199 protein-coding genes, 1 tRNA gene, 8 pseudogenes and 1 CRISPR repeat array (2 of these 209 running past the window's edge) are annotated in these 230686 nt (G+C 37.1%); of the genes and pseudogenes, 135 read left to right on the forward strand and 73 right to left on the reverse strand.

Going from position 1 to position 230686, the window contains the following annotated elements:
• The 4 genes from I9192_RS08060 to I9192_RS08075 all read left to right on the forward strand — a co-directional run.
• Positions 1–938, forward strand: partial view of a CSLREA domain-containing protein gene (locus I9192_RS08060; RefSeq protein WP_200150319.1) — the 3' end only. Its footprint begins 1501 nt before the window's first position; only the last 938 of its 2439 coding nucleotides appear in the window; the start codon falls outside the window, past its left edge; its stop codon occupies positions 936–938.
• A 169-nt stretch (positions 939–1107) separates the two neighbouring features.
• Entirely contained in the window at positions 1108–1890 is a 783-nt protein-coding gene (locus I9192_RS08065; RefSeq protein ID WP_046760178.1) for a hypothetical protein, read from the forward strand.
• A 54-nt stretch (positions 1891–1944) separates the two neighbouring features.
• The gene (locus I9192_RS08070) at positions 1945–3054 is read left to right on the forward strand and encodes a toxic anion resistance protein (RefSeq protein WP_100886276.1); all 1110 of its coding nucleotides are present in this window, start codon (positions 1945–1947) and stop codon (positions 3052–3054) included.
• A 48-nt stretch (positions 3055–3102) separates the two neighbouring features.
• Positions 3103–4020, forward strand: coding sequence for a hypothetical protein (locus I9192_RS08075; protein ID WP_200150320.1), 918 nt, complete (start codon positions 3103–3105; stop codon positions 4018–4020).
• Positions 4021–4111: 91 nt separating this feature from the next.
• On the opposite strand, the gene I9192_RS08080 is transcribed toward I9192_RS08075, so the two are convergent.
• Positions 4112–4732 (reverse strand): DsbA family oxidoreductase, encoded by a 621-nt coding sequence (locus tag I9192_RS08080; RefSeq protein WP_004831448.1) that lies wholly within the window; start codon positions 4730–4732, stop codon positions 4112–4114.
• Positions 4733–5139: 407 nt separating this feature from the next.
• Between I9192_RS08080 and ahpF the strand changes: the two genes are divergently transcribed.
• Positions 5140–6705 carry an alkyl hydroperoxide reductase subunit F gene (gene ahpF, locus I9192_RS08085; protein ID WP_005029953.1) on the forward strand — a complete coding sequence of 522 codons (1566 nt, stop codon included), beginning with the start codon at positions 5140–5142 and terminating at the stop codon, positions 6703–6705.
• A 143-nt stretch (positions 6706–6848) separates the two neighbouring features.
• On the opposite strand, the gene I9192_RS08090 is transcribed toward ahpF, so the two are convergent.
• Entirely contained in the window at positions 6849–7517 is a 669-nt protein-coding gene (locus tag I9192_RS08090; protein WP_005029952.1) for an FMN-dependent NADH-azoreductase, read from the reverse strand.
• A 114-nt stretch (positions 7518–7631) separates the two neighbouring features.
• Here I9192_RS08090 and I9192_RS08095 point away from each other — a divergent pair, with 114 nt between their 5' ends.
• Positions 7632–8516: a LysR substrate-binding domain-containing protein gene (locus I9192_RS08095; protein ID WP_005029950.1), complete on the forward strand. Its 885-nt coding sequence runs from the start codon at positions 7632–7634 to the stop codon at positions 8514–8516.
• A 185-nt stretch (positions 8517–8701) separates the two neighbouring features.
• Here I9192_RS08095 and I9192_RS08100 read toward each other — a convergent pair whose 3' ends face one another.
• From I9192_RS08100 to arsC, 3 genes are all read right to left on the reverse strand, one after another.
• A complete protein-coding gene (locus I9192_RS08100) occupies positions 8702–8953 on the reverse strand; it encodes a YfhL family 4Fe-4S dicluster ferredoxin (RefSeq protein WP_004831442.1) in 252 nt (83 codons plus the stop codon).
• Positions 8954–8962: 9 nt separating this feature from the next.
• Positions 8963–10363 carry a prephenate-dependent tRNA uridine(34) hydroxylase TrhP gene (trhP, locus tag I9192_RS08105; protein WP_200150321.1) on the reverse strand — a complete coding sequence of 467 codons (1401 nt, stop codon included), beginning with the start codon at positions 10361–10363 and terminating at the stop codon, positions 8963–8965.
• 164 nt (positions 10364–10527) lie between these two features.
• Positions 10528–10956, reverse strand: a complete 429-nt coding sequence (gene arsC / locus I9192_RS08110) for an arsenate reductase (glutaredoxin) (protein ID WP_005029946.1) — start codon at positions 10954–10956, stop codon at positions 10528–10530.
• A gap of 102 nt (positions 10957–11058) precedes the next feature.
• Here arsC and I9192_RS08115 point away from each other — a divergent pair, with 102 nt between their 5' ends.
• Positions 11059–11382 carry an ArsR/SmtB family transcription factor gene (locus I9192_RS08115; protein WP_004831439.1) on the forward strand — a complete coding sequence of 108 codons (324 nt, stop codon included), beginning with the start codon at positions 11059–11061 and terminating at the stop codon, positions 11380–11382.
• Positions 11383–11415: 33 nt separating this feature from the next.
• Positions 11416–12444, forward strand: coding sequence for an ACR3 family arsenite efflux transporter (gene arsB / locus I9192_RS08120; protein WP_316249727.1), 1029 nt, complete (start codon positions 11416–11418; stop codon positions 12442–12444).
• Positions 12445–12494: 50 nt separating this feature from the next.
• On the opposite strand, the gene I9192_RS08125 is transcribed toward arsB, so the two are convergent.
• On the reverse strand, positions 12495–12899 hold the full coding sequence (locus tag I9192_RS08125; protein WP_004831437.1) for a Cd(II)/Pb(II)-responsive transcriptional regulator: 405 nt from the start codon (positions 12897–12899) through the stop codon (positions 12495–12497).
• A gap of 173 nt (positions 12900–13072) precedes the next feature.
• On the opposite strand from I9192_RS08125, the gene I9192_RS08130 reads away from it, so the two are divergent.
• Positions 13073–13714 carry a cation transporter gene (locus I9192_RS08130; protein ID WP_005029941.1) on the forward strand — a complete coding sequence of 214 codons (642 nt, stop codon included), beginning with the start codon at positions 13073–13075 and terminating at the stop codon, positions 13712–13714.
• A gap of 345 nt (positions 13715–14059) precedes the next feature.
• Here the strand turns inward: I9192_RS08130 and I9192_RS08135 are convergent, their stop codons facing one another.
• Positions 14060–14908 carry a hypothetical protein gene (locus tag I9192_RS08135; RefSeq protein ID WP_005029939.1) on the reverse strand — a complete coding sequence of 283 codons (849 nt, stop codon included), beginning with the start codon at positions 14906–14908 and terminating at the stop codon, positions 14060–14062.
• Between the two features lie 259 nt (positions 14909–15167).
• Here I9192_RS08135 and I9192_RS08140 point away from each other — a divergent pair, with 259 nt between their 5' ends.
• Positions 15168–15737, forward strand: coding sequence for a TetR/AcrR family transcriptional regulator (locus tag I9192_RS08140; protein WP_005029937.1), 570 nt, complete (start codon positions 15168–15170; stop codon positions 15735–15737).
• Positions 15738–16829: 1092 nt separating this feature from the next.
• On the opposite strand, the gene I9192_RS08145 is transcribed toward I9192_RS08140, so the two are convergent.
• The 3 genes from I9192_RS08145 to I9192_RS08155 all read right to left on the reverse strand — a co-directional run bounded on the left by I9192_RS08145 (position 16830) and on the right by I9192_RS08155 (position 18819).
• Complete coding sequence (locus I9192_RS08145) at positions 16830–17258, reverse strand: MerR family transcriptional regulator (RefSeq protein WP_004831433.1); 429 nt, start codon at positions 17256–17258, stop codon at positions 16830–16832.
• Between the two features lies 1 nt (position 17259).
• Entirely contained in the window at positions 17260–17832 is a 573-nt protein-coding gene (locus I9192_RS08150; RefSeq protein ID WP_005029935.1) for an SRPBCC domain-containing protein, read from the reverse strand.
• Between the two features lie 285 nt (positions 17833–18117).
• The gene (locus I9192_RS08155; protein WP_005029934.1) at positions 18118–18819 is read right to left on the reverse strand and encodes a YidX family protein; all 702 of its coding nucleotides are present in this window, start codon (positions 18817–18819) and stop codon (positions 18118–18120) included.
• Between the two features lie 307 nt (positions 18820–19126).
• On the opposite strand from I9192_RS08155, the gene I9192_RS08160 reads away from it, so the two are divergent.
• From I9192_RS08160 to I9192_RS08170, 3 genes are all read left to right on the forward strand, one after another.
• On the forward strand, positions 19127–19771 hold the full coding sequence (locus I9192_RS08160; RefSeq protein ID WP_010590944.1) for an RluA family pseudouridine synthase: 645 nt from the start codon (positions 19127–19129) through the stop codon (positions 19769–19771).
• 139 nt (positions 19772–19910) lie between these two features.
• Positions 19911–22748 (forward strand): RNA polymerase-associated protein RapA, encoded by a 2838-nt coding sequence (gene rapA / locus I9192_RS08165; protein ID WP_005029931.1) that lies wholly within the window; start codon positions 19911–19913, stop codon positions 22746–22748.
• Between the two features lie 807 nt (positions 22749–23555).
• Complete coding sequence (locus tag I9192_RS08170; RefSeq protein WP_005029930.1) at positions 23556–25250, forward strand: AMP-binding protein; 1695 nt, start codon at positions 23556–23558, stop codon at positions 25248–25250.
• Between the two features lie 85 nt (positions 25251–25335).
• Here the strand turns inward: I9192_RS08170 and I9192_RS08175 are convergent, their stop codons facing one another.
• From I9192_RS08175 to fabR, 3 genes are all read right to left on the reverse strand, one after another.
• Positions 25336–26352, reverse strand: a complete 1017-nt coding sequence (locus I9192_RS08175; protein ID WP_004831423.1) for an AI-2E family transporter — start codon at positions 26350–26352, stop codon at positions 25336–25338.
• 591 nt (positions 26353–26943) lie between these two features.
• On the reverse strand, positions 26944–27768 hold the full coding sequence (gene dapB, locus I9192_RS08180; protein ID WP_005029929.1) for a 4-hydroxy-tetrahydrodipicolinate reductase: 825 nt from the start codon (positions 27766–27768) through the stop codon (positions 26944–26946).
• Between the two features lie 43 nt (positions 27769–27811).
• Complete coding sequence (gene fabR / locus I9192_RS08185; protein ID WP_005029927.1) at positions 27812–28507, reverse strand: HTH-type transcriptional repressor FabR; 696 nt, start codon at positions 28505–28507, stop codon at positions 27812–27814.
• Between the two features lie 140 nt (positions 28508–28647).
• On the opposite strand from fabR, the gene I9192_RS08190 reads away from it, so the two are divergent.
• The 4 genes from I9192_RS08190 to I9192_RS08205 all read left to right on the forward strand — a co-directional run bounded on the left by I9192_RS08190 (position 28648) and on the right by I9192_RS08205 (position 32027).
• Entirely contained in the window at positions 28648–29715 is a 1068-nt protein-coding gene (locus I9192_RS08190) for a ferredoxin reductase (protein ID WP_005029926.1), read from the forward strand.
• 12 nt (positions 29716–29727) lie between these two features.
• Entirely contained in the window at positions 29728–30822 is a 1095-nt protein-coding gene (locus tag I9192_RS08195; RefSeq protein WP_005029925.1) for a fatty acid desaturase family protein, read from the forward strand.
• A gap of 98 nt (positions 30823–30920) precedes the next feature.
• Positions 30921–31562, forward strand: a complete 642-nt coding sequence (locus tag I9192_RS08200) for an SMI1/KNR4 family protein (protein WP_005029924.1) — start codon at positions 30921–30923, stop codon at positions 31560–31562.
• A gap of 36 nt (positions 31563–31598) precedes the next feature.
• Positions 31599–32027, forward strand: a complete 429-nt coding sequence (locus I9192_RS08205; RefSeq protein WP_005029923.1) for a hypothetical protein — start codon at positions 31599–31601, stop codon at positions 32025–32027.
• A 26-nt stretch (positions 32028–32053) separates the two neighbouring features.
• Here I9192_RS08205 and I9192_RS08210 read toward each other — a convergent pair whose 3' ends face one another.
• The 3 genes from I9192_RS08210 to I9192_RS08220 form a co-directional block, all read right to left on the reverse strand.
• Complete coding sequence (locus I9192_RS08210; protein WP_005029922.1) at positions 32054–32821, reverse strand: sulfite exporter TauE/SafE family protein; 768 nt, start codon at positions 32819–32821, stop codon at positions 32054–32056.
• 142 nt (positions 32822–32963) lie between these two features.
• Complete coding sequence (locus I9192_RS08215) at positions 32964–35168, reverse strand: TonB-dependent receptor family protein (protein WP_005029921.1); 2205 nt, start codon at positions 35166–35168, stop codon at positions 32964–32966.
• 217 nt (positions 35169–35385) lie between these two features.
• Positions 35386–36090 carry an SIMPL domain-containing protein gene (locus I9192_RS08220; RefSeq protein ID WP_004831412.1) on the reverse strand — a complete coding sequence of 235 codons (705 nt, stop codon included), beginning with the start codon at positions 36088–36090 and terminating at the stop codon, positions 35386–35388.
• 502 nt (positions 36091–36592) lie between these two features.
• Here I9192_RS08220 and I9192_RS08225 point away from each other — a divergent pair.
• Together I9192_RS08225 and I9192_RS08230 are read left to right on the forward strand one after the other, a co-directional pair.
• Positions 36593–37966 carry a diaminobutyrate--2-oxoglutarate transaminase gene (locus tag I9192_RS08225; RefSeq protein ID WP_004831411.1) on the forward strand — a complete coding sequence of 458 codons (1374 nt, stop codon included), beginning with the start codon at positions 36593–36595 and terminating at the stop codon, positions 37964–37966.
• 3 nt (positions 37967–37969) lie between these two features.
• Positions 37970–39502 (forward strand): pyridoxal phosphate-dependent decarboxylase family protein, encoded by a 1533-nt coding sequence (locus I9192_RS08230; RefSeq protein ID WP_005029918.1) that lies wholly within the window; start codon positions 37970–37972, stop codon positions 39500–39502.
• 418 nt (positions 39503–39920) lie between these two features.
• Here the strand turns inward: I9192_RS08230 and I9192_RS08235 are convergent, their stop codons facing one another.
• From I9192_RS08235 to mutS, 4 genes are all read right to left on the reverse strand, one after another.
• On the reverse strand, positions 39921–40640 hold the full coding sequence (locus I9192_RS08235; protein WP_005029915.1) for a D-Ala-D-Ala carboxypeptidase family metallohydrolase: 720 nt from the start codon (positions 40638–40640) through the stop codon (positions 39921–39923).
• 140 nt (positions 40641–40780) lie between these two features.
• Positions 40781–41104 (reverse strand): ferredoxin FdxA, encoded by a 324-nt coding sequence (gene fdxA / locus I9192_RS08240; RefSeq protein ID WP_004831407.1) that lies wholly within the window; start codon positions 41102–41104, stop codon positions 40781–40783.
• 339 nt (positions 41105–41443) lie between these two features.
• Complete coding sequence (locus I9192_RS08245; RefSeq protein ID WP_042066225.1) at positions 41444–41980, reverse strand: GNAT family N-acetyltransferase; 537 nt, start codon at positions 41978–41980, stop codon at positions 41444–41446.
• 141 nt (positions 41981–42121) lie between these two features.
• Entirely contained in the window at positions 42122–44776 is a 2655-nt protein-coding gene (gene mutS / locus I9192_RS08250) for a DNA mismatch repair protein MutS (RefSeq protein WP_005029910.1), read from the reverse strand.
• Between the two features lie 451 nt (positions 44777–45227).
• Between mutS and dctA the strand changes: the two genes are divergently transcribed.
• The 8 genes from dctA (at position 45228) to I9192_RS08290 (ending at position 54552) form a co-directional block, all read left to right on the forward strand.
• The gene (dctA, locus tag I9192_RS08255; protein ID WP_005029908.1) at positions 45228–46556 is read left to right on the forward strand and encodes a C4-dicarboxylate transporter DctA; all 1329 of its coding nucleotides are present in this window, start codon (positions 45228–45230) and stop codon (positions 46554–46556) included.
• 493 nt (positions 46557–47049) lie between these two features.
• Positions 47050–48039, forward strand: a complete 990-nt coding sequence (locus I9192_RS08260) for an acyl-CoA desaturase (RefSeq protein WP_151800957.1) — start codon at positions 47050–47052, stop codon at positions 48037–48039.
• The gene (locus I9192_RS08265) at positions 48036–49310 is read left to right on the forward strand and encodes an NAD(P)/FAD-dependent oxidoreductase (RefSeq protein ID WP_200150322.1); all 1275 of its coding nucleotides are present in this window, start codon (positions 48036–48038) and stop codon (positions 49308–49310) included. Before I9192_RS08260 ends, I9192_RS08265 begins: the two co-directional genes overlap by 4 nt.
• Positions 49311–49318: 8 nt before the next feature.
• Complete coding sequence (locus I9192_RS08270; protein ID WP_200150323.1) at positions 49319–50113, forward strand: DUF1365 domain-containing protein; 795 nt, start codon at positions 49319–49321, stop codon at positions 50111–50113.
• Positions 50110–51306 (forward strand): SAM-dependent methyltransferase, encoded by a 1197-nt coding sequence (locus tag I9192_RS08275; RefSeq protein ID WP_009584841.1) that lies wholly within the window; start codon positions 50110–50112, stop codon positions 51304–51306. The genes I9192_RS08270 and I9192_RS08275 overlap by 4 nt, the downstream gene beginning before the upstream one ends.
• A gap of 38 nt (positions 51307–51344) precedes the next feature.
• Positions 51345–52124, forward strand: a complete 780-nt coding sequence (locus I9192_RS08280; protein ID WP_005029896.1) for a DUF1295 domain-containing protein — start codon at positions 51345–51347, stop codon at positions 52122–52124.
• 8 nt (positions 52125–52132) lie between these two features.
• Positions 52133–53182 (forward strand): SAM-dependent methyltransferase, encoded by a 1050-nt coding sequence (locus tag I9192_RS08285; protein ID WP_004831335.1) that lies wholly within the window; start codon positions 52133–52135, stop codon positions 53180–53182.
• Positions 53183–53229: 47 nt separating this feature from the next.
• Positions 53230–54552, forward strand: coding sequence for a sensor histidine kinase (locus I9192_RS08290; RefSeq protein WP_042090189.1), 1323 nt, complete (start codon positions 53230–53232; stop codon positions 54550–54552).
• Here I9192_RS08290 and I9192_RS08295 read toward each other — a convergent pair.
• The 7 genes and pseudogenes from I9192_RS08295 to I9192_RS22560 form a co-directional block, all read right to left on the reverse strand.
• Complete coding sequence (locus tag I9192_RS08295) at positions 54545–55243, reverse strand: response regulator transcription factor (RefSeq protein WP_100884922.1); 699 nt, start codon at positions 55241–55243, stop codon at positions 54545–54547. The two genes, I9192_RS08290 and I9192_RS08295, sit on opposite strands and share 8 nt — an antisense overlap.
• An 18-nt stretch (positions 55244–55261) precedes the next feature.
• Entirely contained in the window at positions 55262–55765 is a 504-nt protein-coding gene (locus tag I9192_RS08300; protein WP_004831332.1) for a chalcone isomerase family protein, read from the reverse strand.
• The gene (locus I9192_RS08305; protein ID WP_004831331.1) at positions 55735–56313 is read right to left on the reverse strand and encodes a hypothetical protein; all 579 of its coding nucleotides are present in this window, start codon (positions 56311–56313) and stop codon (positions 55735–55737) included. Before I9192_RS08305 ends, I9192_RS08300 begins: the two co-directional genes overlap by 31 nt.
• Positions 56314–56572: 259 nt before the next feature.
• Positions 56573–56689, reverse strand: a pseudogene (locus I9192_RS08310) (IS30 family transposase); the annotation flags it as partial.
• A 131-nt stretch (positions 56690–56820) separates the two neighbouring features.
• Positions 56821–58281, reverse strand: a pseudogene (locus I9192_RS08315) (YadA-like family protein); the annotation flags it as partial.
• A gap of 48 nt (positions 58282–58329) precedes the next feature.
• Positions 58330–58827, reverse strand: a pseudogene (locus tag I9192_RS22555) (ESPR-type extended signal peptide-containing protein); the annotation flags it as partial.
• Between the two features lie 95 nt (positions 58828–58922).
• Positions 58923–59010 (reverse strand): annotated as a pseudogene (locus tag I9192_RS22560) (ESPR domain-containing protein); the annotation flags it as partial.
• Positions 59011–60081: 1071 nt separating this feature from the next.
• On the opposite strand from I9192_RS22560, the pseudogene I9192_RS08320 reads away from it, so the two are divergent.
• A pseudogene (locus I9192_RS08320) lies at positions 60082–60776 on the forward strand (transposase family protein); the annotation flags it as partial.
• 1619 nt (positions 60777–62395) lie between these two features.
• Here the strand turns inward: I9192_RS08320 and I9192_RS08325 are convergent.
• Positions 62396–62713, reverse strand: a complete 318-nt coding sequence (locus I9192_RS08325; RefSeq protein WP_005029886.1) for a hypothetical protein — start codon at positions 62711–62713, stop codon at positions 62396–62398.
• Positions 62714–63019: 306 nt separating this feature from the next.
• Here I9192_RS08325 and fimA point away from each other — a divergent pair, with 306 nt between their 5' ends.
• The 9 genes from fimA to I9192_RS08370 all read left to right on the forward strand — a co-directional run bounded on the left by fimA (position 63020) and on the right by I9192_RS08370 (position 71915).
• Entirely contained in the window at positions 63020–63568 is a 549-nt protein-coding gene (gene fimA / locus I9192_RS08330; RefSeq protein WP_005029884.1) for a type 1 fimbrial major subunit FimA, read from the forward strand.
• 53 nt (positions 63569–63621) lie between these two features.
• Positions 63622–64092, forward strand: a complete 471-nt coding sequence (locus I9192_RS08335) for a hypothetical protein (RefSeq protein ID WP_005029882.1) — start codon at positions 63622–63624, stop codon at positions 64090–64092.
• Positions 64093–64111: 19 nt separating this feature from the next.
• Positions 64112–64816 carry a fimbria/pilus periplasmic chaperone gene (locus tag I9192_RS08340; protein WP_005029880.1) on the forward strand — a complete coding sequence of 235 codons (705 nt, stop codon included), beginning with the start codon at positions 64112–64114 and terminating at the stop codon, positions 64814–64816.
• 24 nt (positions 64817–64840) lie between these two features.
• A complete protein-coding gene (locus tag I9192_RS08345; RefSeq protein ID WP_005029879.1) occupies positions 64841–67453 on the forward strand; it encodes an outer membrane usher protein in 2613 nt (870 codons plus the stop codon).
• Between the two features lie 13 nt (positions 67454–67466).
• The gene (locus I9192_RS08350) at positions 67467–68489 is read left to right on the forward strand and encodes a fimbrial protein (RefSeq protein WP_200150324.1); all 1023 of its coding nucleotides are present in this window, start codon (positions 67467–67469) and stop codon (positions 68487–68489) included.
• Between the two features lie 10 nt (positions 68490–68499).
• On the forward strand, positions 68500–69063 hold the full coding sequence (locus tag I9192_RS08355) for a fimbrial protein (RefSeq protein ID WP_151824573.1): 564 nt from the start codon (positions 68500–68502) through the stop codon (positions 69061–69063).
• A gap of 110 nt (positions 69064–69173) precedes the next feature.
• Positions 69174–70202 carry a fimbrial protein gene (locus I9192_RS08360; RefSeq protein ID WP_151824574.1) on the forward strand — a complete coding sequence of 343 codons (1029 nt, stop codon included), beginning with the start codon at positions 69174–69176 and terminating at the stop codon, positions 70200–70202.
• A 10-nt stretch (positions 70203–70212) separates the two neighbouring features.
• The gene (locus I9192_RS08365; protein WP_005029875.1) at positions 70213–70776 is read left to right on the forward strand and encodes a fimbrial protein; all 564 of its coding nucleotides are present in this window, start codon (positions 70213–70215) and stop codon (positions 70774–70776) included.
• Positions 70777–70886: 110 nt separating this feature from the next.
• Complete coding sequence (locus I9192_RS08370) at positions 70887–71915, forward strand: fimbrial protein (protein ID WP_200150325.1); 1029 nt, start codon at positions 70887–70889, stop codon at positions 71913–71915.
• 567 nt (positions 71916–72482) lie between these two features.
• Here the strand turns inward: I9192_RS08370 and I9192_RS08375 are convergent.
• A complete protein-coding gene (locus I9192_RS08375) occupies positions 72483–73232 on the reverse strand; it encodes a hypothetical protein (protein ID WP_200150326.1) in 750 nt (249 codons plus the stop codon).
• A gap of 241 nt (positions 73233–73473) precedes the next feature.
• A complete protein-coding gene (locus I9192_RS08380) occupies positions 73474–74352 on the reverse strand; it encodes a LysR family transcriptional regulator (RefSeq protein ID WP_005029867.1) in 879 nt (292 codons plus the stop codon).
• 769 nt (positions 74353–75121) lie between these two features.
• On the opposite strand from I9192_RS08380, the gene I9192_RS08385 reads away from it, so the two are divergent.
• The 11 genes from I9192_RS08385 (at position 75122) to I9192_RS08435 (ending at position 84153) form a co-directional block, all read left to right on the forward strand.
• Positions 75122–75601, forward strand: coding sequence for a hemerythrin domain-containing protein (locus tag I9192_RS08385; protein ID WP_009584881.1), 480 nt, complete (start codon positions 75122–75124; stop codon positions 75599–75601).
• Positions 75602–75968: 367 nt separating this feature from the next.
• The gene (locus I9192_RS08390; protein ID WP_200150327.1) at positions 75969–76619 is read left to right on the forward strand and encodes a paraquat-inducible protein A; all 651 of its coding nucleotides are present in this window, start codon (positions 75969–75971) and stop codon (positions 76617–76619) included.
• On the forward strand, positions 76616–77395 hold the full coding sequence (locus I9192_RS08395) for a paraquat-inducible protein A (RefSeq protein WP_200150328.1): 780 nt from the start codon (positions 76616–76618) through the stop codon (positions 77393–77395). Before I9192_RS08390 ends, I9192_RS08395 begins: the two co-directional genes overlap by 4 nt.
• Positions 77396–77439: 44 nt before the next feature.
• Positions 77440–79092 carry a PqiB family protein gene (locus I9192_RS08400; protein WP_370469252.1) on the forward strand — a complete coding sequence of 551 codons (1653 nt, stop codon included), beginning with the start codon at positions 77440–77442 and terminating at the stop codon, positions 79090–79092.
• Positions 79089–79784 (forward strand): PqiC family protein, encoded by a 696-nt coding sequence (locus tag I9192_RS08405; RefSeq protein ID WP_151713731.1) that lies wholly within the window; start codon positions 79089–79091, stop codon positions 79782–79784. Before I9192_RS08400 ends, I9192_RS08405 begins: the two co-directional genes overlap by 4 nt.
• A 545-nt stretch (positions 79785–80329) precedes the next feature.
• Positions 80330–80716 carry a VOC family protein gene (locus tag I9192_RS08410; protein WP_200150329.1) on the forward strand — a complete coding sequence of 129 codons (387 nt, stop codon included), beginning with the start codon at positions 80330–80332 and terminating at the stop codon, positions 80714–80716.
• A gap of 109 nt (positions 80717–80825) precedes the next feature.
• A complete protein-coding gene (locus I9192_RS08415) occupies positions 80826–81362 on the forward strand; it encodes a GNAT family N-acetyltransferase (RefSeq protein WP_005029855.1) in 537 nt (178 codons plus the stop codon).
• Positions 81363–81367: 5 nt separating this feature from the next.
• Positions 81368–81805, forward strand: coding sequence for a pyridoxamine 5'-phosphate oxidase family protein (locus I9192_RS08420; RefSeq protein WP_005029853.1), 438 nt, complete (start codon positions 81368–81370; stop codon positions 81803–81805).
• Positions 81806–81818: 13 nt separating this feature from the next.
• Positions 81819–81950 carry a pyridoxine 5'-phosphate oxidase C-terminal domain-containing protein gene (locus tag I9192_RS22565; RefSeq protein WP_080740834.1) on the forward strand — a complete coding sequence of 44 codons (132 nt, stop codon included), beginning with the start codon at positions 81819–81821 and terminating at the stop codon, positions 81948–81950.
• A 351-nt stretch (positions 81951–82301) separates the two neighbouring features.
• On the forward strand, positions 82302–82841 hold the full coding sequence (locus I9192_RS08430; protein ID WP_151962096.1) for a type 1 glutamine amidotransferase domain-containing protein: 540 nt from the start codon (positions 82302–82304) through the stop codon (positions 82839–82841).
• Positions 82842–83664: 823 nt separating this feature from the next.
• A complete protein-coding gene (locus I9192_RS08435; RefSeq protein WP_200150330.1) occupies positions 83665–84153 on the forward strand; it encodes a pyridoxamine 5'-phosphate oxidase family protein in 489 nt (162 codons plus the stop codon).
• Positions 84154–84196: 43 nt separating this feature from the next.
• Here I9192_RS08435 and I9192_RS08440 read toward each other — a convergent pair whose 3' ends face one another.
• Positions 84197–84664 carry a BLUF domain-containing protein gene (locus tag I9192_RS08440; protein WP_042089834.1) on the reverse strand — a complete coding sequence of 156 codons (468 nt, stop codon included), beginning with the start codon at positions 84662–84664 and terminating at the stop codon, positions 84197–84199.
• Between the two features lie 39 nt (positions 84665–84703).
• Positions 84704–85153 carry a BLUF domain-containing protein gene (locus I9192_RS08445; protein ID WP_200150331.1) on the reverse strand — a complete coding sequence of 150 codons (450 nt, stop codon included), beginning with the start codon at positions 85151–85153 and terminating at the stop codon, positions 84704–84706.
• A 1035-nt stretch (positions 85154–86188) separates the two neighbouring features.
• On the opposite strand from I9192_RS08445, the gene I9192_RS08450 reads away from it, so the two are divergent.
• From I9192_RS08450 to I9192_RS08460, 3 genes are all read left to right on the forward strand, one after another.
• Positions 86189–86347, forward strand: coding sequence for a DUF1328 domain-containing protein (locus I9192_RS08450; protein WP_004831314.1), 159 nt, complete (start codon positions 86189–86191; stop codon positions 86345–86347).
• Positions 86348–86449: 102 nt separating this feature from the next.
• Complete coding sequence (locus I9192_RS08455; protein ID WP_200150332.1) at positions 86450–86719, forward strand: hypothetical protein; 270 nt, start codon at positions 86450–86452, stop codon at positions 86717–86719.
• Between the two features lie 654 nt (positions 86720–87373).
• On the forward strand, positions 87374–87937 hold the full coding sequence (locus I9192_RS08460; RefSeq protein WP_200150333.1) for a TetR/AcrR family transcriptional regulator: 564 nt from the start codon (positions 87374–87376) through the stop codon (positions 87935–87937).
• A gap of 23 nt (positions 87938–87960) precedes the next feature.
• Here I9192_RS08460 and I9192_RS08465 read toward each other — a convergent pair whose 3' ends face one another.
• Together I9192_RS08465 and I9192_RS08470 are read right to left on the reverse strand one after the other, a co-directional pair.
• Positions 87961–89178, reverse strand: coding sequence for a multidrug effflux MFS transporter (locus I9192_RS08465; protein ID WP_200150334.1), 1218 nt, complete (start codon positions 89176–89178; stop codon positions 87961–87963).
• A gap of 366 nt (positions 89179–89544) precedes the next feature.
• The gene (locus I9192_RS08470; protein WP_005029827.1) at positions 89545–90363 is read right to left on the reverse strand and encodes a sulfite exporter TauE/SafE family protein; all 819 of its coding nucleotides are present in this window, start codon (positions 90361–90363) and stop codon (positions 89545–89547) included.
• Between the two features lie 95 nt (positions 90364–90458).
• Here I9192_RS08470 and I9192_RS08475 point away from each other — a divergent pair, with 95 nt between their 5' ends.
• The gene (locus tag I9192_RS08475) at positions 90459–91232 is read left to right on the forward strand and encodes an AraC family transcriptional regulator (protein WP_010591082.1); all 774 of its coding nucleotides are present in this window, start codon (positions 90459–90461) and stop codon (positions 91230–91232) included.
• Between the two features lie 155 nt (positions 91233–91387).
• Here I9192_RS08475 and proP read toward each other — a convergent pair whose 3' ends face one another.
• Positions 91388–92869 (reverse strand): glycine betaine/L-proline transporter ProP, encoded by a 1482-nt coding sequence (gene proP, locus I9192_RS08480; protein ID WP_005029822.1) that lies wholly within the window; start codon positions 92867–92869, stop codon positions 91388–91390.
• Between the two features lie 440 nt (positions 92870–93309).
• Between proP and I9192_RS08485 the strand changes: the two genes are divergently transcribed.
• The 3 genes from I9192_RS08485 to I9192_RS08495 all read left to right on the forward strand — a co-directional run bounded on the left by I9192_RS08485 (position 93310) and on the right by I9192_RS08495 (position 95321).
• Positions 93310–93918 (forward strand): TetR/AcrR family transcriptional regulator, encoded by a 609-nt coding sequence (locus I9192_RS08485; protein WP_005029820.1) that lies wholly within the window; start codon positions 93310–93312, stop codon positions 93916–93918.
• Between the two features lie 4 nt (positions 93919–93922).
• Positions 93923–94900, forward strand: coding sequence for a zinc-binding dehydrogenase (locus I9192_RS08490; RefSeq protein ID WP_005029818.1), 978 nt, complete (start codon positions 93923–93925; stop codon positions 94898–94900).
• A gap of 64 nt (positions 94901–94964) precedes the next feature.
• Entirely contained in the window at positions 94965–95321 is a 357-nt protein-coding gene (locus I9192_RS08495) for a DUF1304 domain-containing protein (RefSeq protein ID WP_004831305.1), read from the forward strand.
• Between the two features lie 95 nt (positions 95322–95416).
• Here I9192_RS08495 and I9192_RS08500 read toward each other — a convergent pair whose 3' ends face one another.
• The 3 genes and pseudogenes from I9192_RS08500 to I9192_RS08510 form a co-directional block, all read right to left on the reverse strand.
• A complete protein-coding gene (locus I9192_RS08500; protein ID WP_005029817.1) occupies positions 95417–96073 on the reverse strand; it encodes a hypothetical protein in 657 nt (218 codons plus the stop codon).
• A 69-nt stretch (positions 96074–96142) separates the two neighbouring features.
• Positions 96143–97671, reverse strand: a pseudogene (locus tag I9192_RS08505) (alkaline phosphatase).
• A 15-nt stretch (positions 97672–97686) separates the two neighbouring features.
• A complete protein-coding gene (locus I9192_RS08510; protein ID WP_005029812.1) occupies positions 97687–99276 on the reverse strand; it encodes an alkaline phosphatase in 1590 nt (529 codons plus the stop codon).
• A 566-nt stretch (positions 99277–99842) separates the two neighbouring features.
• Here I9192_RS08510 and I9192_RS08515 point away from each other — a divergent pair.
• Positions 99843–100595, forward strand: coding sequence for an IclR family transcriptional regulator (locus I9192_RS08515; RefSeq protein WP_004831299.1), 753 nt, complete (start codon positions 99843–99845; stop codon positions 100593–100595).
• A gap of 362 nt (positions 100596–100957) precedes the next feature.
• Here I9192_RS08515 and I9192_RS08520 read toward each other — a convergent pair whose 3' ends face one another.
• The 4 genes from I9192_RS08520 to I9192_RS08535 form a co-directional block, all read right to left on the reverse strand.
• Positions 100958–102454, reverse strand: coding sequence for a CoA-acylating methylmalonate-semialdehyde dehydrogenase (locus I9192_RS08520; protein WP_005029809.1), 1497 nt, complete (start codon positions 102452–102454; stop codon positions 100958–100960).
• A gap of 46 nt (positions 102455–102500) precedes the next feature.
• Complete coding sequence (locus I9192_RS08525) at positions 102501–103661, reverse strand: iron-containing alcohol dehydrogenase (protein WP_199958083.1); 1161 nt, start codon at positions 103659–103661, stop codon at positions 102501–102503.
• A 32-nt stretch (positions 103662–103693) separates the two neighbouring features.
• Positions 103694–105085, reverse strand: coding sequence for a GntP family permease (locus tag I9192_RS08530; RefSeq protein WP_004831296.1), 1392 nt, complete (start codon positions 105083–105085; stop codon positions 103694–103696).
• Positions 105086–105601: 516 nt separating this feature from the next.
• Positions 105602–105994, reverse strand: a complete 393-nt coding sequence (locus I9192_RS08535) for a hypothetical protein (protein ID WP_005029804.1) — start codon at positions 105992–105994, stop codon at positions 105602–105604.
• Between the two features lie 376 nt (positions 105995–106370).
• On the opposite strand from I9192_RS08535, the gene I9192_RS08540 reads away from it, so the two are divergent.
• The 4 genes from I9192_RS08540 to I9192_RS08555 all read left to right on the forward strand — a co-directional run bounded on the left by I9192_RS08540 (position 106371) and on the right by I9192_RS08555 (position 111006).
• Entirely contained in the window at positions 106371–107714 is a 1344-nt protein-coding gene (locus I9192_RS08540) for a spinster family MFS transporter (RefSeq protein ID WP_058970689.1), read from the forward strand.
• A 90-nt stretch (positions 107715–107804) separates the two neighbouring features.
• Complete coding sequence (locus I9192_RS08545) at positions 107805–108800, forward strand: AraC family transcriptional regulator (protein ID WP_009584619.1); 996 nt, start codon at positions 107805–107807, stop codon at positions 108798–108800.
• Between the two features lie 99 nt (positions 108801–108899).
• Positions 108900–110006: an NAD/NADP-dependent octopine/nopaline dehydrogenase family protein gene (locus I9192_RS08550; protein ID WP_200150335.1), complete on the forward strand. Its 1107-nt coding sequence runs from the start codon at positions 108900–108902 to the stop codon at positions 110004–110006.
• Position 110007: 1 nt separating this feature from the next.
• Positions 110008–111006 carry a 3-hydroxybutyryl-CoA dehydrogenase gene (locus I9192_RS08555; protein ID WP_200150336.1) on the forward strand — a complete coding sequence of 333 codons (999 nt, stop codon included), beginning with the start codon at positions 110008–110010 and terminating at the stop codon, positions 111004–111006.
• 49 nt (positions 111007–111055) lie between these two features.
• Here I9192_RS08555 and I9192_RS08560 read toward each other — a convergent pair whose 3' ends face one another.
• Positions 111056–111523: a MarR family winged helix-turn-helix transcriptional regulator gene (locus tag I9192_RS08560; RefSeq protein WP_004831289.1), complete on the reverse strand. Its 468-nt coding sequence runs from the start codon at positions 111521–111523 to the stop codon at positions 111056–111058.
• A gap of 149 nt (positions 111524–111672) precedes the next feature.
• Between I9192_RS08560 and I9192_RS08565 the strand changes: the two genes are divergently transcribed.
• The 8 genes from I9192_RS08565 to I9192_RS08600 all read left to right on the forward strand — a co-directional run bounded on the left by I9192_RS08565 (position 111673) and on the right by I9192_RS08600 (position 119117).
• The gene (locus I9192_RS08565) at positions 111673–112785 is read left to right on the forward strand and encodes an amidase (RefSeq protein WP_200150337.1); all 1113 of its coding nucleotides are present in this window, start codon (positions 111673–111675) and stop codon (positions 112783–112785) included.
• Positions 112786–112803: 18 nt separating this feature from the next.
• A complete protein-coding gene (locus I9192_RS08570) occupies positions 112804–113970 on the forward strand; it encodes an acyl-CoA dehydrogenase family protein (RefSeq protein ID WP_200150338.1) in 1167 nt (388 codons plus the stop codon).
• Positions 113971–114013: 43 nt separating this feature from the next.
• Positions 114014–114541 carry a nuclear transport factor 2 family protein gene (locus I9192_RS08575; RefSeq protein ID WP_005029792.1) on the forward strand — a complete coding sequence of 176 codons (528 nt, stop codon included), beginning with the start codon at positions 114014–114016 and terminating at the stop codon, positions 114539–114541.
• Between the two features lie 30 nt (positions 114542–114571).
• A complete protein-coding gene (locus tag I9192_RS08580; RefSeq protein ID WP_005029790.1) occupies positions 114572–115849 on the forward strand; it encodes an aromatic ring-hydroxylating oxygenase subunit alpha in 1278 nt (425 codons plus the stop codon).
• A 10-nt stretch (positions 115850–115859) separates the two neighbouring features.
• On the forward strand, positions 115860–116345 hold the full coding sequence (locus tag I9192_RS08585; RefSeq protein WP_004831284.1) for an aromatic-ring-hydroxylating dioxygenase subunit beta: 486 nt from the start codon (positions 115860–115862) through the stop codon (positions 116343–116345).
• 10 nt (positions 116346–116355) lie between these two features.
• Positions 116356–117093 (forward strand): SDR family NAD(P)-dependent oxidoreductase, encoded by a 738-nt coding sequence (locus I9192_RS08590; protein WP_100884959.1) that lies wholly within the window; start codon positions 116356–116358, stop codon positions 117091–117093.
• Positions 117094–117127: 34 nt separating this feature from the next.
• A complete protein-coding gene (locus tag I9192_RS08595; protein ID WP_151713632.1) occupies positions 117128–118081 on the forward strand; it encodes a PDR/VanB family oxidoreductase in 954 nt (317 codons plus the stop codon).
• Between the two features lie 70 nt (positions 118082–118151).
• Positions 118152–119117 (forward strand): p-hydroxyphenylacetate 3-hydroxylase reductase component, encoded by a 966-nt coding sequence (locus I9192_RS08600; RefSeq protein ID WP_171067095.1) that lies wholly within the window; start codon positions 118152–118154, stop codon positions 119115–119117.
• Positions 119118–119280: 163 nt separating this feature from the next.
• Here I9192_RS08600 and I9192_RS08605 read toward each other — a convergent pair whose 3' ends face one another.
• Entirely contained in the window at positions 119281–121752 is a 2472-nt protein-coding gene (locus I9192_RS08605) for a penicillin acylase family protein (protein WP_005029782.1), read from the reverse strand.
• Positions 121753–122329: 577 nt separating this feature from the next.
• Between I9192_RS08605 and catM the strand changes: the two genes are divergently transcribed.
• From catM to I9192_RS08620, 3 genes are all read left to right on the forward strand, one after another.
• Entirely contained in the window at positions 122330–123247 is a 918-nt protein-coding gene (gene catM / locus I9192_RS08610; RefSeq protein ID WP_151751523.1) for a cis,cis-muconate-binding transcription regulator CatM, read from the forward strand.
• A 301-nt stretch (positions 123248–123548) separates the two neighbouring features.
• The gene (locus I9192_RS08615) at positions 123549–124814 is read left to right on the forward strand and encodes an OprD family outer membrane porin (RefSeq protein ID WP_005029778.1); all 1266 of its coding nucleotides are present in this window, start codon (positions 123549–123551) and stop codon (positions 124812–124814) included.
• Between the two features lie 749 nt (positions 124815–125563).
• A complete protein-coding gene (locus tag I9192_RS08620; RefSeq protein ID WP_005029776.1) occupies positions 125564–126388 on the forward strand; it encodes a class I SAM-dependent methyltransferase in 825 nt (274 codons plus the stop codon).
• A 27-nt stretch (positions 126389–126415) separates the two neighbouring features.
• Here the strand turns inward: I9192_RS08620 and I9192_RS08625 are convergent, their stop codons facing one another.
• The 4 genes from I9192_RS08625 to I9192_RS08640 all read right to left on the reverse strand — a co-directional run bounded on the left by I9192_RS08625 (position 126416) and on the right by I9192_RS08640 (position 131235).
• On the reverse strand, positions 126416–127789 hold the full coding sequence (locus tag I9192_RS08625; protein ID WP_005029774.1) for an ATP-binding protein: 1374 nt from the start codon (positions 127787–127789) through the stop codon (positions 126416–126418).
• On the reverse strand, positions 127786–128457 hold the full coding sequence (locus I9192_RS08630; protein ID WP_004831272.1) for a response regulator: 672 nt from the start codon (positions 128455–128457) through the stop codon (positions 127786–127788). Before I9192_RS08630 ends, I9192_RS08625 begins: the two co-directional genes overlap by 4 nt.
• Before the next feature lie 367 nt (positions 128458–128824).
• Entirely contained in the window at positions 128825–131053 is a 2229-nt protein-coding gene (locus I9192_RS08635; protein ID WP_005029772.1) for a phosphocholine-specific phospholipase C, read from the reverse strand.
• A gap of 35 nt (positions 131054–131088) precedes the next feature.
• A complete protein-coding gene (locus tag I9192_RS08640; protein ID WP_171248744.1) occupies positions 131089–131235 on the reverse strand; it encodes a hypothetical protein in 147 nt (48 codons plus the stop codon).
• A gap of 556 nt (positions 131236–131791) precedes the next feature.
• Between I9192_RS08640 and I9192_RS08645 the strand changes: the two genes are divergently transcribed.
• Positions 131792–132997 (forward strand): alpha/beta hydrolase family protein, encoded by a 1206-nt coding sequence (locus I9192_RS08645; RefSeq protein WP_227567115.1) that lies wholly within the window; start codon positions 131792–131794, stop codon positions 132995–132997.
• A gap of 256 nt (positions 132998–133253) precedes the next feature.
• On the opposite strand, the gene I9192_RS08650 is transcribed toward I9192_RS08645, so the two are convergent.
• Positions 133254–134075 (reverse strand): IclR family transcriptional regulator, encoded by an 822-nt coding sequence (locus I9192_RS08650; RefSeq protein WP_005029768.1) that lies wholly within the window; start codon positions 134073–134075, stop codon positions 133254–133256.
• Between the two features lie 258 nt (positions 134076–134333).
• On the opposite strand from I9192_RS08650, the gene I9192_RS08655 reads away from it, so the two are divergent.
• The 15 genes and pseudogenes from I9192_RS08655 to I9192_RS08725 all read left to right on the forward strand — a co-directional run.
• Entirely contained in the window at positions 134334–134639 is a 306-nt protein-coding gene (locus tag I9192_RS08655) for a non-heme iron oxygenase ferredoxin subunit (RefSeq protein ID WP_200150339.1), read from the forward strand.
• Positions 134640–134664: 25 nt separating this feature from the next.
• Positions 134665–134964 carry a recombinase-like helix-turn-helix domain-containing protein gene (locus tag I9192_RS08660; protein ID WP_005029764.1) on the forward strand — a complete coding sequence of 100 codons (300 nt, stop codon included), beginning with the start codon at positions 134665–134667 and terminating at the stop codon, positions 134962–134964.
• A gap of 17 nt (positions 134965–134981) precedes the next feature.
• Positions 134982–136049, forward strand: coding sequence for an aromatic ring-hydroxylating oxygenase subunit alpha (locus I9192_RS08665; RefSeq protein ID WP_005029762.1), 1068 nt, complete (start codon positions 134982–134984; stop codon positions 136047–136049).
• The gene (locus tag I9192_RS08670; RefSeq protein ID WP_005029760.1) at positions 136042–136806 is read left to right on the forward strand and encodes an SDR family oxidoreductase; all 765 of its coding nucleotides are present in this window, start codon (positions 136042–136044) and stop codon (positions 136804–136806) included. The genes I9192_RS08665 and I9192_RS08670 overlap by 8 nt, the downstream gene beginning before the upstream one ends.
• Before the next feature lie 11 nt (positions 136807–136817).
• Complete coding sequence (locus I9192_RS08675) at positions 136818–137747, forward strand: VOC family protein (RefSeq protein WP_005029757.1); 930 nt, start codon at positions 136818–136820, stop codon at positions 137745–137747.
• 27 nt (positions 137748–137774) lie between these two features.
• A complete protein-coding gene (locus tag I9192_RS08680; protein WP_005029755.1) occupies positions 137775–138986 on the forward strand; it encodes an NAD(P)/FAD-dependent oxidoreductase in 1212 nt (403 codons plus the stop codon).
• Positions 138987–139026: 40 nt separating this feature from the next.
• Positions 139027–140250 (forward strand): MFS transporter, encoded by a 1224-nt coding sequence (locus I9192_RS08685; protein WP_005029753.1) that lies wholly within the window; start codon positions 139027–139029, stop codon positions 140248–140250.
• 23 nt (positions 140251–140273) lie between these two features.
• On the forward strand, positions 140274–140795 hold the full coding sequence (locus tag I9192_RS08690; RefSeq protein ID WP_005029752.1) for a cupin domain-containing protein: 522 nt from the start codon (positions 140274–140276) through the stop codon (positions 140793–140795).
• Positions 140796–140827: 32 nt separating this feature from the next.
• Positions 140828–141643, forward strand: coding sequence for an alpha/beta fold hydrolase (locus I9192_RS08695; protein ID WP_010591064.1), 816 nt, complete (start codon positions 140828–140830; stop codon positions 141641–141643).
• A 22-nt stretch (positions 141644–141665) separates the two neighbouring features.
• Positions 141666–142460 carry an SDR family oxidoreductase gene (locus I9192_RS08700; RefSeq protein WP_200150340.1) on the forward strand — a complete coding sequence of 265 codons (795 nt, stop codon included), beginning with the start codon at positions 141666–141668 and terminating at the stop codon, positions 142458–142460.
• A gap of 9 nt (positions 142461–142469) precedes the next feature.
• Positions 142470–143261, forward strand: a complete 792-nt coding sequence (locus I9192_RS08705; RefSeq protein ID WP_005029744.1) for an aspartate dehydrogenase — start codon at positions 142470–142472, stop codon at positions 143259–143261.
• Between the two features lie 12 nt (positions 143262–143273).
• The gene (locus I9192_RS08710) at positions 143274–144740 is read left to right on the forward strand and encodes an aldehyde dehydrogenase (RefSeq protein WP_005029742.1); all 1467 of its coding nucleotides are present in this window, start codon (positions 143274–143276) and stop codon (positions 144738–144740) included.
• A gap of 38 nt (positions 144741–144778) precedes the next feature.
• On the forward strand, positions 144779–146419 hold the full coding sequence (locus I9192_RS08715) for a thiamine pyrophosphate-binding protein (protein ID WP_005029740.1): 1641 nt from the start codon (positions 144779–144781) through the stop codon (positions 146417–146419).
• 163 nt (positions 146420–146582) lie between these two features.
• Positions 146583–147776, forward strand: coding sequence for a hypothetical protein (locus I9192_RS08720; RefSeq protein ID WP_005029737.1), 1194 nt, complete (start codon positions 146583–146585; stop codon positions 147774–147776).
• Positions 147777–148020: 244 nt separating this feature from the next.
• Positions 148021–148137: pseudogene (locus I9192_RS08725) on the forward strand (IS5/IS1182 family transposase); the annotation flags it as partial.
• A gap of 429 nt (positions 148138–148566) precedes the next feature.
• On the opposite strand, the gene I9192_RS08730 reads toward I9192_RS08725, so the two are convergent.
• A complete protein-coding gene (locus tag I9192_RS08730) occupies positions 148567–149010 on the reverse strand; it encodes a hypothetical protein (protein ID WP_005029736.1) in 444 nt (147 codons plus the stop codon).
• 624 nt (positions 149011–149634) lie between these two features.
• Here I9192_RS08730 and I9192_RS08735 point away from each other — a divergent pair.
• Together I9192_RS08735 and I9192_RS08740 are read left to right on the forward strand one after the other, a co-directional pair.
• Positions 149635–150087 carry a hypothetical protein gene (locus tag I9192_RS08735; protein ID WP_005029733.1) on the forward strand — a complete coding sequence of 151 codons (453 nt, stop codon included), beginning with the start codon at positions 149635–149637 and terminating at the stop codon, positions 150085–150087.
• Between the two features lie 28 nt (positions 150088–150115).
• On the forward strand, positions 150116–150649 hold the full coding sequence (locus I9192_RS08740) for a hypothetical protein (protein WP_004831267.1): 534 nt from the start codon (positions 150116–150118) through the stop codon (positions 150647–150649).
• 271 nt (positions 150650–150920) lie between these two features.
• On the opposite strand, the gene I9192_RS08745 is transcribed toward I9192_RS08740, so the two are convergent.
• Together I9192_RS08745 and I9192_RS08750 are read right to left on the reverse strand one after the other, a co-directional pair.
• On the reverse strand, positions 150921–151313 hold the full coding sequence (locus I9192_RS08745) for a hypothetical protein (RefSeq protein WP_200150341.1): 393 nt from the start codon (positions 151311–151313) through the stop codon (positions 150921–150923).
• On the reverse strand, positions 151294–152646 hold the full coding sequence (locus tag I9192_RS08750; protein ID WP_200150342.1) for an MFS transporter: 1353 nt from the start codon (positions 152644–152646) through the stop codon (positions 151294–151296). The genes I9192_RS08745 and I9192_RS08750 overlap by 20 nt, the downstream gene beginning before the upstream one ends.
• Positions 152647–152746: 100 nt before the next feature.
• On the opposite strand from I9192_RS08750, the pseudogene I9192_RS08755 reads away from it, so the two are divergent.
• Positions 152747–153640: pseudogene (locus tag I9192_RS08755) on the forward strand (LysR family transcriptional regulator).
• 174 nt (positions 153641–153814) lie between these two features.
• On the opposite strand, the gene I9192_RS08760 reads toward I9192_RS08755, so the two are convergent.
• Entirely contained in the window at positions 153815–155044 is a 1230-nt protein-coding gene (locus I9192_RS08760; protein ID WP_200150343.1) for an MFS transporter, read from the reverse strand.
• A 147-nt stretch (positions 155045–155191) separates the two neighbouring features.
• Between I9192_RS08760 and I9192_RS08765 the strand changes: the two genes are divergently transcribed.
• The 5 genes from I9192_RS08765 (at position 155192) to I9192_RS08785 (ending at position 162909) form a co-directional block, all read left to right on the forward strand.
• Complete coding sequence (locus tag I9192_RS08765) at positions 155192–155977, forward strand: AraC family transcriptional regulator (protein WP_004831262.1); 786 nt, start codon at positions 155192–155194, stop codon at positions 155975–155977.
• 575 nt (positions 155978–156552) lie between these two features.
• A complete protein-coding gene (locus I9192_RS08770; protein ID WP_004831261.1) occupies positions 156553–157737 on the forward strand; it encodes an efflux RND transporter periplasmic adaptor subunit in 1185 nt (394 codons plus the stop codon).
• Positions 157737–160907, forward strand: coding sequence for an efflux RND transporter permease subunit (locus tag I9192_RS08775; protein WP_200150344.1), 3171 nt, complete (start codon positions 157737–157739; stop codon positions 160905–160907). The genes I9192_RS08770 and I9192_RS08775 overlap by 1 nt, the downstream gene beginning before the upstream one ends.
• Entirely contained in the window at positions 160907–162367 is a 1461-nt protein-coding gene (locus I9192_RS08780) for an efflux transporter outer membrane subunit (RefSeq protein ID WP_005029717.1), read from the forward strand. Before I9192_RS08775 ends, I9192_RS08780 begins: the two co-directional genes overlap by 1 nt.
• A 161-nt stretch (positions 162368–162528) precedes the next feature.
• A complete protein-coding gene (locus I9192_RS08785; protein WP_005029715.1) occupies positions 162529–162909 on the forward strand; it encodes a hypothetical protein in 381 nt (126 codons plus the stop codon).
• Positions 162910–163022: 113 nt separating this feature from the next.
• Here I9192_RS08785 and I9192_RS08790 read toward each other — a convergent pair whose 3' ends face one another.
• Positions 163023–164258 (reverse strand): pyridoxal phosphate-dependent aminotransferase, encoded by a 1236-nt coding sequence (locus I9192_RS08790; protein WP_005029711.1) that lies wholly within the window; start codon positions 164256–164258, stop codon positions 163023–163025.
• 221 nt (positions 164259–164479) lie between these two features.
• On the opposite strand from I9192_RS08790, the gene I9192_RS08795 reads away from it, so the two are divergent.
• On the forward strand, positions 164480–164659 hold the full coding sequence (locus I9192_RS08795) for a hypothetical protein (protein ID WP_004831256.1): 180 nt from the start codon (positions 164480–164482) through the stop codon (positions 164657–164659).
• A gap of 411 nt (positions 164660–165070) precedes the next feature.
• Here the strand turns inward: I9192_RS08795 and I9192_RS08800 are convergent, their stop codons facing one another.
• The 3 genes from I9192_RS08800 to I9192_RS08810 all read right to left on the reverse strand — a co-directional run bounded on the left by I9192_RS08800 (position 165071) and on the right by I9192_RS08810 (position 169027).
• Positions 165071–166528 carry a sensor domain-containing diguanylate cyclase gene (locus I9192_RS08800; protein WP_005029709.1) on the reverse strand — a complete coding sequence of 486 codons (1458 nt, stop codon included), beginning with the start codon at positions 166526–166528 and terminating at the stop codon, positions 165071–165073.
• 173 nt (positions 166529–166701) lie between these two features.
• A complete protein-coding gene (locus I9192_RS08805) occupies positions 166702–168135 on the reverse strand; it encodes a GGDEF domain-containing protein (RefSeq protein WP_005029708.1) in 1434 nt (477 codons plus the stop codon).
• A 112-nt stretch (positions 168136–168247) separates the two neighbouring features.
• On the reverse strand, positions 168248–169027 hold the full coding sequence (locus I9192_RS08810) for an A1S_2505 family phage non-structural protein (RefSeq protein ID WP_004831253.1): 780 nt from the start codon (positions 169025–169027) through the stop codon (positions 168248–168250).
• A 177-nt stretch (positions 169028–169204) separates the two neighbouring features.
• Between I9192_RS08810 and uvrB the strand changes: the two genes are divergently transcribed.
• The 9 genes from uvrB (at position 169205) to I9192_RS08855 (ending at position 179331) form a co-directional block, all read left to right on the forward strand.
• Positions 169205–171226: an excinuclease ABC subunit UvrB gene (uvrB, locus tag I9192_RS08815; RefSeq protein WP_005029706.1), complete on the forward strand. Its 2022-nt coding sequence runs from the start codon at positions 169205–169207 to the stop codon at positions 171224–171226.
• A gap of 139 nt (positions 171227–171365) precedes the next feature.
• A complete protein-coding gene (locus tag I9192_RS08820; RefSeq protein ID WP_004831251.1) occupies positions 171366–171956 on the forward strand; it encodes a lipocalin family protein in 591 nt (196 codons plus the stop codon).
• A 144-nt stretch (positions 171957–172100) separates the two neighbouring features.
• Positions 172101–173030: an EamA family transporter RarD gene (gene rarD / locus I9192_RS08825; RefSeq protein ID WP_004831250.1), complete on the forward strand. Its 930-nt coding sequence runs from the start codon at positions 172101–172103 to the stop codon at positions 173028–173030.
• 115 nt (positions 173031–173145) lie between these two features.
• Positions 173146–174849 (forward strand): hypothetical protein, encoded by a 1704-nt coding sequence (locus I9192_RS08830; RefSeq protein ID WP_227567114.1) that lies wholly within the window; start codon positions 173146–173148, stop codon positions 174847–174849.
• Between the two features lie 352 nt (positions 174850–175201).
• Positions 175202–176659: a glyceraldehyde-3-phosphate dehydrogenase gene (locus I9192_RS08835; RefSeq protein WP_005029703.1), complete on the forward strand. Its 1458-nt coding sequence runs from the start codon at positions 175202–175204 to the stop codon at positions 176657–176659.
• A 114-nt stretch (positions 176660–176773) separates the two neighbouring features.
• Positions 176774–177259 carry a hypothetical protein gene (locus I9192_RS08840; RefSeq protein WP_005029701.1) on the forward strand — a complete coding sequence of 162 codons (486 nt, stop codon included), beginning with the start codon at positions 176774–176776 and terminating at the stop codon, positions 177257–177259.
• A 42-nt stretch (positions 177260–177301) separates the two neighbouring features.
• Positions 177302–177760 carry a hypothetical protein gene (locus I9192_RS08845; protein ID WP_005029700.1) on the forward strand — a complete coding sequence of 153 codons (459 nt, stop codon included), beginning with the start codon at positions 177302–177304 and terminating at the stop codon, positions 177758–177760.
• 160 nt (positions 177761–177920) lie between these two features.
• A complete protein-coding gene (locus tag I9192_RS08850; protein ID WP_370469249.1) occupies positions 177921–178637 on the forward strand; it encodes an MFS transporter in 717 nt (238 codons plus the stop codon).
• 13 nt (positions 178638–178650) lie between these two features.
• Positions 178651–179331 (forward strand): hypothetical protein, encoded by a 681-nt coding sequence (locus tag I9192_RS08855; protein WP_005029696.1) that lies wholly within the window; start codon positions 178651–178653, stop codon positions 179329–179331.
• A 92-nt stretch (positions 179332–179423) separates the two neighbouring features.
• On the opposite strand, the gene I9192_RS08860 is transcribed toward I9192_RS08855, so the two are convergent.
• Positions 179424–180275 (reverse strand): SDR family oxidoreductase, encoded by an 852-nt coding sequence (locus I9192_RS08860; RefSeq protein ID WP_005029693.1) that lies wholly within the window; start codon positions 180273–180275, stop codon positions 179424–179426.
• Between the two features lie 126 nt (positions 180276–180401).
• Between I9192_RS08860 and I9192_RS08865 the strand changes: the two genes are divergently transcribed.
• Entirely contained in the window at positions 180402–180779 is a 378-nt protein-coding gene (locus I9192_RS08865; protein WP_004831239.1) for a winged helix-turn-helix transcriptional regulator, read from the forward strand.
• Positions 180780–180840: 61 nt separating this feature from the next.
• Here the strand turns inward: I9192_RS08865 and I9192_RS08870 are convergent, their stop codons facing one another.
• The 5 genes from I9192_RS08870 to I9192_RS08890 form a co-directional block, all read right to left on the reverse strand.
• Positions 180841–181470, reverse strand: a complete 630-nt coding sequence (locus I9192_RS08870) for a DUF2238 domain-containing protein (protein ID WP_005029689.1) — start codon at positions 181468–181470, stop codon at positions 180841–180843.
• 103 nt (positions 181471–181573) lie between these two features.
• Entirely contained in the window at positions 181574–182962 is a 1389-nt protein-coding gene (gene purB / locus I9192_RS08875; protein WP_005029686.1) for an adenylosuccinate lyase, read from the reverse strand.
• A gap of 120 nt (positions 182963–183082) precedes the next feature.
• A complete protein-coding gene (hflD, locus tag I9192_RS08880) occupies positions 183083–183814 on the reverse strand; it encodes a high frequency lysogenization protein HflD (RefSeq protein ID WP_004831235.1) in 732 nt (243 codons plus the stop codon).
• 27 nt (positions 183815–183841) lie between these two features.
• On the reverse strand, positions 183842–184981 hold the full coding sequence (gene mnmA, locus I9192_RS08885) for a tRNA 2-thiouridine(34) synthase MnmA (protein ID WP_005029683.1): 1140 nt from the start codon (positions 184979–184981) through the stop codon (positions 183842–183844).
• A 4-nt stretch (positions 184982–184985) separates the two neighbouring features.
• A complete protein-coding gene (locus I9192_RS08890) occupies positions 184986–185471 on the reverse strand; it encodes an NUDIX hydrolase (RefSeq protein WP_009587264.1) in 486 nt (161 codons plus the stop codon).
• Positions 185472–185936: 465 nt separating this feature from the next.
• Between I9192_RS08890 and I9192_RS08895 the strand changes: the two genes are divergently transcribed.
• The 4 genes from I9192_RS08895 (at position 185937) to I9192_RS08910 (ending at position 188694) form a co-directional block, all read left to right on the forward strand.
• Positions 185937–186692 carry a hypothetical protein gene (locus I9192_RS08895; protein WP_005029681.1) on the forward strand — a complete coding sequence of 252 codons (756 nt, stop codon included), beginning with the start codon at positions 185937–185939 and terminating at the stop codon, positions 186690–186692.
• Between the two features lie 12 nt (positions 186693–186704).
• Positions 186705–187751, forward strand: coding sequence for a linear amide C-N hydrolase (locus I9192_RS08900; protein WP_004831230.1), 1047 nt, complete (start codon positions 186705–186707; stop codon positions 187749–187751).
• Between the two features lie 12 nt (positions 187752–187763).
• On the forward strand, positions 187764–188246 hold the full coding sequence (locus I9192_RS08905) for a hypothetical protein (RefSeq protein WP_004831228.1): 483 nt from the start codon (positions 187764–187766) through the stop codon (positions 188244–188246).
• A 298-nt stretch (positions 188247–188544) separates the two neighbouring features.
• Positions 188545–188694 carry a hypothetical protein gene (locus I9192_RS08910; RefSeq protein WP_005029678.1) on the forward strand — a complete coding sequence of 50 codons (150 nt, stop codon included), beginning with the start codon at positions 188545–188547 and terminating at the stop codon, positions 188692–188694.
• Positions 188695–189016: 322 nt separating this feature from the next.
• On the opposite strand, the gene I9192_RS08915 is transcribed toward I9192_RS08910, so the two are convergent.
• From I9192_RS08915 to I9192_RS08930, 4 genes are all read right to left on the reverse strand, one after another.
• Positions 189017–189565, reverse strand: coding sequence for a gamma carbonic anhydrase family protein (locus I9192_RS08915; RefSeq protein WP_004831226.1), 549 nt, complete (start codon positions 189563–189565; stop codon positions 189017–189019).
• A gap of 134 nt (positions 189566–189699) precedes the next feature.
• Positions 189700–190848, reverse strand: coding sequence for a D-alanyl-D-alanine carboxypeptidase PBP5/6 (gene dacC / locus I9192_RS08920; protein WP_005029677.1), 1149 nt, complete (start codon positions 190846–190848; stop codon positions 189700–189702).
• Between the two features lie 140 nt (positions 190849–190988).
• Positions 190989–191384, reverse strand: a complete 396-nt coding sequence (locus I9192_RS08925) for an MCR_0457 family protein (RefSeq protein ID WP_005029674.1) — start codon at positions 191382–191384, stop codon at positions 190989–190991.
• Positions 191385–191558: 174 nt separating this feature from the next.
• On the reverse strand, positions 191559–191924 hold the full coding sequence (locus tag I9192_RS08930) for an MCR_0457 family protein (RefSeq protein WP_005029672.1): 366 nt from the start codon (positions 191922–191924) through the stop codon (positions 191559–191561).
• 419 nt (positions 191925–192343) lie between these two features.
• Between I9192_RS08930 and surE the strand changes: the two genes are divergently transcribed.
• The 3 genes from surE to I9192_RS08945 all read left to right on the forward strand — a co-directional run bounded on the left by surE (position 192344) and on the right by I9192_RS08945 (position 195101).
• Complete coding sequence (gene surE / locus I9192_RS08935) at positions 192344–193129, forward strand: 5'/3'-nucleotidase SurE (protein ID WP_004831222.1); 786 nt, start codon at positions 192344–192346, stop codon at positions 193127–193129.
• Between the two features lie 105 nt (positions 193130–193234).
• On the forward strand, positions 193235–194074 hold the full coding sequence (locus tag I9192_RS08940; RefSeq protein ID WP_005029585.1) for a peptidoglycan DD-metalloendopeptidase family protein: 840 nt from the start codon (positions 193235–193237) through the stop codon (positions 194072–194074).
• Between the two features lie 94 nt (positions 194075–194168).
• Complete coding sequence (locus tag I9192_RS08945; protein WP_004831219.1) at positions 194169–195101, forward strand: LysR family transcriptional regulator; 933 nt, start codon at positions 194169–194171, stop codon at positions 195099–195101.
• 120 nt (positions 195102–195221) lie between these two features.
• Here I9192_RS08945 and I9192_RS08950 read toward each other — a convergent pair whose 3' ends face one another.
• Complete coding sequence (locus tag I9192_RS08950) at positions 195222–196433, reverse strand: aspartate aminotransferase family protein (RefSeq protein WP_151824051.1); 1212 nt, start codon at positions 196431–196433, stop codon at positions 195222–195224.
• A 162-nt stretch (positions 196434–196595) separates the two neighbouring features.
• On the opposite strand from I9192_RS08950, the gene grxD reads away from it, so the two are divergent.
• A complete protein-coding gene (grxD, locus tag I9192_RS08955; protein ID WP_004831217.1) occupies positions 196596–196940 on the forward strand; it encodes a Grx4 family monothiol glutaredoxin in 345 nt (114 codons plus the stop codon).
• Positions 196941–197050: 110 nt separating this feature from the next.
• Here the strand turns inward: grxD and I9192_RS08960 are convergent, their stop codons facing one another.
• Complete coding sequence (locus I9192_RS08960; RefSeq protein WP_200150345.1) at positions 197051–199675, reverse strand: Lon protease family protein; 2625 nt, start codon at positions 199673–199675, stop codon at positions 197051–197053.
• Positions 199676–199856: 181 nt separating this feature from the next.
• Here I9192_RS08960 and I9192_RS08965 point away from each other — a divergent pair, with 181 nt between their 5' ends.
• The 4 genes from I9192_RS08965 (at position 199857) to rpmE (ending at position 204355) form a co-directional block, all read left to right on the forward strand.
• The gene (locus tag I9192_RS08965) at positions 199857–202043 is read left to right on the forward strand and encodes an AmpG family muropeptide MFS transporter (protein ID WP_200150346.1); all 2187 of its coding nucleotides are present in this window, start codon (positions 199857–199859) and stop codon (positions 202041–202043) included.
• Positions 202044–202353: 310 nt separating this feature from the next.
• On the forward strand, positions 202354–202755 hold the full coding sequence (gloA, locus tag I9192_RS08970) for a lactoylglutathione lyase (protein WP_004831214.1): 402 nt from the start codon (positions 202354–202356) through the stop codon (positions 202753–202755).
• Positions 202756–202919: 164 nt separating this feature from the next.
• Positions 202920–203900, forward strand: a complete 981-nt coding sequence (locus tag I9192_RS08975) for a bile acid:sodium symporter family protein (protein ID WP_200150347.1) — start codon at positions 202920–202922, stop codon at positions 203898–203900.
• Positions 203901–204130: 230 nt separating this feature from the next.
• Positions 204131–204355 carry a 50S ribosomal protein L31 gene (gene rpmE / locus I9192_RS08980; RefSeq protein ID WP_004831212.1) on the forward strand — a complete coding sequence of 75 codons (225 nt, stop codon included), beginning with the start codon at positions 204131–204133 and terminating at the stop codon, positions 204353–204355.
• A 118-nt stretch (positions 204356–204473) separates the two neighbouring features.
• On the opposite strand, the gene I9192_RS08985 is transcribed toward rpmE, so the two are convergent.
• The 3 genes from I9192_RS08985 to epmB are packed head-to-tail and all read right to left on the reverse strand — an operon-like array spanning position 204474 to position 209478.
• Positions 204474–206711, reverse strand: a complete 2238-nt coding sequence (locus I9192_RS08985; protein ID WP_200150348.1) for an EAL domain-containing protein — start codon at positions 206709–206711, stop codon at positions 204474–204476.
• Positions 206693–208447, reverse strand: coding sequence for a GTPase (locus I9192_RS08990; protein ID WP_151959917.1), 1755 nt, complete (start codon positions 208445–208447; stop codon positions 206693–206695). Before I9192_RS08990 ends, I9192_RS08985 begins: the two co-directional genes overlap by 19 nt.
• Before the next feature lie 14 nt (positions 208448–208461).
• Positions 208462–209478, reverse strand: coding sequence for an EF-P beta-lysylation protein EpmB (gene epmB, locus I9192_RS08995; protein ID WP_004831208.1), 1017 nt, complete (start codon positions 209476–209478; stop codon positions 208462–208464).
• Between the two features lie 404 nt (positions 209479–209882).
• Here epmB and efp point away from each other — a divergent pair, with 404 nt between their 5' ends.
• The 17 genes from efp to I9192_RS09080 all read left to right on the forward strand — a co-directional run bounded on the left by efp (position 209883) and on the right by I9192_RS09080 (position 229200).
• On the forward strand, positions 209883–210452 hold the full coding sequence (gene efp, locus I9192_RS09000; protein ID WP_004831207.1) for an elongation factor P: 570 nt from the start codon (positions 209883–209885) through the stop codon (positions 210450–210452).
• Positions 210453–210825: 373 nt separating this feature from the next.
• Positions 210826–212928, forward strand: a complete 2103-nt coding sequence (locus I9192_RS09005; protein WP_005029566.1) for a carbon starvation CstA family protein — start codon at positions 210826–210828, stop codon at positions 212926–212928.
• Between the two features lie 25 nt (positions 212929–212953).
• Positions 212954–213256, forward strand: a complete 303-nt coding sequence (locus I9192_RS09010) for a YbdD/YjiX family protein (protein ID WP_005029565.1) — start codon at positions 212954–212956, stop codon at positions 213254–213256.
• A 689-nt stretch (positions 213257–213945) separates the two neighbouring features.
• Positions 213946–214989 (forward strand): 2-dehydropantoate 2-reductase, encoded by a 1044-nt coding sequence (locus I9192_RS09015; protein WP_005029563.1) that lies wholly within the window; start codon positions 213946–213948, stop codon positions 214987–214989.
• A gap of 164 nt (positions 214990–215153) precedes the next feature.
• Positions 215154–216113 (forward strand): AAA family ATPase, encoded by a 960-nt coding sequence (locus I9192_RS09020; protein ID WP_005029561.1) that lies wholly within the window; start codon positions 215154–215156, stop codon positions 216111–216113.
• Between the two features lie 13 nt (positions 216114–216126).
• The gene (locus I9192_RS09025) at positions 216127–217035 is read left to right on the forward strand and encodes a DUF58 domain-containing protein (protein WP_005029560.1); all 909 of its coding nucleotides are present in this window, start codon (positions 216127–216129) and stop codon (positions 217033–217035) included.
• A 9-nt stretch (positions 217036–217044) separates the two neighbouring features.
• Entirely contained in the window at positions 217045–219060 is a 2016-nt protein-coding gene (locus I9192_RS09030) for a transglutaminaseTgpA domain-containing protein (protein WP_200150349.1), read from the forward strand.
• A 44-nt stretch (positions 219061–219104) separates the two neighbouring features.
• Positions 219105–219181 (forward strand) — tRNA-Val (locus tag I9192_RS09035).
• A 186-nt stretch (positions 219182–219367) separates the two neighbouring features.
• Positions 219368–220570, forward strand: coding sequence for a tyrosine-type recombinase/integrase (locus I9192_RS09040; RefSeq protein WP_005029555.1), 1203 nt, complete (start codon positions 219368–219370; stop codon positions 220568–220570).
• A gap of 181 nt (positions 220571–220751) precedes the next feature.
• Complete coding sequence (locus I9192_RS09045) at positions 220752–221564, forward strand: hypothetical protein (protein WP_227567113.1); 813 nt, start codon at positions 220752–220754, stop codon at positions 221562–221564.
• Between the two features lie 169 nt (positions 221565–221733).
• A complete protein-coding gene (locus tag I9192_RS09050; protein ID WP_005029551.1) occupies positions 221734–221955 on the forward strand; it encodes a hypothetical protein in 222 nt (73 codons plus the stop codon).
• On the forward strand, positions 221952–222323 hold the full coding sequence (locus I9192_RS09055; protein WP_005029549.1) for a hypothetical protein: 372 nt from the start codon (positions 221952–221954) through the stop codon (positions 222321–222323). The genes I9192_RS09050 and I9192_RS09055 overlap by 4 nt, the downstream gene beginning before the upstream one ends.
• 64 nt (positions 222324–222387) lie before the next feature.
• On the forward strand, positions 222388–222942 hold the full coding sequence (locus tag I9192_RS09060) for a hypothetical protein (protein WP_005029547.1): 555 nt from the start codon (positions 222388–222390) through the stop codon (positions 222940–222942).
• Positions 222943–223241: 299 nt separating this feature from the next.
• Positions 223242–224438: a Fic family protein gene (locus tag I9192_RS09065; protein WP_005029545.1), complete on the forward strand. Its 1197-nt coding sequence runs from the start codon at positions 223242–223244 to the stop codon at positions 224436–224438.
• Positions 224439–224689: 251 nt separating this feature from the next.
• A CRISPR array of direct repeats spans positions 224690–225017; the repeat unit is 28 nt; unit sequence GTTCACTACCGCATAGGTAGCTTAGAAA.
• Between the two features lie 248 nt (positions 225018–225265).
• Entirely contained in the window at positions 225266–227323 is a 2058-nt protein-coding gene (locus tag I9192_RS09070) for a TonB-dependent receptor domain-containing protein (protein WP_005029543.1), read from the forward strand.
• A gap of 160 nt (positions 227324–227483) precedes the next feature.
• Positions 227484–228278, forward strand: a complete 795-nt coding sequence (locus I9192_RS09075) for a helix-turn-helix domain-containing protein (RefSeq protein ID WP_227567112.1) — start codon at positions 227484–227486, stop codon at positions 228276–228278.
• An 82-nt stretch (positions 228279–228360) separates the two neighbouring features.
• The gene (locus I9192_RS09080; protein WP_005029539.1) at positions 228361–229200 is read left to right on the forward strand and encodes a sterol desaturase family protein; all 840 of its coding nucleotides are present in this window, start codon (positions 228361–228363) and stop codon (positions 229198–229200) included.
• Between the two features lie 198 nt (positions 229201–229398).
• Here the strand turns inward: I9192_RS09080 and I9192_RS09085 are convergent, their stop codons facing one another.
• A protein-coding gene (locus tag I9192_RS09085) for a TonB-dependent siderophore receptor (RefSeq protein WP_200150350.1) crosses the window boundary here: on the reverse strand, positions 229399–230686 show its 3' portion. It continues 929 nt past the right edge of the window; the window shows 1288 of its 2217 coding nt (coding positions 930–2217); its start codon lies beyond the right edge, outside the window; it ends in the stop codon at positions 229399–229401.

Raw genomic sequence — 230686 nt, forward strand, 5'->3', positions numbered from 1 at the left:
ATAAAGATTATATACCTTTCTATAAAATACAAGTTGAAACCTATAGTAATTTAATCAAATACACCAAATCTGATCAGAAATATCGGACAATATTTGTTGATCCTTTTGCCGCGAATCTTCCTGCTGAGATTGTAACGAAAAATGCAAGTGGTCAAGATACACGTGTAGTAAAACATTTAAATACGGATAACTATACAGTAACTGTAAAAGCGCTTGGTGTGGGCACATTGAATGATAAAAAGGTATTTGTAGGCAAAGAAGATCCAAACTTTAAATGTGAATGGAATCCAAATCTGAAGAGAATCATGTTATGGCGTATCAATGATAATGTTACACCATCAGGTGATAATGAATTCTGTAGTTATCAGTTGCAATTAATTGCAGATCCAAGCATAAAATCTTCTGCATATATCATTGGAAGCTTTACCAATATTGCACCAATCGCTAAAGACGCAACATTGAATATTGAATATGGTTCAACCAAACCATTGGATGTTGATTTACTGCAATATGCCAATGATGACGGTGATGGAAATGTTGCAGCCTTAACAGCAAAACCGAATAAACCAAAATTCTATGTCAATCCAGAAGGGATTGAGCTGCCTATTCGAATTGCAAATACCATTGACCCTGTAGTGATTACATCAGACCGTAGTGGACCATGTCCTGGCGATGACGGTAAATATACCTGTTATAACGGTAAGGTCCATATCCAACTCAGAAGTACACTTGATCCATTCAGTTATAATTTTACTTACTATGTGTATGATGCTGATGGGAAAATTTCAAATTCAGCGACAGTGAAATTGCAAAACTCAGGAACAGCACCAGGCAGTCCACGTGTCAGTGGTGGTGGGGCGTTTGGATGGGTGAGTTTATTTGGTTTGTTTGGATTGGTCGGGTATCGTCGCTATCAGATGCATAAACAAGCGAAATAACAATTGAGGTTTATAAAACCAGCTTTTCGAAGCTGGTTTTTTTTATATCTGTATATTTTTTGCTATTTAGTTAGGCTTTAAGCTGAATTTGTATTATAAGTTTTAATTAGACAGGGTGAGTCTGATGATTGCCCTTAAATCATTGAAAAATTATTCATTTTGAACTGATATGAAACAATTTACTGTACTGACTCCACTTGAACAGATTTCTTGTAATGCTGATGAATTGCTTTCAATTAAACGTAATGACCTCGTTCCATTGTTGGATAATCAAACCCGACTCAATTTGTATGCGGATCAATTAATCCAAGCACAGTCGGTACTGTTAAAAAGTATTGATCCGAATTTGACACAAAAGTTAAGTCAAATTATTGCGCAAATTATTGAGCAGTTATCAGCATCAAAGAAAAAGTTGAACCAAAGAAAATTCAACGCCATACAAAAATGGTTGGGCTTAGATTTAGAGTTTAGTGTTGGTCAAGTAAAGTATTTAAGAGATTTAGAGAGCTCAATTGATGAAGCCAAACAATTAAGCCAACGATTGCAAGTTGAAATTCAAAAGTCAGAATCTCGTTTTCAACAAGCCAATGGTCTAAGAGAGCAAATGGCAAAATATATTCGTGCAGCACAGGAATTTTTAGATGAATATCCTGTGTTTGTGCAACAACGTCATCCTTTGGATAATTTTTCCGAGCGTTTGTCAAAAAAGATCAACACTTTGCAGACTTTACAAGCCAGTAATGATATTGCATTGGCACAGATGCAGTTAACGCAACAACTTTCCTTAACATTATTGGATCGTTTTAATGAAGCGCAACACGTCTTAATTCCTGCATGGCAGTATCATGTGAAACAGAGTAGTGCACAAAATTCTTTGGTGACGACTGAAGAACTTGATAAAAGTCGTGATAAATTAATTCAATCTTTAAAGAAATCATTAGAAAATAAATAGGGTAGATCTATGAGCGAATCGAATCAGCAACCATTAACAACACAAGCAGATTCTATGACAGCAAAAACAACAGAATCAAATTCTCCACTAGAAATCCAAAAATTTGAACAATTGAATCTCAAAGAGATTGGTTTAAATACAGAGGATTTTAATGAGGTTGTTAATGCCCATAAAGACTTGGCAAATATTAACCATGCAGCAGTTGCTGAGTATGGAAAAAATATTGCAAGCAAGACCTCCTCTTATACTGATGAATTATTGAATCTGGTTAAAAATAAAGACCTCGATGTGACTGGGCAAAAGTTGAATGAAGTGGTACAAGTTGCACAACAACTCAACACATCGAGTATTTTGAACCAATCAAAAAGTTCAGGATTTATTGGCAGTCTTTTAAATAAGTTTAAAGGCGCAAAACAAAGTTTTGACCAACATTTTAATACCACCAAAGAACAAATTGATTCACTGGTTAAAGAAATTGAAACTTCGCAAACGGGTTTAAAAGCACGTGTAGATACCTTGGACCGTATGTTTAACGGTGTACAGGAAGAATATCGTCAATTGGGGATTTATATTGCAGCTGGGCGGATTAAGCAAGAGGAAGTACAACAAGAGATTGCCTATTTATCTGCACAAGAACAAGATCAAAAAACCAATCAACGTGTTTATGACCTCAATCATTTAGCCAATAATTTAGAAAAAAGAGTCAGTGATTTGCAAGTTTTGCAACAATCTGCGATGCAAACTTTGCCTATGATTCGAATCATTCAGTCAAATAATATGATGTTGGTTGACAAATTCTACGCCATTAAAAACATCACATTACCAGCATGGAAAAACCAAATTAGTTTAGCGATTTCTTTAAATGAACAACGCAACAGCGTACAACTTGCCAATACGATTGATGATGCGACCAATGAGCTGTTAAAACGCAATGCCGATTTGCTCCATCAAAATTCAGTAGATACAGCCAAAGCCAATCAACGTTCAGTGATTGATATTGAAACACTTGAACATGTTCAAAATACCCTCATTAAAACAGTGAATGATGTGATTCAGATCCAAAAAGAGGGCATGCAAAAACGTGAAGAGGCTTCAACCCGAATCAAAGCTTTGCAGTCGAACTTACAGCAGTTGGTCTTGGACAATACTGCGCAGCAATCTTGAAATCAATCTTAAATGTGCTCATTGATGTCTTGAATAAAGGTGTAATACTTGACTGAAAAAAATCAACATGCTGTAGATATTCAGCAAATAGAACATGGATTAAAAATGTTGCAACGCCGTAAGTGGAATCTTACGGCAGCAGCAGTGGTACTGTCCGCTGTTGGTGTAGCAAGTTTGATTTCTTTATTTTTTCAGCAGGAATGGGTCTTTAACATGTTTGGGGTGGCTCAACATGTGCATCAATTGCATCTGCCTTATATGGTTGATCAGCAATTAAGAGACGCAATTTATCAACCTGATTATTTGATGAACGCTTTTTCATGGTTGGGTTGGTTAATTTTAAAATTGATCGTTTCTTTTATTGGGGCATTTTTTGTCATTAAATTACTTAAAAAGTTACGATTTTTCTTGATTCGTTTTCAATCATTTATACTCAAATTTGTTGCATGGCTTATCGCTTTTATTGTGATATGGTCGGGTTTGACTTATGTACAATATGATCTAAAAGATGAGGGTGATAAAGAACTTAAAGCTTTTGTTCGTTATGATCAAAATATTCAACACAGTAATATTTACCAATATCTCAATAAATCTGAATTGCCAGAGCCTGTACAAAATTATTTATTGGCACAGACCGCATTAATGCACAAACCTGTAGATCAAGTGGTTGCAACAGTCTATGCAGAAAAGCTCATCAAAGCAGAGCAAGGCGATCCTCAATTCTTAGAATATGGATTTAAGCCAGAACAGTTATGGACGATTCAACATCAAGTATTTGATCAAGCGGTTTCACCACTTGCCAAAGGTGTAGAAACGCAAGTGAATCGTGCAAATTTTTGGTCTAATATTGTCGAAAAGATGTTATGGGGAATTAGTGCAATTGGCTTAGTGTTAGGGTTATTCTTCTATTTGATTGCTTATCGGATGAGCAAACGTTTACAGCGGATCGGTCATCGGATGAGTTAATGTTGTAACTGTGATAGCCCGGATTTCAAGCGAATAAAAAGCACTTTTCACTTTGATGAAAAAGTGCTTTTTATGGTGTGATTGGAATTAACTAAGCTACATCTTTTGCTCGTTGGGTAATGAGTTCCTTGAGTTCAAGTGTATCGAAAGTTTTATCCCAAATTTCACCATCAACTAAATAGTAAGGGGTTGGGTGCTTACCAAAGCTCTGTACATAATGGGTAATTTCAGCCTGTTTATCCGCAACTTCTTTATGCTGAATTGAACGTAGTACCTTATTGCCATCCAGCCCCATACCTTCAATGACTTGTTTCAGCACTTCAGGATTAGCAATGTCTTTACCATGCGCAAAAATAGCGTGAAATAAAGCTTGGGTTAAAGCAAACTGATCAAAGACATTATCCAAAGCTAAAATTGCCTGATGCGCCAAGCGACTATTGGGCATACGTTTCATATGTTCAATATCAACGGTTAAGTCTTGACTATATGCTGCAAATTTTGCCATATCGAGTTTACGATTTGCCTCTTTAGTTCCGTATTTTTCAGTCAAATATTGGTAAATATCGAGGCCTTGTTCAGGAATTTCTGGTAAAACTTGCACAGGTAATAATTCGATTTTTTTCGCCGTAGGCTGATTCCAATGCTGTTTAAGTTTTTCAAACGCAACATAGCTCATTGGATAGACGATATCGAATACGAACTCTATTTTCATTGTTTTACCTCATCACTGATGTATTTAGAAATTGTGATTAAGTACACGTTGTTGTACTTAATAGGAGAAACGACAACATCAATTTAGCTTAAAACTTTGTGCAATCGTCGCGCACGTTTTTTTGTAGAAAGATGGTCGAAGAAATATTATTTTTATTGAAAATTAATTTAATTTTAAGTTTCAAGGTTGCAATGATTTCGATTGATTTTATCGACAATGCCCCGATATAGAAAAGGAATTTAAAAATTTAAGTATGATAAGGGGGGGAAGCAATGATGCATATTAAACAGAGAAAGGTTAAACTAAAAAACCGATTGATTTAATGAAAACAAACTGTTTTATCTATTTTTTAAATAGACGTAATATACATTCAACGAAAGAAATTTACTCCCTTGGAGATTGTTAGCATGTTAGATACAAATACTTCTGCTCAATTAAAAACTTTGTTAGAGCGTCTTGAAAGCCCAATTGAAATTGTTGCTTCTTTAAATGGTTCTGAGAAATCAGATAAAATTAAAGAGTTGGTAACAGAAATTGCGGCACTTTCAGATCAAGTCACAGCACGTTTTGATGGTCAAAATGAGCGTAAACCTAGCTTTGGTATCGCAAAAGTAGGTGAGCAACCACGTGTATTCTTCGCTGGTTTGCCAATGGGACATGAGTTCACTTCACTGATCTTGGCTTTGTTACAAGTTTCTGGTTATGCACCAAAAGTTTCTGATGAAGTTTTGGCGCAAGTGAAAGGCTTGAACCTTACAGCAAACTTTGAAGTGTTTGTTTCTTTAAGTTGCCATAACTGTCCAGATGTTGTTCAAGCATTGAACTTAATCGCGATTAATAACCCTGGTACGACTGCAACCATGATTGATGGTGCATTCTTCCAAGATGAAGTTGAAGAACGCAAAATTTTAGCTGTCCCGATGGTTTTCCAAAATGGCGAACATATTGGTCAAGGTCGTATGACTTTGGAAGAAATCGTTGCGAAATTAGACAGCGGTGCTGCGGCTAAAGATGCTGAAAAGCTGAATGCTAAAGACGCGTTTGATGTATTGGTGATTGGTGGTGGACCTGCTGGTGCAACATCTGCGGTATATGCTGCACGTAAAGGGATTCGTACAGGTATTGTCTCTGAGCGTTTTGGCGGTCAAGTGATGGATACCATGGATATTGAGAACTTTATCTCTGTACAGAAAACTCAAGGTCCAAAGTTTGGTTCTGATATGGAAGCACATGTACGTGAGTACGGTGTGGACATTATGAACTTACAAAAAGTAAAAAACATTGTAGGTGCGGATCAAACAACCAATGGTTTGGTTGAAGTTGAACTGGAAAATGGTGCAAAACTTGAATCAAAAACAGTCATCTTGTCAACAGGTGCACGTTGGAGAGAAATGAATGTACCTGGCGAGAAAGAGTATAAAACACGCGGTGTTGCATACTGCCCACATTGTGATGGCCCGTTATTTAAAGGCAAAAAAGTTGCTGTGATTGGTGGTGGTAACTCTGGTGTGGAAGCAGCGATTGACCTTGCTGGTATTGTTGAGCATGTTACCTTGATCGAGTTTGATACTAAACTACGTGCTGACCAAGTACTTCAAGATAAGCTCAATAGCTTGCCAAATACTACAGTGATCATGAATGCACTTTCTACGGAGGTGATTGGTGATGGTTCTGTCGTGACAGGCTTGAAATATAAAGATCGTGCCACTGATGAACTTCATACCCTTGAACTTGCAGGAATCTTTGTACAAATTGGCTTATTACCAAATACAGATTTCCTAAAAGAAACTGCTGTAGAACTTTCTAATCGAAATGAAATTGTGGTGAATGATCGCAATGAAACCAATGTGAAAGGTGTCTTTGCTGCAGGTGACTGTACAACCGTACCTTATAAACAAATCATCATTGCCGCTGGTGAAGGTGCAAAAGCTTCTTTATCTGCATTTGATTATATTATTCGTTCAGGTCAATAATGACTTGAACACTGTTGAAGTGTAAAGTCAGCATAGCCTCCATGATACTGACTTTAGCACTGTTAAACTGATGGCTTTACCCTTGATAGGAATTGAGTTGCTAACAGCTCAATTCCTTTTTTTGTCATAAATGTTGAATGAATTTATGGGGTTGTTTTTGTCTGTAGATTTCTAACGAGTGTTCGGGTTTTTTCTTCAGCAGCAAGGATAGAGTTTTCTAGCAACGTGCCACCAGTTTCCTGATGTTCAATGGCGATTTCATGAATTTTTTTGATCCCGATAAAATTAAATGCAGTTTTTATAGCAGGCTCTACATGGTTGGCAAAAGGCGCATCAGCTGAATCAAAATCATGTCCACCACGAGCAGAAAGAAGTACTAGATTTTTTTGATCATCAATCAGACCTGAATATGGCTGTGCTTGGGTGATATCAAAAGAATAGGTTTTATTCATACGCACAAGATGATCAATATAGGCTTTTAGATGAGCAGGAGGTCCAAAGTTATACATGGGTACGCCCAGTACAATTACATCCGCCCATTGTATTTCTTCAATCAGTTCATCACTGAGTTTTAAGCGTTGTTGTGCTTTTTCTTCGGATTCTGCATAGCCGAATTCTGAAATGATCCATTCTTCATCAATATAAGGTATGGGATTTTGTCCTAAATCACGATACTTAACATCAATAGATGAATCATTTTCACGCCATTGTTGAATAAATAATTCCGTCAAACGTCTGCTTAAAGAACCATGTGGGTGTGTTCCAGAAATACCACTTCTTAAACTGGTGTCTATTTTAAGTATATTCGTCATATTAATACGCTGTTGTTGATGTATTCATTATGATTTTTATTTAATTTGAAAAAAACGACAAACGATAAAAATACATGTTATAAATGAATTTAATTCATCCATGCATGTGATTTCATGGCTTTACACAATACACTCGAACAATTGTTGGCTTTTCAATATGTCGCAGAAGAACTGAGCTTTAAGAAAGCAGCAGATCAGCTCTTTTTAACGCCAACGGCTTTAAGCCATCGCATCAAAAAGCTAGAACAGCAATTGAATTTACAATTGTTTGAACGACGTACAAGATCAATTACGCTGACACCTGAAGGGGCTTATTTGTTGAAGCATGTGCGGTCTGGATTTGAACAGATTCAATTTGCTTTACATCAACTTGAACAGCATAAACAACGACTTTTCACCATCACAACGACACCATCTTTTGCAAGTGAGTGGATCATTCCGCATTTGCCCGAATTGCAACAGCGTTTCCCCAATATTATGTTTCGGGTGCATGCAAGTTATGATTTGGTCAATATGGCTTCTGGTTTATATGATTTAGCGATTCGTTATGGTTCTGGAGGCTATCAACATGTTAATGCTGAATTTCTTGCAACGGATGAATATGTTGCTGTTGGGTATGCTTCTTTAGATATAGAATCAATGGATTGGTCAAGCGTACCATTGATTCACTTCACTTGGGGAGATGAATATTGCCCCAATCGTGTTAATTGGCAAAAATGGTTTGAAAAACAAGGTTTGCATATACATGCAGGACAACCACAAGTGTTTTATACGCAGGAAAGCCATGCAATTCAGGCGGTATTGTCAGGGCAGGGTGTGGCATTATTAAGTCGTACCGCAATTGCCAATGACTTAAAGCACGGACGTATGAAAATTGTTTCTGAACATATTGAAACAGCATGGAACTATTATTTATTGACATTGCCTAACGCAGATTTTGTTGTTGAAGAGGTCAAAAGATGGTGCAGAGAGAAATTTTCACAAGATTATTTGGACTAATTCAATAAGAAAAAGCCAAAGTGTTCCCCAAATACACTTTGGCTTCTCCTTAATTTTATTGTTTTACCCTGTTAATGAGCTGCGCTGCCACTGCCCAATTCCATGTTGTTTATTGTTTTTGTTATTTGCTGATATATTAATAAAGCAAAATACGTTCCAAGATCAGCACTTGTTAAAAAAACTTTCTATCCAAAGAAACTTAGATAATGAAAACGATTTAACAATTGCGCTTGGCTTTCAATGTGCTCAGGATTTTGAACGATGCATTCAATAGGACAAACATCTACACAAGTTTGGCGATCATAAAATCCAACGCATTCTGTACAACGTTCGCTATCGATTTCATAAATATCCTGACCTTCAAAAATTGCTTGATTGGGACACTCTGCAACACACATATCACAATTGATGCATTTATCAGTAATCATTAAAGCCATTTTGATATCCTATACTGCTTGGTAAGCCAATGATGATGCTGAAATATCAGCAGTTGAATTAGGTAAGTTTCTAATTAATAAAGCATATTGCATATCAACATCCGCAGGGATTGGGATTTCGACAATATGCCCAGATCCTTTTGCATCCACAATAGGCTGTCTCTTTTTGTCCAATATCTGATTAAGGGTAAAGGTGATATTGCCCGATGTTGTCATCAGCTCCAGCGAGTCTCCGACTACAAAGCGATTTTTTACATCAATTTTGATGTAATCCTCATTTCTTTCTAGCACTTCGCCCACAAATTGTTGATGGTTAAAACGAGATGAGCCCGTTTCATAATTTTGATATTCAGCATGCACATGTCGGCGTAAAAAACCTTCGGTATAACCACGATTTGCTAAACCTTCGAGTTGTGTCATCAACGCCCAGTCAAACGGTTTACCCAGTTGTGCATCATCAATCGCTTTACGATAGATTTGCGCCGTTCTTGCGCAATAAAAGTAAGATTTGGTGCGTCCTTCAATTTTTAAAGAATGGATGCCCATCTTGGTTAAGCGATCTACATGTTGAACGGCACGTAAGTCTTTAGAATTCATGAAGTAGGTGCCATGCTGATCTTCTTCAGCAGCAAACATATCTTCTTCATGACGTTGTAATAAAACCGGCTCGCCAAATTGATGTTGTTGTATGGCGTGTTGCTCGTCGGCATCTTTATTGTTGCAACATACTGATGCTGTCTCCAGTGATTGGACTGGAATGACATCCCCAGATGCATCTTCTGCTGCTTCGTGAATATTGTACTCCCAGCGACATGCATTGGTGCAAGCGCCTTGATTTGCATCACGTTTATTCATATAGCCTGAAAGTAAGCAACGACCGGAATAAGCCATACAGAGTGCACCATGTACGAAAACTTCAATTTCCATATCGGGTACATTCTGCTTAATTTCCTCAATTTCTTCGATAGATAACTCACGTGACAAAATCACACGAGTGAGTCCCATATTTTTCCAAAACTTCACTGTTGCCCAATTGACTACATTTGCTTGTACAGATAGATGAATCGGCATCTGTGGAAAGTTCTCTCGAACCATCATAATCAAGCCTGGATCCGACATGATGAGCGCGTCAGGTTGCATTTCAATGACAGGTGTAAGGTCGCGAATGAAGTTTTTTAATTTAGCATTATGCGGTTGGATATTGACCACAACATAAAATTTTTTACCCAACGCATGTGCTTCGGAAATTCCAATTTTTAAATTGGCATGATCAAATTCATTATTACGAACTCTTAAACTATAGCGAGGTTGACCTGCATATACAGCATCTGCACCGTAGGCAAATGCATAACGCATATTTTTCAGTGAACCTGCTGGAGAGAGAAGTTCTGTAATGTGAGAGATGCGCATAAAAATCTAAAGGCATACTAAAAATATGGTTTTATTGTAAGGGTTTAAAAATAAGATTCAACCTAGTAAAACACTCAGGATTATTAGGTTGATTTACAGTTAAAAATAAATTAATTCAATGATTTATGTTTAATTTATATTTCTTTTATGCACGTCGATAAGAATTATTTCACTCTTTTTAATGCTTGATTGATAATAATTTCACCATCTTCTTTAGAAAATGGATGTAATTGTGGAGCAGATAATATATCTAAAACCATTTCAGAAGGACGGCATAAACGAACACCTAATTCAGTGACGACGAAAGGACGATTAATCAGAATAGGGTGTTGCAGCATGAGCTCGATGAGCTGATCATCATTGTATTGTTGCCGTTCTAAATTTAAAACTGTGTAAACTTCAACATTTTTACGTAGTACATCTTTGATAGATAAACCCGATTGTTGGATGAGCTGAATCAACTGTTGTTTGCTGGGTGGATGATTTAAATACTCAATGATTTCTGGCTCTATTCCCGCATTTCGAATCAGTGCAAGAGTATTGCGGGAAGTCCCACAGTCAGGATTGTGATAAATTTTAATTTGAGATGACATAGATTTTAAGGCGCCATAGTGATTTGTGATCTTGTATTTATATATGGATATGCGTATATTCGCAATACTGAATATGGTGAATGAATAAATTGAGCAATCGTTATGCATCAAACAGATTTCTTTAAATGCTTATCTGACCCGACACGTCTAGATATTTTAAAAATGTTGGTGGCAAAAGACAGTGTTTGTGTATGTGAAATCACAGAGGTCTTGAATTTAAGTCAACCTAAGATTTCAAGACACTTGGCTTTGTTGAGAAATCTATCAATTGTATTGGATCAACGAAAAGGGCAATGGGTGTATTACCGATTGAATCCTGAACTTCCTGATTGGGCGAATGAAATATTAAATATTATCACCTTGGCAAATCACAACCTGATAGAAAAACATTCAGGTCTGATGAATATTAGTCATTGTTGTGAGTAAATCATGATGCGTTTTACCCAGCAGACTTCGAAAATGTCTTTTCTTGATCGACATCTGACATTATGGATTTTTATGGCTATGGCATTCGGAATTGCTATTGGCATATTTTTCCCGCAGGTATCGACAAATTTAAATCATTTAAGTTTAGATTCAGTCAATATTCCGATTGCGATGGGTCTCATTTTAATGATGTACCCACCACTTGCCAAAGTGGATTATAAAACGCTACCACAGGTATTTAAGGACAAGCGAACACTGCTTTTATCTTTATTGCAAAATTGGTTGATTGCACCGTGTTTGATGTTTGTTTTAGCCATTATTTTTTTACATCAGTATCCTGAATATATGACGGGTTTGATCCTGATTGGACTGGCGCGCTGTATTGCCATGGTGTTGGTATGGAATAATTTGGCTGGCGGTGATAATCAGTACGTTGCGGCTTTGGTTGCTTTCAATAGCATTTTTCAAATTCTTTTTTTTAGTAGCTATGCTTGGTTGTTTCTAGGTATTTTACCTCCGTATTTTGGTGTAGAAGCTAAATTCATTGACGTCGGTTTTTGGACCATTACTCATGCTGTTTTAGTCTATTTGGGCATTCCATTTCTTTTGGGTTTTTTGAGCCGTGCGATACTGGTCAAAATGAAGGGGTTGGATTGGTATACAAATATTTTCATCCCTAAAATCAGCCCAATCAGTTTACTGGCATTATTGTTTACCATTGTGGCAATGTTCAGCTTAAAAGGCGCTGATGTGATTAGTCTTCCTTTAGATGTATTGCGGATTGCGATTCCATTGGTTCTGTATTTTGTACTGATGTTTTTCCTAAGCTTTTTTATGAGTAAATGGATAGGAAATGATTATGCCAAAACAACGGCTATTTCATTTACGGCTGCAGGCAATAATTTTGAATTAGCGCTAGCGGTTGCGATTGCCACCTTTGGTTTGGCATCGCCTGTTGCCTTTACAACGATCATTGGTCCATTGGTAGAAGTTCCAGTTCTGATTTTATTGGTCGGGGTATCGTTGAAATTACATAAAACAGTATTTCAAAAAATTCAATAAACCAGAACTCAATGAAACATGGGACTGAGCGAATAATCGGAGTAAATCAATTATTCTGAGGCTTCTAGTTTTTTGATGATTTGACAGTGATCAATGGTGGTATTTAATGAGCAGGACTGACGTAATTGTTGTAATTGAGATTTAAAATTTTGCAATTCATGAATACGCGTTTCGACATGTTGAATATGTTCTTCGATCAACTGATCGATCACTTTACAATCCTGTTCAGGATGCTGAATTTGTTCTAAAAGTTGGGTAATTTCATGTAAGGTCATGTCCAATGAACGACAGCGTTTGATAAAAATCAGTCGTTTTAAGCAATCTTCATCATAGTATTTATAATTGTTTTCTGCGCGATAGCTGGACTGAATGAGCTGTTTTTTTTCATAAAAACGTACAGTATCAGTTGAAAGCTGAGTTTTTTTTGCAAGATCACTGATTAAATACTGCTGCATGATTATTCCTCTATTTTTTGCTTGACCTTGGACTTACTCCATAGTTTTAAATAGCAGTATAGCTTAATTTGATTATTGTCTATACCGCTCTTGCAATTACATTAAAAAAAAGATCATGAGGTTGCTTGTGCAAAGACAAATCAACAACTGATATTTCACTCAGGAGATCTGTCATGGCATGTACATGTAGTCATGAACCTGCACCACAAAAACCGAATAGTAAGTTTAGAACGGCTTTGTGGATTGCTTTATTTATCAATCTTGCCATGTTTTTTGTCGAGCTGATTGGTGGTGCTTATGCACACTCTTCAGCACTATGGGCTGATTCACTCGACTTCTTTGGTGATGCTGTCAATTATGCAGTTTCTTTGGCTGTTTTAGGGGCAAGTTTGTATTGGCGGGCAACGGTTGCATTATTTAAAGGCGCAATCATGGCAATTTTTGGATTTGTGGTAATTGCAAAAACTATTTATGCATATATACAGGGGATTCCGCCCGAAGCAATCACAATGGGCGTTATTGGTGTCCTTGCACTTATTGCCAATGTGATTTCAGCAGTTGTGCTTTATGCATTTAGAGATGGGGACTCAAACATGCAATCTGTTTGGTTGTGTAGCCGCAATGATGCGATTGGGAATGTCGCGGTAATTTTTGCTGCAATCGGTGTATTTGGTACGGGAAGTATGTTCCCTGATTTGATTGTCGCAGTGATTATGGCAACTTTAGGGTTAACAGGTGGATATCAGGTGATTAAAAAAGCGAATCAAGAACGTAAACAAAATACTGCCTCACAACCAGCTTTAGAGTCGCGTTAAATTAAAGTATAGGGGGATGGGGGATATAAGAACTTCGACTCGGATATGTATGAAAAGCGCATCTTGATTGAGAAACGTGGATCGAAGTGAAAAATATTGATGATTTTTGTTTTGGTTGAGGTGGGATTCTGAAGGAATATCGACTGAGAAATTTTCACTCAATCGTAATAGTGCAAGTTTTGCTAATAAAGCCTCACTTTGATTTTACTGCTGTCGTTTTAAAGAAATATCCTGCTCATCCTTAATATCGTTGGTATTCATGGCGCCATACCGCAAAATATGATCGCAGTGCCAGCAAATGATGCCAATTAAACATGTTAGATAAAATTTGGCTGATGAAAAACATTAAATTGTTGCAGTACAAATTTTCATTTTGCTCCAAAAATTATTCCACAGAGCTAAATATTCAGACTGAATTTGCTGTAGATGTTGTTGATTTTCTGATGAGTAGCATTGTGCAAGCAATGTCCAAATATCATCTTGATGATTGTCATCATTGGCGAGTGTTGAAGCCTCCTGGTCAGCCAGACCATGACATGCATAGTAGCCCTCGATATAGATGCTATTATAAATCGCCATATTGTTTCGCAATGCTTCACTAAATTTGATCACCTGTAGTTCTGTGCACGCCAAAATCAGCAGAAGGTCAGCATAAGAGGACAAATGTTTTTGTATATACTCGGCGAGTGCATATGCTTCGATTTGAGTTTTACTTTGATCTAATGGTTCTAGGTCTAACTGCTGCATTAATTTTAAGAAATACACCAGATGAGATTTAGCAGCTGAACTTTGTTCAAGTTGATGGGTATTGAAACCCAATTCATCAATTAAGTTGAGCGACAGCAAGTAACGTGCATAAATTTTTGATGCGATTCTATTTTCTTCTAAGATATTTGAGTTTTGTTCCAACTTGTACGCTTGGTAGATTACCATGCTCAAAGCATCAGTAAAATTTTTAACGATAGCAGTAAAATAATTGATATGGATAAATTTTAATTGATCCAAACTAAATTGGCATTGATGAAGTTGCTCTAATATTGGATGTTTAAATAGAGGATGTTGTTGTGTCAGTCGCTTGAGATGATTTACAGCTTGAGTATTTTGTTGCCATATTTCAGGTTTTAAAGAATTTTGGATGAACTGCAGCAACTCAAGACGAGTATGTTCTGATTGCGTAAAAGAGAATATGTTCATATGCTGCATTGAAATTTTAATTTTACCGTTTTTATCATAGTCAAAAATAAATTAATTTGCTAGTATTAACTCAATTTTAATATTTTATATTTCAGACACTTGTCCTTTGTTCAAGATTGTTTTGTGCAAAAAATCTATGTTGTTGCAAATTTAAGATATAATTCCTATCATATCGTGAAGTAACGCCTATATATGTGCTGCTCTTATAAGCTAATGCCTTAATTTTAATCTTAAATTTTTATACGTTGGGTAAAAATAAATGTCAAAAAAAGAGGACATCATTAATACAGCGCTGAAACTCTTTAATTCTTATAGCTATAATTCTATTGGTATAGACCGGATTATTAGTGAGTCTGGCGTTGCAAAAATGACGTTTTATAAGTATTTCCCATCTAAAGCGAAATTGATTGAAGAGTGTTTAGTGACTAGAAATCATAATTTGCAACAATCCCTAGGTGCTGCAATAGCCGAGTGTGATCCTGACGATTATTTATCTCATATTAGAGCTATTTTTGTGTGGTACAACGCTTGGTTTCATTCAGCAGATTTTAATGGTTGTATGTTCCAAAAAGCGGTTGAAGAAATTTCAAAAATATATCCTTCATCATTGCAACCAGCAATTGATTATAAGGAATGGTTAAAAGGGCATTTGAGTCATGCTCTACGTCATTTAGGCATAAAACAAGATGTTCAAATGGCAGGTTTTTTGTCGAGTATCCTTGATGGAATGACGATTCAAGCTCAGATTGATCCCAAGCAAGTGAGTTTAGATGATTATTGGAAAAGAGTAGAAACTTTGATCCAAATGGAATTGGCAGTCGCTTCTTAATATTGAATATTCGCAGGACAGTTTATGTCGAATTGAAGCTTATGCATAAATTTATGTTCAAGCTTCACTGTCGAATATTAAAATAAAAAAGCGCGATAACTTTATGCTATCGCGCTTTGCTGATAAGTTTCTTATGTACTTAACGCTTATTGCATTCACAATCAACGTTAAGATGATGAGATGCTTAAGCGTCTTCTTATATTTATTTCTTTTACCCTCTGAATGCACATGTCATTCGGTTTTATTTCAGCTAAATAGACAGACTTGTCTGTTTGAGTGAATTATAAAGAATCTGTTGTTTTTTACAACAGGTACTTTGTGAATTTGTTTAAACTTTTACCAAATGGCTCAGGTTTGGTGAAAATATATCCGATTTCAATCAGTTTTGTCTCTGATTTTATGCTTCTTCAAAAATTATTTACTGACTTTAATCCATATTGAAACAAATATTTATCTTTAATGGATAGAAACGTATTTAATTTTTTGCCAAAGCAAAGTATCCAAAGCGTTGTAATTAATTGTTGCAAATAGCATGAATCCACATTTTCAATAAAACTGAGATGAGTTGCGGTTGTTATGTAGATTTCATCATTCAATCTAGATGGATAGTCATATATTCAATCTGTTAAGAAATTCATAGGGTAAAATATATTTCTCTTAATCAATAGAATCAATGCGATGAATTTATTGTTTAATCCTATAAAAACTTTCATTGCCACCGTTTGCTTCTAAAGTTTAAATCGTTTTACGTAGGCGATACGATGCGATGCTTTACTTTGCTCAAGCAATTTTTGTTTAACGGTAGTCTTGCGCTGCAACCAAAGCGGTGCTTGGTTTTTGCTCATATACACCCGCTTAACATGACAACATCCATTTCATCTCATGATAGAAAGATCATCGACTATTCAAAAGTAAAAATAAATGAATCTCTAAAAGCTTCTAATAATTTGTATAAAAGTATAAAGCGTATCGGATATGTATGATTGAAATCGAATCACGTGTATGAATAATCAGGCGGTTTGACTGTAAATATAGTCAATCTTTTAACTGATGCTTTGTTTTTAGCAAAAGTTAAGTGTTTACATGATGACATTATTGCGCTTTCGCCTGTTTACTCAACTGATATAAGTTTTCGATCATTTCTTCAATATTGTGCTGATTTTCAATAAAGCTATTCTCCTTGATATATTGTTTGAGATGATCCAAGGTGTTTTTTCCATATTCGAGCAATTGTATTTGTTGGTGAATCAAAGCTTGTTTTTCATCAATGAGTTGGTTGGAAAGTATATTGCAGTTTTCAGATGCTGGCTGTTGACTTAACTCAAGGATATGTTTGATTTCTATTAAGCTAAAACCAATACTTTTTAGCGCAATAATAGATTTGATCTGCTGTTCATGATGCGCTTGATAGTTTCTATAACCATTTTTCAATCGATCTGGGACAAGTATTTTTAATTCCTCGTAAAAGCGTAGCGTATCCGGAGATACGCCATGCTTTTTTGAAAATTGACTAATATTCATTTTATTTTTTCTCGTTAACAGTGTCTGAACATGGATTTGAATCTAAGTTATAAGTTTCAACATAAGTCTTAAATGATACATTCATTTTTCTGAAATTGAGTAATGTTGGTTGAATGACCGCTCGATTTAAAAATGGAATAAGCAGCCCTTTGAAATCTTCAGCTTGAATAAGTTCAGTTGTATTCTCATCCAATGACTGAAAAATGAATTGATGACGACCATTAAACAATCCATTGACATACAATTTTCCTTCCCATTCAAGATGATAGTTTTCTAAGCTGAGCACAACGGGTTGCATTTGAATTTTTACTTTTCCATTCTCATCGTATAAATCAACCTTGATCTGTTGTCCAACTTGTGTTGGGAATTTTTCTATATTGAATAAAGTATTCCATTTTGAATAAGCATCAACACATTTAAATTGTGCCCACACCTGTTCAATGGGCTTATTGATCACGATTTTGGTTTCTATACGAACATGTTTAGTGGGCATGATGGAAGTCGTGATTAACAGCGCCAATAAAATAAAACTTATGCTTAATCGCATGTACCCTTTGCTATATAGAATCTGCATAAAACAACCTCTTTGTTGATTGAGTTAAATTTGATTCTAAGATTGGAGTTGACTCGAAGCTCAAGTGTTAAATTGGTTTATTTGAGCCAGCCACGTTTTGAAAAATATATTAAATTGGGGGGGAGTGCATCTGGATTGCTATGTGTAAAGCTCAAATTTTAGTGTGGTTTTTATAGAATTTTGCCAGCCACAAAAAACTAAATTTTCACTGAGAACGAAAATTTAGTTTTTTATCAGACCTATCACTTACAAGAACACGATCAAAGTTATGGTTTATGATAAAGTTCAATCAAAAATTTTATGTATCGCTTGGAACGGTAAAGTGACGACATCAAAAGCGACTGCGAATGGGAAAAGCACCAATTTATCTGCTGTTTTACTTCCTGCTTTTGAGTAATCTGTTACCTGTTCAGTTGTATAAATACTGACTTGATAGGGTTTGCTTAATGCTTTTAGGGATGCAATGTTTGAAGCAGGTGGATAAATACGACCTGACAAGGCAATATTAAAGCAGAAACGTTGTGCTTTTAATCGTTGGTCACTTGAGGTTGTACATTCTTCCGCACCATTTTCAATGAAAAACTCACGGTCTTGCTTGGTCACATCTTCAGAAAGTTTGATATAGCGCAACGGAAGCGTTCCTGCAAACTCACCATCATTCTTTGCTGAATAAAAGGTAAGTTCTCTATCAATTTGGATCAGTTTTGGGTCAAGCCCTGTAATGACTTTGGCAAATCGTGTACCACCTTGAGTTAATACATAATTATTTTTTTGCCCAGCAATGACGATACTGTCAGCAGGGAGATCTGAAAGACCAGAAGCGGGTTTACCAAAGGCGACTACATTGTCCGAAGTTAAAACATGTTTGACACTGTGCGTCCGAACTCCATTATCTTTTTTTAGAAGGGTAGAGGTCGCACAACCTGTCATTACAAATGCAGAAAATAGGCAAATTGACAATGTAAACTTATTATTGAATTTATTCATGCTTTACTCTTTTCTAACGATGCTTCTGTTTATAGCATTTAAGAAAATCAGTGTTAAGATTTTAAGCTACCAAAAAATAAGCTAAAAATTATTTTTTTAATGATTTTACTGTATTTGAGACAAATAGATTGGCAAAAAGTATCTTGACGCATGATTGCTTTAAAGAATTTCAGATGATTTTTGCATAATTGTACGATTTATTATTGTTTCTTTAGAATAATCGAATAAATCAGATAATTTTGATTGTATTTTTAGTCCAAGATTCTTAGAATTGCCTGCTTGTTTGCGTGATCATTGGAACTGAACTTTGAGTAATTTTCTAACCGAACACCTGATACATCTTGATGATGATTTTATGGTGATTGATAAGCCAGCAGGCATACTCACTGTTCCTGGAAAAACAGCAGATTTACAAGATTGTGTGATCAATAGATTATTAGAAATCGAAGCCAAGACTTTACTCATTCATCGTTTAGATCGTGATACTTCTGGTATTTTAGTTTTTGGGTTAAGCAAATGGGGACAGAAAACCATTTCGCGGCAGTTTCAAGAGCGCCAAACCGCTAAAATTTATCAAGCCGTTGTTGCAGGAACCTTAGCAGGTGAGGGTACTGTAGATGTTCCTGTGGTGTATGATCCCGAACATCCTCCTTTACATATTGTAGATCCAGCACATAACAAGCCAGCTTTAACACACTGGAAAGCAATCGAGCATTTTCATATTCAAGAACAGGCTGTAACTCGGGTGCAATTAACACCGATTACAGGACGGTCACATCAGTTACGTGTACATATGCAATATTTAGGTCATCCCATTATTGGTGATACTTTATATGCAACCGTAGAACAGCAGCAGCTTACGCCAAGATTATGTCTACATGCACAACAACTCAGTTTTCATCATCCTAAAACAGAGGAGCTTGTACAATTTGATTGTCCAGTTCCGTTTTAGTCAAAATTTTTAAGTTGAAATTAAGTCGCTCAAAATTTAATGAGCTTTATGTCAAAAAGTATTGCGTAATGGGTGTAAACTTTGTTCAAATATTCTCCTGATTTGAGCAACCATGTTTCAGCCCTAACATGAGATAAAGGTGGAAAAATTGCAACAATTTGCTATAGGTCAACGTTGGTTATCGGACACAGAAACTGAGTTAGGTTTAGGTGTATTGATTGATGTCGATGAACGTTCAATCAGTATTCTTTTTCCGAAAAGTGACGAAACTCGTGTCTATGCACGTAATAATGCACCTCTATCTCGTATTGTTTTCAATGTTAATGATGAAGTTCAAGATCAAGAAGGGATTAAATGGATTGTCGAATCCTTTGATGACCGCAATGGTGTGATTCGTTATAACGTGATTCGTACCTTGGACAATGGTGAGCAAGAGAAAAAGGCATTGAATGAAACGCGTATTGGTGCGCAAATTCAACTATCAAAACCTTTAGAGCGCTTACTCGCAAGCCAAATTGATTATAAGGAATGGTATGACTTGCGTATTGAGGCAATGCAGATGCAAGCCAATATGCAAACCTCTCCTTTACGTGGCTTGGTTGGCGCACGAGTTGGATTGATTCCTCACCAACTCTATATTGCACATGAAGTGGGTAAACGCTTTGCCCCACGTGTGTTATTGGCTGATGAAGTTGGTCTAGGAAAAACTATTGAAGCGGGATTGATCATTCATCAACAGCTTAAAACAGGTCGTTCTGAACGTATTTTGATTTTGGTGCCAGATTCACTGCAATATCAGTGGATGATTGAGATGCGTCGCCGTTTCAATTTAAATTTCTCACTGTTTGATTTGACTCGTACAGCTTCGATCAAAGAACACGATCCTGAACTCAATCCATTCTTGACTGAACAATGTATTATTGCTTCTGTAGACTTGATGATCGACCATGATGACTTGCGTGAACAAGCGATTGAAGCAGGTTTTGATTTGCTGGTTGTCGATGAAGCTCATCACTTGATGTGGAGTGAGGAAGAGGGTGGCAACGATCGTTACGATTTGGTTGAAGAGCTTGCTGAAAAGACAGAAGGTGTATTGCTTCTTACTGCAACACCTGAGCAGTTAGGTGTAGAAAGCCATTTTGCGCGTTTACGTTTACTTGATCCACAACGTTTTAGTTCACTTGATCGCTTCTTGGATGAAGAAGAGCAATATCATCATACTGCGAAAATCGCTGAAGTATTGATGTCTGATTTGCCTCTTGAAGCTGAACATTTGGCAGCAGTTGAAAAACTATTGGGGCATCCAATTGAAGATCAACCTGAACACCGTTTCCGTGCCATTCATGAACTTTTAGATCGTCATGGTACAGGTCGTATTTTATTCCGTAATACACGAGAAGCGATTCAAGGTTTTCCTGGACGTGATTGCCAGCCAGCAGCTTTGCCTGCACCAGAGAACTGGTCTAAAGATGGTAAATTACGTGAGCAAATGTGGCCGGAAGAAGGACAGCTTGATGGCGCGTGGATGGAAACTGATCCACGTGTGACATGGCTCATGGAGCGTTTGCGTTCAGATTTAAAGCATAAAAAAGTGTTGTTGATTGCACGTAGTGGTCCAGTCGTTGAAGCGCTTGAAAATGCGTTACGTATCCATGCAGGGATTCGTACAGCAATGTTCCATGAAGGTATGACCTTGTTGGAACGTGACCAAGCTGCGGCTTACTTTGCTGAAGATTCCTATGGTGCACAGATTTTACTGTGTTCTGAAATTGGTTCGGAAGGACGTAATTTCCAGTTTGCTTCGGATCTGGTACTTTTCGACTTGCCTGCAAATCCTGATGTATTAGAGCAGCGTATTGGACGTTTGGATCGTATTGGACAAGAAAATCGTATTCAGATTCATGTGCCTTATCTGATTGGTACTGCACAAGAGCGTATGTTCCGTTGGTATAATGAAGCACTCAACATTTTCAGTAATATTTCGCCAACAGCGCAAACGCTGCAAGAAAACTTTATTGTTGATTTAAAAGAATGTTTATTGGCAGATAAAGGACAGGCTTTCGAAGACTTGCTTGAAGCGGTCAATGTACAGCGTCAAGCGCTTGAAGCAGAGTTGCAAGATGGTCGTGACCGTCTGTTAGAGTACAATTCATGCCGTCCGATCGTGGCGCAGGAGATTGTCACTGCATTAGAAGACTATGATGACAACACTTTATTGCCGATGTTCATGAAGCGTTTTATGGCATCGACCAATATTGATTTCGATGAGCAAAGTAACGGTACTGTCATCATCAAACCGACAGACCAGATGCAAGTGCAAGGTTTGGATATTGATGAAGAAGGCATGACTGCGACATTCTATCGTGATCAGGCACAGATTCGTGAAGATGCACAATATTTAACACTGGAGCATCCTTTCACTGAAAGTGTGATGGAAATCATTCGTACTCAATCTTTTGGCAGTACCAATGTTGCAATTCTTAAAACCAATGCGCTTAAACAAGGGACGATCTTGTTAGAGGTTTGGTTTAAAGTAGATGTGATTGCACCAAAAGCTTTGAATCTTCCATCAAGTTTACCGACGCAATTGATTCGTGTTCTATTGACTGAAACAGGTCAGGACATTACCGCGAAGCTTGATCCAGAAATCATTAAGCCGTATTTGCATCATTTAGATAGTAATAGCTGTCGCCAAGTGGTTAAAGCTCGTCGTGAAGTGATTGAGCAGCGTTATGCTCAAGCGCTTGATATTGCAAAAGGTGCATTACCACAACTTAAAGAACAAGCGAAAGAGATTTACGGTAGTAAATGGCAATATGAAATTGATCGCTTGAGCTATTTAAAACAATTTAATCCAAGTATTCGTACTGATGAAATTCAACGTTTACAGAAATTTCAGAAAGAAGGTTTAGCTTTATTGGATGGCTTGTCCGTAACACCAGAAGCCATTCAAGTATTGGTCGTGGTTAAACCTTAATTCGATTTCTAATTGTTGTATTAAAAAAGCTCCTTCGGGAGCTTTTTTGTATCTATTCATGGAGATTTATAGGATCAATGCATTGATGAATTGTTTGCTGGTGAATAAGTTTTAAGTAAATACATTCTGTTTTTGTTTTGAGTGATACCATTAAAGAAAACTTGCATAATATAGTGAGTCTATTAAAAAATCATACAGTAAATATAATTTTTAGACCGATAAAATCAATATATTGCTTGATGATATAAAGTTTGCAATGCCACGCTTTACATCTAAAGTTTAAATTGATTCGCGTAGGCGATACTTTACTTTTCAGAGATGAAAAGTAACAAAAATCTTTCGTCAGTCAAAGGGGATATCCATATCGCCCTTGACCGACGGCGACATCCATGTCGCCAACCGCGATAGCGACGATAAGTAAAATTGGCTGATAGAAAAAGCAAAGCTTATTTCATTTATATTAAGTGAATCATATTGATTGGTATGATTGTGACTAAAAAATTAAAACACAATGTGCTAGCTTAATTGTAGCACCTGATATTTTATCAGTGAGATATCATGTTTGAGTAGGGGGCTATGATTGAGCCAGTATCAACCGTAAATAATTAGCGAATTTATATATACATCTCAATTCATTTTATGCTATTAAAATAAAGTGCTTTCCGTTTCAAGGATTGAATATGGATTGAAGTTTGTTTGTACATTGTCACTTTTTCATCCAATATTTTTTTCACATATTCATCAATCAGATTTAAAGCTGAAAGCCTCTACCAGAGATAAAAACTTACAATAAATGGAAGAAACGATATGGAAAACAAGGATTTTGTTGAGTTTCATGATACCCATGTGCATTATTTACTTCACTGGGAAAAACATTTACCGCAAAAACAGGCATTTGTTCAGCCGCTTGCCAATGGGGAGGTGGTGTCTTATACATGGTCTGAAGTTGCATCACAAGTTCGACGAATGGCTGCTTACCTGCAATCCTTGGGATTACCTGAACAAAGTGCGATTGCGATTTATGGAAAAAATAGCGCAAATTGGATCATGGCAGATTTAGCGATTTGGATGGCTGGCTATGTTTCTGTACCACTTTATCCGACATTAAATGCTGAAGGTGCGACCTATGTACTTAATCACAGCGAAGCAAAATTATTGTTTATTGGAAAGCTTGACGGCAAAGCAGACAGTTGGAATGAAGTCAAACCCGTCATTCCACAAGATTTGCCATGTATCACGCTAAATTTATCACCTGAATATGATGCACCCTCATGGAATGAGATTGTTCAGACGACTGAACCGCTGCAAGACCCTGCTTTACCAGATAAAAATACATTGGCAACCATCGTCTATACCTCGGGAAGTACCGGTGCACCCAAGGGGGTAATGCAAAGCTTTGGAACGATTTTGGCAGGTGCACGGGAACTTAAAACCATCTATCAAGTCAATGAGAATGACCGAGCATTATCTTATTTACCACTGGCTCATGTGGCTGAACGTATTTTTATTGAAACCTCGTTGATGGTGTGTGGATTCACTGTTTATTTTGCAAATTCGCTAGAAACGTTTATAGAAGATTTAAATCGTGCTAAACCTACCTTATTCTTTTCAGTTCCACGGCTTTGGACAAAATTTTATTTAGGAATTAATGAAAAAATTCCTCTACATGTCCAAAAAGTTTTGTTCAAAATTCCGCTTGTAGGCAATTTACTCAAAAAGAAATTATTAACTAAATTGGGATTAAATCATGTGCGTTATGCTTTTACAGCAGCAGCACCTTTACCGATTGATATCTTAATGTGGTACAGGAATTTAGGCTTGGAATTGCTCGAAGTCTATGGAATGACTGAAAACTGTGGCTATTCGCATGTCACACGAGTAGGACAGTTTGCCATGGGCTATGTTGGGCATGTGCAACCGAAGGTAGAATGTAAAATCGATGAAAATGGCGAAATTTTAGTAAAAAGCCCAGGAACCATGTTGGGGTATTATAAAAATCCAGAAAAGACAGCAGAAGATATCACTGCAGATGGATTTTTACGTACTGGTGATCTAGGTGAAATTGATCAACAAGGGCGTTTAAAAATCACAGGGCGGATTAAAGACATTTTTAAAACCTCTAAAGGAAAATATGTCATGCCTGTTCCGACAGAACAGAAATTGGGGAACAATGCTTTAATTGAGTCTGTATGTGTGGGTGGTTCGAGCCAACCACAGCCTGTTGCTTTTATCATGTTGGCAGAGGATATACGGCTTCATTTAAAGCAGAATGGACAAAAAGATGATATTGAAAATACACTAAAAACTTTAAGGACGACAATCAACGAAGAGCTTGAGCCACATGAAAAGCTGAGTTTCTTTGTGATTGTCAATGAGCCATGGACTATGGAAAATGATTTGCTCACACCGACAATGAAGATTAAACGTAATAAGATTGAAAGCCGTTATGCACCATTTCTGGATAATTGGGCGCAACAAAAGCAAGAGATTGTTTGGGAATAATTGCTTGAAAACGACCAAATCAAACCTGTAAAAAAGACGCTTTAAAGCGTCTTTTGAATGAATGAGGTTTTACTTTGCATTCTACTTAAATCATTTCAGCTTGTTTAAGCTCAAGTTTGAGATAAGCATAGAAAACAGGTGCAATAATTAAGCCTGCAAGTCCGAAAAGAGATTCAAAAACCAGCATTGCCAATAATACTTCCCACGATGCTGCATGGATTTTGGTTCCAATAATTTTTGCATTGATAAAATATTCAAGTTTATGAATAAAGATCAAATAGAGCAGTGCAATACCGGCTGTGGATACTGAAATGGTCAAGCCTGCAATCACAATAATCGTATTGGAGAGTAAGTTCCCAACGATTGGAATAAGCCCAAAAATAAATGTCAGAATCACTAATGTATTGGCAAAGGGCAACTGTACACCAAAAGCAGGGAGCAGTAGGTGTGAGAACAGCAAAAATAAGAAAGTATTAATCAATGAGATTTTAAATTGAGCAAAAACTACATTCTTAAAAGAGCTGGAAAGATTTTCAATCCGAGTGATCATGGCTCGTTTAAATGCAGGTTGGTCAGGTTGCGGATGTAGGCGATTTAATGAAACCAGTATTCCGACAATCATCCCGATGAGCATCGTGGCTAAGTTATGTAAAAAACCAGTTCCAGTATTTTTTAAAGTTGATAAATTATCTTTAATTAGATCAAAGGTTTGGTCTTTTAATTCAGTTAAAGAATAGGGAATAAAACTTGGGAAATACTGGGCAACTTCAAGTTGCAGTTTTTGTAGTGTTTGATCTACTTGATCGCTAATGGCATGGATTCCAGCACCTTGCAAATCATGTTGCACAAAACTGATAAGACCAGTGATGCTCAATACAATCAGAGAAATAATAATGATCGCGAGTACAATACTGATGGTCAGTCGTGCTCGTTGACCATCAATATATTTTTCCGTGACCGTGCCTAGACTGTTAATGATTTCAAAAACAACAAATCCTGCAAAAAAAGATGCGAGTAAATGTAGTGGAATGAGTAAAGACAAAAAGATCAGCATAAGCAAATAACTTGCAATAATGCTTTGACGATCATTTAACATTTTCATGTGAATTTGGCTCAATTATACAATTGATGTATGGGTCATAAAAACCGCAACTAAATTTAAACCGCTCTAGCTTTGGACGACAACAACTATTTTTATATATGAATCTTAATTCTATGTGAAATATTTTGCATCAATATTGAATGAAATATATTCTTTCACTATTGCTAAGTTAACCTGAGTTCGATAAAAATCCTTGATGAAATATGATACTCAGAAACGTCATCCGCAACTGTTCGAGGCAGGACTACTTTTATAAGATATTGTTTCTGCGACTGATTATATGTATTGCTGGTGGTTGACGAGTTTTGCGGTGAGCAGCGATACCGCTGCGCAAGATGGTTGCCCTTGCGGAGCTTCGCTCCTCATGCCAAAACAAAAGATACAAGTATGGCGAGCCGCAGGCTGATCCAAAAAATGGATGAAAACTCAGTAAGACTCCGCATAAATTTATTGTTTTTCAATAAGTTAAAGGTGTGCTTGCGTCGAACTCACGTTAAGTTATTAAAGTTATTCCGGCATAAAGATTTAAATGGCTTGAGTTCTCAATGGAAGCTCTAGATGGAAATTTAAAAGTGAGTTGGCATTGAAATGCTAATCTGGATGAAAATGGATGACATCTTGCATATCATATAAACCAGATGGTTGAGTCATGCTCCACACTGCTGCGCGAACAGCGCCCGTAGCAAAATTCATACGATTGGTTGCAATATGTTTGATTTCAACTTGCTCACCATGACCAAAAAAAATCGTGCTGTGTTCACCCACGATATCTCCTCCCCGAATTGCTTGTAATCCAATACTTTGTGGATCTCGTTCAGCTTGATTGCCCAAGCGCTGATAAACAGCGAAATCAGAGAGAGATGTCTGCCTTACTTCGGAAATTGCATCAGCGTACATCAAGGCTGTCCCTGATGGGGCATCTATTTTATGGCGGTGGTGGGCTTCAATTATCTCAGTTTCAAAATCACGCCCGAGTAATTGTGCTGCTACACGTACCAAGTCGACTGATAAATTGACGCCTATGGAATAATTACCTGAATGTACAACAGTGATTGTTTGAGCTGCTTCTACAATACGCTGATTCAATGCTTTAGATAGACCTGTAATACCAATAATGATTGGTTTGTTTGCTTGTTGACAGGTTTCAAGGTGATGAGACAAAGCTTCAGCTGTGGTGAAATCAATCACCACATCACAATTTTGAATAACTGCTGCTAAGTCTTCATAAATGATGACATCTAAGGAGTCTCGATTGAAATATGTACCGAGTTCTTGACCAATAGATGGACTTCCGGCTCTGCCTGTCGCAACCGTAATGTGTAATCCAGCTTGAATAGATGCTTGAACAAGCATTTGTCCCATTCTACCTGTCACACCAAGTATACCTACGCGGATATTCTGTTGATTTTTGCTCATTATTGGATGCTTATAATGGTATGAGGTCGTTGAAGTAAAGGGATTATTTAATTTGTGCTTCATCCAGATGACGAGAGCCTTCAAGTAACATCCGAATCATAATCATGGTTTGCTCCGCAACTTCCTTGCGTTCAGCGGCTGGCAAATCAATCACATTCGCACCCATATTAAAGACCAACTGTGTAATGGCTTTAGCCACTAAATCAGGATGAGTCAGTTTACTGTGATTAATTCGCTCAATTCGAATCAAGTCTTCCTGTAATTCTTGTTGAAAGTAATTTAACTGTTTTTCAACAGCCAATTTATATTGTTTTGATCCAGTATAGCCTTCACGCAGTAATAAGCTTAGATTACCTTCATCGGCATCTAATTGTTCAATAAAAACTTCTACAGAACTACGAATAATACTGCTTTGTCTTACGGCCTTGATGCGTGCTTCATGCAAAATTTGACGCAATACCACACCTGAACGATCAATTAATTCAATCGCCAATTCATCGATGTCTTTAAAGTGTCGATAAAAGCTATTCGGCGCAATCCCGGCTTCACGAGCAACTTCTCTTAAGCTCAGTGAAGAAATACTTTTTTGTGGACCAATTAAATTTAATGCTGCTTGGAATAATTCTTCTTTGGTAATGGTTGCTTTGCGTCCAACGGTACGTACAGAAACTTTTTCAAGCTCATGAATTTGATCTTGAACAGAAGAGGCGTTCTGAGGTAATGCTGACGTTGGATTCATAAATTATCAAATCTTTAAAATATTTTTCATTATAGCGGTTGCGATTACATAAGTGAAATGTCTAGATACAATACGGTTATATATACAAATATATATACATGTGTATAATAATTAAAATTCACTCAGATGGTGAGCTCAACATGCACGCTATTGAAAAGCAAAAATCTCCTGTAACGTCTATATTTGATATGGTATTGGGGAATGATACTGCCAATTTTTGGCTACAAAAAATTAATCCTTTGTGGTCTGTTCAACAAGCATTAGGGGAAATTGTTGAAAAGAAACAATCAGCTGCAGACACTGTAAGTCTAAAAATTAAAACGAATCGTCATTTTAAAATGGGGCAGGCAGGTCAACATCATCCAGTCGTGGTTGAAGTCAACGGTCGACGCTATGAGCGTACATATAGTCTGACACAACTGGATCAACAACATGTCTTGCTTACTGTAAAAAAAGTTGAAAAAGGTGTTGTTAGTCAATGGTTGATTGATCATATCCAAATCGGTGACATCATTGAGTTTGGTCAACCTTATGGCGATATGCTGCTTCCTGAAACGGTACATCCACTGATTTTATTGGCAGCGGGCAGTGGCATCACACCGATGTACAGTTTGATTCAGGCTTTATTATCGAAACATCAAATGGATCAACAGCCTGTACATCTACTGTATTGGGTTAAAAAGCAAAGTGATGTGGTGTTTCAGCAATATTTTGAACAATTGTCACAGCAATATCCGCAATTTAAATTCGATGTATTTTATACACAAGAAGCACCAGCGGATACACGTTTGAATACAGAGTATCTCTACCTGATTAAAAACTTAGAACTGAGTACAGTCTATGCCTGTGGACCATCAGGTTTTGTCGCAACAGCAGAACAGTTGTTTGAAAATGCCAAACAATTTAGAAGTGAGGCATTTAGTTTAAGCCCTGTAAAATCAGATGATACAGGCTTTGTAAATGTTACTTTAACCAAATCCAATAAAGTGATAGCAATTCCAAAAGGGCAGGCAATTTTAGTCGGTCTAGAACAGCAAAATGTTAAACCAGAACATGGCTGTCGAATGGGAATCTGCAATAAATGTGCATGCAATAAAGTACAGGGCGCAACGCAAAACTTGGTAAATGGTCAAGAGAATGCGGAACCAAATAATTTACTGAGAATCTGTGTAAATACAGCTCAGACTGATTTAGTGATTGATATTTAAGCGAGTTTTACCATGAATATGCCAGTTAAAATTCAATATTTTAAAAATACCAAAAATCGTGAACTGAGTCAGACTGAGTTGGATGAACTTGCACGAGAGTTGGATGCGATTAAGCAAGAAGTCCTGGATGATATTGGCGAGAAAGATGCCAAATACATTAAAAAAGTATATGCCGCTATTCGCTATAGCAGTATTTTAGGACGTGCCTGTTTGTTTGCAGGTTGGTTTCCACCCGCGTGGTTATTAGGGACAGGTTTACTCAGCTTTGCAAAGATCATGGAAAATATGGAACTTGGTCATAATGTCATGCATGGGCAATATGATTGGATGAATGATCCACGTTTTAAAGGAACAACTTACGAATGGGATATTGTGGGGACGTCTGACAATTGGCGTCAAACCCATAACTATAAACATCATACCTATACCAATATTAAAGGCATGGATGATGACATTGGTTATGGCTTGCTACGCCTGTTTCCAGAACAACGTTGGAAGCCGGGTTTTCTGCTTCAGCCTTTATACGCAATTCCTTTCTGCTTATTGTTTCAGTGGGGGGTTGCGATCCAAAACCTTGAAATCGGAAGATTAATCTATAAGCGAAAAACATGGGTGCAATTTAAAGAAGAATGGAAACCAACACAGAAAAAAATCGGTAAGCAGTTTTTTAAAGATTACCTATTTTTTCCTTTGATTGCTGGTCCAGCTGCTTTGCCAGTATTTACTGGTAATTTAGTGGCAAATGGTATTCGTAATATTTGGACATTTAGTATCATTTTTTGTGGTCACTTTACCAAAGATGTTGAAGTTTTTCCTAAAACTGTTTTACAGGATGAAAGCCGTGGTCATTGGTATATGCGTCAGATTCGGGGTTCTTCAAATCTCACAGGGTCTGAAGCATTCCATATTTTAACAGGGCATTTGAGCCATCAGATTGAGCATCATTTATTTCCAGAAGTACCTGCGCGCCGTTATCGTAAAATGGCACCTAAAGTGGAAGCTGTATGTAAAAAATATGGTTTGAACTACAACAATGCCAGTTTGTTTAAGCAGTATGGTCAGGTACTCGGACGTATTGTGAAATATGCTTTTCCATTTAAAAAATAATGAATGCTTTAATATGAAAGCCACTTTTGAGTGGCTTTTTTATTGTCATTGTTTGATTTTTTTGAGTAAACTCTAGTCAAAGGTTATTTCCGCGAATAATGAAAATGATTCAAAAACAATTAGAAGATATACAAAGCTGGTTAGAACAGCATGCGCCACAAATTGCCAAGCAGTCATTGAATCCTGCGGCAAACAGTGTCGAGATTGAAGGCTTTGAACATCAGATTTCAAGAACATTGCCAGAAGATTTTAAAGCACTCTACCGTTGGCATAATGGTATGAATGAAGAAGAGAACCTTGGAAGTTTGTTTTATGGTATGGCGTTTTTATCTCTTGCCACAATTGAAAATAGACGACTAGAGCTTGCAGATCTTGTGGATGAGCTTTTTGTGTTAGAACATGCCGATCCGCAAATTAACCCAAGTAATGCTTATCATCGAGATTGGATTCAGTTTGCACATGACGGTGGAAGAACTGGTTTATATTTGGACTTAGCACCGACAGCTTTAGGTGTCAGTGGGCAGGTCATTTTTATTGATCATGATTATAACGTGGGGATTTTGGTTGCCAATTCGATTGATGACTTACTCCAACAGTTTTGTCAGGATTTACAAGCTGACTTATATCAGTTGAATGAAGAGGCATTAGAAGATGAAAATGAATTTCTAGAAACTGATCCAACGATTGATATCATTAATTGGCATATGAGTGAACGATGGGCACGCCCTGATTTTGAGTAAGTTTTAATTGTGTTGTAAGCACTGTGTGAGAGGTGAATGATTAAATTTCCTAAACTTCAAGATTTCCAGTATGTCTCTGAATTCCAGCATTGGTTTGCCAGCATTGAAAATCAATGGGTTGATGTATTGATTCCAAATGAATATGCCGAGATATTTCCTGAGCAACAGTTTGACTTTTTAAAACTTGCTGAACCTTTGGTTACAGATTTGGTGCAATTTGGAGAACAGTATATTCAGCAATTTTCTGCCTTGGATTTAAGCAATGGTGAATTAAACTCAATCCGATATCATGCATTTAATCATATCTCTTGTATTGAACTTTGTTATATCTTTGAACAAGATCCAAATTTTTTATGGAGTGTCGCCTTTGAACAAAACCCTCAAAGGGGGGATAGGCTTGATGTCGAGTGTTCAAGTTTAGATTATGGCTATAACGCTATTATTTTACATCGGGAACCGATCTAAACGCAGATCTGAAGGGTTGATTTGGATTAGAAAAATAAATCATATCCCATACGTCCAATTAGAAAGATCAAAAGAATCAGAAAGAAAATTCGAATAAAACCACTCCCATATTTAAAGGCGAGGGCGGTTCCTGCGAGAGAGCCGAGTACATTACATACGGCTAAAATAATTCCTGCCATCCATAAAATATGCCCTGCGGGAATAAAGAAAAACATTGCGGAAATATTGGTGGCAACATTGACCAATTTTGCAGAAGCTGAGGCATTTAGAAAATCAAAAGCAAATACTTTAACAAACAAAAACAGCAAGAAGCTACCTGTACCTGGTCCAAAAATTCCATCATAAAAACCAATCAATGCACCAAAAAATAGACCAAGTGCAATTTCTTTTTTTCCAGTTTGTAAAACTGTGTGTATCTTACCTAAATCTTTTTTGGCAAAAGTGTAGATTGCAATCAAGATAAGCAAAAAGAATACGATATAGCGCATCAATTCTTTTGGAATTAAGGAAACAGACATCGCACCGAAGAATGAAAATATAAATGCTGCCAACATGGTCGGCAAGATAAGTTTCCAATTGATAGTCACTTTCTTAAAGTAAGCAAATGCAGATGACACTGTACCTGCCATAGCAATAATTTTATTGGTTCCAAAAACAGTGGCTAAACTTCGAGTCGGAAAAGCATGCATTAACGCAGGTAGGAGTACTAATCCACCACCACCCACGGCAGCATCAATTAAACCCGCGCAAAACGCAAAGAACCCCAAACTCAGCAGTATTGTTTCGTATTCCATTACAGAAGTTCTAACTTATTTTAAGAAAACAATCATAAAAGATATTCGAATAAAAGTAATTAAAAAAGCACAAATCTCATGTTTTGAGATTTGTGCTTAAATTAAAAACAATTTGAAATTCTAAACTGATTTGCCAACCTGATTAGAAATTAACTGAAGTTTGCAAATAGAAAGTGCGTGGTTGCCCTACATACTTTCCACCTGTTGAATCAGAGGAACGAGTAAAATATTCTTTATCAAATACATTTTTAATACCAGCTGCGATTTTTAAACCATAAAAATCTTCACCAAAATCATAGCCTGTACGCACAGCAAAAGTCGAATATCCAGGTATGTCCCCGATACGACCATCTGCACTTTCTACAGTTTGATAAATATTACCTGAGCCAGGTGCATGTTGTTTAGATTGAGCAAACATATCAGCATTGACCGACCATTTGTCAAATGTATAGCTCAGACCTAAATTCCCCACATGGCGTGAATAGTAAGGGAGATCTTTGCCCTCAAATTTTCCAGCCTCTGAGACAGCTTTGGTATAGGTATAATTACTATAGACTTTCAGACCTTCAAGCATGTCATAGAGATGCCCAAAATCGTAATTTAAGCCCAACTCTATACCTTTATGACTGGTTGCACCTAGATTGGTCCAGATCCCTGTACCAATATTATCAGGACGTTCTAATATCAGTTCTTTGTCAAAGTCCAAGTAGAATACAGTGAGTTCTGCGTTTAAACCATTGCCAAGGTATTTGGTACCAATTTCATAGTTATTAGATTTTTCAGGGTGTAATCCATCTAGTGTCGTAACGGCTTGTCCTGCATCAACTTTTGCTAACTGATTATATTGTTGGGGACCAAAGGAAACAGCAGCATTGGCAAAGATATTCCATTGATCATTGAAATTGTATTGCAATGCTAAGCTTGGTAGAAATTCATCCGATTTAATTTTTGGATGTACTGTATTGATGAATTTTCCACTTTGATAAGCGCTATAATCATTATGTGTTTTAATCGATTCAAAACGTACACCCGGGGTAATGGTAAACGCGCCTAATCCAAAACGGTTATCTATATAGAGCGCATGAGCTTTGGTTCCACCTTCGCTGATTGTATTGGCTAAACGTTCGCCTGGTATGCCTGTTGTCGTGTTATATGGTGTTGTACGGCCTGAAAATTCAGAACTGTCTTCTTGTAAATAACGATAGCCTACAGTCACTTCATTGTTCATATTACCCAAGCTATAGGCACGTGAATAACGTGGCTCAATTCCAAAGTATTTATAATCACGTGGAGAGTTGCTAATTCGACTATTTGCAGTACCTTCAATGGCAGACTCTAGATCACTGGTACGGAAAGAATCGACATAGTAGCCTAAGATTTCAAAATTATTCAGTTTGTCTTTATGGCTATATTTCACAGAAACATCAGAACGTCGACCTGCAAAATAATTTCGAAATTGATTGGATTGGTAAGGATTTTTTGCATAGTCAGCGGTGGTTAAACCCTCAGGCATTTCACCGCGACCTTCATAATGATGCAGATTGACCGCCAAAGCATCTTGGTCATTAAACTGATATGAAGATTTCAACATCACATCATCAATATCAATGTCATTATTGGCTTCACGATAACCATTCCCTTTGGTTCCAGAATAGAGTAAGGCAAGCCCTAAACCATTCTCCATTGTTCCGCCAACAAATAGGTTTGGACTGTACTTCAGTTGGTCTGTCCCTGTAGCAAACTCAGTTGTTAAGCCAACTGAACCTGATAATTTCTCAGGAATTGCACGCGTATTGAAGTTGATGATGCCTCCGACATTTTGAGGTCCGAAGCGAACTGTACCTGCACCACGAACGACATCAATAGATTCAATATTACCCATTGACACAGGTGCCATAGATAATTGTGGTTGTCCATAAGGTGCAAAGGATAATGGAACACCATCCATCAAAACTGTAGAGCGTGGCGAGAGACGAGAGGTGAGACCGCGTACACCTAAATTGAGTGATACATCACTTCCACCAGTACCATTACTGTCTTGAACTTGCACACCAGGAACTTGCTTGAGTGCATCACGAATGGAGGTCACCGCAGATTCATCCATTTTTTTACGATCAACAATGCTACGTGCACCAGCATGTTTATGCACTTTTTCAGCATTGGCCTCTTCAAGCCAATTTCCTTCAGCTTGGACGGTAATTGTTTTAAGTGCTTTAGGCGTATCTTCTTGGATATCCTCTGCATAAGATGCTACGGATATAAAACTGAATGAAACTGCAATCGCAAGACTCAGAGGGCTTGGTTTGAACGCTGAGTGACAGCGTGTGTTGTGAATCGAAATATTCATATGCGCTTAAAAATTTGGAATTGTGCGTATCTTAATCTGTTCAATGTTATTTTTAAATCATGATGATTATCATTTAAAACTATGGTTTGGTTAAAATAAGTGGAATTTGTAATAAACAATCAAATTGTTAGGCATAAAGACTTAAAAACCGTGCCTAAGCACGGTTTCTATAAATCTGATTTTTCTATGAATCTGATTTAAAGTTAAATCAACGAGATTATTTAAACTGGATAGAACCATTGGCATTTACTGTGATCTTCGACTCACCAGCAGCCATATTTTGTCCACCAGCATCAGCAGCTTCAAACTTAGCCATAGATGCACGTGCGGCATAAATCGGTTGTGGATAAGAGTTGCTGGTATTGATGTTGATATTCACCAAGTTATAAGACGATTTGTTCCATGCTTGCGTTAAAATTTGCGCACGTTGCTGGAAGTTTTTCGAAGCTTCAACCATTAATTCATTTTCAACTTTTTTACGTTGTTCATCAGACACTGTGAAGTTGATAGACTGGGTTTGGAAGCTGTTTTGCAATTCATTGATTAGTTGGCTTGCTGCTTTAAAGTCTTTACTTTCGATTTGGATTTCAGCACGACCACGCCAATCTTTTAACTTTTGATTGTCATTGTCATATACAGGATAGGTGGTTTGTGAACCTGTTTCGACTTTAACTTGTGGATATTTTTTAGAGATCGCAATGGCTTGATTCATTAATTGAGTGATTTGTGCGGAAAGCTCGGCAGGCTGTTTGTTGGTCTTTTCAATAAACAGTACGGCATGCATTTCATCATTAGACACTTGACGTGTCGCATCTGCTTGAACATTTACGATGTTGTAGTTTAGCGGATCATTATCAGCTGCCATTGTCATTGTGCTCAGTGTAGTTCCCAGAAGTAAAGTGGTTAAAGCTAAGTAACGCATAAGTTATCCTTAAAAATTGTTTGATTAAATTTTATGACCAAAAGATATATTGTATAAATTGAATCTGTTTTTGATGATAATGGTAGTTTGTGGAAAAACTATGGCGGATTTTGTGGTGCATTTGTAATAATTTACATAGAAATTGCAATAATGTTTTATTTAAAAATTTTTTAAAATGAATTGTTTACGCACTTATAGACTATTGGATTTGTATAAGATCGTGTCTTATAGGTAACGTGATTTTAATTGTCTACTTTTCTTTGCTTTGTCACATAGTATGATAATAATACTTGAACTGGATTGAGCTAAATGTTTTTTTCGATAAATGGAGAGTAGATAAGTACATAAAAGTTATTTATTTTCTTGTAAAAAACTGTATTATCGCGCTCCTAGTTATGAATATTAAAAGCTCTCTAACTAGATTTCTATAAAGCACCGAGTCAAAGGACCACAAGTCACCCGACTTATTTCTTTCAACCCATATCAGAGATGGTAATTCGATATGAGCGTTACTTCTGTAAATCCTGCTGCCACTTCCACAAACGAATACTACTTGACTCGCCAAAGTCAGATGGAATCGAATGTTCGTAGTTATCCACGTAAATTACCGTTAGCGATAGCGGAAGCACATGGTTGTTGGGTTACCGATGTTGAAGGTACAAAGTACCTCGATTGTTTAGCTGGGGCAGGAACATTGGCTTTAGGCCATAACCATCCTGCGGTGATTAAAAGTATTCAAGACACTTTAGCAAGTGGTTTACCTTTACATACTTTAGATTTAACAACGCCTTTAAAAGATGCTTTTACTGAAGCACTACTTGAACAACTCCCAGGTGGAAAAGAAGAGTATTGTCTACAGTTCTGTGGTCCATCTGGTGCAGATGGTACAGAAGCAGCGATTAAGTTGGCAAAAACATATACTGGTCGTAGTACTGTGATCAGTTTCTCTGGTGGTTACCATGGTATGACACATGGTGCACTAGCGATGACAGGTAACTTATCTGCTAAAAATGCGGTGAATGGCTTGATGCCAGGCGTACAATTTATGCCATATCCGCATGAATATCGTTGCCCATTGGGGATTGGCGGTGAAGCAGGTGTAGATGCCCTTACCTATTATTTCGAGAACTTCATTGAAGATGTCGAAAGCGGTGTGACCAAACCTGCTGCTGTAATCCTTGAAGCGATTCAAGGTGAAGGTGGTGTTGTGTCTGCACCTGCAAAATGGTTGCAAAAAATCCGTGAAGTGACTGAACGTCATAATATCGTATTGATTTTAGACGAAGTTCAAGCAGGCTTTGCACGTTCAGGTAAAATGTTTGCCTTTGAACATGCAGGTATTGAACCTGATGTTGTGGTGATGTCAAAAGCAGTCGGTGGTAGCCTACCATTGGCTGTATTAGGGATTAAACGTAAGTTTGATGCTTGGCAGCCAGCAGGTCACACGGGGACTTTCCGTGGTAACCAACTTGCTATGGGTACTGGTCTTGCAACGATTAAAACAATCAAAGAGCAAAATCTGGCGAAAAATGCACAAGAACGTGGTGATTTCTTACAAGCTGAATTGAAAAAATTAGCCCAAGAATTCCCATGTATTGGTAATGTTCGTGGTCGCGGTTTGATGATCGGTGTTGAAATTGTGGATGAGCGTAAGCAAGCAGATCATATGGGTTCGCTTCCTGCTGATTCACAATTGGCAGCTGCAATTCAAACAGCATGTTTTAACAATAAACTATTGTTAGAAAAAGGCGGTCGCAGTGGTACGGTGATCCGTCTACTTTGTCCGTTGATCATTACTCAAGAAGAGTGTGAAGATGCAATTGCGCGCTTTAAGAAAGCTGTTGCAGAAGCTCTTGTTGCAGTTCGAGGCGCTTGATTTATGGTAGATTTTGCAGAACATCGTAAAGCGTTACTCTGCAATGATGCTCAATCTATTGCTGACTATGAGTCAGCAATGGCTGAGGCGACTAAAGCAGTCGCAGCATGGTTGCAAAACGATAAAATGTACACAGGCGGAAGTATCAAAGAACTTCGTGAAGCGATTTCTTTTGCGCCGTCTAAACAAGGTTTAGGACTTCACCAGTCGCTTGAGCGTATGGTTGAACTTTTCCTCAATAAAAGTTTAAAAGTACATCACCCACATTCTTTAGCACATTTGCACTGTCCAACGATGGTGACCAGTCAAATTGCTGAAGTGCTGATTAATGCCACAAACCAGTCAATGGACTCTTGGGATCAAAGCCCAGCAGGCTCATTGATGGAAGTTCAATTAATCGATTGGTTGCGTCAAAAAGTAGGTTATGGTGCAGGTCAAGCAGGGGTGTTCACTTCTGGCGGTACACAGTCTAATTTGATGGGTGTACTGTTGGCGCGTGACTGGTGCATTGCCAAGAATTGGAAAGATGAGGATGGTCGTCCTTGGTCTGTTCAACGTGACGGTGTTCCAAACGAAGCGATGCGTAATGTCAAAGTGATTTGCTCTGAAAATGCACATTTCTCTGTTCAAAAGAACATGGCGATGATGGGTATGGGCTTTCAGTCGGTTGTGACTGTACCGGTCAATGAAAATGCACAGATGGATGTCGATGCGCTAGAAAAAACCATGGCGCATTTACAGGCTGAAGGCAAAATTGTTGCTTGTGTTGTTGCGACTGCTGGGACAACCGATGCTGGTGCGATTGATCCATTGAAAAAAATCCGTGAAATCACCAATAAATATGGCTCGTGGATGCATATCGACGCAGCATGGGGTGGTGCACTGATCTTATCAAATGACTATCGATCAATGCTTGATGGTATTGAATTGTCTGATTCGATCACCTTAGACTTCCATAAGCACTATTTCCAAAGTATTTCATGTGGTGCGTTCTTGTTGAAAGATGAAGCGAACTATCGTTTCATGCATTATGAAGCTGAATATTTAAATTCGGCTTATGATGAAGAACATGGCGTACCAAACCTTGTTTCGAAGTCTCTACAAACAACGCGTCGTTTCGATGCGTTAAAATTGTGGATGACCATCGAAAACCTAGGTGAAGAGCTTTATGGTTCAATGATTGATCATGGCGTTAAACTTACTCGCGAAGTGGCAGATTACATCAATGCTACTGCTGGTTTGGAAATGCTGGTTGATCCACAATTTGCATCGGTGTTGTTCCGTGTCGTTCCAGAGAATTACCCTGTGGAATTACTGGATACATTGAATCAAAACGTTGCAGATGAATTATTTGCACGTGGTGAAGCCAATATTGGTGTGACTAAAGTGGGGCAGGTTCAATCTTTGAAAATGACCACTTTAAGCCCAGTTGCGACTTTAGACAACGTGAAGAATCTTCTTGCTTTGGTATTGGAAGAAGCCGATCGTATTAAAGCAGCAATCGCTGATGGTACATATACGCCTGCAATTGACTAGGTTTAAACTATGTTGATTGAAATGAAATAGACTTTGTTTATTTCAAAAAACGCCCGATGAATTTCATTGGGCGTTTTTTATTTAAAGGTGTTTTGATCAAAAATATAGTCAACCTGTCAAAGAACTCAGACGCAAGAATATAATCTCTTTTGATTAAATTAATTTCCTGTAAGAATAAATTATTTGCTTGTAAAGAAGCTTGCAATGCTACACCTTGCATTCAAAGTTTAAATACCTCCACCCAACGGTGACATCCATGTCACCCCACGGTAGGGTAACCATCTAGAACCTAAAAGCACAAAAACGAATTGATCACCTAGTTTTTAAAGTTCATATAGAAACATAAGCTTCATTTATGATCAAATACTTGGTCATAAAAAAAGAGATCTTATCGATCTCTTTTAAATTGAACTTTGACTTAAAAATTACACATTGAGCTATTACGGGTCAAGTCAGGTCCCCAAGTACGATAACCTTGAGTATCAATATGGATTTGTCCTGAAGCATATAGACCTAAGCCCATGTTTAAGTTCTGACCATACTGTGCCCAAAATTGACACAGTTTAAACTTGGTGTGTTCAATATAAGCATAATCTTCAGGTTGAGGGTTTTCAGGACCTATACGAAAGTCGATGGCTGAATTAAATAAATGACGTGAAGAGCCAGCGCCACCCGCACATTGATTCAATGGTAGGTCACGATAAACTGAAGTAACCGTAAAGTCTGTTAAAACTTTAGATGCAACCAGATATTTGAACACTTTCAATGTCGGTAATTGATTATTCCATAGCTCTCGACTTGGAATCATATATTCTGATTTACCGCATTTTTCCCAATCCCGTGCAGTTTTAAATAATTCAAAACTTGGAATAATATTTCCTGCATTGTTTTGTTCAAGAAAACGTTCATAACCACGCGCACGAGACTGGTTGTCACCATACATTAACCATTGACGATAAGAGGCGGGCATGGTTTTTTGTGGGATGGGTCGTTCAATCGTAATTTTTTCTTCAGGAATATAAATACGTTGACCATGCGGTGTGCTAATTGTTGGATTCTTTTGAGGGGAAGATGTACATCCGGCCAGAATCATTGTAGTAACACCGACAGCAAGTAGACCTTTCAAAATAAATTTCATTCTCAATATTAGCTAAAGCAAGTAACGGAGTATTCTAGTCTAGTTTAGGTTGGGTATTATGAATAAATTGCAAATAAATGTATAAATTACATATTTAAATGCAAAAAAGATCAGCCTAAGCTGATCTTTTAGAACAATACTTATTTTTCTAAATACTGTAATTTGTCTGGCTTACCATTCCATTCTTCACGATCTTCGGGTTGATCGCCAATTTGGGTAATGTTCGGCCATTTTTGTGCAAGTTCAGCGTTTAATTCAATAAAGACTTCTTGACCTTCAGGTAATTCATCTTCTGAGAAAATTGCATTTGCAGGGCACTCAGGTTCACATAATGCACAGTCAATACATTCGTCTGGGCTAATCACAAGGAAATTCGGACCTTCATAAAAACAGTCTACTGGACATACTTCTACGCAGTCTTGATATTTACACTTAATACAATTTTCAGTGACAACAAAGGTCATGGCGTCAGCTACCTAAAAATATGGTTCTAATTAATAATGGTGTATTTTAGGGAAAACGCGACAAAGTAACAATTGCTTTTATTGATATTTAATATAGAAGAACCTGCTGAATCAATTTTTTTTATAGTAAGAAGGTTTATTTTGTGATGTATTTCTCATTTATGTGAGTATGAGTAATAATTATAGAGAAAGTATAGTTAAAAAAATGCTAAGCATATTAAAAATAGGGCATAACTGTAATATTGAAAAAACCTAAAAATCATTTTATTGCTTGAAAAATAAACCGAACCTGCTGTCTGTTTAGACTGAATGATCGTTGACTATATTTCTCTATATGGATTATTCGCTGAGATTGTAGATTAAATGGATATCCTCAGGTTCTAAAGACCAGAGTTGATGATCAGGCTTTTCTAAAAGCTTTGCGCCTTGCTTGAGATAAAAATCGACTGTACGTTGAGTGGGAGTTGCTGAAATATAGAGTTGTTTTGCACCTAATTTTTTTGCTGATGTGATGGCTGTTTGCATTAACTGACTGCCAATGCCATGACTTTGATGATGGGCATCTACATAAAAATATTGCAGTAGCTTCGCTTGAGGATAATCAGTAATTTTTTGATTTGATACGACCTGAACTGCGATGAGTTGATTTGACGGAGTAAAGCCACCTATGCAAATTGCACCTTGTTGGCAAAGATGTTTGATCAAAGGTGGGTCATTTTCTAGATGATACTGATCCCAACACTGAACATCATAAAAGCAGTCAATACGCTGAAGTTGTTGGCTGTGTTGTAGATATATATGTGTGATTAACTCTTTTCGATCAATCTGTTGCCAAATTAAATCAATCTCAGCGTATTGTAATGGTCTAAAGGAAATCTTAATTTTACAGCCCTCAAATCGGTTTTAATGACTTTTTATACATCAAACCTTTATGTTTTTGAATTTAGATAATCGGTTTACTTGTAATACATTTTTCCAGAACCCGCTTAAACAATAAACAGGTCCTGGGATATTGGTCTATGACTTTAAAGCAGCTTTCAGAGCATACAATTGTTCAAGTGCTTGGCGAGGAGTTAAATCATCTAGGTCGATATTTGCCAAAGTATCGAGCACTGGAGAAGGTTTAATAATTTCAATGACTTTTTCAATTTCAATAATCTGCTCCTGTGTTTCAGGTTCAGGTTGGTCAACATTGGCAAATAGATCATTTTGTACAACGGATTGCAATTGTTGCTGTTGTTGCTTCTCTAAAATTTTTAAGCGTTTTTGTGCTTCTTTAATCACTCCAGCAGGAATCCCTGCAAGTTTTGCAACTTGTAAACCATGGCTTTGACTGGCAGGACCTTGCTGTACTTTATGCAATAAAATCAAATTACCATTCAATTCTTTAGCAGTGACGTGATAATTATCAATTGCGACTTCTTTTGATAATTCGGTTAATTCAAAATAATGGGTTGCGAATAAACATAAGCATTTGATGCGTTTAGTTAAGTCGAGTACACATGCCCAAGCCAGTGACAAACCATCATAAGTACTTGTACCCCGACCAACCTCATCCATCAGCACTAAAGACTGATTGGTGGCATGGTGCAAAATTTGAGAGGTCTCAGTCATTTCAACCATGAAGGTAGATTTACCTGTAGACAAATCATCTGCAGAACCAATACGGGTAAAGATACGATCTATAGGACCTAATTTTGCAGCTTTTGCAGGAACGAAACTACCGCAATAGGCAAGTAGACTGATCAATGCGGTTTGACGCATAAAGGTCGATTTACCTCCCATATTCGGTCCAGTAATGATTGCCATACGATGATTAAAATCGAGTTGAGTATCGTTCGGTGTAAATGGCGTTTTACTTAATGATTCAACCACAGGATGACGACCAGCAGTAATTTTAATGCCGATCTCGGGGCTATATTCTGGTCGATTCCAATTGTTTAAACGTGCTTGATGCGCAAAGTTAGCCAATAGGTCAATATGTGCAATGGATGCACTCATCATTTGCAAATTGGCAATGTCTGCTCTTAATTCATCTAACAACATTTCAAAGAGTAGCTTTTCTCTAGCCAATGCTCGAGATTCACTGGAAAGCACTTTGTCTTCAAAGGATTTTAACTCTGGCGTAATGTAACGCTCAGCATTTTTCAAGGTTTGGCGACGTATATAATGTTCAGGTGCTTGTTCTGCCTGAGCACGGGTGAGTTCAATATAGTAGCCACTCACACGGTTATAGCCAATTTTTAAGGTATTGATACCCGTTGTTTCACGTTCTTTAATTTCCAGATCAATTAAAAATTGCCCTGCATGATCACGGATTTTACGAAGTTCATCTAATTCAGTATCAAAGCCTTCTGCAATGACATTGCCATCACGCAATAAAACAGGAGGGTTTTCAACAATGGCTGACATTAAACGTTGGTGCAATCCATTAAAATCACCCAATTCTTCATTTAATTGTCCAATTAATTTAGATTGTTGAGTATTGAGAATGGGTTGCAGGGCATGCCTTAAAAATGGGATTTGGGCGCATGCCTGACGCAGTTGTACCAAATCACGTGGACGAGCACTTCCAAGAGCGACTCGACTTAAAACACGCTCAATATCTCCAATTTCTTTAAGCACTAAACGTACAGGCGCTTCATGATAACCTTTGAGCAATGTATCTGTGGCGTCTAGACGCTCATCGAGTATTTGTGTATCGCGTATAGGTTGCATTAGCGTACGTGCAAGCAATCTGCTGCCCATTGCAGTTTGGCAATCATTGATCAAACTAAATAATGATGTTCCATGTTCAAAGAGTGGATCAATAATTTCTAAATTACGACGTGTGACAGGATCGAGCGCAATGAAATCAGAACTTTGTTCTAACTTAATTGAACGAATATGCGGTAAAGCTGTTTTTTGAGTTTCCTTCGCATAATGAAGCAAGGCAGCGGCTGCTGCTTTAGCCAGCGGTAAATGATCAATCCCAAAGCCAGAAAGTGTGGAAACGGCAAACTGATCACATAAGGTTTTTTGTGCATTATTTAAATTAAAATCAACATTTGGACGTTTGGTGATTGGACACTCAATTTGTTTTTTTATTTGCTCAATAATATTCGGGTCGACAATGTCTTCATCGACTAGAATTTCACTTGGCATTAATCGTGCCAGTTCAATCGCTAAATTTTCAGATTTAAAATCTTGCTGCTGTACTTTAAAAATACCTGCACTTAGGTCAAGTAAGGCGATACCGATTTGATTTTGCTGAAAGCATAAGGCAACAAGATTGGAGGATTGTGTTGCCGTCAATAAGGCATCATCAGTTAACGTTCCTGGTGTAATGATTCTGACTACGCCGCGATCAACAGGTCCTTTTCCTGTGACTTCACCAATTTGCTCACAGATCACCACCGCTTCGCCTTTTTTGACTAGACGAGCCAAGTAGCCTTCAGCTGCATGATAAGGTACACCCGCCATTGGAATAGGTTCGCCGTTGGCTTTTCCACGGTGCGTGAGCGTAATTCCAAGCAGTTTGGCTGCTTTTTTTGCATCATCAAAGAACAGTTCGTAAAAGTCGCCCATGCGATAGAACATTAATGAATGTGGATGCTGCATTTTTACTTTTAAATATTGCTGCATCATTGGCGTGTGAGAAGATAAGTCAGCCGTTATTTCTGTGTTATTCATGTACATGAAATCCCTGAATTTAAGCAAAAAATATAAATCTAAAAAAGCCTGGCCGTCTAACCGAATCCAATTTTTCTGAGTGAATGTGAACTAATCAAAGCGGAAGTATACCTTGAAGTGTACTTGTGATTGTTGAAATTAAATCAACAAAGGGGAGACGATTAGCTCAATTTCTCTAAGCTCCATCTTAGCAAATTGAGGAGGATTAATAAAAAATAATCCTGAGATGAGTGAGGAAATAAACAGCAAAAAGAAAGATGGCGCTATCTGCACGGGTCATTAATAAAATGAGAAAGAAGATGCTGTAAACAAGGGGGAAGAATATTAGTCAAGTTAAAAAGTTGGCTATTTTTGGTAATTTGTAATCTAAATTTGAAAGAACTCAAAAGGGCTTATTTGAGTTGGCATCCATTTTGCTTTTCTTAATTTAGTCCTATCATTGAGCTAATTTATGAAATTAATTAGAAATTCTTTATTTACCCAAGTCATTATTGCTTTATTTTTGGGATGTTTATTTGGGTATTTTTCTCCAGAAATTGCTAAGAATTTCCAAGTTTTAGGTACAGGATTTGTCAAATTAGTTAAAATGCTTATTGCTCCACTTATATTTTGCGTGATTGTTTTAGGTATATATGGTGCTGGCGATTTAAAGAAAGCAGGTAAGGTTGGTGCAAAGACTTTAATTTATTTCGAGGTCATGACCTCAATTGCACTTGTACTAGGGCTCATTGTTGCATATATTTTTAAACCTGGTCATGGAATGAATGTAGATTTATCAACATTAGATGCATCACAGTTGGAAAAATATAATGAGAATATTCATGCTGTTACTGGAGTATCAGATTTTTTCTTAAACATGATTCCTCAAACTGCTGTAGGAGCATTTACAGGGAATGATGTTCTTCAAGTTGTTGTTTTCGCTATTCTGTTCGGTGTTGCATTATCAATGCTTCCTAAAGATACTAAGGATCCAGTGGCATCTTTGATTGATAAGATTTCTCAAGTTATTTTTAAAATAATGGCGCTTATTGTGAAATTGGCACCTATAGGCGTTTTTGGTGCAATCGCTTTTACTGTAGCTCAATTCGGAATTGCAACGCTTGTTAATCTAGGCTATTTGATACTCATTTACTATATGACCGTTATTTTCTTTGTCGTTGTTATACTTGGACTCATATTAAAATTATTAGGGTATAACATTTTTAAATTCATAAGATACTTTAAAGAAGAAATTTTGATTGTCTGTGGGACATCATCATCTGATTCGGTGTTACCACAAGTCATGTATAAATTAAAAAAACTCGGTATTAAAGACACAACTGTAAGTCTTGTTATTCCATCTGGATACTCTTTTAATCTTGATGGATTTTCAATCTACCTGACACTTGCTGTTGTTTTTATTGCTCAGGCTACTGGCGTTCATCTATCAATTTCAGACTTACTCATCATTTTGCTTATAACTTTGTTTACTTCAAAAGGTGCCCATGGTATTCCTGCATCAGCAATTGTTGTTTTAGCTGCTACGTTATCCAGCTTTCCAATTATACCTGCAATTGGTTTAGTGCTGATTCTTTCAATAGATTGGGTGATCGGAATTATTCGAGCAGTCAGTAACTTAATTGGCAACTGTGTTGCTACCTTAGTCATTGGCTCTTGGGAAAAAGATGTAGATGTTCAACAGGTACAACGTATGCTAAATGATCCTAATTGGGCTAAGTCTGAGCTAGTTCAAACACCACCCCAATTAAAACCTATTGATGAAAAATCCATAATATATTGATGATTCGATGAAAAGAATGCCAATAAAGTTGATTGGCATTCTTGAAATAGCAAATTACTTTAGGTAAAAGCCATTTCCTGATCATTTCTTATTTTTTCTGAATATTTATTCAAAATTATCTTTCTATGTTTGATTTCACTCACCCAATTTAATTGAACCTTAACTTTGACGTTGGTTGACCTTAACGATCTGTTTAGCACATAAATCGATTATTTTGAGGGGAGATAACCTTTGACTTTAGTGATGAGAATCAGACAATACATTTTTAAATACTTTATATAAGCCAAGTATGGGCATGGCAACCTTATGTGCAAACTAATTAAGATATTGCTATAACAATAGAATGAAAATAAATGGGGTTATTGACCGATATAGTCATCTACATTAACGTTTTAGTGTCATGAAAAAAAATATTTACTTCACATAAATTTCATTTCGGGTTGATTAAACTTCTTTATATAAAATCCAATGATTAGAAAATTAGGATACCTCTATGTTGAATCGTGTTAGGCAGTGGATAGACAGTTGGTCCCGTCCGATTCAGGTACAGACCAGTTCTTCAGAAAGCAAGAAAATTCAATGGGTACGCATTATTCCTTTTATCATTCTGCATGTTGCCTGTCTCGGTATATTTTACGTCGGGGTATCTTGGTTTGCTGTCACTTTCATGTTGCTATTTTATCTGATAAGAATGTTTTCAATTACTGCATTTTTCCATCGATATTTGTCACATAAAACGTTCCAAACCTCGCGAATAGTTCAATTTGTTTTTGTGTTGATTGGAACGATGAGTGCTCAACGTGGACCTTTGTGGTGGGCTGCGCATCATCGTTATCATCATCGGTTTACGGATACAGAACATGATCCACATTCATCGACCTATGGTTTTTGGTATAGCCATTTAGGCTGGTTTTTAAATGATTATAATTTTGCCACGCGTAAAGAAGTGGTCAAAGATTGGCTGAAATATCCTGAAATGGTGTGGTTAGATCGTTTTAGCTTGATCATTGTGCTGCTAACCGCAGTGTCAATTTATGCTTTGGGTGAGTGGCTTGCCGTTGTCTATCCATCACTTGCTACATCAGGTCTACAACTATTGGTCTGGGGCTTTGTTGTTTCAACAGTTTTATTAATTCATGCCACTTTATGTATTAATTCACTCGCACATTTATATGGCAGTCGAGATTTTGAAACAGAAGATCAAAGTCGAAACAATTTATTTTTATCGATCATTACTTTAGGTGAGGGATGGCATAATAACCATCATTATTATGCTGGGAGCGCTAGGCAAGGTTTTTATTGGTGGCAAATTGATATCACTTACTATCTTTTAAAAATGATGTCTTGGATCGGTTTAGTCTGGGGATTGAAACCAATACCAGCACGAGTCTATGAATTCAGTAAAATTGCTCAATCATCAACTAAAGTAAATATCTTCATTAAAACAAACACCAATAAAAGTTCAACTGGGGAATCTTCATGAAAATTGCGATTATTGGGTCAGGAATTTCTGGACTGTATGCTGCATGGAAACTTTCAAAACATCATCAGGTCACTATATTTGAGAAAAATACGTATTTTGGTGGGCATACTGATACACATGATTTGATTATTGATGAGCAAAAACTCGCTATTGATAGTGGTTTTATCGTATTCAATCATTATAATTATCCATTATTTAGCCAGATGATCGCTGAGTTAGGTGTAAAAGCACAAAACAGTGATATGAGTTTTTCGGTCAATAATCTAATTACGGGTTTACAATATAACCCTTCAAAAAAAATTTCTTTACTAAGTAGACCACAAAATTTTTTTAAATCAAAATTTAGAGTCATGCTTTCTGATCTTTTTAAATTTTATTCAGAAAATAAAACTGTCGTGGTGAATGATCTTGAGATCAATTTAAGTATTGAAGATTATCTAAATCAAAATGGATATTCCGAGGCTTTTCGCCAAGAGCATTTATATCCAATGTGTGGCGCATTATGGTCATGTCCGATTGATCAAGTAGGAAAAATTCCTTATAAATTTGTGGTGAGTTTTTTTCAACACCATCGAATGCTTCAGCTTAAAGATCGCCCTCAATGGCAAACTTTAATTGGTGGTTCAGCTCGTTATGTCGAAGCCATTCAACAGCAGTCTGCAAATATTGAGTTTAAAAAACAAGCAGTAATCAGTGTATCTCGTTTGACGGATCAAGTGATTGTTCAAACAGAGTATGAGACACAAAAATTTGATTGGGTGGTTTTTGCAAGTCATGCAGATGACAGTCTAAAGTTATTAAATGATCCATCTGAATTAGAGCAGGAGGTGTTGTCCAAATTTTCCTATCAAGACAATAAAATGGTGGTACATCATGATCTGACAATTATGCCCAAGTCGAAATCTCAATGGGCGAGTTGGCATGTACATATTACTCAAGATCAATCAAATTTTAATACGCAAAATATCAAGCCAAGAGTTCATTACACATTTAGCTACTGGATGAACAAACTACAAAACTTGTCCTGCCAAACACAAATTTTCGCTACATTGAATCCAAATTTTGACATTAAACCAGAGCTGGTTTTAGTTGAGCGCGAGTATCGTCATCCTGTATTTGATGTATCAGCCATAGGAGCGCAAGGACGCTGGTCTGAGATTAATGGACAAAATCGAACATCATTTTGTGGTGCCTATTGGGGATGGGGGTTTCACGAGGATGGTGTACGTAGTGCAGCTCAAGTTGTGAAGCATATAGAAAAGCTAATCTAGGAGTTCTCATGTTGCTGACTGAATTAGCTATAGCTCCAGCCTCGATCCGGCATCGACGCTATTTACCCAAGTCCCATCAATTTGAAACAAAGTTAAATTATTTATGGTTTGACCCAGATCAAATTCACTATTTTACCGAGCAATCTTATTTATGGTCATCACAACGTTGGAATTTACTCAAACTTGATCCGAATGATTTTTTAATAGAAGAATATGGAACAATTCGGCAAAAAATTGAAAAAATATTATTAAAACAAGCCAATAGTCTACTATGTTTAGATACACAAATTCGAGTTTTAGCCTTGCCGAGAACTTTAGGTTATCGATTTAACTCAGTGGTATTCTTTTTTATTTTTGATGCCAGTGAAAAGCCACTATTTATTCTGAGTGAAATCACCAACACGCCATGGGATGAACGTAAAGTATATGTACACGACTGTCGTGACAAAGCTGTACAACATTCTCAATTTAACAGCTATAAATTCGAGTTTAAAAAATCATTTCATGTTTCTCCTTTTATGCCAATGGACATCAATTACAAATGGAGTTTTAATTTCTCTGCGCAACAAAATGTGATTCATATGCAGCTTTTTCAACAAGATGTACTGCAATTTGATGCAACTATGCGATTTTCACTAACCCCCATCACAGTTTCTTCACAACAGCATCGATATGCTATTCATAGTGTCTTTGAACCTTTCAAAATGATGGCGGGAATTTATCTAAATGCTTTTCGTTTATGGAAGAAAAAGGTCCCATTTTATCGGCATCCCAATAAACAAAAAGGAAAAACAAAGCGATGAAAGCACTTATTTCCAGTGAACAAGATTCTCTACCTTTGATTTTACAAAGTTTGTTAAAACTCCGTCATGGTCAAATTATATTTAGCGGGGTGTGGAATGGTTTTGTCGGTGACAGTATTGAGTTAGTAGCAGTAGTTCAGGTTCATGATAAAAAATTGGTGGACTTGATCTTCAAGTATGGTGTGCTAGGCGCAGCTGAAGGCTATATTCGTGGTTATTGGAGTACGAATCATTTGGTTGAATTGATTCAAATTTTGGCACGTAACCGTGATCTTTTGGATCAATTAAATCAAAATATTATTGCTCAAGCGAGCCAATTTTTTTTAAAAGCTTGGTATAAAAAGCGTAAAAACTCGATCAAGGGGAGTCGTAAAAATATCGCAGATCATTATGACCTGAGTAATGATTTCTTTAAATTATTTCTTGATCCATCAATGATGTATTCGAGTGCCGTGTTTAAAGATGCTGAAATGACTTTGGAGCAAGCCTCAGAGTATAAAAAAGATTTGATCTGCCAAAAACTACAACTCAAACCCATGGATCATTTGGTCGAAATTGGAAGTGGATGGGGCGGTTTTGCACTTTATGCTGCACAAAATTATGGCTGTAAGGTAACAACGATTACGATTTCACAAGCACAATATGATGAAGCCGTGGCGCGTATTGAAGCAGCAGGCTTAGCACATCGGGTAGAGGTGCAACTAAAAGATTATCGCTTGCTTGACGGTAAATTCGACAAATTGGTTTCAATTGAAATGATTGAAGCGGTAGGTGAACAATATTTATCCACTTATTTTAAACAATGTCGTAATTTATTGAAACCAAAAGGATTGGGATTAATTCAAGCCATTACCATTGAAGACGCACGCTATAAAAAAGCGTTAAAAACTGTTGATTATATTAAACGGTATATTTTCCCTGGTAGTTTTATTCCATGTATCAGCGTATTAACGCAAACGGCATCCGAACAAAAATTACGTTTAAAACATTTGGAAGATATTGGTCAAAGTTATGCACAAACATTGCATCTTTGGCGGAAAAATTTTTTAGCTGCTCGTGAACAAGTTCTTGAACTTGGATTTGATGAAAATTTTATTCGGATGTGGGACTTCTATTTATGTTATTGCGAAGGAGGATTCAAAGAGGGCGTAATCAGTGATGTACATATGTTGTTTGAAGCAAATATTTATTAACTTCTAAGCATTCATTGATATATCAAGGAGTAAGCAAAATGTTTTTGAAATTGTTTTTACTTGATGTCGTGATTATGCTGCCCTGTTGGCTCATCGTAAGCTATAACAATCGTGCGGGTTTAGTCGATGTAGCATGGAGTTTCTGTATTGCATTGAATGTGATGTTAGCTGCTTTTTTGCTGGATCTTGCACCTCTAAGTGTACGTATCTTTATTGGACTTTCAAGCAGCATTTGGTTTTTACGCCTGACGTGGCATTTATTTCGCCGTTACTGGCATGAAACAGAAGAAGACCGTCGTTATGCCAATATGCGCCGTGCTATGGGGCAATTCAAACATTTGGGATTCTTGGCTTTTTTTATGTTTCAAGCAGGACTCGCGCTTTTGTTTTCTTATCCCATGCTATCTTTACTCAGTTCCCCAAATACACAGTGGAATGAATGGATCTATTGGGCACAGATTGCAGCCGCACTGGTGATGTTACTGGCTTTTATTGGTGAAAGCACTGCCGATCAGCAGCTATATCGTTTTAAACAGAATCCAAATAATCATGGTCAAACCATGGATCAAGGATTATGGAAATATTCGCGTCATCCGAATTATTTTTTTGAATGGTTACATTGGTTTGCCTATCCTATTCTAGGATTAGCGGCTGGGCTTTATCTGCTATGGATTTATCCATTACTGATGTGGGTATTTTTATATTACATCACGGGTATTCCGTTTAGCGAACAGCAAGCATTACGTCATCGTGGTCAAAATTATCGGGATTATCAAAAACGAACCTCAATGTTTATTCCGTGGCAACCTAAAGAGTAGATCAAAATATGGATTATATTATTCAACAATCTTTAAAGCTGGTCGAAAGTGGGCTGATCCCAGATCAAGCTATACGTGCGGTGATCCGAAGTTTAAGTAAAAAGCGTTTGATTCAAGAAGGACGTTATGATCCTGAATTGGGTAGTCAGCGTTACATGGATGTTGTGAACATGCTTAAACGTAGTGAAATTGCGATTGAAACTGACAAAGCTAACGAGCAGCATTATGAACTTCCCACTGCATTTTTTCAGTCTGTACTGGGAAAGCACTTAAAATATAGTGCGAGTCTATTTACAGATGCACAAACCAGTCTAGACGAAGCTGAAGCGTTGGCTTTAGCATGTTATTGCGAGCGAGCAAAATTAAAAGATGGTCAACACATTTTGGAAATCGGTTGTGGTTGGGGATCCTTAAGTTTATGGATGGCTGAGCATTATCCGAATGCCTCCATTACGGTGGTGTCAAACTCAGCAACGCAACGTGAATATATTCAGGAACAAGCTAAATTACGGCAGTACAATCATTTAAAAGTGATCACCTGTGATGTCAATGTATTAGAACTTGAATCCAGTGCATATGATCGTGTGGTATCGGTGGAAATGTTTGAGCATGTGCGTAATTACCAAAAGTTATTTGAAAAAATAAATCTCTGGCTTAAACCTGATGGATTATTGTGGTGTCACATTTTTTGTCATCGGTTTTTACATTATCCATTTGAAATTAAAAATGAATATGATTGGATGTCGAAATACTTTTTTAGTGGTGGACTTATGCCATCTGCATCGACTTTCTTACATTTTCAAGATCACTTACAATTAGAACAGCATTGGCAATGGTCAGGTAAACAATATGAAAGAACAGCAAATGCTTGGCTTGAAAATATGGACCGACAACATCAAAGTTTAAAACCATTATTTGAACAAACCTATGGTAAAGATGCAGCAATATGGTGGCAACGTTGGCGAATCTTTTTTATGGCTTGTGCTGAACTTTTTGGTTTTGAACAGGGACAAGAATGGGTTATTGGTCATTTTTTGTTTTGCAAGAAAGTCTTATAATCTAAATTGAATGTGTTGTTTATTGCGGCACACAAGGGAGCATATTTATGCTGAGACTATTTAAGGGCAAGCGTGCCCATCCCTTGGGTGAAGTCTTTAATCGATATTACTGGTTACAAATCGGATTGATTGCTTTATCGATCGTGATTGGTATTACATGTAGTGCGTGGGTGATTAAAGGCACTTTGTTGAAAACTGCGCTAGAACAGGAAATGGAACATTATTGGATGCGTGTAGAGCGTAATCCAAATGCAGATTTGCCAGATACTAAAAATTTATATGGATATCGGTGGACTAAGGTAGCGCCAAATAGTTTTCAGAACATGCATTTAACACCAGGCGTTGGCCGTCATTTTGTGGATGGCAAGGAGCGTATGACTGTTTATGGTGAGCGTAATGGACAGCATGTGCTTTTAGTTTTTGGTGAAAGTAATGTCAATAAATTGATTTGGTTGTTTGGATTGGCACCTCTCATGTTAAGTTTGTTTGTGCTTTATAGCGTACTTTGGTGGTGGAACCGTCGTGCACGTCGTTATTTTTCTCCAATCACTAGACTTGCAAATGCTTTAGAAAATATTGACTGGGATCACCAGAACAAAGGGGCATCACCATTTAAGGATATTAGTACTGATGCAAATATGGAAGCAGAATATTTAAAACAAGCGTTAGAGAAATACCATCAAGTTTTGAGTGAATTTATTCATCGTGAGCGTGAATTTAGTCGTGATGTTAGTCATGAATTACGAACACCTTTAACTGTCCTTAAAGGTAATGTTCAGCTTTGCCAAGCTCGTTATGGAGATAATAAAGTCTTTGTTCGTTTGAGCAATACCATAGAGGATATGCAGTTACTGGTTGATACTTTATTGGCAATTGCTCGTAATACGACAAACACACTTATACCAGAACACAGCTCAATATTTAAAATCTTACAAGAATTACAAACTGATCTTGAAAGTGTGGGGCAAGTGAAAGGAATACAAATTAATCTTCATCAGGGGATAGCAGAACAGACACGACAGTTGTATCCCTCTATGACAAAAATGGTTTTCGGCAATATTTTACGGAATGCCTTAAATTATTCCCAAGGATCAGAAATCGATATCATCATACAAAAAAACAAAGTTCTGATTGCTGATAACGGTATAGGTATTCATTTACTCAATGATAATAAAGTACAGGATTTATCTAGCCCTCAATTAAGGTTACAAACTAAAGGACACGGTATTGGACTCCAACTGGTGCAAAAGCTGTGTAAACAATTAGGCTGGCGTGTAGAGTTATTTGATCGCCTCTATTATTTGAGTATTCACAATGATATAGCGTTAATACCATCGACAGGACTGGTCGTTGTGGTTTATCTTAATTAAATGAATCAGGTTCAAGAGAAATTTTTAAGCCAACACCTGACACGGTATGAATTAATTTTTGATTAAAGGGCTTATCCACCATTTTTCGTAAGTTATAAATATGGCTACGTAGTGCATCACTTTCAGGTTCTGCATCTCCCCAAAGTTCTATGATAATTTCTTGTTTAGTCATAACTTTGGGTGAATTCCTCATCAATAATTTTAATAATTTAAATTGAATAGGTGGAAGTTCTATATTTTTTCCGGCACGGTGAATTGTCTGTTGTGAACTATCTAAGATCAGATCATGAATTTGTAATTTGCTATTCGAGACCTCTCCTATAGATCTTTTGATCAATGCTCGAACACGCATAACCAACTCGTTAAAGTCGAAAGGCTTAATCAAGTAATCATCGGTTCCTGAAGAAAAACCTTTAATTTTGTCATCCAATGTGTCACGTGCTGTTAGCATAAGCACAGGGATATCTAGACCTTGTTCAGTCCTTAACCAGTGGCAAAGATCGAAACCACAACCATCAGGTAAATTGATATCCAATAAAAGAATATGATAAGGATGATTTTTCAATAAATTACGTGCTGTATCTAAGTTACGTGCATGATCAATGACAAAATCATGTGCTTCTAAAAATTCACAGAGTGTAGAGGCTAATTCGTAATGGTCTTCCACCATAAGGATAAAATATTTTGTCATTACAATAACTTTATGTTGTTAATTTAAGAGTTGTTGCTTCAATTTAGCATTAAATGGCGCCGAACCTAACCAAATTTTAAAATATTGATTGGCTTGATCATTTTGGATATGACCTAATATTTTTCCATTCAGTGAAAGCGTTAATATGCGGGATGAATGGACGTAACTTAAGGTATATAAATCCCCATTTTTAACTGGTTTATAAAGCTGTGTAATTTGGTTTAAAGCCGATGTTTCTTTAAAATCAGGAATATTTTTCTTTAAAAAATGAGTGGCTGCACGTTTGAAAGCCCATTCAGGAATATTCTGGTTGTATAAAAAATTCATTTGAATACTTTGATTTTCCCAAGTCTGTTTACAAGATTCTGCAAAGTAGCTTGCCTGACCAATCTGTTTTGTACCAACTAAAATCGCACCATTTCCACACTGTTTAAATGTTGCTGCTTGAACATTTGAAATACTGATGGATAAACTTGCTACAGATATAATCATTACGGTGATTTTTTGAATGTTAATACCCATGAATATAAGCCTCCGAAATAAGGTAACTGGCGAAACAAACCATTTGCTGGATCCCAAAAGTCTTGTTGGAAAATAATTTGTTGATCTTTGTTGACTTTGATTTCGCTGATGCCATAAGACGCCATCGTTTTATTCACACCAAAAATTTTGAAATCATAAGCCATAAACCAATGAATATATGCAGAATCTCGGTGATAGGTCGTGTTTAATAATTTGACTGTAACATTGCTAACTCGTTTATTCATGCCTTTAAAATGTTCAATCAAATTTTGTCGCGATGAAAATTGAGAAAGAGTGTCATTGATATAGAGTTGATCTGCGTATAACGAACTTGCCTTATCGATGAATTCAGCTGTACCTAAGGTATTGAAGGTGGATGTAAAGCGGGTGCCAATATCTAATGCTTGAGTATCGGTCAATGGAATACCAACTACATTATTTCTAGCTTTACCATAATCTGCGGAGTAACTAGGAATACTTTTGCATCCAGATACACAAAGAAGTGTGAAGATGGAGGCAAATATTTTTTTTGAGTTTTTCACGTTCATTATCCATTTGGAGTCTTATCTAATACTGTAGATAAGTAGTTGTGAACGGGATGTGAAGTCAGATAGGAAAAATATCCCATGTATTTTTAACACAAATATATGGGTGATATTCATGAAAACATAAACTGAAAACGAGTATTTACCTTTAGACTTAGCTTTATCTACAAACCCAGAATGGGGGATTTCTAAGGTTATTGATTAAAATCAGATAATACGAACTAAATATTCAACACAAGCCATGTTTGGATATGGGGCGAATTCAAACATGAGGTGTGACAGATTTAAAATCCTGATGATAATCAATTAATTGAGTAAATTTCTCTAACGAAGTATATCAATCTAAAGCCTTTCTTGGTCTTGTATTGAGGGACATAGCACTTGATTCAAATTAATGATTCAATTGAAAAGTCAGTGTTGTTTAGGATCAAGGAGTCTGAACCTCGATAGAGGTTCAGACTAAATATTCGTAGGATAATAATAACTCTAAGATTCTCTTATATGAGCCAGTTAATTCATTACACCACTAATACCGATACGGACACTTGGGTCCCCTTCAGATGCTGCTGCGATACCACCTGTAATAGACCAACGCCCATTCTCTGAAGTTTTACGGAGAGTTACACCCACTGCATTTTCTCCACCATGGTATGCTGCACCTGCTGCGTAAGTATATTTACCTGCTACATAAGGTGCTGCTTCAAGTGCCATTGCCGCTGCGATACCTGCATTTGCCTTTTTCTCAACATCATCAATACGATCATTGGTCACCCGGAAAGAATAATCTAGTTTGTTACTAACATCTTCGATTTTACTATCCAATACTTGATCTGCTTTGTTCAATGCATCAATTGCTCCACCAACATTGTTATGCACTGCATTACCTACACTATAACTTGGTGCAGTAAAACTTCCTGTAATGTTGTCATAACCAGCTCCTCCACCCAAAAAATCCACAACCTTTTGACTCGTTGTGTCTAATTTTTGATTCGTTGCCTCAATTTTTTGGTTTGTTGCATGTAATTGAGAACCATTCACAGCATCAGTAGATGTTGAATTAACAGAGCCATCCTTAACTCCAGTCAAAACACGATCACCTTCTGTACCTGCAAAATTCACATTTTTACCACCAGTATCTTTCCCAACAGTAATTTCACCATTTGATGTTTGTTGTTGCACTAAGCCTGATTTACCATTGTTAATATTACTAATGTCAGTTTGAATATCTTGAATGTCATTCGTATTTTTATCTACTTGTTGCTGAACATTCCACAATTGACCTCCATTCACAGCATCTTTAGAACCTTGAGCAATTACCCCATCTTTTACATTGGTGATCGTTGTACCATTTGTTCCACCACCAAGTGTGATTTTATCTTTTGATGCATTGTCATACTGAACAGTATTGTTGGCAATCACATTAATATTATTGTTCACATTATTAATTGCACTATCCAACTGTCCTTTATTTACAGCATCTGAGGTGTTAATACCATTTGCAATGTTACTGATTGTTTTACCACCTCCATTGATTCCTGTAGCTTTATCAATAATGATATTTCCAACAGTCATTTTATCTGATACTACACTTGTAAATGTTGGTGTAGCACTTGTAGCAACTAAATATGTTATCGAACCATCAGAAGCAGTAGTAGGGGTAACAACAATATTTGAACCAGCTTCAATAGTCCGTTGGGTTGCTTTAATCGCCTCATCAATAGTAGCTTTACCAGTACCACCAATATTAGACGGGGCTGTGTACACGTTTGTTAATGAATTATATTTGGCTCCACTGCCAACACCTAAAACAGTAACTAAACTATTATTTGTATTATCATATGATCTATCCAATTGACCAACAGTAACAGCATCTGAATTGGCTGAGCCATCTGCAAGATTCTGAATACGACGGTTTCCTGTGACAGTACCATTACCAACAGATACAGCTCCAACAGTAGGTGTTGTTTGTGAGGTTAAAAAACCAGTACCTGTAATCGCTGTCGTTATTGAGTTTGAACCTAATGCTACGCTGTTATCTGTAAAAGCATGTGCATTTGAACCTATTGATGCACTATTTGTACCACTGGCATTGGTTGCACTGCCAATTGCAATAGAATTCGTTCCACTCGCCAAGGTTGCTTGAGTAGTAGCACCATTTGTACCACTTGTCTGTGCTGAACCAATAGCTATTGAGTTAATACCAGGCGTGCCATTTAAAGTTGAAGCACTACCTATTCTCAACGAGTATGTTTGACCACTTTGATCACTTAAACCTAACTTACCTCCATTGACATACAATTCATTTCCTAGTGTTAATGATGTTGAGCCGCTTCCATCAATGGGATTGTAGAATAATGTTCGATTAGTTTGAGTTGCTTTATCCGTAGGTTGACAACTTGAACTTATTATTCCCCCTGTCCCATTGTTAGGATCAGCAATATGAGTACAACCATTATCATTTGAATCATTTATATATATACCATTAGTTGCCCAAACTACTGGAGTAAAAATGCTCATTGCAATGATGAGTGTACTTTTTAGGAACTGTTTTCTAGAACGGCCAACTGTTAACAAAATATGTTCAACACTCGTAGATTGTATTAATGTCGTCGTTTTTTTTGTTTTCCCTTTAACAAGCTCAGAAACAGCAATCCAAGTTTCTAGTGTTGGATTCCAAACAACTTTGTAAATTTTATTCATTCTTTTTTCTCTCCAGAAAGTTAAGTTCATTTTTGTTTAAGTTAATTATTTCTAATAAAACATTAGCATTCATAACTAAACTCATTAGGTACTTTGTTTAGTCACCTAATAATTTTGAAATGTATCACTTTTATTATTTATTTTTTGAAATATATAAAAATTTTAAAGAATAGTGTTAATTTTGACGCATTATTTGATTTTGTTGGCAGTTTTTAGTTCTTTTGTTATATAAGTGAAAGTAAAAAAATGGGCTTTCTCGTAAAGTATTTGCTTTAATTATCATGTTTCCAATACTAATGTAGATATTTGGTGTTCATAATTTATACAGTAAATATAAGTTATCTATCTTTTATAAAATCAAAGATAGCAGTAATGATTTTGACCCGTTGGTATGGTGTGAATAATGAGACATAGAAAATTCTAATTTTAAATATATGAATCCTAATCTTAGAGTATTGAAAAGATGTAATGATAAAATTTGAATAAATGAATTAAGCTACATTTAGGAATTAATATTAAAAATACAAGTAAAATATATTTAAGTTAGTGGGAAGTGTCTATTCTTGAGATGAAATTTTGGAGCGGTGTAAACTGTATTGTTAATTTATTTAAAAAGATATATTAATAGCTGGATTTAGAGAATAATAAGTTATATGGATTTTAAAAAATTGTAAGGCATAAGCTTGATTTTTAAATATCTTGTGCAGAATTATGAATTTTGGGTTTTGTGAATTGGTTATCATTTGGGTTCCTCTATGTGTTTATTTGTTTTTTTTAATGATTTAAATAAAAAAATAGAATATTATCACTTTATCTAGATCTAGTGATTCTGTTTGATTAAGATCTTTGTTATTTTACCCCTTTTATACCATGAACATCCTATCCCCGATTTCATGGTTTTTTTATTTAGGATTTATAAATATATTTTGTTTATAATATTGATTTTTAATGTTTTTTAAAATTATAATATGTTTTTTGTTAATGGTAATTTTATTAATTAAACTTCTTAAGAAAATAGAAACTATATATAATAGTTTTATGGAATATAAAAAATTAACATAGTTCAATAATATTGAATTCAAATATTTAGTCGGAGTGAGCCCTCATTTATTTTCTAAAATGATTCCAATTTTAGAAGAGGCTGAACGTTTGAAGAAATAATCTGGTCATCTTCGCAGCTTAGCACTTGAGGATCAATTGCTATTAACATTGAAATATTTACGATCTTGTAGTACTTAGCTAGAATTGGCTATTGAACTTGCAATAGTTAAAAGTAATATCAATCGAACCATCCAAAAAATTGAGATTGGGCTTATACGGTCTGAACATTTTCTTTACCTAAAAGAAATTAGGGTATTACAGATTATGATTGTGTTATTGTAGACCTAATAGAATCAGCGATAGAACGTCTTGAAAAGCAGATGAACTTTTATAGTGGCAAAAAGAAAAAGCATACATTTAAAATCTAAGTTATTTGTAGTCCTTACCACAATGACATACGAAGTATTGAGATATACAGTAAGACTTCATGATTTGACTCTTACTCGATAACATACAAAAGATTTTTCTCAATTTATCAGTGTAATGACAGATTTAGCCAGCAAGAAAATTAAAAGTAAGTTATCAATTCCAATAAAGATACCGAACTCAAGAAAATGCAATTACCGAAAGAAGCTAAATGAATTAATAAAGAAATTAGTCAATGTAGAATTTTAATAGAACATATTAATTCAAAATTAAAGACTTTTCGCATACTTTTTAAGCGCTAAAGAAATAGGTGTAAATGCTTTGATTTAAGAATGAATTTGATATTAGGATTGATTAATTAAATAATTAGAAAATTAATTTAGCAAGAATTCTATTTAAAATTAATAATTTTTCGGTATTTAAAATACCTTCTTTCTTTTGAAAGAAGGTTGAAATGATTGTGTTTAAAAGTTCAATTATTATTATAAGGAGGTATGATGTGAAGTAATGGATTTTAGATAAAAAACAGCATGATAACTCCTATAAGCAATAGTATGGATAATGTTAGGTAGGTGTTTAGAGTGTTAAAACTTTTAATAAACTTCCACATAATTTAAATAATAACTTACTAATGAATCTTTAAATTACTTTATTTTTATTAAATGATCTATATTTTTTATTGATTTATTACAATAGGTTTGATAAGTGTTAATTTAATCACAAATTTAATAATTTTGTTGTTTTTTTAGTTATATATTATATGCTTAATTTCATAAAAAAATTCTAGTTAAATTTTAAATATTTCCTATTAAATTTAATTTCTAAATCAATTTATTTTATCTTGTTTTGTAATGATTTTTAAAAATTTTATTTTAAGTCATTGTTTTGTTAATATTTTTTTTGGTAATAATTTTGTGGTGGTAAATATGATTTAGATTTTTTTAGCCTTATGAGTATTTAGTGATCATAATATTAAACCTAAGCCAGTGATAATATTTACTTGTAAGAATAAAATTATGAAGTTAAATTTATTGCCAATCTATGTAGAAAATTTACGAAGTAAAATATAAACTATCTTGATCACTAAAAATAAGGTAATGAATGTATTTTTAATTAAAATAAAGCTTTTCATTACGCACTTTGTAATTAATTCTTTAATAAATTTTTGTAGATGATGCTTTACTTTTCAGAGACGATAAAAATCTTTTGTTGGGCTAGTGTGGATATCCGATACGACCAATAAGCATAGCTACATCTATATCACCTCAGGACAGAAAAACCACTAATCATTTAAATAGTAAAAAATAATCCAACTAACAAATTTTCTAACAATTTGTATGAAACTATAAAATTTATTAGATATAAATCAGCGAAATCAAATTTCTGTTATGAAGAATTATACAATTTGACTATGAAGTAAATTTAAATAATTCAAAGCTATTTAGTGCATTTTCTCATAGCTAAACTGAGTATTTTCTGTGTTTGACAATGAACGAGTGCTTGTAGCTTAAACATTTGTTGTTTTCTTAACACTGTAACTTTCCTTCAATTTTTTAGAATTTTGAGAGAGTATTTAGATTGTATTGCATTTATTCAATCATAGGGAAAATATTAAGTGAATTATGTCTAGATAAAACTTGAATAAAGAATCAGAAATATTTTTAAGTCGAGGTATTTTATATGAAGATAATGAACGAAAATTTTAAATTCTTAGAATAAATGCGCTATAAGTCTTGAATGTTATTATTGTTTTGGGGTGATTTTGTAAGATTTTTATTTGATTAAAAGTATATTCTTAGATTTTTAATTAAGATATGAAATATATTAATGGTGATTTTAATATTTTATTTTCTTAATTGAATTTATACGTTTTTAAATAAACTTAAATCATATTGTATTGAAAATATTTTAATGAGCGCTATTCATTTTTACACATGCATTCACCATACATATTGTATAAAAAAAAAGCAGGTCTTCCTTTTAAGAAAGCTTCATTTTTATTGATAAAATATGTTTTTATTTCTTTTTTATCCAATATTATCAATTGATTATCATTTATATCTAGTATTGTTCCATTAACTTCTTTAGAAATGGTTTCAGATTCATTTCTTTTTTTACTCACTAAAAAAAAAACCTCATCACCAATTTTTAATTTGATTTTTGAAGATGGTTTTAATAAGCCACATTTTTTGCAAATCCACTCCTTATTATTAAATGAAATATCTACTTTGTACATCAAGTTTCTCCTTTTATATTATCGTTTCATGTAATTTTGATTAAGAGAAGAGAATTTTTTTTTGAATTTTATATTCCATTATGGAATAATTTTGTTAATTTTTAATATAAGTTTATGTTTTTAATGTGATTAATTAAATACTTTATTTTGTATTTAATTTGCTTGATTAAATAAAGATTGAAATATGAAAAAACCTCATTAATTGGAATGAATATTATTCCATTTATTATTTTTTTTATAATTTATAGAATGAAAAAACATTGTGTGACAATGGTCTCAAAATTTAATTTTCATAGGATATTAATCATGAAAAAAATTAGTCTTATTGCTTTTGCTTTAGTTGCCTCATCTACTTCATTTGCTGCAACTGTAACTGGTGGTCAAGTTCATTTTACTGGGGACTTGGTAAATGCGGCCTGTGCGGTTGACGTTAATTCTGATGGGCAAACTGTTGATTTAGGTCAGCATCGTGTATCGAAATTTAAAAAAGCTGGTGATATGAGTGGTCCAGTTCCTTTTCAAATTAATTTGGTTGATTGCGAAGCGGCTTTAGTTACTAAGGGTGTTTCTATTGCATTTAAAGGGTCAACAACTGCGACAAATCCTAAATTGTTGGTTGTAGGTGCGGGTGCGAGTAACGATGCAGCAGCACAAGGTGTTGGTATTCAAATCTCAGATAGTAGTTCTACAGCTTTGGCACTTGATGGTACAGGCTTTACCAAGGAGATAGCTCTTAACGACGGCACAAACTCATTCGGATTTACTGCGCGTTACGTATCTACGGTTGATGCCGGTCCTACACTTACAGCTGGTAAAGCAAACGCAGATGCAACTTTTGTTGTGAACTATAACTAAGTGTACATGCAAATCAAGATTTGAATGTAACTCATTTTATGAGCCTATTTCACATGAAAAGATATTTAGTTGTATTGATCGGGATGTGTTTGTCTTTAAATGCTTTCGCAAATAGCTATGTATTTGGTGGGAGGGCTCATTTTAATGGTGCTTTAGTTGGCTCGGGTTGTGTGTTTGTGCAGGATGGAGATTTAAAGAGGTTTGATCATGATAGTGGTGGGGTTGTTTTGAAGTTGAACGTAACTAATTGTTCTTTACCAATCTATTACAATCTTCGGATTGTAATGAAATATGTAACTAAGAATGCACATGTTTCTGTTTCACAGGTGATGAGTGGTGAGCAGATTGGTTTAATGCCTCAGAATGAATTACATCATTCGATTGGACTGATTGGGTACCCAGATAAAAGCTCAATAATAAAGGATGGTACAGGTGATAAGGAAATGGAATTGCCATTGCCTATTGCAAAAGATCAGATGTCTCAAAATGGGGCAAATTTTTTGATTTCTGTCATTTACCCATAGGTTGTTTTGGAGTTTTTATATGAATTTAAAATTATTTAAGAATGGTATGTTGGCTGTGGCTTTGTTGGGGCTTAGCTCGTACGCGTGTGCAGACGGCGATAAGAAAAGTGGTGGGATATCATTGGGTTCTACTCGAGTGATTTATCCACTGGGTGCTAAACAATTTTCTTTGCCTGTGATTAATCATAGTCAAAAAGACCGGTATTTGATTAACTCTTGGGTGGAAACCAAAACAGAAGAAAAAACCAGTGATTTTGTCTTAACACCACCTTTATTTGTGGCTGAGCCTTCGACAGAAAATACATTAAGAATTGTGAATTTGGTAAAAAACTTACCGCAAGATCGTGAGTCGGTTTTTTGGTTAAATGTTAAGTCGATTCCAGCGGTAGATAAAGAAGTTCTCGCTGAAAAGAATATTTTGCAACTTGCAGTATTGTCTCGAATTAAATTATTTGTTCGTCCAGAAAACTTAAAGATTACGCCAGCTGATGCTTTAACAAAAGTTAAATTTATAAAATCTGCAGATGGGGTGGAAGTTGATAACCAGTCACCATATCACATCTCATTTATCAATTTGGAAGTCGATACAACCAAATTAAATAGTGTAATGGCGGCACCGTTTGAGAAAACCAAAATTTCAAAAATAGTAGGCAACAAGCTGACTTATCAAATCGTCAATGATTATGGCGGTGTGGAGCCAAAAGTGGAAGTTAAATTGAATTAATATAAGTTGTGTAGGTGCTTTGTAATGATACCAATTAAATCAATGTGTGCAAAAATAAAGGCATTGCCGATGTGTCTTACATCGATAGTGTTCGTAAATGTTGTATGCATAGATTATGTGTATGCTGAACAGGTGTTTAATCCTGCATTTTTATCGGACAGTTTGTCAAATGCACAAGTCGCAGATTTATCAAAATTAGAAAGCTCTCAACAACAATTGCCCGGTGTTTATCGTGTTGAACTTTATGCCAATGATCAATATGTTTTAACACGTGATGTTCAATTTGTTGAAAAGCAAAATACACAGGATCAAACAGGTCTGGCAGCTTGTTTGGATGTGAAATTATTAGAGCGTATTGGGGTGAATATTGCGGGATATCCGCAATTACTATCGGAAGAAAACCAACAGTGTTTAGATGTTGCTCAATTGATTGAGGGGGCTGGTAGTCGTTACGAATTTATCAAACAAAAGCTTTATATCAGTTTGCCGCAAGCCTCTTTAAAAAATCAAATACAAGGTTATGTTTCACCTGAACAATGGGACCAGGGCATCAATGCAATGTTCTTAAACTATCGCATGTCTGGATATAACAATTTAGGTTCGATGACAAGCAGTAATGGGCTATTCGTTAATGTTGATAGTGGAATAAATTTAGGTTCATGGCAGTTACGTAACTCTGGTAATTTTAATTACAACTCGCAGAATAATATTAGTAAACATGAATGGATTAATCTAAATACTTATCTGCAGAAATCGCTGATTCCTATCAAGAGCCAGGTTAGAATTGGTGATGGAACAAGTGAAGGATCTATTTTTGATAGTTTTGGTTATCGAGGTATTGAACTATCGACGGCCAATGCAATGTATCCTGACAGTCAACAAGGTTATGCACCGAATGTACGTGGAATTGCAAAAAGCAATGCTAAAGTGATAATCCGACAAAATAATAATATTATTTATCAGATTAATGTTGCACCAGGTCCTTTTCTCATTCAAGACTTAAACCCTGCTTATGGTAGTGGTGACTTACATGTCTCGGTTGAAGAAAGCGATGGCAGTATTCAGGCTTATCTTGTGCCTTATTCGAGCTTACCTGTTTTACAAAGAGAAGGTAGAACGCATTATAGTGTTTTGGCTGGTGATTATCGGGATGGTTCGCTTAGAAGTAAAGACAGCAAAACTGTCGTACAAGCTGCTGCTGTACACGGGTTGAAACGTGGGCTTTCAGTTTATGCCGGATCGCAACTTTCAAAGAATTACCAAAGTGCTTTGCTTGGTTTTGGAAGCAATATGGGGAGATATGGCGCATTTTCGTTTGATTTAACTCATGCAAATAGTGAATTAATCGATGGTTCAAAGCATAGTGGTGAGTCAATACGCTTTTTATATTCAAAATCTTTACTACGTTCTGGTACGAGTTTTCAACTCTTGGGGTACCGCTATTCAACCCGTGGTTTTTATACGCTCAATGATGTCTTCTATGGGCAAATGAGTGATAGCTATGGAGAGGGGGAAACCCAGGATGGCAACTCGGCAAATGTGGGTATTGCAAATAATGGGTATGATCTCAACCATCCTAAAAAAGGTCGCTTACAAGCCAATATTTCTCATTCAATGGGACGTTACGGTTCACTTTATTTTGCTGCAAATCAGCAAAGCTATTGGGGTAAATCAGAAAAAGATGAATGGTTCCAAGCGGGTTATAACGGTATGTGGAATGGTATTAGCTATTCATTAAGTATGAACCGAAATATGCATTCACAGGCGAGTGAAGCAAATACCGTATATACCGCTAATATCGCATTTCCATTAGATCGCTTGCGCTCAAAAGCAAACTTACGTAATGACGTACTGGGTAATACTTATGCAACAATGTCAACTACCCAAAATTCGGAAGGCAATAATTCGTATCAGGCTGGTATCAGCGGTACTTTGTTAAAGGGCCGAAATTTGAGTTATAGCATTCGACAAGGTTATGTCACAGAACAAGGTTCTGCTGGTGCTATTAGCGCAAATTACAATGGTGCTTACGGGAATATAGGTGCTGCTTATAGCTATGATGGTAATAATCGTAGCTTTAATTACAGTGCAACGGGGGGAATGTTATTGCATAAAGATGGTTTAACATTCGGTCAAACTCTTGGAGATACCAGTATTTTAGTTAAAGCGCCTGGGGCAAAAGGAGTGAAAATTGAAAACTATAATGGCGTTAAAACGGATTGGCGTGGCTATGCGATCTTACCATATGCATCTGAATATCGTTTAAACCGCGTGGCACTAGATGCAAATAGTTTTGAATCAAATTTTGATATCAATAGTAATGTAAATAATGTTGTGCCAATACGTGGTGCAATCAGTCGTGCGACTTTTGAAACCAGTATCGGTGTCCGTGCGCTGATAAACATTACATACAAAGGGCAGCCAATTCCTTATGCCAGTATTGTAACTGAAGCAAATGGGAAATCATCCGGTATGGCAGCTGAACAAGGTCGTGTTTATCTGACAGGATTGTCTCTGAAAGGCAGTTTAAACGTAATTTGGGGGGACACACAGGAACAAAAATGTGTAGCAGATTATGATATGGGTACCGTTGATTTAAGCCTTGCAGTCCAACAATTTGTTGTCGAATGTAAGTAACGGGAGATTATTGATGAAAAACAATTTATTTCCTTCACTATCTTTATTGTTGATCACTACACAGAGTATGGCAGGATGGTGGCGAGTTGAAGATAAACCAGTTATATATGCTGACTTTGGTACTTATACATTCACCGATCCAAGCCAAAATCAGGCAGGAAGTTGGTTTGGTAGTAGGGTAACTGTAAGTGTAGATCGGGATAAGTATACTACACGCTGTAATAATGGAACCAATTTAGATGGATCAGAAATAGAAATCTATTTGACCTCCGATTATGTTAATGGTCTGCCAGTAAATATTGGTGGTAAACAATATTCGCAAGTGAATGATTATTTACAAGCCTCAGTAACCTACACATATGGTAATCAGGAGATTCCTGTACCAAGTGCTAATCGATATTTTGGTTATACCGCAGAAAGATGCAATGTAACAAATATACATACTGGTCGAACAAGCTTTTTTCTCACGATGAGACTTATAAAACCTTTTATGGGATTCAGCTATGTAGATGTACCGGTAGCAGACTTTTATACGGGTGATGATGCTAGACCTTATGGCTCGGGAAAAGCCAATGGTGCTAAGCAAACATTACATTTAAGAGGAAAAGTTGTAGTACCACAAAGTTGTGAGATTAATAATAACTTAGAAACCATCCATGATTTTGGAAACATTGGAAGTTATGCTTTTAAAAACACGGGCATAGAGAATCAAATCCAAGGTGCAAATAAAGCGTTATCAATTAAATGTAATACTCATGTAGCAAACAATGCACCCCTGACGCTTCGAGTACAAGCTGACAATGTTGGAGGTCCTGCCAATGGTGTCATTGTATCTGATAATCCAGATGTAGGTTTTAAAATATCTAATCAAAGTGACACATTGCTGATCCCAAATAGTGCTAATAGCATAGTTAAATTTAGTAATTCCAATCCAGCCAATATAGTGCTGAAAGCATGGGCTGTAAGTGTAACTGGTAGAGAACCAAAATCTGGTGCATTTCAGGCACGAGGATATTTCCGAATTGATTTCGAGTAAAGGGATAATCATGAATATTATGAACAAGTGCCTTTATCATACCTTGTGTTTTCTTATGATAAATTTCGGTCTGCATAGTTATGCGTATGCAGTGTTGGGAACGTATAACTTTACTTTAAAAGGAAATGTCACACTTTTCACTTGTGGGGTTGATCAGGGAGCAGCAACTCAAACAATTAAGATGGGCACAATGTCAATACGGAATTTAAAAAAGCCTGGAGATAAAAGTCCACGTATGCCAATCCCATTTAATCTGATGCAATGCCCAGCTAACGCACAGATTACATTTAGTTTTGTTGGAGAACAGAACACTGTTAACAAAGAGTTGTTAGCGCTCAGTAATGCCAATGCAACAACAACTGCAAAACATGTCGCAATCGAAATCACTGATGCGAACCATAATCGGGTGCCGATTAGTTTATCAGGAGGTACATTGAATAAAAGTCCAATATTTTTAGCTGACGACAATGGAAATCTTTCAGTGGTGTTTTATGCCAATTATGTAGCAACAGATGGTGCTGCTACGGCTGGCGTTGCCAATGCAAATGCTGAATTTAGAATAGAGTATCAATAAGTAATTATAGCTATCCTTCAAATTCGGACTTTAAAACACAAGGATATAGCAGTTAATGCTTGCTCCTACGGGTTATCTTTCATTACTTGTTAAAGTAAAGAGAAAAAATTATGAATAAGAATTCGTTTATTTGTATACCGCTTTTGGTTATAGCGATAGATGCATCGGCAGGTTGGTGGCGAGAGGAACAAAAGCCGGTGTTATATGCTGACTTCGGAACCGAAACTATTACTAATCCAAATAGTAACCAGGTAGGGAACACATTTGGTAAAACATTGAATGTTAGCGTTAATGGAGACCGTTATACGACCAGATGTAATGCTCCAACATCGAGCCTACGAGAGCGCGATATCTATATGACTGCGGATTATAGTAATGGCACTGCGATTAATATCGGTGGAGTAAATTATATGCAAGTGAATGATTACCTACAAGCTTCTGTTGCATATACATATAATAGTACCACTGTCCCTGTACCCTCAGTAAATCAAGTTTTTGGTCGGGTTTCAGAGCAGTGCTATGATACGGCAAATCATACTGGAAATACAACCTATTCATTAAAAATGCGAATTTCTAAACCTTTTATGGGATTCAGCTATGTAGATGTACCAGTAGCTGATTTTTATGTTGGAGATAATAATGCACCAGCTGGTACAGCAAAAACCCAAGGTGCAAAACAATCATTGCATCTAAGAGGAAAGGTTGTAGTACCACAAAGTTGTGAGATTAATAATAACTTAGAAATCATCCATGATTTTGGAAACATTGGAAGTTATGCTTTTAAAAATGCGGGTATAGGTAATCAAATCAAAGGTGTAAATAAAGCAAATTTAGCGTTATCAATAAAATGTAATAGTTTTGTACCAACTAGCGCACCTTTAAGTATACGTATTCAAGCCGACAATGTAGGTGGACCTAATAATGATATCATCATGTCGGGCAATCCAGATATTGGCTTCAAAATGTCTGATCAAAATGACAGATTAGTGATCCCCAATAATACCAATAGTAAAATTACATTTAGCAATACCAACTCAACGAATATTATCGTCAAAGCATGGCCCGTTAGTGCAACAGGATTAGAACCAAAGCTAGGTGCATTTCAGGCACGAGGATATTTCCGAATTGATTTCGAGTAAAGGGATAATCATGAATATTATGAACAAGTGCCTTTATCATACCTTGTGTTTTCTTATGATAAATTTCGGTCTGCATAGTTATGCGCATGCAGTGTTGGGAACGTATAACTTTACTTTAAAAGGAAATGTCACACTTTTCACTTGTGGGGTTGATCAGGGAGCAGCAACTCAAACAATTAAGATGGGCACAATGTCAATACGGAATTTAAAAAAGCCTGGAGATAAAAGTCCACGTATGCCAATCCCATTTAATCTGATGCAATGCCCAGCTAACGCACAGATTACATTTAGTTTTGTTGGAGAACAGAACACTGTTAACAAAGAGTTGTTAGCGCTCAGTAATGCCAATGCAACAACAACTGCAAAACATGTCGCAATCGAAATCACTGATGCGAACCATAATCGGGTGCCGATTAGTTTATCAGGAGGTACATTGAATAAAAGTCCAATATTTTTAGCTGACGACAATGGAAATCTTTCAGTGGTGTTTTATGCCAATTATGTAGCAACAGATGGTGCTGCTACGGCTGGCGTTGCCAATGCAAATGCTGAATTTAGAATAGAGTATCAATAAGTAATTATAGCTATCCTTCAAATTCGGACTTTAAAACACAAGGATATAGCAGTTAATGCTTGCTCCTACGGGTTATCTTTCAATACTTGTTAAAGTAAAGAGAAAAAATTATGAATAAGAATTCGTTTATTTGTATACCGCTTTTGGTTATAGCGATAGATGCATCGGCAGGTTGGTGGCGAGAAGAACAAAAGCCGGTGTTATATGCTGATTTCGGAACTCAAAACTTTACGAATCCAAATGATAACCAGGTAGGGAATACATTTGGTAAACCATTAAGTGTTAACATTAATGGAGACATTTATCAGACGAAATGTAATGGTACAACCACGGTCCTACGAGAGCGCGATATCTATATGACTGCGGATTATAGTAATGGCACTGCGATTAATATCGGTGGAGAAAATTATATGCAAGTGAATGATTACCTACAAGCTTCTGTTGCATATAGCTACAATAGTACGACTGTCCCAGTACCTTCTGTAAATAAAGTTTTTGGTCGGGTTTCAGAGGGTTGCTGGACTAAGATATCTCATACTGGAAATACAACCTTTACATTAAAAATGCGAATTTCTAAACCTTTTATGGGATTTAGTGATATTGATATTCCTGTAGCTGATTTTTATGTTGGAGATAATGCTGCACCAGCTGGTACAGCAAAAGCCCAAGGTGCAAAACAATCATTGCATCTAAGAGGAAAGGTTGTAGTACCACAAAGTTGTGAGATTAATAATAACTTAGAAACTATTCATGATTTTGGAAACATTGGAAGTTATGCTTTTAAAAATGCGGGTATAGGTAATCAAATCAAAGGTGTAAATAAAGCAAATTTAGCGTTATCAATAAAATGTAATAGTTTTGTACCAACTAGTGCGCCTTTAAGTATACGTATTCAAGCCGACAATGTAGGTGGACCTAATAATGATATCATCATGTCTGGCAATCCAGATATTGGCTTCAAAATGTCTGATCAAAATGACAGATTAGTGATCCCCAATAACACCAATAGTAAAATTACATTTAGCAATACCAACTCAACGAATATTATCGTCAAAGCATGGCCCGTTAGTGCAACAGGATTAGAACCAAAGCTAGGTGCATTTCAGGCTAGAGGGTATTTTCGAATTGATTTTGAATAAAAATGGATGATGGGGACAATAAATAAGGCTTTTATCTAATATTTCGTTTATGTAGTTTAAATTTAAGTTTAATTGATTGGGATAAGGCATGGATGCTGATATAGGTGTAAGAACATATAATTTTATTTTTAAACCAAATGATATGGTTGTAATTTGTACTATAAGTCATGAGTTACGGAGTAATCAGAATATTATAGATAGAAAATTAAATACAAGTTCAGAAGAAAATAATGATAAAAATGAAATATGTCTAAGCCATTACAGATTCTTAAACACTCGATAATATATAAGTTAATGTTATAGTTGGGGGTGTTAACAGGTTTTTTAAATTGATTAATTTAAAGTGAAATTCTCATCTATGTCTTTGGGTATAAATTAATAAAAATATAAAATCATAGATATCTTTATATAAAAAATAATTTTTTTGATTTGCATGCTAATACTTATTTAAAATAGATCTATTTCGGTATTCAAATTTAAAAAATACGAACTTTGATTTATAGTGCATAGTGCAATGCCCAAATGGTAAAAAACTACTTTCGAAAGAGGTTTTATAATTTACTGTCATTAAATTTTAAGCTTTTCTTTTAAGGTTTCGATTGTTTTTCGATTATTTTTTGATTTTGTTTGGTTGGTTATAATAATATAATTTTCTAAAATAGAATATCGAACCTCTATAGATAGTAAGTGGTTGATGTTATTAATTTGTTCAAATATTGCTTCATTAGGAATAGTTAAACTGCTATGGAGTTTCCTTTGAATTAGCTTTTTTTGATACATAGGGAATTTTAAAAAAATATAAAGAATAGAAGAGTATAGTTTTAAATCACATAGATTTTTATTATCTAATGCTGCAAAGTGAAATAAATTCGATAATGTTGCAGCTACAACCTCTGGATATAAATCATAAGTTTTTATATTTAGTGGGTGGGTTTTTATTTGATTGAAACCTATATTATTTAAATTATTTAATTGTTGATATCTTTGTAGTGTAGGATATATTTCTTTTAAAAAATGAAGTAAATTCCTGTTTGATGTGATTGTTTTTATGATGTAAAGGTTGTTAATTATGAGTGTGTCAACAACTAATCCTTGTATAATTTTAAAAGATTCAATTTCACTCCACTCTAAAAAAAATTTTTTAAAATGATCGGAGTAAAATATCCCTTCATTGTTAAGTGTTATATTTTTTTTATTAAAAGGAATAATATTTAGATTTAGAACGAGTGAAAATTTTTCATCATAATTATATGTTGAAAAAAAATTATTGAGATAATATTTTTTATGAGTGTATTGGTTTAATTTTTTACTTTTCATAGCGGAACCTAGGCTGAGTTTAAATGTATTTCTGTTGATGAATTAATTTGTGTGTTGAAGATTCTATCGAATGACTTATATCTATTTTATATTAAAATAGTTTTTAATTAAGCGATTTATTATATATTTTATTCATGAGGTTTTGTAATGGATTTAGTTTTGTGGTTTTAAAGCGGGTAGTGTTATATTTAAAATTAAAATCTCTTTAATTTTTTTTTTTGAGATTTTAATTTTAGAGGATTTACATGTTTTTTAAATTTTCTAACGAAATCTTCAACTCATTTGTCAACCAGTCTTTAAATAATATTTTTCGAGGATCCTCGCTGATACTATCATGAGATATTAAATAATAAGAAAAGTCATCATGATAAGGTGTAGTTGCTGAGACTAAAATATTGTTTTTTAATTCATTTTCTATCAAAAATCCTGATGTTGCTGTGATCGCATTTCCTGATATTGCTGCTTCAATACACAGATACAAATATTCAAGCTCAATTTTCTTGTGACCTATCACTAATTCCTTCGTTTCGCTTCTGCTTAATAAATTATTCCATAAGTTAGGTATTGAACTAGAAATTGCAATATTATTCCTACTACTATTAGGATTTTTAACGATGAACATAATGTCATCAATTAACTTATATGTATGAAGATTTTTAGAAAACTCAATATCATTCCTTTGTATGGCAATATCTATATTGTATTTTTTAAAGTCAGGAACATCTTGATGAGTAAGTATAGTGATATCAAAATCAAAACCTAAATCATCAAATATATTTAATTTTGGTATTAACCATTTCATGCAAAAAGTTGGCTCACAAGAAAGTACTAAATTTGTTTTATTTTGAATATTTCTGTTTTTTAAATCTACTAGACATATATCTAACTTATTAAAGGCATCTTGACAACTGTTAAATAAATTTAAGCCTTCTTTTGTTAATGTTAATTTTTTTGATTTTCTGTCAAAAAGTTGAATTTCTAAGCCTTCTTCTAGATTCCTAATTTGTTTGCTAACAGCTCCTTGAGTTACAAATAGTTTTTTTGATGCGATAGTTACACTGCCATACATAGCGGCATAATAAAAAAATTTAAAAGAGTTAAGCGAAAATCTCTCGATCATTTTGAACCTATTTTATTGGCAGAATATATTCTAAATTAATTATTATTTATAATAATATTATATAAGAGTATAAAGCAATGTTTTAACTAATAAAAAAACTCATGATTAATTATGAGCAAATGGAATTTTCTATTTTATTTATAGTCTTATATAATATTTTTATTAGGTTTGATATTTGTATATAATGTTTTATTAATTATGTGTTGCAAATTGTGTTTTTTAATTATTTATTAATTCGGTTCATTTAAATTTATTTATTGGCTAATTGTTTCTCATTTTAAAAAATATTTTTATACGATGGTTTAATTAATTGATAATGAGAATATTTTTTATTTATAGTGGTTTTGTTGGATGGATATTTTTTAAAAATGTAAAAAAAATAATATATTGGAAAGTATGATTAATTTTATTTCCAATACCTATGGTTAAGGATTTTATGTGTTTTTATGTATTTATTGAAAAAATATGAATCTAATCCTGTGTTGCTTATTATTTAACTGTTGGAGAGGACTGCGATGTTTTAATTTTGTAGTGTTTTAAATTTAATTTTTTAATGTTGTATATTGGGAATCAATTATATGATTGTTTTAATTGAAATAAATTTAATGTAAATAAAATAGTAGGGTGGCTTTGAAAAATAAAAAAAATTACAATAGTTTATAAAAATTACAGTGCTATACAGTTGAATTGCTTTTTACTAACAAATTTCAACAACATTTTTTTAAACCATTAAGAATAATTGATATGAATTATTGGAAAAGGATAGTAAATGATGAATGCTAAAGTAAATAATAATATTTTTGATGAATTGAGAAGAAGTCATGATAAGCAAAGAAAATATGCTGAACAACTCATTCAAACCTCAGGGGATACTGAAGAAAGAAGAAATTTATTTGATGCTCTGAAAAATGAACTTTTTGCCCATGCTGTTGCTGAAGATCGATATTTTTATATTCCTTTAATGATGACAGATCCTGGTTTGAATATCACCAGACATGCACTTTCTGAACATCATGAAATGGATGAATTGTTAGAGCAACTTACTGAAACAAAATTTAGTCATCCAAGTTGGTTAACAACTGCAAAAAAACTTTCAGAAATTGTTCACCATCATTTAAAAGAGGAAGAACATAGTTTTTTCCAACAAGCAGGTAAAATATTAGGTGAAAAAGAGAAAAAAGATTTGGCTAAACAATATGCAGCTGAATATCAAAAGTACTTAAACAAAGATAAAGATAGCCTTGTGTAAAAGGCTATCTTTTATTAAGTTTTTAAGGGAAAAAATTTTTTGAAAGCTTTTTATCTATGCTTAATGATCAATTTACTGATGGATTAACAGTATAACGATGTTTTTAGGTTTGCAATCGTATAACAATAGAAGTAACAGAATGATTGTTCTGAGTTTTACTTTTTACTCCTGATTTGAAAAAAACTAAGTCTCAATAGTCTAAAAAACATTATTTTAATCATTGATGTTATCTTGCCTGAATTGAATGTTAATTTGTTTAAAAATTGTGTAGTTAAGAGAAACAATGATTGAGATGTTAAAAATAAAATGTATAAGATAGATGAACTGTTCTTCTAAATGAAAGAATCAATCGAACGGATGTCAGCTTATGGCGAATAAAAATAATCAGCCTTTAGCATCGGCGCAACCTCTTCACTTAAATGAGTTGGTCGGTTGTGAAGAGTGTGATGCGATTTATCGTAAAGTTGACTTATTACCGAATGAGCGTGCTTATTGCACCTGTTGTGGTGCAGAGTTATATCGACGCAGCCGACCTTTTTCGTCATTGCTTGCTTTAGTCATTACAGCACTGATTGTATTTGTTATTGCCAATAGCTTCCCTATCGTGATTGTGGAGTTACAAGGGAATACCTCACAAACCACGCTGATTGGAGCTGCATGGACCATGTTTCAAATTCAGCGTCCTTTTGTCGGGGCACTGATTCTCATGACTACATTTATTGTTCCATTGATTGAGTTGTTATTGTTGAGTTATGTCTTAAGTTGTGTCGGTTTGTTTAAATACCGACCTCACTATCTCAGATTGGCACTGAAAACTTTATTTTTATTTAGAACATGGGGGATGGTGGAAGTCTTTTTAATTGGTGTATTGGTCACCTTAGTTAAATTGGTTGGAATGGTGACGGTAATTCCGGGTGTGGCACTTTGGGCGTTTACGATCCTAAGTATTCTTTTGGTTTATATTGCTTCGGTGAAGATCAAAGATCTTTGGGATGAAGTCGATCGGAGCTTAACATGACACAAAAGAATCATCATGATGATGAGATTAGTTCAGTGCTAGAGCATCTTTCTGATGTTGATTTACAAGTCAAAAACTATGTGCGCGCAAAGGATGTCGGATTAATACAATGCCATTGTTGTGGCTTACTGAATTCTATTGGCTCAAGCATAGACGAACATTCTGAACTCAAGTGTTCAAGGTGCAAAAGTGCATTACACTCGCGTAAACCGCAAAGTTTAAATCGAACTTTTGCTTTAGTCATTGCCGCAGCAATTTTATATATTCCAGCCAATGTAATGCCGATGACAGTAACGGATTCTTTATTGGGACGTCAGCAAGATACCATTATTAGTGGGGTGATCTATTTTTGGCAAAATGGAGATTATCTGGTGTCTGTGGTCATATTCATGGCAAGTATTTTCATTCCAATTTTAAAATTATTAATTTTGATTTTTTTATTGGTCGCCGTGTATATGCAATCATCTTCAAGATGGCATTTTTCACCTGAACATTGTGCACTGTTATATCGAATTGTTGAATTTATTGGGCGCTGGTCGATGATTGATGTTTTTGTTGTGGCTTTATTGACAGCTCTTATTCAAATCCAATCTTTAGCGACCATCTTGGCTGGACCTGGAGCTGTGGCTTTTGGAGCAGTCGTTGTTTTAACCATGTTTGCTTCATTGAGCTTTGATCCAAGACTGATCTGGGATAATTATTTCAAAGCGCACAAGGCGAATTCTCAACAACCCCAACAGATGAACACAGTTGTTATTCATCAACTGAAAAGTTAAAACGAAACCATATCCTCATGATTAAATGCTAAAGAATGATCACTATGCCAGATAATACGCCAAACAACCAAGATTCTACACCAAGCCCAAGTGAGACCACGGAGAATGGTGTATTTCTCGCTGAACCTGAAAAGAAGAAGGCGCGTTGGCGACCTGCGCTGATTTGGCTAGTTCCATTCATCGCACTTTTGATCGCATTGTCACTTGCTGCTAAAGCCATACTGGATACAGGTCCAACGATTGAAGTGTCATTTCGTACTGCAGAAGGTTTGGTCGCAGGCAAAACCACAGTGCGTTATAAACAGGTTGATATCGGTTTAGTCCGTCAAATTGATCTTTCTGATGATCGTTCACACGTGATTGCCAAAATTGAATTACGTAAAGATGCCAGTAATTTTGCTGCTAAGGATTCACGCTTTTGGGTGGTTAGACCTCGTGTAGGGACAGGGGGCATTTCTGGAATTGATACATTATTGTCTGGCGCTTACATTGAAGTGGATGGTGGCAAGGCGGAACAAAAGCAGGAGACTTTCACTGGGCTTGAAGTTCCACCTGTTGTAGCCTCTGATATTCCCGGCAAAGTTTTTTTCTTAAAAGCGCAAGATCTCGGCTCGCTTGATATTGGCGCACCGATTTACTATCGCAAAATAAATGTCGGGCAGATTACGGCTTATAAATTGGCAAATGATGGGAAAAGTGTTGAATTACAAACCTTTATCCAATCACCTTATGATAAGTTCGTAACTACAGATGCACGCTTTTGGCAAGCAAGTGGGGTAGATGTTTCTTTAAATGCTTCAGGCTTTAATTTAGATACTCAATCCCTTGCCAGTATTGTTGCTGGAGGGATCGCCTTTGGCTACCCAGAAAATTCAGCGGGCAGTATCGCACCGAATCATAGTTATTTTACTTTATCAGACTCTCGTAAAGAGGCGATGAAAGAACCTGATGGTAAGCCACGTCCAATTATTATGTACTTTGATCATTCATTACGAGGTCTAACTGCAGGTGCACCTATTGATTTTATGGGTATCGAAATTGGCAATGTAAAAGCCATTAATGTTGAGTTTGATCAATCTTATACCCAGTTGCGTATGCGTGTAGATGCGACCATTTATCCATCTCGCTTGGCGCATGGTAAAGAGCTTGATCCTGATGGTGAAATTTTCAAAAACTTTATCGCAAATGGTTGGCGTGCACAGATGCGTACAGGCAACTTGCTAACTGGTCAAAATTATATTGCCTTTGATAAGTTTCCAAAAGCCAAAGCCGCAACTTTGAAAATGCGTGTAGATGGGCGAGCTGAGGTTCCAACCACTGCGACGGAATTAAGTGGTTTACAAGCTCAAGTATCACAAATTGCGGATAAGTTGAGTAAGTTCCCACTCGATGAAATTGGACAAGATGTACGTAAAACATTCAGCAATATGAATAAGACCATTGAATCTACAGATAAACTGGTTAAACAGTTGGATGATAAAGTTGCACCAAACTTACAAGCAACATTGAATGATGTACGTAAGACAATGCAATCTAGTGAATCGATTTTATCCAGTGATGCGCCAATGCAGCAGGATGTACGTAAAGCTTTGCAACAAATGACCCGAGCTGCTGCTTCATTACAGTTAATGGCTGATTATATTGAACAACACCCAGAATCATTAATCCGTGGTAAAAAAGCAGAGGCTAATAAATGAAAAAAACAGATAAAAAATTATTCGATGCTGCTTTGACTATGAGATACGCTGGCGCTTTATCTACAGCGATATTGTTATCTGCATGTTCAAGCTCGCCAGTACCGAACTACTATAGTTTAACGACTCAAGTATCTCCTTTAGCCAACTCAAAGGTTACTGTCATTGAGGTATTGCCTGTAGGATTGCCTGATCGTATCAATCGTGCTCCTATCGTGATTCAGGATATTACGGGTAAATCTCAAATTTTAGATAATGAGCGGTGGACTTCAACTTTAGGAGCGGAACTTCGCGATAATTTATCTGCAGGTTTGCAACAAAAACTGGGGGCAGTGGATCGTTATAATAGCGGGATGGTGGGTGGAAAAATTTCTTATCGGATTGCCACTGATTTTTCACGTTTCGATATTGTTCATTCGACAAATCAAACGAATGAAAAAATAGAGGTGTCTGTAGCTTGGATTGTGAAGCGTAATGATCCCACGATTACTTTGGATCAAAACTCTACCCAAAATCAGCAATTGGCATGCCGTATGAGTTTTGCTCAAGACGTAACAGGCAATCATAAACAAATGCAAGATATCGTCAGTACAGCCAACACTGCTTTAAACCGAGTCGTAGATGCTGTGGCACTTTCGATCGTATCTTTAGATTCAAAAAAAATAGCGCGTGTTGATGGTGTGACTTGTACTTAAGCTCACTGCACAAATGCAAATAGCTGTCATTGTGCTATTCAAGTTTATGGATTGATCTATATCCGATAGGCTGCGTTCATAGGTCTTTTTTAAACTTTAAATCAATATAAAATCCCCGCACCTTGCCTTCTTCATCATGGAGAAGGCACTTTGAATATTCATATATTTAACTGAATTCTTGCGTTGCGAACAAAGCAGTGCTTTATTTTAACCCATATAGCTCTACTCAACATGGAGACATCCATGTCGCCTCCCGATAGCAAGAACATCTGCGAATTAAAAAAATAAAAAACTGATTAAGCAAAACTTTTTAAAATTCATATAAAAAGCATAAAATTGATTGAAGATGAGTCGCTTGTTTGAAAAATTAGACGGTTTGGCTATATCGACTTTGCATTGATTTATACAGTTAAACATTGGATGCGGCAAAGAATCGGCCCACATTCATAGTCTTGAAACGATGTTGAGTATGAAAAAATACATTAAATTTCATTTAAAAAGCTGATAAATTGGTTATTTATGATCAATCGATTTGAAGGCATTCTATGGAAATTTCACATTTAGATCATTTGGTCTTAACAGTTGCGGATATTGAGAGAACTTGTGTTTTTTATCATCACGTCTTAAATTTTGAAATCATTACATTTGGAAATAATAGAAAAGCGTTAAAGTTTGGTCAGCAAAAATTAAATCTGCATCAAGCAGGTAAGGAGTTTGAGCCAAAAGCCAAACATCCAACTCCGGGCTCTGCTGATTTATGCTTTATCACAGCTACACCCTTGAATGAGGTGATCACACATTTAGCGCATCAACAGGTACAAATTCAAGAAGGTCCAGTTCGGCGTACAGGCGCCGTAGGAAATATCATGTCAGTATATATTCGTGATCCAGATGAAAATTTAATAGAAATTTCAAATTATATAACCGAATAAATGAGACACAAAAATAGCGGTGTAAGCGTGATCACCATTGACATTTTTTAATACGGCAATCGCTTGTCTTGAGCAAGAGATATTTTCAATTAAAGAAATTGGAATAGATATGCAAACAATAATAACCACCGCAAGACAAAGCTTTATGCTTCGTAAAGCAAAGGCTCAAGATTTACCTGATGTGTTAGATATCTTTGATGGCGTTGTTGAGTGGCTCGTTTCCATTGGAAATGCCCAACAATGGGGAGAAGTACCGTGGTCAACTTCAGCCAGACAGATTGATCGTGTCTCAGAAGCACTTGCTTTGCCTGATGCTTGGGTTGTTGAAACACAAGATGGTAGTGTTTGTGCTGCTATTGTTATGGGGGATGCTATGCCTTATGTTCCGCTTGCAGCTCAGCCAGAATGTTATGTACGTTTACTTATCGTAAAACGGGGGCAGCAGTATAAGGGAATAGGGCGTCAATTATTGGCTTTTGCTGATCAGCAAGCTAAAGAGAAGGGAATCCATCATCTACGGCTTGATTGTTATGCGGGCGGTAATGGAAATCTAGTCAAGTTTTATCAATCCTGTGGTTATCAATCTACATTGAGTTTTAATGATGAAGGGTGGTCAGGACAAGTGTTAGAGCGTAACTTAGGATAAAAGCTATGAATCATCCGCTTAGACATCTCCAAGATCTTTGGTCAAAAGCAAAGCAAAGTGGTGTTCTACCGCATCGAAATGTGATTTGTATTTCGACCATTGATGATCAGGGTTTTCCTCACTCTCGATTCGTAGACTTAAAAGAAATTAATCAAGAAGGGTTAATATTTTGTACAGATTTGAAGTCAAATAAAGCAAAAGAGATTCTGAATAATCCCAAAGTCAGTCTAACGATTTGGTGGGAGCATGTGGCTCATCAAATCAGAATACAGGGATTCTGTTCGCTAATTGATCCTCAACTTGCAGATTCCTATTGGGAAAAACGGGTTCATGACGCTCAAGTGGTGTCTTATATTTTTGATCAAAGCCAAGAAATTGAACACTCGAAGCCATGCAACAAAAATTTCTTGATGAAAAAAGTAAATATGATCGTCATAATCTGATTCGTCCTGAGACATGGGGGGATTTATCATAAAACCCATACAGATCGAATTTTTAGAGTTTAAAGAAACACGTCTACATTTAAGGACACAATATTCACTCAATTTGACAGATCAATTATGGGTGAAAAATTTTTTACAACCATAAGACATTTGGAATAGCTTGAAGGCGAACAATATTTTAATATTCATAAAACGCAATCAAGTAATCGATATGATTGATTATTTTATAAAAAATTAAATACAATCTTTAACATCAAAGCGCGTAAAACTCTCATTTCAAAAAGGGTAAATGAACTTTTAAGATTGAATACATCCATCAGACTTGAGTGTACTGTCGTTTTGGATTTGTGTAAAAAGGTCTAAATTAAATCAACAGATATAACAAATCTTACAACAATGCATTTCAACAATTAACAAGAAGGTGTTTAAACAAGTACATCCGAAAGCCAATTTTTTGTTAGCTTAAAAACATACATACATATTGGTGGAGTAAGAAATGTCAAAAAAAGTATTATTTATCACTTCAAACTCTGGTGTAGAGCATGATGAACTCAAAAAGCCATTAGACTTTTTAACAGGTAAAGGAATTGAGTGTATTCATGCCGCAGTTGAATTAAAAGATGTACAGACCGTTCTTCATGATGATGAAAAATCTGCATCCTATTCACCAAATGCAACTTTAGAAAAATTAGATCCAAATGACTACGATCTACTGGTCATTCCAGGCGGAACGGTGAATGCAGATCAATTAAGAATTGATGAAAATGCACTAAAAATTATCCAATCATTCACAGACAATAAAAAACCCATTGCGGCTATATGTCATGGTCCTTGGGCTTTCATTAATGCTGAGCGAATTAGAGACAAAAATTTAACTTCATATAAAAGTATACGTTTAGATTTAGAGAATGCAGGTGCAAACTGGATTGACGAGCAAGTACATCGTTGTAACACTCATGGATGGGTTTTGATCACTTCACGTAATCCCGATGATATCCCTGCTTTTAATCAAGCTATATTAAACGAGCTTGAATAATTTTTTGATTTTGAAAGATTTAGAAATAAACTGAGTGCTTTGTCTTACTTTTACCAAGATCTGGTACTCAGTTTTTTTAAATATATATGATTGTTATGGTTTTTTTAATCGATGTGTGATCTTAATCTGTGATGCTTTAGCTATTTTGTCAAAGCAACTGAGTAATCAGAGTTTTTAAACTAAATTTACATATTCGGCTTGTATTGTAACTCCTTTTTAATACTATAAATCAACATAAGTTCCGACCTTTATCCTAATGTTGGCACAACTTTCAATACCTCTTTAATTCGATGAACATGATTATTTTAAGATTTATGAAAGATAACTATTAAAAAAATAAGATAAAAAATATTAATTGAAAAAATAAATTACATAATTTTAATAAATAAAAATATTAAGCTGAATCTGATTTAGGTTATAGTTTGAATTATTTTAAATTTAGAGAATATGCCATTGTGTATTTATGAAATTGTACTTCAAGATGAGAAATTTCAGTTACACAAACTTGTTAAGGTTAAGGACACTATTTACAATCCCATTCATAAAAACGAATCATTCATGTGGTTTTGGATTTATTCGGATACATCTGAATTTTTTTATTTTGATTTGTGGAATGAATTGGATCATGCGGAAATAGGTCAATATATTAGATATAAAAAAAATATTTTTAAAGTTGTGAGTATTAATAATAACAAAAAGATAAATTATTCATAAATCATGATCTTTAACTATCATGATTAAACATTTAATAAACATAAAGGAACTGTTTTGTTTTGCCGGTTGGTAGATATTTAAGATTCAAGTTTATAAAGGGAATAGCAACGTGGAAAATTTAAATCAAGATTATGAACAGATTAATGCATTAATAAAAGATATTCGATTTGTGATGGTCACATTTATCACTGAAGAAGGGCATTTACATTCAGTGCCTATGACCACACAAAATACTGATTTTAATGGTGTCGTGTGGTTTATTGGCGCTAAAAACTCAGAATTAGTTAAAAATATAGCAACTCATCAGCAGGTTAATCTCGGGTATAGTCATATTTCAAATAATGATTACATATCAATTAACGCTATTGCAGAGTGTGTACATGATCCAGAGATTCTTGAGCAATTATGGTCACCAGCGTATGAAGCATTTTTTGAGCAAGGTAAAAATGATCCCAATATCCAATTGATTCGTGTCGTTTGTAATGGGGCGCAATATTGGAAAGGTAATGGGAAGTTGGTGACCTTATTCAAACTCGCTAAAGCTTCTATCACTGGTGAAACTGAGCAACTGGGTAGCAGCCAATCTGTGAAGCTTTAAATGCTTGGTAGATTAGACGAACGAATGTTCGTCTAATCTAAGTTTATAGAAAAGTTGATACGCCGCGTTGATTTAGCCCCACCTTTTTACGCATACGAGTTTGCTTTTCGCTCAGAAGTTCTTTTAAGAATATATCTAAATTATCTTCATTGAGCGCAGTTGGCGTGAATAATTCATATCCCATTTGATTGAAGAATATATCAATTTTCGAACACTTCTGAACATATTTCATTGACCAGTTCTTAAAGTAAATTTTGTCAATTTGCATGATTTTGAACTCAACAATATCGTGATGTCTAAGGTCATTCTTTATCTGCTGAAATAACGTTTGAACGATCGCTTTATCACCTTCAAGACACTGAAAGAAGTAATTATTGGCATAATACAAAACACCAAAAATTTGATTGTTGCTATTAAACTCTCTAGCAGTGTTTAAGATATTATTCAGATCTTCAAGTAAATCAGAAGTCAATTGATTGCGAGAACTCGCATAACACAATCGAATTAACATATGCGTTTTCTCAAGTCATTTTGAGAAGAAAACACTGGATCACTCATTGACATCAAAGTTATAAGGTTCAACATCATACTCTCCAGCTAAAAGATCAATAAAAGAAGGAATCGTCTCGCTTGAGAGAAGAAAGGGATTAAAATCATCCCGGTGATTTTCTATAAAAAAGTCTCCAAGCCTTTTGTTGACTGGAGCAAATTTCATATTCCAATGTTTAAATAATCCAATGTCACATTTTTCATAGTATAAAATTTCACAATTTTGATGACGTTGGTCTTTCAAAATTTGATTGTAAAAAAGATCATCTACTTTACTTTTACGTCCTTCTAAACATTGAACAAAATATCCATGCCCATAGTAAAGAACGCCTGTAATTTCATTACGAGAATTAAAATCCACAGCTGAATTCAAAATCTCTATGAGATCATTTTTGACATCAGGATGAATACTCGTAGCTTTACTTGCATATAAAACTCTCACAAATTCCATTGGTAGTCTTCCATCATAAAATTTACTCCGAACTCGGTGCTAACGCTTTAATTTTATTAATAAGCTTTATGTTTTCACATAGGAAGATTAGTACTGATGATTACCATACAGGGTTTCTAAATTGAAAGCGAACATATTGGAAGAATTTATTAAAAAATATGAAATGTAACGTTTTTTTATTGCTGTTTGAGTGATTTGTTAAGTTAAATTGATGGAAGTTTATTTTGTTAAAAATAAAATTTTGAAAATAAAAGGAAAATTATAATTTTTATTAAAATAAATTGGTTAAAAAGTATACAAGTGTAAGATATTTCTCACAATCATGTAAGCTATGGATTATATCGCCTGTTTTTCATTTATTTATACTGCCTACATACACCACAAGTGTTCATTATTATAAAGCTGAATAATTATTTAAGTTGTTTGTCGCTAACACTTAAATTAAAAAAGCATTTATTAAATTAATGAACATAATAAAAATTGTTGTGTATTGGGGTAGCCCTCCTCCTTAGCCGGTTTACTAAGGAGGAGGGGTTTTTCTAAGCTATAAAATATGAGGGAATGAAATGTTAATTTTAAAAAATTTATTTATTTTTGTTGTCTCAATATTCGCTATTTCCTTGCTTATTATTATTTTTGATAGATTGGGAATGAACAAGTATGTAAATTTATTTACAGCAGCGCTAATTTATGGGGCGTTCATTACCATTTATTTTCAAAAAATATTTTTAAGTCTATCTTTCTTTTTTGGGTTTTATACCCTGTTATTCATGATTAGTTATTCGATTGATGTGTTAATCATGCTATTCATTTCATGTGCTGTATTGTTTTCAATTAAATTTGTCATGCCTAAATTGAAGAATGCAGAGATTGATCACATTTTTAGTTTTAATAAGTTATATAAAAAATGATTCTTTGAAAATTATTTTTTATATAAAAGTATTGAAGCGTTAAATGCCGATATAAACATGTATTGGTATCAAGTTCTTTAAATATTAATGTGAAAGTAAAAGATTAATTTATGGAGTAGTACATATGTTTCGTTGGGCAATCATTTTTGCAGTCATTGCACTTGTGGCAAGTTTACTTGGATTTGGCGGTGTAGCTGGGCTTTCTAAAGACTTTGCAGTTATTCTTTTAGTTGTAGCGGTCATACTGACCATTATTGGTTTTATTTCTAGAGGAAAAATGTAAGTGCCTTCTTCAATTTCAATAGAGTCTTGCTGGCTCTATTGACGATTGGTGGGAATGCTAAAAAATTATCGAATGCATTGAATATTAAACATTGGATCAATTATGAAAAATATCAACTATTCATATGTTTTAGAACAGATTTATAACTTTCTGTTGCTTACACCTGATTTCAAAAGTAAGACTAATTTTGAAAAAGTTATTGAATATTTCAAAGTGCTTAATCAAGGTGTAGATGATGATTTTATTTTCGAAATTCCTGATAAAGTTATTGGTCAATTTGGAAATAAAAAAATGATCAATATTATCAATGCGCCTGAGATTGATCATAAGAATAAATTTTTGGATTGGGTGGATCAGCAAATCAATGCATAGCGTTCTATAAGATTGCAGAAGGGGAATTGTTCCTTAAACGTTTTAATCTAATTTGCCAGTCAAATGATTGTCGAGTTAACCGTATGCCCCCATTCCTACCAACTCAAAAAGTTAACCTAAAACACTCATTTTATGGACATGATGTTTAAACAAATAAGTACGATAAAATCAGATTGATACAATAGACTCACCATCGACGCACTGAGTATAAATAACGGATTATACATAGATATGAATTTCATAAAATGCTCGTGCTCAAGATCATTATTTTTATAAATTTTAGTTATGAAGAAATGTTGAAATCAAAGTTAAATTTTATTAATATCGTAGTTGCGATAGATTCTCATCTATCCTTTCGCGAAAAAAAGTTGGCAGCCCGGAAAGACGGGCACTATTTTTACCTGTAAGTTTTTATGCCGATTTACAAAATGAGGTTAAATCATCTTTAAACTTAATTTTGATTTGATATCGGCTAAAGAACTCATCAAAAGACCAGTATCAAAAAGAAGTCTCATAAAATATAACGATTTGAATTGATTTTATTTTTTTAAATTATATAAACTTTTGTCATTTGACTGTATCAATAGGTAGGCTTGGGTTGGATTTGCTTTACATGCTATCATTCAACGATTCGCAATAAAGGTTTTTGTTTTCGTGACTGCTATCAAAATTCAAAAAGCTGCCTTGGAACGTTTTGCAAAGCAAGGGTTTAGTGCAACTTCGATGAACGAAATTGCAACGGATGTCGGTATAAAAAAGCCATCAATTTATGCGCATTTTAAAAATAAAGATGATTTGTATTTAAGTTTAATTCCCATCATGGTTGAGCATGAACTAAATTATGCAAAACAAATATTGATCGGTGGCGAGGAAGTATTTCAACAATTCAATCTGTATTTGAGTAGTATTGTTCAGCGATTTGATCAATCATTTGATGTGCAATTTTGGGTCAATGCTTTGTTGAATCCACCAAAACATATTTATGCTGAGGTAATCGAACCCATGCACTTATTTATGGAACATTTAGAGCAAATTTTTATGCAGGCTCTGAAAGATCTACCTGAAAATCAGTTAGATCATGTGACTTTGGCTCGAATGTATATGAGTTTTGTGGATGCCTTACAGAGTGAATTAATTTATGGTGGTAAACAAAAATACCAACTTCGTTTAACCGCAATACTCAATGTATTGGATGTATTGAAAAACACCTGTAAATAAACGAGTGTTTTTCAATAGTTCAATCAAGTGGTTTTCTGATATTTACTCATTTTGTTTGCATAAATGCTAAGTGCGAACATCAACAAACCGCAGAGCAGGAGTGTAAGAGGTAAAACTGAAATGTGCTCAGGCATCAGACTGGCAAGGAATCCAATCATTGCCCCTAAGGCATATTGTATTAGTCCCATAAATGATGATGCGACTCCAGTTAAATGGCGCTCTGCTTGTTGCATTGCCAAAGCGGTCAAATTTCCAAATAAGAAGCCTGTTGACCAAATCGCTAAACCTAAGGTCAAGATATATTCTATTAATGTCGGCTGCCCAAACAAGCTACTGAGGCATAACCCTATACTGGCAATTGAAAAAATACCCAAACCTAATTTTAATATTTTATAAGCAGACCAAAACTGATTCAGCAGCCAAATTGAAATTTGCCCTGTAACGATAAAACAGAAGGCGTTAAATGCGAAAAGATAGCTGAAATAACTGCTATTGAGCTGATAATGCTGAAGAAAAATATAGGGCGAGTTGCTAATGTAAAAGAAGAATCCGCCAAATAAAAAGCCACTTGCAAGGGTAAAGTATAAATAAGCGTGATTGCTACAGATCGAACGATAACTGTTGAATATATTTTTAAAATCCAATGCTTGTCTTTTTTCAGGAGGGCAAGTTTCTGGCAATGATCGGATACTCCAAAGCAGTAGAATCGTGCCTAGAGCGGCTAAAGTATAGAATATGATCTGCCATGAGTTATGCTGAATTAAATAGCTGCCGACAATGGGTGCAACAATAGGTGCCACCATCATGACTTGCATTAAAATTGAAAAATTCTTTGCAGCTTCCTGTTCGTTACAAAGATCACTGATAATCGCACGTGGTGTAACCAAACCTGCCGCAGCACCTAGTGCTTGTAAAAAACGAGCTGTCAACAAAAGTTCCAATGAGCTTGCAAAACTTGCAATCAATGAACCGATGATAAAGATCAATACGCCAATGATTAAAGGTAATTTGCGTCCAAAATGCTCTAATAAGGGACCATAAATACCTTGTCCAATAGCTAAACCAATTAAAAATATGGATAAAGTTTGCTGCATTTCATTCAGATTGACACTGAGACTTTTGGCAATTTCAGGAAATGCAGGTAAATAAATATCGATCGCTAACGCATCGAGTGCAGTCAACATCGCAAGCAGCACAATAAGAGCAAAACCAATTTTTTGATGGCGTATATTTAGATTCATAATGATTGATCTGTGAGATTACCTAACGTTAGGTAGGTTAATTAATTTGTTTTAACTTTACAAGCTGAAGTTTGCTCTTTATTCATTGAAATAATGCCATTTTAGTTGTGTGGAAACAGGGGATAGTGGTGAAATTTTCTACTATCATAATGATATTGCTGATTTTTGAATGACTGAATTATCAATATTATCAATGTCTATTCCATTATTTGCGTCATTGTCTGTGGAGTAGAATGACACTTATTGTTTTTATACCATCGTTTGAATGTGATTACTCTTAAGTTGATGAAGATCCTAATTTATTCAGGATCTTATCAGTTGAAAATATTGATTTTGGTTTAAGAACGAGCAGACAAACTTATCTCATTAAGTCAGTAAAATACTGAATAGGACCAAAGTTAACAAGACAATATAACCGCGTTCATGGGCTGTATTGGATAATTTACTTGATAAACCAAGGGTGAGTTTCATCCCTATAAAGCCTCCAAGGATTAAACATATTAATGCTGGATAATAGAAATATCCCCAAAAATGTATCCCTAAGTGAGGTGGTTGTATCCATTGAGTTATGATTAAGGTTAAGCAACCCGCAAGTGCAACAGGCATACTGAGAGGATTAGCCAGAGCGACAGCGCTAGACATATCTAAGCCACAACGGCGAAATAAAGGAACGGTCATTACACTTCCACCAACACCGAGTGCAGCTGCAATACCACCTATGAATATGCCACCCAGACGCTGTTCTTTGGCGTTTAAGACACGTGTAGAAGTTTGCTGAAATTGCTGTGATTTGAGTTGTCGTGAGAGACAGTCCAGAATTGTCATTGATAAATAGGTTACAAATGCCCATTTTAAATAAATAGGTGCTATATAGAGTGATAAAAAAGTCCCGATTACTGCACCTATCCCTATCCAATAGGCAATCGGAAAAAGATATTTTCGCTGTATATTACCTCGTTTGAACTGTTGATATGAGGCAAGCCCAGAGTTGATAAGCATCAATAACAATGAAGTTGCAACAGCACTCTTGAACGCCATCGTATACGCCAATGAATCAGATACTTCATGCAGGCGAATGGTGGAATAGACCAATGGAACGACGACGAAACCGCCTGCAAAACCAAATAAAATGGTAAGTATACCGCTAAGAATGCCTGCACCCAGTAGAATAAAATAGAGTTCCATAATCAGAATCTTAAAAAATAATTCAGATTTTAGAGCTTTATAAAATAGGCAAGTTTGTTATATTCAGCTTTCAATTACTTAATTCAGACATGTGTATGAAGCAAATTTCTATTCATAGCATTGAGCATCTAGAGCATAAAATCATTGCCATTGAAACCCAATATGCTGAATTTTATAGACTTGCACAACATAGTCATCAACGTGCCCAACTGCTGTATGGTGCAGAAGGTGTGATGCATGTTGAAACACCTCAAGGCAATTGGATTATTCCGCCTGAAAGAGCAGTATGGATTCCCCCGGAGGTTCCACATCAGCTGACTTTGTTTAATGTGAAAACATGTAGTATCTATATACGTCCTGAATATTTACCTCGTCCTTCAACACAATGTGAAGTCTTGGCAATTTCTCCTCTACTGAGACAGCTACTTTTAAAAGCGCCCCAACTTAATCCACCTTTCTGCAAACATGATGAATTGATTTTTGATTTGATTTTAAGTGAGCTTGAATTGTCTGAGGTGATCGATTTACATTTAGCCTTACCTGAAAACCCAACGATGCTGAAGATTTGTAGAGCATTTATTCAGCGTCCGAATATCCATTTTTCTCCTGAAGACTTTGCTGCACAACTTTGTGTCAGTGAACGTCATTTTAGTCGACTATTCAAAACTGAAACGGGGATGTCCTTTTCTAAATGGCGACAACATGCGTGCGTATTGTTAAGCTTAGAAAGGCTGATTCGACAGCATTCAATTCAACAGATTGCTTATGATTTTGGTTTTAAAAATCCTGCTGCATTTAGCACCATGTTTCATCGTGTTTTAGGAATGAGCCCAAGTCGATATATTCAGCGTAATGATTTTGCAAATTAGAATGTAATAATATTTCAAAAAAATGACGTTGAGAAAATTGAATGCACTATGAAACTGGCTACTTTAAAATATTTGAATAGACAGTTTCATTTGTTCATTGAGTATCTTATGTGCCACTCTACGAAAGTGTTTTGCGTTACAAATTAATTCCTAAACTAATCTATATCAGGATGTTGTTTTGCAAGATGATCACGCTTTTCTTGTAACTCCTCGATTTTTTCATCAATTTTTTCGATTTTTTGCTCAATATTGTCATGATACTGTTCTAACAGTTCTTCAGCCTCTTCTATATCCACTGCCATTGGTTTTGCACCTTTTAGTGGTAAGTTTGCAGTTTCTTTAAGATAAATTGCAGTAATCACACCAAAACAACCGCAAACCACAAGATAATAAGCTGGGATCATAATATTCTGTGTAGTTTCCACCAAGGTCGCCGTAATCGTTGGCGTTAAACCGGCAATGACCACCGAAATATTAAAAGCAATTGCAAGTGCGCTATAACGAATCTCTGTCGGGAAAAGTGCAGGCAGGGTTGAAGCCATGATACCAATCAGCATATTCAATGAAAGTGCCAACATCAATAAACCCAAGAAGATCAAATAAACGTTGTTGGTTGCAAGCAATAAGAAGGCAGGGTATGACAAGACAATCAGTGCAATACTGCCTGCGAAAACAAAGGGGCGACGACCTATTTTATCACTGAGCATACCAACAAAGGGTTGTACAAACAGCATCCCAACCATGACTGCGATAATAATCAGAACACCATGATTTTCAGAATAGCCTAAGTTGTGTGAAAAATAACTCGGTAAATAGGTCAAAAGCATGTAGTAAGTGACGTTGGTACACAGCACTAGTCCCACACAGACCAATAAACTACGTTGGTGATCTCGTAAAATTTGTTTAAAACCGACTTTTTGTGGTTTCTTGAGCTGTGATTGCGCTTCGGAATGTGCTTGAAAGGTCGGTGTTTCATCTAAGGAGTGACGTAGATATAAGCCAATCAATCCTAAAGGAAGTGCTAAGAAGAAGGGAATTCGCCAGCCCCAATCGACAAAGGCTGCTTCACCTACGGCAAAACTGATCATTGAGACTACACCAGCCCCAATGACAAAACCTAAAATAGACCCAAAATCAAGCCAACTGCCCATAAAGCCACGTTTTCGGTCAGGTGAATATTCGGCAACAAAGATTGCTGCACCTGCATATTCTCCGCCGACTGAAAAGCCTTGTGCAATTTTTACTATCAGTAATAAGATTGGTGCCCAAATTCCAATACTCTCATATGATGGAATCAATCCAATACCAAAAGTACTGACCGACATGATAATAATGGTAATTGCCAGAATTTTTTGACGACCATATTTATCTCCTAAAAAACCAAAGAACAATCCGCCTAAAGGGCGAAATATAAAGGGAATTGAAAAGGTCGCTAAAGCAGCGATCATTTGTATGCTGGGTGAGGAATAAGGAAAAAAAACCTTACCTAATACATAAGCCACATATCCATAAACACCAAAATCAAACCATTCAATCGCATTTCCCAAAGCTGCTGCTTTAATGGCTTTTTTTGTCTTATCATAATCAATAATTTCGACATCATCGATTTCAAGGGGTTTGATTTTTCTTTTATACATATATGCTTAATCCTGATTTATGACTCTGTTTTACAGTTTTCACTAAAAAACATAATCAAAAGATAAAATATGGAGAGGTACGATTAAAACATCGTTCATAAACACATCCAGATCACTGAATGCTTAGAAAATTAATAAATATCAATTGATTATAATTTTAGGTTTTTTGTTGAGTTTATGTGTTGGCTAATCATGAATAAAGTGTATAAAAAATGCTGTCATTATGTAATAAATTTAATGTTTAAAAAACAGTCTAAAAATGTATAGAAGTAATACTGACCAGCAGAGGAGGAAAGTGAATTTGTCAGTTTAAAACTAAAAATTAAATAAATATCATGTAATTAGTTATGAATTAACTATTTGTACCGATTAAAAATAGCAATACTACACCACAAATAAATCAACTAGACGACTGGTCTATTACTGGTTATAGTGTAGTCATGAAAAGATCAGATAAAAGTGAAGCAACTCGACAACATATTCTCAACACTAGTTATAAATTAGTGTTACATAAGGGTTTTGTTGGAGTGGGCTTACAGGAAATTTTAAAGACTTGTGACGTTCCGAAAGGATCGTTTTATCATTATTTTGCCTCCAAAGAGGCATTTGGATGCGATCTTTTAAAGCAATATCTCGCTAATTATAAAGTCAAAATAGATGAGCTTATGCAGATAGAACAGGGCAATGCATATGCGCGTTTAGTGGCACTTTGGCAAGCATGGATTGATGACCCAAGCCATGATGATGGTGGTTGGGCTGAAAACTGTTTAATTGTAAAACTTGCAGCTGAGGTCTCAGATTTATCTGAAGATATGCGTCAAATTTTAAATTTTGGCATAAGTAAGCTGACACAACGTATTACGAATTTACTTCGTGAAGGGCAACAAGATGGTTCAATTCCAATAGATATTGAACCTGAAAAAATGGCACAAACCATGTATCAGCTCTGGTTGGGTGCAGCCTTATTGGCAAGACTCGCACAAGATAAACAACCGCTTTATCTTGCATTGGAAACAACACAGCAATTACTAAAACCATTAAAGGATTGAACAAATGCAAAGTATTATCCATCGTAATTTTGGCGAACCAGTTGATGTATTAGAGTCAGCGGAAATGCCTAAACCTGAACCGAAAGCAGGTGAAGTTCGTATTAAAATGATTTTATCACCCATCCATAATCATGATGTATGGACGGTAAGAGGTAATTATGGCTACAAGCCTACACTTCCAGCAATTGGAGGAAGTGAAGGGGTCGGCGTCATTGATGCTTTGGGGGAGGGTGTAGAGCAAGTATCGCTGGGACAACGTGTTGCTGTTGCAGCTGTGCATGGCAGTTGGGCAGAGTATTTTATTGCACCCGCACATGGTGTGGTTCCATTAGTAGATACAATTGACGATGAAACAGCGGCTCAATTGATTGGTATGCCAATCAGCGCATTGATGCTGCTAGATTTTATAGATCTTCAAAAAGATCATTGGTTGATTCAAAATACTGCCAATGGTGCTGTGGGCAAAACAGTAGCCATGATTGCACAGGCTCGTGGTCAAAAAGTCATTCACTTGGTTCGCCGTAGTGAAGCTATTGCAGAAATGAATGCCTTAGGTATTGAAAACGTTGTTGCTACAGATCAGGCAGATTGGAAACAACAAGTCAAAGCAATCCATGCAGATCAGCCTTTGATGGCTGGGGTAGATTCAATTGGTGGTAAAGCCAGTGGTGAAATGTTGGCTCTACTCAGTGAAAATAGTGTCTTGGTTTCTTTCGGAAGCATGACTGGGGAGCTGATACAGATCTCTTCGGGTGATTTGATTTTTAAACAAGCCGTAGTGAAAGGTTTTTGGGCAAGTGTAGTGAATAAGCAGTTGTCTAAAGAACGTAAAAAAGCTTTGATTGTTGAACTATTGACGCTTGCCGCTCAGAAAAAATTGGTACTCCCAGTTGAAGGCATATTTAGTTTTGATCAAATTAAACAAGCTGCGGCGAAAGCCACTCAAGGCGCGCGTCAAGGTAAAGTACTGTTAAAGCCATAATCGTATCTGACATAGATCGGCAGTAGTGCTGATCTATTACCATATTTAAAAATAAGGAAAAAAAATGGTTGGACAAATTTTAGTCGGTTTAATTGCACTGTTGCATGTGTATATTCTCGTGTTAGAAATGTTTTTATGGGATAAAGCTTATGGGTTAAAAGCATTTGGCAATACTTTAGAGAAAGCACAACTGACCAAAGTGATGGCGCAAAATCAAGGTCTGTATAATGGTTTTCTCGCTGCTGGTTTATTTTGGTCTTTATGTGCACCTGAAATCTATGCAACTGCGTTGGCGAATTTCTTTCTCGCTTGTGTATTGGTAGCAGGTATTTATGGTGGACTGACTGCCAGTAAAAAAATTATCTATATACAAGCAATCCCAGCGCTATTGGCATTGCTTGCGGTAAATTTAAATTTTTAAAGTAAGGATAGTGTGTACAGTTTTGTAGGTTTGAGAATAATTCGAGCTAAGCTATTTATCTCGTTAAGTTTATTGAATCTATGCTTTAGCCAAAATCAATCCCCAAAATCTGCATATTCTTTCGAGATGAATTTTCCATATTGAGTCCATGGTGGCGTAATATTCACTTGTTGGATGTGGGTTTTGGTCAAGCTGTAACTTTGCCCATTTAAGCTGCGAATATCGATGATCAGCGCTAAATTATTTTTATTGTCCCATTTTACTTTAATCTTATTTTTTGCATTTTGGCTCTCATACCATGTATAGCCATTACCTTGTTGAGTGATTTTCATTTTTTTCACTGATCGGGAATCAAAAATGGAAAAGACACAAGTCCAGCAGTTGGTCAAACCCAGCATTTCAATATCTACAGTTTGTAAATGAATGACAGTTTTATCCTCAGGCAAAACCAAATTGAGTCGTGTTGATTTTTTATTGTCGAGAAAATAATGTTGTGCCGTTTCAGATAAATCTAGGTGTTTATGGCTGGGTTTATTTTTAGCATTGGTTGAATGTTGATGATGTTTTGGAAGCACTCGCTCAAGCCAAACATTATTTTGATCACGATACATGTGTTCTTGAAATACTGAAGTGTGGGTAACACCATCATTGCCAATCACTTGAGACTCTCGGCTAATGGTCGCTTTAAGCACTGGTGCGGCTTGAACAGTATGGATGAAGAAGATAAGTAAAACAGTGATAATGAAACGCATAAATAACCCTGTATAAGCAAGAAAACCTCAGCTAGATACACCTCGCTGAGGTTTTAAATAGATCAAAATTTAGAACCCAAAAGCTTCTTTTAATTTGCTAAAGACCCAAGTGTTATCACGTGTTCCTTTAAATATCGATGAACCTGCACCCTCTGCATATAGCATGACATCACCACCACCATGGGTTTCAGAACCAGATGCACCCATGCGAATCCCAACTTCTTGTAGATAATCATCAGAAGCAGCATCTTGTTCAGAAATGTTGACACGAGAAGTCGGACGAGGACCACCACCATTACCAAATACCAGTACTGATCCATTATTGCCATTTACATCAAGGGCAGGAGCATGTGGTTTTCCATCCGCCAAAATGCGATTTGGTGCGGCAGCTGTGTTGGCAACAGCATATAAATAACTTAAGCCTAAAATCCCCGGATTAGTCGTTGTAGTTTTTCCTGTACGGGCGTTGTAGCCATTAAAGGTTAGGGTATGGTCATGGTCTGCTGTGACCACGATTAAGGTGTTTTTGAGATCAGGATCAGTTTGTTTCACTTTGTCTAAAGCGGCTTTGATCGCATTATCAAAGGCGATAGTGTCTTGTAGTGAACGTTTGGCATTAGTGCCATGCAGGGCATGGTCAATACGACCGCCTTCGACCATCAAAAAATAACCCTTGTCGCCACTTTGTGCCTGTAGCATCTCAAGTGATTTTACGGTCATTTCTGCAAGACTAGGTTGATCTGGTGCCTTACCATTCAAGCGATCCAGATCATAGGCAAGGTGAGAGGTTGCCGTATAAAGACCAATATATTTTTTGTTGAGTGGCGCAGATTGCATTTCGGCTTTGTTTGCACCAACGGTATAACCTTTTGCCGACAGTTCACTTAATAAATTACGTCCATCAATACGCCCTCTGCTATTGCTAGGGCTGTATGGGGTAAAGTGATTACGACCACCGCCCATCAATACATCCACACCATCAAGTAGTTTGCTGTTGTAGCCAGCCCCACCAGGAATAATTTGACGGGCAATTTCAAATTGGGCATTTCGATTACATACATGTGCAAAAGTTGCAGCAGGGGTTGCATGGGTCAGTTCAGTTGTGGTGATTGCCCCAACTTTTTTGCCTTTGGCTTTTCCAATTCAAGAATTGTCATTGCAGCTGTACCTGCCGCAGTGCTTGAACCAGGTTCTGGACAACGATTTACAGCATTCCGAACGCTTGTCCCATCAGGTGCTTTACCTGCTGCTGGTTCAACGGCTACTGTACCAGGACTCATCCCAATCACTTCATTACGGGTTTTCTGTCCTGTCATGTAGGCTGCCATTGAAGGTGCGCTATCCGTCGTTTGTCCATCTTCAGAAAAGGTTTTGATACGCACAGCACGGCTAAATGTATCCATGGTGAGTTTACCTGATTCACCATAAGCATATATTCGACTGGCAGTGACCACGGTTGGTCCCATACCATCACCTAGAAAGAAAATCACATTTTTGGCTTCACCCGCTGCTTGAACAGACATACTACTCAGTAATAATGTGGCAGCAATGATGGACGCCCCAAGGTTGATTTTGTCTCGTTTTATATTTTTTGACATGGTTATATTCCTTGTTTATAGACCAATGGCTTTTCGAATACGTTGAAACACTTCAGTATTTTCAAGGCTGCCGTAAAAGTTTTCAGATCCAGCTCCTATTGCACCTAAAAATACATCTGTTCCTCCATGTGTTTCGTCATCAGCAAAACCTGTTTGAACGACGGCTTCTTGTTGAAAGTCATCTGAGGCAACCCCTGTACACCAACCAACAGTACTGATGTCTGTACCGAGACTGTCTTTATAATTTCCAACAGGTCCTTTGACTGGATTACAAATATCGTTGTCGACGAGCGCACCACGTGGTTCTTTACGATCAAAATCAAGGCGTTTTTTACCTGTACCAAATCCGATAATGGCATACGGATTTCCGTTAATATCTTTTGCTACACCTTCACCGTTATAGTTTTTAACCAGTCCAAGAACACTGGTTTCTCCACCTTTAACATATTTCCCTGTACGCTTTGCATAGCCATTCAGAACCATTGTATGGTCATGGTCAGCAGTGACGACGATCAATGTATTTTTGAGTTCAGGGTCTGTTTTTTTCATTTTTTCAATTGCAGTTTTAATTGCATTGTCAAATGCCACAGTGTCTTGAAGCCCTCGTTTTGCATTGGTGTCATGGAGTGCATGGTCAATACGTCCACCTTCTACCATCAAGAAAAAGCTTTTATTTTTAGCTTGTAGTACATCAATCGCTTTGCTGGTAAGGTCGGCAAGACTCGGTTCATCAATTTTTTTATTCAATCGATCAAGGTCATAATTGAGATGACTAGAATTAAATAAGCCTAAAAGTTTTTGAGTTTTGCTTGGATCGACTTTTGCAAAATCAGTTCCATTTGCAACAAAGTTATAACCTTGCTTTTGCATTTCCTGAATAAGATCACGACCATCGGCACGTTTTCCACCCGCAGAGGTAGGTTTAAATTGTCTTAAACCACCACCCAAAATGACATCGACACCATCTTTGAGCTTAGTGTTATATGCTGCATAACCTGTGCCTTTGCCCCCTGGAACCAGTTGTGCTGCAATATCGTTTTCTGCATCACGGTGACAAACATGAGCATATGTGGTTGCAGGCGTAGCATGAGTAACACGTGTTGTGGTAACAATGCCTGTTCCCATTCCTTTTGACTTGGCAAGTTCAAGTAGGGTTTCTGCTGGTTTTTTATCTTTATTGTCGGCAGCACTGTCGCAGTTACTTGTTCCATTGCTATTGGGTGGTGTCGCAACAGTTCCTGTTTGCATAGAAATAACTTCGTTTTTCATTTTCACGCCAGTCATATATGCAGCCATAGATGGAGCGCTGTCTGTGACTTGACCATCTTCAGAAAAGGTCCGTACAAAAGCTGATTCTGGTAAGCGATCAATGGTTAAATCGCCATCTTCTCCCACTGAATAGATGCGTGCAGCGGTTAAGGTGGTGATGCCCATCCCATCACCCAAGAAGAAAATGACATTCTTCGTCGTTGGTTTTACTGGTGTAACCACTTGCGGATTATCTTTGTCATTGTCCGAGCAAGCTGTAATGGTTGTACCGCCGAGGATTGCTAACAAGCTGAATGCGAGAAGTTTTTTCCTCTTGGTTGTTTTTAGAAAGAACATAGATCAAACACCCTTTGAATAATAATAATGGCTTTTTTTTGTTCAATTTGAGTCTAGCCACGGATCATGACACTTTTATTTCTATGTTTAAAATTTCTTAAAAATGACTAAATTGTAATTTAACGATGATGTCTTCATATGGTGTCGTCAAAATTAAAAAATGAACGATGATGATGACGCAATAAAAGCAAGTTGTTTCGTCAATCAAATGATGCTTGTAGGGAGGGAACGGATTCAAACTAAAATCTTTTCACTTTCATTATTGTTGAATGCCAATACGCATTGATCTTGAATAATGCTTTTGAGGTGGATTCATGTAAGTTACTGAATCCTCATTAGAATCCATCTTGTTTGAAATGATTATGTATGACCTTTCAGGGTTTACTTTCAGAAAAACCTTATCAAGTACAGCCCCAAATATTAAATATAAGTCGTCTATAAGGCGGTTGATGTCTATCTTTGGAATTATTGATAAAACCTCAATTATTATTTATCAGATACAATCTGTTATGATAAACAAAGTGCAGAACATAGACTGACCAGATTGAATTGTTGGGAACATCAGAATGAATAAAAAAGGTTCATCAATTACACGCGTTTTAGACATTATTGAAGCCATATCAACAGCAAAACATCCACCAACACCCCTCGATCTTTCCGTTGAACTGGATATACCAAAACCCAGTATTCATCGCTTACTACAGACACTGGAACAAGAAAAATTCGTTAAAACGGATATGTATGGTGGATATATCTTGGGTGATCGAACCTATAAATTGCTGCTAAGTTCTTGGGAGCAAGAGCCGCGAAAAATGGAACGATTGGCGATATTACAAAAACTCTCAGACCAAATTAATGAGACTTGTGGCATTGCCATCCTAAATAATAATCAAATGTTATATACCGACCGAGTACAAGCCAACTGGCCATTGCAGGTGTATTTACCTGTCGGTTCAACTGTTCCTTTATGGTGTAGTTCAAGTGGAAAACTTTTTTTAAGTTTTCAACCCAGTCAACGTAGAAAAAGTATTTTAGAGCATTTACCGATTACGCAACTCACTCGAAATACCATTACTGACCCAGTATTACTTGAAGAAAATTTAGACCAGATTTATTTAAATAAAATTGGAACAGACAATGAGGAATTTATTTCGGGTATGGTGGCATGTTCAGTACCGATTCAGCGTGGTGATACGATTATTGCCTGCTTATATGTACATGCACCAACCATCCGAAAATCGCTTGAAGATCTGTTGCAGTTTGAACCTTTACTACGTCAAGCGGCGCAAGATTTAAATAAATTAATTGAAGTTGCATAAAAAAGCAGGCGATAAAGCCTGCTTTTGTTAAAACAAAGTTAATAGCTGATGTTACGCAGTAACTCTAAAATTAAATTTTGGAGCTAGAAGAATATGGATACGCGAAAACGTCATCCGCAATTGCTTGAGGCAGGACTCCTTCTAATAAGTAAAGTTTCTGCGAAACTTTGAATATTTTGACGATAGTGAACGAGTTCTGCGGATGACAATGGTTTTGGGTACTTTTGACAAAACAAAAGTACCTCGAGCCGAAGGCTATTCCATAAATTTAAACTTTGGATGTAAGACTCCGTCGTGTAAATTTAGCTTTTTCTTTTTCACCTACTTAATTTAAATCAAGTGCGTAACATCAGTTAATAGGATTAATTTAATGTCGGCATAGCAAACTGTGCGCCTTCACGGACATTGGTGCTTGGCCAACGTTGAGTAATGGTTTTTCTACGTGTGTAGAAGCGAGCACCATCTGGACCATATGCATTTAAATCACCAAATAATGAACGTTTCCATCCGCCAAAACTATGATAAGCCACAGGAACTGGAAGCGGAATATTAATACCCACCATACCGACTTTGATGTGATCACTAAAATAGCGGGCAGCTTCACCATCACGAGTATAGATACACGTTCCGTTGCCATACTCATGATCATCAATCAGATTCATGGCTTCTTGCATGGTTTTTACACGAATGACTTGCAGTACTGGACCAAAGATCTCTTCTTTATAACTGGTCATATTGGGCTGAACTTGGTCGATTAATGTTGCACCAACATAAAAACCATTTTCATAGCCAACTGGTGCTGCATTTCGACCATCAACAACAATTTTTGCACCTTGCTGTTCTGCGCTACTGATATAACCCTCAACCTTTGCTTTATGTTGTGCAGTAATGACGGGACCAAAGTCATTGTTTTTGTCGGAGTATGGACCATATTTCAATGTACCGATTTCATTAGAGAGCTTTGAAATCATTTGATCTGCAATCTCATCTCCTACAGCAACCGCTACAGATAATGCCATACAGCGTTCACCTGATGAACCAAAAGCCGCACCAAGTAATGAGTTTACGACATTATCAATATCTGCATCTGGCATAACGATGGCATGGTTTTTGGCGCCGCCCAATGCTTGGCAACGTTTACCTGCCGCTGTTGCGGTTTTATAAATATATTCTGCAATTGGTGTTGAGCCCACAAAACTCACAGCTTGGATACGTGTATCATGCAGTAAAGTATCCACTGCTTCTTTGTCACCATTGACCACATTGAGTACACCATCAGGTAGTCCAGCTTCTTTGAGTAATTGTGCAATATATAAGGTCGAAGATGGGTCACGTTCAGACGGTTTTAAGACAAAGGTATTTCCGCAGACAATCGCCATCGGGAACATCCACAAAGGCACCATCACAGGAAAGTTAAAAGGCGTAATCCCTGCAACCACACCTAAAGGTTGAAATTCGCTCCATGAATCAATTGAAGGTCCTACATTTTTACTAAATTCACCTTTTAAAAACTCTGGTGCGCTACAGGCATACTCGACATTTTCAATACCGCGCTGTAATTCTCCTGCTGCATCGTGTACTATTTTTCCGTGCTCTTCACCAATCAATTGGCAAATTTTTTCAGCATTTTGTTCAAGCAACTCTTTGAATTTGAACATGACACGAGCACGTTTGATCACAGGGGTGTTACGCCATTCAGGAAATGCAGCTTCAGCAGCAGCAATAGCCTCTTCAACTGTAGCTTTGGTCGCTAATGCCACTTCTTTTGTTTGCGTACCGAGTGATGGATTGAAAACAGCTTGAGTTCTGCTGTGTTCATTATTTAAAGCACCGTTAATAAAATGTCCGATTAATTCCATGTTGGGATATCCTCATTGTGATAAAAAATAGTAAAAGGGTGTTCAGTCATGACCAAAGTTTTTGGTAGAGCGAGACCATTTGTTCAACTGTAGGAACAATAGGGTTGTTGGATGGTGAACCAGATGCCAGCGCTTGCTCTGCCATGGTTTGCACTACCTCATCGAAATATTGTTTGTCTACACCAAACTCCGCCAAAGTCGGCACTTTGAGATCGCGATTGATTTCGATTAAAGTATTAATTAGTTTTTGATTTGCCACGTCATTTGAATCATCAAGATGTGCGCAGCCCATTGCTTTAGCGCATTCTGCATAGCGTTCAGGTGCAGCTTGTATTGAAAATTCAGTGATCATCGGCAGCAACATGGCATTGGATAAGCCATGTGGAACATGGAAAAATGCACCAATTGGACGACTCATTCCATGCACTAAAGCGACTGAAGCATTGGAAAAGGCAATGCCTGCAAAAGTAGAGCCCAGCATCATTTTTTCACGAGCTTGTTCGTGATCAGGCTGATGATAAACAACTTGCAAGTTTGGTCCGATGAGTTTCATCGCTGCAATTGCTTGAGCATCACTATATGGTCCGGCTTTCTTACTGACATAGGCTTCAATCGCATGCGTTAATGCATCAATACCAGTATCTGCCGTGGTACGAGCAGGTAAGGACATGGTGAGTTCATAGTCAATGATGGCGGCAACAGGGAGAAATCCTAAACCTGCACAGAGCATTTTTTCACTGGTGAGATCGTTGGTAATGATGGTAAAACGGGTACATTCCGAACCTGTTCCTGCTGTTGTGGGAATGGCAATAATTGGAAGTCCCATTTCATTGACTTGACGAGGAAATTTATAATCCGAAATTTTTCCACCATGTTTGCTCAAAATACTGATCGCTTTTGCACTGTCAATTGGGCTACCACCACCGATTGCAATAATCGCATCGTATTGATGAGTTTGCACATGATGAACGCCAGCTTCGATTGAACCTGAAGTCGGTTCAGGAATCGTTTCATCAAAATAGTCACTCTCAATTCCTGCTGTCTCAAGAATGTTTTGAATCTGTTGAATATAACCCAACGTAACCATCATTTTATCGGTAATGATCAGTGGCTTTTTTGCACCTAAACTTTCAAGAATCGCCGGGAGCTTCGCTCTGGCATTTTTTCCAACTTCCATAATCCTTGGAAGGTTAACTGAATGAGACATCTTTAATTCCTTTCGTAATGGATGATGTGTTTTTAAAATGAACCGAATAATGTTCCCAGTGTGATTACGCCACATAGCGCAATCAGTGGAATAATGACCGCAACCACAAACATGTCGTAATAAGATTGTTTGTGCGTCAAGCCACATAAGGTAATAATGGTAATTACAGCGCCATTATGAGGCAGAGAATCAAGTGCCCCAGAAGCCATAGAAGCGACACGGTGCATAAGTTCTTGAGAAATACCGTGCTCAATCGCAAGGTTTTTATAGGTTTCACCCATGGTATTGAGTGCAATACTTAATCCCCCAGATGCCGAACCTGTGATACCTGCCAATACGTTGATCACAATGGCTTCCGAGATCAGCGGATTGTTCGGTGCTATGCCGACCAAAAAGTCCCGTAAGATAATAAAACCAGCCAATGATGCGATGACCGAACCATAGCCAACTTCCGAGGCAGTATTGAATATGGGTAAAAAGGAAGAGGAAACACCTTGTTGAATGGAATCTTTAATATCCACAATGGCTTTCCAGTTGAGAACAATAATACTCACACACGCCAAGACTAAGGCACAGATAATTGCCCATAATCCAATCACTGAATTCAATGAAGTATTACCAAACTTATCTGTTGCTAAATAGGCAGTGTCCAGCGAAGGTAAAATCAATTTAGTCAGCACTAAGTTGGTGATAATCACAATTAAAATTGGGGCAAATGCAATGATCAGACTTGGGTTTGATTTCACCAACTTTGTTTCAACATGCATTTCAACATGGTTGCCATAGCCTTCTTTATTGAGGTCTGCTTGTGCAAGACGCTTGTTTAACCACCACATGCCTGTCAGCAAAATAAAAATTGACGCTAAAGTGCCCAGACCCGGTGCGGCATATAGATCGGTATTAAAGAAAGGCATTGGAATCGCATTCTGAATCGCAGGAGTGCCAGGCAGAGCAGTCATGGTAAAGGTGAGCGCACCTAGCATTATCGCTGCTGGAATCAAGCGTTTCGGGATACCAAGTTCTTTAAACAGTGCTGAGGCAATTGGAAATACAGCAAAACCAACTACAAAAAGCGAAACACCGCCATAGGTCAAAATAGCGCAGGACAGCACAATAGATAACATTGCACGACGATGTCCTAATTTATCAACAAAAAAGTTGGCAATGGTTTGGGCTGAACCAGAGTCATCCATTAATTTTCCAAATACTGCACCCAATAAAAACAGTGGAAAATATTTGATGATATAACCGCCTAAACCTGTCATGAACACTTGCGAGTAAAAACCAAGCAACTCATTACTTAATCCACTCCAAGCCACTGCAAATAAAGCGAGTAGTGGAGCAAGTACAATAACGCTAAATCCTTTATAGGCTAAATACATCAGCAACATTAAGGATATGACTATTCCAATTAGTCCGATCATTTTTAAACATCCCGTTTATCATTCTATCTATAATGATACGATTCGTATCGTTATTAATGTATATAATTTAATCTTGATGATGTCAACAGAAAATTAAAAACGATTTTTTTCTTATACTGCCGAGATGAGAGAATCAGATTTGAGTACATTTTAAAAATGTTAGATTGTTTTGATGGGTGTGTTATTGCTTGATTTTATGAACAATTTAAAATTTCATATGCAATATAGACATTAAAATGATGTGATTTTTTAATGATCAGTTGTCGTTGAGATCGGAAGTATTGAGAAAAAAACTAAATAAAGAGAGGGTTTTACCATGAGAGGAAATAAATTTATTTTTATGGAGGGTTGAATGCATCGAAGATTGTTTTTTTAAGGGATAAAAAGACAAATACATTTTAAGCCGCAACAACTTTAAATGGCAGTAAAAGAGGAATATCACAAAATAGAGTATGCCCCATATACATTTAGCAGATCAATTAGATACAGGGCATGATTTATTGATGATGGTTATGTTTAAGATAAGAATGTTTCTTGTAAATAACTCCAGCGCATTTTTCCTTCAATTTCCTCAATCAGTGCACATGAACGGCGAATCAGTACACCCGAAGATTTGGTGTGTTTCTCAGTATAGCTAAGTACGATGGTATCTGAGCTCTGTGTCAGAATTTGCTCATCATAAATTTCAATTTGAAGATCGGGCATCTTTCCTTGATTATTTGCAAACAGCCCTTTGACTTCTTGGAGTTTAATTCGTTTTCCTGCCGCACCGACCATTTCAAAATGATCCGCAAAATAATCAATCAGAAGGGGAAGATCTTGTTCTGAATGTTGTCCAGTAAAAATCTTTTCGATCAATACATGCATTGTATGTATACTTTCGATTGCGTGTTCTTTTAAAAGTGCCATATCCATTTCCGTTGAAAGCTTTTCTCTCTTTTTATTTTATTGCAAAAATAAATGTAAAATTCAATATAAATTTAAAAAATATATTTTGGTCAGAAAATTATTTAAGCAATAAAATATCATAAAACCAAATATATCATATGTTTATAAATTATTTTTTAATTATTTATCATACTGAGGAAAATCGGGAATAGCCAAAATAGCAAAAAAGGTATAACTTTATACCTGAACTATTATGGAAAATTCCATGTAAAAATAATAATTATATGGCAGGATGATTTACCTTATTGAAAATTGACTGGAAAAGGAGATGTGTTCTGGTCGCAAGATTTTTCAATAAGTAGACCCATTAGAAAAATGGCATGGACAAGGAAGAAAGATGGATACTCATACAACTGAGCCAACAAGGGCTCAATCCAATATATATGCATGGTATGTCGTTTTACTGTGTATGTTGGCATATATATTTTCATTTATTGATCGACAGATATTGGCACTGATGATTGAACCGATTAAAGCCGATCTTGGTCTATCAGATACTCAGTTTAGCTTATTACATGGTTTAGCATTTTCATTGTTTTATGCTTTTATGGGCTTACCTTTGGCCTATTTGGCAGACCGATTTTCACGACCAAAAATTATTGCAATCGGTGTGGTCTTTTGGAGTATTGCAACAGCATTTTGTGGGCTCAGTAAAAACTTTATTCAACTGTTTTTAAGTCGTATGGGCGTAGGTGTAGGTGAGGCGGCCTTATCCCCAGCAGCCTATTCGATGTTTAGTGATATGTTTAGTAAGGATAAATTGGGACGAGCGGTAGCAGTTTATTCCATCGGTTCTTTTGTCGGAGGTGGTATTGCCTTTCTGGTCGGTGGGTACGTGATTGGTTTGCTCAAAAATATGGATACGATTCTGATTCCTGTATTTGGAGCACTAAAAGCATGGCAGGCGGCATTTATTATTGTCGGTTTACCAGGGGTATTTATTGGATTATTGGTTCTACTCACCGTCAAAGAACCAAAACGTAAGGGACAACGTTTAAATGCACAAGGCGAAGTGGAAAAAACCAGCATGGGTGATGCTTTCAAATTCATCAAAAAACATGCACAAACATTTAAATGTCATTATTTAGGTTTTACATTTTATGCGATGGCGTTGTACTGCTTAATCAGTTGGTCACCTGCATTTTATATGCGTAAATTTGGACTGACCCCAACAGAAGCTGGCTATATGCTTGGAAGTGTTTTATTGGTGGCAAATATTTTAGGGGTATTCTGTGCAGGCTGGTTAAATGACTGGTTTATTCAAAAAGGTCGTAAAGATGCACCCATGATTACTGGTGTTATTGGAATTGTCGGTTTAATTTTACCGATGATGATATTTACCCACGTCGATCAATTATGGCTCTCAGTTGTTTTCCTTGTACCTGCCATGTTTTTTGCATCTTTTCCGATGCCAATTTCAACCACAGCGATGCAAATGCTGGCACCAAACCAACTCCGTGCTCAAATTTCTGCCATCTTTTTACTCATCAGTAATCTGGTTGCCGTTGGAATAGGTACGACTCTGGTGGCATTAATTAGCGATAAAGTTTTTGAAAACCCACTGATGGTCGGAACTTCATTGAGTATTGTGGGAACAATTTCATGCATATTGGCATTTATTTTATTGAAAAAAGGCTGTCAGGCATTTAGTGACAGTATGCAAAGGGAACATGCTTCATGATTTAGTCATGTTTGATGACCAATCCGCGCCCATTCTTTAGTGATGGGCGTTGCTGTTGATTTGATCAATCCATAACAAGGGAGTGTAATGATGGAAATATCTGTCAAACTGAATCACCTTCATTATCTGGATGAATTTTTATTATTGAAGTCTGATGACTATCAGACCATCAAAGAACAAATTAGCCATTACTTATGTCCGCATCATTTTGATGTTGCTTTAAGAGAACCATTGAATACACGATTAAATGGTTTTAGTTTTGGAAATAATGCGCTCTACGATTTGAAATATAGTGCGCCTGTGATGATTACGATTGATGAGCGATCTAACTTTTATTTATTTCGACTTACGCTTGAAGGACAATGCAAAGTCAGTCTAGCAAATCAACATGTGCTGCAATCCGCTGGAATCATGTCCGTCACACATCCTTATACACGGCAACAGATTATCACCAACCAAGATTGTCGCAATATTATTCTAAAATTGTCACAGCACGATGTAGAAGCACAGTTATGTAAGATGTTGGGACATTCTGCTCATAAACCACTTCAGTTTGATACTTCGCCGTCTTGTACGAATGAGCGCATAGATGCTGTGATCGAAACGCTCAATTATCTGTGTCATGCTTATTATCATATTCACAACTGGCAATTTATTTCGAGTAGCTTTAGCCAGTATCTGATTGAATTGATTTTACTCAAAATTCCAAACAACTATAGCGAGCAGTTGCGTATACAAGGTCATCAGCTTTTACCACGGTATCTGAAAAAAGCCCAACAGTATATTCAAGATCAATTACAACAACCGATTTCATTGTCAAACTTGAGTCAACACTGTGATGTGTCGATCCGTACATTGCAAAAAGGCTTTGGGCAATATTTACAGCAAACGCCAGTGGAATATATCCGTGAGCAACGATTGAAGCATGTGCATCAGGCTTTACAAGCGACACAAATCAATGAAACGGTAACTGATATTTTATTGCGTTACGGTATCCAAAGTTTTGGACATTTTTCGACAATTTATAAAAAGCGCTATGGATGTTTGCCTTCTCAGACCTTAAAAATGAATACTCAGCTCAACTAAAAAATGCCTGCGCGAATTGAATAAGCCATGCGCATTTGGATAAGCCAGATGATTATGGCTCACCTATGATCAATTGAAAATGAATCATCAGGAGAGATCATGAAAATTACAGTACTCGGCGGTGGGCATGGATGCTATGCAGCTGCAGCAGAAATGGCAGAAAAAGGACATGACGTGGTGTTATGGCGTCGTGATTCAGCAGCCTTAAAACAATTCGCCATGACAGGGCAATTGAAGGTTAAGGATTATCAAGGAGATCGAAGCCTAACAGTGGGATTTGAACAGAGTCAGATCAACTTGACTGATGATTTGCAAGCGGCGATCCAACATGCCGAATTGATCATTATTCCTTTGCCAGCGACCACACATGAAGATTTAGCCCAACAAGCGGCAAAATTTTTTAAAGCAGGGCAAGTGGTGTTTTTACCTCCGGCAACATTTGGTAGTTTTATTTTCGCCAAAGCCATGCGAGATGCTGATAACCATGCCGAAGTGGCTTTTGCAGAAACAGGGACTTTACCGTATTTAGTGCGCAAACATGGAGTCAATCAAATTGTAATTAGTGGTTATGCTACAAGATTGCCGACGGGTGTGTTTCCCAGCGCATTGTCAGAACATGCTTTTCAGCAGCTTAAGCAGGCTTATCCAAGTGTGGAGCCGATTGAAGATAGTTTAAGCGGAGCATTGATGAATGCTGGTCCAATTATTCATCCTCCTTTGATCCTCATGAATGCTGGTCCGCTAGAGCATTTTGAAGCTTGGGATATTCACAATGAAGGTACGCAACCTTCAACTCGCCGTGTGACCAATCAGCTCGATGTTGAGCGAATGCAAGTACGTGAGGCACTAGGTTATGCTGCACCTCATTTCCCTTTGGCGGATCACTATAACAAAGCCGATGAGGGAGATGAATGGATGTATGGTCGAGGTGCGCATGGCAAATTAACTGATAGTGGAGATTGGCGAGAAGATATTGATCTACAGTCACATCGTTATATGTTGGAAGACACGCGTTTAGGATTATCCTTTTTAGTTTCGGTGGGACGTTGGGCGGGTGTCGCAACACCTGTGGCAGAGGGTTTGCTGAATATTGCCTCTGCAATTACTGGAAAAGATTTATATCTGGAAGGTCGGACCTTTGAAAATTTAGGTCTAGCCCATCACAGTAAAGCTGAACTGCAAGCGATCTTATTGCAAGGAGTTTAAAATGAGGAAAATTTCAAAGATTGCAATATTGGGTGCGGGTCGAATGGGCAAAGCAATGGCGATTGCTTTTGCCTACGCAGGGCTTAAGGTCGCGTTAATTGATGCTAGGCAACGAAGTGAAATAGAATTCCAAGATTATCACAATCAAATCCAGAGCGATTTGCAAAAAGAGCTTCAATTACTTGAAACAATAAAATTTATCAATGCTGAACAGCATATATTTATAGATAAGCAAATTAGTATTTTAAGCCGAGATACATCAATCGAGATCTTATCGAATTGTGATTTATTACTTGAAGCTATTCCAGAAGTAAAACCACTCAAACAGGAAATTTTTGCTTGGCTAGACCCCTATATTTTAGCCAATTGTATTGTTGCTTCGACAACCTCTACCTTTTTGGTCACGGATATTGCGCAAATGATTTCTCATCCTGAGAGAGTGATCAATGCACACTGGTTGAATCCTGCTTATTTGATTCCCTTGGTGGAATTAAGCCGTTCTGAAGAAACTTCAGATGAGGTGGTGGCTGACTTAAAACACTTTTTGCATGACATCGGCAAAGTTCCTGTTGTATGTAATGCTAAAGCTGGGTATATCGTGCCACGGATTCAAGCATTGGCAATGAATGAGGCAGCAAGAATGGTCGAAGAAGGCGTAGCCACTGCTGAAGATATTGATATTGCTATTCGTACAGGATTTGGTTTGCGCTTTTCTGTTTTGGGATTATTAGAATTCATTGATTGGGGTGGTGGTGATATTTTGTATTATGCATCACAATATTTGCAGAGGGAGCTAGGAGATCGCTATCAAGCACCTGAAATCATTGCTGACAATATGCGTCAACAACGCAATGGCTTACGTGAAAAACAAGGCTTTTATAATTATGATCAGGTTGATATTGCTGATTACAAACAGCAAGTGTTACATCAATTTGCAGATCGAATCACCAGCCAGCAGTTAAAACCACAATTTAATATCTTACAAAATGATGCCGTTTAAACTTTGCTGCTTAGCTCATCTCGATAGAGATGAGCTTTTATGATCAGATTTAACTCGAAGGCATGAGATTAAACAGTTTTTTGAGTTGAGCATTTAACTGATGAAGTTCTTCATCTTCAAAGGCATTTAAAATCCCAGACAAGGTCACCTGACTGATCTGATTAATTTGTTCAACCAGTTCTTTACCTTTATCAGTCAGTTTAACCATTGAGATTCGTTCGTCAGCCTCTGATGAAAAAACTTGCACAATATCATCTTCAACTAAACGATAAATCGCTTTGGTTGCCGTGGTTAATTTGAGCGTAGAAAGATTGGCAATCTCTGTAATACTGGCTTGTTCTAAAGCATTAGTACTCAAGATAATTTTACGACGCGTGTTATCTATACCTAATTTTTTAATCGATTTTTCAATAAGCTGGGTATATTTTCCGTTAACTTGCGAGATCCAGAAAAAAGGGTAGCTTTGTAAACTGCTTGGTTCATTGTTAGGTAGAAATTGTTCTAAATGAGTCAGCATAGCCAAGTAATAACTTTATAAAAATGGATATTTCCCATTATACAAAAATTAAATTTATTTTTCTTTGTTGTTTATCAATAAAAATATCTTGACAATTACATTACTTTTTCCGATATTTGTATTAACTATAAAAATACATGGAAAAGTGAATGAATATTGTTGTACAAGAGGTACAAAAAGGCACAGGTGCTTTGAAAGTGATGGTGAAAGATTCCATCGACATTCAAGGTATGAAAACGATGGCAGGTAGCCAAGCGTTAATGAATACATCTGCTGCGACTCAAAATGCAGAAGTTGTGGATCGTATTTTGGCAGCCGACTGTCAAATTACTGCGAAAACCAATTTGCATGAACTTGCCTTTGGCATTACAGGCATTAACCATCATTTTGGTACGGCAATTAATCCTAAATATCCTGAGTTGATCCCCGGTGGTTCCTCAAGTGGTTCTGCGGCAGCCGTAGCAGCAGGTTTGGCTGATTTTACATTAGGTACTGATACAGGCGGTTCAATCCGTATGCCTGCTGCATGCTGCGGCGTATATGGCTTAAAACCAACATTTGATCGAGTCAGTCGTCAAGGTGTGCATCCAGCAGTAAGTTCTTTGGACTGTGTTGGACCATTTGCAATGTCGGTCAACATGATTGAAACCGCAATGCAGATTATTGATCCAAGCTTTCACCCTTTAACGGACTTAGCGCAGGCACCAAAACTCGCTTGGCTTGATGTCAGTGCTGATGCTGTAGTGATTGAATCCATTCAGAATTATCTTGCCAACGCTAATTTGACACTGACTAAGGTGAAATCAAAATGGTTTGATCCAGCATTTGAAGCAGGTATGCAGATTATCAATTATGAAAACTGGCAGGCATATGCAGCTTTAACCGAAACAGGACTGGTTGGGGCAGATGTCAACAGTCGATTACTCAAAGCTGCACAAACAACAAAAGATCAAGTCCAACAAGCAGAACAAGTCAAAGCCAATTTTAAGGCTGAAATTGATGTTTTACTGGCGCAATTCGATGCCTTGATTTTACCAACCTTGCCACAGATTCCACCCAAAGTGAGTGAAGCTGAAAATACAGTGGCGTTTTTGAATTTAACCAGTTTGGTTCGTCCTTTTAATTTGTCAGGACATCCAGCGATTTCAATACCCCTAGAAACAGCGTCAGGTTTACCGATCGGTTTACAAATCGTGGCAAAACAAAATGCAGATGAATATCTCTGTGCAATTGCGAAATACATCGTTCAGGCAGGGCAATAAATTACAAGGAAGCAGGTAATGAATCAGTTAGCGACAAAGGATTTTGTAATGGACACAAAAACAGCAGAATTAGACGCTTTATGTCAGGAAATACGTGAGCGTGCTTGTACAGGTGAGTTTGACAATCAAGCTTATGTTAGTCAGGACATTATCGAGAAACTCAAAAAAATTGGTGTATATCGTGCTTTGGTTCCGAAACGATTTGGTGGCAATGAATGGGCACCAAAACAGTTTTGTGAATTGATTGAACAATTGTCTAAAGCGGATGGCTCAGTAGGTTGGGTTGCAAGCTTTGGGATGAGCCCTGCATATTTAGGCAGTTTACCTGAAGCAACGCTTGAGCAGTTATACCAAGACAGTCCCGATATCGTTTTTGCAGGAGGTATTTTCCCACCACAACCTGCGGAAATTACTGAAGAAGGTGTTGTGGTCAGTGGGCGTTGGAAATTTTCTAGTGGCTGCATGGGAGCTGATATCGTAGGAGTCGGGATTTCACCGCAAAAAAATAATGAAACTCAAGGTCTGCCACGTATGGCAGTTATGCCTGCTCAACAGGCACAAATTGAAATGACTTGGGATACAGTGGGACTTAAAGGAACAGGTAGTCATGATTTGGTGGTGAAAGATGTTCTGGTCGCAAAAGAATGGACTTTTGTTCGTGGCGAACCATCGAAGTTATCCGAACCATTTTTTAAATATCCCTCACTGTCACTGGCAACACAGGTTTTAACTGTGGTCGGGATTGGTGTAGCGGCAGCAGCACTTGAAGAGTTTCAAAAGTTGGCACCGGGTAAATCTTCAATTACAGGTGGGGCTGAAATTGCCAATCGTCCGGTGACCCAATATGAATTTGCACAGGCTGAAGCGGAGTTTAAAGCAGCACGTGTTTGGTTCTATGACACCATGCAAATCGTTTGGAATGAAGTGCTTGCTGACCGTACACCAACAGCGGAACAAATTAGTGACATGCGATTGTCATGTACCCATGTAGCAAGAGTCTGCGCACAAGTAACACGTAAAATCCAAATGCTGGCAGGTATGACCGCAATCTATACCCACAATCCATTTAGCCGTTTTGTGAATGATACCAATGTGGTGACACAGCATGCCTTTATGGGAGATGCCACATTACAAAATGCGGCATTGGTCAGTTTTGGCATGAAGCCTACACCCGGTTATCTATAGTTTGATAAACAACATTAAAAAATAGTACAGGGATGAAGCAAAGATGAATGATCAAGCCGTTTTACAACATCTTTTACAGCGGTTACAACAACTTGAAGCACAAAATGCGATTCGTAATTGTATCAACCGCTATATGGAAATTTGTGATGGCTTAAATGCCGATACTGATCTAGATGAACTCATGGATTTATTTGATCCAGACAGTATATGGGAAGGGATTGGGGAAAAATATGCCCAATCTTTTGGACGTTATGATTCTTGGCACGCCATTTTTAACATGTTTAAAAGCTATACCCAGAAAGAATCACATTTTGTGATGAATGCGCACTTCGTCAGTTCAGAACAAATTGAAATAAATGATGAACAGGCAAATGCAAGTTGGTTGATGTTGCAAACCTCAACCTTTGCTGATGATCAAAGCCATTTAAATGCCGCAAAACTTACAGTGAAGTTTAAACAGCAAGCCGATGGGCGTTGGAAAATTAAGCATTTCCAGACTGAAAATATTTTTAGTCGCCCCGTATCCCACTGGAACAGTACAGCGAAATTGCCAGTACCGTCTCAGCAATAACCTATGGATAGATTGAAAAGGATAATTGATATGAACAGTATTATTCCAATGCAGAACATTGAAGTTGATTACAGTGATTTGGTTCAAAGTGATCGTGTACATACCTCTTTATATAAAGATGAACATATCTTCGAACAAGAGATGGAAAAAATTTATTACAGCACTTGGGTCTGGGTGGCACATGCCAGTGAAATTCCAGAAGGTGGAAGTTATAAAACGATCAATATAGGTCAACAACCTGTTGTTGTGGTTCGAGATCGTAAGAAGAAAGTTCATGTTTTGTTAAACCGTTGCCGTCATCGTGCAGCAACAGTATGCGAACATAAAAAGGGCAAGACCAATAGTTTTGTCTGTCCTTATCATGGTTGGAGTTATGCGCTTGATGGCTCATTACGCGGTGTACCTTCACCTGAAAGTTATGGAGACTGTCTCGACAAGTCTGAATTTCCGTTGGTGAGCTTACGGGTTGAAGAATACAATGGAATGATTTTTGCCACCTTTAAACAGGATATTGAACCCTTGGAAGATTTCTTGGGAGCTGCTAAAAAATGGATTGATCTGTTTATGAAGCAAGGTGCAGGGTATCCAATCAAAGTATTGGGTGAGCATCGTTTTCGTTTCCCAGGTAACTGGAAAATTCAGTTAGAAAATACCACGGATGCCTATCATTTCCCATTGGTACATAAGTCTTTCTTAAGCTCAGTTGATGAGAAAACAGAAGAACTGTTCAATTTTGAAAATCAACCCGGTTTTGTCGAAGACTTAGGCAATGGTCACAGTGTCATGGTGATGATTCCTGAACTGGTCGATCTAGATGAAGAGTTAATGGAGCGACCAATCCAAGAGCGCTTTGAGGACTTGGCTCAGGCTTTACGTGATGAAGGTCATGAAGAATTGGAAGTCCGTCGCATCGTACGTGCTGTTGGCGGATCTGGTTTTAACTTGAATTTGTTTCCTAACATCGCCTGTTCAATGGCTTTCTTCCGAGTTATGCAACCTATTTCAGCCAAAGAAACCGAAATTCACCACTCCGTCATTACCATGGATGGTGGACCACAAATCGCCAATCAATATCGTTTGCGTCTACATGAACATTTCCAAGGACCATTTGGTTTTGGAACTCCAGACGATTCTGAGGCATGGGAACGTGTACAACATGGTGCAAACGCAGGCAATGATTTATGGATCATGTTAAATCGCGGTCTACCGGGTGAAGTGAAAACTGAAGATGGTTTAAAGAGTGATGTCAGTGCTGAAACAGGCATGCGTGCTGCTTATCAGCAGTGGAAAAAGTTGATGACGGCTTAAGGAGAATGCCATGAAAATTGATTTAGATTTGCTCAATGAAATTACAGCTTTTATTTGGGCTGAGGCAGATATGTTGGACCACTCTGAGCATGATAACTGGTTAGATTTATGGAATGAGAAGGGCGTCTATATTATTCCGATTGATCCCAAACTGACAGATTATGAAAATAATTTGAACTATGCCTATGACGATCATCATATGCGTAAGTTACGTGTGCAACGCTTACAAAATGGTGAGGCAATTTCAACAGCACCAAAAGCCAATACTGTACGTAGTGTCTCACGTGTTCGCATTGTAAAAGATCAAGATGGTGAAATTATTTTACGTTGCGCACAAAACTTACGTGAGTTTCGTAAGGAAAGTCTAAAACATTATACCGCCGATGTGACATTTCATTTGGTTCGTGACTCAGAGCATGGATTTAAAATCAATAGAAAAATTATTAACTTAGTCAACTCGACCGATACCTTGGCAGGTATCAGTTATATTCTCTAGGAGCAGAAAAATGAAACAGGTGGTTTTAGTGACAGGTGCTGCTTCTGGATTGGGTAATGTCATTGCCGAATATTTTGCGGCTCAAGGACATCAAGTCATTGTTTCAGCAAGTAGCTTAGAAAAGGCAGAGAATGCCAAAGCACGCAGTCAATATGCTGAAAATATGTTTGCCTTAAAACTCGATATTTCAGTAGAGGCTGACTTTCATGCAGCAGTGCAATGGATTCAAGAGAAATTCTCAAAACTGGATGTATTGATTAACAATGCAACTGTGACCAAGGCAACGCCTGTTTTAGAGATTACTGCTGCGGATTTTGACTGGGTGACACAGGTGAACCAACGTGGCACTTTCCAAGCTTGTCAGATTATTGGCAAATATATGGCTGATCAGGGTTATGGCCGTATCGTGAATATGGCTTCTTTGGCTGGTCAAAATGGTGGAACTGCTACAGGCGCACACTATGCAGCGACCAAAGGTGCAATCGTCACCCTAACTAAAATTTTTGCTAAAGAATTTGCAGCCAAGGGAGTAACTGTGAATGCGATTGCTCCCGGACCGATGGAGTCACCGATTGTACATAGCGTGGTATCCGATGAAAAAATGACGCAATTTATTGAAAATATCCCTGTTAAGGCATTAGGCAGTATGACGTTTATCGCTGAGACCTGTGCATTACTGGCAAGCCCAAGTGCTGCATTTGTGACTGGTGCAACGTGGGATATTAACGGTGGATTATTTATGCGCTAAGCCTAGCGCTCAGCACATAATAAGGAGATAAATCATGACGATACTCTATAATGTGGTTGTCAGAAACCGTCACGTTGAAGGTGGAAATGTTGCAGTCATGGAATTTGAGTCTGCAAATTCAACGGCATTACCAAAAATTGAAGCAGGTGCACATATTGATGTGCATTTGCCGAATGGCATGGTACGTCAGTATTCACTTTGCCAAAATCCAAATGCGATTGGTACCTTTCGATTAGGAATTTTGCGTGATCCTGAATCACGCGGTGGGTCAGTATCTGCATTTGATGATTTAAAAGATGGCATGCAGATTCAGGTCAGTGAACCTAAAAATCTATTTCCATTGGTTAAAGCCAAACATGCAGTATTAGTAGGAGGGGGTATTGGAATCACGCCCTTGATTACGATGGCTTATCAACTTGCAGAAGAAGGCGCTTCCTTTGAGCTGCATTATTGTGGAGCAAGCCCAGAGCAGTGTGCTTTTGTTGATGAAATTAAAAATGGTGTGCTGGCACCGTTTAGCACCTTTCATTTTAAATCGGAAGGTGCCAACCATCGTGAGTTTTTCCAATCCGCCATTCAAGACATCGAAAAAGATAGTCATATTTATACGTGTGGTCCCAATGGCTTTATGGATTGGGTAATTAACTTAGCCCTTAGTCAAAATTTTCCCGAACAGCAAATTCATAAAGAGTATTTTCAGGTTGAGGTAGAAACTGGCGGAGATGCATTTGAAGTCGTGGCTGAACGTAGTGGCAAGATCATTATGGTCAATGCTGAAGAAACCATTTTGCAAGCTTTGGCACGTGAAGGCATAGATATCGAGATGTCATGCGAACAAGGGGTGTGTGGTACCTGTATGTGCGATGTGATTGAAGGCGAACCAGACCATCGTGATGTGTACTTTACAGATGAAGAAAAGTCTAGCAATGAACAAATATTGGTGTGTTGTTCTCGATCTAAGTCAGCACGGTTGGTCCTTGATATTTAATCAGTTGAACTAACCACGATATCGAGATGACAAAGATAGGACATCGAATAGGATAAAAATTCAGGAGAGAATAATGAATTCACGACAATCAATGGATGAAATCGCAATAGATCTGATGCAGTTTAGACGTGCATTAGGAAATTTTGCAACTGGCGTCACCATCGTCACCGCACAAAATGATCAAGGCGAAAAAGTCGGTGTGACTGCAAATAGCTTTAACTCTGTGTCTTTGGACCCGCCTTTGATTTTATGGAGTATTGATAAGAACTCATCTAGTTTTTCTGTATTTGAACAAGCCACTCATTTTGCTGTGAATATTTTATCGGGTTCTCAAATTGAGTTATCCAACAAATTTTCACGCCGTAATATCGACAAATATGAGGGAACAAGCTATCAGACAGGTGCCGGCAAAGCGCCAGTTTTAGATCATTGTTCGGCTGTGTTTGAATGTGAGCGACATGAAATTATTGAAGGTGGAGATCATTGGATCATTATCGGAAAAGTGGTGAAGTTTCATGATCAAGGACGTAGTCCTTTGGTGTACCATCAAGGGGCTTATTCTGGGGTAATTCCACACCCATTGCTTCAGTTGAAAGATACCGTTCAAGCTGAACCAGAGGATTTAGGGCAACTTCATCAAGGGCATTTATACAGTAATGTGTGTTATCTGATGAGTCGGGCGTTTAAATTCTATCAAACCGATTATATTCCTAAACAGCTCGTGACAGGATTTCGTACCAGTGAAGCTCGCTTATTATTGGTATTGGGAAGTGGAACAGCTTCCAATAAAGCGGATTTACCTCGAGATATTGCCATGCCGATGCGTGAGGTTGAACAGGCGGCAACAATTCTTAAAAAAGATGGCTTAATGGTTGAAAGTGATGGTTTTTTCAAATTGACCGAAAAGGGCAAGAAAACAGCACATTATTTATTTGATATTGCAGACAGTCATCAAAATGAGGTTTTTGAAAAATACCCTGAACAAGAAAAGGAAGTATTTATAAAAATCTTAAAGGATATTGCAGGAATTGCATAAGATTAAAAAAGCCAGTAACTGATTAGGTTCAGTTATTGGCTTTTTGTCGTATAGCATTTTTAAATGTTTGATAAATATTTGTTTATATCCGAATACAAGATGAGAAAGATGAGATTTTCAAAATAAAAGTATGCCAAATATACTTGGCATACTTGATTCAAAATTAATAATTTAACGTGATGCTTTGCTGTGTATTTTGATCAATTTGCTTTTGACTGACCGCATCATTTTTACAAGTGTAATTTTCAAACAATGAAAGCTGATCGGCAAAGTGTGGATCAAGTTGACCATTTCGATGAATAAAGCCACTTTGACCTGGGGCAAGAATAGAACACATTGTCACTTGGCTAGGATCTAATACCACACGGAAAGTCGCACTTCCAGTATTGCCATAAGTGTTGAGTTGTTGTTGATTTGCCTGATCAGCCCAAGGAATACCGACAGAATTTTTGTTTGAAAAACCCATAGTCGCGACAGGTATTTTCCAGTCACTCGGTTCTTTCGAGTTATATTGGCTAGTTAATTCGAGCAATGTTTTTTCAAGTGCGATCAAAACCACATCTTCAGGCAATTGACCATTCAAGAAATCAACGGTTTGAGGAACCGTGGCTTGTTTAGCTTGTAAAGCATTCCAGATGAGTTTCGATGCGCTGGCTGGCTGAGTACTTCTCGGATCATTGTTGACTGGATAAAGTGTATCTGTGTAACGTGTATAAATATTTTCAGATAAATGAGGTTTAAGCACAAGTTCTATCATGTGATTGAGCCATGTTCGCATAATCGCTGGAGCTGCACCCTGATAAAATTTTCCTTCACTGTCTGGGCGTAATTTAAAATCCCAACTTGCTAATAATGGTGCGACTTTTTTGGCTAAAGGCGAAGATTGACGACTTTGAGCCGCTTTGACCATATCAGGAATAAAATAGCGTGCATTCAGGTCTGACCAAGCCCCCAGTTTATTGATGTCCCAAATATCCTGCTGGCTTAATTTTTGTTTGCTCGTCAAAGGCTCTATTAGTTCATTGACTCGATCGACATAGGAAAAGTTGGATGAGTCTGAACGTAAGCCAGCATAAGCCTTATTGTTCCAACTACTGATATAGCCTTTTTCTGGGTTATAAGCTTTGGGATTATGCGAAAAATCATAAAAACCTTGCCATTCCATTGACCCATCACCCTGAGCTGGCAACTGAATATGTTGATTTTCAGGGCGGATCGGTGAACGTCCCAATGCAGCAACACCGATATTATTTTGTGTATCGGCATAAAACCAAGTAATAGATGCTGCAACACGCTTGGCTTGATCAAGAAACTCATTCCAGTTATTTGCTTTAGCTGCATTTGCCCAACCTAATAAGGTTTCAATTTCTAGACCTTCCCAACTCCGTTTTTGAGCATATGCGGTATGGTTTTTTTCATCCCATGTACTGACAAAGCCCTGTTTGCTTTTATAAACATCTAAAACATGGTCTGCTTGATTACGTACTTTAATACTGATTTGACGATGTTCTAAAGGAATATATTGTCCTTGATAGAGATATTGCTTTGAATTATTCGGATTTAATTTGAGTTGATAAATATCGTTAGTATCAAGAGAGCCGACTGTCGAACCCCAAGCAATTTTACCATTGGTACCAAATAAAATTGCAGGTAATCCAACTGGTGTAATCCCTGTCAGATTATAACCAGCACCATGTAATCCGATGGAGTAAGTAATTGCAGGAGTGTACCAGCCTTGCTGTGGACCATTATATAAAACCGTTTGACCTTCAACCGTTTTATCTGCTTTGACAACCCATGCATTACTTGCAGTAGGAACACCATCGACCACACTCTTACCCATTGCGACTCGGGCTTGAGCGAGATATTGCTTAGCGGCTTGATCTGAGATCGGTGAAATATTTTTTACTTGCGCTTTTTGATGCACTGAGATTTGTGCTTTTTGATCACTTTCAATGATCGTTGGGGCGCTTGGGTCATCTAGCCAACGCAATTGCTGATAGAGTTTTAAACCTGTAGCTTGACCTTTTTCTTTCTGAAGTTGTGTCAGTAAATCTAAATTTGAGACCTCTGAACTGGCAGAAAAGAATCGATTCAGAATTAAACCGACCCAAACCATTGCAATATCTTCTGATGCCCATAGCGATGGTTGAAAATCATAATCAATAAACTCTTTTGGCATCAGTTCAGGATTTGCCAATACTTCTTTGATGCGTTTATTGAAACCCGCGGCATAGCCATCAAAAATGGCACGATCTTCAGGGGAAAGTTGCGCAATTTGCCGTTTAATTTCATCTGGGTTAAAGCGGCTATGTGTTGCGATATCATATTGAAGGTATTCTGACCCAAGTACTTCCGCAACAGTGCCTAAGCCCGTGCGTTTAGACATTTCCATCTGAAATAAACGATCTGTTGCTACCGCATAACCATAACCATAAAAAAGCCCATATGTATCATCTGCATAGATATGAGGTGTTCCATAATTATCTCGTTTAATGCTGACTTGCTTTTGTGGTTGATTTGACTCTAGATGTGAAGAGGAACTACAGCCTGTTAGAAAGAAACAACTTAAAGCACTTGCTTTGAGCAAATGGACTAAACGGAGTGGCTGAGGGTTATATATGCTTAGTTTCAATTGAAATATCCTTTTCATTATTATGAGAAAACAATACTTTCAGTGGCATCGGTCTAAAAATAGTGAGCTTAAAGACGTACGGGCTTGCATTGTTGATAAAATTATTGTTATTTTTATATGTAATTTTCTAGTATTTGTAAGGTATATCTTTATACTTTTTCCAAAATGCATTGTTAAAAGTCTATTTTAAAATGATGAATATTTATTAAGAATATGATTTATATATTTATTTTATATGATCTTGAATTGGTTATTTTACTTTAATCAAATGTTTATAAATCAGACTCTCAAATATTTTTTATTCATTGGAGACTAGAAAAAGATCAAATTTATAGATCTGTATTTTAAAGCAGTTGTTTTTAAATATTAAAGATGGAGAGTTCTATAAGTTAAGCGAGTTTTGAGTGGGATTGTTCAAAGTTTTGGTGTGATTAAAGTTGAGATGTTGTGACTTTATTAATGTTCCATGAAGGATGATAGGATCATGCTTAAACACCAAGCTGATTACTCAATATATTTTATATTTGTGACTGTTGGGTTTGTATCTTATGGAAATTCAACAAAGTAGGGCAATTAAATGGAATTAAGACATCTTCGTTATTTTGTCACGGTCGTTGAAGAGCAGAGCATTACCAAAGCTGCCGAAAAGTTATGTATAGCTCAGCCACCCTTAAGTAGACAAATTCAGAAGTTAGAAGAAGAACTGGGTATTTTGTTATTTGAACGGGGTTCTCGACCTGTAAGAACAACAGATGCAGGACAATTTTTTTATCAACATGCTGTGCAAATTCTTACACATACTGCACAAGCAACATCTATGGCAAAGCGTATCAGTTCAATCAATATGATTATACGGATCGGCTATGTCAGTTCTTTACTGTATGCTTTGTTGCCGCAAATTATTTACTTATTTCGTCAAAATAATCCTGATATTCAGGTTGAGTTGCTCGAATACGGAACCAAAGATCAAATTGAAGCTTTAAAGCTTGGAAAAATTGATTTGGGTTTTGGACGTTTGAGAATCAGTGATCCTGCAATCAAACGAATTTTACTGCGCAAAGAAAAATTAAAGTTAGCAATTCATAAAAATCATTATTTGACTGAATATGTTCATAAAGGGATTTATTTATCTCAAATTATTGATGAATCGATATTTTCTTACCCGGCAACACAAAAACCTAATTTTTCTACGTTGATTCAATCTATTTTCACTGAATTAGGTTTGGTGCCAAAAAACATGATAGAAGTTCGTGAAATCCATATGGCATTAGGTTTGGTTTCATCGGGTGAAGGGGTGTGTATTATTCCTGAAAGTGCCAGTGATATTGGAATGAAAAATCTAGTTTATGTCCCAATATTGGATATGGAAGCATATAGTCCGATTTCTTTAGCGGTAAGAAATATGGATCAAAGTCCTTATTTATCCAAAGTGTTAGAGTGCGTTAAACAGGTATTTGAAGAAGAAGGAATTCCATTGCAATTCGAAGGGTACTAGGGCAAATACAGCGTATTGGAGCTTTGTAGTATTTTAGCTTTAATCGCTGAGTGATGTATGTTGTGTCTGTCAAAATGGATGATGAGACGGGGATTTAGCAAAAGGTATGACAATATACTTTTAATGATATGGAAAATTACATTAATAATTCCAATACTTAAGCTTAAGCCAAAACACTTAAAGATTATATAGCACTGATTTTTATTTAATTTCTTAAAGTGAACTGGATTGAGATAACAACGGGGTAAAGGTCCCATCGTTGCAATAAACAAAAACTTAAGCTTTCAGGAAAGGATTTCCTATGTTGAGATTAAATGTATTTTATAAAGTGCAAAAAATCGCACTTTATACCGCTTTAGCATACTTAAATGTTCATGCTGCTCATGCAGACTTTTTAGAAAATAGTGAAAAAAGTATTTATTTACGTAATTTCTATATGGAACGGGACATCGAAGGTACAAATAAAGATATTGGGAGTTGGTCACAAGCTGTGATGGGACGTTTTGAGTCTGGCTATACAAATACACCCGTACAGTTTGGATTAGATTTAGGTGTGCAGTATGCATTGCGTCTGAGTGATCGTTATGACGAACGATCAGATACCATTTTTAAATATGATCAATCTGAAGGGCGTCAGGCACGAGATTATTTAAAACTGGGTGCGACTTTAAAATTAAAATATCAGGATACCGAACTCAAAATTGGTGAACTTTTTCCAAAAACGCCCGTATTATTCATGGATGACTCTCGCCAACTGATCACAACTTTTGCCGGTGTAATGTTGGAAAGTAAAGACATTGAAAATTTAAAGTTATCTGCTGGTAGATTTACACATGTCAATGCACGTGATGATGATGAGTTTAGGAAATTTACTTTAGGTGCATCGACAGATCCTCGTAAACGCAGTGATGGATTAAATTTCATTGGTTTGGACTATAAGCTGACACCGCATTGGAATGGTGCTTATTGGTTTGGACAACTTGAAGATATTTATCAACAACACTATGTCAGTGCAGCATATTCAAATCAAATAGGCGCAACAAAATTTAAAGTAGAAACTCGCTATTTCAATTACAAAGAGGATGGTGATGCTTATTTTGGAAAGATTGATGCTCAATCCACGAGTTTGCAAAGTACCATGCAAAATGGTGCAAATACATTGTCTTTAGGTATACAGAAAAATTCAGGAGAAGATAATATTCCTTTGTTAAATGGCTTTGTTCCACAAGGCTATTTACAAACGTGGTCATCGGTTGCTTTCTATAAAGCCAAAGAATTCACTTGGCATGCTTTATATAGTTATGATTTTAAAGACAACGGAATTCCAGGTTTGAAACTGACATTACGTTATTTAAATGGAAGTGGTATTTATCGGGCAGGATTAAAGGACAATAAAGAAACTGAAAAAAATCTGATTGTTAGTTACATCGTTCCACAAGGAAAATTTAAAGGTCTAGGTGCTGAGTGGCGGCATATTCGTGCTGATATTAAATATGGAGCAGGAAATACTCCAGGCGCAGATTTTGTAGAAAACCGTATTTTAGGAACATATACATTCAAATTTTGATTGGATGGAAAACTCAATATTTTTTTATTGGACTTCGTAACAATCAAAAACTATCATTGATTGAATATGGATAAAATTATTATCCATATTCAATTTTTGCCATGAAAAGATCAGCATTTTTTCTTCCTTTAAATGAATAAGCCCATTAATTTTTCTAAATTTAATAACTGATGTTACGCACTTGATTGAAATTAAGTAGGTGAAAAAGAAAAAGCTAAATTTACACGACGGAGACTTACATCCAAAGTTTAAATTTATGGAATAGCCTTCGGCTCGAGGTACTTTTGTTTTGGCATGAGGAGCAAAGCTCCGCAAGGGCAACCATCTTGCGCAGCGACATCGCTGCTCACCGCAAAACTCGTTCACTATCGTCAAAATATTCAAAGTTTCGCAGAAACTTTACTTATTAGAAGGAGTCCTGCCTCAAGCAATTGCGGATGACGTTTTCGCGTATCCATATTCTTCTAGCTCCAAAATTTAATTTTAGAGTTACTGCGTAACATCAGTTAATAAAAGAAATACGTCAAGAAAATGTGTAGATTCCTCATTTAAAAAAACGATCAAATGATAATGATATTTATTTGCATTTATGTTGCATTAGGCTTAGCATGATGTCTAGCTTTTCATAATGTTGATCAATGAACTAAAACAGTGTGTCGGGGATAAGACTGGTTTTTATGAAATTTTCCCTTTTGAACGTGAGCATCAATCAGTTCAAAAAAGATATTTATTTTTAAAAGGAAAGTACAATGAATAAGATTGCCTTGAATTTACAGGATGAAATTGCTGATACTTTATTGATTACATTGTATGCAAAGTCCGTAGAAACACGAAAACAAGATCCTCTGATCAACGATCAAACGGCTTGTGAATTGGTCGAAAAAATTGATTATGATTTTTCAAAATACAAAAATAAAACCGCAAGTTCAGTTGGGGTTGCAATTCGCTCTAATCATTTTGATCAGAAAGTGAAGCAATTTATTCAATGTCATCAAAACCCAATAGTTGTTTTTGTTGGGTGCGGATTAGACACGCGTCTTCAACGTATTGGTGAAAGTGCTCAGCAAGCACAATTTTATCAACTCGATCTCGATGAAGTGATAGAACAACGAAAGAAACTGTTATCACCACAAGAAAATGAACATTTAATTGCCAGTTCCATGCTCACGACAACATGGATGGATCAATTGAAACAAGATCACCCTCAAGGGGACTTTATGTTCGTCATAGAAGGGGTGTTAATGTATTTTAATGAAGCACAAAATAAACAAGTTCTTATCGGTTTGGCAGAGCGTTTTTCAGGGGCAGAAGTACATTTTGATATGCTGAATCAATGGATGAGCACCAAATCATCATTACATGACACTGTGAGTAAAACCAAAGCAACTTTTAAGTTTGGTCTAGATGACGACAAAGCGATTGAAGCTTGGCATCCTAAACTCAAATATGAGCAGACTTATTTATTTAATCAGTTTAAAGGTTGGCGTCGAATGGGCATTATTTTAACTACTTTAATGTCAATTATTCCGCAAATGAAAACATCTTCACGGACTTTAATGTATCGAATTAAATGACGCTTTTAAAAATGCCAAGAGTTTATTTTAGAGCCTTTTATCGAGATAGATGGTGACTTTTAAACCTTGTGGTTGGTTGTGACTAAATTGAATGGAGTAACCGTACCGTTCAAGGATCAATTTAACTAAAGATAAGCCCAATCCATGCCCATTATTTTGCGACGATTTACGCCAAAATCTTTGTGTTAATAAAGTTAGTTCATTGTCAGCGAGTCCGATACCATGATCAACGATCATCAATTTACCTTTTATTAATTGAATTTCAATTGTTTGCTGAGAATTTGAATGAATATATGCATTTTCAATCAAATTTTTTAAGATGATATTCAACTCAGTTTCAGGAATTTGAATAGTTTGCTCAACCGCTATAGTCAGGTTTAAATTGCTTCTGATTTCAGGGTAGTTCGACTCAAGTTCAAGCATAACTTGCTTTAAACTTTGACCAATATCTGTAGAGACAGGCTGAAATGGTTGTAAAGTCATAGCCTCCATCTGACTGAGCAATAACAGTTGTTTTAATAGTTGTTCATAGCGATTAATACTATGTTCTGCTTGTTCAAGGTTTTTAAATGCCGCGTGATCTGTCATTTGAGACTGAGCTAACATGAGTTTACTCAGTTGAACGTGTGTTTTGATTGCGGTCAATGGACTACGCAACTCATGTGCAGCGAATGCGGTAAAACTCTTTTCATTTTCAAGACTTTTATGAAGTTGTTGAATTAGATCAAATAAATTGTCCACAAATGGCTGGATTTCTTTGGGAGTATTTTGTGACTTCAATTCAATCAAATAGAGAGCGGATTCCGATAAATTCTGTTTTTTCTTAATCAAGGTATTGGAAATATTTTGTAGCGGACGAAATTCCACTCGCATAATCCATAAAATCAACAGAATACATAAAAAGAGTGTAGCGATCAGTGGGATCAAAACGGATTGTAAAATTTGTTTGAGCAATGAGTGGCGTAGTTGCAGTTTTTCAGCAGTTACCACCTGAATATTGCCTTTTTGAATGACATAACTGCGCCATTCTGTATTCTGATAACGCCATGTACTAAAACCAGTTTTTTGTGTCTGTAGATTTTCTGGCGCACCACGAGTTCGAGCCACGATTTTTTGTTCAACGGCAATATTTGAGCTAAAAACCGAGACCTCACAGGCAATCAGATTTGGATGATTAATATCCTGAGTTTCATGTTGGAGTGCTGAATGAATGTCTTGTAGAGGGAGCTGTTGAACTAAACGGATCACCATATGTGCTGAGGCTGATAAACGTTCATCTAAGGTGTTTTGTAAGCGTTTGGCTAAATCAAAATAAAGCCAACAGAAAACAAATGACCACAGTAATACAAAGATAACAGTAATACTGACCACGAGCCTCCATTTGAGACTGTATCCTTTCACTTGCTTTGCTCCGGATTTTTTAAGATATAGCCGACCCCTCGAACCGTTTGAATAATATTGCTATGAATTTTCTGTCTTAGATGATGGATATGAACTGAGATTGCGTTACTTTCTATAGAGTCTTGAAAGCCATAAATTTTATCAATCAGTTGTTCATTTTTTAAAATTTGATTTGGATAGAGCATAAAGATTTCAAGTAAACTGTATTCACGTCGAGACAAGCTTAATAATTGATTTTGATAAAAAACTTCTTGTGTCTCACAGTTAATTTTGAGCTCACCCATCTGTAATATATTGGAAGAATAGCCAGCATAGCGGCGTGACAATGCCAATATTCGCGCAATAAGCTCATTTAAATCAAAAGGCTTAGTGAGGTAATCATCGGCACCAGCATTTAATGTCTCAATGCATTGTTGAGTTCGATTGCGTGCGGTTAAGACTAGAACAGGGATATGAATTTGATCTTTTCGCCATGATGCAAGTAATTCCAAGCCATCTTGATCTGGAAGCCCCAAATCCAATAAACACAGGTCTACTGAACTTTGACGGATAAAATAATCAGCTTCACGAGCTGTTCGTGCATGTTCAACTGAAATGTTTAAATAATCTAGTGCAGCCAATATGCTTTGGGCAATGTAGGGATCATCTTCAACTAATACGACAAACATGAGATTTCCTCGGTAGATGACTGCATTCTACAAATAAATTCGCTTGTTAATACTTTCTTAATGATTGTTTTTAATTGATCAACAACATTGGTTAAAAATAAGATAAGAATGGTTTAGCTACAAATTAATAATCAATACATTATCGTGACTTGAGGGCTAAATCAAATGACAAACTTGTCGTTGATTTATCCAAGCGTTGAATTGGAATATGGTCTGAATAGACAGAGAATATCTTGACTCAAAAATAATCAAGCGATATGAAAAACTTGAGCCAAGAGCAATAACTTATTTAATAATAAAAAAGCCGTTTATTTGATTAAAATTAAACGGCTTTTTGATGAATCAAATGGGGATCAGCCCTGAGTATTTAGACCATTGCAGGATCACTCACAGAATCTTCACCAGTTTCCACTCGCCCTGCAAAACGGCGATAAAACTTGGCATCTTGACTACAGGTCACAGCAAAATCATACCATTGCCAAGCATCTTTTAATTCCCAGTGTTGAGTTGAAGTTTGACCTGCTTTTACCGTGATTTTTAATGGCGAATCAGTTCGATAAACCACTGGGGTAATCACAAACTCAGTATCTTTAGCACCCGTATTGTTCAGGTCGACATAAACATTGCCATTAGCAATATCATAACAAACACGGATTTCAGGATTGATCTGCAAATCTTGATTTCGATTCAAATCACCTTTGAAATGACGGTGAAAACCATTTGGCCCCATGACCCAAAGATCATAGAGACCTTGATTGTCCTTTTTGACATTCCACACATCATCCAAAGTTTTACCTGCTTCGATGATATAGCGACGTGGAATACGGCTTAGATTTAATTTGTCATACACATGAAAAACTGCACCTTGAGTTCCTGTGTTAGCAAACAAAAGTTTTACTGTTCCATCACTTTGACAACGTGCACTGGTATGTAATTCATAAGGCAAAGCTTTTGAACGACGAATACCACTGGCTTGAATTGGAAGTTGTAAATTGGTGGGGATTGGCACATTGGGTAATTTTTGTTGTGCTGATCGTAATTGATCTGCTTGTTCACGAGTTTGTTTACCATTTAATTCGGGCAATACATCTTCATTGGGTGTTTTAAAGTTAAATGCTGTGGTCAAATCCCCACAGATCGCACGACGGTATGGGCTAATATTGGTTTCTTTGACCCCAAAACGTTTTTCTAAAAACATCAATACCGAAGTATGGTCGAAGACTTGTGAGTTAACAATGCCGCCACGGCTCCACGGAGAAATCACAAACAAAGGTACTCGAGGTCCAGGTCCATAAACGCCATTGTCTTTTTTAGGCTGACCGCTACTACCGAGAGGTGCATCATGGACATAATATTCATACTGCATATCGGTTTGGCTAAGTGTAGATTTACCTGCATAGGTATTATCTGCAAGTAATGCTGGTGCAGATGGCGATGGTACATGGTCAAAATAACCATCATTTTCATCAAAATTAATCAGAAAGACGGTCTTACTCCAAACCTCAGGAACAGCTGTTAACGCATCTAAAATTTCTTGAATAAACCATGAGCCTTGTACCGGGCTTGATGGTCCAGGGTGTTCACAATATATGGAGGGTGCATTGATCCATGAAACTTGGGGTAATTTTCCTGTTTTAATGTCATTTTTAAATGCATCTAAAAACTCTTCAGGTTTATTGCCAGGTAATGTGTTAGCGATCCCTTTATACAGTGGATTTTTCGCATTGTCTGTACTGGCATCATAGGCTTTATATGGTAGTTTCTGTGCTGCGGCATTGTATGGGCTATTGGGTGCACCACCACTCGAAACAGGATAACCAGAATCAATATTGGCTTTTTTAAAGGTACGGAATGCACCTAACATATTATCTCCCCATTCATCTGGCATGTTTTGATAACAAATCCAATTGACCCCAGCCTCTTCTAAGCGTTCAGCATACGTTTTCCACGTATAACCAATATCCACATTTTTTGGATCACCATCAATCCAGTCCCATTCGTTATTGACGAAGGCAGTGCTGGTCGGTACTGCGCCGTTGGTTCCAGTTAAATGAAATGAGCGATTGGCATCTGTACCCGTATGCATGGAGCAATGATAAGCATCGCAAATGGTAAAGGCATTTGCCAAGGCAAACTGATATGGAATTTCTTGTTCTTTAAAATAACCCATCGCATAATCAGTTTTGTAGGTTGGCCAGTTGGACATACGCCCATTGTCCCATGCCTTTTGACTATCCACCCAAGTGTGGTTTGTTCCCGGTGCACGTTGAGCATTATTACTTGAACCATCCAAGTGGAACGGGGTAAGTAGTGCACCATTACTTCGTTGTTGCTGCCAAACGCTACGCCCATTTTGCACAGGTATAGTGATACGGTCTGCAAAGCCCCGAACGCCTTTAAGTGTCCCAAAATAATGGTCAAATGAACGGTTTTCCTGCATCAGGATGACGACATGTTCAACGTCTTGAATAGTTCCGGTTTTATTGTTGGCGGGAATAGCGAGTGCTTTTTGAATACTGGCTGGAAAGGCTGATAAAGTTGCTGCCCCAAAACCTGTTTTAAGGGTGTTTGCTAAAAACTGACGACGATCAATCACAATATTTCTCCTAATTCAATTTTTGTATTTATGACTTATGGTGCACAACGCATAACTGGTTTTTTGGAACCATCAGGTTGAGCCGTAGAGTGATCATCATTGGAATCGTTACAAGCAGTAAGCAGCAGTAGAATGGGAAAAATATAAAAATATGCGCGCCATTGCTTTGAGTTTTTTAACATCTGGTTCATCCATAATTAAAGATGCCCACACCATAAACAGCGCTTGTGACAACAGAGTGTCATCTTTATGACAGCTCATTGACATGATGAAACAGACGAATAAGTCTGAAAAATTGAGTTTACAATATGACGCTAAAATGCTCGAAAAATATAATGAAATGCACATGACTCAATTTAAATGTGGTAGCAGGTGATCTATCGCTATAAGTCTCGCTTTATTTTTTTAATCAATCTCAAGCTATTTTTTTCATTTTCATCAAAATTTGAAACCAGATCAGGATTTTATTCAGTCTTATTTAAACGATAAATTTAGAGGTTTTTGACATTTTTCATGCAGGTGTGGGCAGTTGATTTGAAGATATAGCAATCGATCAATCTTAGTAAAAATCACATAAATAAAAAATTATCTCAAATGATGTCTGAATAAAACGGTTTGAATGTATTGCTTTAGACTGATATAAATTAAATTGTTCGTATATAAAAATTAGTTTTACATACAAAACTAATTTTAGATAAAGCACGATAAACCTCAGCCAGCATACTAGGGAAATATGAGATGAAAAGGAAATATAAACGTGTAGAGAAAATAATGATTTTTCTGAATTATCAAACATTGAAAAGCAAGATGATGGTGATCGGAGGTCTATTGACATCATCATTGCTACTTGGTGCTTGTGTGAATACGGACAGCAGTCAAAATGCGACTACAGGAAAATTAATATCTGTTCAGCAAGATATAGATATTTCTACATTACCAGACGCTGCAAAACGTGTGCAGATTTCATATACAACAAGCTCATTTAATGGCAAAGCGACAACAGTGAATGGTCTCATGACATTGCCGAAAACACCTGTTCCTCAAGGAGGCTATCCCGTGGTGAGTTGGGGCAGTGGCACAACAGGATTTGCTGCGCAATGTATGCCTTCTCAAGCCGTAAATGCAACACGTGATGCATATCTCAATGAATGGTTAAAACGTGGTTATGTCGTCTTGCAAACAGATTATGAAGGTTGGGGTGGTTCTGTAGGGCATCGTCCATTATTGGATGGAAAAAGCAATGCTGCTGCTATGACGGATATAGTGACCGCTGCACATCGGTATTCTAATCAACTCAGCAATGAATGGATTGTCGTAGGACACAGTGAAGGCGGTGGTGCGGCTTTGTGGGTTGCCGGGCTCACTCAACAAGCGGGTGGGAAATATCCCTTGAAAGGTGCGATCGCAATTGCACCTGTAGGACCAGGGATTCTAAAATTCATGGACAATGCTGTGAATGGTGGCGTAGTTCATGCCCAACCATTTTTATCAGTCACAGTGCTTGGTGCAAATATTGTAGATCCAAGTATAGATTTGGATAAGTTGCTGAAAGCACCCATGAAACCACAAGTTGAAGCAGCAAAGACACAATGTCTTGCACCTTTGTTTAAATTAAAACAGTTGCAAGCTGGGCAATATTTAAACGCGGGTGCTGATTATGACAAAGTTACTGATTTTTTGAAAACAGCTCAAGATCCATCACGATTGACCATGAAAGTCCCTGTAACCATTATTCAGGGCACACAGGATGAAACCACAGTCACGCCACCGACAACTAAAGCGATGATTTCGAGTTTTTGCTCTCGTGGCGCAACAGTTGAATATCACGAGTATTCAGGAGAAACACATCGTTCAGTCATTCCTGCATCTCAAGAAGATGCCTTTAGTTTTGCAAAAAAAGTTTTTTCCAATCAGCCAACTAAGAATGTTTGTAAAAGGGATTGAATTTAAATCGTGCTTGGTATGTCGCTATTGGTGATAGGTCATACGAATTCTGTCTGAATGCCAAAACCATTCAATAATAAGATTCTAAGTAAGCATAACAATTGTCATTTTACCATTAGGGCATTCCTATTCTTATCCAATAGAATGCCCAAATCGCATCTAACAATAATGTTCGTTCACACTTTCAGCTCATTTAATCCACACAATGAATTGCACTCCACGACATAAAATGGATGTGGTTGAGTAAAGATAACTGCTATTGCATATAAATGAACTTTGAAATTTTATCTGCATAGTCCACGACATCTTGAGAGATTTCATTTTTAAACACATCTTCTGAATAGGTGCTGAGTGGGCAACTGACTGAAAGCACGGCAGCGATTTCTTGTGTGGCTTGATTATAAATCGGTGCAGCGCTGGCGGCCATATCGGTATTAAAGTGCCCCCAACTAATCATAAAGCTTTGACTGCGAACGTATTTTAAACGCTCTAATAGTGCTGCCAAATTTTGAGGCGTTCGATCAGAATAGACTTTCCAATCGTTAAAATGTTCATAACGTTTGATCACTTCAGACTCAGGCAAACGAGAAAGTAATAATTGTCCAATGACCGTGGCATGCGCATGCCAACGGGTTCCAATATGCACATTACTGGTAAATGAACCGATCGATTGAACATTGCTGGTAAATACAATATCAGTACCTTCTAAAATTGATAGATGTACTGCTATTTTAATTTTATCGCGCAACTCTCGCATAATAGGTGCAGCAATATCGGTGAGTGAGGATTTTGAGAGGCTATTAAAACCCAACTCCATCACATTGCTATTTAAGGCATACGTTTTTTGCGACATTTTTCTTAAATAACCACAAAACTCAAGCGTGTGAATTAAACGAAAAGCACTTGAACGATTGACATCTAATTTCTCTGCAATTTCAGAAATGGTCATTTCCTGATGGTGCTGATCAAATAATTTTAATATGGCTAAGCCACGGACCAAACCGGGTACTAAATAGCGCTCATCGGTATTGGATTCCGCATTTTGCTCTAAAAGAACATCTGTCGTTGTTGAATTCATTGTTAAGTTAACCTGTGTTCATCATGAAATTCCTCTAAAAGGAACTGTTCTATTTTAATCAGCAATTTTTTTATCTCAATGTTTATATATAAAACATTTTTTTCATTAAAAAACTTACAAAAATGTGATTTTTTATTAATGCATTGATAATTAACAAAATATAAAAATTGACAATTAAAATGATCAAAGCTTATGCTATTCATTATGTTTTAAATGCTAAATTAAGTTTTATATATAAAACAATTTAAGGATGCAAAAATGAGTTGGATCTCAGTTTGTCAGCAAGATGACATTACCGAAGATGAGCCTAAAGCCATTGATGTCGACGGTAAAAAAAAAGGTGTGTTTTTCATCGATGATCAATATTTTGCAATCGAAAATGTTTGTCCACATGCCTTCGCTTTATTAACAGAAGGTTTTATTGAAGATCAGACTGTGGAATGTCCATTGCATGAGGCGATTTTTGATATACCCACTGGTGAGTTAAAAAGTGGTCCGGGATGTCGTGATTTATGTACTTATCCCGTGCGGATTGAAGGGCAGGATGTCCAAATTCAACTATAAGTTTCATTAAGAAGGATGGAATCTCATGAATACATTTAATGAGAAGCTCGCGAACTGGATTCATGCCACGCCAGCAACTGAAGCAGGAATAAACAATATTCAAATCCCGGGGCAACCTGAATTATTGGTGTGGCAAACCCGTTATAAAGCGCCCACGGTCTATGAACAGGATTTTGTTCAATACTTAATTCAAGCTTTTTCATCAGGGATCACTGAGCTAGATGAGCTTGTTCAATCTTTAAATCAGCAAGGTTTTCGCAGTGAATCTGGTGAAGTATGGACGTCTGAAACATTCTCAGACGAAATGCAACGTTTAGGTTATTGATTCAAGGAAGAAAAGAGATGAATGCAGCAGTATCCGTAACACCAAGTGTGGAAGAGTATTTAGATTTAGGTCTACGTGATCAATGGCATCCTGTTTTAGCCAGTTGGGAAGTTGCAGCTAATCCTGTTGGAATTACACGCTTGGGCGAAAACATTGTGGTGTGGCGTGATGATCAGGGCCAAGTACATGCCTTAGAGGATCGCTGTCCACATCGTGGCGCTCGCCTCTCTTTGGGCTGGAATTTGGGCAATCGTGTGGCTTGTTGGTATCACGGTGTCGAAGTCCGCCATGATGGTGTTGTTGAAGATGTACCCGCAGTGCATGAATGTCCAATGAAAGGCACCAGTTGCGTCAAAAGCTATCCAGTGATTGAACAGCATGGTGCGATTTTTATGTGGTTTGGTATTGATGCCAAAGAATCAGCAAAGCCACTTGAATTTCCAGAACAATTGGCCAATGAGGCATGGAGTTCATTTCTGTGTCAGGCAGATTGGAAAGTCAATCATCAATATGCCATCGATAACGTGATGGACCCTATGCATGGCAGTTATTTACATTGCACTTCGCATTCAATGGCTGAAGGCGACCGCACTGCGGAAATGAAACACCGTTCAACAGAACATGGCTTTGTTTTTGAAAAAGAAGGTCAAGTCGGGGTGAACTTTGATTGGGTTGAATATGCCAATACTGGAGCAAGCTGGTTGCGCTTGTCGATACCTTATCGTAAAGACTTTGGACCCGGCGGAGAGTTTTGGATTGTTGGCTATGCTACACCAATCGATGCCAACAACACTCGTGTATTTTTTTGGCGTTGTCGTAAAGTGAGTGGTTGGCAGCGTAATGTTTGGCGTTTCTTATACCGCAACCATTTAGAAAAATTGCATTGGGATGTGCTTGAGCAAGATCGCATTATTTTAGAAAACCTTGCGCCACACGCACGTCAGCAGGAATTTCTTTATCAGCATGATGTTGGGCTATCTCGTCTGCGTCGTTTAATGAAAAAAGAAGCGGAAAAGCAATTAAAGAAAATTGCCAATTTAAAAAGTGCAAATCGTATTGAGTTGCAGGAAGAAGCGCATGGTTAACATGGCATTGCTGCAAGGTAAAAAAGTCCTTGTCACAGGCGCAGCCAGAGGTTTGGGGCGAGACTTTGCCCAAGCTATTGCTGAAGCAGGTGCCCAAGTGGTTATGGCAGATATTTTGACAGACCTGCTTGCTGAAGAGGCGAAGGCATTAAAAGCCAAAGGGCTTGATGTGGATGCTGTCACGATTGACTTGGCAGATAGCACTTCAATTCAACAGGCTGTTGAACAAGCTGTTGCCCGATTATCTGGACTCGATGGTTTGGTTAATTGTGCTGCACTTGCAACTAATGTTGGTGGGAAGGACATGATGGATTATGACATGGAGCTTTGGGATCGAGTCATGAACATCAACGTTAAAGGCACTTGGTTGGTGACTAAGGCTTGTGTGCCATATCTCAAACAGTCAGCCACTGGCAAAGTGATTCATGTTGCGTCAGACACTGCTTTATGGGGTGCGCCAAATTTGATGGCTTATGTGGCGAGCAAAGGTGCATTAATTGCAATGACTCGTTCTATGGCAAGGGAACTTGGGCAGTTCAATATCTGTGTCAATACCTTGTCTCCAGGTCTAACCTTGGTTGAGGCCACAGCATATGTCCCACAACAACGCCACGATTTATATGTCAATGGTCGAGCAATACAACGACAGCAGTTACCACAAGATTTAAATGGAACAGCACTATATTTACTGTCTGATTTGTCCTCATTCGTGACTGGGCAAAATATTCCAGTCAATGGTGGCTTTGTCTTTAATTGAAGAGGTATCCGATGATTACAGGGATTGAAATTTTAAAATTTGGTGTAGAAGACAGAGTTGCTTCGAATAAATTTTTGGCAGACTTTGGTCTCCAAAAAATCGAGTCGGATATCGATGGAACCGATCTTTATCAAACCCAAAATGCGAGCAAGATTTATTTATTTGACTGTGATGATTTACGTTTGCCACATGCGATTGAAACTGGTTCAACCTTGCGAGAAGTGACTTGGGGGGTTGAGAACTCACAGGATTTAACTGATTTATCGTTGCGTCTAAAAGATGTAGAAGGCTATCAAGAGTCTGCTGATATGCTGCAATGTCTTGATCCAAATGGCATGACCATTCGCTTTCAGCAAAGTTTTACTCATGACTTACCGGCATTAAAAACAGAAGGAATTAACCAATACGGCAGTATCAATCGAGTAAATGCAGCAAGTCCTGTATATCAAAAAGGACAACCTGTTGCGATTGGTCACGTGGTGTTTTTTACCCCTGACTTAGAAAAAACAGAGTCGTTCTATATCGAAAAGATCGGTTTTTTCTTATCAGATGCCTATCGCAATCGTGGAGCCTTTTTACGTTGTCGCGGCCAAGGTTATCACCATGATTTGTTCTTGCTATCAGTACCGAATAAACCTGCTGGGCTTAATCATGTCGCATTTGTCGTACGTGATATTCATGAAGTGATTGGTGGTGGCTTAAACATGAACCGTTCTGAATGGTCAACTTTTATTGGTCCGGGTCGTCATCCAATTTCTTCGGCTTATTTTTGGTACGTCAACTCGCCTTTGGGTGGTGCATTTGAATATTACACCAATGATGATTATTTGACGGAAGAATGGCAGCCACGCGTGGAAGAGCATCGCCTAGAACTGTTCACCGAATGGGCCATTGAAGGTGGTTTGGATGATCAGACCCGTAGACAAGTTAAATCTGTGTAAAACATGCCTGAGTTGAGAGCACAAGCTATGGAAAGAGTGGTGATTGTGGGTGCAGGGCAAGCCGCAGGTTGGGCTGTCAGTACACTGCGTCAAAATGGATATTCAGGTGAGATCCATGTGGTTTCAAATGAAGACCGTGTATTTTACGAACGTCCACCCCTGTCAAAACAGGTGTTATCAAGACAAGCCAGCTATGAAAGCCTGCATCTATTTTCTCCTGAACAGGTTCAGGACTTTAATATTCAATGGCATAAACCTGCGATTGCGACACATGTGGATCGCCAGCAGAAAAATGTGGTTTTAGATAGTGGTGAAATTTTACCCTATGACAAATTATTGATTGCTACAGGAAGTCGAGCTCACGTTCCTGTCAATTCATGGCAATTTATTCCCAATGTGGTGACTTTACGCAATGTCCAAGATTGTGAACGATTGTCAGCCATTTTAGATCAGACACAAAAATTAGCCGTGATTGGCGGAGGCTGGATTGGCTTAGAGATCGCAGCAACTGCTCGTCAACAAGGTAAAGAAGTACATATCTTTGAATATGGTGATCGCCTTTGCGCACGTAGTGTGAGTCCAGAAGTATCACAATTTCTGAAAAACCTACACCAACAGCAAGGTACTCAGATTCACTTAGACAGTAAAAATCTACATTTGGTTGATGCCGGGCAAAATAAAGTTGAAGTGTTAAATCATCCGCATCGTAGCGTACTGTTTGACTGTGTTGTCGTGGGTGCTGGTGCAGAGATTGCAAAAGAGCTGGGTGTAAGTGCGGGCTTAGAAGTTAAAGATGGCATCGTGGTCAATGGTTTTGGACAAACGTCTGACCAAGATATTTACGCCGCAGGTGATGTCGCGATACATCCAAGCTTGGGCTATTGCATACAGTCTTGGGCAAATGCCCAAAATCAAGCTATTGCCGCTGCAAAGTCAATGCTCGGTATGGATACCGAATATCTAGATATTCCTTGGTTATGGTCAGACCAGTATCACTACAATATCCAGATTTTAGGGACTTACCAAACAGAAAAAACCAAGCAGATTGTCTGTCGTCAAAACTCAGCAGAGCAGTGCAGTTATTTGTATCTGGATGAGCACAATCGATTATTGAACATGATCGCAGTCAACGATGCAAAATTGGTCAAACTGGCAAAGCGCTGGATGCAGTCCAGTACAGTATTAGACCCACAATTATTGGTAGACCCTGAATTTAATGTCATGAAATTAAAACCATAGGCATTAAGTACGGTTCATGACTCAATCGAAGGAATGAAATATGAGTAATGAAGAAAAAAGTGGATTAAAGCATTGGGTTCCTGCTTTTGTCCTCATGGTATGTGTCGTTTTGGCATTCTTCGACAAAATTAGTATCGCTGTACTATTTGCTGACCCTCACTTTCAAGGTGCGATGGGCATTGCTGAAAACAAAGCAAAACTGGGATGGCTCATGACCAGTTTTTTGCTGGCCTATGGTTTTTCATCAGTATTTTTAAGCTTTTTGGGTGATATTTTTAATCCAAAGAAAATGTTGTTTTGGAGTGTAGCATCTTGGGGTTTGCTGATGTTCTGTATGGGCTTTACCACCAACTATACAGGCATGTTGATCTTACGTGTTTTGTTGGGTTTGGCAGAAGGTCCATTGTTTGCACTTGCTTATACGATCGTAAAACAAACTTATACAGATCATCAGCAAGCGCGTGCATCGACGATGTTTCTGTTGGGTACGCCCATTGGAGCATTCTTAGGTTTCCCAATTACTGCGGCTGTGCTTGCACATCATGATTGGCATACAACATTCTTTGTCATGGCAGGATTAACTGTAATTGCATTACTGGCCATTGTATTTGGATTGCGTAATTTACAACTGAAGAAAACCATTGAGTTGGAGTCAACCAGTAAACGTATCAACTTTAAAGGACATATTCAAAACACCAAGTCGTTGTTGCAGAACAGTTCATTTTGGTTGGTGTGTATTTTCAATATTGCATTGATGACTTATTTGTGGGGCTTAAACAGTTGGGTACCGTCTTATTTGATTCAAGACAAGGGCTTTAATCTTAAAGAGTTTGGGGTTTATTCCAGCTTTCCATTTATTGCCATGTTACTGGGCGAAGTGATTGGTGCATTTCTTTCCGACAAGCTAGGGCGTCGTGCTATCCAAGTCTTTAGTGGCTTATTGGTCGCGGGAATCTTTATGTATGTCATGGTCATTATGACCAATCCAATTTTAGTCATCGCAGCGATGTCTTTAAGCGCCATGGCGTGGGGCTTTGGTGTCGCTGCAGTATTTGCATTACTCGCTCGAGTGACTACAGCGGATGTGGGCGCAACAGCAGGTGGGATTTTCAATGGTCTAGGTAATTTTGCCAGTGCAATCGCACCTGTTTTGATTGGCTACATTGTAATGCAAACCCATAGTTTTAATTTAGGAATTACCTTTTTGGCAGCAGTTGCCGTGATTGGATCATTCTTCTTGCTTCCTTTATTGAAACGTTATTAATCAAAGATATTCAGGAGTTAAAAATGACTACTCAACAATTTGAAACATGGACTCAACCGAACGGAACAAGTTTAGAAGATTGGTTAAATGGAAGAATTGCCCGTTTTGAAACACGCAAATATGATTTTGATGCTTTGAAGTTTCAAGCTGACTATGACCCGAAATATCGTCGCGCGCAAATGCGCTATATGGGAACAGGAGCAACAGGTGTTGCCGATGATAACAATACTGTTCCAGCTGAAAACTTTACGTTTTCTACCATGGTGCTCCCACCGCAGTGTGAAGGTCCTTTGCACATTCATCATGATGTGGAAGAAGTGTTTTTTATGCTACGTGGTGAGATTGATCTGTTCATTGAGCATAACGGTGAGAAATTCCAAACCAAGCTGAAAGAGCGTGATCTAATTTCAATTCCACCTGGGATCTACCGTGGCTTGTTTAATCCAGGTCAGGAAGATGCCTTGATGTGTGTGATGTTAGGTGCGGGTAAACCGACGATTCCAAACTATCCGCCTGAGCATCCATTGTCTCAAATCAAACGTTAATCGTTTGATCGGATACCGATAAAAGGAATGAAATGATGACACTGATTGATGTATTAGCCAAATATCCAGTTAAAACCGTAATCGTCAAGGATGATGTGCAAGCTTACCGCGAGGCGGGACAAGGGCAGTACTTGGTTTTACTACATGGCATTAGCTCAGGTTCAGCATCTTGGATCAATCAGCTTGATGTACTCAGTCGTTATTTTCATGTGATTGCTTGGGATGCGCCAGGTTATGGTCAATCAGTGGGTTTACATACGTCTCAACCGAATGCAACAGATTATGCGCAACGTTTGTTCGGCTTGTTGGACGCTTTGAATATTTCCAAGGCATTTTTGATTGGGCACTCCCTTGGCGCTTTACAGGCCAGTGCTTTTGTTCATCTTTATCCTGAGCGGGTGAGTGCCTTGATTCTTGCTAACCCAGCGCAAGGCTATCAACGTTCGAGTGAAGATGTGAAAACTCAAGTTTATCAAAAACGTCCGAATATGTTGAAAACACTGGGTAATGCAGGTATGGCGGCATGCCGTGGACCGTATTTGATTTATAAACAAGATGATCAGGCTTTAGCTTTGGTGAATGAAGTGATGAGCCATCTCAGTTTAGATGGTTTCACTCGAGCCTCTTATTTGCTGGCTTATGATGAAATCAGAAATTATTTAACAGCAATAAATGTTCCTTGTGCAGTGATTGCCGGTGATAAAGATGAAATAACCCCTGCAAAAGCAATTAAAGAACTCAACCTAGAGATGCAATTGGGCAGTTACCATCTCATTACAGATGCAGGTCATCTGAGTTATGTCGATCAACCTGAACAGTTCAACAATATTGTTTTATCAGTCAATTAAGATTTAAACGAGAGATATGGATATGAGCTTCCACATTAAAGGAAAAGTAGCAGTTGTCACAGGTGGCTCGTCAGGGATTGGTTTGGCTGCAGTCGAAATTTTAGTTGCTGAAGGCGCCAAAGTGGCATGGTGTGGTCGAGACCAACAACGTTTGACAGCTTCGCAAAACTCTATTTTAGAAAAATACCCAGATGCTGAAGTTTTTACCAAAATCTGTAATGTTCTAGACAAAAATGATGTTCAACAATTTGCTCAACAGGTCAATCAGCAACTCGGCAATGTTGATATGTTGATCAATAATGCGGGTCAAGGGCGTGTTTCAAATTTTGAGAATACTCAAGATGAAGATTGGATGAAAGAAATTGAATTGAAATATTTCAGTGTATTACATCCAGTTCGCGCTTTTTTAAATGATTTAAAACAGTCGCAATGTGGTTCGATTACCAATGTCAATTCCTTATTGGCGTTACAACCAGAACCTCACATGATTGCAACCTCATCTGCACGTGCAGCTTTATTAAATCTAACACATTCTTTAGCTCATGAATTCAGTCAATACGGCATTCGTGTCAATTCGATTCTGTTGGGCATGGTGGAATCTGCGCAATGGAAATGCCGTTTCGAAAACCGTTCGGATGCAAACGCATCATGGGAACAATGGACCGGCGATATTGCAAAAAAAAGGGGTATTCCCATGCAGCGCTTAGGTAAGCCAGAAGAACCTGCACATGCTTTGGTATTTCTGGCATCACCGTTGGCGTCTTATACCACAGGTGCAGCTTTGGATGTATCAGGTGGTTTTAACAAACATTTATAAGGTGTTTCCATGAAACAGTTGATGATGATTGGTTTTGGCGCAATGGCCGCAGAAGTGTATGCCCATCTACCTCAAGAATTACAGCTCAAGTGGATTGTTGTACCTGTACGGAGCGTTGAAAAAGTTCAGGCACTTGTTTCAAACAATGTACAGGTGATCAGTTCAGTTGATCAGTGTCATGGCACACCAGATTATGTGATCGAAGTGGCAGGACAAGCAGCAGTGAAAGAGCATGCACAAAAAGTACTTGAAAAAGGTTGGACCATTGGTCTGATTTCGGTGGGAACTTTGGCAGATAACGAGTTTTTGACTCTACTCAAACTTACAGCTGAGCAGCATCATGCACATCTGCATTTACTAGCAGGCGCAATTGCAGGAATTGATGGAATTTCAGCAGCCAAAGAAGGCGGGCTGGAAAAGGTCACCTATAAGGGCTGTAAGAGTCCAAACAGTTGGCGTGGTAGCTATGCAGAACAGTTGGTTGACCTTGAACATGTAAATCAAGCAACTGTATTTTTCAAAGGTACAGCCAGAGAGGCAGCGTTGAAGTTTCCAGCCAATGCCAATGTTGCAGCTACGATTGCGCTTGCAGGCTTAGGAATGGATCAAACCATGGTTGAGTTAAGTGTTGATCCGCATATCAACAAGAACAAACACACCATTGTAGCGGAAGGCATGTTTGGTGAAATGACCATTGAGTTGGTGGGTGTGCCGTTGGCAAGTAATCCAAAAACTTCAACATTGGCTGCATTGAGTGTGATTCGTGCATGTCGTAACAGCGTTGAAGCAATTCAGATATAAAAGGATTTGATCATGGTAAAGCAAATTTATATCGCAGGTGAATGGCGATTAGGCAAAGGCAATATTATCGAGAGTGTGTTTCCAGCTGATCAATCTGTGAATGCAGAAATTTCGACTGCAAGTTTGGATGATGTTGATGAAGCAATTAAAAAAGCAGATTTAGCATGGCGACAACCAAGTTGGCGCAACAGTATGCCGCATGAACGTGCACGAATTTTATATAAAGTAGCTGAGATCATTGAAGCACGTGTCGAAGAACTAGCCCAATTACAAACCCGTGACAATGGTAAACCTTTAACTGAAACGCGTGCTTTGGTCACGAGTGCAGCTGCAACAGCACGTTATGTGGCGGCGGCTTGTGAAACGTTAAATGATGAATTAACAACACAACGTGCAGCAGATTTCATGACCATGAGTGTACATGAACCTGTGGGTGTTGTTGCAGCGATCACACCGTGGAATTCGCCGATCGCCAGTGAGGTGCAAAAACTTGCCCCTGCAATAGCGGCTGGAAATGCAGTCATTCTTAAACCCGCAGAGGCAACCTCTTTAATCGCTTTGGAACTTGCCAAAATCTTTGAACAAGCTGGCTTACCCAAAGGCTTATTAAGCGTTTTGGTGGGGCGTGGTTCTGTGATTGGTGATGCAATCGTAAAACATCCATTGGTACGTAAAATTTCATTTACTGGGGGGACAACAACGGGTCGTCATTTGGCACATCTTGCTGCGGAGAAATTAATCACCACTTCTTTAGAACTTGGTGGCAAATCACCGACCATTGTATTGCCAGATGCAGATATTGAATTGGCTGCTAAGGGGGTGGCTTACGGTATTTTTAGTTCGGCAGGACAGGCGTGTATTGCAGGTTCACGGTTATTTGTTCATCGCAGTATCTATGATCAGTTTCTCAATCGCTTGATTGAAATTACCAAAGCTTTACGTGTAGGGCATCCTGAGACTGCAGGTGTGCATCTCGGTTCTTTAATTAATCCTAAGCATTTGGCATCTGTGGATGCATATGTCCAATTGGCCAAGCAAGAAGGTGGTCAAGTCGTAGTAGGTGGTCAAGCGTTGACGGATGGTGAGTTGGAAAAAGGCAGTTATTACTTACCGACCATTATTACGGGTTTGGATAATGCTGCACAAACCTGTCAGGAAGAGATTTTTGGTCCCGTGTTAGTCGTCATCAAGTACGACGATGAGGCTGATTTGATTACCCAAGCCAATGCAAGTTGTTTTGGATTGGCCGCAGGTATTTGGACTGAAAATTATCGTAAAGCGTGGCAAATTGCTCGTGCTTTAGAGGTGGGGACAGTTTGGATCAATACTTATAAAAAATTCTCGATTTCGGCACCGTTTGGCGGATTTAAAGACAGTGGTATAGGTCGTGAAAAAGGTCGTTTAGGCATTTTGTCTTATATGCAACAAAAAAGTATTTATATGGGATTAAGCGAACAGCCAAATCCTTGGTGTGATTGATCTATTCATGGAATGAAAAAATTTTTGAGGAACAAATAATGACAGAACGTGTAAATGTAGGTGAAGCAATCGCTCGGGTTTTAGAAGCGCACCAAGTTGAGAGTATTTATGGTGTTATCTCGATTCACAACTTACCCATCGCTGATGCGGTTGGGCGCCGTGAAAAAATTCGTTTTGTCGCTGCTCGTGGCGAAGCCGGTGCGGTGACAATGGCAGATGGGCATGCGCGCTTTAAAGGTTTAGGGGTTGCTTTAACCAGTACAGGCGCAGGTGCAGGAAATGCTGTAGGATCATTGATCGAAGCAATGAATGCAGGTAGTCCAGTTTTACATTTAACTGGGCAAGTGGAACGTGAATATCTTGATCGTGATGCCAGTTTTATTCATGAAACCAAAGATCAGCTGACTTTTTTACGAGCATCCAGTAAAGCTGCATTTCGCATTACCAGTCCAGATAATGCTGTAGGGGTGATTCGTGAAGCAATTCGTGTTGCAACAACTGTACCCATGGGTCCTGTCAGCGTTGAATTGCCTATAGATGTACAAGCGGCTGAAATCGATTTACCACTTAACTTAGGTCCAGTAAAAGCACTGGAATTACCACAGGCTGAGCAAGTTGAAGTTGATTTGATTGTTCAGGAAATTAAACAAGCCAAACGTCCGATATTTTGGATTGGTGGTGGGACATTGAAAAGTGTGGAAGAAGTTAAAGCCATTGCTGATTTGGGAATACCTATTGTGTCGTCTACCCATGCACGTGGTGTATTGGCAGATGATCATCCTCGTAGTTTGGGAGCATTTCATAATTCAGCAGCAGTTGAACAACTGTTAAAAGACGCTGATTTATTGGTTGTGGTCGGTTCGCGTTTACGCAGTAATGAAACGAAAACTTATTCAGTACAGTTTCCAGACAATATTATCCAAATCGATGCTAATCCAGTCGCACAACAGCGTAATTACACTGTACGTCACTTTGTCTGTGCTGATGCTAAACATGTGTTGCAAGGCGTAGTGGCTGGCTTAGCAGATGTATCAAAAGTAGATGCAGAATACGATAAAGCCATTGTTCAGGCAAAACAGGCAGCAATAGATGCTTTACGTACTCAGTTAGATCAATATGCCCTGATTTGTGATTACTTACGTGCCGCATTACCTCAAGATGGTATTTTTGTCCGAGATATCACCATGTCGGGCAGTACTTGGGGCAGCCGTTTATTTTCAGTACAAGCACCAAATCTCAATATTCACTCTTTAGCAGGAGCCATTGGTCTCGGTCTAGCAACTGCGATAGGTGCTTCAATTGCCAATCCAGACAAGAAAGTGATTGGTCTAGTCGGTGATGGCGGCTTGATGTTGGGTATCGGTGAGATTGCCACCATGGCACAAGAAAATACCAATATGGTGCTGATGATCATGAATGATGGTGGTTATGGCGTGATGCGAGGTATCCAAAATAATTACTTTGGTGGACGCCAATATTTTAATGAATTACATACCCCTGACTATCAAGCTTTAGGAGAAGCAATGGGAGTCAAAAGCTGGAAAGTCGGCAGTGCTGATGAATTTAACACAGTCATTCAGCAAGCCGTTGATTTTCAAGGTCCAAGTGTGATTGAACTGGATATGAAGTCGATTGGACCACTGGACTTTGCAGGACCACCACAAAAGAAATTGTATTAATTTTTAGATGAACATCTGAAAAAGCTATCGCAAGAGATTCAGATGTTCATTGATTTCACAAGGAGGATTATTTTTTTTTGCATAAAAATCAATAAAAACTATGTTTTACAGGTAAAACAAGAAAACCAACAGGATCGTTGGTAAAAAATTGAAGGAATCAGCTATGAAAAATGCATCTATAGTCACGTTATCTGCCGTATTATCTTTAGGTTATATGTCTCACACTTTTGCCCAAAACACAGCGCTTGAGTGGAAAAGCGAAGATCAAAGTGAAACCTTAAAGCTAGATGGTGTGATACGTTTTAATCATCGTTATGAAAGTTGGGATGGTCCCAATGTTGGTTTTGGTAAGCTCTATTTCGACATTTTTAAAATTACACTTACGGGTAAATTTGATGATGCTTATCTCAATGCATCTTATATCTTTCAAGATCAAGAGAAACGATCGATTGAGAAAGCTTATGTTGGGTATAACTTTGATGAAAATAAGAGTTTAGAGGCAGGTTTTGTCTATAAACCTTTTACCATTTATCCTTATACTCAAAATGGTTGGCTCAACCATATCCCTTTCTTTTTAGGTTATGGCAATAACAGTGCGCCAGGGATGAATTGGAATTTTCATAACACAGATTGGGATATTAAATTGGGATATTATCCTGAAATGTTGGCAACTAATTTGCGTTATTCACCAGAGAGTGCCACATATGATGATCTCGCCGATAATGCTTTCCCTACACAAAAAAATTATCAAAATGAAAAGCGTCATCAATTTAATATGCGTATTGTTCGCAAGCTAAAAACAGCATTTGGTCAGCAAGAGTTTGGCGTTTCAGGTGCATTCGCGCAATTGCACAATAAACTGACGGATAAAAATGGTCAGTATTATGCGTTGGGTGTGCATACTGATAACAATTACAAACGCTTTAATTTACAAAGCTCAGTGATTCATTATCAATATGATGCTGAAAATCCTGATGGTGTGAATAATGATATGACTTTGATGGGAGGAAATGGTTTAACTCCCGCTTATTTCATTGCTTCAGAAGGAACCGTTGCAAGTTTAAACTTTGCCTATGTTTTGCCCATTCAAAATTTTGGACAATTAAAAGCAATCCGCTTCTATAACGACTATAGTTATTTTGATAAAAAGCGGAGTGATTGGGCTTCATCACAGATGAATACTACGGGAATGATGTTTATTGCTTCACCATTTTTGGTTTGGACGGATTACTTATGGGGTAAAAATGCCAATGTTGTTGGTGGCGCAGGTAATGCAACTGGCTGGACTTCTGCCTCATCAGATAAAAGCGATCAATGGAGTTATCGGATCAATTTAAATATTGGTTATAGCTTTTAAATAAGGAGTGAATTTAAACATAAAGTGCGAAAGATTTAAAAGTCTGATGATAATCAAATAATTGAGTTTATTATTTTTATTAGACTTGTTGCGAAAGTAGGTTTTTTAGTCATTTAGGTTTTATTTAATACCTTATAAATCAAAGATCATATCTGCTTAAATTTTGACTAGTGCAAGAGGTCTATTATTTAAAATTTAAGGGGCTGTACTAGATTAGCACATTGCTAATCTAGTACAGCCCCCTAATTCAAAATTAAAGACGTTTCGGATATTGTCTGAGTGGTATAGAAATAGGTGTAAACGCTTTGGTTTAAGAGTGAATTTGATAGCCGGATTAATCAATTGGATGATTAAAAAATGATTTTCGCAAAAGGTCTACTGATTAAAAAGCTTTGTTAGCTTTGAAAAATATACTCTAATGTGAGTTCGACGCAAACATACCTTTAACTTATTGAAAAAAATAAGTCTCAGCGGAGTCTTGCTGAGTGTTCATCCAATTTTTAGATCAGCCTGTGGCTAGCCATACTTTGTTTTGGCATGAGGAGCGAAGCTCCGCAAGGCAACCATCTTGCGCAGCGACATCGCTGCTCACCGCAAAACTCGTCAACTAATAGTAATACATTTAATCTGTCGCAGAAACAATATCTTATAAAAGTAGTCCTGCCTCGAACAGTTGCTGATGACGTTTCCGAGTATCATATTTCATCAAGGATTTTTATCGAACTCAGGTTACTCTAAATGAGATCAAGCACAACCGTGCTCTTAAAGCATTTCAAGTTTAAAAATATGATTATGGTTTTGGTGAAAAAATAACTTCTATAGATGAGCGACCACTTTTTTCATATACATAAGGTCCAATAAAGCTTTTGTTTGGATTTTTAGCAAAACTTCGATGCCACGCTCTTAATTTATTTTCAGACAACCATTCTAACTCTAAAGCATTATTGGGATGCCCAAAGTCGATGGTATTCACTGAAAACTGGTTAATCGACTGAATAAAAGCTCTACATCTTTCAGTTTCACCCTTTTTTAGTACTGATACTTGAACTTGTGTTGCACCACCAAACATCGCATCATTTGCACGGCATTGAAGTACCTGAACATGATAATGACCTTGAGGTGAAGGGAGGTCTTTGACAACTTTATTGACACTGCTCGATTGACATGCAGATAAAAATAGCATCAATGTAGTTATGCCAAGAATTTGTTTTATATTGATTTTATCTAATTGCATCGTATAAGCCTTTTGCATATTGATAGATGAATCTTTGTTATAATCCCAGAAAGTTTAAGCAAAATAGCATCAAATAATTTGATTTTTGCACAACAGACTAGTGTCAGTATTGCATAATATTTCAATAAATATGAAATAAAGTTTTTGATCAATAATTCTATTTTTTTAAATTATTTTTCATGTGTTTATTTTTTTAATTATGTCACATATGTTTGGCAATATGAGAAATACCAAAATCAGATTTACAAAAAAATGATATAAATAAAAGCGTACTTGCTGAAAAATAAGCAGAAGTTTTAAGCTAAGTTTGAACCTTGGATAAAATATAGATATTTATTTCAACAGAAAAAGGATCAAGTATTCGCTGTATATAGAAAATTTTTTATGTAAAACACATTCAATTTTTTAAGTTATGTATTTAACAGTTTCACATAATTTTAAAGATTAGATGCTCAATAATCTCAACATGATGAGTTTTGTTCGGATTTATACATTTAGATTATTGGATTTGGGCTGAATGATTCAGAAAACATCGCATCAAAAAAATGGAACAATGCTTTAGATAATTTCATGATAGATCAGCTACTAGTGCTGAAAATAAATCACTTGTTCAAGGACAACAGGATGAAAATCAAAAAAATTTTACTGGCAGCTATTTTAAGCTTTCCGCTGATCGCACACGCAGAAGGTCTAAAGTTAAAGAATAGTACAGGTGAGTTTGATCAATACACAGGACAAATCACGGTCAGTGGCGAATATTCATATTATTTTGAAGATGAAGTTTTAGGGGATGTGGTTTGTTTTCATCCTTATGCACCTTCGGATAAATTGATTCCACGGACTTCGAACGATCAGCGTTCACGATGGTTCTGTTTTACCCAGTCTAGTCAAGCCATCAATGCGTTTAAAATTAATAAAAAGTCTAAACAAGGTTATGAGGGTTACACGGGGCATGCCACAGTGACTGTTGGTGATTATGCCGTATATAGGGGTGAGAGTGAGGGGTTTGATACTGCAAAACTGATCTCTGTCAAGAAAGCAGAAGCACCAAAACTTGTGAAAAAGTCAGGTTATTAAACAATACAATCTAGATAAAGGATCAATGATGAAAACGATTAAATTTTTAATTGCAGGCATGTTAACTATCCCACTATTTGCTGAGGCAAAAACCTTACAGCAATGGGAACAATGTGCGGATAAGGCTGGTCGCAGTGTCAATGTGCAGGAAGTTGGCAATATTGGTTATGAAGCTGAAATCAAAAGACAGTGTGGTACACGCCCAGTCGCCACTGTCGGTATGGCGAAACCAGATGGAAAACTACCTTATGATGTGATTCAGGCAGAACCTTGGAAAAAGAAGTTCCAACAATTAACAGGCAAAGAATACAGCAAAGTTAAAACATCGTTAGTGGTATCAAGTGCAATGAAACGTGAGGGTGATTGGCTAATTGGTAGCGGTTATGATCCTAAAGGGGCAGGCGCGAGTAAAGCTGTGATCGCCGTCAATACCAAAACAGGAAAAGTTATGGCGTTGATGAGCTCTTATGATGGTGTGCAATATTTTGGTTTTGATGAAAACACAAAAAATATACCTCGCAAATTACAACAATGGATCAGTGAAGAAGTGGCGGCAGGTTAATTCGCTATTCACCATAGATGGGTTTTAAGTGATTGATTTGAGCTGATGAGAACGATTCATGATTTTAGTGGAACAATTCTCAGAATAGTTCCACTAAAATCCTCAAAACAATTTTTAGATTGAGTCAATCTGTGGAATTTGGGTGAAGCAACAAAGCATTAAATTCGTTGTTTCACCTAAAATCTTTAACCTATACCATGAATGTTGCTGTAGAGCCCAGTTACTCAAATCTTAGATATAAGCCTATATCAAATTAAAAATACGATTAGATTTATTGAACAAGTGTTTCGTGTAGATATTGCCAATAGCATTTTCCAGATTCAACTCTGATACAAGCAGTTGAGATTCTTAACTGCGCATGATCTGAAGTCTGCTGATGCTCCTGATATTGAATCCAATAATGGTTTTGAGCTTCAAATAAGGGAATAGCATTTGAAATAGTAATTTTTAATGCGGATTTTTTACCGATATTTTCACGAAATAAAGAGCTGACTTCTGCCAAAGAAATACAATGCCCCTGAATTGTGATCATTTTAAAATTTTGATCAAAACTCGACAAAAGCTTTTTTAAGCTGTCTTGTGCATTGGGATTGGTAAATACATCTTCAATCCAAATATGTAGATCTACAATATTTTTTAAAGCTTCATTGATTTGTTGATTCATGCGGCTTCTCCTTCCAAACAAAAATTAAAGCGATTGCGCACAATAGTGCTGCGATGAGAAAAGTATATTGGTAATGCATTAAGCTATTTGAGATGGGTAAAACACTAAAGATAGAAAGAAGAACGACAGTACCTATGCTAAAAGCCACTTGGCGATTGATGTTCCACAGCACACTTCCTTGTAATAAATCTTGTCCTTTAAAATCTTGTAATGAACTGATTTGAGCGATATTGGCACTCAAACCTCCACCTAAGCCCATGAGTAGATAGGCAAAAATTAAGATACTTAAATCGCTTAAACTCGATACCCAAAATAGTAAAGATATACCGACACTATGTAGCAAAATCCCAATCACAAATAATGTATTTTTTCCAAGGCGATGGTAGAGAATCCCACCACTGGTCATAGAAATAAATGCCCCAGAGGCATAGAGCAACATAAATAGACCTGTTTGTTTGGCATTAAAACCAAGATTAAATTGCAAATTAAAGATATTGAGTAAATTCACGCCAGTAAAAATGCCAGGTACTGCATAATAGACAATAAATGCTGTCCGTAAATTACAATTCTTTAATAATTGCAGATTGAGAATGGGAGCATGACAGTGCGTTGAATGCCGCAAATAAACAATAAGCATCAAGACTGAAATTGCGAAGCTTGTGATCGCAAAGAAAATATGATGTAGATCTGTATAGAATGAAAATGACAACAATAGACATAAAAGTCCAGTATTGATGAGAATCACGCCTTTAAAATCAGGGTGTTGATCGGACTGACGTTGCTCATCTCTAACCCAGTACCAAGCTAGGCATGCGGTCAGTAATGAAAATGGGAGGTTTGAAAAAAATACCCAACGCCAAGAGAACGTATCTACAATGATTCCACCTAGTGTTGGGGAAAACGCAGGAGCAATTAAAGCAATCGCCATAATCAGAGTTGAGATACGTTGCCGTTCATGATTAGGGAATAAACCAAATACCAATGCCTGCCCAACAGGAATTAATAAACCACCTGCTAAGCCTTGAATAAAGCGCCAGAAAATTAAACTATAAATGGATGTGCTAAAACCAATGAAGAAAATGCTGAACGAAAACAATAACATTGAAAAACAAAGTAGCTTTCGGTATCCCATTAGGCTTGAAAGCCACAAACTGATTGGCATGATCAAGACCAAACCAAGAATATAGGCATTGCTGATCCAAGCGGTTATAGATGGATTGACTGAAAAGAAAGCTGCAATACTGGGTAAAGCGATTGCTGACATAAAAATATTGATGCAATCAATAAAGAACCCAAGTAAAAATACTGTTGCTACTTTATAACGGTAAGACATAGCGACCTCCAAGATGAGGAAGCGTACGATGCTGACCTTTTATTGTCGATGCAGGCGAAGTAAAATCATTGTTTAATAATCTCAAACAATGAGTGATTTCATGCAGAAAAATCTCAAACAAATTACCAGTTTTTTACAGGTGGTAGATTCAGGATCATTTACCAAGGCTGCTGAGATTTTAGGATTAAGTCGTTCTATGGTCAGTATTGATATCAAACATTTAGAACAACGATTAAATGTCAATTTGCTGATCCGCAATACCCGTAATATTGCTTTAACTGAAGTTGGTTAAAATTTATACAATGATTTCAAACAGATTCAGTCTCAGGTTGATGCAGCTTTTGAGCGTAGTCAAAATTTTAGTAGCAATGTCACAGGGGTACTGCGATTTTCTTCAACCAATGAATTTGGACAACGCTTTGTTTTACCGCTGCTAGGCAAGTTTTGCCAACAATATCCTCAGTTACAACTGCAATATACCTTTAACTCTTCTTTGGATGATTTGGTGACTAAAAAACTTGATTTGGTTATTCGGTTGGGAAACTTAAAAGATTCATCATTGAAATCTCGAAAAATTGGTCAATACCCAATTTATTTAGTTGCTACAGCTGAATTTCTAGCACATCATCCAATCAATCAGATTGCAGACTTAGCCCATGTCCCTTGGATTGGACACAGTTTATTAAACTGGCAGGATACCCAATATGTTTTACAAAACCGTGGTGGTGAACAGTACGCTTTACCCTCTGTGAGGTACCAATACGAATCTAATTCAGCTGAAGCGATTCATCAAATGGTTTTGGCTTCTATGGGCGTTGCAATTTGCCCAGCGTGGTTGGTTGAAGATGATTTGCAACAACAGCGATTGATTCGTTTATTGCCTGATTTTGATTTGCCTGTACAAAATATTCAATTGCTCTATTCAAATACCCGTTCTTTACCCGCCAAGACACGTATTTTTATCGATTTTTTAATTGAACATTTGTCGCTGTGATCAGCAAAGTAAACCAATATTTTATAGCATGCCGATTGTAAGTTTGGAACTAAGTTAGCCTTAGTTTTGATAAGTATGAAAAAATGCAAAGAAGCAACTTGAGTTTTATGATGAAAGGGTAATTTTTTAGAAAAGATCAGTAAAGACATTGCTTTACTGATCATGAGATTTACTTTATTTCTGTTGTATATTTGGCAGTAAGGCTGTCATAAATCCTAATAAAGGAAGAAATGAGCATAATTTATAGACCCAGACAATTCCATGTGTGTCTGCTAAATGACCCAGTCCCGCAGCACCTACACCACCAATTCCGAACATCAAACCAAACATTAAACCTGCAATCATGCCGACACGCCCTGGAACGGCTTCCTGTGCATATACCACCAAAGCCGAAAAAGCAGAGGACATCACCAAGCCAATAATTACGGTGAGTACCGCTGTTCCTGTTAAACCCACATAAGGAAGCATGAGCGCAAAAGGGGCAACACCTAAAAATGAAACCCAGACCACAGCTTTTCTTCCGATTCGATCACCAACAGGACCTCCAACAAATGTTCCAAGTGCGACCGCACCGAGAAAAATAAACAAATACAGTTGAGAGGTTTGAATGGAAACATTAAAGCGTTCGATCAAATAGAAAGTAAAATAATTGGTAATGGCTGCAATATAAATAAATTTGGCAAACATCAAAACACAAATCACCGACATCGCTTGAATGACTTGGTGGCGGGTGAGTTTGGAGGTTTTTTGTTGACTTGCAACACCTTGTACTGGTGCTTGTTGAAGCAACCATTTAGTCACACGTAACAACACATAGATCGCTAAAGCAGCAACCACAACAAAAAGCCCAATGGCTCCTTGACCATTGGGGATGATCACGGCTGCTGCCACTAATGGACCTAATGCTGATCCTGTGTTGCCCCCCACTTGAAACATCGATTGTGCTGTACCAAAACGACCACCTGAAGCAGTACGAGCAATACGTGAGGCTTCAGGGTGAAATGTTGATGAACCAACACCAATCAGCGCTGCTGCGATCAATAAGCTTTGAAAGTTGCTGGCGATAGCAATTAAACCGATTCCGACTAAGGTGACTCCCATACCTGCTGGCAATAAATACGGTTTTGGATGTTTGTCAGTATATAAGCCAACCCAAGGTTGTAATAATGATGCAGTAATTTGATAAACCAAAGCAATCCAGCCGATTTGCGCAAAACTGAGCGAAAACTCTGCCTTTAACATCGGGTAGCTTGCTGTAACGACGGCTTGAATAGAATCATTCAATAAATGGGCAATCGCGATAGCACCGACAACGCGCAATACAAATTTTTGTGGGTAATCATCTGACGGAATTTTTTCTTGGGAAAATGGAGTTTCGACAACGGTATTGCTATGACTTGGCATGATTTCTCCGACAAGCTCTCTATGCTTGCAGTACTCGGTAAAAGGCTTTGTTTCTGAGTGTTTTTATCCTAAACTGAAGCTTCACTGACCCACAATCATATTTGGGACATAAACTATCGAGTTCGGGTCATTTTTAAGAGAAAAATCATGCGAAATATTCGGGTGAGTGATGTTGAGGATACAGCGCGTATTGTTATGGCAACAGGGAATGATTACCCAGACGGCACAATATTACCCAGTCATAGCCATAAAAGAGGGCAATGTTTATATGCAATTACAGGGGTATTAACGGTCAATACAGATCTTGGAAGTTGGGTTGTTCCTCCCCGTCGTGCATTATGGATTCCCAATGGTATACAGCACGAAGTCCATATGCGTGGCATCACCAAAACTCGCAGTGCCTATATTGTTCCAGAAGTGGCTAAGAAAGCAGGGTTGTTAGAATACTGTGCAGTCATTAATGTTTCTCCCTTACTGCATGAACTTTTATCTGCGGCAATAGATATTCCTGTGGAATATGAACTGGATGGCAGAGATGATTATTTAATGCAATTAATGATTAAAGAAATTGCGATCATGCCTGAATTACCGCTCAATGCACCTTTGCCTCAAGAAGCAAGGTTGAGCGCATTATGTTTAGAGATTTTAAAAGCACCCAGTTTAGATAAAGATCTTGATCAAATTGCAAAACAAGTCGGGATGAGTCGACGCCATTTCACTCGAATCTTTAGACTACAAACTGGAATGAGTTTTAGTCATTGGCGTCAACAGGCATGTTTATTGAATGCATTAATGCGTATGGAATTGGGTCAACCCATTACCCATGTTGCAATGGAGTTAGGCTATAGCAGCAGTAGTGCTTTTACCGCCGCATTTAAACGCTCATTAGGTCTTGCTCCCAGCTTTTATTTGCAGGGAAAAAATTCTGAGTAAATCAAAGCACGACAGCATATTCATATCGGTTGAGTTGAGACTAGATTTCCATCATTTAATATATCATCAAACCACCTGATTACTCATACATGCGCTTTGATATCAAACATTTATATGCAATGAACTTTATGCTTTTTATACAAGTTTTTAAAGACTTGGATGATTTCATTTGTTTTGCACTTTTGAATCATAGATCACCTTTCTATCCTGAGACGACATGGAAGTCGCCATGCTGAGCGGGGGATATAAGCAAAAACAAAGCACTGCTTTATTTGCAGCGTGAGAACATCTCATGGTTGAAAAAAACTTGATTCTTTTTAGTCATCAACCAAAACTTAATTGATAAAAACGCTATTTTGATATTTTTAAAGTTTTAATTTCGAATTAGAAAAAATAATAGGTGTTAATTTTTAAAATTTTGCAGCATTTTTTTCTTTATTATTCATCCTTATTCAATCATTAAATATAACTAAATAATCCTATTGACTTTCCAGTAATGGGAAGCTTTAACCTGACCGCTATCGCTACAACAACGTTTTGAATACACCGTAGCATCTCAGGAAATGGGGCATAATATGAAAGCTAAAATGATCGTAGTCTCTATTGCAGTCGCTGCTGTGATCTCAGGGGGGCTCATTTATAATGCACAAAACCAACAAAGTAAAACTCAAGCACAGGCAGCAACCGCAGCACCAGCACCTACAGTTCCAGTCGCAGAAGTGATTACACATGAACTTAGACCCACTGCTGAATATACGGGGTATTTGTCTGCTCCCCAAAGCGTTGAGTTACGTTCTCGTATCGGTGGTGTAATTGAAAGGGTCAGTGTGCCAGAAGGAAGTTATGTCCAAAAAGGTCAGACACTTTTTAAAATTGATCCTGAACCTTTTCAATTGGCATTGGACATTGCTCAAGCACGATTAAAGGCGATTGATGTCCAATATAAACAAGCCATTGCAGACTTTAATCGTGCCAATCAATTGCTTGCCAGTGGCGCGGTTTCTAAAAAAATATACGATGACGCTCTAGCCACAAAAAACAATCGTCAGGCTCAAGTGCAAGAAGCACATACGGCTGTAGATGAAGCAAAACTTAACTTGTCTTATACCAATATCAAAGCGCCCATATCAGGGCGTGTTGATCGCGTTTTAGTGACTGCTGGTAATTTAATCACGGGTGGCAATACCAGTAATACGACTTTGTTGACCAGCATTGTTTCCGTAAACCCTTTGTACGTATATTTTGATTTGGATGAAGCCACCTTATTAAAGTTAAAAGAGCAGAACAAACAGGGATTGCTTAATTTACCCATCGCTATGGGATTAGCCAATACCGAAAATCATCCTTATCTCGGTCAATTAAATTTTATCAGTAACCAAGTAGACCAGCGCACAGGAACAATTCGTGTCAGAGCTTCAGTAGAAAACAAACAAGGTGAATTAAGCTCTGGAATGTTTGCACGTATTCAGTTAACAACAGGTGCAAATTATCCAGCGATTTTAATAGATGATCAGGCAGTCGGTTCAGATCAGGATAAAAATTATGTCTTGATACTCGGTGCTGGAAATAAAGTTGAGTATCGACCTGTCAAATTGGGTGCAATGTTTAATGGGCTTCGCATTATCGATCAAGGTTTGAAATCTGGTGAAAAAATCATTCTCAAAGGTTTGGTTGGACCTGGAATGCAAGTAAACCCCAATATCGTTCCTATGCAAGACAATACACAACAAGCTAAAGTTGCGAATCAGGGAGAAAAATAATGAAAAATTTCCCTCACTTTTTTGTAGATAGACCAATATTTGCAATCGTCATTTCTGTATTGATGTTGATTGTCGGAACTTTGGCATTATTTAAACTTCCGCTCAGTGAATATCCTCCGGTTACGCCGCCTACAGTCCAAGTTTCAACGAGTTTTCCAGGTGCAAATCCACAAGTGATTGCAGAAACTGTTTCTTCACCATTGGAACAGGAAATTAATGGTGTTGAGAACATGCTGTATATGAATTCTCAAACCGCTACAGATGGTCGAATGGTGCTGACCGTAACATTCAAGCAAGGAACTGATCCCAATCTGGCAGAAATTCAGGTACAAAATAGGGTATCAAGAGCCTTACCTCGACTACCTCCTGAAGTGCAACGAATTGGAGTAATCACGCAAAAGGTTTCTCCTGATATCTTGATGGTGGTCCATCTTCAATCGAAAAATAAATATCATGACTACCTCTATGTTTCAAATTACGCAAATTTAAATGTACGTGATGAGCTTTCACGCTTGCCTGGCGTGGGAAGTGTCGTAGCGTGGGGTGGAGAATATGCAATGCGGGTTTGGATTGACCCTAAAAAAATTGCATATCGTGGTTTAACTGCAAATGATGTGGTCAAAACGATTCGGGAACAAAACGTTCAGGTGGCAGCCGGTTCTGTCGGGCAGCAACCGCATGCTTCAGCAGCATTTCAGCTTACCGTGAATACCTTGGGGCGTTTGACAACACCTGAGCAGTTTGGCGAGATTATCCTAAAAACGGGTGAGAATGGTCAGGTTACTTATCTAAAAGATGTCGCACGCATTGAAATGGGTGCAGATGCATATTCTTTACGAAGCCTATTAGATGGCAAACCTGCGGTGGCTTTACAGATCTTTCAAAGCCCAGGGGCAAACGCCTTGGATGTGTCCACTGCGGTTCATCGCAGTATGGAAAAAATGCAAAAGAATTTTCCACAAGGCATGGAATATAAAATTGCCTATGATCCAACAATTTTTGTCCGTGCGTCTCTAAAATCTGTAATCATCACGCTTTTAGAAGCGATTGCCTTAGTTGTAATCGTGGTCATCGTGTTCCTACAAACATGGCGTGCTTCAATCATTCCATTGGTAGCAGTCCCTGTCTCACTGGTAGGTACTTTCGCATTAATGCATTATTTTGGCTTTACATTGAACACACTCACCCTATTTGGTTTGGTGTTGTCCATCGGTATTGTGGTCGATGATGCGATTGTGGTTGTGGAAAATGTAGAACGGCATATTGTCGGGGGCGAAGCACCTAAAGAAGCTGCCCGTAAGGCAATGACGGAAGTCACGGGACCGATTTTGGCAATTACTGCAGTTTTATCAGCAGTGTTTATTCCTTCTGCATTTTTAACAGGCTTACAAGGTGAGTTTTATCGACAATTTGCCTTAACGATTGCAATTTCAACCATTTTATCTGCGATTAACTCGTTGACGCTTTCTCCAGCGTTGGCAGGAATACTGCTCAAACCTCATGGTGATACAACAAAACGCGATCGTTTATCACGATTGATCGAGTTTTTATTTGGATGGTTCTTTAAGCGATTTAACCGTTTCTTTGATAAAGCATCAGATGGCTATGTTTGGTCTGTACGCAAGGGTGTGCGTATGAGTGCAATTATTCTGTTTCTTTATGCAGGATTTTTAGCGCTAACTTGGCTAGGTTTTAATAAGGTTCCAAACGGTTTTGTCCCTGCGCAAGATAAATATTACTTGGTCGGGATTGCACAGCTTCCAACAGGGGCGTCACTTGATCGAACTGAAGCTGTGGTGAAAAAAATGACCCAGATTGCTTTAGATGAACCTGGTGTTGAAAGTGTCGTTGCATTCCCCGGATTATCGGTGAATGGACCTGTCAATATTCCCAATTCAGCGCTCATGTTTGCCATGTTAGACCCGTTTGAACAACGACAAGATCCTTCTTTGTCTGCCAATGTCATTGCAGGCAAATTAATGGGTAAATTTAGCCAAATTCCTGACGGATTTGTCGGTATATTCCCACCACCACCTGTACCGGGTTTAGGTTCTACAGGCGGATTTAAGTTACAAATTGAAGATCGATCAGGACATGGTTTTAATGCATTGGCTCAGGTTCAAGCACAAATTATGGCAAAAGCTGCGCAAGCACCTGAATTGGTAGGCATGTTGGCAAGTTTCCAAGCAAATGCTCCACAACTTGAAGTCGATATTGATCGAGTCAAAGCCAAGTCACAAGGTGTGGCTTTAAATGAAATCTTTGAAACTTTACAAGTCAATATGGGGTCGATCTATGTCAATGATTTCAATCGCTTTGGGCGCACTTATAAAGTGATTGTACAGGCAGATGCACCATTCCGTATGCAATCTCAAGATCTTGAACAGCTTAAAGTCAGAAATAGTGCTGGTGAGATGATTCCGCTTTCAACTTTTGTCAATATTACCCGAAGCTCAGGACCAGACCGTGTGATGCACTATAACAGTTTTCGCTCTGCAGACATTAGTGGTAGCCCTGCGCCAGGATATTCTTCAGGTCAGGCAGCAGATGCAATTGAAAAAATTGTTAAGGAAACACTTCCGCAAGGCATGACATATGAGTGGACAGATTTGACCTATCAAGAAAAAATGGCAGGCAATACGGCGCTCTACATTTTCCCTCTAACCGTGATTTTAGCCTTTTTGATCTTGGCGGCTCAGTACAATAGTTGGTCTATGCCGTTTGCAGTACTTCTTATTGCACCTATGGCGCTATTGTCTGCAATAGTTGGTGTGTGGTTGTCTGGCAGTGACAATAATATTTTTACGCAAATTGGCTTCGTTGTGTTGGTAGGATTGGCTGCAAAAAATGCGATCTTGATTGTTGAGTTTGCCCGAACCAAAGAAGAGGAGGGATTAGATCCACTCGACGCTGTTTTGGAAGCGGCACGCTTACGATTACGTCCTATTTTAATGACCTCGATTGCCTTTATCGCGGGCGTTATCCCACTTGTTTTAGCCACAGGTGCAGGTGCGGAAATGCGTCATGCAATGGGAATCGCCGTATTTTCTGGAATGCTTGGGGTTACTATATTCGGTTTATTATTTACCCCAGTGTTTTATGTCGTCATTCGGAAATTTATTTTAGCGCGTGAACAAAAGGCACGTTTAGCGAATGAGGAGAAATTGTAATGAGCAAGTTTCATATACAACAGCAATATTTACGTTATCGATTTATACCTCATCAGCAGTTGGTTGTTACTTTTTTAATCGTGCTGATTTCTGGTTGTTCTTTTGCTCCTAAATATGAACGTCCAAATGTGGATATTGCGTTGCAATATCCACAAGGAGATGCGTATCCAAAAACATATACACATCCGAAGAATGCTGAGAATGTTCTAGATATCGGCTGGCGGGCTTTTTTTAAGGATCCATTACTACAGCAACTGATTGAACATGCATTGGCGAACAATCATGATCTGAAGATAGCTGCGCTAAATGTTGCTGCACTTGAAGCACAATATCGTATTCGACGTGCAGACTTGTTTCCACATTTAAGCACCAATGCTGATGCAACAGTTCAAAAGCTTCCGTCAGATATTGCCTATAATCGTCGTATATATCAATTGGGGTTAAGTTCAGTGGCATGGGAACTTGATCTGTGGGGACGATTAAGAAATTTAAATGAACAGGCATTACAAAATTATCTAGCCTCAGACGAAACACGAACTGCGGTACACATGAGTTTAGTTTCGGCAGTTGCACGTGCATATATGACCTTACAGGCAAACCATGAACAGTTGAGTTTGACACGTGCAACAGTTCAGGCACAGCAACAATCCTATGAGCTGACTAAGGCTTTGGTTAAAAATGGTCAAGCCACACAATTTGATTTAAGTTTGGCTGAAATGTCCTTACGTGCGGCACAATTTGACCAGTCAAAAATGGTGAGATTGGTTGCACAAGATCGCAATGCTTTAATTTTATTGATGGGCACGCCTTTGTCTCAATCAATAGCGTTAGAACTTGACCAAGCTAAAGATTTATCAGACCGCAAATTGCTTTCGCAAATCTCCGCAGGCTTACCTTCTGATTTATTGATGAGACGTCCAGATATTAGAGCGGCTGAACATATGCTTTTAGGTGCCAATGCCAATATTGGCGTGGCACGTGCTGCATTTTTCCCTTCTATTCAGTTAACTGGTTCAGTCGGTATTGCGAGTTCAAGTTTAAGTGATCTGTTTGATTCAGGAACAGGTATGTGGAATTTTATTCCTAAGATTAGCTTACCTATTTTTCATGCTGGTGCGAATAGAGCCAATTTAAATCATGCTCAAGTGTTAAAAAGAATCGAAATAGTGAATTATAACAAAGCTATTCAAACTGCATTTCGCGAAGTCTCGGATCACCTCGCAGGGCAAGCCACACTGGATGAGCAAATTAAAACACAGCAGCAAAGTGTGAATGCCAGTGAGAAAGCATATCAATTGGCAAAGCTGAGATTTAAAGCAGGTCAAGATAATTACTTTGTCGTTTTAGATTTAGAGCGTACCTTATATGCTGCCCAACAGCAGTTAATCCAAACGCGTTTGGAACAATTGAACAATGAAATCCAGCTATATAAAGCGCTTGGCGGGGGATGGATCAGATAGTAAGGAAAAGTAACGCTGCATACTTCAGCAATTTGACTCAACATCATGATTATTCAAGAAGTATGCAGCCCGCTTTGTATGTCGCAATTGTAATTTTCATGCCCATTCTTTGTATAACTTCAATCTTTAGAATGAAAATTGAATTATCACAGGAGAATTACATGAAAACTTTGATCAAATTTGTTTTTATTGGTCTATGTGGTGTTGCAAGTTCTAGTTTTGCATCACAACATCATGAGCAAAACATGAAAATTGATCACTTTGGTACAGGTAATGATGGTGATAATAGCTCAGGTCTTTTGCTGAAACAGCCGATGAAACTCGTTCCGGCATCAAAGCAACAAAGAACCAAAGAACCGCGTATTGAACATTATGGTACAGGTAACGATGGTGACAATACTTCAGGTTTATTATTGGTTGACCATGAAAAAGTTTATGCTTTATCAAATACCTATACACCACAACCTGATCAAAGACGAATTGAGCATTACGGTACAGGTAACGATGGTGATAATACGACAGGACTACTGCTTCAGGAATAATCTTTATTCGCGTTGATGGATCAACAAGGTATTACAGCAGATAGAGCAATAGACAAAAAAATGGGTGTATCAATACACCCATTTTTACATCAAATCACAGTGATAATAGTAGACTATTGCGCTGCTTTTTCAGCTTCGATAGAAGCAATTGCAGCATCAATACCTTCAATTGAATCAGCAGCTTTTTTGATACGTGCAAGCGCATCTACTAGAACTTCATCAGCAGTTGCGTATGAAATACGCATATACCCGCCTAAACCAAAAGCATCGCCAGGTACAACAGCAACACCAGTTTCTTCAAGTAACCATGCAGAGAATTCAGTGCAAGACTTTAGACCCTTAGCACGAATCAAAGGACGAATGTTTGCATAAGCATAGAATGCGCCGTCAGCAGGTAAACAAGTGATGCCGTGAATGTCGTTTAGACCTTGAACAACAAGATCATGACGACGTTTGAATGCTTCAATCATTGGCTCAAGAACATCTTGAGGACCATTCAATGCAGCCTCAGCAGCTACTTGTGAAATCGATGTTGGGTTAGATGTTGATTGTGATTGAATCTTTTTCATCGCACCGATTAATTTTGCTGGACCAGCAGCATAACCAATACGCCATCCAGTCATTGCATAAGCTTTAGATACACCATTCAACACGATGACACGGTCATAAAGATCAGGTGCAACTGTTGCAATATTATAGAACTCATCATCCCAACGGATTGGTTCATACATATCGTCTGATGCTACAAAAACTTCAGGGTATTTGCGTAAAACTTCAGCCAAGGCTTCAAGTTCAGCTTTAGTATAGATCATCCCAGTAGGGTTTGAAGGGCTGTTTAAAACCACCAAACGTGTTTTATCAGTAATCGCTGCTTCTAATTGAGCAGGGGTGATCTTGAAGCGCTGTTCTTCACCACACTTCACGATAACAGGAACACCCTCTGCAATAATCACCATGTCAGGATAGCTAACCCAATATGGTGCAGGGATAATCACTTCATCACCTTTATTTAACAAAGCCAGCGCCAAGTTAAAGAAAGACTGTTTACCACCACACGAAACCAAAATTTGGTTTGCTGCATAATCAAGATTATTATCACGTTTTAATTTAGCAATAATCGCTTTTTTAAGGCCAGGGGTACCATCAACAGCGGTGTATTTGGTAAAACCGTTGTTAATTGCTGTAATAGCAGCATCTTTGATGTGTTGTGGGGTGTCAAAATCTGGTTCGCCTGCGCCCAATCCGATTACATTTTTACCAGCAGCCTTTAATTCAGCAGCTTTATTGGTAACAGCAAGCGTTGGAGACGGTTTGATGGCATTTACACGATCAGAGAGACGTACGTCCACGGCGTTATTCCTTCTTATAGGGATTAAAAAATAAAAAGCACATTATCATAGCCTAAATTTTAAGGTTTGGTCGTTTAATATTTATGCAAATTGACCAAATATTCACGAAAAACAAAAAATTAATGTATCAATAGAATACAAATAAATAAGCGCAATGGAGATCACTCGCATCAAGGGCAAAATTTACGTACAATATAGCCAGTTAAAATTGAGTGAATCACATGAGCACCCAAAATACTCCCAAAAAAAAGCCATTGGTGAATTTACCTTTTCCAATGCCATCAGCTATTGAAAATGTAGATGATGTTGCCCACAATCAAGTGCGCCCAAAACCTGAGCAATATGCAGACCGTACATGGATGCCTCCACGTGGTACACGTCGTTCGATGGGTAAACGTTAAAGTTTGAATAGAAAAGGTAGGTGCATAAAGCACCTATTTTTATGTCTTATTTTTAGGGTCTGTGGACATTTCATAAATGGCTTGCGTTGTAGGTTAAAATTGAGCAGGCAAGGCATGAAATGAAGAGAATAGCGAGACTATTTTTAAGTTTCATAACGTAGCCTGAGATAATTTTAGCCACAACCCTGAGCAAGAACAAAGCACTGCTTTGTTTGCAGCGCAAGGCGTAGCGGGGACTAGCGTGTTTTTTGTCGCTTCGTCGTTACGAACTACTCATTTAGAATGACTAAATTTCGTATTTCGCGCCTAAAATCGCCTAAAAAACACACCTAGTCGCAAACATAGACGAATTGTCCACAGACCCTAGATATATCAAGCTGGTGTTGAGGGTTTCGGCTAAGCTTTCCCGTTTTATATTAAGTTTTGTTCATTGAGCATTTCAGTGACGTATTCATAATAATTTTTCTTTTTTTGATACATCAATAAATCCGCTCGCTTCAACATATTATCAATACTTTCATTTTCATTGGTTGTGGCATAACCAATTGCAATGCTGATCGGCTGTGAAGAGTAGTACTGATTATCAATATTCAGTAATTCCTCTATGGTCATAATCATAGATTCAACCATTTGCTCATTGGCTGCAGGCATAAGCAGCACAAATTCATCTCCGCCAATTCGGGACGCGGTATAACTGGTATTGGCAATCGTACGACTGAGAATATTGCCCATTCGGCGTAACAAACCATCCCCAATATCATGACCGAATTGATCATTAATGGCTTTTAACCCATTCATATCGATGAAAACTGCAGAGGTCGGACGCAATATATTGCGTTCTAAACGATTAATTTCTTCTGTATAGAATGAACGGTTAAATAATTTGGTCAATACATCATGTTTACCTAGGTATTCCAAATAACTTTCTGCTTTTTTACGCGCCGTAATATCGGTGAGTGCGACTTGAACTAAACTCCAGTCTTCCTCATAACCAGGGAAAACAGTAAATTGCAACAATACATTCCGTACCGAGCCATCTAAAGCGTAATTGATCGCTTCACGTTGATGGTGAATTTTACCATTCCACAATTCAATCAACTGCTCTCGGAATGTTTGGTAAATTTCTTTGGCAAAGACTTTGTTTAAGTTTTTAAATAAGGTTTCTTTATCTGGAGCCTTAAATAAGTCCAGTGTTGCTTGATTGACATCCAGTAAAATAATATCTTCAATACATTGGTTCACAAAGTCTGTATGTACATCCAAAAAGGTTCTAAAATCATCAATACCGATTTGGCGTAACTGATCTAAACGCATTTTGACCCGACTAAAATCCTCTACCCATAATGAAGCAGGTGAATAGATAAAGCGAGATTCTGCAAGTTGTCGATTTTTTTCTTCTAGACGACGGGCATTTTGATAGTCTGTAATATCTTCTGTGGTAATAAGAACTTGATTTAAACTCTCTTCTGAACCAGGCATCACCGCGCCACGTAGTTTGATGTCCAGCTTTTTTCCTGAAATCGTGTAATTTACAGTGGTGCTGGAAAACTCTGTCTGACCTTCCCAAAGTGCAACCAACTCTTTGATATGTGAATCAAACATTTCTTTTTGGAAAATAACATTTAAATTTTGACAGAGATGTTTTTGATTTTTTGCTTCAAAAAGCTGTAAAGTTTTTTGATTCACTTTAACAATTTTAATTTTATGTGCGCATTGAGTCACTTGTTCTGGATGTGCTTCTAAAAAGCTTTGAAGATTTGTAATCCCTTGATCTTTCCACTGATTAAATTGTTCTTTTATTGCACTATAATCTTCTAACCACATAGGTGTGGGGGATATATCAAAAATAGAAGAATCGGAAAATGCCATTACAAGATTCTCGTTTGCTATAAAAGTCATTTAATTGTTTTGGAATATATCCTAAAATTTAAGGATGTAAAATAATAAGCAAAAATAAAATGTAAATTATTTATTATCTCTAAAAAATAGTGATAACTGACTCACTTTGTCCATTTACTGACAATTAGTGTAAAAGTGTATTTTTAATATTTAAAATCATGCTGACGACTGACCTGATTTAAATAAAAATATTGTTTATCCTTATACATCATTTGATCGGCTTTTTTTAATAAATCCGCGATATCACCTTGCTGATTTATACTTGCATAACCAAATGCAACACGAATTGGATGGTGTGGAAACGCTAATTGATCAGCCAATAATTTTTGTTGAATTATGGTTATGAGATTATCTATATCACGTTGATTTGCTTCAGGCATTAAAATTACAAACTCATCTCCGCCTATACGAGATACTGAATAATTGGTTTTTAAGGTCGATGTTTTTAAAAGTTCTGCAAATCTTTGGATTAATAAGTCTCCAATATGATGACCTTGAACATCATTGATTTTTTTTAATCCATTAATATCCAAATAAATACAGGAAAGTGAATGAAATGCAGCGGATTGTAAACGTTGGATTTCTTCACTAAAAAATGTGCGGTTATATAATTGGGTCAATTGATCATGTTGATTGGCGTAGTGTAAATAATCTTCTAATTTTTTTCGTTCAGTTAAATCTGTAAATGCAATTTGCACGGTATCCCAATTATGTTGTGAGTCAGGGAAAATGACGAAGTGTTCTTGAACATGAATTAAATCACCATGCACCGACTGATATTCACATTCTCGTTTAATTTGATGCTGTCCATTCCATAAATATAATAGTTGTTGAGAAAAATTTTGAAGAAGATGATCTTTAAAAATACGATGTAGATGCAGACAAAACTGTTGTTTATTGTAGGCACAAAAAAGGTCAAGCAAAGCTTGATTGACACCTACAGTTTGGATGTTTTTAAAACAAAAAAATAAAAAATCAGGATTTTTTTCGATATAGCTTTTTAAATCTGTAAGGTGATTGGCTTTGAGTTGATCAAATATTGTTTTGATCTTGCTATAGTCTTTTACCCAAAGTGCGGTTGGAGAATGTAAAAATAAAGATTCAGCAAAACGTCGCGCATTTTGTGATTGCGAAATATCCTCAGTGGTCAATAGCACTCGATCCCAACAATCCTTGTCATCGGACAAAATGTTGGCTCTCAACTGGACATCGATTCTTTTACCTTGACAAGTATAGTTGATGACTGGAATAGAGCAATTTTTTTGTTTGTTCCACAATGCTGAAAAAAATTCAATATGCATCATCTCAGTGTCTTGACTATGCATTTCTGGAAATTTTTCTATAATTTCTTCTAAATTATGGGCTTCATACAAATTGAGTGTACTTTGATTGACATTAATGGTTTTAATTGCAGCTAGACAGGGGACTAAACGTTGAGGATCTTCGATTAAATAGTGCTGTATATCAGATATACCTTCAGCAGCCCAGGCATCAAAAATCTTTTTGATGCCACTAAAATCCTGTAGCCACATCGCAATGGGAGACAAATTAAAAATCGTTAAATCGATTTGCTCCATTCTTATTCCATTTTATTATTTATAAATTTAGCTTAAATATAATACGGTAAAATGGCAATACCTAAATATATTGTGATGTGAAGAAAAAGTGATCCTATGCACTATACTTGACTTACTTCTTGGCATGATGTTCTGCTTTAGGCGCTGCAATCACGCGTTGACCTGTCCATACATCAATAAAATCTGTTTCATTTAAATGATAAAGCTCTAACAATGCCAAAATCGCACCACCAATAATCATTGAACCTTCAGAGTTCGGTTGGAATTCAATTATTTTGCCATGCAGATTGTGAAGAATGTCTTGTATTTCAAAAATCCGATCACGTCCATTACTGTCATTTGGGTACATGGGCGTGTTTAAAATAATCGTGGCTAGGCTTTTTTCTGCATCTGTTAAATCTAAATTTTGTATTGCTTGCTCAGGATCAGCACTAAAAATGACCTGATCTGTAATAAAACTATGCAACAATTTTTGCGTCAGCTTGGGTAATGTCTTTTCAACGAAAGGGCGGAATGAGACTGGAAAAATCACATTACGCGCGATTCCCTTAAACATGGGCGCGATTTCTTCAACTTTATAACCTGCAACACCACATCCCACAGACGTAATGAAATACTTCATTTTTGGATGATTCTTAGCATATATTTTAAAATCATCAATATAATGTTGAATTTGTGAAAGCGGCATTTGTTGTAAATGTTCATTCATGGTTGGAATTGCAAAACTCTGACCTGCCCAACCACGTCCCACACCTTTGGTTGCCCCGAAAAATAAATGCGCTGTTTTTGCAGCACCACCTTGATGTGTTCCTGCCAAATTACTTCCGAAAACAAATACAGTGTCTTCAGGTAAAGTTTTGATAATGCTTTCATCATGGTAGTGATATGTCATGTTTTTCAATCCTTTAATCGGCTTAATTCCATGTTGCTATCGAAATAAAAAAGGGTCAAGGTATTTGTTGAATATTGTGTAAAAAACCCCATTAAGTTTAAGGTAAATCTTTTGCTCAAGTCGGTTTCTGTTAAACTGCACGAGCTTCTTTCTTCTTGGTTAAAAGAGTGAATTATTGTGAATGATCATCAACCTTTTGAACTTGTTACAAACTACCAGCCTGCTGGTGATCAACCGCAGGCGATCGAAAAATTAGTTGCAGGGATAAATCAAGGTTTTCATGATCAGCTTTTATTGGGTGTGACTGGTTCTGGTAAAACGTATACCATGGCAAATGTGATTGCTCAAACGCAAAGACCAACCATTATCATGGCGCACAATAAGACCCTTGCAGCCCAGCTTTACGGTGAATTTAAAGCATTTTTCCCCAATAATGCTGTCGAATATTTCGTCAGTTATTATGATTATTATCAACCCGAAGCTTATGTGCCTTCTTCTGACACATTTATTGAAAAAGATTCAGCGATTAATGATCATATTGATCAAATGCGTCTTTCAGCAACACGTGCACTATTAGAGCGACGGGATGCCATTATTGTGGCTTCAGTTTCAGCCATCTATGGTTTGGGTGATCCAAATGCTTATATGAGTATGTTGTTGCATATTGTACAAGGAGACAGAATCAGTCGTGATGACATTATTCGCCGTCTTGTCGAAATGCAATATACACGCAATGAGCTGGAGTTTTTACGAGGTACTTACCGTATTCGTGGCGAAATTATTGATATTTTCCCTGCCGAATCGGACCAACATGCCATCCGTGTTGAACTGTTTGACGATGAAGTCGATTCGATTCGTTGGTTTGATCCAATTACCGGGAAACTGGTACGTAAAGCCCCTCGTGTGACGATTTATCCAAAAAGCCACTATGTCACTCCAAAAGATAATCTTGAACGTGCTATTGGAACGATACGAGATGAACTTGCAGAACGTTTGGTTTTCTTTAAAGAGCATGAAAAGTTGTTAGAAGCGCAACGGATCGAACAACGTACGCGTTATGACTTGGAAATGATGCAACAACTCGGCTATACCAATGGGATTGAAAATTATTCAAGACATTTGTCTGGTCGTCCGGCAGGTGAAGCACCACCAACATTGTTTGATTATATTCCAGATGATGCCTTACTGATTATTGATGAGTCACATGTGACAGTTCCTCAAATTGGTGCGATGTACAAAGGTGACCGTTCTCGAAAAGAAAACTTGGTTAATTATGGTTTTCGCTTACCAAGCGCCTTGGATAATCGCCCAATGAAGTTTGAGGAGTGGGAGCGTATTGTTCCGACGACCATTTATGTCAGCGCAACACCTGCAAAATATGAACTGGAAAAATCAGTCCAAGTTGCCGAGCAGGTGGTTCGTCCAACAGGTTTAGTCGATCCAGAAATTGAGATACGTCCAGTTTTAACCCAAGTCGATGATGTACTCTCCGAAATCAATATTCGTAAAGAGCTGAATGAGCGAGTGTTGGTGACAACACTGACCAAACGTATGGCTGAAGATTTGACCTCATATTTAAAAGAATATGGCGTAAAAGTAGCGTATTTGCATTCTGATATTGATACGGTTGAGCGAGTGAAAATTATCCATGAATTACGTACAGGTATACATGAAGTGATCGTGGGGATCAACTTGCTACGTGAAGGTTTGGACATGCCAGAAGTTTCTTTGGTGGCGATTTTAGATGCGGATAAGGAAGGTTTTTTACGTTCTGAACGTTCACTGATTCAAACCATTGGGCGTGCAGCAAGGCATGTCAAAGGTAAAGCGATCTTGTATGCAGATCGTGTGACGGACTCTATGCAGAAAGCCATAGATGAAACTGAACGTCGTAGAGCTAAACAAATTCAATTTAATGAAGAACATGGCATTATTCCACGCAGTGCAGTTCGTCAAGCAATCAAAGAAATCGATACCGGCGAGGTGCTCACTGACGATCAAATTGATGATGCGATTGTTGAGCAACAACATGCTTTAACTGCGGACGAACGTCATATTTTGTCTGACCCTAAACTGTTCACTAAACACATCACTAAACTTGAGAAAGAGATGTTAAAAGCATCAAAAGAGTTGCAATTTGAACAAGCAGCACGCTTACGAGACGAAATTGTGCGTTTAAAAGCGCGAATGTTAAAGTGATTTCGTTTGAGACGTGATTGCTGTATTTGACTTAGATTGTTGCTTTAATATGGACATAGGATACATAAAGCTACAATCTAAGTTTACATTTCTGATTATTTTATAATAAATAGTAAAAATCCACGATTGAGGGTATAAAGTGCAATTATTCAAAATATTACCCAAATCCTATACGCTAAAAAACATGATCATTGGGTTCAGCATTATTTCTGCTACTCTTTTTTATCCTAAAGTGTATGCGGATTATTCGACATTGGCAGCTGTTCCAAAATTAGAGCTAGGTCAGTATCTCGGGTTATGGTATGAAATTGCACGTAAACCTATGTATTTTCAAAAAGCCTGTAAGTCTGATGTCACTGCACGTTATACCGTCAATGAGTTTGGCAATGTTGCAGTAGATAATCGTTGTATTGATCAAAATGGCGAAGAATTGCGTGCGTTGGGTGAAGCTTTTATCAGTAATGAACCCTTTAACTCTAAGTTTAAAGTCAGTTTTATTCCTGAGGCAATTCGCTGGATGCCCGTGGGAAGAGGGGATTATTGGGTGCTTAAAATAGACCCAGAATATCAAATGGCTTTGGTCGGAGAGCCTAAACGTAAATATTTATGGTTATTGTCACGTGATCCACATCCTGATGAAACCAAAGTAACTGAATTTCTACGATATGCACAAACGGTTGGTTTTAATTTAAAAGATATTATTCGAACCAAGCAGAACGTTTCACAATAATTCCATAAGCTGGCAATTTGTCTGTTGATATTTGATTATTTCAAATGTTCATTTGAGAAAATATTGTAATATTCAAAATAATTTTGAAAGAAAAAAAGTTTATACTATTGAAAGATTTATTTGAGAATTTTCGAGAGGCGATAGATGTTTAAGGGCGTAGCATTGTCTATATTGGCATCTGTCACCTTTGGAGTATTGTATTTTTATACCAAATTATTAGGCGATTTAGATAGCCAACAAACATTTGGTTGGCGAATCATTGCAACCTTACCTTTTCTAACTTTATTTATGTTTTTCAGTGGTGATTTTGCCCACGTCAAAAGTATTTATCAGCGTATGATGAAGCAACCTGCGTTATTGATCTTACTGCTGATCACTTCTGCGCTGACTTGTTTCCAACTTTGGTTGTTTCTATGGGGACCGATGAATGGACGAGGATTACAAGTTTCATTGGGATACTTTCTTTTGCCTCTGGTCTTGGTTCTCGCGGGTAGTATTTTTTATAAAGAAAAGTTATCAAAATTTCAAATGGTTGCCGTGGCATTTGCTGTGTTAGGGGTAGGTCATGAATTGTGGCGTTTGGGCAGTATTGCATGGGAAACCATCAGTGTTGCTTTGGGTTATTCACTGTATTTTCTGATCCGAAAAGCAATCAAAACGGATAATCTTGGTGGGTTTTGGTGGGACATCCTGATTTGCATACCTGTTGCCATCTATTTTACTCAAATGGGAGTGAATGCTTATGGGCAGTTTATTGAAATGCCCAGTTTATTTTTGGTGGTTGCTGGGCTAGGTGCATTAAGTGCTATTGGTCTAGGGAGTTATATTTTAGCCAGTCGTTATTTGCCTATGGTGCTGTTTGGTTTACTGAGTTATTTAGAACCCGTTTTATTGGCATTGGCTTCATTGGCTTTAGGAGAGTCTATTTCCGCAGATGAATGGTTGACTTATATCCCGATTTGGTGCGCTGTAGGTGTTTTGGTTTTAGAAGGTAGTTGGCATATTTATCAACAAGGAAAGAAACGAAAAAATTTGGAATTGAATATTAAAAAATTTGATAAAAGAAAGAAGTAACAGGTATTCTTTAAATATAAAAACGATAATCCTTGAACTTAAATTAAAATAAATGTTAAATATATCTCAATATTAGTGCTATTAAACATGTTTAAAAAGAAAAGAATATTGATTGATGATGAATATAACAATGATTCCCTATCAAATACGGGCAACTCTTTTGCAACTTGAGCCGAGTACAGATTTGAACTGGGCAAAGGTGTTGTACGAAATTTTTGATGAAGCTAATATTGAAGTACGCGAAGAAATTGATCGTCAAATCTTAAAGCCTAAAGAGATACAATGGAATAGAACTGAAAATACCTTTGAATTTAAAATTACAAACTCATTGGAAACGTTAAAGCATCGTTTAGACAATGAGCGCATGCGTTCGATTGCCAATAAATTAAGTAACTCACTCCATTGGTTAGAACAAATTACTGATTGTGTACAGATTGCAGATTACCTTGAAAATACTTTACATCAGATTGATCTAATTCCAGTCGATGACCATCTTGGCTTGCAACGTGAAAAAATATTAATACGCCGAGTTTTTTTGCAAGATGTGGCGAAGCTGGTACGAAATCTCAATATTCACATTCATCCGAATGTACGTGATTTAACGGTAAATCAAATCAAATGCTTTATTATCGAAGTGTTTATCAAGCAACAATTATTAGGATATTGGTTTAAACCTTTACTGACCAAATCATCAAATCTATTTGCTCATCCCTTCTTTAAATATTTTATTGTCAGCGAACAGAAAATTCGTAAATTTGATATTGTGAATACTTCTGAATTTATTTACTTGATTGCACCAATACAACATTTTGAGCAAAACCCATATTCAATTCGTCGATTTTTGTTTGAAGAACATATTGAATATAACAATCAAATCTATTTAACAGGATTAGTGATTGACCCAAAACAGATCAGTGAAAATGCATACCGAGTACAAACAGATCAGTTGATACAAAAAATGGTGACGATCCAACATCAAGTTCATCGAGATGTCATTGAAATTGTACAAGAGTTTGAAAGTTTTACTGAAACTAAGCTATTGCCATTTCTAATGCAACCGCTTGGGATGGTTGGTAAAAATAGTGAAGTTGTTGCTCAGAATCATGTAAAAACCATTGAGCAAATATTAATTGCCAATGTGTTAATGCCGCTAAGAAATGCCGTAAAAAATGATTTATCACATTTAGAAGAATTTGAATATTTATTTATGAGTGTTCATCGCATTTTATCTGAGATTTTGTCTCATTATCGCGATTTTAAAGAACAACCCGCATTGTTTTTCAATGCACATGTGCAGTTATTTGAATATCGTTTACTGGCATATTTGAAGCTTTTGGAAAAACGTAAGGACGAAATCTTTATTCCGATGAGTAAACAGGAATGGCAAGTCATGCATGAACGTTCACAACAACCTATAAAAAAGCTTCAAGAGATTATGTTTGATCAAGGCAAAGACTACAACGAATTACAACTCTACATCCAACAGTTAAAACATGAACAGAATCAAGTAAAAGGCTCTTTGCTCAAGAAAATTGTAAAAGGTGGAAAAGTAGAAAAAGATATTCTGCAAGCTAAACATGCCGCACTGCTGATTAAGAAGCAGACATACTTAGATGTATTGAGCGTTCCAAAAGGTTTATCGAAATATAGTGTATTTATTGAATTTGAAAGCTTAACTTCTTTGAGTGAATTAGAACGGCATTATGCTTTTCCTTCAGGGGACAATGGTATTATTCGTTTCCCTTTTTTAATGAAAATTCCTGAGAATCTAGCAGATTTTGATTTTGAAGCTTTTCATGCATTCATGTATATGGATTAATTTCATACTTGAGCGCTGTTTATCCCAACATCATATCGACTGAATATAGGCTGTTGATCTGTCAATGCTCGATGAGGAAAGCAGTTAAACTGAGTTTAATCGTGTTTGAAATGAAGCAGCTGGATGTTTTTCATTCGTGTTATGGAATGCATGTAACACTATGTTAAAGATCTATAAACAAAGAAATCTCAATTATAGTTTAGATATCAATATTTAATTTTTATAAAAATATCTAACATGACAAATTATTATAAAAATCTACCATGAATTGATTTCAACTAAATGAGAATTCCATTACAATTGTGGGGTTTAAAAATCCATGTCTAGATATACATAAATAGAGGACGTATCTGTGAGCAAAGACACTATCATCGCCCTACATGCAGAGCACCAAGGTCGCTGGAAAAACCGTGAAGAAATCGCGGAACGTATGATTGCATTAATCGGTCAATTATACCGTGAAAAAAATATTGTGACTTCTGTTTACGGTCGTTCTTTAGTGAACCGTTCAGTAATTCAAATTCTTAAAGCTCACCGTCGTACGCGTATGATGGATGTTGAACTTTCAGTTGTACATACGTTTCCTATTTTAGAAGCTTTAGCAAAATTAGATAATATTGGTTCAGCAGAAGTTGATTTAGGTAAACTTGCTGTTGAATACAAAGAAAAGGGTGGCGATGTTGATGCATTTGTTGCTCAAGCTGTTCGCTCTTTAGAAGGTCGTCCGGCACAAGTTGAACCGAAAGATGTTGTGCTTTACGGTTTTGGTCGTATCGGTCGTATTTTAGCGCGTTTGATCATCAGCCAGTCTGGTCTTGGTCGTGGTTTAAGCTTGAAAGCAATCGTCGTACGTAAATCATCTGATGGTGATTTAGAAAAACGTGCTTCATTGTTACGTCGTGACTCAATTCATGGTCCATTTGCAGGAACAATTTCTGTAGATGAAGAAAATGAAGCAATCATTGCCAACGGTAACTTCATTAAAGTGATCTATGCATCTAGCCCTGCTGAAGTAGATTACACTGCTTATGGTATAGATAATGCACTTGTGATTGACAACACAGGTAAATGGCGTGATATCGATGGTTTATCACAACATCTTAAATGTCCAGGCGTAGGTCGTGTTGTACTTACTGCTCCGGGTAAAGGTGATATGAAAAACGTTGTATTTGGTGTGAACCAAAATGACATTATCGATTCAGATAAAATCATTTCAGCAGCAAGCTGTACCACCAACGCAATTACACCTGTCTTGAAAGTATTAGAAGACAAATACAAAGTGATCAATGGTCATGTTGAAACAGTTCACTCATTCACTAATGACCAGAACTTGATTGATAACTACCATAAAGCAGATCGTCGTGGTCGTGCTGCAACATTAAATATGGTGATCACTGAAACTGGTGCTGCAAAAGCTGTTGCAAAAGCATTACCTCAGTTGCAAGGTAAATTAACAGGCAATTCAGTACGTGTACCTACACCAAACGTTTCGTTGGCTATTCTTAACTTAACACTTGAGAAAGAAGTAGATCGTGAAGAAGTAAACGAATATATTCGTCAAATCTCGATCAACTCAAGCCTTCAAGGTCAAATTGGCTATACAAACTCTACCGAAGTCGTATCTTCTGACTTTATTGGTTCTCGTACTGCTGGTGTATTTGATGCACAAGCGACGATTACATCAGGTAACCGTTTAACAGCTTATGTTTGGTACGATAACGAAGTGGGTTATAGCTGCCAAGTATTACGTATTGCTGAACAAATGTGCGGTGTAAGCTATCCAAAAGCACCTGCTGAAACAAATGCATAATTTGTAATATTCAGTAAAAAGGAGCTTCATCTGAAGCTCCTTTTTTTATATTCTAAATTTATCTTGGTTTAAATCTAATAAACGATTTTAACCGAAATTTAGAGCATATTAAAAATGAATAAAAATTTACCAATTTTCGCTTTGGTTTTGCTGAATTTATCAACAATAATCCATGCAACCCCGCAAACAAGCCTTGATTTAACTCCAATATTGCAAGATCGTTTTGAACAAAATTGTGAGGTTCGCCAGCAATTTGATTATTATGTTCGCGATGATGAAATTCTGCCAATATTAATGAATCAGGTGGCTAAAGATGAAGTTGATGAACAAAACGCCTATGTGAGTAGAATCCTTACTTTAAAAAATACGACTTATCGGGGACTGATTGTCACAAAAATTGAGTTTGTATGGGGGCGAGGATTGACTTTAATGGAGTATTTACATTTCGATCTCCCAACTGCTTCAGCACAGCAACAATTTAATGAAATTAAAAAGAAAAAACAGCAAAATGCTAAAGCTGCAAATTTTGTAATGGTTGGAGAAGGCAAAAATAAGGGTATCGCGATTTGCGCTTGGGCAGATAAAAATACAGCTGAATAAAAGCGATTTCATAGTCAGTCATTTACATTAAAGGGAAATAATATGAAAAAGCTAATATTACTCAGCATGATATTGCTGTTAACTGAGGTGATTTATGCGAAGCCTTTAGAATTACGCCCCTTATTACAAGATCGCTTTGAGAAAAATTGCGCAATCCGACAGCAATATGATTTTCATAATGATGATAATGAATTGATTGAACCCTTAAAGCGTCATACTACAAAATCAAGCTATGTCGATAAAAATGTTTATGATTCCAGTGTATATCAAGTCCAAAATGTCAGTTATGCTGGTATACCGATACGCAAAATGGAATTTAGTTTTGGGCGGCTAGCGCAGCAATTTAATGAATATTTATATTTTGATCTCAGTTCAGAATCGGCTAAAAAGAAATTTAAAACACTCAAATTTAAACAAAATCATCAGAAAAGTCAGGTCAGCGTTGAATATAAGAAAAATCTTGCGATTGTTCAATGTTATTGGTTGCTTGAGCTAAACTAAGCATAAGAGAGGCAGATAAAAATGATTGTTTGTTTATTAAACGAACAAATTACTTCGACTTTTATACATAAAAAAGCATATTTATTCACATAAATATTTAAAATAAACCTTAATTATTAAATAAAAAATTAAGGAATGGATTTTGCAGTTGAAGCAAATTATGGCAGGAATCGCCTTTATCTGTGTGGCTACACTTTGTGGAGTTATGCTTGCTATTTGGGTATTTAAGTATTTTAGTATTTATATTCCTTTAGAAAATCAGGCTGTCCGTATTGATTTAAAAGAACCGCTACAAGCCAAAGTACAAATTCATGATGCCCTGAATGTTGATGTTAAAGGGAAAGTGAATGCTGAAATTCCAATCCATGAAAAATTGAATTTACCGATCACTCAGACTTTAACGCCCCATGTTTACTTTGATAATCAAGTACCAATCGAAACCAGTATTCCTGTGAATGAAGTGATTAAAATCAATCAGGATATGCCGATTGATACCAAAGTGAAAGTCACAGTTCTTGGAAAAGATATTACTTTACCTCTGAAAGGTACCATCCCGGTGAAGATGGATGTGCCCATTAACTTACAAGTTCCGTTGAATCAAAGCATACATTTAAAATTTGATGCACCTGTTAAAGTTTTACTTAAAGAAAATTTGCATATTCCATTAGACGCAACGCTTAAAACCAATATTCCGATTCAAGGTCACCTCAATGTACCGATCAAATCTGCATTGCAAGCCACGGTAGATGTTCAAAATACTTTGCCAGTAAAAATTGAGAAAGGGCAATTAAAAATACCGCTAAACAGTATAAAAATTTCACGTCAGACCGCTGGACAAGCTGAGCGTGAACATACTCAATCTGAAGCATTGAATTAGGTTGATCTGAGATATGTGGTTATTTAAATCGCTTAAAACGTTATTATTCAGTTTCCTCATTGTCGTATTATGTGTTGCAATCGGTGTCTGGTTATATTTAAACATTCAGACCTCAATGCAAGTTTCTGCTCAGCAGGCACAAATTCAATTGTCTGAATCTTTACCTACAAAAATTCATGTGGGTAACTATTTAGAGACCCATGCCAAAGGAGCTTTAGATACAACACTAGATATCAATCGCGAATTAACTTTACCTTTAAATGGCAAATATTTAGCCAATTTAAGTTTTGTGGTCACCACACCGATTGAGGTTGATTTAGACTATTCGACTCAAATCCAAATCGAAACAGTGATGCCATTAGAAACAACCACTGATTTGGTTTATCAAAATAAACTGCTACCTGAATTTCCTTTAAAACTGGACATTCCGATTAAGCTTTCTGTACCTTTCAACATCAAGCGACATTATCAAGTACCGATCAAAATCATGTTTGATGGTCCAATCTATTTGGAATTTAATGAGCTGATTAGTTTATATGTCAAACATCAGCTAAAACCGATGCTCAATATTAATGATCCGATGACCATGCAAAAAATTGCAACATTTGATGCAACGATGTACAACACCAAAAGACAATCATTCGCAGATTTACAGATGAATATTGATCTACCTGTACGTAATATTCATCCATAGCATTGTTTTGCCACGATATTTATTTACTTCAATATCGTGGCATTGGTTGTCTCGTGTTCAGAAGGTGCGAATAGATTGCAAACGCATAGATGCTAAAAAAGTGATTTCACTTGAGATTGAATATCGGTGGTTTTGCGACCAATCAATTGTTCTAAATCTTCACGAGTACTGAACATAGCACCATGTGCAGTTTGGACATCCGCATCGACAATCACACTGACTAATTCGCTTGGTAAGCCAGCCGTAGTGAGTGCTTGTGTATAGTCCTCAGCACTGATATTTTGGTATTGAACAGATTTTCCAGACGCTTGACCAATATAAGATGCCAAGTCGAAAAGCGTAAAACTGGTTGAGCCAGCAAGTTCATAGGTTTTGTTTTCATGACCTGTTGAACTCAGTACTTTAGCTGCTGCTTCAGCATAATCGAGTCGAGACGCTGAACTAATTTTGCCGTCCTGAGCGCTGCCATAAAGTGTGCCTGTTTCTGCGGTATGTTGCACATTGACTAAGTAGTTTTCGTTATACCAATTGTTGCGTAACAGGGTATAGCTCAAACCACTTGCTAAAATAAGGGCTTCAGTTTCACGATGTTCTGCTGCTAAACCCAATGGGCTATGCGTTGCATTGAGTAAGCTGGTATAGGCAATATAAGGGACTTTGGCAATCACTGCTGCATCAATCACAGCTTTATGCTGCGGTGTACGGCGTCCAATTTCATTGGCTGAAATGAGTAATAGTTTATCAATGCCCTGTAATGCAGGAACCAATGTGTCTGGTTGGTCATAATCAAATTGGCGAAGTTCGATACCGATTTGTTGAAGTGCTTGTGCTTTATCTAAGTTACGGACTAAAGCCACGATATTTTCTGCCGGGATGCGTTTCACTAAACTCTGAATGACCAATTGCCCAAGTTGACCTGTAGCACCTGTAATTGCGATTTTCATAAAGTTCACCTTTTGATTGATTTGGATTGGATGTTTTTTAAACTTGATGCTATTATCATAGTTACTAAACTTACCAAATGTAAGTACGTACCGAAAAGTAAGCTAATTACTGTATGGAGAGAATTCATGAGCATCTATGCTTCAAGTCATTTAATTGGTCAAGTTTTATCCAGTGAATGCCCATCTAGAGAAATATTGGAGCATTTAACCAGTAAGTGGTCTGTGTTAGTTCTGCGGTGTTTAAGTGATGGTGTGCAACGATTTAGTGAGTTGCGCAACCGTATTGAAGGTATTAGTGAAAAAATGCTGGCACAAACTTTACGGGTATTGGAACAAGATGGATTTATTTTACGTACGGTTTATCCTGAAGTTCCGCCAAAGGTTGAGTATCAATTGACGATTTTGGGTGCACAAGCCGCTGAAAAAATAAGTTATGTGATTGGTTGGATCGAGAGAAGCTTGCCAGATATTTTGGCAAATAAAGAAAATCTAAATAAATCTTAGATTAACTGATATTCACCAAACCGTTAACATTTGGTGAATATATGCAGTCTTAAAAGTGATCTTAATTTTGTTTGTTGGTTTTTAGACTTAGCAATCCTGTAATAATTGCACCGATTGTTGCTAAGAACATGTCTTTATGTGCATCCCAAACATCGCCTTGTTGTCCATTATAGTTTTCAGCTTCTTCTGGGGATAAACCAATTGCCAACCACCATTCAATCCATTCATAAAATAAGCTGGTTGCCATGACAAATTGAATCACCAGAATGAATAAAACGCTTGGTTTTAAATTTGGTAGCCAGACTTGGAAAAGGCGATAGAAAAATGGGTAGAGAAACAAGCCATAAAAAAAATGTACAAAGCGATCAAACATATTGCGTGACCATCCCATGGCTTGGTTAAGGTCAAAGTGTAAATATTGGATTGACCAATCATTATACGGCACATAGGAATAAAGATAATGAGCAGCGATGACATGAATGATCAGAAATAAGATATAGAGTAGAAATGAGGAAAAACTCAGTCCAATTTTCTTTAAACAGAAGAATAAAGCAAGCAACATCAGCACCGTACCAATTTGATGCAACATGTAGGACGGATATTCTAATGGATTGATACTTGCCAAAATAATGGCAATTGCTAGAACTGCCAGTACTAGCCAGTGTTTTGGGGTTAAAGAGTGGTAGATCATTATATTGTTTTCTAAAAATTATTAATGCGCATTGTAATCAAAATGCAAAAAAAATGCGAAGCTTTAGCTTCGCATTTTTATGACTAAAAAAGGATTACAAATCTTAGATTTTAGCGATGAGATCTTTAATTTGCTTCGCTTGATCAGCAGCATTACCAGTATAAGTTGCTGGGGTCATTTCAGCTAAACGCGCACGATCAGCAGCAGGTACAGCTTCAAGCTCAGTACCATTGACAAAGTTGACCATCATATCGCGTGTCATTGCTTGACCACGCGTCAATGCTTTTAATTTTTCATAAGGTTTTTCAACTGCATAACGACGCATAACTGTTTGAATTGGTTCAGCCAATACTTCTTGAGCATGATCAAGATCTTCATTTAAACGAGTAGCATTTAATTCAAGTTTACCAATACCTTTTAAGCATGCTTCAAATGCGATTAAGCTTTGTGCTAAACCAACACCCATGTTACGCAGCACTGTAGAGTCAGTAAGGTCACGCTGCCAGCGAGAAATAGGAAGTTTTTCACCCAAATGCGCCAATACCGCATTTGCAATACCCAAGTTACCTTCAGAGTTTTCAAAATCAATCGGGTTTACTTTATGTGGCATAGTCGAAGAACCAACTTCACCTTCTTTCAAACGTTGTTTGAAGAAACCGAGTGAGATATAACCCCATACGTCACGGTTAAAGTCGATCAAAATTGTGTTGAAGCGACGTAAAGCATCAAATAATTCAGCAATATAATCGTGAGGTTCGATTTGGGTTGTATATGGGTTGAATGTTAAGCCTAATGACTCAACAAAAGTTTGAGCATGTGCAGGCCAGTTGATTTCAGGGTATGCAGAGTAATGTGCATTGTAGTTACCTACAGCACCGTTAATTTTACCGAGCAATTCAACTTGATTAAATTGTTTGATCTGACGCGCTAAACGATATGCAACATTCGCCATTTCTTTACCCAAAGTTGTTGGGCTAGCTGTTTGACCATGGGTACGCGATAACATCGGTTGTTCAGCGTGTTTCTCAGCCAAATCTACGATTGAATCAACAATTTGTTGCATTGAAGCCACTAAAACATCACGACCATTTTTTAGCATTAATGCGTGAGAAAGGTTGTTAATGTCTTCTGATGTGCATGCAAAGTGAATGAATTCGCCCGCATTTTTAAGTTCATCAATATGTGCAATTTTTTCTTTAAGGAAGTATTCAACTGCTTTTACATCATGATTGGTTGTGCGCTCGATTTCTTTAATGCGATTTGCATCTTGTTCAGAAAATTGAGCCACAATTGCATCTAAAGCATTGTTTGTTTCAGTTGAGAAAGCAGGCACTTCGGTGATTTCAGGACGGTTTGCAAGCGCTTGTAACCAACGCACTTCAACAGTCACACGAGCATGGATTAAACCAAACTCAGAGAGGTAAGGGCGCAAAGCATCACATTTACTTGCATAGCGTCCATCTAATGGAGAAAGTGCGGTTAAAGCGTTCATAAAGATTCCTTAAACTTTGGAATATAGGTCATATTTATATTTTACAAATACTCAATGTTAAAACCATCTATAAAATATCAACATGACCCTGTGTAAAACCGAAACTCGATCAATATCAAATTACACAACCTGATATTGTAATCGAGCAAGATCCTGAATATCTTGAAGAAGTTTACGTTTGCTAAAGATCATATTCCATGAACTACCACCTAATTGACGCCATAGGTGAGCCATCTGTAAACCTGTAAATAAACTTGCGCGAATACGATTGGTGTGTGCAGTATCTTTAAATGCTTCTGCATTACCCCGCACTAAAATTCTTGGATTAATTTGACCAGCAGTGTCGACATATGCTTGTGCTAAGTTGGCAATAATACTCGGGTGTAAGTAGTTATTATCGAAGAAGGACAACTGTTTTAAAATTTTTTGCTGGGATTGATGAATAATTTCAACGAATTTTGGGTTGCTATAGACTTTTTTTTCTAATGCTAACAATGACATTGCATATGACATTGGCAGTTTTGCACTGGCTAACTTGGGAATTCTGGATTTTGGTGAGGTGGAAAAGGGCTGAGTGATGCTGCTTTCTAATGCCTTTAAACCTAAAGAAATATCAGCCAATTGATTAAAAAAATCTAAGGTTTGACCAGACTGATTGTCTGAAGGGCGTATATTGAGACTGGCTTTAATCAATTGTTCAAAATAAAAATTGCCACTTTCCCCGATGCTTTGACGACCAGTCATAGCCGTCATATGGGTCAGCTGTGTTGCTTGAAACACAGCCGCTAACGCCAAAGCTCGATTTTGGCGTTGATTCAAAGTCTGAGGCTGTTGAAAGGGCAACTCAACCATGCCTAAATTCCTTTAAATAATGTTTAATCATGACTCGATAAAGTCTGGTTTTGGTGCATTGGTATGATGAATCACCCCACCACCTAAACAAACTTCATCAACATAAAAAACAACACTTTGTCCCGGTGTAACGGCACGTTGTGGTTCATCAAATTCGACACGTACACCACTTGGTGTATTGCTGTCTTTATAAATTGTACATGCTTGATCTGGTTGGCGGTATCGAGTTTTTGCCGTGCATCGGAAACCTGATTCAGAAATCTCTTGCTCTCCAGCAACCCAATCAATTGCTTCAGACCATAAAATCGTGCTTTGCATCAATGGATGTTCGTGACCTTGACCAACGACAAGACGATTGCCTTCAAGGTCCTTATGTAGAACAAACCAAGCGCCTTCTTCGGCACCTTTTAATCCACCAAGACCAATACCACCTCGTTGACCGAGCGTATAGTACATTAAGCCGTGATGATCACCAACCTCTTTTCCAGAATCTAAAACAATTTTTCCCGGTTGTGCAGGCAAATATTGTTTTAAGAAGTCATTAAAACGGCGTTCACCAATGAAACAAATACCTGTTGAATCTTTTTTCTTTGCAGTTACCAAACCAAGTTCTTCAGCAATCTTGCGGACTTGAGGCTTTTCAATCTCACCCACAGGGAATAATGTTTTATTGATTTCACGACCATGAACTGCATGCAGGAAATAAGTTTGGTCTTTATTGTTATCTACACCACGGAGTAAAGGTGCATATTGATCGCCTTTACTATTGGTCGCTGTTTCTCCACGACGGCAATAATGTCCAGTCGCAATAAAATCAGCACCTAAGCTTACAGCGTGGTCGAGGAAGGCACGAAATTTAATTTCTTTATTGCATAAAATATCTGGATTCGGGGTACGACCAGCAGCGTATTCCGCTAAAAAGTGCTCAAAAACACGATCCCAATATTCCATGGCAAAGTTGGCAGTATGTAATTTGATGCCAATTTTGTCACAGACCGCTTGTGCATCAGCAAGATCTTCCATAGCTGTGCAGTATTCCGTACCATCATCTTCTTCCCAATTTTTCATGAAAAGACCTTCAACTTGATATCCTTGTTGAAGTAAAAGCGCAGCAGAAACAGATGAATCTACACCACCAGACATACCGACGATGACACGTTGTTGCATAGGATTAGGCATCCAAGTTTGAAATTAAAGGAGAGTTTTGGTGCTCATAGATGAGCGAAAGTGGGTATTTTTGCCCAGATAATGCGTCTTGTACAGCTTTAATCACAAGAGGGCTTCTGGCACGTGCAGAATCAAGTAATTCTTCAAGGCTCATCCATTGCGGACCAATAATTCCAGTATCAAGTTGAGCATCAGGGAAGTATTCTGTGATATGGGCTAAGAAGCAGAATCTAAAATAAGTACGATCTGGAAACATGGGTGGAGTGTAGGTATAGATGCCAACTAGAGAATCAACTTCAATCGCATATCCTGTTTCTTCCATTGTTTCACGTATAGCAGCTTGAATAATGGTTTCATCGCGCTCTACATGCCCAGCAGGCTGGTTAAAAACAGTATGACTAACACCTTCTGTATGTTCTTCTACAAACAGGAATTTTCCATCTTTTTCAACAACAGTTGCGACAGTTACATGTGGAGACCAAGAGCTCATAATCAGCACCATGGGAGATAAAGCATTATTCTACAAAATTTTCAGCTTGGTGGCTATGTTCAAGGCTTTTTCTTTGAGCAATGGGATAAAGTATATCACTCCAATTGGACGAATTTATTGATTGGTAATGTATGACTTATTTCAATATAAGCACCGAGATGAGCTGAACATTGAATGTCATCAAGAGTATTGTTTAATTTAATAAATTCACTGTAAAAATTAATTAAAAAGTTATTTTATTTTTAGGGGTTTATAGTTGGTAAAAATATTTTTCATGACCTTTTTATTGTAAGTTATTAATTTATATTTTTATTTTAAAATATTATCAGTGGAAATAAACTAAATTTTATTCGATTATTTATTTTTAATACTTAATTCCCTTGATTTTTTATGTGATTAAGGTTCATATTTAAGCGCAATGCTTATTAAAACACATGATAAAAAATATCTATAAAGAGGGTATTGATGAAAACAAACAAATACTTATTTTTTCTGATCGGTTTGCTTTTAAATCAAGCAACACTGGCTGACACTTTCTCAGATACATTTCAAGGACCTGTAAAATTTAATCTTAATCTCTATGTATTTGCTGCAGATGTGGATGGGAATATCCAAAAAGGTAAAATAAAATACGATATCGATCAGCCATTTAAAGAAACAGTCAAGGCGCTTGATCAATCCTTTATGGGGCATGTGGATTTGAGTAAAGGCAACTGGGGGCTTTATGCAGATCACCAGTATGTCAAAACATCTCAGGAAAAAAGCGCAATCAATATCCCCATCGCATTGAGCACTAAGCTCAATCAAAGTAGTTACGGGGTGTATTATCAAGCCTATGTCTCAACCGAAACAACATCGCATCAACAGGCAAAGTTTATTGTAGAACCTACACTTGGTTTACATCGAACTCAGGCAGAAGCAACACTTGGAGCGTTTAATCAAACACTGGCAGCAGATGCAAAGTGGACAGAGTTTTTTTGGGGATCACGATTTAAATACAATTTCGACTCGCCTTGGAATTTAGCAGCAGAATTCACAGTTGGCACTGAAAACACCACTGTTGCACATGCATATCTAGGTTATCGGATTCCTGTTTTTCATCGAAATTTCAATTTACGCGCAGGCTATCGTTACTTTGAACAAGATCATAAATCGAATAATTTTCACTGGGATGTTCGTCAGCAAGGTCCTGTGATAGGGATCAATCTACCAATTTTCTAAGAGGGTTTAATCATGAATAAGGCAATAAAAAAAGTGTTGTTTGCAGCAGGGCTTTTGGTCGCTGCTGAGGTGGCAACTGCATGTACTCGTGTTGTGTATCTTGGCAATAATGATGTGATGACAGCACGTTCGATGGATTGGAAAAGCGATGTTGGAACAAATCTATGGATTTTACCGAATAATGTTAAACGCACTGGAATGGCTGGACCAAAGTCAATTCAGTGGACATCGAAATATGGCAGTGTTGTGGCTACTGGGTATGATATTTCTACAACTGATGGCGTCAATGAAAAAGGGTTAGTAGCAAATTTGCTGTGGTTGGTGGAGTCGGAATATCCAGATGTAAAAAACAATAAAAAACCACCGCTCAGTATTTCACTATGGGCGCAGTATGTATTGGATAACTACGCAACAGTTAATGAAGCGATACAAGCCTTAGAAAAAGAGCCATTCATGATTGTCACAGATCAAGTGCCAGGAGAGAAACGTTTAGCAACGCTACATTTATCTATTTCTGATTCGACTGGTGACAGTGCCATTATAGAATATATTGGCGGTAAGCAAGTCATTCATCATAATCGTCAATATCAAGTCATGACGAACTCTCCTACCTTTGATCAACAGCTTGCATTGAATACTTACTGGAAACAGATTGGTGGAACCACGATGTTACCAGGGACAAATCGTGCTGCAGATCGATTTGCAAGAGCATCGTTTTATATCAATGCCATTCCTAAAAATGCCTCTCCGGAACATTCATTAGCCAGCGTATTTAGTGTGATACGTAATACCTCAGTTCCTTTTGGACTCAATACTGAAGAGGAGCCGAATATTTCTTCTACACGCTGGCGAACCGTTGTAGATCATAAACGAGGACTATATTTCTTTGAATCTGCTGTATCACCTAATGTTTTTTGGGTAGACTTAAAGGAGATTGATTTTAAAGATGGTCAAACCAGAAAGCTTGAGTTGGGTGCTGACCAAGCGAAAGTGTATGCAGGTAAGGCTAATTCTTCTTTTAAGGTCGCTCAACCATTCCAATTTCTGGGCATCCAATAGGATATAAAAAACATGATGAAGAAACTTTGGTACATTCCTTTAAGTGCATTGCTTATCGCAGGATGTGCTTCAAATCCTAATAATGCGAATTCAAATGTGGGTACTCAAGGCTTATTAATCTGTCAGCCAAGTGAAATTTGCCCGATTGTGACAGTGGCATGGAACGAAGCACATAAAGACATTCTAAAAGTTAAACTGAGTTTAAACAGCGCATACACCAAATATAATATTGAAAAAGTTGTATTTAGTGATGGGGTGAAAAGTCATTCATTCAATGTGATTGGACCTACTGAAATTGATTTTGCATTTAAAGCCAATCGTTCACGTAACAGTGTTTTAGTTCCTGTGAATATGATGGTTGATTTCAGAGGCTCAGAAAATGTCTTTATGGAAATTCATACAGATCAGGGTGTAATTAAACGTTATATCGTGAAAGATAATGTGAAAGCGCCTGTGTTTGAAGAGTTAAGTAAATACTATAAAGTGAATGAATAAGCACTTTATATTGATCAAATTGGGTTTTAATTTCACTTGATTTAGCTGAAATTAAAACCCATTTATCTGGATATTTGGAAATTTCCTCGACGTGTCACGTTAAAAATAATATTGAAAATTATGTGGTTATAAATGAGTTTCGATTTTTTCACATACAAATATACAAGAATTTCCAGTTTTTGGAAAAATGAAATATCTAACGTATTGGCTTGGTGGATTGGAAAGCGAGTATTTTCAGCGCAAGTAGAGCTTATAGTTAGGGCAAAAATAAGGTATTTTACACATACAAACACAAGCTATGATTGGCTTTTTAGAGAATCAACTTAGCTTAAAACAAAGCGCTTTAAGGGATATGGATGATTTTTTTAAAGATGCTGGGATTTATTTATCTGAACATCAGATTTGGGATGATTTAAATCTTGAACAAATTGAAGTCACAGATGAATAGTATGATCTTATTTCGAATAAGATTTCTATCTCTCTCATTTTTAGTTCTCGGTGTCTAAGCGATTTTTGTCCAGCAATAGAGGTCATTGATGGGCACTTTAGCCAAGTGTTTTCAGGAACTTAAAAGAGCATTTAGAAAATAGAACTTATTTATACTCAACTTAACATTGCTGTGATCATTGTGATAACCCATCTAGCTGTGAATATTATTTTCATTTTGAGATCTTTTAAATAGACGCCTAGAGCAATCATACTCACTCAATTAAATTTCAAATTTTGCTTTATTAAAAATATAAATCTTTTAATAAAGCATGGGGCTTGGTTTAGTTTTGATTCAATTCATCAATATAATTGTTCGCTACTTTCACATAATGCCTTGCAGAATAAGGTAAAAATTCTTTTTCTTTGTCTGTTAATGGGCGCACTTTTTGTACAGGACTGCCTACATATAAATAGCCGCTTTCTAAGCGTTTACGTGGTGGAACCAATGAGCCTGCACCAATCATTACGTCATCTTCGATGATCACATCATCCAGCACAATACTGTTGATTCCAACGAGAACTCGATTGCCTATTTGGCAGCCATGTAAGGTTACATGATGTCCAATAGTGACATCTTCACCAATGATCAATGGTGAACCATTAGGTTTTGCATCATTTTTATGGCTGACGTGTAGCATGCAATGGTCTTGCACATTGGAATTTCGACCAATTTTAATGTGATTAACATCACCACGAATTACAGCAAAAGGCCATACCGAAACATTTTCAGCTAAACTGACTTCACCGATTATCACAGATAAATCATCAATGTAGCAGGTCGAGTCAATTTTAGGATGATGTTGTAAATACGTACGGATATTCTTTTTCATGTTGGCGTCCTTATCAAAGCTTAAAACTTAAAAACCGTCATCACAGTATAAAATAAAAAGGCATCCTAATCTTCGATCAGGATGCCTGTGCTTTAGTCTAATCAGTAAAGTTGAATTAGACTTTCACAAATAAATTAAAATAAGTTGCTAAAGAACATTTTGATGTGATCAATCAATCGAGAGAAGAAACCTGCTTCTTCCACTGCTTTTAATGCCACTAAAGGCTTATCTGCAATAACTTTACCATCTAAAGTCGCTGTTAGTTTTCCGACAACCTGACCTTGTTTTAAAGGTGCATTTAAGTTCGGTTGGACAGTGATTTGAGTTTTGATCGCATTCGCCTGACCTTTTGGCATAGTCACATTGAAGTTTTCAGCTAAACCAATTTGAACATCATTTTCTTTACCAAAATAAACTTTAGCTTTAGCAAGAACTTGATTTGCAGGATGAACACTCACAGTTTCAAAGTTTGAATATCCCCAAGAAAGCAGTGAGCGTGTTTGATTGGCACGCTCATTCATTGATGGTGCACCAAAAATCACAGAAATCAAACGCATTGGACCACGTTTAGAAGAAGTGGTTAAACAGAAACCAGCTTCATTGGTGTGACCTGTTTTTAAACCATCCACACTTGGGTCGGTATAAAGTAAGGCATTGCGGTTACCTTGTTTGATACCATTAAAGGTAAATTCTTTTTCAGAATAAATTGGGTAGTATTTTGAGCTGTCATGAATGATATGTTTGGCTAAAACAGCCATATCTTTTGCAGTGGAGTAATGACCGTCAGCAGGCATACCTGTTGCATTGATGAAGTGAGTATTGGTCATGCCGACACGTTTAGCTTCTTGATTCATGACATAAGCAAATGAACCTTCATTGCCAGAAATGTGTTCAGCCATCGCTTTGGAAGCATCATTACCCGATTGGATAATAATACCGCGTAACATTTCTAAAACTGTTGCAGTACCATTGAGCGGAACATACATACAAGATTCAGTGCTACTTCCTCGACACCAAGCTGACTCATTCATGCGAACTTTTTCATTTTCAGTCAGTTCACCTTTGAGGAGTTTTTGCTCAATGATGTAACTGGTCATCATTTTGGTCATCGAAGCAGGTGCTAGTTTTTCATTTTCATTCTTCGAAGCAAGAATTTGACCTGTCTCATAGTCCATTAAGACGTAAGATTTATTATTTAATTCTGGCGGAGTTGTTAAGACGGTTGCTGCATAAGAAAATGAAGGTAAAAGTAATAATGCAGCAATGGCGCTTTTTGGGGTCATTCTAGGTCGTTCCAATCGTTATATGAGCACAAACAGGCTAGCATTTTAGGACAAAGCAAAGCCGACTTCTATACAGAAAGTCGGCTTATTTCTTACTTATTGTAACTATTTCATTATTTGTCTAATAAATTGCACCACGATTATGCACCATAGCGACTAATGTCGTTACAAATCGCAGTATTTTCAGTATCTCCAGCTTTCTTGGCATCAGCTTTGGCTTCTTTCAAAGCACGTTGAAAATCCTTTTGTTTGGCTAAAGTTTTTAAAGCTTCTTTCGGGTTCTTGTCATTTGGCATGTAATCTTTCAATAAGTGATTGAAACCTTTATCAAATGCAGCATCAGTTTTAATCAAGCTCGGGCAAATATCAGAAAGTACATAAATTGCGGCAAGTTCTTCTTTAGAGACTTGTTGTTGTGTGACTTCAATATTCTGTTCATGCGAAGCTGCGTCTTTAGATGCTGCAAAAGCATGAGTCATAAATAAACCACTGGCTGAAACAAGGCTTAATGTAAGCATTTTTAAAGTCATACGCATGATGGACCTAATCAATTATTTCTCTTAACAAGAGGCATAGAGTAAACGTAAAAACAGTCAAAAATATAGATAAAATGTATTGATGTTGTAGATTTATTTGAATTTTTCGCAAAAGAGTATTTTAAAAAGATGTTAAAAAAATGCTTTTAACATCTCTTATCCTCATTTTTATTTTTAGTGCTTGAGTTCAAGTACATCATTACAGACAGCTTTGTGTTCGGCTTGGTCTACTTCTTTGGCATTTGCTTGTGCTTCTTTAAAAACCGATTGATATTCAGGATCTAGTTTAAGTTGGTCTAAAGTCGTTGTCTTAGATAAATCTTTCAATAAAGTTTGAGTTAATGTATCAATCTTACTTTGGAATGTAGCATTATTTCCAATCAGTGACGGGCAGACTTCAGCAAGTACCTGTGTAGCTGCAATATCTTCTTTGGCTAAGAGATCAGCCTCTTGAGTGGTTAAGCCTTCTGCAAATGCAGTGTGTGTGCAAAGTGTGATGAATGCAATAGAAACTGTACGAGTAAGAGAACGTGTAATCATCTTTTTAGTCACAAATTTAATTTAAAGTTGAGTGAGTAACTATATATAATTGCTGAATAAATTTGTATTAAATTACTCAACAGTCATGACATAATTTATGTGAAATTGGGTGGTAATTGATTAACGGGTATCAAGATAACCTTTAGAAGATATATGAATAAGTTGATGACCTGAATGTGCCGAGACTTGATATTTTTAAAATGACCTGATTGAGAAATTAATTGCTCTAAGTGAGCGCGTTAAATGACTTGGTCTATAATTTCAAGAAGGATTTCTTTTTAACAACAGATTTGTAGGAATGGAGACTTTAAGTCATAAGCATTGAGTGTTATACAATTCAGTGTATGTTTTAAAATAAATTGATACATTGTTAGATAAAGAAATCATGAATTCATACTGTTATTAAGAGAAGTTTTTGAGTGAATATTTTAATTGCCAATGACGATGGTGTATTTGCACCGGGTATCCAAGCTTTAGCAAAAGCATTAAGACCGCTAGGACGTGTTGTAATTGTTGCACCTGAAAGTGAACGTAGCGGTTATTCTAGTGCTTTAACCTTAGATCGACCATTACGTCCAATTCAAGTTGCTCCAGATATGTGGGCAGTCAATGGCACTCCTGCTGATTGTGTTTATTTATCAATGAATGGTTTATTTGATTTTGAATTTGATTTGGTGGTCAGTGGTATCAACAGCGGAGCGAATCTAGGAGATGACGTACTTTATTCTGGAACAGTAGGTGCTGCATTTGAGGGGCGTTTAATGACTTTACCTGCAATCGCGGTTTCATTAGCAGGCAGCAATGTTCGGGCTTATGAGCGTGCTGATGATTATGCACAAGCAGCACAGTGGGTTTATACATTTATTGCTCAAGGACTACCACAGCTACCACCGCGACATATTTTAAATATTAATATCCCAGATGTTGCTGAAATTCAGGGCGCTCAGATTACCTATCAAGGGCGACGGGTACAATCAAAACCAATCACCAGTCAGGTTGATCCGCGTGGTCGTCAAGTGTATTGGATTGGGTTGGCAGGCGAGGCGGTTACAGACCCTAAAAAGAACTTACAGCATATCCAGTCAGATTTTTTTGCTATCGCCAATGGTTTTGTCAGTATCACACCGATTCAAATGGATGCGACCAACTATGGAATCTTGGAAACTTTACAATCGCAGCTCTCACATAGTCATTTTGATGTATGAGTGTTATAAGTTTGTGAAAAAGCACTGCGAAACAGTGAAATAAGTGTGTTTTTTGCTAATCTTAAGCAAATATTTTTAAATTTAAGATTGTAGAGAGGGAAATCAATGCTTTTGGCTCGATCAAAGCTTTATATTCAAATGCCTAAGCGATGGGTAAAAATCATTTTATCCTCAGTTGCCATTACTTCTACAATACTTGTTACTGGTTGTGCATCGAAGCCACAGATTAATAATCCAACACGTTACGCAGTTGCACCAGAGTATTATACTGTACGTTCGGGTGATACGCTTAGCGGCATCGCTATGCGTTACGGTTTGAGTTATTTAAGTGTGGCTGAAATGAATGATATTGCTGCGCCATATCGAATTTATGTTGGACAGTCATTGCGTTTGAAAAAGGGTGGGGCGAATGCTAACCGTTCAACAACCAAAGCTTTGACAAACAATGAACCACAAATTCAGCGCCAAACCATTAAGTTACCGACGCAGCAAACGACAACATCACCGTCTGTAACAACAAAAGTACCGTCTGTCACAACAGTGCCAGCTCAAACAACAACGACAGTACAATCTACTGGTTTAAGATGGGTTAAACCGTCTACAGGACCTGTGATCGCAAGTTATAATCTTGCGAATAATATTAAGGGATTGCGTTTTGGTGGAAATCAAGGCGATCCTATCTTTGCTGCAGCAGATGGACAGGTGGTTTATGCTGCAGATGGATTGAAAGAATATGGTAACCTTGTCTTGGTGAAACATATTGATGGTTACATTACTGCATATGCACATAATAGTAAAATGTTGGTAAAAAGTGGTCAAAATGTGACCGCGGGACAGAAGATTGCAGAGATGGGATCTTCTGGTGCGACAAGCACAATGCTGGAATTCCAAGTGCGTTTGGACGGAAAACCTATCAATCCTGCAAATATTTTACCAATAAATTAAATATTTTAATGCAAAATGTAATTTTCTTCGTATAATACAATGAGTTGCTTTAAATAAAAAATGTGAAGCAGCTCATAATTTCAGAGGGAAATTTATGTTAGATCAACTTCGAGCAATGGGTGTCTTTGCTTGCGTTGTTGAAAAAAGCTCTTTTAGTGGTGCCGCGCGTGATCTTGGCATTACAACTAGTGCGGTTAGTCAGCAAATTAGATCTTTAGAACAAGAGATGGAAGTTACACTTCTACATCGTTCTACACGAAAGCTGAGTCTAACTGAAGCTGGTCAAGCTTTTTTCCACAGCTGTCAAGAAATGCTCGCTGCGGCTGAGCGTGGAAAAATCCGTATTAATGAGTTGCGAGACGATTTAGTCGGTGATTTACGCATAGCGACCACCCCGGAAATAGGTGCTACACATGTTGTGCCTGCATTATCACATTGGATGTCTGCGCATCGTGGTTTGATGGTTCATTTTGAAGCGGATAACCAATATATCGATTTAATCGAGGAACGCATAGATATTGCAATTCGTATGTCTTCTAAAATGGAAGATGCGAATAATTTAAGTTGTACGCCACTTGCGAGAGTAGATCAAATCTTAGTCGCATCGCCAAGCTACTTAAATCAGACTGTGCCCATTTCACGACCTGAAGATTTACAGAATCATGATTTGATTCCTGTGAATATTATGAAAAATTATCAACATTTTTCATTTCAGCATAGTGCAACAGGTGAAGTTGTAAATTTAGAAATGAAGCATCGTCTTCAAACAAATAACGTATTTGTTGCAAAATCATTGTGCCAACACGGACATGGGATTGCGCGTATTCTTTATTTAGATGTACAAAAAGAATTGATGAACGGTACTTTGGTTGAAGTGCTTCCTGAATGGAAACTACCAACTTTCACGCTAAGTGCAGTTACTTTAAAGCGTGAACAGCAACCGATGAAAATTCACCGCTGTTTGGATGCTTTAAAACAATATTTTAGCCAGTTACCTGGTGGCAGAATTTTCCAAGAAGCTTCTTAAAAGCCCAAGTTCTAATAAGTTTGAATAAAAAAGCCGCTTTAAAGCGGCTTTTCTATATTTGAAATTTGGATTTAAGGAGATCATAAACTTAATCTCCTTAAATGATATTTAAAAACAGTATTATCCAAGAAATTTCTGAATTGCAGGAACTAAGCGTTGTAGGAGGTCATCAGCTTGTTGGCGATTCATATTTAATGCAGGTAATAGGCGAACAACATTGCCAGAAGTCACATTGATAATTAAATGATGTTCATCACGGGCAATATTCACCAATTCACCACAGTCTTTTGGAAGTTCAATCCCAATCATCATACCGAAACCACGGACAATCACATTTTGTGCTGCAAGCTGAATGCGGAACTGATCCACCAGATAAGTACCAATTTCATTCACATTGGACATGATATTTTCTTTTTGGATTAAATCAATCACGGTATACACAATACGTGAACCTAAATGTGTACCGCTATAAGTCGAACCATGATTTCCAGCAGTCAAAACACCAACACCACGACCCTGAGTCATTACTGCACCAATCGGGAAACCATTGCCTAGACCTTTTGCCGTAGTTAAAACATCAGGAACAATATTGGTGTGTTGATAAGCAAAATATTGACCAGTACGACCATTACCAGTCTGCACTTCATCTAACATCATTAACCAGTTGTGTTGGTTGCAAATAGCACGAATATCTTCAAGATAACTAAAGCCTTGAGGGGCAGTATTTACACCACCTTCGCCTTGAATCGGTTCAACCAGAATTGCCACAATATCAGGATGATTAATTGCTGCTTCTTCAATCGCTTCTACATCTCCAAAAGGTACACGAATGAAACCATCAACCAAAGGTGCAAAACCTTCTTGTACTTTCTTATTGCCTGTGGCAGAGAGTGTGGCAAGTGTGCGACCATGAAATGAATGATCTGCTACAATAATTTTAGGATTGGCGATGCCTTGTAAGTGACCAAATTTGCGCGCAATTTTAATTGCACCTTCATTGGATTCAGCACCACTATTTGAGAAAAAGATTTCTTCCATACCTGAAACTTCAGCCAGCTTTTGTGCAGCTGCTGTTTGCCAAGGGACTTCATAAATATTACTGGTATGGATAAGTGTTGCAGCTTGTTCAGCGATTACCTCAGCCAATACAGGATGTGCATGACCAAGACCACAGACAGCGATACCTGTTAATGCATCAAGATATTCAGTTCCATCCTCAGTATAAAGATAAGAACCTCGCCCTCGAACAAAGCTGATCGGTTGACGGCTGAATACAGGCATCAAATGTGAAGGTTGATCAGTTTGTACCGGAGCAAGGGTAATGTTGTTCATGACTAACTCTTATCTGTTAGGAGGGAAAAGAAAGGATTATCTAACCAAAATATGCGGAAGATTTAAAGCCTAAATGTAAATAAAATTGGAAATAATCGTCTAGACATACTCTTTATTGTGGATTTAGGTATAATGCAGGCAGATGAGTTGAGGATTTAATCAATGACTGAACAAGCGCGTGATACAGAAGCGTTAATTCGCGACCAAATTGCTAAACATGCTGTACTTCTTTATATGAAAGGTACACCACAATTCCCACAATGTGGTTTCTCTGCTCGTGCAGTAGAGGCACTTAGCCAAATTGGTCGTCCATTTGCTTATGTAAATATCTTGGAAAATCCAGATATTCGTGCAACTTTGCCACAAATTGCAAATTGGCCTACATTCCCACAATTGTGGATCAATGGTGAGTTGATTGGCGGTAGCGATATCATGCTAGAAATGTTCCAAAATGGTGAATTAAAACCATTGATTGAACAATATAGCCCAGCACCAGAAGCAAAATAAGCCACTGATGCACATAAAGCACCGTAAGGTGCTTTTTTATTGCCTAATGTTGCAAGATAATATATGAAGCCCCAATTTAGGGGCTTCATCAAGCTTAGCTTGTATAGGTTTTACTTGCGTTTATTTTGCTGAGTTACAAGGTCTGCGGTATCATCAGTTAATAATGCAGGATCAATCTCAACTTTCTTGGGTTTTTTATCCTTCTTTTTTTTCTTTTTCTTTGGTTTTTCTTCGATTTCAACACCATCCTCAAGAGCTTGCCAATATTCAAGTTGAGCCATCACAGCAGCATAGATAGAACCTTTAGTATAGCGTCCCTTTTTATCCAAACTGCCAACTGGACGAGCCATTAAAATTTCCAATGCCTGATCAATCGTGTCTATGGCATGAATATGGAATTGATTTTGATTTACTGCATCTATAACGTCTTGACGTAGCATTAAATGTTGCATATTTTGACGTGGAATAATGACGCCTTGCTTTCCTGTCAAACCTTGCAGTTTACATGCATCAAAGAAACCTTCGATTTTTGCATTAACCCCACCGATAGGTTGTACTTGACCCAATTGGTTCATTGAACCTGTAATTGCCCAAGACTGATCAATTGGCAATTGGCAAATTGCAGAGATTAAAGCTGACAACTCAGCAACCGTAGCGCTATCACCATCGACTTGTCCATAACTTTGCTCAAAGGCAAGTGCCGCAGAGAAGTGAAGGATTTGTTCACGTCCAAAGTGCGCTTTAAGGAAGCTGGACATGAGCAAAACGCCTTTTGCATGTAAAGAGCCGCCTAACTCAACACTACGCTCAATATCAAGAATATCACCACCACCTTGGTATACTGAAGCAGTTAAACGTGATGGTAAGCCAAATTCAACATCCGCATATTGGATCACAGATAAGGCATTGATTTGACCTAAACGATGCCCACGCGTTTCAATCAGCTGTGTGCCACGGGAAAGGTCTTGCCAATATAGTTCTCTTAAATAACCTAGGCGATACTGACGATGTTTGAGCGCTGTGTTGATGTGATGTGATGTTACAAGCTTTTCATCCGATTGTGCAGCATGATGGTGTGACTCACGGATCAAATCTCCTAAAGTCAATGCATGTAATGACAGAGAACTTTGATCTTCTGCTTGACGGCTTGAGTCTGTAAGTAAAGCAGCCAAAGCTGAGCGATCAAAAGGTAATAACTTGTCTTGTTGAACATAGTCTGCAATCAACTGCATGTAGGCTTGTTCATTGTCATCATTTCGTTGCAAGGTATCAGTAAAATCTGCACGAATCTTAAAGACACTGCCTAACTCAGGTTCTACTTCTAAAATTTCATAATATATTTCTGGTTCAGCGAGTAAAACCACTTTAAGGTTGAGTGGAATTGAAGCCGGTTCTATAGAAATACTTCCTGTCAAAGTCAGCATATGTTCTAAAGATGACAGTTTGAGCTGACCTGATTTTAAAGCACGTTTTAATCCTTGCCATGCATATGGCTGTTCTAAGAGTTGTTCAGCTTCCAAGATTAAGAAACCACCATTGGCTTGGTGCAATGAACCTGGACGAATCAGCGTGAAATCTGTGGTAATGGTTCCGTTTTGTGTGAGTTGCTCCACATGCCCAAGTAAATTGTAATGGGTAGGGAAGTCTTCAAAAATTACAGGTGCACCAGAGTTTGGTTTGTTGCTCACCACAACATTGGCTTGGTATCTGGAAGGGACGCGATTAAAGAGCGATGGAGAAAACTCTTCGCCTTCTTGATCTAAAATTGTTTCAACATTGTCAATAATATCAGCCGCAAAAAGCTTTAAATATTGCTCTAATCCATGCACAGTTTTGAATTTATTGAGAATCTGTTCGATACGAGGAAGCACCACTTGCTTGGCAATATCACGATTGAGTTCAGAGACTTGATCACGTGCGTCATCTTCAAGATCACCTAATTGCAGACCGAGGCGTTCCAGCTTTTTATCCATATAACGCATATTGGAGTTAATTTCTGCACGTTGTTTGCTATCAAGTGCATTAATGTCTTCTTGTGACATTTCCAATACTTTGTCATCTTTGACATGGATGGGTACAAAAATATGTTCGTCGTTTCGATTGACTAGCTTTAAGTCGAGATCTTCACCTTCTTTGGTCAGTTCAACTAATGCAAGCTGTTGCTCATTGCCTGTAATCTGGCGAATGCGTTCGATACGGTTATGATAGGTTTCTGCACTAAAACGACGTTCAAGCTGCTTAAGGATGGTTTGCCAAGTTTGATGTAGCAGTGTTTGGAATTTGTTGGCTTGCCCAGCTTGAAAGCGTAATGCAATAGGTTGGCGTGCATTTTTAAAATTATAGACATATACCCAATCATCTGGCGTTTGCATCGCTTTAGCATGTTGCTGAAGCAAACGTTTAATCATGGTACGTTTGCCTAGCCCTGCTGTACCTACAGCAAAAATATTATAGCCAGAATAAGGTAGGGCAATACCTGCCTCAACAGAGGCTTTAGCACGATCTTGACCCAAAAAATTGTTTAAGGGTTTGATTCTTCTGGTTGAAGAAGGAATCTTGGAGAGATCTGGAATATGCGTCAGTTGTTCAGGTTTTAGGGCTGTGAGTGTCAAGGTATTTTGAATTTCCGTTTGATCAAAAGCAGATGGAAAATGGGTTTCAGTTTTTTGTATTAGGCTTGCAGTGTGAGTATTTGAAACAGCGGTAGAGCTTAATTGATCGTGTCTTTGGGTCACAGGTGAAATCCAAAACTTATATGGGTTGAAAGCTTTAAGGTATACAGGATTGGGGGTAAAGATCAAGCATCTATAGCGGAAATATCTGTAAAAGGCGACCTTAGTTGCATAAAAGTGATTGAAACTCTAAGCATTAAAAGGTTGAATAGCATTATTTCATTTTTCAGAAAATAACAACGCAATGACAACGCAACTATCTCAGCAATCGTCTGAGCAGAATTCAACCGCGAAAAATGGATGGAAATCTGCTTTTGCTGCATTTTTAGACCGCCGCGCTGCAATCATGCTATTTCTTGGTTTTTCAGCAGGTATTCCGATTTTATTGATTTTTTCGAGTTTATCTCTATGGCTGGGAGAGGCTGGAATTGAAAAAAGTGCTGTTACTTTTTTTAGTTGGGCTGCTTTGGGCTATTCTTTTAAATTCGTTTGGGCGCCATTGATTGATGAACTGCCAGTACCTGTTTTAACGAAAAAATTGGGTCGTCGACGAGCTTGGCTATTGATCGCACAATTACTGATTATTTGTGCAATTTGTATTATGGCATTTTCAGATCCAGCGTTGGGTCAAAGTTATATTTACCAAATGGCTGTGGGGGCTGTATTGCTAGGGTTCTCCGCTGCAACCCAAGATATTGTTATCGATGCCTATCGAATCGAGTTAGCTGAAACTGAAATGCAAACTGTACTGGCATCCACCTATAATGCGGGTTACCGTTTGGGGATGATTGTTGCAGGTGCTGGTGCACTGTTTTTAGCTGCATCATTAGGAACAGCAAAAGGCAATTATATTTATGAGGCATGGAAATACACATATTTAACGATGGCTGTTGTCATGGTTGTGGGGTTAATAACCACACTTTTGATCCGTGAACCACAGGTTGACCGTGTTGATAAGCACTATAAGAATATTGATTATTATCGCCTGGTTCTTGTATTTGTTTTAGCGGTTGCAAGCTTTGTATGTTTTTATATTTATTCAAATGACCTCATTCAATACCTGCAATCAATTTGGAAAATTGAAGATAGTTTTCTTAAATTTTTAATGGAAGCTGTACGGTTTTTGGGATCAGGTGCTGGTGCTGTATTTGTTGCATCTGTGTTGATTCGATTGGGGGTTGTCAATCAACAGATGGCTTATGAAACATGGGTGAATCCGATCGCAGACTTTTTTAAACGTTATGGTTTAAAGTTGGCATTGGTTTTATTGTTGCTCATTGGTTTTTATCGAATTTCAGACATTATTGCAGGCGTTATTTCAAACGTTTTTTATCAAGATCTCAACTTTACCAAAGAACAAATTGCTGAAGCTGTTAAAATATATGGTGTAATTTTTAGCTTACTGGGTGGTTTTCTTGGTGGATTACTTGCACAACGTATGAACATTATGAAATTAATGTTTGTTGGAGCGGTTCTGGCAAGTTCAACTAACTTGATTTTTATTGGTTTAGTGAAGTCTGGCGCGCCGATGCAAGCGGTTCAAATCCATGTTGCTGATAAAACTTTTCAAGCAACGCCTGATGAGGTGGGGTACTGGAAAGTCACAATACCAAGCCAAGATTTGGTTCAAACTAAAACATTACGTATCGATGCCGCTCTAGCAGATCAAACAGTAGCTCAGCAATATACAGTGCCTTATTTAATTGACAATGGTACTGCCCAAATCAAATTATTTCCGGTCACTAGCGATAATAGCTTAACTGCTGCCGAGTCCAAGCAAAGTATTGTGATTAAAGGTCAAACAGTTGGGTTGAAACTTACTGATCTCCAAGAAGATAAACCGATTACTTTAAAACTGGATGCTAAAACTTATCCTGCTAAACTGGACAAAGATGGTTTGTTTAGTGGGACGATCGATGGAAAAGATTTACAAGCATCAGCATCTAAAACGATCATTGCAGTCGTCAATTATAAAAATCCGAAAACATCGCTTTACACCGATCAGCGCTATCAATTGACTGAGAAAAAAGCAGATATTGACGTTGATATTCAACCTGTCCCTGTGGTGAAAGCAGATACCAATACATCTGTTGAAATTAAAGGTAAGGTGATTGAGCAATATAGCTCAGGATGGTTATATTTTGCGATTGTGGTGGATAATTTAGCTTCAGGGTTGGCAGGTGCTGCCTTTATTGCATTCTTGTCTAGTTTAACGAGTGTGTCATTCACTGCTGTTCAATATGCAATTTTTAGTTCATTAATGACCTTAACGCCTAAAATATTAGGTGGATATTCTGGAACCATTGTGACCAATATCGGCTATCCAAAATTTTTCTTAATGACCACCTTAATTGGTATCCCAATTTTATTGTTGGTATTGTGGGTGGCAAAGTTATTAAGAGAACATCAATTAAGAGAAACGCAAGATTAAAACGATTTATTTTCATTGCTCAATTTGATGGAGTGTTTTGGAAAATGACCTATTTTATCGTGAAGATAAAATAGGTTTTTTATTGAGATTGACAAATCGAAAGTGAAAGGCAATTTATACCGTATGGAAGTTTAAATTAAGGGGCAAAGCAAAACTTCATTTGAGGCTGGACTCAGTAAAAAAGTCAGTTTGTGGTCAAACTTCATTCATCTGATATGTGCTTTAATCTTGCTAAATTGGTAAAAATTGAAAAATCGAACAGTATTGCCTATATTGACAGGCAATATCTGATTTAATAGGACAATCAATCATGCGCATGCTACATACCATGTTACGCGTAGGCAATCTAGAACAGTCTTTGGCGTTCTATACTGAAGTTCTCGGTATGACATTACTTCGTAAACGTGACTATGAAGAAGGGCGTTTTACCCTTGCTTTTGTCGGCTATGGTGATGAAGAGCATAATACTGTATTGGAACTCACTCATAACTGGGACACTGCAAGCTATGAGTTAGGCAATGCTTATGGACATATTGCGATTGGAGTTGAAGATGCATATAAAGCATGTGAAGAGATTAAAGCACGTGGTGGAAATGTCGTGCGTGAGGCTGGACCAATGAAAGGGGGAGTAACTGTAATAGCCTTTGTTGAAGATCCAGATGGCTATAAAATTGAATTAATCCAACAAGATCAAAATGCAAGAAACAATTAATCACCTAACAGTGTGTTAAATTAAGTTGATATGTGTCGTAAATAAATAGTGAACATTTAGCCAAATTAGTAGCTTTATTTTTGGAGCTCAGTAAGATTGAATTTTACCTCAAAGTAAAATTAAACTACTGAGCTTTTTCATATTTTAAATACAGGAAGTTGCTTATGAAAATGTTGAAACTATTGGCATTAGATCGCTTTACAATACTGTTGGTAGCAATGGTGCTTTTAGCTTCATTTTTACCCATTTCAGGTCAAGCAGCCGCTATTTTTGGTAAAGTTACCACAATCGCAATTGCAGTTTTGTTTTTTTTACATGGGGCAAAGCTATCTCGTGAAGCTGTGGTTGAAGGTATTCTGCATTGGAAATTACATGCTTTGGTCTTTGCGATCACATTTATTGTATTTCCTGTATTGGGATTGATGGCTAAACCCGTACTTGAACCTTTATTGGGTCAACAATTGTATTGGGGCTTTCTGTTCATGTGCTTTTTACCATCCACGGTGCAATCATCCATTGCATTTACTTCGGTGGCAAAAGGTAATGTGGCGGCAGCAGTATGTAGTGCATCATTTTCAAATTTAATCGGGATGTTTATTACACCAATTTTAGTCAGCTTGTTTATATTTGGACAATCGAAGCACAATTACGATCCAACTTCATCGATCATTGAAATTACCTTATTGCTGTTGGTGCCTTTTATTCTTGGACAGGTTTTGCGTCCTTATGTATTTCCTTTAATGCAAAAAAAGCCAAAAATTGTCAAAGTTTTTGACCAAGGTTCTATTTTAATGGTGGTGTACGGCGCATTCAGTGGGGCAGTTGTTGCGGGGCTATGGCATCAAGTCAGCTTAACGACATTAATCTATTTGGTATTGGCTTGCTCGGTTTTATTGACTGCGATTATGCTATTAGCCTTATACATTCCAAAGTGGTTGGGCTTTAGTCAGGCAGATCAAATTTCTATTTTCTTTTGTGGTTCGAAGAAAACTCTCGCCAGTGGTGTACCGATGGCACAAATTTTATTTATTGGTCAACCCTTAGGTATGATCGTATTGCCGATCATGATTTTTCATCAGATTCAGTTAATGGTCTGTGGAGTCATAGCAAACTATTGGTCTAAACAGCAACATTCAGGCGAGTAAATTTAATCAAATTGTTGAAAATAGATCGCAATCGAAATATTTATCACGTATAATGTTGCCCACTTGTTGTGCTTAGCTCTGACACTTATAGTCTCGGTGGGCCAAAAGAAATGGTCTGTTGTGGTGTTAACCTGCTGAAGATGTTCAGCCTTCCTCAAAGCTTTTTTAGATGTTTGAGAGTGGTTAATTGCGATGACAGCTAAACCTTTCTTAACTTAGGAGAATCGACCATGCGTGCCGATATTCACCCAAAATACGAAAAATTAGTTGCTACTTGTTCATGTGGTAACGTTATCGAAACTCGTTCTGCTTTAGGTAAAGAAACGATTTACCTAGACGTATGTTCAGCTTGCCATCCATTCTATACTGGTAAACAGAAGAATGTTGATACTGGCGGTCGTATCGATAAGTTCAAACAACGTTTTGCTGGTATGTCACGCTCTGTTAAGCGTTAATACGACAAAACATAAAAAACGGGCTTTTGCCCGTTTTTTTGTGTCTATGATCAATGAAAGATTGATGTATAAAAGATTGAGTATTGAACCCCTATACTCAATCTTAAATAAGCATTATTTATTGATCTTGAACATCGGTTAGATGGTCGAGTTTTTTCTGGAAATATTCACCTTGTAAGAATCGAACATCAACATTCCAAGCATTTGCGAATAAACTCATATCATTCAGGTTTTTAAGCAGCATTTCCACAGGTTTAATGGTTTGATACTTTTCAAGTGTCTGCTGAAATTGAGCCATGGTCGTATCACTATTTAGCTTCTGTGTGAATTTCTCATCCAGCGTTAATAGACTGACATCTAATTGTTTTAATATCGTTTCGCTGGAAATGCTTGAGCCAAAGCGACGGATTGAAATCTCAGCACCGTGGTCGCGTAGAATTGCAAATTGCTTTTGTGTCTCGAGAATACTTTTTGCAATATCTTCTTCGTCAAACTGTAGAATCAATGGATGTGATTGACGGCTGCCAACAATGGTTAGGAGTTTAGAAATAAGCTCTGGAAATTGCTTATCGTGGAATAATACATGCCGATTCAAATTAACAATTAATTTTGCTTGTGGATATTGAGTAATAAAGTTATGAAGTTGCTTGCAGGCTTCCACTAAAATCCAGCGATCAAGTTTAATAGATAGTTCAATATCGTCATCGAGTTCAATTAAATTGCTGACTTTTTTCCATTGATTTTCAAAAATAAAACCGCTGGTGACTTCATAAGTATTAAGACTACTATCATGTTTATCATAAAGCTGTTGATATTTAAGCTGAATTTCACCTTTGTCGAGAGATTGCATGATCTGTTCTAGGATCGGTGCATTTTTGAAAATTGGTTTGGCTTGTATATCTTGGGCAGCAGTATCTTGATGTGTTGGTGCAGGATCTGGCTGCGGCTTTGGCTCTAATTGAAGTGAGTTGCGTTCAAGTTGAAGAGGTTCTACAGGAGTTGAAGTAGGTTCAACTAAAGACAATTCAATTTTAGTATCTTGTAATGTTGCTGTTAATTGTTGTTCAGAAACAGAGCCTTTTTTGCTTAGACGATGATCATAGGCTTGTTCTAAAACATCACTAAAGTTGCTTTCATTAAAGCTATTTTGTTGAATGTTGGTATAACCAATTTTGATGCTTAATGGATAAGTCGTCCCATCAATTTCAAGTAATTGAGGTTTTTCTAAAGCTTGTAGACCATGAATACGTGACTCTAAAATGGCATCTGATTCTGCTTGTAAAATCACCGCATATAGCAACATGTCAATTTGATAGACTGTTGTATTGGTCTGTTCTTTAATAAAACTTTTAAAGCCATCTAAATACTGAATCGCAGTTTTCCAATTGGATAACAAAATATGATCAGGACAAGCTGCAAAACTAAATAATACCAGCGCATTGGCATTGGCGGGTTGATTAATCAGCGCATATTGGATTTGTTGCAAACTGTTGACGACAGGGCTAATCGCTTTTTTGCTCGATTCGCTGGATTGAGTAGATGTTTTTTGAGAGACAGAATGCGTTTCAATGGTAATTTGAATACAATCTTCTTCATTGGATGGAAGAAATTCAATCTTCAAAGGATTTTCAGATTTGGCATTTTTATTGAGTGTATCGATTTCAAAACGGGCTAAATCAAATTGTCCTTGGGAAATCTTTTTAAAACGTTGTTTGAAATCGTTGATATTTTGAGGTTGTAAAATATCCAATAAAGGTAAGCCAATGATTTCATTTTCATCTTTTAGACCGAATAATTTTAGATATTCATCATTGGCTTGAGTGTGAATACCTTCTTGAATCAGTGCGACAGCTTTATGTTGTTCTTCCACCAAAGCTTGTGCCTGATTTTTTGCACTTTCAAGATCTGTCAATAAATGTTGCTTGCTTTGTAGTGTGCGGCTATAGGAGAGTGCTCTAATTAAACTGATATAAAAACGTTCAGTATATTCTAGGTTTACAACATCATAGATACCTTTTTGTATATATGATTGATATTGGCTATGTTGATAATCTTCAGGTTTTAGCAATAAAACAGGGATATCAATTTCCGCAGAAGCCTGAATAAGGGTGACCGCTTGCTCAATCTTAATATCATAAGCGCGACCAAAAATAATTAAATCCCACGATGTATTAAGTTGTTTTTCAAAGCTTTTTAACTCATCAAGTAAAATCGCCTGTACTTGATGATTTTTGCTTTGAAATAAACTGATAATTTCATTATAGCGAATTTGATTGTCATCAATAATAAGTAATCTAGTTTCCGAGAGTTTTAATTTTTTCGATAATAATAAATTTCTCACTTTAAAGCTTCCCATACATCTTGATTATTCAAATTGGTTGATTGGAGTTGAATGAATTGTTCAATACGATGATTTTCTTCATCATTGATCAACTCAAATTCAAACTGAACAAAACTTTGAGTAATTAACAACGTTTTCGTTAAATACACCTTAATTTCATCAGTATCTAAACGCAGATAAATTGCTTGCTGTTCTTTAAAAAAAGGCAAGTTTGGCAAAATAATTGAAGTATTTGATTCATTTAGATTTGGTACCTGTACCATGAGACATGGATGGTAATTAATCGTTGAGCGATCAGCAGGAACCTTTACTGCACAAGGGTAGATGTCCTGTGCTAAAACCTCTAAACCGACTTCATAAGTTTTCTGGATCGATTGTTTAATCCAGCGGATGATTGCACCTTTCCATTTATTGTTCAGGCTTTCATTGATCAAGATAAATTCCCCCGTTCTTAGATTTCGAGGGGCTTCATTTGACCAGCGAATACGATAACCGTTGACACTAATATCGAGTACTTGTGCTTGATAAATTTGTTTGGCTTCTCGGTCCAAACTTTTAATTTGACTTAAATTAGATCCCGTACTTGAACCTGTCGAAATAGAGGAATGAATATTTGATTCAGACTGAAAAGCATAATTGTTATTGAGGTTGAGGGTTTCATAGAAATTTTTAGCTTTAGATAGATAAAAATGTGCTGTTTGTAAACTAAAGCAGATTTGCAGTTGAGCTGAATATTCATAACGTTCATGGCGACGCTCAATGGTTGTTCCTAATACATTTTGTACATGAAACTTTAAGGCAGCTGATAAATAAATCTGCTCATTCTTCGATAAATATTCAGTTTCTTTATGAATGGTTAAATTAATATGTTCAAGTAAATTTTGCGTGGAAATATATAAGGATGTATGAAAGTTTGCATGTTGTTTGCGGTTATAGATCGGTGGTATATCTTTAGAACCATCAACAATATAACGAGAAAGGCTGGTTTCTCTTGGTAAGATTTGGACCAATTTTACCCAGTCAAATGTACATTGATATAATGCCTGAGTTTCAGATGGGCGAATTTGATGCGTATTGAAAATATCCAACAGTAAAACTTGTGCATAGGCTTGTTGGATATTATGAATAGTAAAATGTGTACCTTGTAGCTGATTGATATTTATGCTGAATTCTTGGTTTTTAACAGCGAGCTCATATAAATGGTGTGTAGTAAGCCATTGATGGGTTAAAGGACCGCTATAAATCATTTGTTGCTGAACAAGCAACAAACCCAATTGTTCTAATGCATAAAATGTTGCCAAAGTCCGAGCAGTTTGCAAATTTCTCTTTTGTTTAAAATTGAAAAATGAGAATTTACTCGATGTTAATGTTTGATGGCTTCTTTGCACGATATTGATGTAAACATTGGCAAAATAGGTACGAATTCTGGAAGATAAATCAATGATATGCTCAATTCGATCTGTTTGAGAAAGCCCTTGATTTAGAATACTTTTTTCTAAACTGGATAGAATGCTTTCCGTAATCGGGTGCAACACCTGAATAAGGTCAAAACGGAGCATTTCACTACAGTTTAGCTCTGCAATTTCACAAATCGCATTTAAAACAGACTCAGAAGTGTCGCCCAATTGCATGATTGAGAGCGTAGCCACCCATGCGCTCACAGAATCTACAGAGGGATTTGCAAAACTTAAATTTTCTCGTTGTAGAACCGTGATATTTTGAAAAATTTCAGAAATTTCTTTATTTATCATGAGCGTTTCAACTCTTAAAAGGTTGTGACTCCAAACAGCGGTGTTTTATTATTTTCTCCCGCAACTTCTCGAACCAGTTTTGGGACTAGATATCCAGGTAAGCTGGCTAATACATCCTTGTAGATCTGATCAATTTTTTCTGCCCCCAAATCAAAATGATATGCACCTTTGACCTTATCTAAAACGTGTAAATAGTAAGGTAAAACTTGTGCTTCAAAAAGTCGCTGACTTAAATCAACGAGTGTTTGTGCAGAATCATTCACACCTTTAAGTAAAACGGCTTGATTCAACACAAGAATATTTTGTTTTGCCAAGTGAGCAAGTTTTGAACAGGTCAAATTATCGAGTTCAGCTGGATGATTTGAGTGTACCACTAGAATCACACGTAGCCTACTGTTTTTCAATAAAGAAACCAGCTCTTCATCGATTCTTTCAGGAATAACAATAGGAACTCGTGAATGAATTCTCAGGATTTTAATTTGACTGAGAGATGCTAGACGTTCTAACCAGAGTGCCAGTTTGCGATTTGATAAGGTCAGGGGATCCCCCCCACTTAAAATCACTTCATTAATTTCTGGATGCTGCTCTAAATAGTTTTTAATATTCGCCCAATCATCGTTTTTAGGTAGATTTTCTTGATATGGAAAATGTCTACGGAAGCAATAACGGCAGTGAACCGCACAAGCACCTGTTAAGGTCAATAAAAAACGTGATCTATATTTATGTAAAACACCTGGAATTTGATTTGCCTGTTCCTCACCCAATGGATCCGTTACAAAACCTTCATGTTCTTCAAGTTCAAGATGATGGGGGAGTACCTGTAAAAGTAGGGGGTCTAACGGATTGCCTTTTTCCATTTTCGCAACAAACGCTCGAGGTACACGTAATTTAAATTGAGCAGTCGCAAGAATTGCACCAGACAATAATTGTTCTTTCGACAATGTGAGAAGTTCAAGTAATTCGAGTGGATCAGTCACTAAATCACTGAGTTGAGATTGCCAATTTTGCTCTTGATATAAATAATTTAACATGCCACGTGCGATAAATAGTCAATGGAGGAGAGAAGGGGTCAAATGTCTATTCAGATTAAATCTGTCAGATTGGACATAATAACATTGTGAGCTGTATCTAAACCTATACAGCTGATTCATTACATCGGACCGAAAGGAGAGTCAATCAGTACAAAAAAACAATGAATCGGAGATTTTACCCTCAATCTGACAGAACATGGGTAATTTTTCATTGCTTCACGACGTATTGCTCATTTAGAATACGAAAAATGTATAATACATTCTTTATTGTTGAGAGTGATCATTCTGGGTGTGTTGGCAATTCAGCGATTTTGAAGTGTTAAATAGACCCGATTACAAATCAGATGATTTGTTGATCGCATGACATTAGAGATTTAAATTAGTAAGTTTGGAGTGTGCCTTTCATGGCCTATTATTCTACAAATGATTTCAAAGCTGGCCTAAAGGTTATGCTTGATGGTAACCCATGTTCAATCATGGAAAACGAATATGTAAAACCAGGTAAAGGTCAAGCGTTCAACCGTGTAAAATTACGTAACCTTAAATCTGGTAAAGTATTAGAAAAAACTTTCAAATCAGGTGATTCATTAGAAGCTGCTGACATCGTTGAAGTTGAAATGGATTACCTTTACAACGATGGTGAAATGTGGAACTTCATGGATCCTGTATCTTTCGAGCAAATTGCTGCTGATAAAGTTGCGATGGGTGATGCTGCGAAATGGTTAAAAGATGATTCAAATGAAAAATGTACGATTATGCTGTTTAATGGTGTGCCATTAACAGTAAGCCCGCCTAACTTTGTGGTGTTGAAAATCGTTGAAACTGATCCAGGTGTACGTGGTGATACTTCTGGTGGTGGCGGTAAACCAGCGAAGCTTGAAACAGGTGCTGTAGTACGTGTTCCATTATTCGTACAGCAAGAAGAAAGCGTTCGTGTAGATACCCGTACAGGTGACTACTTAGAGCGTGCTTAATCATTTTTCAATGATGATGCGAGGGATGATGAAAATCATCCCTTTTTTTGTTTTTAATTTGTGTTGAACTAGGGACGTTAACAGTAGCGAGTTATGGATAAATTTCCGACTAAAGTCGTAGATCGACTGAGAATAATTAATAGTAGAGTCGAATAGTCGGAATATGACAAGAATGATAAAAATAACATTGTAATAGTTTAAGTCATTGTGATGTCATGCTAATAGTACATATTCAAACCAGTTTTACATCCAAAGTCTTAGATGAAAACAAAAAAATGAGGAGTAGAGTCACCAGGGAAAGAGTCACACGGAAATGCATTACGCTTTATAAAAACAATGGAACTGCTTTTTGTAATCAAGATGTGAGGTTTTAATGGAAAATATTCAGACAAAGTCATCGCCCTTATCAAAGTTGGTCTGGGTGATTGTCGCCATAATTGGTGCAGTATCTTTTGGAATACTCGCAGTCAGTAAAGGTGAGCATGTCAATGCTGTTTGGTTGGTGCTTGCTGCAGTGTGTGTATATAGCATTGCATATCGTTTTTATAGTTTATTTATCGCCAATAAAGTTTTTGAGCTCAATCCGAGACGGTTAACCCCTGCACATCGTTTAGCTGATGGTCTGGATTATGTGCCAACCAATAAGTATGTGCTTTTTGGTCACCATTTTGCAGCAATCGCAGGCGCAGGTCCATTAGTTGGACCTATTCTTGCTGCTCAAATGGGCTACCTACCAGGAACAATTTGGCTTTTAGTCGGAGTGGTCTTGGCGGGTGCTGTTCAGGATTTCTTGGTGCTATTTATCTCAACACGTCGCGATGGACGTTCATTGGGGGAGATGGCAAAGCAAGAACTTGGCTCATTTGCTGGTGTTGTAGTGATGCTGGGTGCATTGGGGGTGATGATCATTATCCTTGCTGTACTGGCATTGGTTGTGGTTAAAGCGCTTGCACACAGTCCGTGGGGCGTATTCAGTATTGCAGCAACCATACCGATCGCCTTGTTCATGGGGGTATATATGCGTTATATCCGCCCTGGACGAATTGCAGAAGTGTCGATTATTGGCTTTGTTTTGATGATGGCTGCAATTGTGTATGGTGGTAATGTTGCTGCTGACCCATATTGGGGACCATTCTTTACTTTAACTGGGACTCAACTGACTTGGGCACTGATCATTTACGGATTTGTAGCTTCAGTATTACCTGTTTGGTTACTATTGGCGCCACGTGATTACTTATCAACTTTCTTAAAAATTGGTGTAATTGCAGGTTTGGCAGTGGGTATCATTGTTGCCATGCCGATGTTAAAAATGCCTTCTGTAACGCATTTTGTTGATGGTACTGGTCCTGTTTTTGCTGGATCAATGTTCCCATTCTTATTTATTACCATCGCTTGTGGTGCGATTTCAGGCTTCCATGCCTTAGTTTCTTCAGGGACTACACCTAAACTGGTTGATAACGAAGTCAATATTCGTGTCATTGGTTATGGCGGCATGCTCATGGAATCATTTGTCGCGATTATGGCAATGATTTGTGCAACTGTACTTGAGCCTGGTGTTTACTTTGCGATTAATGCGCCTGCAGCAGTATTGGGTACAACTGTAGAAAGTGCAGCAGAAGCGGTACGTAATCTCGGTTTCGTAGTGACGCCTGAAACATTAAGTCTACTGGCTAAAGAAGTTGGCGAAAGTACCATTCTTTCTCGTACTGGTGGTGCACCAACATTTGCAATTGGTATGGCACATATCATCACGGATATTTTTAATAATCGTTCGATGATGGCGTTCTGGTATCATTTTGCGATTTTATTTGAAGCTTTGTTCATTTTGACTGCGGTTGATGCGGGTACACGTGCTTGTCGTTTTATGGTTCAGGATACCGTGGGTATAGTTGTTCCTGCACTTAAAAATTCACATAACTTCTTTGGAAATATGATTGGTACAGCGGTGGCGGTTGCTGGCTGGGGCTTCTTTGTGTATCAGGGGGTTGTTGATCCGCTGGGTGGTATCAATAGCTTGTGGCCTTTATTTGGTATTGGTAACCAAATGCTCGCTGCTATGGCGCTTATTCTTGGTACGGTCATTCTATTTAAAATGAAAAAAGAAAAGTATGTGTGGGTCACGATTGTACCTACAGTTTTCTTATTCATTACTTGTATGACAGCGGGTTGGCAAAAAATCTTTCATTCAAATCCAAAGATTGGTTTCTTGGCACAAGCAGATAAATTCTCAGCTGCAATTGCTCAGGGTGAAATTTTAAAACCTGCAAAAACACTTGAAGAGATGCAAACGATTGTTTTATCGAATCAGATCAATGCAGCATTGTGTGCATTCTTTATGATTGTTGCGGTCGTAATGTTGGTTGCCGCTGTTGGGGTAATTCGCCGTGCATTGGCAAGCCCAACACCAACAGTTAATGAAGCGCCTGCAGTATATGCTGACCCTGAAGAAACTGTTGTCACGTCTGCAAAGCATTAATTGACTTATAAGTGAGGTGAGTAAGATGAATCTTAAATTCGCCAAAGGTGGTAAGATGGTAATTTATAAAATCATCAAAATGACCATCATGTCGCAAAAGGATCTAATTTTTAATCCTAAGAATTGGTCAAGAATTGCAACATTATGGACACGCTTACAGCAGAGTTTTCGTTTGATGGTTGGTGTACCAGATTATCAAAACTATTTGGAACATATGAAAAAGCATCATCCTGATATGGATGCAATGGATGAGAAAACTTTTCATCGTTACTGTGTAGATGCTCGTTATCCGAGTGCTGGTGGTACGATGAAAAAGTGTCCATGCTGAGATGAGTGTCTAATCATATGGAACAGTACTTTGATGCTGTTTTGAATGGTAGTTAAAACGGTACTTCGGTGCCGTTTTTCATTGGGCAGTGATTTAGGTAAGGTATAGTCAATCTGATGAAAAATTCATACAGTAAAATATCATTTCTCTTAATTATTAAAATTAAAGCGGTCAATAAATTGTTTGATGAGACAAAGCTTGCACTGCCACGCTTTACTTCTAAAGTTTAAATTGTTTTGCGTAGGCGATACTTTACTTTTCAGAGATGAAAAGTAACAAAAATCATTCGTTTAACAGGGTCTTGCGCTGCAAGCAAAGCAGTGCTTTGTTTTTGCTCACATACCCCCGCTCAACATGGCGACATCCATGTCGACTAACGATAGCAAGTCCATCTATGATTCAAAAGGACGAAGTAAATGAATGATCAAAATCTTCTAGTGGGTGTAAATGTTATTAAATATTAATTATTTACATTGGCATATTTGTATGAATTATTAGACGGTTTAACTATATTCGCTATCATTTTTATTCCGTGGACTTAGGTAAATTGTGATTGCAAAGCGTTATTGCAAATTGCCATGAAATAAACATTATAAATTGTCGGATAGTGGACAGTTCATTTCAATTATCTCAGATAAAATGTTGAAACAGAAAAATGACAGAAATATATTGGTTAAAGGGATGTTGAGATGAAGATTTGTATTTATGGCGCGGGAAGTATTGGGTGTTATATTGGTGGTCGATTGGCTGCATCTGGTGTAGACGTAACATTTATGACCCGTCCACGCATGTATGATGAATTATCCAAATCAGGTTTGAAACTTACGGATTATTTAGGGAATAACTTATCTATACCTGCAAATGAACTAAAATTATCACAAGATCCGAGTATTGCTTTGGATGCTGATATTATTTTTGTCTGTGTTAAATCAGCGGCAACTGAACAAGTCGCCAAAGCGCTTCAGAAAATATTCGTTCAAAGTAATGCTGGTCTTAAGCACAGACCTTATATCCTGAGTTTTCAAAATGGATTAAGTAATGTTGCTGTACTTAAACAGTTTTTACCAGATATGACAATCTTAGCGGGGATGGTTCCTTTTAATGTGGCTGCCTTGGGATCTGGACATTTTCATCAAGGTACATCAGGGGCAATTCATGTCAAAAACTTTTCCAAACAACAAGATTTAGCCCAACTTTTTCAGAAATCGCAATTAGATATTGTATTTGATCAGGACATGCTTGCTGTGCAATGGGCAAAAGTTTTACTTAACTTAAATAATTCTATTAATGCCTTATCAAAATTACCTTTAAAAGCACAATTATCGAATTTGCAATATCGTCAATGTCTCGCAATGGCGCAACAAGAAGCACTTGATTTACTGGATTTGGCACAGATCAAACCTGCAAAGTTGACTGCAATTTCTGCACATTTGCTTCCTAAAATCATGAGTCTGCCGAATATTTTATTTAAAATATTAAGTCGTAAAATGCTGAAAATTGATCCGTTGGCACGTTCGTCGATGCAAGATGATTTGATTGCAGGGCGAAGCACTGAAGTTGATTGGATTAACGGTGAGGTGGTGAAGTTAGCACATCGACTCAACACTCAAGCACCCATCAATCAGTTGCTTATTGAATTGATTAAGCAAGCTGAGGTTTCAGATATTGAATTTTCAATAAGTGCAGATGATTTAAAATCAAGATTAAACCATGCTCGAAATAGATGTGTATGAACACATGATTTAGACCCTAAATTGATCTTTAAAGAATGATAAGAATCGTTTTTTAGTCAAAATGAACCAAGTGGCGAAATTCATGAATTGTTGCACTTTGAGTATCCCTTAAAAACGTGTATGTTAATCAAATTACTTAAAAAATTACGATTGGGGAAAATAAGGTGATTTGGGGAACAACACGAGGAAATACACTGCAACAGAATTCCGAATTGAGTGATTTAGACTTATCACGTTATTATCCGAAGGTTGATGAGTTCTTAGTGCAAATTAACCAAATCATTTTAGATAAACAGCAACAAACAAAACTTGCCTTGTGTAGTTTATTGGCTGGAGGGCATTTACTCTTTGAAGATTTGCCAGGCTTAGGTAAAACGACTTTAGCCAGCAGTTTGTCTCGTTTAGCAGGGCTTGATTTTCAACGAATTCAATTTACCAATGATATGCTGGCCAGTGATGTGATTGGGATTAATATGTTTAATCAAAAAGAACATCAATTTGAATTTAAGTATGGACCTATTTTCACTCAAATATTACTTGCGGATGAAATCAATCGTTGTAGTCCAAAAACCCAAAGTGCATTGTTGGAAGCAATGGAAGAGGGTAATGTCACAGTGGATGGTGTCCGTTATACACTGCCACAGCCATTTTGGGTGATTGCAACACAAAACCCACTTTTTCAAAGTGGTACATATAGCCTACCTGAATCTCAGTTAGACCGCTTTCTAATGCGGTTATCCCTGGGTTATCCATCACGTTCAGCAGAAAAATTACTTTTACAACAACATTCTCGTCATGACTTAATTGAAAATTTACAATCCATTTTTAAACAAGAAGAGATTCTGCAATTACAATGTATGGTTAATAACATTGCAATTAATGATTTGGTTTTTGATTATATACTTGATTTAGCTGAAGAAACCAGAAAAGGACGTCATGGGTTGTCTACGCGTGGTGTATTGGCATTGAAAAAGGCTGCTCAAGCGCATGCATTTATTGAAAAAAGATCATTTGTAATTGCAGATGATGTACAAGCCGTATTTGTTGCAGTTACTTCGCATCGTATAGGATTAGGCGAGTCTGAAACTTTAGCTTTGATGCAAAAAGTTCCTGTTCAAGGTTAATTGGGATTTGACCATGTTTGCTAAAAGATTCGTGCAATGGTTGCATCAAAGATTTCGTTATACAGGTATACGCACACTCAAACAAAATGAAGTTTTAGTATTCATATATCAACAAGGCTTCCTCTATCTTGTGCTTATTTTGATCACATTTATTGCGGGAATTAACTATGCAAATAACTTAATTTTAGGTTTTTGCTTTTTAATAAGTGCCATCTTGTGTATTAGTTTTTATTTGAGTTTTAAACAATTGCATGGTGTGACAATAGAAGTCATTGTTGATGAAGTTGGTAAGGTTAATGAAGCTTTTAAAGTCACCGTGATTTTGCAACAACATCGCGCAAGCCCGAAGTTTTTAAATTTTAAATTCGATGATCAATTACTACCTTTTTTATTTCAGGATAAACAACAGCGTGTTGAATTAAATTTTATCCCGCAAAAGCGTGGCAAATTTTCAATTCCTCCAATTCAGATTTATTCAACTTATCCACTAGGCTTAGTCCGAGCATGGACATACATTTATCTGACCCATGATTATTGGATAGCCCCTGAAGCAAAGTCTGGTGTGCAATATTCACATATTCAGGCGAATACGGGTCAACCTGATTTGGACGAGTTTAAAGAGTTAAGAAATTTTAAAATTGGTGATTCATTACAAAGTATTTCATGGAAGCAGGCTGCTCGAGGACAAGGACTTTTTGTGAAGCAGTTTGAGGATTTACTCGATACCCACGCCATGCAAATTGAATATGCAAAAATGCCCAGTGCAGAACATGAAGAAAAACTCAGTTTAATGATGGAATTGGTTGATCGTTGTGAACAAGTACAATCACCTTATTGTATTATTTTACCGCATGCTCAGACTGAAAATGGTGTAGGGGAGCAGCATTATATTCATATCAAAACTTTGTTGGCACAAGCTTGAGGAGTGGGTATGAATAGATCAATTCAAGTTTCAATTTTAGTTGCCTTAAGTTTGATTTGGTTGGCACAGCTTGCTTATATGCCAATTGCCTTGTCGATATTGTTCTTGGTGAATATCCTCGGTTTAGGGGGGTATTATCATAAAATAAATACTCATCAAACACTCAATGTTCCTCGATTTTTGTTGCAAGCGCCGAAGCTATTATTTGCATTTTTTGCCTTATTAATTATCTATCTGCACACTCAAACATTTTTAGGCGTAGAAGCTGGAACTGCCGTACTTTCTACATTCTTATTTGCCAAAGCATTAGAAACCAAGTCTAAACGTGACTTTATTATCCTGTTTAATTTTGCTTTGTTTGTGGGTGCAAGTTTATTTTTACATAGCCAATCTTTTGCAATGGCTGTTTTAGTATTGTGCTGCTTAATCAGTTGCTTGGTTGGATTGTACCGCGTACAGACAGCCAATTTTGAAATTACACAACCTGTTTTAAAATCTCTTAAAAACGACTCATTCCATATCGTTAAGTTTATTGGTTTGGCTTTACCCTTTTTTATTTTACTATTTCTGTTTTTTCCACGCTTGCCTCCACTTTGGCAAATTCCGATTCCCAATAATCAAGCGGTGACAGGATTGAGTGATCGGATGTCCCCTGGAGATATTGCATCATTGTCGCAATCGAGTGCCTTGGCTTTTCGAATTATTGGAGACATGAAACAGTTTCCAAGCCGCAATGAGTTGTATTGGCGAGCGATGGTATTGGATCGTTATGATGGCACAACTTGGACAAGTGATTTAACCAATAAGCAGAGCAAATCCTATTCCAAAATAGCAGGTCAAGTGGATGGATTTCATTATCGATATTTAGCCAGTGATCCAAGTCAGCAGTGGATCACAGGTTTAGAAAAATCGATACCGATAGAACAACGTTTTGAACTACATCAAGACTGGTCTATTACACCGAAACGGCTTGTACAACGGGTACAACCCATCGAATTGCAATGGATTGGTCAGCGTATACAGGATGTTCAAGCCCCGGCGTTTGAACAATTGATGCTTAAAAATAATCTAAAATATCCTAAAAATCGTGATCTACAAGCGCAGAAGTTTGCAGTGAGTATGTATCAACAAAGCCAAGAAACCCCTGATATCTATATTCAAAATATTCTAAACTGGTATAAAAAAGAGAATTTTGTTTACACGCTAGCTCCGGGGAAATTGGGGAATCACCGAATTGATGAGTTTTTATTTCAATCAAAACAGGGTTTCTGTGAACACTATGCCTCAAGCTTTGTTTTGCTTATGCGTTATGTCGGAATACCTGCTAGGGTCGTCACAGGCTATCAGGGTGGAGAACTTGCACCTGACGGAAAAAGTTGGGAAGTACGTCAGTTAGATGCTCATGCATGGGCAGAAGTGTATCAACAAGGACAGTGGCGTCGAATTGATCCTACAGCCATCATTGCGCCGATGCGAATAGATCAGGGAATGCAAACGACCATAGATGGCAATGCAGCGTTTTTTGGGGATGCAGCTTATTCAAATTTACGTTTTCAGCATTCATCCGTATTGAGAACATTAAGAGTCTGGAGTGACTACGCAAGTTTTCAATGGCAAAGCAAAGTCGTGGGTTATGATGCGGAAAAGCAAAGTGGGTGGATGAAAAAACTGGGGCTAACTTCAATCTATAGTTATGGACTAGTTTTAATTTTTGGGATAATTGGATTGTTACTGATTTACTGGGGAGTGACAAAACTTTTTCGAGTGCGTCAGATGTCTGAACTCGAGCGCTTGATTTTTAAATTTAATCAGCAGTTACCTGAGCTAAATCAAAAAGCACAATTTGAAACTTTTCAACAATGGATGTCTCGTTTAGCAAGTCAGGTTGAAGAAAAAAGTTCCTTTGAACAGGCAAATCAAGTTTTTCAAAAAATCACGTATTTAGCTAATGAAAATCAACAAGATATTCAAAAAATTAAGAAATTGCTTAAAGAGTGTTCGAATGCGTTAAAAGCTAAAAAATAAGTCTTGTCATATTGCTGAAAAATGAATAATATTCTCAGCACTTCAGGTGTATAGCTCAGTTGGTTAGAGCGCTACGTTGACATCGTAGAGGTCTCCAGTTCGAGTCTGGATATACCTACCAAGACATTAAATTCATATAAACTTACATATATTTGTATGCATGTAAAACCCTAAATTATAATGATTTAGGGTTTTTTTATGCCATTATATACCCTCATATCTAAGCATACACCATCAAATTTCTTGTATCACGCTGTGTATCATGGTTTTATAATTGAACTCATGATACAAATATCTGTGACATAAAATGAAAAGAGCAGCAATAAAGAAACGCCCATTATCAGATACGACTTTGGCTAGTCTCGAACCTGAAGATAAGGACTATAGGGAATTGGATAGTCTTGGGCTGTACTTCCTCGTTCAAAAGCAAGGTACAAAATCATGGCAATTAAGATATAAAAAAACTGATGGGAAATGGTCGTGGATGGGTTTAGGGGCGTATCCAGCCATAAGTGGCGCTTTAGCAAGGAAAAAAGCAAGTGAGTTATTGGAGAAGCTATCAAATGGCGAAGAAATAAATACATGCAGATCAGTTAAACAAAAAAAAATAGAAAATGAAAATCAGCGTTTTAAGGTTTTAATGTTCGATTGGTTAGATACAAAAGGGTCTCATTGGGGAGCTGATACGTATGATAAGGCAGTTAAATCAATCAAACGGCACATCATCCCAGTATTTGGTGAGAGAGATTTCACAGCTATATCACCTAAAGAGTGGTTTGATTTTTTTCAAGGTTTACAACGTAACTTAGGTATTTATACCCAAGTGGAAAAATTAACATCATACGTCCGTAATGCCTATGACTGGGCAAAGTTTCAAGAGAAAATCGTTTTCAACCCTTTGGAAGGGATTACAAAGCACTTAGATAAAAACAACGGCGGAAACATGAAGTTTGTCGAAATGTATGAGCTTCCAGCCTTAATCCATGCCATTAGGACCTATCCTAAAAGAGACATGGCGATAGGGTTGGAATTATTGGTCTTATTATTTCCTAGACCTGTTGAACTACGTTATGCCACTTGGGAGCAATTCGATCTCGATCAAGCGGTATGGATCAAGCCAGCTGAAATCATGAAAAAGGATATTGCCCACGCCGTGCCACTACCCCACCAAGCCATAGTTTTACTGAAAGAGTTATACACGTTTAAAACGGAATCTGATTTATTGTTTGTAGGTCGTGGGAGTTTGGTAGAACCTGTTTCAGACAATACGTTTAATCAAGCCCTAAATCGTTTAGGATATAAAGGTAGGCAGAACCCCCATGGGTTTAGGCATATTGCAAGCACAGCGTTAAACAATCGATACAGTGATAAGGAGCAAGTAGTGGAAGCAACGTTAGCTCACCTTAAAAAAGGAGTTAAAGGTGTATATGACAAAGGCGCACACTTTGAAGAACGAAAAGATATGATGCAGTGGTGGGCAGATGAAATTGATCGTATGACAAATGGATAGTAGTTTATTCAATATTATAGCTTGGGTATATCTTTGTTTATATTGATATTCGGTGTATATGTTTTATTGAAAATTTTCGTCTTCAAGCTACATTAACATTTGGATAAAACATAAATTAAAATTTAGATTGATTTAATTGGAGGTTTTAATTTTGCCTATTTATACTTCTAAGAAGACTGTTATGCAATTTTCTGAATATGTGTATTTCCCATTAAAGGAAGGGGTTGTAAATAAGTTAATTATATCAAGTAATTATATTGATTTTATTATTCGTGAAAGTTGTGATAATTCTGTTGTTTTGTATACTATTGATGAACAAATCAATCTAATTCAAAACTCGTATTTATGTTTTAACGAAATAAGTATTTTGGATGCATTGGGACTAGAACAAGCATTTATAAATAGAGAAAGTAATATGAATTATAAGGAAAGTTTAATTGAAGCTGTTTTCCAATTACAAGAAAAAGGAATTTTGAAGAAGTTCGAAATCATTGATAGTGATTGTAAGGGACGAAATGCAATTTCTTTTGATAAATTTATAAAAGAAATTAGTTTAAATACAAAGTCTTCCGAAGATGATGTTTTTGAAAAAATAGATATTTTTATAAGTGGTTTATACTGGTATACCAAGCAATTTTTTTATGCAAACAATACAGAAACGGCAAATTTTTTTAAGACTTATAGTCGTTTTAAGTTAAATAAAAATGAGACAGATGAATCACTTAGTGCAAGGGAAATTGGTACAATAACTGCAATTTTTAACGCTTTAAATTTACTTTTACCTTACGATAAAAAATATGGAATTGATAAAATTCCAAAGAAGCGAAAAGCAGTAAAACTATTTCTAAAAAAAATTGCAGAATCTGTTCTTTTAAATACAAAAAGACCTCATGGGGTTAAGTCGAATATTGAGAAGCTACTCAGAGGCAAAGGACAGCATCTTCCTGACGATTTTCCAAGTGATCAAACTGTAGCGAAATGGTTTAAAAACTAAATAAATTATATCTCGATTATTTTTAAATATTTAATGTTATATTTATCAGTAAATTGAGTGGATAAAATTATAATTATAAAAAATAAAATTCTAATTATAAGAATTAAAAAAAAATTTATTTAAAGATGTGTTTATGGTTTTTTATACCATTACTTATACAGGAATAAATATGAACAAACTCCCCCCAATCCGCATCTCATTTAATGAGGCTTGTCGCATTCTTGATTTATCAAGACAGGGGCTTTACGAGCTCATTTCCAGAGATCCAGAGTTAGCTGCTTGTGTTATTAAAGATGGTAACTCAAAACAGTCTAATGTTTATTTACTTTATGCAGAATTACAAATATGGGCAAAAAGTAAAGCTTCACAAAATCAAGGAGTATCGACATGAACCTAAATGATCAAAAACTTTTTCGAAAATATTTTTCGAAAATATATAGCTATTTAAAAGAGAATTGTTTGGTATTAAATTACCTAAATGATTGCGATCAAAATATTGATTTTATCAGAAAACTCTCAATTATTTATGCAAATGAGACAATCAAAATTTTATCAACGGACCCATCTATCGGCGATCAACTTTCCCAAATATATTCAAACTTTTATAGAGTTTTAGAATTAAGTATTTATAAAAGAATAGAAATTTTGGGATGTGAAATTCGCCCTACAGATGAAGAAGATATTAAAATTTTTATAGACAATTTCATAACGACTGTAAGAAATTATAATTATATCAAACTGAATAAACCACCTATTTAAAATCACGAGTAAAGAACTAACTCAGACCTTTCGCCATAGAGATATGGCGAGATGAGGAGCTTTTATGCAAAATTTAGAACAAATCAATCTAGAACAGAGTCAGGAAATGCTCAGTTTACTAAGTTCTACGGATAACTTAACTTTTCAAACTTTCTGTGAAAGTTCCAATTGTAAAACAAAAGCCCGTACTTTCAATGGCTCTTTTAAACAGCATGTGAAATCCCTTATCACCTTAGATGCCATGGAAATTTCCCCTATAGCCTGCATTACTGCACCCGAAAAACGTTGTGGTAAAACACAATTCTTGAATGTGATTAGCGAACTTGTAAAACGCCCCATGCCTACTTCCAATATAACTGCCGCAGCATTATTTAGGAGTATCGAAAAATGGACGCCAACATTATTGATTGATGAAGCTGATTCTTTCATAAAAGATAGTGAGGATTTAAGAGGAATATTAAATGCTGGACATGGCAGACGTAGTTCTTATGTCATTCGTACTGTTGGTGACAATCACGAACCTAAAAAATTTAATGTCTGGGGTGCAAAAGCAATAAGTGGTATCGGGCACTTACCAGATACCCTTATAGGTAGCTTAGAAAATGTGCGAATAGTTTGATAACTCGTAATACTCGTTCACTACCGTATAGGTAGCTTAGAAATGGTAATGCAACAGCACAAGATGATTGGAGAAGTTCACTACTGTATAGGTAACTTAACGAACTTAAAATTAATTGGATATAGGTTTAATGTGACTGGAAAAGTCTAATCAATTGAAAAATTTCGATATTATATTTAAAACAAAATTTGACAAAATGAGTGACATAATCTTTGACATTATTACAATTAAAATTTGACTAAATTTATGATTTATAATAATAATGTTTTGACATTTTATTTGACAAAAAAATTGACAAAATGCCTGATCAAAGTAAAGTTTGGCTAGATGACACAACTTTAAGAGTCATGACGTACAAGTCCGGCTCTTTTACCTTTCAGCTTGGGTTTGACTTAGAGCAGGTTACACCTATGCTTGATCGTGTAAACGATGCACAGAATAGATTTAATAAAATGCCAAGTTTGCCTCAAATTATAGATCAAGTACAAGAAAAGGTTTTAGCGAGTAGTATTTATAGTACAAATACCATTGAAGGTGGTCAATTTACAGAGCAAGAGACGAAGGAAATTTTAAGACTAGATCCTAAGACAATACAAAAGACCGAGGAGCGTCGTCTCACCAATCTTAAAGAGGCAATAGATTGGATCAAACAGTTCAGTCAAAAAAAATTACAACCTAAAGAGGGTCAAAGTATATCCTTAATGTCCGTCATTAAGTTACATAGCCTGGTATCGCAAAATCTAGAAGAACAACATAATCCAGCAGGGCAATTTAGGAATAATCAACCTAACCAAAAAACAGTGGTAGGTAATAGCGAACATGGTGGTACATATCGTCCACCAAAATGTATTGAAGATATTGAGTATCTTATAATAGCTTGGATTGAATGGTTAAATAGCCCGAATGTGATTAATCAGCCCGCTATTATCCGTGCTTGTTTAGCACATTATTACTTTGAATTGATTCATCCATTTTGGGATGGTAACGGACGAACAGGACGTTTAATTGAAATGTTACTGCTTGAACAATCAGGCTACCGATTTAGTTCGTCAGCGATATGGGCATATTATCAAATCAATATTCATGAGTATTTTGCTTTGTTTAATGCATGTCGAAAAGCTGCTGATAGAAAGGAATCTTCAGCCAATCAATCTTTTATTGAGTTTGTGCTAAAAGGGATGTTCGAGACCATTAATAATTTACATGATCAAAGTAATGGATTAATCGGCTTTTTGTTGTATCAAACAGCTTTAAATGATGCCAAATTTAGTAAACGGATCTCAGATAGACAATTTAATTTAATTCAAACAATTATGTTTGTAACAGGACAAACGAAAAAGTTTTTAAACCAAGCTGAGTTATATCGAATACCACAAATCCAAGTTTTATATACAGGTAAAACAGAACGTACTTTTTATCGTGATATTGCTAGATTGGTTGAGCTAAACTTTTTAGATGATCAAGATGGATTGATTGTTGTTGGCGAGTCAGTTTAAATATGATGAGTTTATAAATTGCTTGGCAATATTTTATAAATTTTTTGCAAATGAAGCAAAAGTAGGAAAATTTGGATTGTATAGATTTTAGTGAAACAGAAGGTAATTCTAAAATTTTACCCCAATATTTTTTAGCTCTTTAACAACTTAATAAAATCAATAAGTTATAATTGTAAGTAGAAACTTGGGTCATTTGATGATTTTAAGGTTTAACTTACTGTTATTATTTTATTTTTTGTTTTAAAATTATAGTTCACTACCGTATAGGTAGCTTAGAAAAGAAATGGTGCTTCGAGAGGCGATTTGGTGAAGTTCACTACCGCATAGGTAGCTTAGAAAATCTATGTCCGTATCATCTATAAATGCAAAATGTTCACTACCGCATAGGTAGCTTAGAAAACAATCTTTAACAGTTGTAATTTCTACTTTAGGTTCACTACCGCATAGGTAGCTTAGAAAGTCCACCCCCACGGTTCCAACGAGGGAATTGCGTTCACTACCGCATAGGTAGCTTAGAAATACATATGCTGCTTGGGGCATCAAAAAAGCATGTTCACTACCGCATAGGTAGCTTAGAAATTGCTAACGTTTTGAATTGCCGAAAAGTCTGAGTTCACTACCGTATAAATCCCTTAAAAATATAAACGCCTTAACATCTTCGCTAAATTTAGGAAAGTACAAACGATATGGAATAATTTTTATAGTAAATAAAATACAATAATTTAAATGATAATTATTTGCATTATTAATTGCATTTGAATATTTGGTAAAATACAATGTGCAACAATTCTTACACAATCCCTCCGTAATTTGAGTTGCGTATTAACATGAATAAACAATTAACACTTCAAGCACTATCTCTCTCCATACTCTCAGCAATGTCAATTTCAACATATGCAAACGAGACTTCAGAAGACTCTTCCAAGCTTAAAACGATCGTCGTTACAGCAAGTAGTCAGGCGGTCGATGTTAAAGAAGCACCAGCCAGTATTAGTGTGATTACCAGTGAAGATATAGAAAAACAACCGGTGGGTAGTCTTGGCGAGTTATTAAGTAAAGTACCTGGGGTTACTGGTGGAATTAGTCCTAGCAAAGAAGGCTCTAAAATTAAACTACGCGGTTTACCTGACAATTACACACTGATTCTCGTGGATGGTAAACGTATCGGTTCTTCCCGTGATGTCAGTTATCGTCCAGATTTAGGACGTCAGGATTTAAACTGGATAACTCCAGATATGATTGAAAGAATTGAAGTTGTACGAGGACCAATGTCTTCATTGTATGGATCAGATGCAATGGGTGGTGTCATTAATATCATCACCAAAAAAATCCCAAGTGTTTGGGGTGGCAATGTCACACTAAATTATACTCAACCTACAACGTCTTCAGATTTAGGTACGACTTTACAAACAGGCGTGATGGCTGCTGGTCCATTGACGGATACACTGGGGTTACGACTAACCGCAGGAATGACTGAAAGAGAAGCAGATAAAAAATATAAAGCGGGTGATGGTACAACAGGTTCTAAAGATCAAAACTATAATGCAATGTTACACTACCAGCCAACAGACAAACAGTCATTTAGTTTTGAAGCAGGGCATAGCATTCAAAAGAATGAGAAAGGTTCGCAAATTAATCAAACTACGGGAGCTGAACAAGCCACAAGTTGGGGTGCTGCAGAATTAGAACACAATACATTCAGCATTTCGCATCAGGGTGACTGGGCGATTGGTCAATCTAAATTAAGTGCCTATTACAATGATTATGATTCGAGTGTAGGTGAACTTACGACTAAATCAAATGAAATGATCGTTGAAGGTAGTTTAACCATGCCATTTGAAGTGGTGTTTAAGCAAGCCTTGACTGTTGGGGGGCAATGGAAACGACAAGAATTGACCAATTCAGATACCATAGGAACATTACCAGGTGGAAGTTGGGATGGAAAAGGTTATAGTGATCCAAAAGTGGAAAATAAGAACTGGGCATTATTCTTTGAAGATAATATTTCACTGCTAGAAAATTTGACTTTCACTGTCGGTAACCGTTTAGATCATGATGATAAATATGGAACTCATCATAGTCCACGTGGATATTTAGTTTATAGTCCAACTGATGACCTTGTTATTAAAGGTGGCGTTGCAAAAGGTTTCCGTGCACCCACGGTAAAAGAGTCTTCTCCAGGTGGTGCTACTCAATCAGGTGGGAATGGTTGTAATGGATTGAAAGGTCAAGATTGGTATGACGAAAAGGGCGTATCTCACACTTATGAACGTGGGGGCTGTTATATGACAGGTAATCCAAACTTAAAGCCTGAAGAAAGTACAAACTATGAGATTGGTGTGAACTATACTGGCTTTGGAACAGACTTAGGGTTGACATTCTTCCATACAGATTTTAAAAATAAAATCGCTTATTCTCCACTCGGTTTTTTTTATGGAAATTGGTTTACGCGTAATGAAAATATACAAAGTGCAGTAACACGTGGTATCGAGATGGTGGCAAATTTCCCAGTCCTTGATAATTTAAAATGGAATAATAATGCCACCTATTTCTTAAAAGCAAAAAATGAAGACACAGGTGCAAATCTAATTAATACATCAAAATTAACAATAAACTCAGCATTGAATTGGCAAGCATCAGATCCACTGAATGTTGAATTGTCTGCACAATATTTAGGTAAGCAATATTTAAGTGATAAGACAGCGACGCCGACAATGCAAAAACCACACACCATTGTAAATTTAACCAGTAATTATAGAGTAAATGATAAATTAACGCTTCGTGGCGGTTTAACTAACTTATTAGACAAGAAACTATCGAATGGTTCAGATACTTATTTGGTTGAGCGCCAAAAAGTATTTGTGGGTGCAACCTATAAATTCTAGTCGACACATCGAATTTTTAAGTTTAATACAATCTTTTTAGAAATGAATTAATAAAACCACCTTCGGGTGGTTTTTAAATAGGTATTTAAAAGGGACGAATAAGTAGTCAAAATGCTGCTGTATGAATTTAAATGGTCAATTTGATGAGGTGATGACTTTTATGAATAAAAGCGACGTATCTTCTAAATACTGGCTGGGGAAAATCTCAATTGGCTATGGCATTGGATATTTTGAAGGTAATGTTGGCGACAACGATTTACATCGACACCACGCACACCAATTAAGTTTTGCAAAAAATGCAGGAGAATGTATTCAGGTCAGTGGTGAGGAACAATGCATATTTAGCAGTGGCGTATATATTACAGCAAATACATTGCATCATTTAAAGTCAGGAACATATTGTTCAATTTATATTGATCAAACACATTTTCTTGCCGAGATCATCCATCAATACCTACAACCCATTTCCACAATGACCGTATTACCTGAAGATTTGGTGATTGTACTTCGTAAATATTTTATCCAGCAGCGTCATCACGACAAAGCTTTTCAAATGCTGTTAAATTACTGTGGAATTAATCATTTTAAACAACCCACGATACGAGAACAGCATCTTTCAAATTTTCTTAGTTCGAGTAAACAGCAAGACTTAACCCTTAAACAAATCGCAGAACAATTTAATCTCTCAGAAAGTCGTTTTAGTCACTGGTTTAGTGAAAGCTTTGGTATTTCTTATAGAAGTTATCGTAAATGGTTACGACTACTTCAAACGATTCAATCAGCTGGTCAGCAAACTACCCTGACAAATGTGGCATATCAATCCCACTTTTCTGATCAAGCTCATTTCAGTAGAACGTGCAAACAGATGTTTGGTATTCAACCTTCACTGTTAAAATTCATTCCATCGATCGAACAGATTCCGATGTGGCAACCATCTGATCCTATACTTGAATAGTAATCTAGCTGTTTCATTCAATTCTTTTCACTTTCTAATCCGCATACTGAAATGACATTTTAAACGGAAAAGGAGTGATGAATTGAATACATTGTTAAAGATGTCATTCAGATATTTATTTTACCCAGTTTGGATGGCTTTGACTGTCTGGGTCATGTTCGTGATTCTATCGGGGCAGATGACATATTGGCCAAGTTCGATCTTATTTATTGTGCTGAGTGGTTTGATGATTGCTTTGGCTGAATATCATTCGCCCTATCAGCCGAATTGGTTAGAGTCACATCAAGATGGATTGACCGATATTTTACATGCTATTTTTAATTTAGTTTTGATTGTTTCTGTATCTAAAATAATTGAAATATTGGACATATTTAGATTTTTCCCACGTCTCTGGCCGGATCAATGGTCATGGTTTTGGCAACTTATGCTTGTCGCCTTGGTGATCGACTTTGGATTGTGGTTGATGCATCGTTTCAGTCATCGTTATAAGTTTCTATGGAAATTACATGCAATTCACCATCATTCTAGTCGGCTATACTGGTTGAATGCTGAAAAAAGGCATCCATTGAGTGCCTTAATACTTGCAGGACCAAGCCTTATGATTCTTGCAATCTTAGGAGCTCCAAGTATATTGATTGGTTGTTGGATGATGTACATGGCAGTACACTTATTTTTTCAACATGCCAATGTGGACTATCGAGTCGGCGCTTTAAAATATATTTTTGCTGTTGCTGAAGTACATCGCATTCATCATAAACACGGGCATGGTCGGAAAAATTTTGGTGAGGTGTTTATTTTCTGGGATATTATTTTTGGAAGCTTCTATTATGAAAAGCAAAATATTAAACCAGATCAAGTCGGTGTACGTAGCCCAATTCCAAATGAATATTTGGCGCAATTAAAATGGCCATTTCAAAAGTAGTCAGACAGATGCCTAGTTTAGAGCAAATTAAACTCATGCATTTCTGGTAGTCAAATTTAGTACTGACTAAAAGGACTATTATTTTATAAGCATAAAGTGGTCATCACGACCACTTTATAGTTTTATTTTTAAAGCTCAAACACATTACTAGATTGAATTTATTTAAGCTCGGATTTAATCATAAATTTAAAAACAGAATTACCAACTGTAGCGAACACCTACATTAAAGTTTGTGGGTGCACCATAATAACTATTGGTTGTCGCTAAATGATATTTTTCATTGAATAGATTATTTACATTGAGATTGACCAACAAATTTTCATTGATTTTATAACGTGCCATCAAATCAACGAGTGTATAACTGTCTTGAGTAAAGCGTGTATTTACAGGGCGGGTCACATCCGAATAAATATCGCTTTGCCAACGTAGACTGCCACCTACTGTCAGTGCTTTATCGAAATAAGGCAGGGTATAAGTGGTAAATATTTTTGCTGTATTGTTAGGGATATTGGTATTTATGGCGTTGTCTTTATTATCCTTTGATAGATTACGAGTGAAACTTCCTGAAACTTGCCATAACTCTGTCAGTTTTCCAGTTGCTTCTAGTTCAAAACCTCTACTTTCTGTACCTGATTCAGCGCGATAAGCTTGCGAGCCATCTGGAGCAAAAACTCCATCGACAGCAATGGCTTTATTGTCTTCTTTGGTTTGATAAATGGCAGCACCAATATTTAATTGATTGTCGAAGAACTCACCTTTAATTCCAAGCTCAGTGCTATTTCCAACAAGTGGATCTAAATAGTCACCACTCACTGTTTTTCTGTCTTGTGGAGAAAAGATACTGGTATAACTGGCATAAGTGGTCCACTGCTCAGTCAAATCATAAGTCAGTCCAATATATGGAATCACTTCACCTGTTTCTTTACGTGATGTTGTTTCGGTAGTGTTTGTGGCATTGTCGTGATTTTTGGTTACACGTTTCCAATCTTCAACGCGTGTCCCCAAGATAATGGCAGCTTTGTCTGAAGGCTTTAATCGAACAGCGCCGAATATAGAGCGACTACTGTCATCACCACTGTACCAGCCATCAATCATTGTTTCTGGACGAGTTGGATTATGCCCATCCCAAGTGAAAATATTACCTAGATTACCATCCCAAGACATTCCATTATTCCAACCGGAATATGTTGGGCGTTGATTGTCACTTTTTGTATAGGTTGTACCCACGACCACGTCATGAGTTTGGTTAAATAGATTAAAGGAACCATTTAAGGTTAAATTGAATAGATTCTGTGTAGGTTCATAATCCCAACGTGTGGCATAAATTAAAGCGCCAGCACCTGTTTGTTTTTCAATTCCTGAACTATATGCATAGCCGACTACCTCATCAGAAGAGGTTTCAGTTCGAGAAATCGTTCCCTTGAGTTTCCAATTGTCATTAAATTTATGTTCAATATCTGCAAAATAACCTGTTGTTGAACGGTCT

The organism is Acinetobacter bereziniae (genome assembly GCF_016576965.1).
Taxonomy (GTDB): Bacteria; Pseudomonadota; Gammaproteobacteria; order Pseudomonadales; family Moraxellaceae; genus Acinetobacter; species Acinetobacter bereziniae.

Bases quoted from the DNA above. Each gene is read 5' to 3' on its own strand.
- I9192_RS08525 (WP_199958083.1), bottom strand. From the start codon at position 103,661: ATGTCTCATTCAGTTAACCTTCCAAGGATTATGGAAGTTGGAAAAAAT.
- I9192_RS08530 (WP_004831296.1), bottom strand. From the start codon at position 105,085: ATGATCGGACTAATTGGAATAGTCATATCCTTAATGTTGCTGATGTAT.
- I9192_RS08620 (WP_005029776.1), top strand. From the start codon at position 125,564: ATGAATAAGATTGCCTTGAATTTACAGGATGAAATTGCTGATACTTTA.
- I9192_RS08070 (WP_100886276.1), top strand. From the start codon at position 1,945: ATGACAGCAAAAACAACAGAATCAAATTCTCCACTAGAAATCCAAAAA.
- I9192_RS09030 (WP_200150349.1), top strand. From the start codon at position 217,045: ATGAATAGATCAATTCAAGTTTCAATTTTAGTTGCCTTAAGTTTGATT.
- rarD (WP_004831250.1), top strand. From the start codon at position 172,101: ATGTTTAAGGGCGTAGCATTGTCTATATTGGCATCTGTCACCTTTGGA.
- I9192_RS08405 (WP_151713731.1), top strand. From the start codon at position 79,089: ATGAAAAAAACAGATAAAAAATTATTCGATGCTGCTTTGACTATGAGA.
- gloA (WP_004831214.1), top strand. From the start codon at position 202,354: ATGCGCATGCTACATACCATGTTACGCGTAGGCAATCTAGAACAGTCT.
- I9192_RS08890 (WP_009587264.1), bottom strand. From the start codon at position 185,471: ATGAGCTCTTGGTCTCCACATGTAACTGTCGCAACTGTTGTTGAAAAA.
- I9192_RS08325 (WP_005029886.1), bottom strand. From the start codon at position 62,713: ATGTACAAAGTAGATATTTCATTTAATAATAAGGAGTGGATTTGCAAA.
- I9192_RS08305 (WP_004831331.1), bottom strand. From the start codon at position 56,313: ATGAACGTGAAAAACTCAAAAAAAATATTTGCCTCCATCTTCACACTT.
- I9192_RS08545 (WP_009584619.1), top strand. From the start codon at position 107,805: ATGGAAATATCTGTCAAACTGAATCACCTTCATTATCTGGATGAATTT.
- I9192_RS08710 (WP_005029742.1), top strand. From the start codon at position 143,274: ATGGTAAAGCAAATTTATATCGCAGGTGAATGGCGATTAGGCAAAGGC.
- I9192_RS08215 (WP_005029921.1), bottom strand. From the start codon at position 35,168: ATGAATATTTCGATTCACAACACACGCTGTCACTCAGCGTTCAAACCA.
- I9192_RS08730 (WP_005029736.1), bottom strand. From the start codon at position 149,010: ATGCAATTAGATAAAATCAATATAAAACAAATTCTTGGCATAACTACA.
- I9192_RS08495 (WP_004831305.1), top strand. From the start codon at position 94,965: ATGGTTGGACAAATTTTAGTCGGTTTAATTGCACTGTTGCATGTGTAT.
- I9192_RS08855 (WP_005029696.1), top strand. From the start codon at position 178,651: ATGTGGTTATTTAAATCGCTTAAAACGTTATTATTCAGTTTCCTCATT.
- I9192_RS08375 (WP_200150326.1), bottom strand. From the start codon at position 73,232: ATGAAAAGTAAAAAATTAAACCAATACACTCATAAAAAATATTATCTC.
- I9192_RS08500 (WP_005029817.1), bottom strand. From the start codon at position 96,073: ATGCGTTTCATTATCACTGTTTTACTTATCTTCTTCATCCATACTGTT.
- I9192_RS08195 (WP_005029925.1), top strand. From the start codon at position 29,728: ATGAATATGCCAGTTAAAATTCAATATTTTAAAAATACCAAAAATCGT.
- I9192_RS08080 (WP_004831448.1), bottom strand. From the start codon at position 4,732: ATGAAAATAGAGTTCGTATTCGATATCGTCTATCCAATGAGCTATGTT.
- I9192_RS09065 (WP_005029545.1), top strand. From the start codon at position 223,242: ATGCCTGATCAAAGTAAAGTTTGGCTAGATGACACAACTTTAAGAGTC.
- I9192_RS08145 (WP_004831433.1), bottom strand. From the start codon at position 17,258: ATGAATATTAGTCAATTTTCAAAAAAGCATGGCGTATCTCCGGATACG.
- I9192_RS09045 (WP_227567113.1), top strand. From the start codon at position 220,752: ATGCAATTTTCTGAATATGTGTATTTCCCATTAAAGGAAGGGGTTGTA.
- I9192_RS08680 (WP_005029755.1), top strand. From the start codon at position 137,775: ATGGAAAGAGTGGTGATTGTGGGTGCAGGGCAAGCCGCAGGTTGGGCT.
- I9192_RS08585 (WP_004831284.1), top strand. From the start codon at position 115,860: ATGAAAATTGATTTAGATTTGCTCAATGAAATTACAGCTTTTATTTGG.
- I9192_RS08340 (WP_005029880.1), top strand. From the start codon at position 64,112: ATGAATTTAAAATTATTTAAGAATGGTATGTTGGCTGTGGCTTTGTTG.
- I9192_RS08225 (WP_004831411.1), top strand. From the start codon at position 36,593: ATGAGCGTTACTTCTGTAAATCCTGCTGCCACTTCCACAAACGAATAC.
- I9192_RS08490 (WP_005029818.1), top strand. From the start codon at position 93,923: ATGCAAAGTATTATCCATCGTAATTTTGGCGAACCAGTTGATGTATTA.
- I9192_RS08555 (WP_200150336.1), top strand. From the start codon at position 110,008: ATGAGGAAAATTTCAAAGATTGCAATATTGGGTGCGGGTCGAATGGGC.
- I9192_RS09025 (WP_005029560.1), top strand. From the start codon at position 216,127: ATGTTTGCTAAAAGATTCGTGCAATGGTTGCATCAAAGATTTCGTTAT.
- I9192_RS08550 (WP_200150335.1), top strand. From the start codon at position 108,900: ATGAAAATTACAGTACTCGGCGGTGGGCATGGATGCTATGCAGCTGCA.
- fabR (WP_005029927.1), bottom strand. From the start codon at position 28,507: ATGAATCCAACGTCAGCATTACCTCAGAACGCCTCTTCTGTTCAAGAT.
- I9192_RS08155 (WP_005029934.1), bottom strand. From the start codon at position 18,819: ATGAATAAATTCAATAATAAGTTTACATTGTCAATTTGCCTATTTTCT.
- I9192_RS08675 (WP_005029757.1), top strand. From the start codon at position 136,818: ATGATTACAGGGATTGAAATTTTAAAATTTGGTGTAGAAGACAGAGTT.
- I9192_RS08990 (WP_151959917.1), bottom strand. From the start codon at position 208,447: ATGATAAATAAAGAAATTTCTGAAATTTTTCAAAATATCACGGTTCTA.
- trhP (WP_200150321.1), bottom strand. From the start codon at position 10,363: ATGCGCATCTCTCACATTACAGAACTTCTCTCTCCAGCAGGTTCACTG.
- I9192_RS08190 (WP_005029926.1), top strand. From the start codon at position 28,648: ATGCACGCTATTGAAAAGCAAAAATCTCCTGTAACGTCTATATTTGAT.
- fimA (WP_005029884.1), top strand. From the start codon at position 63,020: ATGAAAAAAATTAGTCTTATTGCTTTTGCTTTAGTTGCCTCATCTACT.
- I9192_RS08115 (WP_004831439.1), top strand. From the start codon at position 11,059: ATGCATCAAACAGATTTCTTTAAATGCTTATCTGACCCGACACGTCTA.
- I9192_RS08400 (WP_370469252.1), top strand. From the start codon at position 77,440: ATGCCAGATAATACGCCAAACAACCAAGATTCTACACCAAGCCCAAGT.
- I9192_RS08280 (WP_005029896.1), top strand. From the start codon at position 51,345: ATGTTTTTGAAATTGTTTTTACTTGATGTCGTGATTATGCTGCCCTGT.
- proP (WP_005029822.1), bottom strand. From the start codon at position 92,869: ATGTATAAAAGAAAAATCAAACCCCTTGAAATCGATGATGTCGAAATT.
- I9192_RS08785 (WP_005029715.1), top strand. From the start codon at position 162,529: ATGAAAACTTTGATCAAATTTGTTTTTATTGGTCTATGTGGTGTTGCA.
- I9192_RS08750 (WP_200150342.1), bottom strand. From the start codon at position 152,646: ATGTCTTACCGTTATAAAGTAGCAACAGTATTTTTACTTGGGTTCTTT.
- I9192_RS08370 (WP_200150325.1), top strand. From the start codon at position 70,887: ATGAATAAGAATTCGTTTATTTGTATACCGCTTTTGGTTATAGCGATA.
- I9192_RS08800 (WP_005029709.1), bottom strand. From the start codon at position 166,528: ATGGCATTTTCCGATTCTTCTATTTTTGATATATCCCCCACACCTATG.
- I9192_RS08810 (WP_004831253.1), bottom strand. From the start codon at position 169,027: ATGACATATCACTACCATGATGAAAGCATTATCAAAACTTTACCTGAA.
- I9192_RS08205 (WP_005029923.1), top strand. From the start codon at position 31,599: ATGATTAAATTTCCTAAACTTCAAGATTTCCAGTATGTCTCTGAATTC.
- I9192_RS08865 (WP_004831239.1), top strand. From the start codon at position 180,402: ATGAGCATCTATGCTTCAAGTCATTTAATTGGTCAAGTTTTATCCAGT.
- I9192_RS08385 (WP_009584881.1), top strand. From the start codon at position 75,122: ATGATGAATGCTAAAGTAAATAATAATATTTTTGATGAATTGAGAAGA.
- I9192_RS08760 (WP_200150343.1), bottom strand. From the start codon at position 155,044: ATGCCAAGTCATAGCAATACCGTTGTCGAAACTCCATTTTCCCAAGAA.
- I9192_RS08470 (WP_005029827.1), bottom strand. From the start codon at position 90,363: ATGGAACTCTATTTTATTCTACTGGGTGCAGGCATTCTTAGCGGTATA.
- I9192_RS08735 (WP_005029733.1), top strand. From the start codon at position 149,635: ATGAAAATCAAAAAAATTTTACTGGCAGCTATTTTAAGCTTTCCGCTG.
- dacC (WP_005029677.1), bottom strand. From the start codon at position 190,848: ATGACCCCAAAAAGCGCCATTGCTGCATTATTACTTTTACCTTCATTT.
- I9192_RS09010 (WP_005029565.1), top strand. From the start codon at position 212,954: ATGAATCTTAAATTCGCCAAAGGTGGTAAGATGGTAATTTATAAAATC.
- I9192_RS08285 (WP_004831335.1), top strand. From the start codon at position 52,133: ATGGATTATATTATTCAACAATCTTTAAAGCTGGTCGAAAGTGGGCTG.
- efp (WP_004831207.1), top strand. From the start codon at position 209,883: ATGGCCTATTATTCTACAAATGATTTCAAAGCTGGCCTAAAGGTTATG.
- I9192_RS08395 (WP_200150328.1), top strand. From the start codon at position 76,616: ATGACACAAAAGAATCATCATGATGATGAGATTAGTTCAGTGCTAGAG.
- I9192_RS08515 (WP_004831299.1), top strand. From the start codon at position 99,843: ATGAATAAAAAAGGTTCATCAATTACACGCGTTTTAGACATTATTGAA.
- I9192_RS08965 (WP_200150346.1), top strand. From the start codon at position 199,857: ATGACAACGCAACTATCTCAGCAATCGTCTGAGCAGAATTCAACCGCG.
- I9192_RS08830 (WP_227567114.1), top strand. From the start codon at position 173,146: ATGATGAATATAACAATGATTCCCTATCAAATACGGGCAACTCTTTTG.
- I9192_RS08220 (WP_004831412.1), bottom strand. From the start codon at position 36,090: ATGCGTTACTTAGCTTTAACCACTTTACTTCTGGGAACTACACTGAGC.
- I9192_RS08740 (WP_004831267.1), top strand. From the start codon at position 150,116: ATGAAAACGATTAAATTTTTAATTGCAGGCATGTTAACTATCCCACTA.
- I9192_RS08135 (WP_005029939.1), bottom strand. From the start codon at position 14,908: ATGAACATATTCTCTTTTACGCAATCAGAACATACTCGTCTTGAGTTG.
- I9192_RS08420 (WP_005029853.1), top strand. From the start codon at position 81,368: ATGAATCATCCGCTTAGACATCTCCAAGATCTTTGGTCAAAAGCAAAG.
- I9192_RS08170 (WP_005029930.1), top strand. From the start codon at position 23,556: ATGGAAAACAAGGATTTTGTTGAGTTTCATGATACCCATGTGCATTAT.
- epmB (WP_004831208.1), bottom strand. From the start codon at position 209,478: ATGTTAAATTATTTATATCAAGAGCAAAATTGGCAATCTCAACTCAGT.
- I9192_RS08295 (WP_100884922.1), bottom strand. From the start codon at position 55,243: ATGACAAAATATTTTATCCTTATGGTGGAAGACCATTACGAATTAGCC.
- I9192_RS08175 (WP_004831423.1), bottom strand. From the start codon at position 26,352: ATGAAAATGTTAAATGATCGTCAAAGCATTATTGCAAGTTATTTGCTT.
- I9192_RS08630 (WP_004831272.1), bottom strand. From the start codon at position 128,457: ATGTTTGTCGTATTAGTTGAAGATGATCCCTACATTGCCCAAAGCATA.
- I9192_RS08410 (WP_200150329.1), top strand. From the start codon at position 80,330: ATGGAAATTTCACATTTAGATCATTTGGTCTTAACAGTTGCGGATATT.
- I9192_RS08300 (WP_004831332.1), bottom strand. From the start codon at position 55,765: ATGGGTATTAACATTCAAAAAATCACCGTAATGATTATATCTGTAGCA.
- purB (WP_005029686.1), bottom strand. From the start codon at position 182,962: ATGAACGCTTTAACCGCACTTTCTCCATTAGATGGACGCTATGCAAGT.
- I9192_RS08845 (WP_005029700.1), top strand. From the start codon at position 177,302: ATGAAAAAGCTAATATTACTCAGCATGATATTGCTGTTAACTGAGGTG.
- I9192_RS08770 (WP_004831261.1), top strand. From the start codon at position 156,553: ATGAAAGCTAAAATGATCGTAGTCTCTATTGCAGTCGCTGCTGTGATC.
- I9192_RS08455 (WP_200150332.1), top strand. From the start codon at position 86,450: ATGAAAAATATCAACTATTCATATGTTTTAGAACAGATTTATAACTTT.
- I9192_RS08590 (WP_100884959.1), top strand. From the start codon at position 116,356: ATGAAACAGGTGGTTTTAGTGACAGGTGCTGCTTCTGGATTGGGTAAT.
- I9192_RS08670 (WP_005029760.1), top strand. From the start codon at position 136,042: ATGGTTAACATGGCATTGCTGCAAGGTAAAAAAGTCCTTGTCACAGGC.
- I9192_RS08705 (WP_005029744.1), top strand. From the start codon at position 142,470: ATGAAACAGTTGATGATGATTGGTTTTGGCGCAATGGCCGCAGAAGTG.
- I9192_RS08915 (WP_004831226.1), bottom strand. From the start codon at position 189,565: ATGAAAAAGAATATCCGTACGTATTTACAACATCATCCTAAAATTGAC.
- I9192_RS08765 (WP_004831262.1), top strand. From the start codon at position 155,192: ATGCGAAATATTCGGGTGAGTGATGTTGAGGATACAGCGCGTATTGTT.
- I9192_RS08660 (WP_005029764.1), top strand. From the start codon at position 134,665: ATGAATACATTTAATGAGAAGCTCGCGAACTGGATTCATGCCACGCCA.
- I9192_RS08570 (WP_200150338.1), top strand. From the start codon at position 112,804: ATGAATCAGTTAGCGACAAAGGATTTTGTAATGGACACAAAAACAGCA.
- I9192_RS08390 (WP_200150327.1), top strand. From the start codon at position 75,969: ATGGCGAATAAAAATAATCAGCCTTTAGCATCGGCGCAACCTCTTCAC.
- I9192_RS08090 (WP_005029952.1), bottom strand. From the start codon at position 7,517: ATGACGAATATACTTAAAATAGACACCAGTTTAAGAAGTGGTATTTCT.
- I9192_RS08235 (WP_005029915.1), bottom strand. From the start codon at position 40,640: ATGAAATTTATTTTGAAAGGTCTACTTGCTGTCGGTGTTACTACAATG.
- I9192_RS08230 (WP_005029918.1), top strand. From the start codon at position 37,970: ATGGTAGATTTTGCAGAACATCGTAAAGCGTTACTCTGCAATGATGCT.
- I9192_RS08640 (WP_171248744.1), bottom strand. From the start codon at position 131,235: ATGTTAAAAAACTCAAAGCAATGGCGCGCATATTTTTATATTTTTCCC.
- I9192_RS09060 (WP_005029547.1), top strand. From the start codon at position 222,388: ATGCAAAATTTAGAACAAATCAATCTAGAACAGAGTCAGGAAATGCTC.
- I9192_RS08465 (WP_200150334.1), bottom strand. From the start codon at position 89,178: ATGAATCTAAATATACGCCATCAAAAAATTGGTTTTGCTCTTATTGTG.
- I9192_RS08795 (WP_004831256.1), top strand. From the start codon at position 164,480: ATGAGCACCCAAAATACTCCCAAAAAAAAGCCATTGGTGAATTTACCT.
- I9192_RS08900 (WP_004831230.1), top strand. From the start codon at position 186,705: ATGAATAAGGCAATAAAAAAAGTGTTGTTTGCAGCAGGGCTTTTGGTC.
- I9192_RS08125 (WP_004831437.1), bottom strand. From the start codon at position 12,899: ATGCAGCAGTATTTAATCAGTGATCTTGCAAAAAAAACTCAGCTTTCA.
- arsB (WP_316249727.1), top strand. From the start codon at position 11,416: ATGTCTTTTCTTGATCGACATCTGACATTATGGATTTTTATGGCTATG.
- I9192_RS08700 (WP_200150340.1), top strand. From the start codon at position 141,666: ATGAGCTTCCACATTAAAGGAAAAGTAGCAGTTGTCACAGGTGGCTCG.
- I9192_RS09050 (WP_005029551.1), top strand. From the start codon at position 221,734: ATGAACAAACTCCCCCCAATCCGCATCTCATTTAATGAGGCTTGTCGC.
- I9192_RS08485 (WP_005029820.1), top strand. From the start codon at position 93,310: ATGAAAAGATCAGATAAAAGTGAAGCAACTCGACAACATATTCTCAAC.
- I9192_RS08645 (WP_227567115.1), top strand. From the start codon at position 131,792: ATGAAAAGGAAATATAAACGTGTAGAGAAAATAATGATTTTTCTGAAT.
- I9192_RS08715 (WP_005029740.1), top strand. From the start codon at position 144,779: ATGACAGAACGTGTAAATGTAGGTGAAGCAATCGCTCGGGTTTTAGAA.
- I9192_RS09055 (WP_005029549.1), top strand. From the start codon at position 221,952: ATGAACCTAAATGATCAAAAACTTTTTCGAAAATATTTTTCGAAAATA.
- I9192_RS08200 (WP_005029924.1), top strand. From the start codon at position 30,921: ATGAAAATGATTCAAAAACAATTAGAAGATATACAAAGCTGGTTAGAA.
- I9192_RS08925 (WP_005029674.1), bottom strand. From the start codon at position 191,384: ATGCGTATGACTTTAAAAATGCTTACATTAAGCCTTGTTTCAGCCAGT.
- I9192_RS08945 (WP_004831219.1), top strand. From the start codon at position 194,169: ATGTTAGATCAACTTCGAGCAATGGGTGTCTTTGCTTGCGTTGTTGAA.
- dctA (WP_005029908.1), top strand. From the start codon at position 45,228: ATGAAATTAATTAGAAATTCTTTATTTACCCAAGTCATTATTGCTTTA.
- I9192_RS08355 (WP_151824573.1), top strand. From the start codon at position 68,500: ATGAATATTATGAACAAGTGCCTTTATCATACCTTGTGTTTTCTTATG.
- I9192_RS08850 (WP_370469249.1), top strand. From the start codon at position 177,921: ATGGCAGGAATCGCCTTTATCTGTGTGGCTACACTTTGTGGAGTTATG.
- I9192_RS09070 (WP_005029543.1), top strand. From the start codon at position 225,266: ATGAATAAACAATTAACACTTCAAGCACTATCTCTCTCCATACTCTCA.
- I9192_RS08430 (WP_151962096.1), top strand. From the start codon at position 82,302: ATGTCAAAAAAAGTATTATTTATCACTTCAAACTCTGGTGTAGAGCAT.
- I9192_RS08685 (WP_005029753.1), top strand. From the start codon at position 139,027: ATGAGTAATGAAGAAAAAAGTGGATTAAAGCATTGGGTTCCTGCTTTT.
- I9192_RS08580 (WP_005029790.1), top strand. From the start codon at position 114,572: ATGAACAGTATTATTCCAATGCAGAACATTGAAGTTGATTACAGTGAT.
- I9192_RS08910 (WP_005029678.1), top strand. From the start codon at position 188,545: ATGATTGGCTTTTTAGAGAATCAACTTAGCTTAAAACAAAGCGCTTTA.
- I9192_RS08905 (WP_004831228.1), top strand. From the start codon at position 187,764: ATGATGAAGAAACTTTGGTACATTCCTTTAAGTGCATTGCTTATCGCA.
- I9192_RS08520 (WP_005029809.1), bottom strand. From the start codon at position 102,454: ATGGAATTAATCGGACATTTTATTAACGGTGCTTTAAATAATGAACAC.
- I9192_RS08540 (WP_058970689.1), top strand. From the start codon at position 106,371: ATGGATACTCATACAACTGAGCCAACAAGGGCTCAATCCAATATATAT.
- I9192_RS08380 (WP_005029867.1), bottom strand. From the start codon at position 74,352: ATGATCGAGAGATTTTCGCTTAACTCTTTTAAATTTTTTTATTATGCC.
- I9192_RS08140 (WP_005029937.1), top strand. From the start codon at position 15,168: ATGTCAAAAAAAGAGGACATCATTAATACAGCGCTGAAACTCTTTAAT.
- I9192_RS08290 (WP_042090189.1), top strand. From the start codon at position 53,230: ATGCTGAGACTATTTAAGGGCAAGCGTGCCCATCCCTTGGGTGAAGTC.
- ahpF (WP_005029953.1), top strand. From the start codon at position 5,140: ATGTTAGATACAAATACTTCTGCTCAATTAAAAACTTTGTTAGAGCGT.
- I9192_RS08345 (WP_005029879.1), top strand. From the start codon at position 64,841: ATGATACCAATTAAATCAATGTGTGCAAAAATAAAGGCATTGCCGATG.
- rpmE (WP_004831212.1), top strand. From the start codon at position 204,131: ATGCGTGCCGATATTCACCCAAAATACGAAAAATTAGTTGCTACTTGT.
- dapB (WP_005029929.1), bottom strand. From the start codon at position 27,768: ATGAGCAAAAATCAACAGAATATCCGCGTAGGTATACTTGGTGTGACA.
- I9192_RS09075 (WP_227567112.1), top strand. From the start codon at position 227,484: ATGAATAAAAGCGACGTATCTTCTAAATACTGGCTGGGGAAAATCTCA.
- I9192_RS08475 (WP_010591082.1), top strand. From the start codon at position 90,459: ATGAAGCAAATTTCTATTCATAGCATTGAGCATCTAGAGCATAAAATC.
- I9192_RS08690 (WP_005029752.1), top strand. From the start codon at position 140,274: ATGACTACTCAACAATTTGAAACATGGACTCAACCGAACGGAACAAGT.
- I9192_RS08560 (WP_004831289.1), bottom strand. From the start codon at position 111,523: ATGCTGACTCATTTAGAACAATTTCTACCTAACAATGAACCAAGCAGT.
- I9192_RS08565 (WP_200150337.1), top strand. From the start codon at position 111,673: ATGAATATTGTTGTACAAGAGGTACAAAAAGGCACAGGTGCTTTGAAA.
- I9192_RS08595 (WP_151713632.1), top strand. From the start codon at position 117,128: ATGACGATACTCTATAATGTGGTTGTCAGAAACCGTCACGTTGAAGGT.
- I9192_RS08265 (WP_200150322.1), top strand. From the start codon at position 48,036: ATGAAAATTGCGATTATTGGGTCAGGAATTTCTGGACTGTATGCTGCA.
- I9192_RS08510 (WP_005029812.1), bottom strand. From the start codon at position 99,276: ATGTTCTTTCTAAAAACAACCAAGAGGAAAAAACTTCTCGCATTCAGC.
- hflD (WP_004831235.1), bottom strand. From the start codon at position 183,814: ATGGTTGAGTTGCCCTTTCAACAGCCTCAGACTTTGAATCAACGCCAA.
- I9192_RS08350 (WP_200150324.1), top strand. From the start codon at position 67,467: ATGAAAAACAATTTATTTCCTTCACTATCTTTATTGTTGATCACTACA.
- I9192_RS08260 (WP_151800957.1), top strand. From the start codon at position 47,050: ATGTTGAATCGTGTTAGGCAGTGGATAGACAGTTGGTCCCGTCCGATT.
- I9192_RS08150 (WP_005029935.1), bottom strand. From the start codon at position 17,832: ATGCAGATTCTATATAGCAAAGGGTACATGCGATTAAGCATAAGTTTT.
- I9192_RS08870 (WP_005029689.1), bottom strand. From the start codon at position 181,470: ATGATCTACCACTCTTTAACCCCAAAACACTGGCTAGTACTGGCAGTT.
- I9192_RS09005 (WP_005029566.1), top strand. From the start codon at position 210,826: ATGGAAAATATTCAGACAAAGTCATCGCCCTTATCAAAGTTGGTCTGG.
- I9192_RS09015 (WP_005029563.1), top strand. From the start codon at position 213,946: ATGAAGATTTGTATTTATGGCGCGGGAAGTATTGGGTGTTATATTGGT.
- I9192_RS08655 (WP_200150339.1), top strand. From the start codon at position 134,334: ATGAGTTGGATCTCAGTTTGTCAGCAAGATGACATTACCGAAGATGAG.
- I9192_RS08065 (WP_046760178.1), top strand. From the start codon at position 1,108: ATGAAACAATTTACTGTACTGACTCCACTTGAACAGATTTCTTGTAAT.
- I9192_RS08270 (WP_200150323.1), top strand. From the start codon at position 49,319: ATGTTGCTGACTGAATTAGCTATAGCTCCAGCCTCGATCCGGCATCGA.
- I9192_RS08805 (WP_005029708.1), bottom strand. From the start codon at position 168,135: ATGGAGCAAATCGATTTAACGATTTTTAATTTGTCTCCCATTGCGATG.
- I9192_RS22565 (WP_080740834.1), top strand. From the start codon at position 81,819: ATGGGGGGATTTATCATAAAACCCATACAGATCGAATTTTTAGAGTTT.
- catM (WP_151751523.1), top strand. From the start codon at position 122,330: ATGGAATTAAGACATCTTCGTTATTTTGTCACGGTCGTTGAAGAGCAG.
- I9192_RS08975 (WP_200150347.1), top strand. From the start codon at position 202,920: ATGAAAATGTTGAAACTATTGGCATTAGATCGCTTTACAATACTGTTG.
- I9192_RS08445 (WP_200150331.1), bottom strand. From the start codon at position 85,153: ATGGAATTTGTGAGAGTTTTATATGCAAGTAAAGCTACGAGTATTCAT.
- grxD (WP_004831217.1), top strand. From the start codon at position 196,596: ATGACTGAACAAGCGCGTGATACAGAAGCGTTAATTCGCGACCAAATT.
- I9192_RS08360 (WP_151824574.1), top strand. From the start codon at position 69,174: ATGAATAAGAATTCGTTTATTTGTATACCGCTTTTGGTTATAGCGATA.
- I9192_RS08745 (WP_200150341.1), bottom strand. From the start codon at position 151,313: ATGAATCAACAAATCAATGAAGCTTTAAAAAATATTGTAGATCTACAT.
- I9192_RS08930 (WP_005029672.1), bottom strand. From the start codon at position 191,924: ATGATTACACGTTCTCTTACTCGTACAGTTTCTATTGCATTCATCACA.
- I9192_RS08985 (WP_200150348.1), bottom strand. From the start codon at position 206,711: ATGGGAAGCTTTAAAGTGAGAAATTTATTATTATCGAAAAAATTAAAA.
- I9192_RS08895 (WP_005029681.1), top strand. From the start codon at position 185,937: ATGAAAACAAACAAATACTTATTTTTTCTGATCGGTTTGCTTTTAAAT.
- mutS (WP_005029910.1), bottom strand. From the start codon at position 44,776: ATGAATAACACAGAAATAACGGCTGACTTATCTTCTCACACGCCAATG.
- I9192_RS08950 (WP_151824051.1), bottom strand. From the start codon at position 196,433: ATGAACAACATTACCCTTGCTCCGGTACAAACTGATCAACCTTCACAT.
- I9192_RS08840 (WP_005029701.1), top strand. From the start codon at position 176,774: ATGAATAAAAATTTACCAATTTTCGCTTTGGTTTTGCTGAATTTATCA.
- I9192_RS08450 (WP_004831314.1), top strand. From the start codon at position 86,189: ATGTTTCGTTGGGCAATCATTTTTGCAGTCATTGCACTTGTGGCAAGT.
- I9192_RS09040 (WP_005029555.1), top strand. From the start codon at position 219,368: ATGAAAAGAGCAGCAATAAAGAAACGCCCATTATCAGATACGACTTTG.
- I9192_RS08615 (WP_005029778.1), top strand. From the start codon at position 123,549: ATGTTGAGATTAAATGTATTTTATAAAGTGCAAAAAATCGCACTTTAT.
- I9192_RS08665 (WP_005029762.1), top strand. From the start codon at position 134,982: ATGAATGCAGCAGTATCCGTAACACCAAGTGTGGAAGAGTATTTAGAT.
- I9192_RS08275 (WP_009584841.1), top strand. From the start codon at position 50,110: ATGAAAGCACTTATTTCCAGTGAACAAGATTCTCTACCTTTGATTTTA.
- I9192_RS08695 (WP_010591064.1), top strand. From the start codon at position 140,828: ATGATGACACTGATTGATGTATTAGCCAAATATCCAGTTAAAACCGTA.
- I9192_RS08940 (WP_005029585.1), top strand. From the start codon at position 193,235: ATGCTTTTGGCTCGATCAAAGCTTTATATTCAAATGCCTAAGCGATGG.
- arsC (WP_005029946.1), bottom strand. From the start codon at position 10,956: ATGTCATCTCAAATTAAAATTTATCACAATCCTGACTGTGGGACTTCC.
- I9192_RS08415 (WP_005029855.1), top strand. From the start codon at position 80,826: ATGCAAACAATAATAACCACCGCAAGACAAAGCTTTATGCTTCGTAAA.
- fdxA (WP_004831407.1), bottom strand. From the start codon at position 41,104: ATGACCTTTGTTGTCACTGAAAATTGTATTAAGTGTAAATATCAAGAC.
- I9192_RS08535 (WP_005029804.1), bottom strand. From the start codon at position 105,994: ATGGCACTTTTAAAAGAACACGCAATCGAAAGTATACATACAATGCAT.
- I9192_RS08650 (WP_005029768.1), bottom strand. From the start codon at position 134,075: ATGAATTCAACAACGACAGATGTTCTTTTAGAGCAAAATGCGGAATCC.
- I9192_RS08095 (WP_005029950.1), top strand. From the start codon at position 7,632: ATGGCTTTACACAATACACTCGAACAATTGTTGGCTTTTCAATATGTC.
- I9192_RS08575 (WP_005029792.1), top strand. From the start codon at position 114,014: ATGAATGATCAAGCCGTTTTACAACATCTTTTACAGCGGTTACAACAA.
- I9192_RS08440 (WP_042089834.1), bottom strand. From the start codon at position 84,664: ATGTTAATTCGATTGTGTTATGCGAGTTCTCGCAATCAATTGACTTCT.
- I9192_RS08335 (WP_005029882.1), top strand. From the start codon at position 63,622: ATGAAAAGATATTTAGTTGTATTGATCGGGATGTGTTTGTCTTTAAAT.
- I9192_RS08720 (WP_005029737.1), top strand. From the start codon at position 146,583: ATGAAAAATGCATCTATAGTCACGTTATCTGCCGTATTATCTTTAGGT.
- I9192_RS08210 (WP_005029922.1), bottom strand. From the start codon at position 32,821: ATGGAATACGAAACAATACTGCTGAGTTTGGGGTTCTTTGCGTTTTGC.
- mnmA (WP_005029683.1), bottom strand. From the start codon at position 184,981: ATGCAACAACGTGTCATCGTCGGTATGTCTGGTGGTGTAGATTCATCT.
- I9192_RS08130 (WP_005029941.1), top strand. From the start codon at position 13,073: ATGGCATGTACATGTAGTCATGAACCTGCACCACAAAAACCGAATAGT.
- I9192_RS08860 (WP_005029693.1), bottom strand. From the start codon at position 180,275: ATGAAAATCGCAATTACAGGTGCTACAGGTCAACTTGGGCAATTGGTC.
- I9192_RS08780 (WP_005029717.1), top strand. From the start codon at position 160,907: ATGAGCAAGTTTCATATACAACAGCAATATTTACGTTATCGATTTATA.
- I9192_RS08365 (WP_005029875.1), top strand. From the start codon at position 70,213: ATGAATATTATGAACAAGTGCCTTTATCATACCTTGTGTTTTCTTATG.
- I9192_RS08775 (WP_200150344.1), top strand. From the start codon at position 157,737: ATGAAAAATTTCCCTCACTTTTTTGTAGATAGACCAATATTTGCAATC.
- I9192_RS08100 (WP_004831442.1), bottom strand. From the start codon at position 8,953: ATGGCTTTAATGATTACTGATAAATGCATCAATTGTGATATGTGTGTT.